This is a genomic window from Klebsiella sp. CN_Kp088 (assembly GCF_040064335.1).
GTDB classification, from domain to species: Bacteria; Pseudomonadota; Gammaproteobacteria; order Enterobacterales; family Enterobacteriaceae; genus Klebsiella; species Klebsiella aerogenes.
In genome coordinates, this window is the sequence record NZ_JBEAIQ010000001.1 from 398,668 (window position 1) to 629,353 (window position 230,686).

At 55.1% G+C, this 230,686-nt stretch carries 209 protein-coding genes and 7 pseudogenes (2 of these 216 running past the window's edge); 84 read left to right on the forward strand and 132 right to left on the reverse strand.

Features of this window, described 5'->3' with window-relative positions:
* The 3 genes from ABLV08_RS01945 to ABLV08_RS01955 all read right to left on the reverse strand — a co-directional run.
* Positions 1-302, reverse strand: partial view of an oxygenase MpaB family protein gene (locus ABLV08_RS01945; RefSeq protein ID WP_047041338.1) — the beginning only. The gene continues 568 nt to the left of window position 1, outside the view; the window shows 302 of its 870 coding nt (coding positions 1-302); it begins with the start codon at positions 300-302; the stop codon falls past the left edge of the window.
* 117 nt (positions 303-419) lie between these two features.
* Positions 420-851, reverse strand: a complete 432-nt coding sequence (locus ABLV08_RS01950) for an OsmC family protein (protein WP_015366497.1) — start codon at positions 849-851, stop codon at positions 420-422.
* Positions 852-895: 44 nt separating this feature from the next.
* A complete protein-coding gene (locus ABLV08_RS01955; protein WP_348855479.1) occupies positions 896-1,780 on the reverse strand; it encodes a LysR family transcriptional regulator in 885 nt (294 codons plus the stop codon).
* Between the two features lie 112 nt (positions 1,781-1,892).
* Here ABLV08_RS01955 and ABLV08_RS01960 point away from each other — a divergent pair, with 112 nt between their 5' ends.
* From ABLV08_RS01960 to ABLV08_RS01995, 8 genes are all read left to right on the forward strand, one after another.
* Complete coding sequence (locus tag ABLV08_RS01960; RefSeq protein WP_348855480.1) at positions 1,893-2,744, forward strand: Vmh family MBL fold metallo-hydrolase; 852 nt, start codon at positions 1,893-1,895, stop codon at positions 2,742-2,744.
* 174 nt (positions 2,745-2,918) lie between these two features.
* The gene (gene sra, locus ABLV08_RS01965; protein ID WP_015366494.1) at positions 2,919-3,059 is read left to right on the forward strand and encodes a stationary-phase-induced ribosome-associated protein; all 141 of its coding nucleotides are present in this window, start codon (positions 2,919-2,921) and stop codon (positions 3,057-3,059) included.
* Between the two features lie 185 nt (positions 3,060-3,244).
* Entirely contained in the window at positions 3,245-4,942 is a 1,698-nt protein-coding gene (locus ABLV08_RS01970) for an NAD-dependent malic enzyme (protein WP_015366493.1), read from the forward strand.
* Positions 4,943-5,181: 239 nt separating this feature from the next.
* Positions 5,182-6,228: a LacI family DNA-binding transcriptional regulator gene (locus ABLV08_RS01975; RefSeq protein ID WP_032709956.1), complete on the forward strand. Its 1,047-nt coding sequence runs from the start codon at positions 5,182-5,184 to the stop codon at positions 6,226-6,228.
* A gap of 144 nt (positions 6,229-6,372) precedes the next feature.
* The gene (locus tag ABLV08_RS01980; protein WP_348855482.1) at positions 6,373-7,680 is read left to right on the forward strand and encodes an MFS transporter; all 1,308 of its coding nucleotides are present in this window, start codon (positions 6,373-6,375) and stop codon (positions 7,678-7,680) included.
* Positions 7,681-7,697: 17 nt separating this feature from the next.
* Complete coding sequence (locus ABLV08_RS01985; RefSeq protein ID WP_015705502.1) at positions 7,698-8,462, forward strand: SDR family NAD(P)-dependent oxidoreductase; 765 nt, start codon at positions 7,698-7,700, stop codon at positions 8,460-8,462.
* Between the two features lie 45 nt (positions 8,463-8,507).
* The gene (locus tag ABLV08_RS01990; protein ID WP_045360957.1) at positions 8,508-8,921 is read left to right on the forward strand and encodes an RbsD/FucU domain-containing protein; all 414 of its coding nucleotides are present in this window, start codon (positions 8,508-8,510) and stop codon (positions 8,919-8,921) included.
* A gap of 323 nt (positions 8,922-9,244) precedes the next feature.
* Positions 9,245-10,960 carry an ATP-binding cassette domain-containing protein gene (locus ABLV08_RS01995; RefSeq protein WP_348855483.1) on the forward strand — a complete coding sequence of 572 codons (1,716 nt, stop codon included), beginning with the start codon at positions 9,245-9,247 and terminating at the stop codon, positions 10,958-10,960.
* Between the two features lie 45 nt (positions 10,961-11,005).
* Here the strand turns inward: ABLV08_RS01995 and ABLV08_RS02000 are convergent, their stop codons facing one another.
* Entirely contained in the window at positions 11,006-11,947 is a 942-nt protein-coding gene (locus ABLV08_RS02000; protein WP_059443947.1) for a bifunctional helix-turn-helix transcriptional regulator/GNAT family N-acetyltransferase, read from the reverse strand.
* 250 nt (positions 11,948-12,197) lie between these two features.
* Between ABLV08_RS02000 and adhP the strand changes: the two genes are divergently transcribed.
* The 7 genes from adhP (at position 12,198) to ABLV08_RS02035 (ending at position 20,476) form a co-directional block, all read left to right on the forward strand.
* Entirely contained in the window at positions 12,198-13,208 is a 1,011-nt protein-coding gene (gene adhP, locus ABLV08_RS02005; protein ID WP_015366486.1) for an alcohol dehydrogenase AdhP, read from the forward strand.
* 158 nt (positions 13,209-13,366) lie between these two features.
* Positions 13,367-14,989: a TIGR04028 family ABC transporter substrate-binding protein gene (locus ABLV08_RS02010; protein WP_047056886.1), complete on the forward strand. Its 1,623-nt coding sequence runs from the start codon at positions 13,367-13,369 to the stop codon at positions 14,987-14,989.
* 9 nt (positions 14,990-14,998) lie between these two features.
* Positions 14,999-15,943, forward strand: coding sequence for an ABC transporter permease (locus ABLV08_RS02015; protein ID WP_032711700.1), 945 nt, complete (start codon positions 14,999-15,001; stop codon positions 15,941-15,943).
* Positions 15,940-16,791, forward strand: a complete 852-nt coding sequence (locus ABLV08_RS02020) for an ABC transporter permease (protein WP_015366483.1) — start codon at positions 15,940-15,942, stop codon at positions 16,789-16,791. Before ABLV08_RS02015 ends, ABLV08_RS02020 begins: the two co-directional genes overlap by 4 nt.
* Positions 16,788-18,389 (forward strand): ABC transporter ATP-binding protein, encoded by a 1,602-nt coding sequence (locus tag ABLV08_RS02025; protein ID WP_047056887.1) that lies wholly within the window; start codon positions 16,788-16,790, stop codon positions 18,387-18,389. The genes ABLV08_RS02020 and ABLV08_RS02025 overlap by 4 nt, the downstream gene beginning before the upstream one ends.
* Positions 18,386-19,375 carry a putative FMN-dependent luciferase-like monooxygenase gene (locus tag ABLV08_RS02030; RefSeq protein WP_047056888.1) on the forward strand — a complete coding sequence of 330 codons (990 nt, stop codon included), beginning with the start codon at positions 18,386-18,388 and terminating at the stop codon, positions 19,373-19,375. Before ABLV08_RS02025 ends, ABLV08_RS02030 begins: the two co-directional genes overlap by 4 nt.
* A gap of 9 nt (positions 19,376-19,384) precedes the next feature.
* Positions 19,385-20,476, forward strand: a complete 1,092-nt coding sequence (locus tag ABLV08_RS02035) for an alkylhydroperoxidase domain protein (protein ID WP_032711703.1) — start codon at positions 19,385-19,387, stop codon at positions 20,474-20,476.
* Here the strand turns inward: ABLV08_RS02035 and araJ are convergent, their stop codons facing one another.
* The 7 genes from araJ to ABLV08_RS02070 all read right to left on the reverse strand — a co-directional run bounded on the left by araJ (position 20,477) and on the right by ABLV08_RS02070 (position 27,050).
* Entirely contained in the window at positions 20,477-21,658 is a 1,182-nt protein-coding gene (gene araJ / locus ABLV08_RS02040; protein ID WP_046883821.1) for an MFS transporter AraJ, read from the reverse strand.
* Between the two features lie 84 nt (positions 21,659-21,742).
* Complete coding sequence (locus tag ABLV08_RS02045; RefSeq protein ID WP_032714576.1) at positions 21,743-22,459, reverse strand: ABC transporter ATP-binding protein; 717 nt, start codon at positions 22,457-22,459, stop codon at positions 21,743-21,745.
* Positions 22,459-23,331: an ATP-binding cassette domain-containing protein gene (locus tag ABLV08_RS02050; protein ID WP_015366477.1), complete on the reverse strand. Its 873-nt coding sequence runs from the start codon at positions 23,329-23,331 to the stop codon at positions 22,459-22,461. Before ABLV08_RS02050 ends, ABLV08_RS02045 begins: the two co-directional genes overlap by 1 nt.
* Positions 23,328-24,614 carry a high-affinity branched-chain amino acid ABC transporter permease LivM gene (livM, locus tag ABLV08_RS02055; RefSeq protein ID WP_020078704.1) on the reverse strand — a complete coding sequence of 429 codons (1,287 nt, stop codon included), beginning with the start codon at positions 24,612-24,614 and terminating at the stop codon, positions 23,328-23,330. The genes ABLV08_RS02050 and livM overlap by 4 nt, the downstream gene beginning before the upstream one ends.
* 9 nt (positions 24,615-24,623) lie before the next feature.
* Positions 24,624-25,538: a branched-chain amino acid ABC transporter permease gene (locus ABLV08_RS02060; RefSeq protein WP_015705514.1), complete on the reverse strand. Its 915-nt coding sequence runs from the start codon at positions 25,536-25,538 to the stop codon at positions 24,624-24,626.
* A 111-nt stretch (positions 25,539-25,649) separates the two neighbouring features.
* Positions 25,650-26,765 (reverse strand): branched-chain amino acid ABC transporter substrate-binding protein, encoded by a 1,116-nt coding sequence (locus ABLV08_RS02065; RefSeq protein WP_015366474.1) that lies wholly within the window; start codon positions 26,763-26,765, stop codon positions 25,650-25,652.
* A 153-nt stretch (positions 26,766-26,918) separates the two neighbouring features.
* Positions 26,919-27,050, reverse strand: a complete 132-nt coding sequence (locus tag ABLV08_RS02070; protein ID WP_015366472.1) for a hypothetical protein — start codon at positions 27,048-27,050, stop codon at positions 26,919-26,921.
* Positions 27,051-27,326: 276 nt separating this feature from the next.
* Between ABLV08_RS02070 and ABLV08_RS02075 the strand changes: the two genes are divergently transcribed.
* On the forward strand, positions 27,327-27,605 hold the full coding sequence (locus tag ABLV08_RS02075) for a hypothetical protein (protein ID WP_015705515.1): 279 nt from the start codon (positions 27,327-27,329) through the stop codon (positions 27,603-27,605).
* A 53-nt stretch (positions 27,606-27,658) separates the two neighbouring features.
* Positions 27,659-27,844, forward strand: coding sequence for a hypothetical protein (locus ABLV08_RS02080; RefSeq protein WP_015366470.1), 186 nt, complete (start codon positions 27,659-27,661; stop codon positions 27,842-27,844).
* A 13-nt stretch (positions 27,845-27,857) separates the two neighbouring features.
* Here ABLV08_RS02080 and ABLV08_RS02085 read toward each other — a convergent pair whose 3' ends face one another.
* A complete protein-coding gene (locus tag ABLV08_RS02085) occupies positions 27,858-28,166 on the reverse strand; it encodes a monooxygenase (RefSeq protein WP_020078702.1) in 309 nt (102 codons plus the stop codon).
* Positions 28,167-28,360: 194 nt separating this feature from the next.
* On the opposite strand from ABLV08_RS02085, the gene ppk2 reads away from it, so the two are divergent.
* The 3 genes and pseudogenes from ppk2 (at position 28,361) to ABLV08_RS02100 (ending at position 29,875) form a co-directional block, all read left to right on the forward strand.
* Entirely contained in the window at positions 28,361-29,179 is an 819-nt protein-coding gene (ppk2, locus tag ABLV08_RS02090) for a polyphosphate kinase 2 (RefSeq protein WP_045366153.1), read from the forward strand.
* Positions 29,180-29,366: 187 nt separating this feature from the next.
* On the forward strand, positions 29,367-29,552 hold the full coding sequence (locus tag ABLV08_RS02095) for a hypothetical protein (RefSeq protein ID WP_015705518.1): 186 nt from the start codon (positions 29,367-29,369) through the stop codon (positions 29,550-29,552).
* Positions 29,549-29,875: pseudogene (locus ABLV08_RS02100) on the forward strand (CcdB family protein). The gene ABLV08_RS02095 and the pseudogene ABLV08_RS02100 overlap by 4 nt, the downstream one beginning before the upstream one ends.
* 51 nt (positions 29,876-29,926) lie before the next feature.
* Here the strand turns inward: ABLV08_RS02100 and fdnI are convergent.
* The 3 genes from fdnI to fdnG are packed head-to-tail and all read right to left on the reverse strand — an operon-like array spanning position 29,927 to position 34,519.
* Entirely contained in the window at positions 29,927-30,583 is a 657-nt protein-coding gene (fdnI, locus tag ABLV08_RS02105) for a formate dehydrogenase-N subunit gamma (RefSeq protein WP_032708142.1), read from the reverse strand.
* A complete protein-coding gene (gene fdxH, locus ABLV08_RS02110; RefSeq protein WP_015366463.1) occupies positions 30,576-31,460 on the reverse strand; it encodes a formate dehydrogenase subunit beta in 885 nt (294 codons plus the stop codon). Before fdxH ends, fdnI begins: the two co-directional genes overlap by 8 nt.
* An 11-nt stretch (positions 31,461-31,471) precedes the next feature.
* Positions 31,472-34,519: a formate dehydrogenase-N subunit alpha gene (fdnG, locus tag ABLV08_RS02115; RefSeq protein WP_348855486.1), complete on the reverse strand. Its 3,048-nt coding sequence runs from the start codon at positions 34,517-34,519 to the stop codon at positions 31,472-31,474.
* A gap of 224 nt (positions 34,520-34,743) precedes the next feature.
* Between fdnG and yddG the strand changes: the two genes are divergently transcribed.
* Complete coding sequence (gene yddG / locus ABLV08_RS02120; RefSeq protein ID WP_015705524.1) at positions 34,744-35,622, forward strand: aromatic amino acid DMT transporter YddG; 879 nt, start codon at positions 34,744-34,746, stop codon at positions 35,620-35,622.
* Here the strand turns inward: yddG and ABLV08_RS02125 are convergent.
* The 7 genes and pseudogenes from ABLV08_RS02125 to ABLV08_RS02155 form a co-directional block, all read right to left on the reverse strand.
* Positions 35,619-36,392: a 1,6-dihydroxycyclohexa-2,4-diene-1-carboxylate dehydrogenase gene (locus tag ABLV08_RS02125; RefSeq protein WP_032708144.1), complete on the reverse strand. Its 774-nt coding sequence runs from the start codon at positions 36,390-36,392 to the stop codon at positions 35,619-35,621. The genes yddG and ABLV08_RS02125 overlap by 4 nt on opposite strands.
* A 9-nt stretch (positions 36,393-36,401) precedes the next feature.
* Positions 36,402-37,418, reverse strand: a complete 1,017-nt coding sequence (gene benC, locus ABLV08_RS02130; protein WP_032711713.1) for a benzoate 1,2-dioxygenase electron transfer component BenC — start codon at positions 37,416-37,418, stop codon at positions 36,402-36,404.
* Between the two features lie 9 nt (positions 37,419-37,427).
* Positions 37,428-37,913 (reverse strand): benzoate 1,2-dioxygenase small subunit, encoded by a 486-nt coding sequence (benB, locus tag ABLV08_RS02135; protein WP_020078694.1) that lies wholly within the window; start codon positions 37,911-37,913, stop codon positions 37,428-37,430.
* On the reverse strand, positions 37,913-39,295 hold the full coding sequence (locus ABLV08_RS02140; protein WP_020078693.1) for a Rieske 2Fe-2S domain-containing protein: 1,383 nt from the start codon (positions 39,293-39,295) through the stop codon (positions 37,913-37,915). The genes benB and ABLV08_RS02140 overlap by 1 nt, the downstream gene beginning before the upstream one ends.
* Positions 39,296-39,406: 111 nt before the next feature.
* Complete coding sequence (gene catA / locus ABLV08_RS02145) at positions 39,407-40,333, reverse strand: catechol 1,2-dioxygenase (protein ID WP_015366455.1); 927 nt, start codon at positions 40,331-40,333, stop codon at positions 39,407-39,409.
* A gap of 67 nt (positions 40,334-40,400) precedes the next feature.
* Positions 40,401-40,691 carry a muconolactone Delta-isomerase gene (gene catC, locus ABLV08_RS02150; protein ID WP_015366454.1) on the reverse strand — a complete coding sequence of 97 codons (291 nt, stop codon included), beginning with the start codon at positions 40,689-40,691 and terminating at the stop codon, positions 40,401-40,403.
* Positions 40,692-40,703: 12 nt separating this feature from the next.
* Positions 40,704-41,866, reverse strand: a pseudogene (locus tag ABLV08_RS02155) (muconate cycloisomerase family protein).
* Positions 41,867-42,075: 209 nt separating this feature from the next.
* Here ABLV08_RS02155 and ABLV08_RS02160 point away from each other — a divergent pair.
* Positions 42,076-42,873 (forward strand): IclR family transcriptional regulator C-terminal domain-containing protein, encoded by a 798-nt coding sequence (locus ABLV08_RS02160; RefSeq protein WP_015705530.1) that lies wholly within the window; start codon positions 42,076-42,078, stop codon positions 42,871-42,873.
* Positions 42,874-42,875: 2 nt separating this feature from the next.
* On the opposite strand, the gene ABLV08_RS02165 is transcribed toward ABLV08_RS02160, so the two are convergent.
* The gene (locus ABLV08_RS02165; RefSeq protein ID WP_348855489.1) at positions 42,876-44,366 is read right to left on the reverse strand and encodes an MFS transporter; all 1,491 of its coding nucleotides are present in this window, start codon (positions 44,364-44,366) and stop codon (positions 42,876-42,878) included.
* 121 nt (positions 44,367-44,487) lie between these two features.
* On the opposite strand from ABLV08_RS02165, the gene ABLV08_RS02170 reads away from it, so the two are divergent.
* The 6 genes from ABLV08_RS02170 to narI all read left to right on the forward strand — a co-directional run bounded on the left by ABLV08_RS02170 (position 44,488) and on the right by narI (position 53,346).
* A complete protein-coding gene (locus ABLV08_RS02170) occupies positions 44,488-45,069 on the forward strand; it encodes a TetR family transcriptional regulator (RefSeq protein WP_015705532.1) in 582 nt (193 codons plus the stop codon).
* Positions 45,070-45,248: 179 nt separating this feature from the next.
* Positions 45,249-46,637: a NarK family nitrate/nitrite MFS transporter gene (locus ABLV08_RS02175; protein WP_015705533.1), complete on the forward strand. Its 1,389-nt coding sequence runs from the start codon at positions 45,249-45,251 to the stop codon at positions 46,635-46,637.
* A 55-nt stretch (positions 46,638-46,692) separates the two neighbouring features.
* Positions 46,693-50,433: a nitrate reductase subunit alpha gene (locus ABLV08_RS02180; RefSeq protein WP_063443163.1), complete on the forward strand. Its 3,741-nt coding sequence runs from the start codon at positions 46,693-46,695 to the stop codon at positions 50,431-50,433.
* The gene (gene narH, locus ABLV08_RS02185; RefSeq protein ID WP_348855491.1) at positions 50,430-51,974 is read left to right on the forward strand and encodes a nitrate reductase subunit beta; all 1,545 of its coding nucleotides are present in this window, start codon (positions 50,430-50,432) and stop codon (positions 51,972-51,974) included. Before ABLV08_RS02180 ends, narH begins: the two co-directional genes overlap by 4 nt.
* Positions 51,974-52,669 (forward strand): nitrate reductase molybdenum cofactor assembly chaperone, encoded by a 696-nt coding sequence (narW, locus tag ABLV08_RS02190; protein WP_015705535.1) that lies wholly within the window; start codon positions 51,974-51,976, stop codon positions 52,667-52,669. Before narH ends, narW begins: the two co-directional genes overlap by 1 nt.
* The gene (narI, locus tag ABLV08_RS02195; RefSeq protein ID WP_015366445.1) at positions 52,666-53,346 is read left to right on the forward strand and encodes a respiratory nitrate reductase subunit gamma; all 681 of its coding nucleotides are present in this window, start codon (positions 52,666-52,668) and stop codon (positions 53,344-53,346) included. The genes narW and narI overlap by 4 nt, the downstream gene beginning before the upstream one ends.
* Before the next feature lie 169 nt (positions 53,347-53,515).
* Here the strand turns inward: narI and nhoA are convergent, their stop codons facing one another.
* On the reverse strand, positions 53,516-54,361 hold the full coding sequence (gene nhoA / locus ABLV08_RS02200) for an N-hydroxyarylamine O-acetyltransferase (RefSeq protein ID WP_015366444.1): 846 nt from the start codon (positions 54,359-54,361) through the stop codon (positions 53,516-53,518).
* Between the two features lie 174 nt (positions 54,362-54,535).
* Here nhoA and ABLV08_RS02205 point away from each other — a divergent pair, with 174 nt between their 5' ends.
* Positions 54,536-55,117, forward strand: coding sequence for a flavin reductase family protein (locus tag ABLV08_RS02205; protein WP_042897282.1), 582 nt, complete (start codon positions 54,536-54,538; stop codon positions 55,115-55,117).
* Positions 55,118-55,159: 42 nt separating this feature from the next.
* Here ABLV08_RS02205 and ABLV08_RS02210 read toward each other — a convergent pair whose 3' ends face one another.
* From ABLV08_RS02210 to ABLV08_RS02270, 13 genes and pseudogenes are all read right to left on the reverse strand, one after another.
* Positions 55,160-55,753, reverse strand: coding sequence for a LuxR C-terminal-related transcriptional regulator (locus tag ABLV08_RS02210; protein ID WP_230981861.1), 594 nt, complete (start codon positions 55,751-55,753; stop codon positions 55,160-55,162).
* A gap of 66 nt (positions 55,754-55,819) precedes the next feature.
* Positions 55,820-56,254, reverse strand: a complete 435-nt coding sequence (locus ABLV08_RS02215; RefSeq protein WP_020078688.1) for a winged helix-turn-helix domain-containing protein — start codon at positions 56,252-56,254, stop codon at positions 55,820-55,822.
* Positions 56,255-56,609: 355 nt separating this feature from the next.
* Positions 56,610-56,837, reverse strand: a complete 228-nt coding sequence (gene pptA / locus ABLV08_RS02220) for a tautomerase PptA (RefSeq protein ID WP_015366439.1) — start codon at positions 56,835-56,837, stop codon at positions 56,610-56,612.
* A 68-nt stretch (positions 56,838-56,905) separates the two neighbouring features.
* The gene (locus ABLV08_RS02225; protein ID WP_348855494.1) at positions 56,906-57,523 is read right to left on the reverse strand and encodes a glutathione S-transferase family protein; all 618 of its coding nucleotides are present in this window, start codon (positions 57,521-57,523) and stop codon (positions 56,906-56,908) included.
* A 35-nt stretch (positions 57,524-57,558) separates the two neighbouring features.
* A complete protein-coding gene (locus ABLV08_RS02230; protein ID WP_047080862.1) occupies positions 57,559-58,257 on the reverse strand; it encodes a YoaK family protein in 699 nt (232 codons plus the stop codon).
* A gap of 73 nt (positions 58,258-58,330) precedes the next feature.
* Positions 58,331-59,200: a transporter substrate-binding domain-containing protein gene (locus ABLV08_RS02235; protein WP_348855555.1), complete on the reverse strand. Its 870-nt coding sequence runs from the start codon at positions 59,198-59,200 to the stop codon at positions 58,331-58,333.
* Between the two features lie 20 nt (positions 59,201-59,220).
* Entirely contained in the window at positions 59,221-59,997 is a 777-nt protein-coding gene (locus tag ABLV08_RS02240; protein ID WP_015366435.1) for an amino acid ABC transporter ATP-binding protein, read from the reverse strand.
* Entirely contained in the window at positions 59,981-60,901 is a 921-nt protein-coding gene (locus tag ABLV08_RS02245; protein ID WP_045414113.1) for an amino acid ABC transporter permease, read from the reverse strand. Before ABLV08_RS02245 ends, ABLV08_RS02240 begins: the two co-directional genes overlap by 17 nt.
* 9 nt (positions 60,902-60,910) lie before the next feature.
* Positions 60,911-61,420, reverse strand: coding sequence for a GNAT family N-acetyltransferase (locus ABLV08_RS02250; protein WP_020078687.1), 510 nt, complete (start codon positions 61,418-61,420; stop codon positions 60,911-60,913).
* A gap of 11 nt (positions 61,421-61,431) precedes the next feature.
* Positions 61,432-63,695: pseudogene (locus ABLV08_RS02255) on the reverse strand (NtaA/DmoA family FMN-dependent monooxygenase).
* Between the two features lie 24 nt (positions 63,696-63,719).
* Complete coding sequence (locus ABLV08_RS02260; protein ID WP_015366430.1) at positions 63,720-64,841, reverse strand: amidohydrolase; 1,122 nt, start codon at positions 64,839-64,841, stop codon at positions 63,720-63,722.
* On the reverse strand, positions 64,838-65,839 hold the full coding sequence (locus ABLV08_RS02265; protein ID WP_348855497.1) for an MsnO8 family LLM class oxidoreductase: 1,002 nt from the start codon (positions 65,837-65,839) through the stop codon (positions 64,838-64,840). Before ABLV08_RS02265 ends, ABLV08_RS02260 begins: the two co-directional genes overlap by 4 nt.
* 91 nt (positions 65,840-65,930) lie before the next feature.
* Positions 65,931-66,491 (reverse strand): adenylate kinase, encoded by a 561-nt coding sequence (locus ABLV08_RS02270; RefSeq protein WP_320896814.1) that lies wholly within the window; start codon positions 66,489-66,491, stop codon positions 65,931-65,933.
* 137 nt (positions 66,492-66,628) lie between these two features.
* Here ABLV08_RS02270 and ABLV08_RS02275 point away from each other — a divergent pair, with 137 nt between their 5' ends.
* Together ABLV08_RS02275 and ansP are read left to right on the forward strand one after the other, a co-directional pair.
* Entirely contained in the window at positions 66,629-67,516 is an 888-nt protein-coding gene (locus tag ABLV08_RS02275) for a LysR family transcriptional regulator (protein ID WP_015366427.1), read from the forward strand.
* Positions 67,517-67,703: 187 nt separating this feature from the next.
* Positions 67,704-69,161 carry an L-asparagine permease gene (ansP, locus tag ABLV08_RS02280; protein WP_149270913.1) on the forward strand — a complete coding sequence of 486 codons (1,458 nt, stop codon included), beginning with the start codon at positions 67,704-67,706 and terminating at the stop codon, positions 69,159-69,161.
* Between the two features lie 51 nt (positions 69,162-69,212).
* Here ansP and ABLV08_RS02285 read toward each other — a convergent pair whose 3' ends face one another.
* Together ABLV08_RS02285 and ABLV08_RS02290 are read right to left on the reverse strand one after the other, a co-directional pair.
* Positions 69,213-69,434 (reverse strand): YgdI/YgdR family lipoprotein, encoded by a 222-nt coding sequence (locus ABLV08_RS02285; protein ID WP_015366425.1) that lies wholly within the window; start codon positions 69,432-69,434, stop codon positions 69,213-69,215.
* Between the two features lie 139 nt (positions 69,435-69,573).
* The gene (locus ABLV08_RS02290) at positions 69,574-70,635 is read right to left on the reverse strand and encodes a YncE family protein (protein WP_348855499.1); all 1,062 of its coding nucleotides are present in this window, start codon (positions 70,633-70,635) and stop codon (positions 69,574-69,576) included.
* A gap of 264 nt (positions 70,636-70,899) precedes the next feature.
* Between ABLV08_RS02290 and pqqU the strand changes: the two genes are divergently transcribed.
* Positions 70,900-73,011: a TonB-dependent receptor PqqU gene (gene pqqU / locus ABLV08_RS02295; RefSeq protein WP_325923181.1), complete on the forward strand. Its 2,112-nt coding sequence runs from the start codon at positions 70,900-70,902 to the stop codon at positions 73,009-73,011.
* A 72-nt stretch (positions 73,012-73,083) separates the two neighbouring features.
* Here the strand turns inward: pqqU and ABLV08_RS02300 are convergent, their stop codons facing one another.
* The 3 genes from ABLV08_RS02300 to ABLV08_RS02310 all read right to left on the reverse strand — a co-directional run bounded on the left by ABLV08_RS02300 (position 73,084) and on the right by ABLV08_RS02310 (position 75,206).
* Positions 73,084-73,377, reverse strand: coding sequence for a DUF406 domain-containing protein (locus ABLV08_RS02300; protein ID WP_015705548.1), 294 nt, complete (start codon positions 73,375-73,377; stop codon positions 73,084-73,086).
* 150 nt (positions 73,378-73,527) lie between these two features.
* Positions 73,528-74,565 (reverse strand): NADP-dependent oxidoreductase, encoded by a 1,038-nt coding sequence (locus ABLV08_RS02305; protein ID WP_032711726.1) that lies wholly within the window; start codon positions 74,563-74,565, stop codon positions 73,528-73,530.
* Positions 74,566-74,630: 65 nt separating this feature from the next.
* The gene (locus tag ABLV08_RS02310; protein WP_015366420.1) at positions 74,631-75,206 is read right to left on the reverse strand and encodes an XRE family transcriptional regulator; all 576 of its coding nucleotides are present in this window, start codon (positions 75,204-75,206) and stop codon (positions 74,631-74,633) included.
* Between the two features lie 159 nt (positions 75,207-75,365).
* Here ABLV08_RS02310 and ABLV08_RS02315 point away from each other — a divergent pair, with 159 nt between their 5' ends.
* Positions 75,366-75,884 carry a GNAT family N-acetyltransferase gene (locus ABLV08_RS02315; RefSeq protein ID WP_126027357.1) on the forward strand — a complete coding sequence of 173 codons (519 nt, stop codon included), beginning with the start codon at positions 75,366-75,368 and terminating at the stop codon, positions 75,882-75,884.
* Positions 75,881-76,315: pseudogene (locus ABLV08_RS02320) on the forward strand (DMT family transporter); the annotation flags it as partial. The gene ABLV08_RS02315 and the pseudogene ABLV08_RS02320, both read left to right, overlap by 4 nt.
* Positions 76,316-76,337: 22 nt before the next feature.
* Here ABLV08_RS02320 and ABLV08_RS02325 read toward each other — a convergent pair.
* Positions 76,338-76,571 (reverse strand): YdcY family protein, encoded by a 234-nt coding sequence (locus tag ABLV08_RS02325; RefSeq protein WP_032714595.1) that lies wholly within the window; start codon positions 76,569-76,571, stop codon positions 76,338-76,340.
* A 17-nt stretch (positions 76,572-76,588) separates the two neighbouring features.
* Positions 76,589-78,187 (reverse strand): ABC transporter substrate-binding protein, encoded by a 1,599-nt coding sequence (locus tag ABLV08_RS02330; protein WP_032711727.1) that lies wholly within the window; start codon positions 78,185-78,187, stop codon positions 76,589-76,591.
* A 233-nt stretch (positions 78,188-78,420) separates the two neighbouring features.
* Here ABLV08_RS02330 and ABLV08_RS02335 point away from each other — a divergent pair, with 233 nt between their 5' ends.
* On the forward strand, positions 78,421-79,089 hold the full coding sequence (locus ABLV08_RS02335) for a hypothetical protein (protein WP_047056919.1): 669 nt from the start codon (positions 78,421-78,423) through the stop codon (positions 79,087-79,089).
* Between the two features lie 188 nt (positions 79,090-79,277).
* On the forward strand, positions 79,278-80,711 hold the full coding sequence (locus ABLV08_RS02340) for an aldehyde dehydrogenase (RefSeq protein ID WP_348855502.1): 1,434 nt from the start codon (positions 79,278-79,280) through the stop codon (positions 80,709-80,711).
* Between the two features lie 120 nt (positions 80,712-80,831).
* On the opposite strand, the gene ABLV08_RS02345 is transcribed toward ABLV08_RS02340, so the two are convergent.
* Positions 80,832-81,005: a GhoT/OrtT family toxin gene (locus ABLV08_RS02345; RefSeq protein WP_015366412.1), complete on the reverse strand. Its 174-nt coding sequence runs from the start codon at positions 81,003-81,005 to the stop codon at positions 80,832-80,834.
* A gap of 192 nt (positions 81,006-81,197) precedes the next feature.
* Between ABLV08_RS02345 and yncL the strand changes: the two genes are divergently transcribed.
* Positions 81,198-81,290: a stress response membrane protein YncL gene (yncL, locus tag ABLV08_RS02350; protein ID WP_064571558.1), complete on the forward strand. Its 93-nt coding sequence runs from the start codon at positions 81,198-81,200 to the stop codon at positions 81,288-81,290.
* A gap of 50 nt (positions 81,291-81,340) precedes the next feature.
* Here yncL and ABLV08_RS02355 read toward each other — a convergent pair whose 3' ends face one another.
* A complete protein-coding gene (locus ABLV08_RS02355; RefSeq protein WP_227505117.1) occupies positions 81,341-81,625 on the reverse strand; it encodes a hypothetical protein in 285 nt (94 codons plus the stop codon).
* 469 nt (positions 81,626-82,094) lie between these two features.
* Between ABLV08_RS02355 and ABLV08_RS02360 the strand changes: the two genes are divergently transcribed.
* The gene (locus ABLV08_RS02360; protein WP_015366410.1) at positions 82,095-82,217 is read left to right on the forward strand and encodes a small membrane protein; all 123 of its coding nucleotides are present in this window, start codon (positions 82,095-82,097) and stop codon (positions 82,215-82,217) included.
* Positions 82,218-82,457: 240 nt separating this feature from the next.
* Here ABLV08_RS02360 and patD read toward each other — a convergent pair whose 3' ends face one another.
* The 6 genes from patD to ABLV08_RS02390 form a co-directional block, all read right to left on the reverse strand.
* Positions 82,458-83,882 carry an aminobutyraldehyde dehydrogenase gene (patD, locus tag ABLV08_RS02365; protein WP_171824796.1) on the reverse strand — a complete coding sequence of 475 codons (1,425 nt, stop codon included), beginning with the start codon at positions 83,880-83,882 and terminating at the stop codon, positions 82,458-82,460.
* A gap of 21 nt (positions 83,883-83,903) precedes the next feature.
* Positions 83,904-84,710: an ABC transporter permease gene (locus tag ABLV08_RS02370; RefSeq protein WP_171824797.1), complete on the reverse strand. Its 807-nt coding sequence runs from the start codon at positions 84,708-84,710 to the stop codon at positions 83,904-83,906.
* Complete coding sequence (locus tag ABLV08_RS02375) at positions 84,700-85,629, reverse strand: ABC transporter permease (protein ID WP_015366407.1); 930 nt, start codon at positions 85,627-85,629, stop codon at positions 84,700-84,702. Before ABLV08_RS02375 ends, ABLV08_RS02370 begins: the two co-directional genes overlap by 11 nt.
* Position 85,630: 1 nt before the next feature.
* Positions 85,631-86,644, reverse strand: a complete 1,014-nt coding sequence (locus ABLV08_RS02380; RefSeq protein ID WP_020078674.1) for an ABC transporter ATP-binding protein — start codon at positions 86,642-86,644, stop codon at positions 85,631-85,633.
* Positions 86,645-86,661: 17 nt separating this feature from the next.
* The gene (gene ydcS / locus ABLV08_RS02385) at positions 86,662-87,807 is read right to left on the reverse strand and encodes a putative ABC transporter substrate-binding protein YdcS (RefSeq protein ID WP_171824798.1); all 1,146 of its coding nucleotides are present in this window, start codon (positions 87,805-87,807) and stop codon (positions 86,662-86,664) included.
* Positions 87,808-88,126: 319 nt separating this feature from the next.
* Positions 88,127-89,539, reverse strand: a complete 1,413-nt coding sequence (locus ABLV08_RS02390) for a PLP-dependent aminotransferase family protein (RefSeq protein ID WP_032708170.1) — start codon at positions 89,537-89,539, stop codon at positions 88,127-88,129.
* A 969-nt stretch (positions 89,540-90,508) separates the two neighbouring features.
* Between ABLV08_RS02390 and ABLV08_RS02395 the strand changes: the two genes are divergently transcribed.
* From ABLV08_RS02395 to ABLV08_RS02410, 4 genes are all read left to right on the forward strand, one after another.
* Positions 90,509-91,906, forward strand: coding sequence for a cytochrome ubiquinol oxidase subunit I (locus tag ABLV08_RS02395; RefSeq protein WP_058674225.1), 1,398 nt, complete (start codon positions 90,509-90,511; stop codon positions 91,904-91,906).
* Positions 91,906-92,916: a cytochrome d ubiquinol oxidase subunit II gene (gene cydB / locus ABLV08_RS02400; RefSeq protein ID WP_020078670.1), complete on the forward strand. Its 1,011-nt coding sequence runs from the start codon at positions 91,906-91,908 to the stop codon at positions 92,914-92,916. The genes ABLV08_RS02395 and cydB overlap by 1 nt, the downstream gene beginning before the upstream one ends.
* Complete coding sequence (locus ABLV08_RS02405; RefSeq protein WP_015705564.1) at positions 92,916-93,041, forward strand: DUF2474 domain-containing protein; 126 nt, start codon at positions 92,916-92,918, stop codon at positions 93,039-93,041. The genes cydB and ABLV08_RS02405 overlap by 1 nt, the downstream gene beginning before the upstream one ends.
* Before the next feature lie 159 nt (positions 93,042-93,200).
* The gene (locus ABLV08_RS02410) at positions 93,201-93,437 is read left to right on the forward strand and encodes a DUF2554 family protein (protein ID WP_047056927.1); all 237 of its coding nucleotides are present in this window, start codon (positions 93,201-93,203) and stop codon (positions 93,435-93,437) included.
* Positions 93,438-93,446: 9 nt separating this feature from the next.
* Here ABLV08_RS02410 and ABLV08_RS02415 read toward each other — a convergent pair whose 3' ends face one another.
* Both ABLV08_RS02415 and ABLV08_RS02420 read right to left on the reverse strand, forming a co-directional pair.
* Positions 93,447-95,408 (reverse strand): U32 family peptidase, encoded by a 1,962-nt coding sequence (locus tag ABLV08_RS02415; RefSeq protein WP_032708173.1) that lies wholly within the window; start codon positions 95,406-95,408, stop codon positions 93,447-93,449.
* Positions 95,409-95,641: 233 nt separating this feature from the next.
* Positions 95,642-96,187 carry an XRE family transcriptional regulator gene (locus ABLV08_RS02420; RefSeq protein ID WP_163365828.1) on the reverse strand — a complete coding sequence of 182 codons (546 nt, stop codon included), beginning with the start codon at positions 96,185-96,187 and terminating at the stop codon, positions 95,642-95,644.
* An 88-nt stretch (positions 96,188-96,275) separates the two neighbouring features.
* Here ABLV08_RS02420 and ABLV08_RS02425 point away from each other — a divergent pair, with 88 nt between their 5' ends.
* Positions 96,276-97,448 (forward strand): benzoate/H(+) symporter BenE family transporter, encoded by a 1,173-nt coding sequence (locus ABLV08_RS02425; protein WP_264673810.1) that lies wholly within the window; start codon positions 96,276-96,278, stop codon positions 97,446-97,448.
* On the opposite strand, the gene ABLV08_RS02430 is transcribed toward ABLV08_RS02425, so the two are convergent.
* The gene (locus ABLV08_RS02430; protein WP_032711739.1) at positions 97,425-98,294 is read right to left on the reverse strand and encodes an AraC family transcriptional regulator; all 870 of its coding nucleotides are present in this window, start codon (positions 98,292-98,294) and stop codon (positions 97,425-97,427) included. The genes ABLV08_RS02425 and ABLV08_RS02430 overlap by 24 nt on opposite strands.
* A 183-nt stretch (positions 98,295-98,477) precedes the next feature.
* Between ABLV08_RS02430 and ABLV08_RS02435 the strand changes: the two genes are divergently transcribed.
* Positions 98,478-99,374 (forward strand): EamA family transporter, encoded by an 897-nt coding sequence (locus ABLV08_RS02435; RefSeq protein WP_045382564.1) that lies wholly within the window; start codon positions 98,478-98,480, stop codon positions 99,372-99,374.
* A gap of 45 nt (positions 99,375-99,419) precedes the next feature.
* On the opposite strand, the gene ABLV08_RS02440 is transcribed toward ABLV08_RS02435, so the two are convergent.
* Entirely contained in the window at positions 99,420-100,088 is a 669-nt protein-coding gene (locus ABLV08_RS02440; RefSeq protein WP_032708181.1) for a DUF3313 domain-containing protein, read from the reverse strand.
* A 134-nt stretch (positions 100,089-100,222) separates the two neighbouring features.
* Positions 100,223-101,815: an ABC transporter substrate-binding protein gene (locus tag ABLV08_RS02445; protein ID WP_348855508.1), complete on the reverse strand. Its 1,593-nt coding sequence runs from the start codon at positions 101,813-101,815 to the stop codon at positions 100,223-100,225.
* 112 nt (positions 101,816-101,927) lie between these two features.
* Between ABLV08_RS02445 and pepT the strand changes: the two genes are divergently transcribed.
* Complete coding sequence (gene pepT / locus ABLV08_RS02450; RefSeq protein WP_032711741.1) at positions 101,928-103,157, forward strand: peptidase T; 1,230 nt, start codon at positions 101,928-101,930, stop codon at positions 103,155-103,157.
* Here the strand turns inward: pepT and tehB are convergent.
* Positions 103,154-103,750, reverse strand: coding sequence for a tellurite resistance methyltransferase TehB (tehB, locus tag ABLV08_RS02455; RefSeq protein ID WP_045388140.1), 597 nt, complete (start codon positions 103,748-103,750; stop codon positions 103,154-103,156). The genes pepT and tehB overlap by 4 nt on opposite strands.
* Positions 103,751-103,752: 2 nt before the next feature.
* Complete coding sequence (gene tehA / locus ABLV08_RS02460) at positions 103,753-104,751, reverse strand: dicarboxylate transporter/tellurite-resistance protein TehA (protein ID WP_059304993.1); 999 nt, start codon at positions 104,749-104,751, stop codon at positions 103,753-103,755.
* 111 nt (positions 104,752-104,862) lie between these two features.
* Between tehA and ydcK the strand changes: the two genes are divergently transcribed.
* Positions 104,863-105,843 (forward strand): YdcK family protein, encoded by a 981-nt coding sequence (gene ydcK, locus ABLV08_RS02465; protein WP_063443174.1) that lies wholly within the window; start codon positions 104,863-104,865, stop codon positions 105,841-105,843.
* A 4-nt stretch (positions 105,844-105,847) separates the two neighbouring features.
* Here ydcK and rimL read toward each other — a convergent pair whose 3' ends face one another.
* The 3 genes from rimL to ABLV08_RS02480 all read right to left on the reverse strand — a co-directional run bounded on the left by rimL (position 105,848) and on the right by ABLV08_RS02480 (position 108,403).
* Positions 105,848-106,408 carry a 50S ribosomal protein L7/L12-serine acetyltransferase gene (rimL, locus tag ABLV08_RS02470; RefSeq protein ID WP_063443153.1) on the reverse strand — a complete coding sequence of 187 codons (561 nt, stop codon included), beginning with the start codon at positions 106,406-106,408 and terminating at the stop codon, positions 105,848-105,850.
* A 68-nt stretch (positions 106,409-106,476) separates the two neighbouring features.
* Positions 106,477-108,132 carry a glucan biosynthesis protein gene (locus ABLV08_RS02475; protein ID WP_015705576.1) on the reverse strand — a complete coding sequence of 552 codons (1,656 nt, stop codon included), beginning with the start codon at positions 108,130-108,132 and terminating at the stop codon, positions 106,477-106,479.
* Entirely contained in the window at positions 108,110-108,403 is a 294-nt protein-coding gene (locus tag ABLV08_RS02480) for a hypothetical protein (RefSeq protein WP_123907193.1), read from the reverse strand. The genes ABLV08_RS02475 and ABLV08_RS02480 overlap by 23 nt, the downstream gene beginning before the upstream one ends.
* Before the next feature lie 50 nt (positions 108,404-108,453).
* Between ABLV08_RS02480 and ABLV08_RS02485 the strand changes: the two genes are divergently transcribed.
* The gene (locus ABLV08_RS02485; protein WP_348855510.1) at positions 108,454-109,542 is read left to right on the forward strand and encodes an NAD(P)-dependent alcohol dehydrogenase; all 1,089 of its coding nucleotides are present in this window, start codon (positions 108,454-108,456) and stop codon (positions 109,540-109,542) included.
* 41 nt (positions 109,543-109,583) lie between these two features.
* Here the strand turns inward: ABLV08_RS02485 and ABLV08_RS02490 are convergent, their stop codons facing one another.
* Together ABLV08_RS02490 and ABLV08_RS02495 are read right to left on the reverse strand one after the other, a co-directional pair.
* Positions 109,584-110,357 (reverse strand): ABC transporter substrate-binding protein, encoded by a 774-nt coding sequence (locus ABLV08_RS02490; protein WP_015705578.1) that lies wholly within the window; start codon positions 110,355-110,357, stop codon positions 109,584-109,586.
* A gap of 11 nt (positions 110,358-110,368) precedes the next feature.
* Positions 110,369-111,538, reverse strand: coding sequence for a pyridoxal phosphate-dependent aminotransferase (locus tag ABLV08_RS02495; RefSeq protein ID WP_015366383.1), 1,170 nt, complete (start codon positions 111,536-111,538; stop codon positions 110,369-110,371).
* A 288-nt stretch (positions 111,539-111,826) separates the two neighbouring features.
* On the opposite strand from ABLV08_RS02495, the gene ABLV08_RS02500 reads away from it, so the two are divergent.
* Positions 111,827-113,173, forward strand: a complete 1,347-nt coding sequence (locus ABLV08_RS02500) for an L-cystine transporter (protein ID WP_045388153.1) — start codon at positions 111,827-111,829, stop codon at positions 113,171-113,173.
* 50 nt (positions 113,174-113,223) lie between these two features.
* On the opposite strand, the gene ycaC is transcribed toward ABLV08_RS02500, so the two are convergent.
* Positions 113,224-113,847 carry an isochorismate family cysteine hydrolase YcaC gene (gene ycaC / locus ABLV08_RS02505; RefSeq protein WP_015366381.1) on the reverse strand — a complete coding sequence of 208 codons (624 nt, stop codon included), beginning with the start codon at positions 113,845-113,847 and terminating at the stop codon, positions 113,224-113,226.
* Between the two features lie 172 nt (positions 113,848-114,019).
* Between ycaC and ABLV08_RS02510 the strand changes: the two genes are divergently transcribed.
* The gene (locus ABLV08_RS02510; protein ID WP_348855512.1) at positions 114,020-114,916 is read left to right on the forward strand and encodes a LysR family transcriptional regulator; all 897 of its coding nucleotides are present in this window, start codon (positions 114,020-114,022) and stop codon (positions 114,914-114,916) included.
* On the opposite strand, the gene ABLV08_RS02515 is transcribed toward ABLV08_RS02510, so the two are convergent.
* Positions 114,855-116,363: a carboxylesterase/lipase family protein gene (locus ABLV08_RS02515; RefSeq protein ID WP_348855514.1), complete on the reverse strand. Its 1,509-nt coding sequence runs from the start codon at positions 116,361-116,363 to the stop codon at positions 114,855-114,857. The two genes, ABLV08_RS02510 and ABLV08_RS02515, sit on opposite strands and share 62 nt — an antisense overlap.
* Positions 116,364-116,405: 42 nt before the next feature.
* A complete protein-coding gene (locus tag ABLV08_RS02520) occupies positions 116,406-117,749 on the reverse strand; it encodes a VOC family protein (protein WP_015705582.1) in 1,344 nt (447 codons plus the stop codon).
* 236 nt (positions 117,750-117,985) lie between these two features.
* Here ABLV08_RS02520 and pcaH point away from each other — a divergent pair, with 236 nt between their 5' ends.
* From pcaH to ABLV08_RS02550, 6 genes are all read left to right on the forward strand, one after another.
* Positions 117,986-118,726 carry a protocatechuate 3,4-dioxygenase subunit beta gene (pcaH, locus tag ABLV08_RS02525; RefSeq protein ID WP_020078656.1) on the forward strand — a complete coding sequence of 247 codons (741 nt, stop codon included), beginning with the start codon at positions 117,986-117,988 and terminating at the stop codon, positions 118,724-118,726.
* A complete protein-coding gene (gene pcaG, locus ABLV08_RS02530) occupies positions 118,723-119,343 on the forward strand; it encodes a protocatechuate 3,4-dioxygenase subunit alpha (RefSeq protein ID WP_015366377.1) in 621 nt (206 codons plus the stop codon). The genes pcaH and pcaG overlap by 4 nt, the downstream gene beginning before the upstream one ends.
* Before the next feature lie 175 nt (positions 119,344-119,518).
* A complete protein-coding gene (locus ABLV08_RS02535; protein ID WP_015366376.1) occupies positions 119,519-120,442 on the forward strand; it encodes a LysR substrate-binding domain-containing protein in 924 nt (307 codons plus the stop codon).
* A gap of 300 nt (positions 120,443-120,742) precedes the next feature.
* Positions 120,743-123,115, forward strand: coding sequence for a glucose/quinate/shikimate family membrane-bound PQQ-dependent dehydrogenase (locus ABLV08_RS02540; RefSeq protein WP_348855515.1), 2,373 nt, complete (start codon positions 120,743-120,745; stop codon positions 123,113-123,115).
* 130 nt (positions 123,116-123,245) lie between these two features.
* Positions 123,246-123,515 carry a hypothetical protein gene (locus ABLV08_RS02545; RefSeq protein ID WP_032712631.1) on the forward strand — a complete coding sequence of 90 codons (270 nt, stop codon included), beginning with the start codon at positions 123,246-123,248 and terminating at the stop codon, positions 123,513-123,515.
* Positions 123,516-123,601: 86 nt separating this feature from the next.
* The gene (locus tag ABLV08_RS02550; protein WP_032711749.1) at positions 123,602-123,880 is read left to right on the forward strand and encodes a hypothetical protein; all 279 of its coding nucleotides are present in this window, start codon (positions 123,602-123,604) and stop codon (positions 123,878-123,880) included.
* Positions 123,881-123,936: 56 nt separating this feature from the next.
* Here ABLV08_RS02550 and ABLV08_RS02555 read toward each other — a convergent pair whose 3' ends face one another.
* The 6 genes from ABLV08_RS02555 to ABLV08_RS02580 all read right to left on the reverse strand — a co-directional run bounded on the left by ABLV08_RS02555 (position 123,937) and on the right by ABLV08_RS02580 (position 129,191).
* Positions 123,937-125,055 (reverse strand): S-(hydroxymethyl)glutathione dehydrogenase/class III alcohol dehydrogenase, encoded by a 1,119-nt coding sequence (locus ABLV08_RS02555; protein ID WP_015366371.1) that lies wholly within the window; start codon positions 125,053-125,055, stop codon positions 123,937-123,939.
* 23 nt (positions 125,056-125,078) lie between these two features.
* On the reverse strand, positions 125,079-125,354 hold the full coding sequence (locus ABLV08_RS02560; protein ID WP_015705585.1) for a metal/formaldehyde-sensitive transcriptional repressor: 276 nt from the start codon (positions 125,352-125,354) through the stop codon (positions 125,079-125,081).
* 104 nt (positions 125,355-125,458) lie between these two features.
* Positions 125,459-125,932, reverse strand: a complete 474-nt coding sequence (locus ABLV08_RS02565; protein WP_032711750.1) for a GNAT family N-acetyltransferase — start codon at positions 125,930-125,932, stop codon at positions 125,459-125,461.
* Between the two features lie 19 nt (positions 125,933-125,951).
* Positions 125,952-127,334, reverse strand: a complete 1,383-nt coding sequence (hpaX, locus tag ABLV08_RS02570) for a 4-hydroxyphenylacetate permease (RefSeq protein ID WP_149270939.1) — start codon at positions 127,332-127,334, stop codon at positions 125,952-125,954.
* Positions 127,335-127,618: 284 nt separating this feature from the next.
* The gene (cybB, locus tag ABLV08_RS02575; protein WP_049052749.1) at positions 127,619-128,146 is read right to left on the reverse strand and encodes a cytochrome b561; all 528 of its coding nucleotides are present in this window, start codon (positions 128,144-128,146) and stop codon (positions 127,619-127,621) included.
* A gap of 142 nt (positions 128,147-128,288) precedes the next feature.
* Entirely contained in the window at positions 128,289-129,191 is a 903-nt protein-coding gene (locus ABLV08_RS02580; protein ID WP_032711752.1) for an endonuclease/exonuclease/phosphatase family protein, read from the reverse strand.
* 501 nt (positions 129,192-129,692) lie between these two features.
* Between ABLV08_RS02580 and gap the strand changes: the two genes are divergently transcribed.
* A complete protein-coding gene (gap, locus tag ABLV08_RS02585; protein ID WP_015366361.1) occupies positions 129,693-130,691 on the forward strand; it encodes a type I glyceraldehyde-3-phosphate dehydrogenase in 999 nt (332 codons plus the stop codon).
* A 41-nt stretch (positions 130,692-130,732) separates the two neighbouring features.
* Here gap and ABLV08_RS02590 read toward each other — a convergent pair whose 3' ends face one another.
* The 7 genes from ABLV08_RS02590 to ABLV08_RS02620 form a co-directional block, all read right to left on the reverse strand.
* Complete coding sequence (locus ABLV08_RS02590; RefSeq protein ID WP_048228799.1) at positions 130,733-131,524, reverse strand: YdcF family protein; 792 nt, start codon at positions 131,522-131,524, stop codon at positions 130,733-130,735.
* A gap of 110 nt (positions 131,525-131,634) precedes the next feature.
* Positions 131,635-133,071, reverse strand: coding sequence for an amino acid permease (locus ABLV08_RS02595; RefSeq protein ID WP_348855517.1), 1,437 nt, complete (start codon positions 133,069-133,071; stop codon positions 131,635-131,637).
* A 10-nt stretch (positions 133,072-133,081) separates the two neighbouring features.
* On the reverse strand, positions 133,082-134,077 hold the full coding sequence (astE, locus tag ABLV08_RS02600) for a succinylglutamate desuccinylase (protein ID WP_032708205.1): 996 nt from the start codon (positions 134,075-134,077) through the stop codon (positions 133,082-133,084).
* 10 nt (positions 134,078-134,087) lie between these two features.
* Complete coding sequence (gene astB, locus ABLV08_RS02605; RefSeq protein WP_348855519.1) at positions 134,088-135,428, reverse strand: N-succinylarginine dihydrolase; 1,341 nt, start codon at positions 135,426-135,428, stop codon at positions 134,088-134,090.
* Between the two features lie 22 nt (positions 135,429-135,450).
* Complete coding sequence (gene astD, locus ABLV08_RS02610; protein WP_348855521.1) at positions 135,451-136,917, reverse strand: succinylglutamate-semialdehyde dehydrogenase; 1,467 nt, start codon at positions 136,915-136,917, stop codon at positions 135,451-135,453.
* The gene (astA, locus tag ABLV08_RS02615; RefSeq protein WP_348855557.1) at positions 136,908-137,930 is read right to left on the reverse strand and encodes an arginine N-succinyltransferase; all 1,023 of its coding nucleotides are present in this window, start codon (positions 137,928-137,930) and stop codon (positions 136,908-136,910) included. Before astA ends, astD begins: the two co-directional genes overlap by 10 nt.
* 18 nt (positions 137,931-137,948) lie before the next feature.
* Entirely contained in the window at positions 137,949-139,154 is a 1,206-nt protein-coding gene (locus ABLV08_RS02620) for a bifunctional succinylornithine transaminase/acetylornithine transaminase (protein ID WP_047056591.1), read from the reverse strand.
* A 531-nt stretch (positions 139,155-139,685) separates the two neighbouring features.
* Between ABLV08_RS02620 and ABLV08_RS02625 the strand changes: the two genes are divergently transcribed.
* From ABLV08_RS02625 to ABLV08_RS02650, 6 genes are all read left to right on the forward strand, one after another.
* The gene (locus ABLV08_RS02625) at positions 139,686-140,960 is read left to right on the forward strand and encodes a Glu/Leu/Phe/Val dehydrogenase (protein WP_015366353.1); all 1,275 of its coding nucleotides are present in this window, start codon (positions 139,686-139,688) and stop codon (positions 140,958-140,960) included.
* Between the two features lie 185 nt (positions 140,961-141,145).
* The gene (locus ABLV08_RS02630; protein ID WP_015366352.1) at positions 141,146-141,577 is read left to right on the forward strand and encodes a MarR family transcriptional regulator; all 432 of its coding nucleotides are present in this window, start codon (positions 141,146-141,148) and stop codon (positions 141,575-141,577) included.
* Positions 141,577-143,229, forward strand: a complete 1,653-nt coding sequence (locus ABLV08_RS02635) for an MFS transporter (protein WP_015366351.1) — start codon at positions 141,577-141,579, stop codon at positions 143,227-143,229. Before ABLV08_RS02630 ends, ABLV08_RS02635 begins: the two co-directional genes overlap by 1 nt.
* 27 nt (positions 143,230-143,256) lie before the next feature.
* A complete protein-coding gene (locus tag ABLV08_RS02640; RefSeq protein ID WP_032711761.1) occupies positions 143,257-144,342 on the forward strand; it encodes an HlyD family secretion protein in 1,086 nt (361 codons plus the stop codon).
* Positions 144,339-145,718, forward strand: a complete 1,380-nt coding sequence (locus tag ABLV08_RS02645; RefSeq protein WP_348855523.1) for an efflux transporter outer membrane subunit — start codon at positions 144,339-144,341, stop codon at positions 145,716-145,718. The genes ABLV08_RS02640 and ABLV08_RS02645 overlap by 4 nt, the downstream gene beginning before the upstream one ends.
* Positions 145,719-146,393, forward strand: a complete 675-nt coding sequence (locus ABLV08_RS02650) for an O-methyltransferase (RefSeq protein WP_072259345.1) — start codon at positions 145,719-145,721, stop codon at positions 146,391-146,393. It begins immediately after the preceding gene.
* A gap of 47 nt (positions 146,394-146,440) precedes the next feature.
* On the opposite strand, the gene hrpA is transcribed toward ABLV08_RS02650, so the two are convergent.
* Positions 146,441-150,343: an ATP-dependent RNA helicase HrpA gene (gene hrpA, locus ABLV08_RS02655; RefSeq protein WP_348855525.1), complete on the reverse strand. Its 3,903-nt coding sequence runs from the start codon at positions 150,341-150,343 to the stop codon at positions 146,441-146,443.
* A 201-nt stretch (positions 150,344-150,544) separates the two neighbouring features.
* On the opposite strand from hrpA, the gene azoR reads away from it, so the two are divergent.
* Positions 150,545-151,150 carry an FMN-dependent NADH-azoreductase gene (gene azoR, locus ABLV08_RS02660; RefSeq protein ID WP_015366346.1) on the forward strand — a complete coding sequence of 202 codons (606 nt, stop codon included), beginning with the start codon at positions 150,545-150,547 and terminating at the stop codon, positions 151,148-151,150.
* A gap of 36 nt (positions 151,151-151,186) precedes the next feature.
* Here azoR and ABLV08_RS02665 read toward each other — a convergent pair whose 3' ends face one another.
* The 14 genes from ABLV08_RS02665 to paaA form a co-directional block, all read right to left on the reverse strand.
* Complete coding sequence (locus ABLV08_RS02665; protein WP_026612288.1) at positions 151,187-151,597, reverse strand: GFA family protein; 411 nt, start codon at positions 151,595-151,597, stop codon at positions 151,187-151,189.
* 15 nt (positions 151,598-151,612) lie between these two features.
* Positions 151,613-152,203: a phenylacetic acid degradation protein PaaY gene (paaY, locus tag ABLV08_RS02670; protein ID WP_020078643.1), complete on the reverse strand. Its 591-nt coding sequence runs from the start codon at positions 152,201-152,203 to the stop codon at positions 151,613-151,615.
* Positions 152,204-152,212: 9 nt separating this feature from the next.
* Positions 152,213-153,139 (reverse strand): phenylacetic acid degradation operon negative regulatory protein PaaX, encoded by a 927-nt coding sequence (gene paaX / locus ABLV08_RS02675; protein WP_026612287.1) that lies wholly within the window; start codon positions 153,137-153,139, stop codon positions 152,213-152,215.
* Positions 153,140-153,238: 99 nt separating this feature from the next.
* Positions 153,239-154,555, reverse strand: coding sequence for a phenylacetate--CoA ligase PaaK (paaK, locus tag ABLV08_RS02680; RefSeq protein ID WP_004224503.1), 1,317 nt, complete (start codon positions 154,553-154,555; stop codon positions 153,239-153,241).
* A gap of 26 nt (positions 154,556-154,581) precedes the next feature.
* On the reverse strand, positions 154,582-155,787 hold the full coding sequence (pcaF, locus tag ABLV08_RS02685) for a 3-oxoadipyl-CoA thiolase (protein WP_015366342.1): 1,206 nt from the start codon (positions 155,785-155,787) through the stop codon (positions 154,582-154,584).
* Positions 155,787-156,209, reverse strand: coding sequence for a hydroxyphenylacetyl-CoA thioesterase PaaI (paaI, locus tag ABLV08_RS02690; RefSeq protein ID WP_015366341.1), 423 nt, complete (start codon positions 156,207-156,209; stop codon positions 155,787-155,789). The genes pcaF and paaI overlap by 1 nt, the downstream gene beginning before the upstream one ends.
* Positions 156,199-157,620: a 3-hydroxyacyl-CoA dehydrogenase PaaH gene (paaH, locus tag ABLV08_RS02695; RefSeq protein ID WP_047058670.1), complete on the reverse strand. Its 1,422-nt coding sequence runs from the start codon at positions 157,618-157,620 to the stop codon at positions 156,199-156,201. Before paaH ends, paaI begins: the two co-directional genes overlap by 11 nt.
* Positions 157,621-157,623: 3 nt before the next feature.
* Positions 157,624-158,412: a 2-(1,2-epoxy-1,2-dihydrophenyl)acetyl-CoA isomerase PaaG gene (paaG, locus tag ABLV08_RS02700; RefSeq protein ID WP_042894607.1), complete on the reverse strand. Its 789-nt coding sequence runs from the start codon at positions 158,410-158,412 to the stop codon at positions 157,624-157,626.
* Between the two features lie 2 nt (positions 158,413-158,414).
* Positions 158,415-159,182, reverse strand: coding sequence for a 2,3-dehydroadipyl-CoA hydratase PaaF (paaF, locus tag ABLV08_RS02705; RefSeq protein WP_213315668.1), 768 nt, complete (start codon positions 159,180-159,182; stop codon positions 158,415-158,417).
* On the reverse strand, positions 159,179-160,249 hold the full coding sequence (gene paaE / locus ABLV08_RS02710; RefSeq protein ID WP_348855527.1) for a 1,2-phenylacetyl-CoA epoxidase subunit PaaE: 1,071 nt from the start codon (positions 160,247-160,249) through the stop codon (positions 159,179-159,181). The genes paaF and paaE overlap by 4 nt, the downstream gene beginning before the upstream one ends.
* A gap of 7 nt (positions 160,250-160,256) precedes the next feature.
* A complete protein-coding gene (paaD, locus tag ABLV08_RS02715; RefSeq protein ID WP_064736495.1) occupies positions 160,257-160,754 on the reverse strand; it encodes a 1,2-phenylacetyl-CoA epoxidase subunit PaaD in 498 nt (165 codons plus the stop codon).
* 11 nt (positions 160,755-160,765) lie between these two features.
* Complete coding sequence (gene paaC, locus ABLV08_RS02720) at positions 160,766-161,521, reverse strand: 1,2-phenylacetyl-CoA epoxidase subunit PaaC (protein WP_064736494.1); 756 nt, start codon at positions 161,519-161,521, stop codon at positions 160,766-160,768.
* A 7-nt stretch (positions 161,522-161,528) separates the two neighbouring features.
* A complete protein-coding gene (gene paaB / locus ABLV08_RS02725; RefSeq protein WP_002902768.1) occupies positions 161,529-161,816 on the reverse strand; it encodes a 1,2-phenylacetyl-CoA epoxidase subunit PaaB in 288 nt (95 codons plus the stop codon).
* 11 nt (positions 161,817-161,827) lie between these two features.
* The gene (paaA, locus tag ABLV08_RS02730; RefSeq protein WP_213198365.1) at positions 161,828-162,757 is read right to left on the reverse strand and encodes a 1,2-phenylacetyl-CoA epoxidase subunit PaaA; all 930 of its coding nucleotides are present in this window, start codon (positions 162,755-162,757) and stop codon (positions 161,828-161,830) included.
* Between the two features lie 286 nt (positions 162,758-163,043).
* On the opposite strand from paaA, the gene paaZ reads away from it, so the two are divergent.
* Together paaZ and tynA are read left to right on the forward strand one after the other, a co-directional pair.
* Positions 163,044-165,089 carry a phenylacetic acid degradation bifunctional protein PaaZ gene (gene paaZ, locus ABLV08_RS02735; RefSeq protein WP_045388202.1) on the forward strand — a complete coding sequence of 682 codons (2,046 nt, stop codon included), beginning with the start codon at positions 163,044-163,046 and terminating at the stop codon, positions 165,087-165,089.
* Between the two features lie 183 nt (positions 165,090-165,272).
* Positions 165,273-167,540 (forward strand): primary-amine oxidase, encoded by a 2,268-nt coding sequence (tynA, locus tag ABLV08_RS02740; protein WP_348855529.1) that lies wholly within the window; start codon positions 165,273-165,275, stop codon positions 167,538-167,540.
* Positions 167,541-167,542: 2 nt separating this feature from the next.
* Here tynA and ABLV08_RS02745 read toward each other — a convergent pair whose 3' ends face one another.
* The gene (locus tag ABLV08_RS02745; protein ID WP_049052713.1) at positions 167,543-168,493 is read right to left on the reverse strand and encodes a zinc-dependent alcohol dehydrogenase family protein; all 951 of its coding nucleotides are present in this window, start codon (positions 168,491-168,493) and stop codon (positions 167,543-167,545) included.
* A gap of 172 nt (positions 168,494-168,665) precedes the next feature.
* Positions 168,666-170,165, reverse strand: coding sequence for an aldehyde dehydrogenase family protein (locus ABLV08_RS02750; protein ID WP_348855530.1), 1,500 nt, complete (start codon positions 170,163-170,165; stop codon positions 168,666-168,668).
* Between the two features lie 236 nt (positions 170,166-170,401).
* Between ABLV08_RS02750 and feaR the strand changes: the two genes are divergently transcribed.
* Entirely contained in the window at positions 170,402-171,310 is a 909-nt protein-coding gene (gene feaR / locus ABLV08_RS02755; protein ID WP_015366328.1) for a transcriptional regulator FeaR, read from the forward strand.
* On the opposite strand, the gene ABLV08_RS02760 is transcribed toward feaR, so the two are convergent.
* The 3 genes from ABLV08_RS02760 to ABLV08_RS02770 are packed head-to-tail and all read right to left on the reverse strand — an operon-like array spanning position 171,311 to position 174,457.
* Entirely contained in the window at positions 171,311-171,634 is a 324-nt protein-coding gene (locus ABLV08_RS02760) for a YdbL family protein (RefSeq protein WP_032711775.1), read from the reverse strand. It abuts the gene before it with no gap.
* A 7-nt stretch (positions 171,635-171,641) separates the two neighbouring features.
* A complete protein-coding gene (locus ABLV08_RS02765; protein ID WP_015366326.1) occupies positions 171,642-171,827 on the reverse strand; it encodes a YnbE family lipoprotein in 186 nt (61 codons plus the stop codon).
* Positions 171,824-174,457, reverse strand: coding sequence for a YdbH family protein (locus tag ABLV08_RS02770; RefSeq protein WP_032711776.1), 2,634 nt, complete (start codon positions 174,455-174,457; stop codon positions 171,824-171,826). The genes ABLV08_RS02765 and ABLV08_RS02770 overlap by 4 nt, the downstream gene beginning before the upstream one ends.
* A gap of 186 nt (positions 174,458-174,643) precedes the next feature.
* On the opposite strand from ABLV08_RS02770, the gene ABLV08_RS02775 reads away from it, so the two are divergent.
* The 3 genes from ABLV08_RS02775 (at position 174,644) to hslJ (ending at position 176,828) form a co-directional block, all read left to right on the forward strand.
* The gene (locus ABLV08_RS02775; RefSeq protein WP_348855532.1) at positions 174,644-175,144 is read left to right on the forward strand and encodes a DedA family protein; all 501 of its coding nucleotides are present in this window, start codon (positions 174,644-174,646) and stop codon (positions 175,142-175,144) included.
* Between the two features lie 146 nt (positions 175,145-175,290).
* Positions 175,291-176,280 carry a 2-hydroxyacid dehydrogenase gene (locus ABLV08_RS02780; RefSeq protein WP_141238672.1) on the forward strand — a complete coding sequence of 330 codons (990 nt, stop codon included), beginning with the start codon at positions 175,291-175,293 and terminating at the stop codon, positions 176,278-176,280.
* A gap of 125 nt (positions 176,281-176,405) precedes the next feature.
* On the forward strand, positions 176,406-176,828 hold the full coding sequence (gene hslJ / locus ABLV08_RS02785; RefSeq protein WP_348855533.1) for a heat shock protein HslJ: 423 nt from the start codon (positions 176,406-176,408) through the stop codon (positions 176,826-176,828).
* A gap of 16 nt (positions 176,829-176,844) precedes the next feature.
* Here hslJ and ABLV08_RS02790 read toward each other — a convergent pair whose 3' ends face one another.
* On the reverse strand, positions 176,845-177,111 hold the full coding sequence (locus ABLV08_RS02790; RefSeq protein WP_032711780.1) for a DUF333 domain-containing protein: 267 nt from the start codon (positions 177,109-177,111) through the stop codon (positions 176,845-176,847).
* A gap of 657 nt (positions 177,112-177,768) precedes the next feature.
* On the opposite strand from ABLV08_RS02790, the gene nifJ reads away from it, so the two are divergent.
* From nifJ to ttcA, 4 genes are all read left to right on the forward strand, one after another.
* Positions 177,769-181,296: a pyruvate:ferredoxin (flavodoxin) oxidoreductase gene (gene nifJ / locus ABLV08_RS02795; RefSeq protein WP_348855534.1), complete on the forward strand. Its 3,528-nt coding sequence runs from the start codon at positions 177,769-177,771 to the stop codon at positions 181,294-181,296.
* Between the two features lie 361 nt (positions 181,297-181,657).
* Positions 181,658-182,800, forward strand: a complete 1,143-nt coding sequence (gene ompC, locus ABLV08_RS02800; protein WP_045382750.1) for a porin OmpC — start codon at positions 181,658-181,660, stop codon at positions 182,798-182,800.
* Between the two features lie 144 nt (positions 182,801-182,944).
* Positions 182,945-183,379: a universal stress protein UspF gene (uspF, locus tag ABLV08_RS02805; protein WP_015366316.1), complete on the forward strand. Its 435-nt coding sequence runs from the start codon at positions 182,945-182,947 to the stop codon at positions 183,377-183,379.
* Between the two features lie 214 nt (positions 183,380-183,593).
* Positions 183,594-184,529 (forward strand): tRNA 2-thiocytidine(32) synthetase TtcA, encoded by a 936-nt coding sequence (gene ttcA / locus ABLV08_RS02810; protein WP_015366315.1) that lies wholly within the window; start codon positions 183,594-183,596, stop codon positions 184,527-184,529.
* 47 nt (positions 184,530-184,576) lie between these two features.
* On the opposite strand, the gene dbpA is transcribed toward ttcA, so the two are convergent.
* From dbpA to zntB, 3 genes are all read right to left on the reverse strand, one after another.
* Positions 184,577-185,950 (reverse strand): ATP-dependent RNA helicase DbpA, encoded by a 1,374-nt coding sequence (dbpA, locus tag ABLV08_RS02815; protein ID WP_032712634.1) that lies wholly within the window; start codon positions 185,948-185,950, stop codon positions 184,577-184,579.
* A gap of 14 nt (positions 185,951-185,964) precedes the next feature.
* Entirely contained in the window at positions 185,965-186,147 is a 183-nt protein-coding gene (locus tag ABLV08_RS02820; protein WP_071596126.1) for a hypothetical protein, read from the reverse strand.
* 287 nt (positions 186,148-186,434) lie between these two features.
* The gene (zntB, locus tag ABLV08_RS02825; protein ID WP_015366313.1) at positions 186,435-187,418 is read right to left on the reverse strand and encodes a zinc transporter ZntB; all 984 of its coding nucleotides are present in this window, start codon (positions 187,416-187,418) and stop codon (positions 186,435-186,437) included.
* 180 nt (positions 187,419-187,598) lie between these two features.
* Between zntB and ABLV08_RS02830 the strand changes: the two genes are divergently transcribed.
* Positions 187,599-188,042, forward strand: a complete 444-nt coding sequence (locus ABLV08_RS02830) for a GNAT family N-acetyltransferase (RefSeq protein WP_015705626.1) — start codon at positions 187,599-187,601, stop codon at positions 188,040-188,042.
* Between the two features lie 403 nt (positions 188,043-188,445).
* Here ABLV08_RS02830 and ABLV08_RS02835 read toward each other — a convergent pair whose 3' ends face one another.
* From ABLV08_RS02835 to ABLV08_RS02850, 4 genes are read right to left on the reverse strand one after another with little or no spacing between them, the layout of a single operon-like run.
* Positions 188,446-189,363: an ROK family protein gene (locus tag ABLV08_RS02835; protein ID WP_348855536.1), complete on the reverse strand. Its 918-nt coding sequence runs from the start codon at positions 189,361-189,363 to the stop codon at positions 188,446-188,448.
* Positions 189,360-190,220 (reverse strand): ABC transporter permease, encoded by an 861-nt coding sequence (locus tag ABLV08_RS02840; protein WP_015366311.1) that lies wholly within the window; start codon positions 190,218-190,220, stop codon positions 189,360-189,362. Before ABLV08_RS02840 ends, ABLV08_RS02835 begins: the two co-directional genes overlap by 4 nt.
* 1 nt (position 190,221) lies before the next feature.
* On the reverse strand, positions 190,222-191,142 hold the full coding sequence (locus ABLV08_RS02845; RefSeq protein ID WP_049053387.1) for an ABC transporter permease: 921 nt from the start codon (positions 191,140-191,142) through the stop codon (positions 190,222-190,224).
* 24 nt (positions 191,143-191,166) lie between these two features.
* A complete protein-coding gene (locus ABLV08_RS02850) occupies positions 191,167-192,699 on the reverse strand; it encodes an ABC transporter substrate-binding protein (RefSeq protein WP_348855537.1) in 1,533 nt (510 codons plus the stop codon).
* Between the two features lie 232 nt (positions 192,700-192,931).
* Between ABLV08_RS02850 and ABLV08_RS02855 the strand changes: the two genes are divergently transcribed.
* The 7 genes from ABLV08_RS02855 (at position 192,932) to ABLV08_RS02885 (ending at position 200,517) form a co-directional block, all read left to right on the forward strand.
* Entirely contained in the window at positions 192,932-194,065 is a 1,134-nt protein-coding gene (locus ABLV08_RS02855) for an ROK family transcriptional regulator (RefSeq protein WP_047054854.1), read from the forward strand.
* Between the two features lie 13 nt (positions 194,066-194,078).
* Positions 194,079-195,530 carry a M81 family metallopeptidase gene (locus ABLV08_RS02860; RefSeq protein WP_015705630.1) on the forward strand — a complete coding sequence of 484 codons (1,452 nt, stop codon included), beginning with the start codon at positions 194,079-194,081 and terminating at the stop codon, positions 195,528-195,530.
* Between the two features lie 3 nt (positions 195,531-195,533).
* Positions 195,534-197,351 (forward strand): ABC transporter ATP-binding protein, encoded by a 1,818-nt coding sequence (locus tag ABLV08_RS02865; RefSeq protein ID WP_348855538.1) that lies wholly within the window; start codon positions 195,534-195,536, stop codon positions 197,349-197,351.
* 187 nt (positions 197,352-197,538) lie between these two features.
* Complete coding sequence (locus tag ABLV08_RS02870) at positions 197,539-198,285, forward strand: DeoR/GlpR family DNA-binding transcription regulator (RefSeq protein WP_015366305.1); 747 nt, start codon at positions 197,539-197,541, stop codon at positions 198,283-198,285.
* Between the two features lie 13 nt (positions 198,286-198,298).
* Positions 198,299-199,381, forward strand: a complete 1,083-nt coding sequence (locus tag ABLV08_RS02875; RefSeq protein ID WP_015705632.1) for an oxidoreductase — start codon at positions 198,299-198,301, stop codon at positions 199,379-199,381.
* A gap of 203 nt (positions 199,382-199,584) precedes the next feature.
* Positions 199,585-199,779, forward strand: a complete 195-nt coding sequence (locus ABLV08_RS02880; RefSeq protein ID WP_015366303.1) for a hypothetical protein — start codon at positions 199,585-199,587, stop codon at positions 199,777-199,779.
* Positions 199,780-199,950: 171 nt separating this feature from the next.
* The gene (locus tag ABLV08_RS02885) at positions 199,951-200,517 is read left to right on the forward strand and encodes a DJ-1/PfpI family protein (protein ID WP_015366302.1); all 567 of its coding nucleotides are present in this window, start codon (positions 199,951-199,953) and stop codon (positions 200,515-200,517) included.
* Positions 200,518-200,582: 65 nt separating this feature from the next.
* Here ABLV08_RS02885 and ABLV08_RS02890 read toward each other — a convergent pair whose 3' ends face one another.
* The 16 genes and pseudogenes from ABLV08_RS02890 to ABLV08_RS02965 form a co-directional block, all read right to left on the reverse strand.
* On the reverse strand, positions 200,583-201,923 hold the full coding sequence (locus tag ABLV08_RS02890) for a VasL domain-containing protein (protein ID WP_348855540.1): 1,341 nt from the start codon (positions 201,921-201,923) through the stop codon (positions 200,583-200,585).
* A gap of 20 nt (positions 201,924-201,943) precedes the next feature.
* Positions 201,944-202,387, reverse strand: coding sequence for a type VI secretion system baseplate subunit TssE (gene tssE, locus ABLV08_RS02895; protein WP_015705635.1), 444 nt, complete (start codon positions 202,385-202,387; stop codon positions 201,944-201,946).
* A 1-nt stretch (position 202,388) separates the two neighbouring features.
* Positions 202,389-202,925: a type VI secretion system lipoprotein TssJ gene (gene tssJ / locus ABLV08_RS02900; RefSeq protein ID WP_175879567.1), complete on the reverse strand. Its 537-nt coding sequence runs from the start codon at positions 202,923-202,925 to the stop codon at positions 202,389-202,391.
* 228 nt (positions 202,926-203,153) lie between these two features.
* A pseudogene (locus tag ABLV08_RS02905) lies at positions 203,154-203,723 on the reverse strand (DUF3304 domain-containing protein).
* A gap of 108 nt (positions 203,724-203,831) precedes the next feature.
* The gene (locus ABLV08_RS02910) at positions 203,832-206,276 is read right to left on the reverse strand and encodes a DUF2235 domain-containing protein (protein ID WP_348855541.1); all 2,445 of its coding nucleotides are present in this window, start codon (positions 206,274-206,276) and stop codon (positions 203,832-203,834) included.
* On the reverse strand, positions 206,249-206,821 hold the full coding sequence (locus tag ABLV08_RS02915; protein ID WP_015705639.1) for a DUF3304 domain-containing protein: 573 nt from the start codon (positions 206,819-206,821) through the stop codon (positions 206,249-206,251). Before ABLV08_RS02915 ends, ABLV08_RS02910 begins: the two co-directional genes overlap by 28 nt.
* A gap of 119 nt (positions 206,822-206,940) precedes the next feature.
* The gene (locus tag ABLV08_RS02920) at positions 206,941-209,325 is read right to left on the reverse strand and encodes a DUF2235 domain-containing protein (RefSeq protein WP_348855542.1); all 2,385 of its coding nucleotides are present in this window, start codon (positions 209,323-209,325) and stop codon (positions 206,941-206,943) included.
* Positions 209,298-209,888 (reverse strand): DUF3304 domain-containing protein, encoded by a 591-nt coding sequence (locus ABLV08_RS02925; RefSeq protein WP_348855543.1) that lies wholly within the window; start codon positions 209,886-209,888, stop codon positions 209,298-209,300. The genes ABLV08_RS02920 and ABLV08_RS02925 overlap by 28 nt, the downstream gene beginning before the upstream one ends.
* Before the next feature lie 334 nt (positions 209,889-210,222).
* A pseudogene (locus tag ABLV08_RS02930) lies at positions 210,223-210,501 on the reverse strand (type VI secretion system baseplate subunit TssF); the annotation flags it as partial.
* A 72-nt stretch (positions 210,502-210,573) separates the two neighbouring features.
* Positions 210,574-212,148, reverse strand: coding sequence for a type VI secretion system protein TssA (tssA, locus tag ABLV08_RS02935; protein ID WP_015705644.1), 1,575 nt, complete (start codon positions 212,146-212,148; stop codon positions 210,574-210,576).
* A gap of 41 nt (positions 212,149-212,189) precedes the next feature.
* A pseudogene (locus ABLV08_RS02940) lies at positions 212,190-212,465 on the reverse strand (phage late control D family protein); the annotation flags it as partial.
* Between the two features lie 145 nt (positions 212,466-212,610).
* Positions 212,611-215,241: a type VI secretion system ATPase TssH gene (gene tssH, locus ABLV08_RS02945; protein WP_348855544.1), complete on the reverse strand. Its 2,631-nt coding sequence runs from the start codon at positions 215,239-215,241 to the stop codon at positions 212,611-212,613.
* 166 nt (positions 215,242-215,407) lie between these two features.
* Positions 215,408-215,899: a type VI secretion system effector Hcp gene (gene hcp / locus ABLV08_RS02950; RefSeq protein WP_015366299.1), complete on the reverse strand. Its 492-nt coding sequence runs from the start codon at positions 215,897-215,899 to the stop codon at positions 215,408-215,410.
* A 119-nt stretch (positions 215,900-216,018) separates the two neighbouring features.
* A complete protein-coding gene (gene tssC / locus ABLV08_RS02955; protein ID WP_348855545.1) occupies positions 216,019-217,554 on the reverse strand; it encodes a type VI secretion system contractile sheath large subunit in 1,536 nt (511 codons plus the stop codon).
* A gap of 42 nt (positions 217,555-217,596) precedes the next feature.
* On the reverse strand, positions 217,597-218,088 hold the full coding sequence (gene tssB / locus ABLV08_RS02960; RefSeq protein WP_045363134.1) for a type VI secretion system contractile sheath small subunit: 492 nt from the start codon (positions 218,086-218,088) through the stop codon (positions 217,597-217,599).
* Positions 218,089-218,488: 400 nt separating this feature from the next.
* The gene (locus tag ABLV08_RS02965; protein ID WP_142689125.1) at positions 218,489-219,871 is read right to left on the reverse strand and encodes a carbohydrate porin; all 1,383 of its coding nucleotides are present in this window, start codon (positions 219,869-219,871) and stop codon (positions 218,489-218,491) included.
* A 598-nt stretch (positions 219,872-220,469) separates the two neighbouring features.
* On the opposite strand from ABLV08_RS02965, the gene ABLV08_RS02970 reads away from it, so the two are divergent.
* Both ABLV08_RS02970 and ABLV08_RS02975 read left to right on the forward strand, forming a co-directional pair.
* Positions 220,470-221,909 carry an MFS transporter gene (locus tag ABLV08_RS02970; RefSeq protein WP_162184131.1) on the forward strand — a complete coding sequence of 480 codons (1,440 nt, stop codon included), beginning with the start codon at positions 220,470-220,472 and terminating at the stop codon, positions 221,907-221,909.
* Positions 221,910-221,952: 43 nt separating this feature from the next.
* A complete protein-coding gene (locus ABLV08_RS02975) occupies positions 221,953-223,632 on the forward strand; it encodes a glycoside hydrolase family 43 protein (protein ID WP_348855547.1) in 1,680 nt (559 codons plus the stop codon).
* A gap of 125 nt (positions 223,633-223,757) precedes the next feature.
* On the opposite strand, the gene ABLV08_RS02980 is transcribed toward ABLV08_RS02975, so the two are convergent.
* The 8 genes from ABLV08_RS02980 to ABLV08_RS03015 all read right to left on the reverse strand — a co-directional run bounded on the left by ABLV08_RS02980 (position 223,758) and on the right by ABLV08_RS03015 (position 230,003).
* Positions 223,758-224,624: an aldo/keto reductase gene (locus ABLV08_RS02980; protein ID WP_032711803.1), complete on the reverse strand. Its 867-nt coding sequence runs from the start codon at positions 224,622-224,624 to the stop codon at positions 223,758-223,760.
* 429 nt (positions 224,625-225,053) lie between these two features.
* Positions 225,054-226,160, reverse strand: a complete 1,107-nt coding sequence (locus ABLV08_RS02985; RefSeq protein ID WP_015366291.1) for a PTS fructose transporter subunit IIC — start codon at positions 226,158-226,160, stop codon at positions 225,054-225,056.
* Positions 226,161-226,203: 43 nt separating this feature from the next.
* On the reverse strand, positions 226,204-226,515 hold the full coding sequence (locus tag ABLV08_RS02990; protein WP_126034178.1) for a PTS fructose transporter subunit IIB: 312 nt from the start codon (positions 226,513-226,515) through the stop codon (positions 226,204-226,206).
* A 45-nt stretch (positions 226,516-226,560) separates the two neighbouring features.
* The gene (locus tag ABLV08_RS02995) at positions 226,561-227,025 is read right to left on the reverse strand and encodes a PTS sugar transporter subunit IIA (protein ID WP_126337813.1); all 465 of its coding nucleotides are present in this window, start codon (positions 227,023-227,025) and stop codon (positions 226,561-226,563) included.
* Between the two features lie 267 nt (positions 227,026-227,292).
* Positions 227,293-227,970: a D-allulose 6-phosphate 3-epimerase gene (gene alsE, locus ABLV08_RS03000; protein WP_015366289.1), complete on the reverse strand. Its 678-nt coding sequence runs from the start codon at positions 227,968-227,970 to the stop codon at positions 227,293-227,295.
* 21 nt (positions 227,971-227,991) lie between these two features.
* Positions 227,992-229,254: a PTS ascorbate transporter subunit IIC gene (locus tag ABLV08_RS03005; protein WP_015366288.1), complete on the reverse strand. Its 1,263-nt coding sequence runs from the start codon at positions 229,252-229,254 to the stop codon at positions 227,992-227,994.
* A gap of 31 nt (positions 229,255-229,285) precedes the next feature.
* The gene (locus ABLV08_RS03010; protein WP_015366287.1) at positions 229,286-229,552 is read right to left on the reverse strand and encodes a PTS sugar transporter subunit IIB; all 267 of its coding nucleotides are present in this window, start codon (positions 229,550-229,552) and stop codon (positions 229,286-229,288) included.
* Between the two features lie 10 nt (positions 229,553-229,562).
* Entirely contained in the window at positions 229,563-230,003 is a 441-nt protein-coding gene (locus ABLV08_RS03015) for a PTS sugar transporter subunit IIA (protein ID WP_063422116.1), read from the reverse strand.
* A gap of 222 nt (positions 230,004-230,225) precedes the next feature.
* Between ABLV08_RS03015 and ABLV08_RS03020 the strand changes: the two genes are divergently transcribed.
* On the forward strand, positions 230,226-230,686 hold the 5' end (the start) of the coding sequence (locus ABLV08_RS03020) for a LacI family DNA-binding transcriptional regulator (protein WP_075205559.1). It continues 592 nt past the right edge of the window; only the first 461 of its 1,053 coding nucleotides appear in the window; it begins with the start codon at positions 230,226-230,228; the stop codon falls past the right edge of the window.

The following is a 230,686-nucleotide window of genomic DNA, read 5'->3' on the forward strand; positions in this document are numbered from 1 at the left end:
GTAGCGCCAAACGTGGTAGCTGAAATAAATTGACTGGTGCGGCGCAGACGGCCAAAGATATCCTCGCGAAAACGCGAATGATCCCACACCCCGGCCAGCGCCAGCGGATGTAGCATCTGCAATAATAGCGCGCTAATGCCGCCGCAGAGCATTGAGGTAAAGTCGCCGTGTACCTGCCAGATAGCCGACTGCGGGCCAAATAAGCCCGGCTCGCCCTTCGGGTTTTCAAAATCAATCTCTTTTAACGCCATCCCGGTTAAACCCAGGACCTGTGATTCAATCATGCCGCGTATGCTGGTCATTGCGTTGCCCGTCGCTATCCGTAACGCCACCAACATAACACCATTCGCGGCGGCAGGCATTTGCCGACGGTGACTTTAAACGCCAACGCGCCCGCGTTCCCGCGGGCACGCCACGGGTCAAGCGTTGAGCTGATAATCGAGGGAGATGTCGGCTTTCAGGACCTGCGAAACCGGGCAGCCAGCTTTGGCTTTCTGGATAATCGGATCAAAGGCCGCTTTATCGATACCCGGCAGGACAATATTGCTCTGCAGCGCGATCTTGGTGATGGCGAAGCCGCCGCCGCTCTTATCCAGCGTGACCACCGCAACGGTATCGATAGAGGTCGCCGTATAGCCCTCTTCGCTTAGCATTAATGATAGCGCCATTGAGAAACAGGCGGCATGGGCCGCGCCGATAAGCTCTTCCGGGTTAGTCCCTTTAACGCCTTCAAAGCGGGTATTAAAACCATAAGGTTGTTGGTTAAGCGCGCCGCTTTCCGTCGAGACGGTGCCTTTACCGCTTTTCAGATCCCCTTCCCAATGCGCCTGACCTTTCTTATGAATTGCCATCGTTTCACTCCTTTTTGACGTTAAAGGAGTAAGTATAGACAGCTCTAGCTGACCTGGGACAACTGTTGCTGAATGGCCTCCAGAAACAGCGGCAGCGCGCTGGGCTGATAATCTCGTGACAGATAGATGCCATAGACGGCCAGGGATTTTGGCGTATAGCCAGGCAGCACCTGTTTTAGCGCGCCGCTGTTTAGCGCGCGCCGGGCTTCCAGTTCCGGCAGCATGGCGATGCCGCACCCCGCCACCGCCGCTTCCATCAGCAGAGAGGAGATCCCAGCGCTCAGGTTGCCGGAGACGGCCACCGACACGGGTTCGCCCTGCGGATCGGTAAACTGCCATGTTGGGGTGGCGAAATGGCTATAGTGGAGACAGTTATGTTGACTAAGCTCCTCCGGCGAATTTATCTGGCCATGCTGCTGTAGCCACCGCGGCGAGGCGCAGAGCACCGAGCGGCAAATGCCGAGCCGCCGCGCTATCGCCCCCGGCTCCGGATTATCGGTGATCCGGATGGCGACATCGATACGCTCGCCAATCAGGCTTACCGGATGGTTGTTGATATCCAGTTCGAGGCGCAGTTGGGGGTAACGGGCCAAAAACTCCGGTAGCAGCGGTGAGAGCAACTGCATGGCGGTAAAGTGCGCGCAGGCGACCCGCAACGTGCCGCTCGGCACCGCGCGTTCCGTCTGCCCCGCTATCTCATCCGCCAATTGCGTGAGGCTACGCGTTTTCTGAAATACCTTTTCGCCTGCGCTGGTTAAGGTCAGTTTGCGCGTCGAACGATGAATGAGCCGGGTACCGGCCCAGTGTTCCATCTGCTCCAGATAGCGACTCACCATCGGTCGCGACATACCAAGCGCCCTGGCCGCCGCGCTCAAACTGCCCAGCTCGCATATGCGCATATATACCTGGGCGGCGATAACTCGATCCATATCCGTATCCATCTGCACGTTTTATGAAACTCAGCATCTCTTTTTTCAGGAATTTTCGCAAATCAAGAATGACGTAAAATAAACCTATTCACCTGAAAGAGAGAAAACCAACATGAAAGTATCTGCCCTGGCTATCGCCACCGCCCTGTTCAGCACCACCGCTTTTGCCGCGCCGTTGACCCTGCAAACCTACAACCCGCAGGAGAACGCGATCTTCGCGGTGAACTCCACGCTGGCCTCCGGCCCGCACGAAGCGGTGCTGTTTGACGCCCAGTTCAGCGTTAAAGATGGCGAAAAGCTGGTTGAGATGATCAACAAAAGCGGTAAGAAGCTCACGCACATTGTGATCACCTCTGGCGATCCGGATTTCTATTTTGGCCTCGAGCCGCTGGTGAAAGCCTTCCCGCAGGCCAAAGTGGTGGCAACCGAGCAAGTGGTTAAGCATATTGAAGAGACCAAAGCGGCGAAGCTGGCATACTGGGGCCCACAGATGAAAGACGGCGCGCCGAAGCAGGTCTATGTTCCACAGGTATTAGCCGCAGATAGCTTCACCATTGACGGCGAGAAAGTGGAAATTCGTCAGCCGCAGAACTACGCCGCGTTCGTCTGGATCCCGGCGAATAAAGCGATTCTTGGCGGCACCGGCGTCGCCTGGGGCATGCACGTCTGGACCGCCGATACCCAAAGCGCGGCGAGCCGTCAGCAGTGGCGCCAGACCCTTAGCGATATGGCCGCGCTGCATCCGCAACAGGTGATCCCGGGCCACTATCTCGGCACGCCGCCGGTGGGCGACAAGGCTATCGTCTTTACCCGCGACTATCTGGAGAAATTCGAGCAGGCGCTGAAAGCGCATAAAGATTCCGCCAGCGTCATCAAAGCCATGAAGACGCAATATCCGGGTCTCGCTGAAGAAAGCTCGCTGGAGCTGAGCGCGAAAGTGAACACCGGCGAAATGAAGTGGTAATCGGCCACGCCTGAATCGAGAACGCTCTTAATCTGCCGACGCAAGGTTGCTATTCGCAAAAAAATGGACCACGATAATCCCGTCGCGTTAAAAAGCGCGGCGTACTTAGGGTTACGTTTCGTCCGGCTTGCGTCGGGCTTGTCCTTGAAACCAGAACAGGATTAAGGAGTAAGAATGAAATCGAACCATCAGGCACGTCATCTTCTCGGTCTGAACTACAAGCTTTCCCGCCAGAAAAAAGTGGTGCTCGAAGGCGACGAAGAAACTACCGTTAACCATATCCATGCTACGGGTCGCAAACGCCGCGGTGGTTAATTTTTCAGCCGAGTGATGATAAAAACACCATCCGCCAAACGGGATGGTGTTTTTTTAAGACAATCCCACGCTTCGCATCCTTCTTTTGTTACCATCTGCTTTATACTCTGCCCGCTGCATTTCCTGCCAGACCGATCGCTTATCGCCGCGCCCGGGTCTGAAGTGAACATCAAGGAGTTAGTGCGATGCAATTCATCTATAAAAAAAACCGCTCTCTTTATATCCCCTACGCTGGCCCGGTTCTGCTTGAGTTTCCGTTACTCAACAAAGGAAGCGCCTTCAGCATGGAAGAGCGTAGCAGCTTCAACCTGCTGGGCCTGCTGCCGGAAGTGGTCGAAACCATCGAAGAACAAGCTGAACGCGCGTGGATCCAGTATCAGGGATTTAAAACCGAGATCGATAAGCACATTTATCTGCGCAACATCCAGGACACCAACGAAACCCTGTTTTATCGCCTGATTGGCAATCATCTCGATGAGATGATGCCGGTTATCTATACCCCCACCGTCGGCGCCGCCTGTGAGCGTTTCTCGGAAATCTACCGTCGCGCGCGCGGCGTGTTCATCTCCTACCAGAATCGGCACAACCTCGACGATATCCTGCAAAACGTACCGAACCATAACGTCAAAGTGATCGTGGTGACCGACGGCGAGCGTATTCTCGGTCTCGGCGACCAGGGTATCGGCGGTATGGGCATCCCTATCGGTAAGCTGTCGCTCTATACTACCTGCGGCGGTATCAGCCCGGCCTACACCCTGCCTATCGTGCTGGATGTCGGCACCAACAACCAGCAACTGCTCGACGACCCGCTGTATATGGGCTGGCGTCATCCGCGCGTGACCGACGACGAGTATTATCAATTCGTTGATGACGTTATCCAGGCCATCAAAAACCGTTGGCCGGACGTGCTGCTGCAGTTTGAAGATTTCGCGCAGAAAAACGCCATGCCGCTGCTTAACCGCTATCGTAACGAGATTTGCTCGTTTAACGATGATATTCAGGGCACCGCAGCGGTCACCGTCGGTACATTAATCGCCGCCAGCCGTGGCGCGGGCAGCCAGCTCAGCGAGCAAAAAATTGTCTTCCTCGGCGCGGGTTCCGCCGGTTGCGGTATTGCTGAACAGATCATCGCGCAAATCATGCGCGAAGGGTTAAGCGAAGAAGAAGCCCGCCAGCGCGTATTTATGGTGGACCGCTTCGGCCTGTTGACCGACGGTATGCCGAATCTGCTGTCGTTCCAGAGCAAGCTGGTGCAGAAACGCGAAAACCTGCAAGGTTGGGATACGACCAACGAAGCGCTCTCGCTGCTCGACGTGGTGCGTAACGTGAAGCCGAATATCCTGATTGGCGTCTCCGGCCAGCCGGGGCTGTTCACGGAAGAAATTATTCGTGAAATGCACAAGCACTGCCCGCGGCCGATCGTCATGCCGCTGTCGAACCCGACCTCCCGCGTTGAAGCCACGCCGCAGAACATCCTGACCTGGACCGACGGCGAAGCGCTGGTGGCCACCGGCAGCCCGTTCACCCCGGTGACGGTTAAGGGCAAGCAGTACGCCATCGCGCAGTGTAACAACTCCTATATCTTCCCGGGCATCGGCCTTGGCGTGATCGCTGCGGGAGCATCACGCGTCACCGACGAAATGCTGATGGCGGCAAGCGAAACCTTAGCTAACCACTCGCCGCTGGTGAATAACGGCGAAGGCCCGGTACTGCCGGAACTGAAAGATATTCAGGCCGTATCGCGCGCTATCGCGTTTGCGGTCGGTAAAGTGGCTCAGGAACAGGGCGTGGCGGTGAAAACATCGGCCGAAGCGCTGCTGCAGGCCATTAGCGATAATTTCTGGCAGCCGGAATATCGCAACTATCGCCGAACCTCAATTTAACGCTTTATTTCAACGGGCCCGGAGATCGGGCCCGTTTTTTTATCCCCGCCCTTGGCCGTTATTCATTCCCCTTTGTTTACTAAACACCTGCCCATCCTTACGAGGCGCTTCACAGATGCTTTATTTCATTCGCTTGCCGGGAGGTAAATACCTTGCCCGCCTGTTCGCTCACCGATAAATTAGCAAACAGATACCGCGGCGCTGAAATAAGCGCGCAGCAGAAAACAGAAGGTTTAAGTATGGCGAATATTCGTGATGTCGCCCGGCGGGCTGGAGTTTCAATTAGTAGCGTGTCCAACGTACTTAATAATCGCACGCAACAGATGCGCGAAGAGACCCGACAGCGGATAGTCAAAACGATGGCTGAGCTAAATTACCGCCCTGCGCGTTGCGCTCCGCCGGTCGCCGATTCAGCAACCAAAATGCTCGGCCTGATGGTACCGTCTATCGTCAATCCCAGCTTTTCAGCGCTGGCGCATGAACTGGATACTGCGGCACGCGCGTTTCGCCACCGGCTGTTATTAGGCATTTGCTGCCGCGATGCCGACGAGGAGTCAGCCTTTATCGCGGATATGTTCTCCCACGGCGTGCGCGGGTTGATAGTTGCCGCCAGCGACGTACGCAAAACCCACTTTGTGCGCGCAGCGGAACAAGGCATGACCATTATTAGCTATGACAACCGGCTGGCCGAAAGCGTCCCGCCTCGGGCGCGCTACTTCGATAGTGTCTCAATGGACAACGTTGAAGCGGGACGTCTGGCGGCGCAACATCTGCTGGACAACGGTTGCCGTAATATCGTCTTTGCCACCGAAAGCGGGTTAACGCTGGGACGCAGCCATAAAATCCTCGGCTTTCAGTCGGCGCTTTCCCAAAGCGGTACAGCGGCCAGAGGCGTGGTGATAGAAGGCAAAGGCAATCGGGAATTCGGCGACGCCGAGATGTTCGAACTGGGCGTAAGCCTGGCGCAAAAAATTAGCGCCTTAACGCCGCGAGTGGATGGCGTGGTAGCGATTAACGATGCTTTAGCCATCGGCCTGATGGTTGGGCTACGCGCGCAGGGCCTGAAAATAGCGGAAGATATTTCGGTGATTGGCATCGATAACATCTCCCTGTCGGCGTTATCGTCACCGGGCCTCACCTCGGTAATGGCCCCGCTTTCGGCAATGGCGTCGATGATGGTTGAGCGGCTTGTCCAGAGAATTACTGAGCCGGGATTACAAACCGACGAATTTATCTTTGCACCGGAAGTGATACAGCGTCAGTCGGTAAAAATAAAGCAACCCTAGTTGTTTTTATAAATAAATAGCATGGTGCAGATAATAGTTATTATCTGCAGGGAGACCTATACCCTATTACATTCAAAACGCATATTAATGTCGGGATTTCCATCCCATTCTTTTGTACTTTAACGAGTATAACCGGAAATAATGATGAACCTACAATCTGCGCAAGATATAGAAAAGAGCGCCATTAAGAAATTGACATGGCATATTGTTCCATTAATGATATTGCTTTATTTTCTGGCTTTTCTTGACCGTAATAATATGGCCTACGCCGCAATGGCCTTAGAGGATAGTCTCGGCCTGACGGCCACCGCCTTTGGCTTTGCTTCGGGAATATTTTTCATCGGTTATTTTATGTTTGAAATTCCCAGCAACGCCGGCACGATTAAGTTCGGTCCGCGGCTGTGGTTCGCGCGTATTCTGATCACCTGGGGAGTATTTGCCACTTTGATGGGGTTCGTCAGAACGCCGACCGAACTCTATATCTGTCGTTTTATGCTTGGCGTGTGCGAAGCCGGTTTCTTCCCTTCAGTGGTGTACTACTTCACGATCTTTTTTCCGCCAGCCTGGCGGACCAAAATTCTCGGCATGTTCATTATTGTCCAGCCGCTATCCAACGCCGTGGGTTCACCGATTTCAGGCTTAATTCTGCATATCGATAACGGCTGGTTTGGCCTTGAATCCTGGCAGTGGTTATTTATCCTCGAAGGTATTCCGCCGATCGTTATCGGCCTGTTCATCCCTTTTATTATTAAGAATTCACCGCAAGAAGTCGGCTATCTCAACGCTGAAGAAAAGGCGTGGTTAATGAGTAGTACGAACCGTTCAAAATCAGGGAGTAAAGTCTCGCTGGCTGAGTTCGCCAGCGGTATTAAAAATCCCAAATACCTGCTTTATGCGCTGCTGAATTTCGGGATGGTTTGTGGGATTTACGGCTTCGGGATGTGGCTACCGTCGATTATTACCGCTATTTCCGGCGATGATATTCTTCGCGTAAGCCTGATTGCCCTTATCCCCTACGGCCTGGCGGCGCTACTGGTTTATCCATGGAGTATGCTGGCCAGTAAAACACGCAAAATCGCCGTTTTTGCCGGTATCAGTATGGTCGTCGCCGCATTAGGGCTCGCCGGCGCGGTGGTGTTCTTTAAGTTCAACGTCGCGATTTCACTCTCATTCCTGACCATTGCCGCCATTGGTATCTATACCGCGGTACCGTGTTTCTTATCGATGCCTGCCAACGTCTCGGCAGGCGCAGCGACGGCCGCGGGTCTCGCCGTGGTGAGCTGCATCGGCAATCTGGGCGGCTTCGTCGCCCCTTACGTGGTCGGCCTCCTTAACGACTTCAGCCAGAGCAGCACGCCGGGCCTGATATTCCTCGCCATGTGCCTGCTGATCACCGGCCTGATTTGCATTTTCTACTGCGCCAGACAGCGCGAAGGCGTCATTCAATCCTGAAAATTTAAGGAAACATCATGGGAACTCTTATTGGAAAAAAAGCATTTATCACCGGCTCTGAACAAGGTATCGGCTGGGCTACGGCGGAAAAACTGATTCTGGCGGGATGCGATGTCTTTTTGCACTACCACAGCGGTGAAGAAGGCCCGCAAAAGTTGGCGGCTATCGCCAGCGCGCGAGGGCAAAAAGCGGCCTGGCGCTATGCGGACTTAATTGACACTGAGGACGCGACCGCCTGCGTGCAGGCCGCCGCGGAATTCCTCGGCGGTATCGATATCCTGGTGAATAACGTCGGCGGTATCGTCGGGCGTAAGTGGCTTGGCGAAATTGACCGTCAGTTCTGGCAAACGGTGTTAGACGTCAATATGACCACCATGCTTAACGTCACCCAGGCGGCGCTTCCCTGGCTTAAATCGGCAACGGATGGCGCCAGCATCATTAACCTCGCCTCGCTGGCGGGGCGCTCCGGGGGGCATGCCGGTTCTCTCGCCTATTCAACCACAAAAGGGGCCATCCTGACCTGGACACGCTCGCTGGCGGCTGAACTGGGCGAGCACGGCGTGCGCGTCAATGCGGTTGCGCCGGGGCTTATTCTCGGCACCCGTTTTCATAACCGCCACACCACACAGGCTTCGGCTGACGAAACCATCCGGCAAATTCCGCTTCAGCGCGCGGGAACGCCCGATGACGTCGCCCGCGCCATCACTTTCCTTGCCGGCGAGTATGACGGATTTATCTCCGGCGCCACTATCGATATTAACGGCGGAATTTATCGCATGTAATGCAAACCGGGCGGCCAGAAATCGCCGCCCGCCAGGGAGTACCTGATGATCAAATTCGAAATTATCCATCCGCAACTGCTGGCTGCTCTGGCGTGCTGCGGCCATAAATCACAAATTCTCATCGCGGATAGCAATTTTGCCTGTCGCGTTAATGCCAATGCCGATGCCACGTTGATTCAGCTCAACCTCGCGCCAGGCATGGTACCGGCAACTTATATCGTCGAAAAACTGCTTACCTGCGTTAATGTCGAACACGCGACGCTGATGGCATCACCAGCGGAATTCACTAACACCATCGCCAGTGAATACCGGGAGCTTCTACCGACAAACTGCCCGCTTGAATATGTCGAACGCGAAGCTTTCTACGCAAAGTCCCGGCTGCCATTGACCCAACTGGTCATCGCTTCCGGCGAACAGCGTCGTTTTGCCAACCTACTACTCACCGTGGCCCCGGCCTAATCGTCATACCCGCCGCCGATAAGACCGGCGGCGCGATCCTCAATGCTGGTATCTGGTCAAAAGACAATTTAGCCACTACACTCCCTGCATCCATCAACCTACTGAAAAAATAAGGAGGATCCCCATGCTGTACTGTGAACTGTTTAATGTTTCACATACATTTGGCGATCGCACCAGCTCAAGCGTTATCGGTATCGTGCTGCGATAACTTTAGCTTGAGCGAAGAAGCCAACGACTAAATCCCCTTCCTCGGGCTTACCGGGTTATCGTCAGCGATGTTTGACGAGGCATTCTCATGCCTGTAACTCTTGAGTAAGTTCACAATGAGCACACTTTTAAGCGCACAATCTCTCCACGTTGATACGGCCTTTGGCCCACTTTTCAACGACCTCTCCTTTACCCTGAAAAAAGGCGATCGCATTGGCCTGATTGGCTATAACGGTTGCGGGAAAAGCACGTTATTGCAGGTGCTGGACGGCACTCTCACGCCGAATTCTGGCAGCGTATCGCGGGCTAATCACTGCCTGCTGGCGCGCGTAGAACAACATCTGCCTGACGCCCTACTCAGCCAACCGCTATTGCAGGTGGTACTGGAAAAACTGGCGCCTGGCGAACGGGATTCGCTGCGCTGGCAAGCGGAGCGACTGCTCGCTGAAATGGGTTTTACGGTTCAACAGACCCAACAGCAAGCCGCCACCCTGAGCGGCGGACAACATACTCGTCTGTTGCTCGCCCGCGCGTTGATCCAACAACCCGATTTGCTGTTGCTGGATGAGCCAGGCAACCATCTCGATCTGCCGACCCTGCTGTGGCTGGAAAGCTTCTTGCAAACCTGGCAGGGGAGCTTCGTGGTGGTGTCGCACGATAACCTCTTACTGGATGCTGTAACTAATACCAGTTGGATTTTACGTGATAACACGCTGCACGCTTTCTCACTACCCTGCAGCGCCGCCCGTCAGGCGCTGCAGGAGCAAGATGCAAGCGATGCTCTGCGCCACAAAGCGGAACAAAAGGAGATCGACCGCGTCGCTGCCAGCGCCAAACGGCTGGCCATCTGGGGTCGGGTTTACGATAACGAAGATCTGGCGCGTAAAGCCAAGCAGATGGAAAAGCAGGTTTCACGCCTGAAGGATAGCCAGACGGAACTCACCGCCGGCACGCCGTGGCGTCTTGAGGTGCATGGCGACGCCGTTCGCGCCGACCGTCTGCTGGAGATGGAAAATCTCCCCGTGCCGCCGGCGCCCGGTCTCCCCGCCCTGTTCACCACCGGTCTGGCGCGGCTGCAAAGCGGCGACCGGGTAGCGATAATGGGGCGCAACGGCGGTGGGAAATCGTCGCTGCTACACCTGTTATGGCGGCAAATGCAGCAACCGGCTAGCGAAGCCGGGCTGCGTTTACATCCTCGACTACATCCGGGTTATTACGATCAAACCCTGCATCAACTGGCGGATGAGGCCAGCCTGCTGGAGGCGCTGGAGCCCTTTGAGCCTTCGCCGGAAACGCGCAAGCGGGCGCTGATTTCCGCCGGCTTCGGCTGGGCGCGACACGGGCAGAAGGTCAGCACCCTCAGCGGCGGCGAACGTTCACGGCTGCTGTTTGTCGGCCTGTCGCTGGCGAGCTATAGCCTGCTGCTGCTCGATGAACCCACCAACCATCTGGATATGGAGGGAAAAGAGGCGCTGGCAGCGACGTTGCGGGAGTATCCCGGGGGCCTGCTGCTGGTTAGCCACGATCGACAGCTCATCAGCCAGAGCTGTAACCGCTTCTGGTTAATTGATGAAAACGGGTTAAGCGAGTGGCACGACGTCGACGAGGTGTACGCCCGTCTGCGCGGCAACGAGCGCCTTCAAAGCCCGGCGACGCAAACGCCGCCGCAGGCGCCGCCCGTCGACGACCTGCAAGAGGATTTGCTGGAACGTCTGGTGATGCTGGAACAGCTATTGGCGGACGATCTGCAGCGTAAGCCGAAGCATCAGAAGCCGCAGCTACAGGCGCTGTGGCGTCAGGAGATTGAGGAGATAAATACCCATCTGAGTTAAATGCCTATGCCACCGGAGCGTCAGCGCCCCGGTGGCTTAACAGCTTTAGCGGCGGGTAAACTGCTGCTCAAGCATGGTCTTCCCCCATTGATCGCCCTGCCACTCTTTACTCAGCGTAAACCCAAAGGATTCATATAATTTACGCGCCGCCTGCAAGCCGCTAAACGTCCATAGCTGAACCGCATCGAAGCGCTGATTATCACAAAAGTTGATAGCTTCAGTCAGCAAGCGGCGCCCCACGCCGCTGCCCCGACAGCCATCGCCGAGAATAAACCAACGTAGATGCGCTTCATTATTCCCGAGGTCTTCGCCATCAATGGCGACAGAGCCGACGATGACGCCATTTTTGACCGCCAGCCAAATCTGGTTACGTTGATTGTTCAGCCTGCCAGAAAATTCAGCCAGACCGCTGGCGACTTTACCTTCAAAAAAATGCCCGAAGCCGTAATGACGGGCGTAATACTCACCGTGCATTTGCGCAATGCGGCCAATCATTCCCGGCTGATAGCCGGTAACTATCGTGATGTCGTTTGGTCTGCTCGTGACCGGCTGCTGACGACAGCGCTCAAGCGCCCACGAATAGGCCGTCAACCCCTCGGCAACGATCTGCTGCTGTGCGCTATCCAAATGCGCCAGCGCCTCAATCACCCGCATGGCGCCGTACTCATGAATGCGGGCGACCGTCGCCTGCCCTTTGGTTGTCAATGAGAGTTGTTTAAAACGCCCGTCATCAACACAACCATTTTCCTCTATCTCGTTAGCGGTCTGCAGGCGCGATAACATTCGGCTGACGCTCGATTTGTCCAGCCCCAATACCTGCACCAGTTGCGCGGCGGTCAGCGCGCCATGAGTAGAAATCTCCAGCAGCGCATGCACCGCTGAAGGTGAATAGTCGGTCGCCGCCAGCGTGCTGTTCATAAAGCCGAGCTCGCGCACCATCAATCGTGATGCGGAACGAATTTGATTGATAAGTAAAGTGTCAGGCATGGTAATATCCGCGAAAGGTGGTTGCATCATACAACCATTATCAACGCGCCCTGTCAATGGCCCTGGCATACTCCGCTCCTTTCGGATGGCACCCCCTAAAATTGGTATAAACGGATGAATATTGTGCCATACATGCGGCAAATCACCCCATTCCCAACCATACCGCTTGTAATTAGCGACATAAGATCTAATCCTTAATGAGTATTATTTTCGCTGTTAACACCTTCGTATCATTAACAAGGAGAAACGCATGAAAGCTGCTGTAGTCACCCACGACCACCAGATTGATGTAACCGATAAAAAGTTACGCCCGCTGGAGCATGGCGAAGCGCTGCTGAAAATGGAATGCTGCGGGGTCTGCCACACTGACCTGCACGTGAAAAACGGCGATTTCGGCGATAAAACCGGCGTCATTCTCGGCCATGAGGGCATCGGCATCGTGGAAAAAGTCGGCCCTGGCGTGACGTCGCTGAAGCCGGGCGATCGCGCGAGCGTGGCGTGGTTCTTCGAAGGCTGCGGCCACTGCGAATACTGTAACAGCGGCAACGAAACCCTGTGCCGCTCGGTGAAAAATGCCGGTTATACCGTCGATGGCGGGATGGCCGAAGAGTGTATCGTCACCGCCGATTACGCGGTCAAAGTGCCGGATGGACTGGATTCCGCCGCCGCCAGCAGCATCACCTGCGCCGGCGTCACCACCTATAAAGCGGTGAAGGTCTCACACATCAAGCCCGGCCAGTGGATTGCCATTTATGGCCTCGGCGGCCTGGGTAACCTGGCGCTGCAATATGCCAAAAACGTCTTTAATGCCAAAGTGATCGCCGTTGACGTCAACGACGGGCAGCTGGAGCTTGCCGCCTCGATGGGCGCCGATCTGACGGTTAATTCCCGCAACGAAGACGCCGCCAAAATCATTCAGGAGAAAACCGGCGGCGCCCACGCGGCCGTGGTTACCGCCGTTGCTAAAGCGGCATTTAACTCCGCCGTGGATGCGGTTCGCGCCGGCGGCCGCGTCGTCGCCGTTGGCCTACCGCCGGAAGCGATGAGCCTCGATATTCCGCGTCTGGTGCTGGACGGGATTGAAGTAGTAGGTTCGCTGGTAGGTACCCGTCAGGATCTGATTGAAGCCTTCCAGTTTGCCGCCGAAGGCAAAGTGGTGCCGAAAGTCACTCTGCGCCCGCTCGGCGATATCAACGCCATCTTTAAGGAGATGGAACAGGGTCAAATCCGCGGCCGTATGGTTATCGATTTCCGCCGTTAATTCTGTCTGACTATGCCAGACGAAAGAGCCTAACCTGCTGACTATTCCCGCATGATGGGAATAGTCAGATTTCGCAAATGCTTAGCGCAAATCGTTGGTTCCTTTGTATTCCGTCGCGCCCGATGATGGCAAGACAATAGATAACAAAGGAATTCACCATGCAAAATCGCTTTCGCCTGCCTACGCTTGCCGCCCTTTTTATTGCAGGCGCGTTTTCGGTTTCGGCGGCGCAAACGCCGATCAAAGGCGGCACCTTAATTTATCTGGAACAACAGCCGCATACTAATCTCTATCCGCCGGCCGGCGGTTTTTACCCTAACGGCGGGATCCTCAATCAGATAACCGACAAGCTAACCTGGCAAAACCCGGAAACGCTAGCTATCGAGCCGTGGATCGCCGAAAGCTGGAGTAGCAACGATGAGAAGACCGAATATACCTTTAAGCTGCGGCCTGGCGTCACCTTCTCTGACGGTACCCCACTCGATGCCAATGCGGTCGCAAAGAACTTTGATACCTACGGTTTGGGCAATAAAGCCCTACGTCTGCCGGTTTCTGAAGTGATCAACAATTACGATCGTAGTGAAGTCATCGATCCGTTGACCGTCAAATTCTACTTCAAAAAGCCCTCCCCGGGATTCCTGCAAGGTACCGCAACGATTGGCTCCGGGCTGGTTTCCCTCAGCACTCTGGCGCGGAGCTTTGAGGCGCTGGGCGATGCCCGCCATATCATCGGTTCCGGCCCCTTTACGGTAAAAGATGAAAAACCCGGACGCGAATTAACGCTGGTGGCGCGGAAAGATTATCAATGGGGGCCGAAAAATCTTGCTCAGCAAGGCCCGGCGAACCTCGACGGCATTACCTATATCGTAACGCCGGAAGATAGCGTACGTATTGGCGCGCTACTGGCGGGACAGGCCGGGTTTATTCGCCAGGTGCAGGCCTATGATGAAAAACAGGCAACCGACCAGGGCTTTAATATTTACGCCGCGCCGACGCGTGGCGTTAACGATAGCCTGAGCTTCCGCCCTGATAACCCGCTGGTTGCCGACCTGCGGGTACGCCAGGCGCTACTGCATGCTACCAACGCCAAACAGGTTGTTGAGACCCTTTTCTCGCCAAACTATCCGCAGGCAAGTTCCGTTATCGCCCGCACCGCGGCGGGATACGTCGATTTAAGCGACAAACTGGCCTTCGATCAGCAGAAAGCCAAACAGCTGCTGGATGAGGCGGGCTGGACCCCAGGCGCGGATGGTATCCGGCAAAAAGCGGGACAACGGCTGGCGCTCACGGTCTATGAATCCCTGCCGCAGCCGCAGAACAAAGAGGTGCTACAGCTGGTTGCGCAGCAGTGGCGTCAGGTTGGCGTGGCCTTAAGCGTGAAAGCCGGCGACGCCGGCAGCCGGGTACTGGATAATCTCGACCCGCTGAAAACGCCATTAACCGTCTCTGAAGTCGGCCGCGCCGACCCGGATGTGGTGAAGAGTATGTTCTTCCCCGCCAACCGTGATGCCCTACTGCAACAGGGCGGTTCGAGCGACAAAGTTAAAACCTTCCGTGACGATAAGCTCAACGCCCTGCTAACCGCAATCTCTGCCGAAGTGGATGCGCAAAAGCGTCTGCAGTTAACTGGCGATGCGCAGCGTTATCTGCTGGACAACGCCTACGTCATTCCCATCTTTGAAGAACCGCAGGTCTTTGCCGGCGCGCCATGGGTAAAAGGCGTACGTTTTGAAGCCGTGGGACGTCCGTCGTTTTACGGCGCATGGCTGGATAAACAATAAGGGGGCGCCATGAGCCACTATCTTTGGCGACGGTTGGCACAAGGCGTGCTGGTACTGTGGGCGGCCTTCACCCTGACCTTTTTTCTGCTGCAGGTACTGCCCGGCGACGCGATTTTGATTAAGTTTCAGAACCCCGATCTGGGGCTGAGCCCGCAACAGATCGCCGAAATGCGTGTGGTCTACGGTGCTGACAGCCCGCTGTGGCAGCAATATTTCCACACCTTGTTAGCCATGCTGCAGGGGGATTTCGGCTATTCACTGCAGGCTGGACTGCCTGTTAGTTCCCTGATTGCCAGCAATTTACCCGACACGCTGGCGCTGGCGCTGCCGGCCTTCGCGCTGGCGCTTCTGCTGGCCTTTGCGATCGCTATCGCTTCGCGTTTGCCGGGGCTACGCGGTATCAGTAATCTGCTACAGTCGCTGCCGGTGCTGTTTATTTCACTGCCGACCTTTTGGCTCGGCATCGCCTTAATCCAGATCTTTTCATTCCAATTGCACTGGGTCCCGGTTATCAATCCCGGACCTCTGCAAGGCCTGGTGCTGCCGGTTATCGCGGTGGCGATACCGATTTCCGCGCCGCTGGCGCAAATTCTGTTACGCACCATGGATCACATCGCCGCACAACCCTTCGTCGCCGTTGCTCGCGCCAAGGGAATGAGCGAAACACGGGTGTTATGGCGGCATGTCACCGGCAATGCTCTGTTGCCGACATTAAACATTGCCGGCCTGCTGCTGGGAGAACTGATCGCCGGGGCCTTAATTACCGAAACCGTTTTTGGCCGCAGCGGGCTCGGTCAACTGACGCAGCAGGCGGTGAATAATCAGGATATTGCCATTCTTCAGGCCGTGGTGATGATTTCAGCGCTGGGCTTCGTCGTCATCAATCTGCTGGTCGATCTGCTGATGCCGATGCTCGACCCGCGCTTAAAACCCCTGCGCGGAGGTGCGCTATGAGTCTGGTCGATTACGCCTCGGCGGTGCGACGCCGTCCGGTCAACTGGCGCCGTTTTTCCTTGCAGCCGGGGCTGTGGCTGGCATGGTTGGTAATGACGGTTGCGGTGCTAATGGCTTTCGCGCCGCAATGGTTCACCGAGTTTAATCCACTCGACGGCATCGCTGGCGCCCAACGTCTGGCGCCGCAGGCGGGACACTGGTTAGGTACCGACCAACTCGGTCGCGATGTGTGGAGCCGCATCGTCTACGGCGCAGGACATTCGCTTTCCGCGGCCCTGGCCGCCGTCGCCATGGGCCTGGTTTTCGGCACGGCGTTGGGCACCGTTGCCGGCGCGCTGGGCGGGCGGGTCGAAGCGGTCGTCATGCGGATTGTCGATATTCTGCTGGCGATTCCTTCGCTCCTGCTTTCGCTAACGGTAATCATACTGCTTGGTTTTGGCACTCTGAACGCCGCCATGGCGGTCGGCGTTGCCGCGATCGCCAGTTTCGCCCGACTGTCGCGCGCCGAAGTCGTGCGCATTCGTCACAGCGACTATGTCGAAGCAGCCTATGGTAGCGGGGGAACCTTTTTGGCCGTGTTCTGGCGGCATATTCTGCCTAACGCGCTTTCGCCGGTGCTGGCTTTCGCCACCCTCCAATTTGGCCAGGCTATTCTCGCCCTCTCAACCCTGAGTTTTCTCGGCTACGGCACTCCGCCGCCGGTGCCGGAATGGGGATTACTTATCGCCGAGGGGCGCAACTATCTTTCCACCGCCTGGTGGCTCACCACTTTCCCCGGGATCGCGGTCATTGCCGTGGTACTGGCAGCCAATCGTATCAGCCAACAACTCAATAGGGAGCGCCGATGAACGTGCTTAGCGTAGAAAACCTCACCATCAGCTACCGCTCTGGCGGGTTGTGGCGCGAAGTGGTTCACCGGGTCAGTTTTACGATTAAACGCGGCGAGATGCTGGCGTTCGTCGGCGAATCCGGTTCGGGAAAAACCACCACCGCCCAGGCGATTATCGGTCTGCTGGCGGAAAACGCCCGCCTCGATGCCGGGACGGTTCGTCTCAACGGTGAAGAGATTAGCCGCTGGTCAGGCAAACGGCTGGATAACCTGCGCGGGGCCAGAATCAGCCTGGTGCCGCAGGATCCCGGTAACTCGCTGAACCCGGTGCAAACCATTGGCGCGCAGGTCGGCGAAATACTCCGCCTGCATCAAAAAAGCAGTAAAACCGAGCGTCGACAGCAGGTTATCGCCCTGCTGGAAAAAGTCGGCTTAAGCCATCCGGAGCAGCGTTTCGACCAGTATCCGCACCAGCTCTCTGGTGGTATGAAGCAGCGGGTGCTGATCGCCATTGCCATCGCCCTGAAGCCGGATTTGATTATTGCCGATGAGCCGACCAGCGCGCTCGACGTGACGGTCCAAAAAAGAATCCTCGATCTGCTCGATCATTTGCGCCGTGAATCCGGCACCGCGGTGCTATTTGTCACCCATGACCTCGCGCTGGCGGCGCAGCGTGCCGACCGGCTGGTGGTTTTTCGTCACGGTGAAATTCAGGAACAGGGCAATACGGGTGATGTTATTCGCACCCCGCAGCACGGCTATACCCGCCAGTTGCTGTGCGATCTGCAGGGACAGAACCTGCACTTAACCACCACGATTCGCCCGTTTGTTACGCCGGCAATTCGGGTTGAAGGCGTGAGCAAACGCTTTGCGTTAGGGGGCAGCTATCTCCAGGCGCTGGATAACGTAAGCTTTATTTTACCGCGTGGCAGTACCCATGCGCTGGTCGGCGAATCGGGTTCAGGAAAAACCACCCTCGCCCGTATCTTGCTGGGTTTTGAGCAGGCCGATAGCGGACAGGTGACCATCGACGGTATTGCCAGCCGACAATTGAGCCGCGAGGCCCAGCGGCAGCTGCGGCGCAAAATTCAGTTTGTTTATCAAAACCCTTTCGCCTCACTCGACCCTCGCCAAACCCTGTTCGACATTATCGAAGAGCCGCTGAAGAATTTTCAGCGCCTGTCCAAAGAAGCTCGGCGTCAACGGGTAGAGTCCGTCGCCGCCCGTGTCGCGCTGGCGCCGGAGCTACTCTACCGAACCGCTCGTGAGCTCTCCGGCGGCCAGCGACAGCGGATCGCTATCGCCAGGGCATTGATCCTCGACCCCACGATTCTGGTGCTCGATGAGGCCACCTCAGCGCTGGATGTCACGGTGCAGGCGCAAATTCTCGCCCTGTTGCTGCAATTACAGCAACAGCTCGGGTTGAGCTATCTGTTTATCACCCACGATCTGGCGACGGTACGCCGCATCGCCCATAGCGTGACGGTGCTACGCACCGGGCAAGTCATCGAACAGGGCGAGGTTAAACAGTTGTTCGCCGCGCCGCAGCACGACTATACCCGCGAGCTGCTCGCCGCCATTCCTCTTTATCACGCACCGAGCACGGAGGTTGCATGACGCCTAAACGCCTGGGGTTTTTTACCCGTTTACTCGACCACGCCACGCCGCAAGAGCGCTATCAACTGGCGACGGAGCAGATCCGCCACGCGGAACGGCTGGGCTTTGATAGCGCCTGGGTGGCGCAACACCATTTTCATGAAAATGAAGGCGGTTTACCGTCGCCGCTGGTGTTTCTTGCCTACGCGGCGGCCCATACGCAACGGATCCGACTCGGCACCGCCATCATTACGCTGCCGATGGAGAACCCGCTACGTGTCGCAGAAGATGCGGCAGTACTGGATTTACTCGCAGAGGGTCGCCTGGAAGTGGGTTTTGGTTCCGGCGGGACGCCAACCTCTTTTCTCCCCTTTGGCATGGCCTGCGAACAACGCGGCGCGGTCTTCGCCGATCATCTGCATTTGATTGAAAGCGCCTGGCGCGGCGATACGTTGGCTCATCCGGACAACCATCTTTATCCGCCCGCGCCGCAGCTGGCAAAACGGATTTGGATCGCCACCTTTTCGATTGAAGGCGCTATTCGGGCCGCGAAATCCGGCCACGGGTTGATGCTATCGCGCACACAGCCGCGTCCGCCAGGTCAAAGCGAACTGCCGCTGGATGCGATTCAGAACCCGATTATCGACGCCTACCTCGCCGCGCTGCCAGCCGGCGTGGCGCCGCGAATTCTGGCTTCCCGCACCGCGTTTATTGCCGACAGTCAGGGGTACGCGCTACAGGCCGCAGAGCCGGGATTAAGTAAACAGGCGGCAGCCCATCGCGCCGCCGGCCATGAGATTATTGGTGACACCGTCACGGATTACGCTCGCCAGTTGGATGCCCACATTGGCGATGCGCCACATGTGCTTGCATCGCTGGCTAAAGACAGTGTGCTAACCCGGGTGACTGATATTTCGTTTCAGGTCCATTCGGTGGAGCCATCGCATCAGGACACGCTGCGTTCTATCGAACTCATCGCTAAACACATTGCCCCGCAATTCAGATAAGGAGTCGCTATGAGCTTAAGTCAGGATATTTTGGCTGAACTGGCGGAGATCGCCGCCGATTCAGCGCTGGGCAAGGCCCGCGCTTTGCGCGAGGCTGCGACCCGCCACGCCCAGGGAAGTTACGAGGTGCTATTTAGCCAACAGGATGAGGATTTTCCGCTCGAAGAACGGTTCGCCGTCGCCGCAAAAGTGGCCAGACTTCATCAGGCAGACGCACTGGCAGCGCATTACGCCGGTTTCGGTATTGCCGACCCGACAACCCCACGGCTTGCCGCTGCGCTGGGGTTTGCCCGCCTGTTGACCTTCACCCCGGTGGAAGCGACGCCCGCGGCGCTGCAAACGCTGGGCGACGCGGGCTGGAGCCTGCGCGGTATTGTGACGCTGGCGCAGCTTGTTGCGTTTGTCAGTTTTCAAAGCCGATTGCTGAGCGGATTACGATTGTTAAATGGCAAACCAATTTCCGCAGCCGGGACCCCGGTGGTTGCCGGCTACTGGCACACTCATCCCCGGACGGCTAGCGGTAAACCTGCGCCGGTGGCGTTTACTCGTGATGAATTACACTGGGAACCGTGGATTGCCGATAAGCCTCTCGCTGAATTTAACGCCGCCGAGCAGGCGCTGCTGGCGCAGTTCGGCCACAGTGATTCCCCCTACTTTCGCTTACTGGCGCGCAATCAGCCGGTGCTTGAACAGCGCACGCTGACCGATAAAGGGATTTTCTATACGCCGGGCGGCCTGCCGCGCGCCGAGCGTGAACTGGCGGCCACGGTGGCGAGTAAAATCAACGGCTGCATCTACTGCGCGTCGGTACACGCACGCAAGGCGGCGCAGTTGTCCAAAGATGAGCGAGCGGTGGAGACCCTGCTGGCGGTAACGCCTGGGGAGAATCTCAGCGATGGTCAAGGGCCGCGCTGGCAGGCGGAGATTGACGCCGCCGCCGCGCTTTCCGTCACCCCGCCCGCGATAACCCCAGCGCATCTCAGCGCGCTGGAGCAGCAGGGTCTGGATATCGTCGAACAGCTGGACCTGCTGCAATCGACGGCATTCTTCGCCTGGGCTAACCGCCTGATGCTAACCCTTGGCGAACCGTGGCGGGATTAATCAGGCCTGCTCGGCCTGGGTAACGCGATGACGCGTTACCCGCCGCTGGTATCGCGCATACAGCAGCAACGAGCTCATCGCCAGGAACGACAGCGCTGCCGCCGGCAGCGCGACCGAACGCCAACCCGCGCCAAAGGTAATCATCATCCCGCCGCAGTAGGCGCCAATCGCGCTGCCGAGGTTAAACGCTATCTGACCGCCCGCCGCCCCGAGCATTTCGCCGCCTCTGGCATTTTGTAACAGTAATATTTGCAGCGGTGCGGCGAGCGCGAAAAGCCCGGCGCAGCAGATAAACGCCAGCGCCAGCGAAGCCTGCGGCTGCATGCCAAAGGCAAAGATGAGCAGTAACGCCGCAACAATGACGCCGTTGGTCATCGCCGCAATACGCAGCGGACTGTAACGCCCAGAGATCCTGCCGCTAAAGAGATTACCTAAAACCATCCCCAATCCCACCAGCATCATAATGAACATCATCGCCGACTCGCTAAAGCCGGAGACATTTATCATGAAGGGCTTGATATAGCTAAACCAGGCAAAAACGCCGGCATTGCCGAACATCGTGGCGGCGAAAATAAACCATGGCGCCGGGGATTTAAGGAAATGGAATTGTTCACTGAGCCGGGTGGTTGATTTGTCATACAGCGTTGGCACCCAGCGCAGTATCGCCAAAAGCACCAGCACATCAAATAGCGCGATGGCCGTGAAGGTATAACGCCAGTTGAACTGATGGCCAAGCCAGGTGCCCGCCGGTACGCCAAGCAGGTTTGCCACCGTCATACCCGCTATCATCCCGGCGACCGCCGCGGTAACCCTGCCCGGCGAGGCGATTTTCGACAAGATAATCGCTCCGACGCCAAAATAAGCGCCGTGAGGAAAACCGGAAATAAAGCGCCCGAGCGCCAGCATGGGATAACTTGAGGAGAAGGTAAACAACGCGTTGCCTGCCACACACAGCGCCACCAGAAACAGCATCACTGATTTCAGCGAAAAACGGCTGGAAAACAACGCCATGACAGGCGCGCCAAACACCACGCCAAAGGCGTACCACGAGATCATGTTGCCGGCCGCGGGGATGGTAATGCCAACATCATGGGCGATTTCCGGCAATACCCCCATGATGCCGAACTCCGCCATTCCGAGGCCAAAGGTCCCCAGCGCTAAGGAAAAAATCGTTTTCTTCATCTATTCGGTCACTTTAATGTGCGTTCACGACGCTAGTGTAACCGATTTCACACCCTGTTTTCTCCCCTTACGACCGACGACAACTTAACCCATCCCCAGATAAGCATTTCTCACCTCCGGGTTATCCAGCAACTCTGCGCCGCTACCGCTCAGACGTATTTCGCCGTTGACCAGCACATACGCGCGGTTAGCCAGTTTCAGCGCGTGGTGCGCATTTTGCTCCACCAGCAGCAGCGTCATGCCCTGGTCGGTCAACTCGCGCAAAACGCTGAAGATCTGCTTCACCACCAGCGGCGCCAGACCCAGGCTCGGTTCGTCTAATAGCAATAGCTTTGGCCGGCTCATCAGCGCGCGGGCGATTGCCAGCATTTGCTGCTCGCCGCCGGAGAGCGTCATCGCCCGCTGCGCGCGACGCTCTTCCAGCCGTGGAAACAGCTGATACATCCGCGCCTTATCTTCATTCTGATAACGATTACCTATGGGAATAGTGCCCATCAGCAGGTTTTCTTCCACCGTCATATCGGCAAAAATACGCCGTCCTTCCGGCGCCTGAGCAATACCGTTGGTGGCGATATAGTGCGTCGACTGGCGGCTGATATCATGTCCGCGATAGATAATACTGCCATCGGTAATCCGCGGCTGGCCGAAAATCGACATCAGCAGCGTGGATTTTCCGGCGCCGTTAGCGCCGATTAACGCCACCGTTTCGCCTTCATTAACCATTAGCGATACCGACTTCAGCGCCTGGATTTGCCCGTAATAGACGTTCACCTCGCGAAATTCCAGCAACGGTTGGCTCATCAGGCGATCTCCTGTTCATCGGTACCCAGGTATGCGGCGATCACGCTCAGGTTGGCCTGGATCTCGGCCGGTGTGCCATGAGCAATAACATCGCCGTGGTCGAGCACGATCACGCGATCGGAGATTTCCATCACCATGCTCATATCGTGTTCTATCAACAGTACGCTGACGCCATGATGTTCACGCAGAAAACGAATAATCCGGCTCAGGGCACGCGTTTCCGCCGGGTTGAGCCCGGCCGCGGGTTCGTCAAGACACAGTATTTCCGGCCCGGTACACATCGCGCGGGCGATCTCCAGCCGCCGCTGCTGGCCATAAGAGAGCGTTCCCGCCAGTCGATTGGCGCAGTCAACCATCTCCACCACTTCCAGCCAGTAAAAGGCCCGCTCTACTGCGCGGTTCTCCGCCTGGCGATAGCCGCGGGTATTCAGGATCCCGGCGATCAGATGGCGGTTAACCTGCATATGCTGGGCCACCATCAGATTTTCAATCACCGTCATTTCTCGAAACAGGCGGATATTCTGGAAGGTACGCGCCAGCCCGGCGCGGTTGACCAGATGCGCGCCGCCGAACATTTTGTAGTACATCCGCCGTCCCAGGCGCGCGGGATGGAAAAAATCATCGGCATGCAGTTTCTGCCCGAGAACCTGAATCACATCGGTCATTCGTTGCCGGGCATTAAGCCGAATGGCGCCGCCGCTGGCGCGGTAAAACCCGGTCAGGCAATTGAACACCGTGGTCTTCCCCGCGCCGTTCGGGCCAATCAGGGCGGTAATCGATCCGCGTTCAACCTCAAGGTTGACATCATTCAGCGCTTTAATCCCGCCAAAATGCATCATCAGATGCTCGACCTGCAATATTGCATCGCTCATGGCGCGACTCCTTTGCGGATTTCCACCCCGGTACGCCCGGTGCGCACCAGCCCGCGCGGGCGCCAGATCATCATCAGGACCATCAGCACGCCAAAGAGCAAAACCCGGTATTCGTCAAAGCCGCGCAGCAACTCCGGCGTGACCGTCAGCACGAAAGCCGCCAGCACCACACCTAATGTCGAGCCCATGCCGCCTAATACCACGATAGCGAGAATCAGCGCCGACTCGAAAAAGGTGAACGAGGTCGGGTTCACGAATCCCTGATAAGTGGCGAAAAAGACCCCAGCGATGCCGGCCGTCGAGGCGCCGAGCATAAACGCGGACAACTTAACCAGTACGTGATTCAGCCCCATCGCCCGGCAGGCGATTTCATCTTCCCGCAGCGCCTCCCAGGCACGGCCAATCGGCATTCGGGTCAGGCGGTGTTTTATCAGCAGCACCATCAGTACCACGATAAATAACACGGCATAGATAAAAATAAATTTAAGGTTGGGGTTGTAGGCGATATGCAGAAATTCATGAATCGGGGTGCCGCCCTCTTTGGCTCGCCGGGCAAACTCGAGGCCGAAGAGCGTTGGCGACGGCACCGAAACGCCGTTGGGGCCGCCGGTGAAACTTACCCAGTTGTTGAGCACCAGACGGATGATCTCGCCGAATCCGAGGGTAACAATAGCCAGGTAGTCGCCATGCATTCGTAATACAGGAAAACCCAATAATGCCCCCGCCAAAGCTGCCATCACCGCCCCCAGCGGCAGCATTGCCCAGAAACCTAAGCCAAGGTATTGATAGCCAAGCGCCAGGCCATAGGCGCCAATGGCGTAGAAGGCGACGTACCCCAAATCAAGTAACCCCGCGAGACCCACCACGATGTTTAATCCCAGCCCCAGCAGGACGTAGATAAGCCCGAGGATCGCCACGGTGAGCAGATACTTACTGGCCATTAACGGGAAAGCGATAGCCGCAATCACCAGCAGCGGCAGGACAAAACGCAGCCGACTACGATAGCCGGGGGGACGGACAAATACCCCCTGCTCATTGCCTTCAAAACGTCCGACAAACCGCTTCCCGCCGGGGGTTTGCAAAAGCAGGCTGAGCAACAGCCGCCCCGCCATCACCACCGCCACCAGCACGAAGACGCGCTGCGGGGAAAGCGTAAAACTGTACCCCTTCAGCACGATCCCCACGATCGGGCCAAAGACTATCAGCGCGCATAAACCGGCCAATACGCTATCGATAACGCTGCGCTTGACGTCGATGCCGTCTAAACGGGAAATATCGGTCATATATCCCCCTTAGACCTTAGCCACCACAGGACGGCCCAGAAGCCCCTGCGGACGAAAAATCAGAATCGCCACCAGCAATGCGAACGAGAAGACATCCTTATAATCCGAGTTCACTAACCCGGCGAACTGCGCCTCGGCGACGCCCAGCAGCAGGCCGCCAAGCATCGCCCCCGGTAGCGAACCGATCCCGCCCAGTACCGCTGCGGTGAAGGCCTTAATGCCGATAATAAAGCCGATATAAAAATCAAACGTGCCGTAATTCATGGTCACCAGCACCCCGGCGAGGCCCGCCATGGCGGCACCAATCATAAATACCAGCGAGATCACCCGATCGGTGTTAATGCCGAGAATGGCCGCCATCCGCCGATCCTGCTGGGTCGCGCGGCATACGCGCCCGAGCTGCGTGTGGTTGATTATCCAGCTCAGTACCACCATGCCGACGAAGGCGGCGAGCAGGATGAAGATTTTGGTCCAGGTGATTTGCACCACGCCATCTCCTACCGTAAGCCGCAGTACGCCGTGCATCAACGTCGGGATCCCCTGTTGATTTGGGCCCTGACTCAGTTGGACGTAGTTTTGTAAAATCAGCGACATGCCAATAGCCGAAATCAGCGGCGCCAGACGCGTTGAGTTACGTAGCGGCCGATAAGCAATGCGTTCGATGGCCCAGCCGTACACCCCGGTGACGATAATCGTAAACACCAGCGTGCCGAAAATAAGCAGCGGGAAAGAGTGAATACCGAAGTAGGCCAGCAGCGCCAGCCCGATAGCGCACAGGTAGGCTGAGACCATATATACCTCGCCGTGGGCGAAGTTAATCATACCAATGATGCCATAAACCATGGTGTAGCCAATGGCGATAAGCCCATATACCGCGCCAAGCGTTAAGCCATTGATCAGTTGTTGCAGAAAGAATGCCGCCATAGGAACCATCCTGCCAGTCAAGGTGCAGCAGACGCAGAGGCCTTAACGTCTGCTGCTTACGGTGGTACGACGCCCCTCTGATGAGGGCGTTATGCGCACTACAATCCCGGGTTACAGCTGATGATATTTGCCTTTATCATCCCATTGATAAACCACGTAATCCGATACTTTCAGGTCGCCTTTGCCATCCCAGGCCTTTTTCCCCATCACGGTATCGACGCTGTGGTTTTTCAGCCATTCGCTGGCTTTGGCATTATCGGTACCGGCGGCGTTATAGGCGGCGGCGATAGCCTGAATGGAAGCATAGGCGTAAAGGGTATAGCCCTCCGGTTCAAAACCGCTGGCGCGGAATTTGTCGATCACCGCTTTACCTTCTGGAATGGTGCGCGGATCCTTACCGAAGGTCATTAACACGCCATTGGTAAACTGCGGCCCGCCCGCGGCGGTAACCAACTCTTCGGTCACCACGCAGTCGCCGGAGAAGAACTTAGCCTGGACGCCCTGCTCGCGCATCTGGCGCACCAGCGGACCGGCTTCCGGATGGCAGCCGCCAAAATAAACCACATCCGGTTTCAGGGCGCCGATTTTGGTTACCAGGGCATTGAAATCTTTTTCCCCGCGGGATAAGCCTTCATACAACACCTCTTTCGTCCCGCGTTTCGCGAGCGCCGCGCGCGTCGCATCGGCTAAGCCCTGACCGTAGGTATCTTTATCGTGAATGACGGCGATCTTCTTCGCCTTCAGCACATCCAGCATGTAGTTGGCAGCAATCACCCCTTGCTGGTCATCGCGCCCGCACATGCGGAACATATCTTTCATTCCGCGTTCGGTGATCTGCGGATTGGTGGAGCCCGGCGTGATGGTCAGGATCCCGGCTTCGTCATAGACCTCGGAAGCGGGCATCGTCGAGGAAGAGCAGAAATGGCCCACCACCGCCGAGACGCCGGAATCATCAACCAGGCGGTTAGCCACCGCCACTGCCTGCTTGGGTTCACAGGCATCATCGCCCTGCACCAGCACAATTTTTTCGCCTTTAATTCCCCCGGCGGCATTAATATCCGCCGCCGCCTGCGATGCCCCTTTCCAGTATTGGGCGCCATAGGTCGCATTCGGCCCGGTAAATGGGCCGGCCACGCCAATCTTCACATCCGCCTGTGCATAAAATGCCGCGCTCAAACAACCTGCTATTGCAAAATGCAGAGTCAACTTTTTAAGTTTTAAAGACATTCGGATAGTCCTCAGCGATATCGAACAGACGCCATAAACTGGCGCAGTAAAAACCACTTACAGCGTAACGTGCCAATGCTGGAATAAGCCGTAGCGGCTTCGGTAGATAAAGCAAAAAACCCGCCAGGAAGAGAGGTATCGCCAGATCGATTACTAATAGTCGCGTAGCGTGACCGCAATCGGTACCACCCCGGCGATGCGCCAGTCTTTACAGGTCAGGAGGTCTGTTGCCGTCACGTGGCCTGCCGGGAACGCTGGTGTCCATACCGACAGTGAGCTAAACATAGAACGTCTTTAGCAACCTTGCGCACCGGGCTGGTGCAAAAGTGCGGAGATGATCAAAACTAGTGAAAATTTTGCTGCATTAATGTGAAATCAATGACAAGTGATGGGGAATGCTCGGTATTACAGGCAGCTACCATAAAGAATTATCGAGGAGTAGCAATTTTATGCGACCAGACGGCGTTTACGCTTTGAAACATTAACTTCTTTTACGTATTATCTTAAGCCTTGCTCTTTTTACCTGCCGCCGTGGCGGGTTTTGCCTCATGGATGAAAATCATGACTTTAAAAAAATTAATTATTATTGCCTTCAGCGCGCTTTCTATTAACGCCTGCGCCTTCGCGGCGGGGAGTCTCGCCGACCAGTTACACTATACGCCGCCGGAACCGGCAGACCTTGCCGCTAATCCACCTACGGAATCGCCTGAATCGAAAACGGAACAACCAAAATTAACGATGACCCCCGACGTTAACGCCTACACCTATTACAACGAAAAGGTGAACCCCGTTACCAATGATATTGACCGTATTGAACAAGGCGGCGTCGTCGAATTCTGATTTATACCGGCGCATTGTTCGCGCCGGTAAACGTTGACCATGGAGTATTCGCCATGATGAAGGATTATCTGATCATCGCCTGGATTACTATTGTCGCCTGCTGGCCCATTACGTTACCGGTGTTAGCCGTGGTCGCGGGAATACTTTTCTATTCCCGCCATCGCGTGGCGGGCGTTGTGGTATCCGGGCTGTTTATCCTCGAAGCCGTGGCGGCATGGCAGTTTGAGCGCTATATGTAACCACGGTCTCATATTAATTGAGCGGCCCGTGGTTAATCTGGCTGAGTGGTAAATTGACGTCGAAAATCTTGTAGAACATCTCCTGCACGCCAAATTGCCGCAGGCGTGCGGCGTGTTTTTTCGCATAAGCCTGCGCGCTCTGTTCATCTTCGAACAGATATATGCCGCCGGCTTCCTGCGTGGCGCGATTCTCCGTCCAGATCTTCCAGATAAAACCGGGCTCCTGGTTAATAGATTGCGCGAGTTCGGCTAATTGCGTCGACATTTCATCGCCAAACGGTCCGCTAAAAGCAAAGTGCACTTGCAGAAGTTTATTCGACATACTCTCTCCCTGAATGATTTTAGTAAATTGACGAGACTATCCTACCCGATTCCTCATTAATCAACAGTGAGTTGATGCGCTTAATGGCTATCTTGCGCCCTCCACTGGATGAGAAGTTTTCCGCCGCTTTGCCTGGCTCTGATTACACTTTAAACAGCGACCTGCCTTTCAGGCCACCACGCATGAGGACAGTCATGGGAAACAAGAAGAAAGCCGTTGCGCCCATCATACCCGCCAAAACGGAGCCGTTAAGCGAGAAAGAATATCAGCAGGCATTGCGTAAACTGCACGTCGAGTTGGTCAAGCTACAGCGGTGGGTCGTGCATAAAGGGCTTAAGATATGCATCGTCTTCGAGGGTCGCGATGGCGCCGGCAAAGGCGGCACCATCAAAGCGATAACCGAACGCGTCAGCCCGCGGGTTTTCCGCGTCGTCGCCCTGCCCGCGCCAACCGAGCGCGAACGCAGCCAGCTCTATTTTCAGCGCTATATCAAGCATCTTCCCGCCGCCGGCGAAATAGTGATTTTCGATCGCAGCTGGTACAACCGGGCCGGCGTTGAGCGGGTGATGGGATTTTGTACCGAGGAGGAGGTGCAAAAATTCCTCGACGGCGCGCCAATGGTGGAGAGAGGGATGGTTGATTCCGGCATTATTTTACTGAAATACTGGCTGGAGGTGACGCCGCAGGAGCAAGAACGGCGCCTGCGCGACCGTATCGATGATGGGCGCAAAATCTGGAAGCTATCGCCGATGGATATAAAATCCTTCAACCGCTGGGATGACTACACCACAGCGCGCGATGCGATGTTTGCCGCCACCGATACCGCCTGGGCACCGTGGTTTGTCGCCCGTTCGGAAGATAAAAAACGCGTACGTCTGAATATTATTACCCATTTGCTTTCGCAGATCCCCTACGAGTCTCTGCCAACGGAACACATTACCTTACCGAAACGCAAAATTGGCAAAGTGAAACCGACCCATTTTCCTTTCCGGTTTATTCCTGAGAAATTTTGAATGAATAGCTTTATCACCTTTGCGCAGTATTACCCCTGCGCAAAGGATTATTACAACTAACGTTAATATTTCATCTGTTGCGTTGCGCTGGAATCCGCCTCGCAAAATAAATATTAAAATTACTGCTGAGGTTTATTTTTAAGTGAGTAAAGAGAATAATCACTGAACCACCAGCAAGGAGCCTACGATGAAAAGTAATACGCTACGTAAAAGATGTACTGACGTGCCAACCCGGAAGGAGTCAGCGCAGGCAGGAAAGGATTTACGAGAAGCCGATAAGCAGCGACAGCATAAGGAATTCATTGCCGCAATGAATGAATTTATTGCAAAAAAAGGTACTCTCACAGATGATGAATTTTTCAGGGTACTATGATGCTTGAACAATTCAATGTCTATCGAAATTGTTCTGCGCAAACAAATAACACCCTGCCGTATTATATGATAGTGTAGAATGATTACTATGCTGACCTGGCCACTAGAGTCATTATTCCTTTAATGCGGGCGCGACAGTTACCTCGTTGGCATCAGCATGTCGCCCCAAGGATAAATATAGAGTTTGACAGCTTTTTACTTTGTACGCCGATGATCAGTAATTTAAATAATAAACGAATCCAGCCACAGGATTTCGTATGTAATCTGAGTTGTACGCGTCAGGGGGTCATTGATTCAATCGATACACTTATCACTAACTGCTGAATGCCGGGAGCCCGCCCCAATACCTTCGGAGCGGGTTTCCCCCGTAAAGGCTTACTTCATTCCCTCACGGCTCTCTTTTTGCGCTTCCAGGCGTTCGACATCGCGATACCAGCGCGGGTGATGTTTCTTCGCCCAACGGCGGCTCACCTTGCCTTCGATCATGCCTTTAATCGACCCTTTGACCCAGAATGCCATATACATATGGATGAGGATCGCGTGGATCAGGATAATCGCCGAAGTGGCGTGTATCAGCAGGCTGTAACGAATAACCGGTATCGGGAAATATTCCGCAAAATATGGGCGCCAGATAATCACCCCGGTCACCAGCAGCACAAAAATCATGCTCATAATGGTCCAGAACATCATCTTCTGCCCGGCGTTATATTTACCGACGCGCGCGACCTTATGTTCGTTGCCTTTCAGAACCTCCACGATGCCTTTCAGCCAGGGGATATCCTGTTTATCAGGGATATTGTGGTGGACAAAACGCACAAACATAAACATCAGCGCGACAAAAATCAGCACCCCGAAAAACGGGTGCAGGATACGCCCCATCTGCGGTGTGCCGAAGGTTTCCGTCAACCATTGTAGCGTCGGGAAGAAAAACGAAATCCCCGACAGCGCCACCAGGAAGAAACAGATAACCACCGTCCAGTGACAGGCGCGGTCGATAAATTTGGTGCGCACTATCATTTTCGATTTATTCATCATGTTCCTCCTCATCGTCATCAACTTCCTTGTTCGGCCCAATACCGATGTAGTGGTAAATCAGCCCGGCAAAGGTGGCAATAAAGCCCGCCGCCGACAGCGGTTTCAGCGCCCCCTTCCACAGATTGATACTGGTATCGATCTGCGGCGCTTTCGGCAGCTTGTGATACAGCTCCGGCTGGTCGGCATGATGCAGTACGTACATCACGTGGGTGCCGCCTACGCCCTGCGGGTTGTAGATCCCGGCGTTGGCATAACCGCGTTTTTTAAGCTTATCCACCCGCTCCTGCGCCACTTCCAGCATCTCTTTTTTCGTGCCGAAGTGGATTGCGCCGGTAGGACAGGTTTTCACGCAGGCAGGTTCCTGACCGACGCTGACCCTATCCACACACAGCGTGCATTTATAGACCCGGTTATCCTCTTTATTGAGGCGCGGAATATTAAACGGACACCCGGCAATGCAGTAGCCGCAACCAATGCAGTTTTCCTGCTGGAAATCGACGATGCCGTTGGCATACTGAATAATCGCCCCGGCGGACGGGCAGGCTTTCAGGCAGCCTGGCTCTTCGCAGTGCATACAGCCATCTTTGCGGATAAGCCATTCCAGCTTGCCGTTCTGTTCGGTCTCGCTAAAGCGCATTACCGTCCAGGATTTAGCGCTGAGATCCGCCGGGTTGTCGTACACGCCGACGCAGTGCCCCACTTCATCGCGAATGTCATTCCACTCGGAACAGGCCACCTGGCAGGCTTTACAACCCACGCAGGAGGAGACATCGATAAGCTTGGCGACTTCCGCCTTATAGTCCCGCGCGCGTGGCGCGGGAGTTATCGGGTTGGTCGCGGAGCGTTTAATAATGTCTTGTGTTTCCATCGCCATTTAATCGCTCCTTACGCTTTCTCAATGTTGACCAGAAACGCCTTATACTCCGGCGTTTGCGAGTTGGAATCGCCGACGTTAGGCGTCAGGGTGTTGGCGATGTAGCCTTTACGCGCCACACCTTCAAAGCCCCAGTGCAGCGGGATACCGACGGTTTCTACCTGCTGGCCGTTGACGTTCAGCGTGCGCAGTCGACGGGTCACTACGGCAACCGCGCGAATAAAGCCACGCTTGCTGCTGACTTTCACCCAGTCACCATTAGCGATACCTTTGCTTTTCGCCAGCCCTTCGCTGATTTCGACAAACTGTTCCGGCTGCGCAATCGCATTGAGCAGCGCGTGCTTGGTCCAGGTATGGAAGTGTTCGGTCAGACGATAGGTAGTACCGACATACGGGAACTTATCCTTCTTACCTAAGCGAATGGCGTCATCTTCGTATAAACGCACCACCGGGCTGGAGACCACATTGGGGTGCAGCGGGTTGGTGCCAAGCGGCGTTTCCATCGGCTCGTAGTGTTCCGGGAACGGCCCTTCCGCCAGTTTATCGAGCGCAAACAGGCGCCCAAGCCCCTCTTGCTGCATGATAAACGGCCCGGTGCTGCTCCCCGGCGGCGCGGTATTGAAGTCCGGAATATCATTACCGACCCACTTACTGCCGTTCCACTGGATCAGCATCCGCTTCGCATCCCACGGCTTGCCATTAATGTCGGCTGAAGCGCGGTTATACAGCACGCGGCGATTGAGCGGCCAGGCCCAGGCCCATCCCAGTGTATTACCAAGCCCCGAAGGATCGGCGTTATCGCGATTCGCCATCTGGTTACCCTGCTCGGTCCAGCAGCCGGTGTAGATCCAGCAGGACGACGCGGTGCTGCCGTCATCGCGCAGCAGCGCGAAGCTATTCAGCAACTCTCCTTTTTTCGCCAGCAGCACCCCATTACCATCGTAGAGATCCGCCAGCGCATAGCCGTTGTTCTCTTTTGCTACTTCTTCCGATTCCGGATGATCTGGCTGCTTATAGCTCCAGCTCATGTTCAGCAGCGGTTCCGCGCCCTTACCGCCTTCGCGACGGTACAGCTCACGTAGACGGTGATAGATCCCGGCAAGAATTTCGCCATCGTTGCGCGCTTCGCCCGGCGCGTCCTGGCCTTTCCAGTGCCACTGCAGCCAGCGCCCGGAGTTGGCGATCGAGCCATCCTCTTCGGCAAAGCAGGTCGACGGCAGACGGAAGACTTCGGTCTGAATAGCCGACGGGTCGACATCATTAGACTCGCCGTGGTTCTGCCAGAAGGTCGAGGTTTCGGTCACCAGAGGGTCGATAACCACCATATATTTCAGCTTACTGAGGCTACGCACCACTTTGTTTTTGTCCGGGAAGGACGCTACCGGATTGAAGCCCTGGCAGATATAGCCGGTAACTTTGCCGTTATCCATCATATTGAAGTACTTGATAACGTCGTAGGCCTGATCCCATTTCGGCAACCAGTTGAAGCCCCAGTCATTCTCTTTCTGCGCCGCATCGCCGTAGAACGATTTCATCAGGCTGACGAAGAATTTCGGGTAGTTGCTCCAGTAGTTCACCTGGTCGGCCAGCGTCGCTTTTGGCGTGTTGGCGCTAAGATAACTTTGCAGATCGCTCTGTTTATCTGACGGCAGCGTCAAATAACCCGGCAGGCTGGTCGACAACAGGCCCAAATCGGTCAGACCCTGAATATTGGAGTGTCCGCGCAGGGCGTTGACGCCGCCGCCTGCCATGCCCATGTTGCCGAGCAGCAGCTGGATCATCGCCATGGTGCGAATGTTCTGCGCGCCGACGGTGTGCTGCGTCCAGCCCAGCGCATACAGGAAGGTGGTGGTGCGATCCGCGACGCTGGTTGAAGCCAGTACCTCGCACACTTTGAGGAAGTCTTCTTTCGGCGTACCGCAGATGTTTTCAACCACTTCCGGCGTGTAGCGGGAAACGTGCTGCTTGAGCAGATTCCACACACAGCGCGGATGGCTGAGCGTTTCATCGCGTTTCGCGTAGCCATTTTCATCGAACTGGTAGTTCCAGGACGATTTATCATACTGGCGCTTTTCCGCATCGTAGCCGCTGAACAGGCCATCTTCGAAGGTAAAATCATCCCGCACCAGCAGGCTGGCGTTGGTGTAATGCTTAACGTACTCGGCATTGATCTTATTATTTTCGATCAGGTACAGCAGCACGCCCGACAGGAACGTAATGTCGGTACCGGAACGAATCGGCGCATAGATATCGGCCACCGACGCGGTACGCGTAAAGCGTGGGTCGACGACGATAAGCGTGGCATCGTTATTGTTTTTCGCTTCCATCGCCCAGCGGAATCCCACCGGATGCGCTTCCGCGGCGTTGCCGCCCATCACCATCACGACGTTAGCGTTTTTGATATCAACCCAGTGGTTGGTCATCGCACCGCGACCAAATGTTGGAGCAAGACTTGCTACCGTTGGTCCGTGTCAGACGCGCGCCTGGTTGTCTACCGCCAGCATGCCAAGTGAGCGCACAAATTTTTGCGTCAGCATGCCGGTCTCATTACTCGCCGCCGAGGCGCACAGCATCCCGGTGGAAAGCCAGCGGTTAACCGTCACGCCCTGCTCGTTCTTTTCAATAAAGTTGGCGTCGCGGTCGGCTTTCATCAATTTGGCGATGCGGTTAAAAGCTTCATCCCAGGAGATGCGCTGCCATTTATCCGAGCCCGGAGCGCGGTATTGCGGATACCGCAGGCGGTTTTCGCTGTGGACGTAGTCCAGCAGACCGGCGCCTTTCGGGCACAGGGCGCCGCGGCTTACCGGATGATCCGGATCCCCTTCGATATGATAAATCGCTTCTTTGGCGTTTTTCGCGCCGTCGCCCAGGCTATAAATTAATAGCCCGCAGCCCACGGAGCAGTAAGTGCAGGTGTTGCGGATCTCTTTTGCGCGCAGCAATTTGAAATTGCGTGCCTGAGCCAGCGCCATTTTAGGGGCAAAGCCCAGTGCAGCAGCTGTTGTTCCGGCCATACCGCCTGCGCAGATTTTAAAAAACTTTCTGCGGCTGACGTCCATTGATTCCTCCATGCAGGATGTTAGTTCATCGCGCGGAGGAAACTAACAGCAATATCCCTTTTTTTATTGCGTCAAATCAAGGTCGCCAACGCTCGCCCCCTTAAGAGTCAGCGGTGGCGAGTTTGACTAACCCCAAAGAGTTATGCGAAGCGGAAAAGATCGACCGCCGGGAGGCAAAAGATGTTATAAATTCCGGCTGCGTTTGAGTCATTATCGGGTTAAACATGGAAAAAAAGAGAGCGACGTCAATCGGCTTCGCCGCCATTATATTATGGAGCACAATGGTCGGTTTGATCCGCGGCGTCAGCGAAGGGCTTGGCCCTGTCGGCGGCGCGGCGATGATTTATAGCCTCAGCGGCCTGCTGCTCATTTTCACCGTCGGCTTTCCCAACCTGCGCCAAATCCCGCGTCGCTATCTGTTGGCCGGCAGCGTGCTGTTTGTCAGCTACGAGATCTGCCTCGCCCTGTCGCTGGGTTTCGCCGCCACCCGCCAGCAGGCTATCGAAGTGGGGATGGTCAACTACCTGTGGCCCAGCCTGACCATTTTGTTCGCCATTCTTTTTAACGGTCAGAAAAGTAGCTGGCTGGTGATCCCCGGCTTATTGCTGGCGCTGTTCGGCGTGAGCTGGGTGCTCGGCGGCGAACACGGGCTCAACCTCGATGAAATTATCAATAACGTCATCTCCAGTCCGCTGAGCTACTTTCTGGCATTTATCGGCGCGTTTATCTGGGCGGCCTACTGCACGGTGACCGCGAAATATGCCAAAGGCAAAAATGGGATTACGCTCTTCGTCTTATTAACGGCACTGACCCTGTGGCTGAAATTTTTCGCCAGCGCTCAGCCGCCGATGCTGTTCAGTTGGCCGGTGGTCATTAAGCTGATAACGGTCTCCGTGGCGCTGGGGCTGGCGTACGCGGCGTGGAACGTTGGCATCCTGCACGGCAACGTCAGCCTGCTGGCGGCGGCGTCGTACTTCACGCCGGTGCTCTCTTCCGCGCTGGCGGCGGTGCTGCTCAGCGCCGCCTTATCGTGGTCCTTCTGGCAGGGGGCCGGGATGGTGTGTCTCGGCTCCCTGCTCTGCTGGTATGCCACCCGCCGTTAGCCGAGATCGCCGCCCGCCACTGGTATCGTTACGCCGGTGATATAGCTGGCCTCATCGCTGGCGAGAAACAGGATCGCATTCGCCTGTTCCGCCAGCGTGCCGTAACGATGCATCAGGCTGCTCGCCACCGTCTGATCGACAACCTGCTGATACCACGCCTTTTCCTGCTCGCTCGGCAGCTCATCGTTGCGCGGCGTCAGACGCGGCGGCGCCTCCGTACCGCCCGGCGCGACGGCGTTAATCCGAATACCGCTGCCGCTGTACTCCATGGCAATCGAGCGAGTCAGCGCATTCACGCCTCCCTTCGCCGCCGAATAAGGCACCCGGTTCACCCCTGCCGTCGCCACCGACGAGATATTGACGATGCTGCCTTTCCCCTGTTTCAGCATCCAGGGGAGCGCCGCGCGGCAGCCCCACAAGGTAGGGAACAGCGAGCGGCGGATCTCTTTCTCAATTTGTTCTGGCTGATACTCGGCGAAAGGTCGCGCCCAGATGGTGCCGCCGACGTTGTTGATGAGCACGTCGAGGCGGCCGAAATGCGCGACCCCGGCGGCAAACGCCTGTTCAGTACTCTGCCACTGCTCAAGGTCAGCCTCCAGCGCCAGTACCTGACTTCCGGCCTGGGCTAAAACGGCAGCCAGTTCGTGTACGTAAGGCGAGCGGTCAATCAGCAACAGGGCGCCGCCTTCAGTTGCCGCCTGCTCCGCGGTCTGCCTGCCAATCCCCTGCGCCGCGCCGGTAATAGCGACGACTTTATCGGTAAAACGCATCATGCCTCCTTATGCCGCCGCGCTCTGGCTGGCGATAAATTTCTCATACCAGAACCCTGCCGGGGAAATTCCCCTTTCGCGCAGCGCCGTGGCGACCGCATTTACCATCGGCGGCGGTCCGCAAAGATAGATGTCAACGTCGCCGTTATTCAGCATCGCGTCATCCAGATGTTCGGTGACAAAGCCGCGCTGTGGGCAGGAACTGCTTTCATCCGCCACCACCGGCAGCCAGCGATACCCCGTAAGCTGTTGAGCAAAGGTGTCCAGCGCGTCGGTTTTCACCAGATCACCGTCACGGGTCACCCCGTACAGTAGCGTTACCGGACGCTGACTACCCTGTGTCTGCAGGGTGTGTAACATGGACAGCAGCGGCGCCAGCCCGGTACCGCCCGCCAGCATGAGCAGCGGGCGTTCGCCGCTGCGCAAATAGAAGCTGCCCATGGGGCCGCTGAGGGTCAGGCGGTCGCCGGGCCGCGCCTGCTGGGTTAACCACTGGCTCATCATGCCGCCAGGCACGTTACGAATCAGAAAACGCCCTTCGAGAGAACCCGGCAGCGAGCTGAATGAGTAGGCGCGCACATGAGTCGTGCCCGGCACCTGAATATTGATATATTGCCCCGGCAGAAAAGCCAGCGGCTCATCCAACGCGACCACCAGTTCGATGGCGGTATCGGACAGTAAATTCACCTGCCGCACCTGCGCCCCGGTGTCGGTCAGCGCGGTTTTACACTGCGCGGCGGCCACCGGCACATCGATCACACAATCGCTGGTCGGGACCATCTGGCAGGTCAGCACCTGGCGAGCCTGCGCCTCGTCGTCGCTTAACGCCTCGTCGAGATAATCTTCACCCAGATCGTATTCACCGCTGGCGCAATGGCATTTGCAGGTGCCGCAAACGCCGTCCGAACAGTCCATCGGCAGGTTAACCTTCTGACGATAGGCCGCATCCAGCACCTTCTCCCCGGCATGGCATTGAATAAAGCGGGTAATGCCGTCCTCAAAATTAAGAGCAATATTAAAAGTCATAAGCGCCTCTTAAATGTGGTAAACGTCGATAACCTGACGGATATAGTCGTTATTCAGGCGTACCGTTTTACGAACGATCTGCGGCCTGCCGTCCTGCTCAATTAGCGTGCAGCAGGTAGAGCCAAAATAGGCATCCGTGTGTTGATAGCGATGGCTCCACGTAACCCAGTTGTAGCGCACCGCAAGCCCCTCCTCGCTTTCGCCCATCAGCTCGACATTGCTGATAATGTGCGTGGTGCGCGGTTCCGGCGTGCTGGCGCCGGAACGCTCGGTTTTAATGCGATAGACGCGATCTTCCAGTCCTTCCCGGTTGGGATAGTAGATAAGGGAAATCTCTTTTTGCGGGTCGCGCGTCAGCTGATCATCGTCGCCCCATGCCGGCATCCAGTAGACCACCTGCGGGCTGTAACAGCTCAGCCACTCATCCCACTGACGGTCATCTAACAGACGGGCTTCGTAATAGAGAAACTGGCGAACTTGTTCGAGATTCAACATCAGGCCACCTCCACGCGCTGGGTAATGGACTGGTCGTAACGCTGTTGTTCCTGTTCCAGCGCCGCCAGCATGACCGTTTGCCAATGGTGATGATGGGCGATATACAGCGCTTCATCTTCCGATTTCACCCCGCTTAGCCGCGGCGTAAAGCCCGCATGCCTGGCGTGTTCATCCGGGCCGTCGACCCAACGTAGCGCGCCGCGGCTGAGGTCGCTCCATGCCAGATTTTCGCCAAGATAGCCGCGCTGACAGGCGCTGAACTCTTCCAGATCGTCCGGCGTCCCCATCCCGCTGACGTTAAAGAAATCTTCGTACTGGCGGATCCGTAGCGCCCGCGCCTGGTCGGCTTCGCCTTTAGGCGCAAAGCACCAAATGGTGACTTCGGTTTTATCGACCGCAATCGGGCGGATCACGCGGATCTGGGTAGAAAACTGATCCATCAGATAGACGTTGGGGTACAGGCACAGGTTGCGGGTTTCATTGACCATCTGGTCGGCGCGTAGTTCGCCGAATTCCGCCTGCAGACGCTCGCGGTGGGCATAGACCGGGCGCACTTCCGGGTTCAGCGCCCGGGTCCACAGCAACATGTGGCCATTGTCAAAACCGTAGCCGCCGCCGACGCTCTTTGACCAACCGTTGGCGTCAACCGCATGCGTCCCTTCCGCTTCATAGTTGCGGCGTGACATGGTTGAGGCATAGTTCCAGTGCACCACGCTGACGTGATAACCATCGGCGCCGTTCTCTGCGCCCAGCTTCCAGTTGCCTTCGTAAACGTAGCTCGACGAACCCTTTAGCACTTCCAGCCCTTCCGGCGCCTGATCGACGATCAGATCGATGATTTTGCTGGTTTCGCCGAGATACGCCTCCAGCGGCTGCACGTCGGCATTGAGGCTACCGAATAAGAAACCGCGGTAAGACTGAAAACGCGGCAGTTTTTGCAGATCGTGAGACCCTTCATGTTTGAAGGTGTCAGGATAGGCGCCGGTGCTCTCATCTTTGGCTTTTAATAATTTGCCGTTATTGCTGAAGGTCCAGCCGTGGAACGGACAGGTAAACGAATTTTTATTCCCGGTTTTGCGTCGGCATAACATGGCGCCGCGGTGGGCGCAGCTATTAATTAATGCATGCAATTCATTCTTTTTATCACGGGTAATAATAACCGGCTGCCGTCCCAGCGTCAGGGTATAATAATCTCCCGGCTCGGCAATCTGGCTTTCATGGGCAAGAAAAACCCAATTTCCTTCGAAGATATGTTTCATTTCAAAATCAAACAACTGCTGGTCGGTAAATATAGAGCGGTGGCAACGGTAAATATGATTTTCACGGTCGACAATTAACGCGTTGTTAATTTTGTCTTTAAGCGCTGATAGCGTTTTTTGCATGAGTTAACTCCTCCTGCAGGATTCAGGATTAAAGATATTTGGCGAATGTGGTGACTATCGGGTGTAGAGCGCGGCCCGGGCCAGCAGCGTGACCGGGGCCGCTAAAGCAGATTACTCTTTGGCGCGCAGACGGGCGCCTCGATGCTCTTCGTCGGGGCTCAGCGCTTTACAGAGGGTGAAATCAAAGCGCACTTCGGTATGCTCGCCGTCCAGTTCACGCTGTGCAATCGTCTCGCGGTCGCTCACTTTCACCGGGTCGGCAATCAGACCATCGCGGGTGGCAAAGGCAAAATCATCCCACAGGTATTTGTCGCCGCTGAGGTTGATCTGGCTGGTCAGATGTTTATGGCCCGGCGCGGAGACGAAGAAGTGAATGTGCGCCGGACGGTTACCGTGGCGGCCTAACTGGTCCAGCAACTTCTGAGTTGGACCATCCGGCGGGCAGCCGTAGCCGGATGGCATGATACTGCGCACGCTATAGCGGCCATCGGCGCCGGTGCGAATACGACGACGCAGGTTGTAGTCGCTCTGGCTTTGATCGAAGAACGAGTAATTACCCAGGGTATTGGCGTGCCAGATATCAACGATGGCATTAGCAATCGGCTGGCCCTGATTATCTTTAACCTGGCCGTGCAGCCACATCACTTCGCCGGCATCGGTGCCATCATCCATGCGGGCATGGCTGTCGGCCAGCGGGGCATTGGCTACATACAGCGGCCCTTCGATGGTGCGCGGGGTACCGGTTTCACGATGCGCCGCCGCGTCGATAGCGTCCTGACGCAGGTCGAGGAAGTGCTCAAGACCAAGACCCGCCGCCAGCAGCGCCGCCTCCTGGCGCCCACCCAGCTCGTGCAAATAGTTCACCGCATGCCAGAACTCTTCTTCGGTGACGTTATAGTCATCGATCAGCGTGCAGATATTTTCCAGTAAACGGTGGACAATGGCTTTAAAGCGTTCATTACCGCCAGGGACATTTAAACCCGCGCCTTCACGTAATAATTTCTGCACGGCTTCTTGTTGTACGAAAGCATTACTCATAATTATTCTCTCTTATCATTGTAGGATATTTGCCGGGGCCCCCGGCATGAGGTCGACGTTATTATTATTAGCTATCGTCTTCACGAATCGACGAGGGATGACGGCACAGCGCCTCTACGCGAATATCCATAAATGGATACAGCGGCAATCCCATTAAAATTTGATGCAGCTCTTCGGCATCTTTTACATCGAAAATGCTGACATTGGCGTAAAGACCGGCGACACGCCAGATATGTCGCCACTTGCCTTCACGTTGTAATTGTTGCGAATAGGCTTTTTCGCGTTGTTTAATTTCATCCGCTTCGGCGGCAGGAAAACCGATCGGAATATTAACGGTCATATCAACTTTAAATAGCATTATTTTCTCCTGTTATGCTTTACGGGAATAGAAGCGCAGCTTGTCTTCATCCAGCTCCACCCCGAGCCCTGGCGTTTGCGGCAACACCACCTGACCGTCGGCAAAGGTCAGCGGAACGCTGACAATATCGTCTTTGAGTAGCAGCGGGCCGAACATCTCGGTTCCCCACTGCATTGGCAATGTCGACCAGGCATGCAGAGAAGCAACGGTACCCACGGTTCCTTCCAGCATCGTGCCGCCATACAGGCCAACCCCCGCCGCCTGCGCGACGCGGGCCAGCGCCAGCACGCTATTCGGCCCGCCCGCTTTGGCGATCTTCAGCGCGTAAGCGCCGGTAAAGCCCTGCTGCGCCAGTTGATAGCCATCGTATGCGGTCGCGACCGCTTCATCCGCCAGAATCGCTGTCTCGATTTGCTGGCTCAGGCGCACCAGCGCTGCATTGTCCTGCGCGCTCACCGGCTGTTCGATGAGATCGACCCCCATCGCCGCCAGCTCTCGGCACCCTTTCGCGCCGGTGGCGGCATCCCAGGCCTGGTTAACGTCAACGCGAATGCTGGCGCGATCGCCTAAAGCTTCGACAATGGCGCGGGTATGGCGGAGATCGGTGGCTAATTCCCGCGCGCCAATTTTCAACTTGAATGCCTGATGGCGGCGCTCGGCTAACAGCTTTTCCCCTTCGGCAATATCTTTTGCGGTGTCGCCGCTGGCTAACGTCCACAGCACCGGCAACGACGTTTGCAGCGCGCCGCCGAGTAGCGCCGATACCGGTAAGCCTAAGGCTTTCCCCTGGGCGTCCAGCAGCGCGGTTTCAATGGCAGACTTTGCGAAAGTATTGCCTTTAATGGCGCTGTTCATACGCGCCGTCAGCGCATTCAGATTATCGGCCGGCTGCCCTTTCAGCAGCGGCGTCAAATAGTGGGTCAAGGCCGATGCGATAGCCTCCGGGCTCTCGACGCCGTAGCTCAGCCCGCCGATGGTCGTCGCTTCACCGATACCGCATACGCCATCGGAACGGGTAATGCGCACGATGACCAGCGTCTGGCAGCCCATGGTGGTCATCGATAATTTATGTGGCCGGATAGTCGGTACATCCACTAACCAGCTCTCAATGCGTTCTACGGTCGCAGTCATTTTTTGTTCCTGAAAGATGCATAACTTTTTGTACCCACATCCATAACGGGGATGTCTGTGCTTTGACAATAGGGTCCAGCCTGGCGGATGGTCAACGGCGATAATCGAAATGTTGTGCGATTATCGGCACGCTTGTTAAATTGCGGTTAATAATGTGATCGAGGTGGTAAAACAGGCACAATTCGCCGCGCCCTGGTTTGCGCGCGGTATAGTGATTCCCCGTGAGCTTTACGTTGCAACGGAGAAAGATGCAATGAGCGACAATACCCACACTACGCTGAGCGCCAGGCAGGCCGAGCACGACCCCAATTTTATGCTGTCTCTCGCCCGCGGGCTGGAAGTGCTCAATGCTTTTACTCCGCAGCGCCAGCGGCTGACCATTTCGCAGTTAAGTCAAAAAACGCAAATTTCCCGCGCGGCGGTGCGCCGCTGCCTGTATACCCTGGCGGCGCTGGGGATGGTGCACAGCCCGGACGGCCGCAGCTATGAACTACTACCGCGCGTACTGGCCGTGGGCCACGCCTATCTGGCGGGAACCCCGCTGGCGAAAGTGGCGCAAACGGCGCTGGATAATCTTGGTAAGACGTTAGGAGAAAGCTGCTCCGCCGCCACGCTTGATGGCGACAACGTACTGTATATCGCCCGCGCGGCGGTCAATAACTTACTGAGCGTCGATCTGGGACGCGGCAGTCGCCTCCCGGCATGGACGACTTCAATGGGACGGGTATTGCTGAGCGCGCTGCCAGAAGAACAACTTGAAGTGACACTGTCACGCGCACATCTTATGCGCTACACCCCGCATACCCTGTGCGACCCCACGGCATTACGCGCGGAAATAGCTAAAGTTCGCATGCAGGGCTATGCGCTGGCGGACAGGCAAATTGAAGTTGGATTATGCTCGCTTGCGGTACCGCTGCTGTCGCGCAGCGGCCAGGTGGTGGCGGCCCTCAACGTTGGCGTCCCCGCCTCTTCGATGAGCGCCGCGGCGCTGAAGGAGAAAGCCCTCGCGCCGCTGCGTCGCGCGGCGATGGAGCTTTCTCTTCAGCTATGACATTACCGTGGCTCCGGCGTATTGGCCAGCCCGCGCCAGATCCCCAGCGCCAGCAACAACAGCAGAACGCCAGCCGTCGCCAGCGAAATGCTATGGGCGCTAATGAACGCGGTTTTCGCCGCCGCAATCAGTGAATCTGCCGGTATCGCGGGGAGCGATTGCGCCACCTTCATCGCCTCGCCGATGGACGATGAGGCCTGTACCGCTGCCTCACCGCCAATCCCGGCAGGCAGTTCAATCGCCGAACTGTAGCTACGGGTCAGGATCAGGCCGAACAGCGCAATACCAAGCCCCGCGCCCAATTCATAGGCCATGGTTTCAATGGCGCCTGCCGCCGACGCCTTCTCTTTCGGTGCCGCCGCCATGATCGCCGACGTTGACGCCAGCAGCGCGCTGGCGGCGCTAAAGCCCAGCAGCGTCATTAACCCCCACGCCTGCCACTGTTGGGTGCTGAAGTCGGTCATCGACAGCCCCAGGAAACTCAACGCGCTCAGCAACATACCGCCGGTCGCCACCTGCCGCAGCCCCAGTTTAGATACCAGCATTCCGGCAATCGGCCCGCTAAAGCCGCTGGCTACCATCACCGGTAGCATAAACAGCCCGGCCTCGAACGGTGTTTTCTGATGCACAAACTGCAGCTCCTGCGCCATCAGCAATTCAAAACCGACCAGCGTAATGAGCGCGGTCATCGCCATCATCACCCCGCTCAAAATAATGCGGTGGGTGAAGAGACGCATATCCACCATCGGCGTCGGCATCGACAGCTGCTTGCGGACAAACCAGGTCAACATGGCCGCGCCGCCGATAGCCACCAACACAATCAGCCACAGCGCCAACTGCCCCTTTAACGCTGACTTAGCGCTAAATACCAGCATCAGAATGGCCGCAATCAGGATCAGCGCCTGCGGCAGATTCAGCGGCTGCTCGCGGCGTGCGGGCTGACGGGGCACGACCTTAGCGTTGATGGCGATGACCAGCAGCACGATTGGCACGTTGATCAGGAACACCGATCCCCAGTAGAAATGTTCCAGCAGCATGCCGCCCACCAGCGGGCCAAATGCCGCGCCGCCGGAGCCCACCGCGGCCCATAATCCCAGCGCCATGTTACGCTGGCTGGCTTCGGCGAAAGTGCCGCGGATCCCGGCAAGCGTCGCCGGCACAATCATCGCCGCACCAACCGCCAGCAGCGCGCGGGAAATAATCAGCGTTATCGCCGACGGCGACAGCGCGGCGCACAGCGAAGCGATGCCAAAAATAGCGCTACCGAGCAGCAACAGGCGCTTAAAGCCGATTTTATCGCCTAATGCGCCCATCGGCAGCACCATACCGGCCATCACCAACGAATAGATATCAATGATCCACAGTAGCTCATTGCCGCTGGTGCCAAGCGCGACGCTGAGCGTCGGGGCGGCTACATGCAGCACCGTTGCGTCAATCGCCACCGGGATATAAACCAGCAAAATCGCCATCAGCGTTAACCATTGCCGAAACATACTTCTTTTCCTCAATTTATCAAATTGGACACGCGTCCAGGATTGCGATCCTGCCGGATTGTTGAACGCCTGTCCAACTTTTTGTTACCATCATCCCATCACCTCTTGGTTACAGGTCGCTATGCACTATTTAAATCGGGAAGCGCGTCGGGAAGTTATCATGCAGGCCGCCATGCGAGTGGCGCTAAATGGCGGCTTCAGCGCCATGACCGTGCGCCAGATAGCCAGCGACGCCGGCGTCGCAGCAGGTCAGTTACATCATCATTTTGCCTCGACCGGCGAGCTAAAAGCGCAGGCCTTTATCCGCTTGATCCGCGAAATGCTCGATATTCAGCTGCTGACCGATGACGCCTCCTGGAGCGAACGCCTGTTTTCATTACTTGGCAGCGAAGATGGCCGTCTCGAACCCTATATCCGCCTGTGGCGGGAAGCGCAGATTTTGTCCGGTAGCGATGAGGAAATTAAGGCCGCATATCTGCTTACCATGAGCATGTGGCATGATGAAACGGTCACGGCGATTAATCGCGGCGCCGAAGCCGGTGAATTTCAGCCGCAGGATACGGCTGATAATATTGCCTGGCGTCTGATTGCTCTGGTTTGCGGGCTGGATGGCATTTACGCGCTGGGGATGCAAGCGATTGACGACGCGGCATTTATCCGTTACTTAAAACATTATATCGCGCTGGAACTCCCTCAGGTTTAGGTTACATTTAGTAACAATTGACCGCCCTTCATTGTCGGCGTGAATTCTTTCACGCCTCGATTCTTATCTATCCTCAAACAATACAATTATTAAAAACAGCTGAAGCTTAATTCCAGCCTGCATAGTTTCAGCTGTTTTTTATTTATCCTTTTGATCTCGTACGCTTTAGTGAGGATGTTATGTCGATAGAAGGTGATAAAAAGAATCATTATCTTTTAAAAGATTGGCGACCAGAAAATGAAGCCTTCTGGGAAAATAAAGGAAAAGCGATTGCGCGCAGGAACTTATGGATTTCCGTATTTTGTCTGTTACTCGCCTTCTGCGTCTGGATGTTATTTAGCGCAGTTGCGGTCAATCTCAATAAAGTGGGTTTTAATTTCACTACTGACCAGCTCTTTTTATTAACGGCGCTACCTTCGCTTTCCGGCGCAATATTACGCGTACCCTACTCCTTTATGGTACCTATTATGGGTGGGCGCTACTGGACGGTTATTAGCACGATTATTCTGGTGATTCCCTGTTTATGGCTGGGTTTGGCAGTACAAAATACAACTACCCCGTACTGGGTATTTATCGCAATTTCGTTACTCTGCGGTTTTGCCGGCGCCAACTTCGCCTCCAGTATGGGCAACATCAGCTTCTTCTTCCCCAAGGCCAAACAAGGCAGCGCATTAGGGATTAACGGCGGACTCGGCAATCTCGGGGTCAGCGTGATGCAACTGGTCTCTCCTATTTTTGTCTTCCTGCCGATTTTTACCTTTCTGGGCGTTCGCGGCGTAGAGCAACCGGGCGGCGCCATGCTGTGGCTCGGCAACTCACCGCTGCTGTGGGTGCCGTTACTGGTTATCGCCACCGTTTTCGCGTGGTTTGGCATGAACGATATTGCCAGTTCCAAAGCTTCAATTCGCGATCAGCTACCGGTGTTGAAACGCCCGCATATGTGGCTGCTAAGTCTGTTGTATCTGGCCACCTTCGGCTCGTTTATTGGCTTCTCCGCCGGCTTCGCGATGCTGGCGAAAACCCAGTTTCCGGATGTCGATATCCTGAAACTGGCCTTCTTCGGCCCGTTTATCGGCGCGCTGGCGCGCTCCTTCGGCGGTATCATTTCCGACCGCCTGGGCGGCGTACGGGTGACGCTGGTCAACTTCATTCTGATGGCGGTCTTTACCGGGCTGCTTTTCCTCACCCTGCCGGGCTCCGGTTCCGGCAGCTTCTTCGCCTTCTACGTGGTGTTTATGGGCCTGTTCTTAACCGCCGGGCTTGGCAGCGGTTCCACCTTCCAGATGATCGCCGTGATCTTCCGTCAGCTCACCATTGATAGCGTGAAAAAGCGCGGCGGCAGCGACGAACAGGCCCAGCATGAAGCGGTGACCGATACCGCTGCCGCGCTCGGTTTCATCGCCGCAATTGGCGCCATCGGCGGCTTCTTTATTCCAAAAGCCTTCGGTACCTCTCTGGCCATGACCGGCTCGCCGGTGGGTGCGATGAAAGTCTTTTTTGTCTTCTATGTGGTTTGCGTGCTGGTGACCTGGCTGGTCTACGGGCGCCGTAAACCAGCACAACCATAACGACCTATTTACCGGATGGCACGATGCCGGACATTAGCGGAGCAGGAGAAATGTCATGAGTAAATTACTGGATCGCTTTCGCTACTTTAAGCAGAAACGCGAGACCTTTGCCAACGGCCACGGTCAGGTCTACGACAATAACCGTGACTGGGAAGATAGCTACCGGCAACGCTGGCAATTCGACAAAATTGTCCGCTCCACGCACGGTGTGAACTGTACCGGCTCCTGTAGCTGGAAAATTTATGTCAAAAACGGTCTGGTCACCTGGGAAACCCAGCAGACCGATTATCCGCGCACCCGACCGGACCTGCCAAATCACGAACCGCGCGGCTGTCCGCGCGGCGCCAGCTACTCCTGGTATCTCTACAGCGCCAACCGCCTGAAGTACCCGCTGGCGCGCAAACGGCTGATTGAGCTGTGGCGCGAAGCACTTACACAGCATCCCGACCCGGTACAGGCCTGGGATAGCATCATGCAGGACCCCCTGAAAACCCGCAGCTACAAACAAATCCGCGGTAAAGGCGGTTTTGTTCGCTCCAGTTGGAAAGAGTTAAATCAACTGATCGCCGCAGCCAACGTCTGGACCATAAAAAACTACGGTCCGGACCGCGTCGCGGGCTTTTCGCCGATCCCGGCGATGTCGATGGTTTCCTACGCCGCGGGTACCCGCTATTTATCGTTGATCGGCGGCACCTGCCTGAGCTTTTATGACTGGTACTGCGATTTACCCCCCGCCTCGCCGATGACCTGGGGCGAACAGACCGACGTGCCGGAATCCGCCGACTGGTATAACTCCAGCTACATTATTGCCTGGGGTTCAAACGTCCCGCAGACCCGAACCCCGGACGCCCACTTCTTCACCGAAGTGCGCTACAAGGGCACCAAAACCATCGCCATTACTCCGGATTATTCGGAAGTCGCCAAGCTCTGCGACCAGTGGCTGGCGCCGAAGCAAGGTACCGACAGCGCGCTGGCGATGGCGATGGGCCACGTGATCCTCAAAACCTTCCACCTCGATAACCCAAGCGATTACTTTCTCAACTACTGCCGTACCTATACCGATATGCCGATGCTGGTAATGCTCGACCGTCGTGACGACGGCAGCTATGCGCCTGGCCGTATGCTGCGCGCCGCCGACCTGCTTGACGGGCTGGGAGAAAGTAATAACCCGGAATGGAAAACCGTCGCCTATAACGCCGATGGCGAACTGGTCGCGCCGAACGGCTCCATCGGCTTTCGTTGGGGCGAAAAAGGCAAATGGAATCTCGAACAACAGGCTAACGGCCGGGACGTCGAATTAAAATTGTCGCTGCTGGATATGCACGATAGCGTGGTGTCGGTCGGTTTCCCCTACTTCGGCGGCAACGAAAACCCGCATTTCCGCAGCGTGAAGCAGGAGCCGGTAACGCTTCATCAGCTGCCAGCTAAACAGCTACCGTTGGCCAATGGTGAGAGCGCTTTGGTGGTGAGCGTGTATGACCTGGTGCTGGCTAACTACGGTCTGGATCGCGGTCTTGACGATGCCAATGCCGCGCGCGACTTCGCGGATGTCAAAGCCTATACCCCGGCATGGGCCGAGCAGATCACCGGCGTGCCGCGTCAACATATCGAACAAATCGCCCGCGAGTTCGCCGATACGGCGCATAAAACCCATGGCCGTTCGATGATTATCCTCGGCGCCGGTGTGAACCACTGGTACCACATGGATATGAACTACCGCGGGATGATCAACATGCTGGTGTTCTGCGGCTGCGTCGGCCAGAGCGGCGGTGGCTGGTCGCACTATGTCGGCCAGGAGAAACTGCGCCCGCAGACCGGCTGGCTGCCGCTGGCGTTCGCGCTGGACTGGACTCGTCCGCCGCGGCAGATGAACAGTACCTCTTATTTCTACAACCACGCCAGCCAATGGCGCTACGAAAAACTGACCGCTCAGGAGTTGCTATCGCCGCTGGCCGACGCCAGCAAATTCAGCGGCCATATGATCGACTTCAACGTTCGCGCCGAACGCATGGGATGGCTGCCCTCCGCGCCGCAGCTTAATGTTAACCCGCTGAGCATCAGGCAGCTGGCCGACACCGCCGGGCTGTCCCCGGCCGATTTCACCGTCCAGTCGTTAAAAGCAGGCGATATTCGCTTTGCCGCCGAGCAGCCGGATAGCGGCAACAACCACCCGCGCAACCTGTTTATCTGGCGTTCGAACCTGCTGGGTTCGTCCGGTAAGGGCCATGAGTACATGCTCAAGTACCTGCTCGGTACCGATAACGGTATTCAGGGCGAGGAGTTTGGCTCCACTGCTGACGTGAAGCCAGAGGAAGTCGAGTGGCAGACCGCGGCGATTGAGGGCAAACTTGATCTACTGGTGACCCTCGATTTCCGCATGTCCAGTACCTGCCTGTTCTCCGATATCGTCCTGCCGACCGCCACCTGGTATGAAAAAGACGATATGAACACCTCCGACATGCACCCGTTTATCCACCCCCTTTCCGCCGCCGTCGACCCGGCCTGGGAGGCGAAAAGCGACTGGGAAATCTACAAGGACATCGCCAAAAGTTTCTCTGAAGTGTGCGTCGGCCACCTTGATAAAGAGACCGATGTGGTACTGGTACCGCTGCAGCATGACTCTCCGGCGGAGCTGTCACAGCCGTTCGATGTCCTCGACTGGCGCAAGGGCGAATGCGATCTCATTCCAGGCAAAACCGCGCCGTCAATTGCGCTGGTTGAACGTGACTACCCGGCCACCTGGGAACGCTTCACCTCGCTGGGGCCATTACTCGATAAGCTCGGCAACGGCGGTAAAGGCATTTCGTGGAATACGCAAAGCGAGGTCGACTTCCTCGGCAAACTTAACTACGTCAAGCCAAACGGTCCGGCCAAAGGCCGTCCGCGTATCGACAGCGCTATCGACGCCAGTGAAGTCATCTTAAGCCTGGCGCCGGAAACCAACGGCCAGGTGGCGGTGAAAGCCTGGCAAGCGCTGGGAGAATTTACCGGCCGCGACCACACTCATCTGGCGCTGAATAAAGAGGATGAGAAAATCCGCTTCCGCGATATTCAGGCGCAGCCGCGCAAGATCATCTCCAGCCCAACGTGGTCTGGTCTGGAAAGCGAACATGTCTCCTATAATGCCGGTTATACCAACGTTCACGAACTGATCCCGTGGCGTACCCTCTCCGGGCGGCAACAGCTGTATCAGGATCATCCCTGGATGCGCGCCTTCGGCGAGAGTCTGGTGGCCTATCGCCCACCGATCGATACGCGCAGCGTCAGCCAGATGAAGGAAGTGCCGCCAAACGGCTTCCCGGAAAAAGCGCTGAACTTCCTGACCCCGCATCAGAAATGGGGTATCCACTCGACCTATAGCGAAAACCTGCTGATGCTGACGTTGTCGCGCGGCGGGCCCATCGTCTGGCTAAGCGAAACCGACGCAAAAGAACTGGGGATTGAAGATAACGACTGGATCGAAGCCTTCAACGCCAACGGCGCCCTCACCGCGCGTGCGGTGGTGAGCCAGCGCGTGCCGCCGGGCATGACCATGATGTATCACGCTCAGGAACGCATTATGAACATTCCAGGTTCGGAGGTGACCGGTCGCCGGGGCGGCATCCACAACTCCGTGACCCGCGTCTGTCCTAAACCCACGCATATGATTGGTGGCTATGCCCAACTGGCTTACGGCTTTAACTACTACGGCACCGTCGGCTCCAACCGCGACGAGTTCATTATGATCCGCAAAATGAAAAATATTGACTGGCTGGATGGCGAAGGTCGTGACCAGGTACAGGAGGCGAAGAAATGAAAATACGTTCACAAGTCGGAATGGTGCTGAATCTGGATAAATGCATCGGATGCCATACCTGCTCCGTCACCTGTAAAAACGTCTGGAGCAGCCGCGAAGGGATGGAATATGCATGGTTCAACAACGTGGAAACCAAGCCAGGTATTGGTTACCCCAAAAACTGGGAAGATCAGGACGAGTGGCAAGGCGGCTGGATCCGCGGTATCAGCGGCAAGCTTACTCCGCGTCTGGGCAACCGCGTCAGCGTGTTGTCGAAGATTTTCGCCAACCCGGTGCTGCCGCAGATTGACGATTATTACGAACCCTTTACCTACGATTATCAGCACCTGCACAACGCGCCGGAGGGCAAATACTTGCCTACCGCCCGCCCGCGTTCGCTGATTAGCGGTGAACGGATGGATAAGATCACCTGGGGGCCAAACTGGGAGGAGTTACTCGGCGGCGAGTTTGAAAAACGCGCCAAAGACCGCAACTTCGAAGCGATGCAAAAAGAGATGTACGGCCAGTTTGAAAACACCTTCATGATGTATCTGCCGCGTCTTTGCGAACATTGCCTCAATCCGAGCTGCGTGGCGACCTGCCCAAGCGGCGCCATCTATAAGCGTGAAGAAGACGGCATCGTGCTGATCGACCAGGATAAATGCCGCGGCTGGCGGATGTGCATCAGCGGTTGTCCGTACAAAAAAATCTACTTTAACTGGAAGAGCGGCAAATCGGAAAAATGCATCTTCTGCTATCCGCGTATTGAGTCCGGGCAACCGACAGTCTGTTCAGAAACCTGCGTTGGCCGCATCCGCTACCTTGGCGTGCTGCTGTACGACGCGGACCGTATCGAAGAAGCGGCCAGCACTGAACATGAAACCGACCTCTACGAGCGCCAGTGTGATGTGTTCCTCAACCCCAACGATCCGGCGGTCATCGAAGAGGCGTTGAAACAGGGTATTCCACATAACGTGATCGACGCCGCGCAGAAATCACCGGTGTATAAACTGGCGATGGACTGGAAGCTGGCGCTGCCGCTGCACCCGGAATACCGCACCTTACCGATGGTCTGGTACGTGCCGCCGCTGTCGCCGATTCAGTCGGTCGCCGACGCTGGCGGCCTGCCGAGTAACGGTAACATCCTGCCGGCGGTAGAAAGCCTGCGTATACCGTTACAGTATCTGGCGAACCTGCTGAGCGCCGGTGATACCGGCCCGGTCTTGCGCGCGTTAAAACGCATGATGGCGATGCGCCATTACAAACGTTCGCAAACCGTCGAAGGCGTGACCGATACCCGTGCGATTGAAGAAGTGGGCCTCAGCGTCGAACAGGTGGAAGAGATGTATCGCTACCTGGCGATCGCCAATTATGAAGACCGCTTCGTGATCCCCACCAGCCACCGCGAACTGGCGGAGGACGCCTTCCCTGAACGCAACGGCTGCGGTTTTACCTTCGGCGATGGTTGCCACGGTTCTGATACTAAATTCAACCTGTTCAACAGTCGTCGCATAGACGCTATTGACGTCGGGGACGTTCGTCGACATGGGGAGGGAGAGTAATGCGGATCCTCAAAGTCATTGCTCTGTTGCTGGAGTATCCCGACGACGCGCTGTGGGATAACCGCGAGGAGGCGCTGGCGCTGGTCAGCGCCGATGCGCCTGCCCTGACGCCGTTTGTTAGGCGATTACTGGCGGCGCCGCTGCTCGACCGCCAGGCCGAATGGTGTGAGGTGTTTGAACGCGGTCGCGCCACCTCGCTGCTGCTGTTTGAACACGTTCACGCCGAATCACGCGATCGCGGCCAGGCGATGGTCGATCTGATGAACCAGTATGAACAGGCGGGCCTGCAGATCGATTGTCGCGAACTGCCGGACCACCTGCCTTTATATCTTGAATACCTCAGCATTCTCCCATTAGCCGATGCCCGTGAAGGACTGCAGAACGTCGCGCCTATTCTGGCGTTGCTCGGTGGACGCTTAAAGCAGCGCGAATGCGATTACTATCAACTCTTTGACACCCTTCTTGCGCTGGCGGATAGCCCACTCAATAGTGACAGTGTCACCAGGCAGGTAGCGAGTGAGAAGCGTGACGACACCCGCCAGGCGCTGGATGCGGTGTGGGAAGAGGAACAGGTGAAGTTTATTGAAGATAATGCAACCGCTTGCGATAGCTCGCCGATGCAAGCTTATCAACGACGCTTTAGCCAGGATGTGGCGCCGCAGTACGTCGACATCCGCGCCGGAGGCCCGAAATGATACAGTACTTAAACGTCTTCTTTTACGATATCTACCCTTATCTCTGCGGCACCGTGTTCCTGGTGGGCAGTTGGCTGCGCTATGACTACGGGCAGTATACCTGGCGCGCGTCATCCAGCCAGATGCTCGATAAACGGGGCATGGTGCTGTGGTCGAACTTATTCCATATCGGCATCCTCGGCATTTTCTTCGGCCACTTCTTCGGGATGCTGACGCCGCACTGGGTCTATTCATGGTTTCTGCCGATGTCGCAGAAACAGGTGATGGCGATGGTGCTGGGCGGTGTCTGCGGCGTACTGACCCTGGTCGGCGGTATTGGCCTGCTGGCGCGCCGCCTGACCAACCCGCGCATTCGCGCCACCTCCACCACTGCGGATATTCTGATCCTGTGCATTCTGCTGATTCAGTGCGCGCTGGGGCTGACGACCATCCCGTTCTCCGCCCAGCATCCGGACGGCAGCGAAATGCTGAAACTGGTGGATTGGGCGCAGGCGGTAGTCACCTTCCACGGCGGCGCATCGGCGCATCTGGACGGCGTCGCGTGGGTGTATCGCGTCCATCTGGTGCTGGGAATGACTATCTTCCTTATCTTCCCGTTCACCCGGCTGGTTCACGTCTGGAGCGCGCCGATAGAGTATTTCACCCGCCGCTACCAGGTGGTGCGCTCCCGGCGCTGAGCGCTGGCGGCCCCAGCCATGCCCGTTTACCGGTAGCCCGGACGAGGCGCCTGTGCCGACTCCGGGTCATATTCATCAGCCCCGGCTCCAGCCTTTATGCCGGATGGCGGCTACGCCTTATCCGGCCTACAACGGCGAAACTGCGCTTTCTTCGCCGTCGTCATCAGCGTTACTTCCCGGCTTCCGGATGGGTATCGAACGCCGCCATCACTGCTGCCAGCGCGGCTTCGCTGAAGCCGTGCTTCGGGTCATCTACACCAAGTCCGAAGCGGGTTTGCAGCGTTTCATAAAGCGCCGACACGTCCGCAAGATCCACCTTCTCCACTACATGGTTATTTTCCCAGTGGGTAAAATGGAAATTGGTGAGCGTCATTTTTCCGCCGTCCGGCAGATGACGACACATCAGCAGATGATGGCGGAAATGGGACTGCGGCCAATGCGCCGACCAGAAGTTACCCATCACATAATCAGAGGCATATTGTCGCCCCAGATCGAAATGGTACATCGACTGCCAGTGTTCATGATGATTAAACTGCAGCGTCCACTCATCGCCTTCATGAACCAGGCGGTAAACACCATGCGGCGTATGCTGCGGAATATCGGCCAGCAGCTTAATCGGCGCGGTCAGGGTTTGCCCCCCAAAGCCGACATCAGCAATCCAGCGTTCGCCTTCGACCTCCACCAGCAGCAAGCGATGGGTACGCGGCGGCATCTGCGGCGGATTCGCCAGCACCACGCGGCCCAACAGGCTGCGAACCGAGAAACCGATCTCGCTTAGCGCCCGCTGCAACAGCCCGTTCTGTTCAAAGCAGTAGCCGCCGCGGCGGGCGGTGATTAACTTTTCTTCCAGCGCCCGATCGTCAAGGTGGATTTCACGCGGTAGCAGAACGTCCAGGTTTTCAAACGGGATCGCGCTATTATGATGGCTATGCAACTCCCGCAGGGTGTCAATGGAAACATCGGGGGTTCCCGTCCAGGCCAGACGAGTAAAATACGCGCTTAAAAATGGGGTCATCAACGCCTCCAGCTTTTGGTGTCCGACATTTATAGCCTATTTTTTCCCCGCGACGGTGTATTTTGTGCGATCGCGCCAGCTGATATCTGATTTACATAGCCGTTGATGTATTGATTACCTTTGTATTGTGAATAAACTACTTACAGGCATTCGCCCACTCACCAAGGAACGCTTATGAGCCGTTTTCGCCACGTGGAACTTCAGTACGCCAGCCGCCTGCTCAACCACGGCCCGACCATTATGATCACCAGTTATGATGCGCAGTCAGGACGGCGTAACGTGATGTCCGCCGCCTGGTCGATGCCGGTTGAGTTTGCCCCGCCGCGAGTGGCTATTGTGGTGGATAAAAGCACCTGGACGCGGGAGATCATTGAGCGTAACGGCGCCTTTGGCATTGTGGTGCCGGGCGTGGCCGCCGCCAGTTGGGTCTATGCAGTCGGCAGCGTGAGCGGGCGTGATGAAGATAAGTTCAATGCTTACGGTATCCCGGTGGTGAATGGGTCCGAACTGGGGCTACCGTTAATTGAAGAGAAATGCCTGGCGTGGATGGAATGCCGTCTGCTACCCGCCACCGCGGCACAAGAGCAATACGATACGCTGTTTGGCGAAGTGGTTGCCGCCGCGGCCGATGAACGAGCCTTCGTCAGCGGGCGCTGGCAGTTTGATGATGACAAACTCAACACTATTCACCACCTCGGTACCGGCAATTTTGTCGCCAGCGGCCGTCACGTGCAGGCGAATACGCCACATAATTAACAGAACGACGGCAACTCTGCCGTCATTCCCTTTCACCATCTTTTAGAGTAAGTGATAAGACGGCGAGCTTATCATGAAGCGATGAAAGTGACTTCCACCTTTAAGGTTGAAGTTAGCTTTAATTTTATCTAAATGCGCATAAATGGTTTTTACCCGCAGTCCCAACGCTCTGGCAATGGCGTTCACCGGAGTGCCTTTGGCGACATGATCAATAATCATCATTTCTCTTTCGCTGAGCGGAGCCCCATCTTTTGCCTTCATTACACTAAAATCCGGTTGACCATCATGATGATATAATTGCCGATGCTTGATCGTTAACAATAATTTTTGAACATTGTCTATGGTTTCACGACTGCTTATCCATAATATATTTTGGCGAAATAAAAGCCGCCGTGAGTGAACGTTTCTGGAGGTGCTCACACCCATAATCATGCCCTGATAAAATTGAGATAGCGCATAAATATGCTTGTAATCTTGATAGCCATGTAACGGCAATATAATGAGATCCGCTTGCTGTATAGAATGATTACAAAAATCCAAATCAGCGTAATCGATCTCATTATCGTCAGAAGCTATCTGTTGCAGACAGTGTTCCACGCCCAGTCGGAACCAAATATCCTTACTATTAATTATCACCTTCAATTTTATAACCTTAGCATGAAAACGACAGGCATACCTTGAATACGGCAGACCCTATGGCTATTAATTTAGCTCGGACAGCTCACAAAGCTGAACGGTCGCATCATTATTCTGGCAGAATGGTTTATGAGTTCTTACCGAATAAACACTCGTAACGTAATGACTATTGATATAATAACCCTGAGTCTTAACGCGTAATATAATCTCTTGTTCGATGCCGATATCCTTCAGGATCCGACGTAAATTTTGCATCACTTGCCATAAACGTTGTGATGAGGGCCTTAAATCATTTTTCTCCCAGACATGTACCATCAACTCTTCATCACTAACCATTCTTTCAAGACCATGTTCAAATAAATACTCAATTAAACAGGCCATCGTTTTTCGTAGACGGATGTTTTTTCTATTACCACTTACAGTAGCTATTTCCCGGTACTTCAAGAAGTAAAAAAAATCATCCTCTAATTGGTAACCAAGTAACGCACTACCTATTATCATTCATCTCTCCATGATAAAAATCATCATTTCAAAGGCAGGTTACATGGCAAATCAGCAATCGCCTAAACAATTTTGATATGCATAATAATCAAAACATAAAACTACATTTAAATACATATAAAGCGCAATGCACTATATAGTGCAGTATTATCAGTTATTTATGTTGATTAGGATTATTCTTAAATGGCCAATTACTTTACAAAAGGTAAATTAATGAAAGGTATGGAAATCAAAAAAAAGCCACTTTTATTGATCTGGATCAATAAAGTGGCATATCTTTCGCTCAAGTAAAATTGACCTCGGCCGATGGTAGTCTATTTAGCGTGACGAAAATGCGCTAACGGCGGCCGGTCTTTTACATTCGGTATCCCGGTTTCTTAATCAAAGAATCCATCTGCGGCGCGATTTCATTATCCCATACCTGCTGCCAGTCGCTCTGCTGCACCTGATTGAGCGCAACGCTAACTGAACTGTCTTTTGTACTAAGATGGCGGATCAGAACTTCAGTGATTTCCGCAGCCAGCGCATTTTTTTGCTCTTCGCTCAGTTCACGGGGAAAACATTTAATATCGACATGTGGCATAGCAGGCTCCTTATTCTTGGGAATTTAAAACTATCACAGGTTTCCTGATGCAAGTCACAATTAGTGCTTTAAAGAAGATTGTTGTCATGCAGTACCTGCTGCAGCTCCGTACGGCGATAAACCGCCTGCGCCACGGCGGCAAACTTTGGCGTATGCGCCGCGAACCACTCTCGGCGCGGCCCCCAACTGTACATCGCGGCAATATAGCAATCCAACAGCGTGATATCCCCGCCCAAGGCGTAAGGCGCGGCAGCCAGCTGTTGTTCCAGCCATAGATACAGTGATTTGCGGTATTGCTGACAGCTCTCACGCAGTTCGTCAGGCGCTGAGGCTGTCCAACGTTCGGGATAGTCGGCATAGGTGAAGGTAGGATAAACGTTAGCCACCAGCCAGATCAGCAAACGTTGAAACTGCCGGCGCTGTGGCGTACCGGCTGGCGGCGCCAAATCCGGGCGCTCGTCGAGGATCATCAGCGCTATCGCCGCCGACTCCGTCATTACGCTGCCATCAGCCAGCAGCAAAGTGGGCACCTGACACAGCGGGTTGATCGCCAGCAGTTTCTCTCGCTGCGCGCCTGGCTGGTCAAAACCATCGACATTGATAAATTGATAAGGGATATTGGCCAACGTTAGCATCATCTCGCTTATCGCCGAGCCCCACCCCAGCACGCCATACAATTTCATCATCGTCAGCTCCCGCGTAGAAAACTTTTAGCGTAGCACTAATTCCGCGCGGCGCTGAATTCGCGCCAGGCGACGATGGCCACCAGTACCACCGGAATCAGTACCGAGTAAAAGCCCGCCAGGATGTAGCCCAGCGCTCCGAGGCCTGCTCCCAGCAGAAAACCGAGCACCGAAGCCCCCGATTTTTTGATTTTCTCTCTATTCTCGCGGTTAGGCGCCTGGCACCAGTTCACCACATCGATGGTTAACTGCGTGACGTTGCCGGTCATCATCGTACTCGGGCTGGTGGTGGGTAATAATAAACGGGTGGTTGCATTCCTCACCCCCATCGCCATTACGCCTGCCATGCCGGTGATTAACGCGGTCGCGCTATCCGCGCCGACAAAGGGCTGCCACAGCAGCCCCAACAGGCCGAAAAGCAGTAACAGCAGGATCTCGACGACGAACAAGCCGCCAAGGAAGCGTGGCGTGATAATTTTTCGACGTTTGATAACCAGCGTAACGATCGCCACCGCCAGCATAAAAACAGGAATGGCGAGCAGTTTGGATAAAATACCTTCGCTGTTAGTGGCCAGGGCTGCGCCGGCCACCACCAGGTTTCCCGTGACATGGGCGGTAAACAGGCCAAACAAGGTGATGAAGCTGATGGTGTCGATAGCGCCGCCGGAAGCGGCGAGCAACGCGGGTTCACGATGGTGCTGCCAGCGTTGCTCCAGTAAGAGTTGGTTTTCAGCCACAGTGATTAATCCATTAAAAAGACACACGATGTAGCCATGAGTATAGCAATCCCTGCTATGAATAATCATTGCATCAATAGGTTATCCCCGGCGGATTGACCTCCGATTGCCTGACTTCCTCCCCCTGTTCCCCCCAGCGCGCGAGCACCTGCTGATACTCGCCGCGAGCGATCGCGCCGTTTAGCGCCGCCTGCAGCGCGTATACCAGCCCATTGCCTTTTTTAGTAGTCGTCGCCACCCAGGCTTTTTTGGGTCCCAGCCCGACGACTTTAGTTTTCCCGTTTAATGCAGCCTTATAAGAGGCCACCGACTGCGGGCCAAAAAAGATATCCGCCCTTCCCGACTGAATATACAAATTGCCGGAGGCATCGTCAGTAAGATAAACCGGTAACGCCGGCTGACGGCCGGCGGCTTCGTTTTCCGCATTCCACCCCAGCAGGATCCGCTCCTGGTTGGTGCCAGAACCGACAATGACTTTACGCCCCGAGAGATCCTGCGCATTTGAAATCCGCGTGATCTCACTGGTTGATTTGACCGAAAAGGCCAGCGAGTCAACGCGGTAGGTGGCGAAATCGAACTTCTCTTTGCGCTTCTCGGTCACCGCAATGTTAATCAACGCCACATCGTAACGCCCTGCCGCGATCCCCAAAGGCCAGTCCTCCCAGGCCGTAGGCACCAGCTTCAGTTTCAGTCCAAGGCTACCCGCCAGTAAACGGGCAATGTCCGGGTCGCTGCCGATGCGCGTACGGTTGTCGCTGGCCAGCAGCGCCAGCGGCGGCGAATTTAACGCCGAAATCGCCACCGTCAGCACGCCGGGCTCCACAAAACGATAGTTCGGAGGAATTTTGCTAATCGCGTTATCATCTCGCGTCACCGGCAATGGCCGTTCATTGGCGCGCAAATCAAGTTCGGCGCGCGCCTCGCCGATGCTCAGGAGCAGCATGAGAGCGGCAGCTAATTTCCTCATGCCAGCACCCGTGATAAAAATTGCCGGGTGCGCTGGTGTTGCGGATTATTTAACACTTCATCGCTGCTGCCCTGTTCAACGATTTTGCCATCGACCATAAACACCACCTGGTCGGCTACCTCGCGGGCAAAGCCGATTTCATGCGTTACCACCACAAGCGTCGTCCCGGAGCGGGCAAGTTTTTTGATCACATCAAGCACTTCGCCAACCAGTTCCGGATCGAGCGCCGAGGTAGGTTCATCAAACAAGATCACGCGCGGATTGAGCGCCAGCGCGCGGGCGATGGCGATGCGCTGCTGCTGGCCGCCGGAAAGATGCCGTGACCAGGCATCGGCTTTGTTGCGCAAACCGACAATGTCCAACAGTTCATACGCACGAGCAATCGCCTCTTTGCGACTGGCCTGTTTATGGGCAATCGGCGCTTCAATCAGATTCTCCAGCACCGTCAGATGCGGGAACAAATTGAAGTTCTGAAATACATAGCCCACGTTAACCCGCTGGCGGAGGATCTCTTTTTCTTTCAGCTCATACAGCTTGTCGCCTTGACGGCGATAGCCGATATAGTCGCCATCAATCTGGATAAACCCTTCATCGACCCGTTCAAGATGGTTAATGGTGCGCAGCAGCGTCGATTTTCCCGAACCGGACGGCCCCAGGATCACCGTCACCGTTCCCGGCGCAATCTCCAGGGAGACATCATCCAGCGCTTTATGACGACCAAAGTATTTACTGACCCCGGTTATCGAAATATGACCATTACGAGAGTTGAGCATGGACGGCCTCCTGCGGCTGACGAGCCGGTTGGTTAACGCGATTACTACGCACGCTGTTCACCGCCGAGCGCCGTTCGCTGCGCGCCAGCGCGCGTTCAACCAGGTACTGAATTGCAGAAAGCACGCTGGTAATCACCAGGTACCACGCGGCGCCCACCATCAGTAACGGGATCACTTCCTGGGTGCGGTTATAGATCATCTGAATGGTGTAGAACAATTCCGGCATCGCCAGCACGTAAACCATCGCCGTCCCTTTTGCCAGGCTAATGATTTCATTGAACCCCGCAGGCAGAATGGTGCGCAGCGCTTGCGGCAAAATGATCCGCAGCGTACGTCGCCAGGCGGGGAGTCCCAGCGCGGCGGCGGCCTCATATTGCCCGTGATCCACGCCCAAAAAGCCTCCGCGGATAATTTCGGCAGTATAGGCGCTCTGCACCAGCGTCAGGCCAACTACTGCCGTGGAGAACTGCCCCAGTACATTGATAGTCTGGTAGCTCGCCCAGGTTATGCCGGTGAAGGGGATCCCCAACGATAAGCTGTCGTAGAGATATGAAAAGTTGTACAGAATGATCAACACCACGATTAGCGGCAGCGAACGAAACAGCCAGATATACCCCCATGCCAGGCTGCTGAGCAGCCACGACGACGACAAGCGGGCCAGCGCCAACAGGCCGCCGAAGATGACACTTAAAAAGGTACCAAGTAGCGTGAGCAGCAGCGTTTGCCCCAACCCCTCAAGGATCACCGGGTCGAAGAACCAGTGTGCGAACACCCCCCACTCCCAGCGCGGATTGAACGCGACCGACTGCACGACGACCGCCAGCACCAGTAGGGCCAATACCGCCCCGGCGACACGCAGCGGATAGCGAGCCGGAACCACTTTAATCGTTTCAGATGATTGCATGACGCCTCCTTAAGCGCTGTGGCTGAGGGCGCTAACCGCCAGCGCTTTAGTGAACCGCAACCGCCCATCATAGGGCGGGCGGCTGTACTCTTCCGGGTCGCGAGTGAGATCAAACTGTGCTTCGTACCCCTGGCTTAAATAGAGCTTTACCGCTTCCGGCTGGCGAAAACCGGTGGTGAGATAAATATGGCTATAACCTGCCAGCACCGCCCGGCGCTCGAGTTCCTGTACAACCCTGGCTGCCAGCCCCTGTTGACGCAGCCGACGATGCGTCCAGATCCGCTTAATTTCCGCGGTGTGCGGATCTTTCGGCTTGTAAGCGCCGGTGGCGATGATTTCGCCGTCACGCTCCAGCACAATAAACAGCCCCTGCGGCGGCAGATACCATTCGGTTAACTCCACTTCCGCATCACGAGAAAAATAGTCGCCGTAACGGGCGGCGTACTCGGCAAACAGGCCGCTAATAATCGGCTGTAGCTCCGGCGCGTCCGGAGAGATATCACGGAATGCTTCGCTCATAGCGCCTCCTGTTAATCGCCCAGCCCGGCGGGGTTAATTTCCGATTGTGGAATGCTCTCCACGCCTTCGCCCCAACGATTGAGCACTTTGGCATAATCGCCGCTGGCGATAGCGCCATTCAGCGCCGCCTGGACGGCATTGACCAGCCCGCTGCCTTTCTTCAGCGTCACCGCGATATGCGCCGCCTTCGGCCAGCCGCCGTCCACGCTCCCCACCAGCTTAGTTTTGCCGGTTAGCGCCGCTTTCCAGGCGCCAATGACGTTAGGGCCAAAGTAAGCATCGGCGCGGCCAGTTTGCAGAGCCAGCGTCTGCGCGGCGTCATCCTTGGTGTAGACCGGTATAAACGCTTTAAGCCCGCGCTTAACGTTTTCCGCATTCCATGCGAGTAAGATTGCCTCCTGATTGGTGCCGGAGCCGACGATAATCTTCAGCCCGGCAATATCTTCCGCTTTGTCGATCTTGTTCAGTGGGCTGGTGCTTTTAACGTAAAAACCCAGCGAATCTTTACGATAAGTGGCGAAATCGAACTTCTCTTTGCGCTCTTTGGTGACGGTAATATTGCTGATCGCGGCATCATATTTGCCGGAGGCGACGCCAAGCGGCCAGTCTTCCCACGAGGTCGGAACAACGTTGACTTCGAGGCCGAGGCTGTCAGCCACCAGACGCGCAATATCCGCCTCGCTACCGAGCAACGTTTTGTTATCATCAGAAAACACCGTCAGCGGCGGCGAGTTTAGCGCCGCAACCGCGACGGTAAATTTCCCCGGCACCGCCAGGTGCAGATCTTTCGGCAACAGCGCAATTGCCTGCGGATTTTTTGCCTTATGAATCGGGGTTTTATTGGCTTCCAGGCTAACTCCGGTGCCATTGATATTGACGTCCTGCGCCCACGACGGGGCGCTAATTGCCAACGCGAAGGCCAGCAATAGCGTTGATTTCTGCATAGCGCGGTTCTCTTTTATTATTTTTCGAATTGGTTAATGGGCAGATCCAGCCCCAGGCTTTCCCGCAGCGTGGTGCCTGGATAGTCGCGGCGGAACAATCCGCGCGCCTGCAGCAATGGCACCACTTCATCAACGAAACGCGGGAAGGTTTCCGGCGTGCCGCCCTGAATAATGAAGCCATCGGCGGCGCGTTGTTCGAACCACAGCTGTAAGCCGTCGGCGACGTCGCTGGCCGTGCCGGAGAAGCGCGGGCGCGGGCTGGCGGCCTCCAGCGCCACCTGGCGCAGGGTTAATCCCCGTTCACGGGCATTGCGTTTAATCTCATCGGTGGTGCTGCGGAAGCTGTTTTGCCCAAGGTCGCCAATATCCGGGAAGGGTTCATCCAGCGGATATTGCGCAAAATCATGATGCTCGAAGTAACGACCCAGGTAATTCAACGCGTCGTCGATCGAGACCAGCGCCGCCGTGGTCTGGTATTGACGCTCCGCATCCTCCGCGTCGTCACCGACGATTACGCTGACGCCCTGGAAAATATGCAGTTGATCCGCACTGCGCTGATAGGCAGCCAGTTGGCTTTTGACATCCTGATAAAACACCTGCGCCTCGGCTAACGATTCCTGGTGGGTAAAAATGGCATCGGCGTGGCGAGCGGCTAATTTTTTGCCGTCATCGGAGGCGCCGGCCTGGAAAATAATGGGCCGTCCCTGCGGCGTGCGGGCAATATTCAAAGGACCAGCGACTTTAAAGAAATCGCCATGATGATTAAGCGTATGCAGTTTATTTTTATCAAAAAACTGACCGCTCTCTTTATTACGCACAAAAGCGCCGTCTTCCCAGGAATCCCATAATCCTTTAACCACATGAAGATATTCGTCGGCGATGCGATAGCGCAGCGCATGATCGGGATGCTGGGCGCGGGAGAAGTTTTTCGCCGAGCCTTCCAGCGGCGACGTCACCACGTTCCAGCCAGCGCGCCCGTGGCTTAAATGGTCAAGGCTGGCGAACTGTCGCGCGGTCGTGAACGGTTCGCTATAGGAGGTGGAGAGCGTGCCGACCAGCCCCAGACGATCGGTCACCGCCGCCAGCGTTGATAATACCGTTAACGGCTCAAAACGATTTAAAAAGTGCGGGATGGATTTTTCGTTAATATATAACCCGTCGGCGACAAAAATAAAATCGAGTTTCCCCTGCTCGGCTTTTTGCGCCGTTTCTTTCACAAATTCAAAATTAATACTGGCATCCGCCAGCGCCGCCGGATGACGCCAGGCGGACATATTTCCAGAGGCGCCATGTAAAATCGTCCCCAGACGTAATTGCCGTTTTTCAGACATAGTGACCCCTTACCCTGTCAAAAATTAAATATGGTGTAATGCCTGTTCCGCCAGATCCGCGAAATAGCGCGCGGCTGGGGCAATGACGTTTTCATCCGGATTAAAGGCCGGATGATGCAGGCCGAATTCACTGGCGCTCCCTATGCTGACGAAAGCACCCGGAATATGCTGCAGATAGACGGCAAAGTCTTCGCCGCCCAGATGCAAATCGGCGTGATGCGTGCGGTAGCCGAAGCGGTCGGCCGCCGCGCTGGCGAACGCCGCCCATTGTTCATCGTTGACCAGCGCCGTTGGCCCGGCGTACCAGAAGACATCGATTTGCGCGCCGAAGGCGCTGGCGAAGCCGGCGGCGATTTCGCTGACTCTCGCCTTAACCCGCTGCTGCACCTCGCTACTGTGGGTGCGCAGCGTTCCCTCGAGCTCTACGCTTTCCGGCAAGACGTTCCAGGTATTTCCCCCCTGGATCCGCGTCACGCTGAGCACCACCGAATCCAGGGTATTCACTTCGCGGCTGGCGACGCTCTGTAGCAGCGTCACCAGTTGGCTCGCTAGCAGGATGGCATCTTTGCCTTCATGCGGCCGGGCGGCATGCGCCCCCTTGCCGGTCACTTTGAATACGAAGCGATCGACGTTGGCATAAAACGGGCCGCCGCGGGTGGCAAACTCGCCAACGGGTAAATTGGGCTCATTGTGCATGCCGAAGATTGCCGATACGCCGTCAAGCGCCCCGGCGCGGATCAACGTTTTTGCGCCGCCGAAACTCTCTTCCGCTGGCTGGAACAGGATCCGCACCCGCCCCGGCAGTTGCGCTTCTCGTTCCTTTAACAGCAACGCCGCGCCAAGCATCACGCTGGTATGTATATCGTGACCGCAGGCATGCATGACGCCGGGATTTTGCGAGCGGTACGGCAGTCCGGTGGCCTCTTCTATCGGTAGCGCGTCAATATCGGCGCGCAGGGCGATGATTTTATCGCCGCTGCCCACTTCCGTCACTGCGCCGGTGGTTAACTCGTAAGGCAGTAACGGCAGGCCGCCGCTTTGCAACCAGTCGCGGATACGCGCGGTGGTTGCCACTTCCTGTAATGAGAGTTCCGGGTTCTGATGCAGTTCGCGCCGCCAGCTAATCAACTGTTGTTCGAAATTCATGGCGTTACCTCCGCGCCAAGATGCGCCTGCGCCAGCAATCCCAACGACGCCAGCCGCGCACGCCCTTCGGCAATAGGGGTATCAATAATAAACTCATCAATGCCCCACTGCGCCTGAAGGGCATCGAGTTGTGCTTTAACCTCTTCTGCGGTACCGAACAACAGCGAGGACTCGCGGCGCTCGATGCGCGTCGGCGGGCTACCGGCCTGACGGGCAAAAGCCGCCGCTTGAGATTCACTGCCTACCGTCACCCGCTGACCGTTTGCCAGCTCGACGCCCCAGACCTCTACCTGCTTCGCCAGATCGGCCGCGCTGGCGGCGTCTTGCGCAACGATAACCTGTACGGCCACGATCACCTCGCGGCGGCTCAATTCGCGCCAGTTCGTCAGCACCTCCTGCAACAAGTTTTTATCGCCATTGAGATGCGCGGCAAAAACAAAGTTCCAGTCCAGACTGGCCGCCAGACGGGCGCTGTCGACGCTGGCGCCGAGCAGGAAACCGTCCGCACGGCGCGGTGGAATGGGGGTCGCGCGCAGGCTCTCCTCGCCCTGGCTTTCGGTCAACGTTAGCCAGTTATCAAGCTGGGTAAGCTGCTCGGCAAAACTGCCCTTTTCGTGCTGATGAATGCCCTGCTGTAATGCGCGAGTGGCAAGCGGCAAACCGCCTGGCGCTTTGCCAACGCCGAGATCGACACGCCCTGGGGCAAGGCTTGCCAGCAGATTAAAATTCTCGGCGACTTTGTAGGGGCTATAGTGCTGCAGCATCACGCCGCCGGAGCCGACGCGGATCTGCCGGGTTTGCCCGAGGATCCAGGCAATCAATAGCTCCGGCGACGGGCTCGCCAGCTGTTCCGCGTTGTGATGCTCGGCAATCCAGAAACGATGATATCCCCAGCGTTCTGCCTGTTGCGCAAGCGTTAACGTACGCGCCAGCGCCTGAGCGGCCGTTTCATCGGGAGCAAGGGGGCTTTTATCCAGGATACTGATTCGATAAGACATTTCGCAGGCTCGTTTTAATTAACATGCCTGCATTATTAGAATCTGCAGCGCGTACTGAGAAACAATTTATTCACATGTACTCTGCCGGAAATTAGATATGCACCCTGCCAGCCATTGCCTGCTGATGGACAATTTCAGCAATAAAGCGCTCTGTTTGTCGCTGATTACGTAAACGGACGAAACGGATATGACCATACTGCGCAGAATGCATATCCGCTAAATAGCGCTGACGATTAGAGCGCCACGTTTTCATGGTCCACAAAATTATCGAATCACGATTGCAGAAGGTGCGACGAAAGGTTTCGCGATTACCGGTACCCGGCCATAGCTCCTGCTGGTGCCAGGCGCGACTCAGCGCACGGTGAATGGCCTGATATAGTGTGCGAACAAAGCTATAATCTACCCATACCACCAGATCAATATCACGCCATTTGACTGCGCGACTGCGATTATAGTTGCCATCAAGAACCCAGCCAGCAGAGGCCGTTGCCTGCGCGATGCTGGCGAAAAACTCTTCATCCGGCGCCCCCTCCCACTCTGGCCGCCAGTAGAGCCTATCCAGTTCGATGTAGGGCAAAGAAAGCGCTGCCGCCAGGCGTTGCGCAAGTGTCGACTTCCCTACGCCGCTAGTGCCTACCACATTGATTTTCATGATGATTTCAAGCCCCTTTTTCTCCCGATAGTCAGCATATACTCTCTTCAGCTGCGTAGATCCTTGTGGCGAAAGCCGTCTACCGCGTTTAGACTCAATTTCCTGCCTGAATTCGCTAAATTAAATACGGTAACAGCATGTTAAAGGATAACTTCAACGATCTCCTGTCGTTTATGGTAGTCGCCCGCGAACGCAGTTTCACCCGCGCTGCTGCCCAACTTGGGGTATCGCAATCTGCGCTGAGCCATGCGATGCGCAACCTCGAAGCCCGGCTTGATGTTCGTCTGCTGACCCGTACCACCCGCAGCGTCGCCCCCACCGAAGCGGGTGAAAAATTGTTCCAGAATTTACGTCCGCATCTCACGGAAATTGAACGCGAGCTCGGCGCCTTGAGGGATAGCCGCGCCCTTCCGGCGGGTAATATTCGCCTTAATGCCGGTGAACACGCCGTCAGCGCGGTGTTGTGGCCGGCATTAAAGCCATTTATGTTGCGTTATCCGGATATCAATATCGAAATTACCGTCGATAACGGCCTGGCCGATATCGTCGATGGCCGTTTTGACGCCGGCGTTCGTCTCGGCGATCAGGTGGCAAAGGATATGATTGCGGTACGCATCGCCCCAGACATGCGCATGGTCGTCGTGGGCTCGCCCGACTATCTACAACGCTACGGCACCCCGCAGACGCCTTATCAACTGGATCAGCACCGCTGTATTAATATGCGGCTACCAACCCGCGGCGGGATTTACGCCTGGGAATTCACCGATGACGGTAAAGGCTTTCAGGTTTATGTAGAGGGTCAACTGACGCTGAATAGCTTACCGCAACGCATTGATGCCGCTGAATCTGGTCTCGGCCTGGCCTATGTGCCGGATGATTGCGTCGAGGAGGCGCTGGTTGCCGGTCGTTTAGTACGGGTACTCGATGCCTGGACACCCACCTTCCCTGGTTATCATCTGTATTATCCCAGCCGTCGTCAGCATACCGCTGCGTTTGCGCTACTCGTCGACGCGTTGCGTCATTGAACTCATTGATATTTAAGTAAGTGCTGTTGTGAAATGTTTTACGTGCGTCACTATCACGTTACGTGTAGGATGCAGCGCCGTGCATGATTTATCTCTACGACAGAATAGTGAGAAAGCCAGCACGATGTATCGCCGCTGCGCGATACGACAACCACTCATGGACATTGACAGGAAAATGGGTACATCAATGAATAACAAACACACTGACGCGGCGGAACATCATGCCGCGAAACGCCACTGGCTCAACTCGCACGAATCGGGTTACCACAAAGCAATGGGCAACCGTCAGGTACAGATGATCGCCATTGGCGGCGCCATCGGGACCGGTCTGTTTCTCGGCGCCGGGGCGCGTTTACAAATGGCAGGCCCGGCGCTGGCGCTGGTTTATCTGGTTTGCGGTATCTTCTCCTTCTTCATCCTTCGCGCCCTCGGCGAACTGGTTCTCCATCGCCCCTCCAGCGGTAGTTTCGTCTCTTACGCTCGCGAATTTCTCGGTGAAAAAGCCGCCTACGTCGCCGGCTGGATGTATTTCGTCAACTGGGCAATGACCGGTATCGTCGATATCACCGCTGTCGCCTTGTATATGCACTATTGGGGCGCTTTCGGCGATGTTCCGCAGTGGGTCTTCGCCCTTGGCGCGCTGGCGATCGTCGGCACCATGAATATGATCGGCGTGAAATGGTTCGCTGAGATGGAGTTCTGGTTCGCGTTGGTGAAAGTACTGGCTATCGTCGCGTTCCTGGTTGTCGGCACGATTTTCCTCGGTACCGGCAAACCGCTGGATGGCAATGCCACCGGCTTCCATCTGATTACCGACAACGGCGGTTTCTTCCCGCACGGTTTGTTGCCGGCTCTGGTACTGATTCAGGGCGTCGTCTTCGCCTTCGCTTCCATCGAGTTGGTGGGTACCGCGGCAGGCGAATGTAAAGACCCGGAAACCATGGTACCGAAAGCGATTAACAGCGTGATCTGGCGTATCGGCTTGTTCTACGTCGGTTCCGTGGTGCTGTTGGTGCTGCTGCTGCCGTGGAACGCCTATCAGGCAGGGCAAAGCCCGTTTGTCACCTTCTTCTCGAAGCTCGGCGTACCGTACATCGGCAGCGTGATGAACATCGTCGTGTTAACTGCCGCCCTCTCCAGCCTGAACTCAGGCCTGTACTGCACCGGGCGAATTCTGCGTTCGATGTCGATGGGTGGCTCAGCGCCGAAGTTTATGTCAAAGATGAGCCGTCATCACGTCCCTTACGCCGGGATCCTCGCGACGCTGGCGGTCTACGTGGTGGGGGTCTTCCTCAACTATCTGGTACCGTCGCAGGTATTTGAGATCGTACTTAACGTCGCATCATTGGGGATTATCGCCTCATGGGGCTTTATCGTGATCTGCCAGATGCGTCTGCGTAAGGCTATCAAGGAAGGAAAAGCGGCGGATGTAAGCTTTAAAATGCCGGGCGCGCCATTTACTTCATGGCTAACGCTGTTGTTCTTGCTGAGCGTTCTGGTGTTGATGGCTTTTGACTACCCGAACGGCACCTATACCATCGGTTCCATTCCGCTGCTGGCGGTGCTGCTGATCGCTGGCTGGTTCGGCGTACGTAAACGCGTGGCTGATGTTCACAGCACGGCGCCGGGCGTTGAAAAACGCTAAGCGCCTCTCCATAACGGTTTGCCCCTCAGCGGGCAAACCGTCACCGCAAAATTAATTATCTTCCACCAGTTGAGCAACGTCGCTGCTGTTGATTTCGCGTTTGTTGCCAGACTCATCGATATAGCTGGTCATGCCGGTTTCTTTATCCAACTGCGGTTTACCGTGGGTCACGATAGTTTGCCCGCTTTTTGTCGTCATGACGTAATTAGAGCTGCAGCCAGCCAGAAGCGCCAGCATTGCCGCCGCACAGATCACCATATATGGCTTTTTCATAATTTCTCCAGAATGATTACCACTCTCCCGCCGCGCGCGGGAAAAAGTAAGTGTATAACCTTTATAGTAATCAGGCTAATAGCGGTTTGTAACAGAGGATGAGACCCGGAGTAAGGAGGGGCTCCCCCTCCTTGAAAGATTACAGGGCAATGCGGATAACGTCGTCCGGCGCGGTGGCCTCTTTCTGACGAGTTGACTCCTGCTTCACGCTAACAAACAGCGTTTTTCCATCGGCGGACAGCGCCAGGCTATTCGGGAAAGTCGGCGTTTTAAAGGTTTTAACGACCTTATAGGTCTTAGCATCAATCACGCTGACTTCACCCGCTTTGCGATGGGTGACGTAGACTTCGTTGCGGGCTGGGTTAAACAGTACCGCCAGGGATTCCGGCGCGGCGATTTTTTGCAGCACTTTGCCGTCACGAATATCCACCACCAGCACTTCCGGCTGCTTGCTGTCGGTAATGAAAGCACGGTGACCGGCTGTATCCAGGCTCAGGTTCAGGTAGAAATGCTCCTTACCATCGTCCTGCAGCTTCTTGCGCGAGAGGATCTTATTGCTATCGGTATCGATAGTCAGTAGTTCGCCATCGGCATTGGTGGTGTAAAGACGTTTAGCGTCAGCATCGATTGCCAGTCCGGTGGCCATCGCGCCGGTATTGGCAATGGTATCTTTCAGCGTCAGCTTGTCGCCATCCACCACCCAAATGACGCTCTCTTTACCCAGACCGGAGATATATACGGTATTGGTTTTCTCATTCACCACCAGCTCACGCGGCTGCAGCGGGCGCACGGTATCACTACGTTTACGGTCATCGAGCACCAGTCGCCCTTTCACCGCGCTGGTTTTGGCATCTATTGCGGTCACGCTGCTATCAACGGTGTTGCCAAACCACAACGTCTGGGTGGTGTTATTGATGGTGGCGCCGAACGGTTTAAGGTCGTTATGAATAACCTGGGTGATGTCGAGCGTAGTCGGATCCAGACGATAGACGATACCGCCTTTATCCAGCGAGCGGCTTTGCGAGGTGGCAACCCACAGCGCATTTTCCTGCTGGCTATACGCCATTTCGTACGCGCCTTTACCGACCGCTTTACGCAAGAGCTCCTCGGCGGCGTGGGCGCTGAAGCTGCCTGCCAACAGTAACGACGTTACTAACAGAGAACGACGCAGACGCGGCGCGGATAACTGACGTAATGACATAACGATTCCCTTTATAGAACAATTAATTACTGGTTAGAGATGGCTTCCACAGCGTGAAGTTTACCTTCACTCGTTTTGTAAATGAGAATAGTAATCATTATTTATCGTAATGTGGAGCGTTAATTGGCTTTTTTGATGAAAAGAATCACCTTTACTTGCTATTAGTTAACGACCGGTTAGTTAATTCTTTTCAAAGAATTTACAAACGGTGTAACATATATACATATGTTCCATTTGGTACGTTTCTCTTTGCGAGTCGCTTTGATGAAGATTATTGCCATGCGCACGGTCGCGCTCCCCGCTTTATTACTCCCTCTCGTCGCCAACGTGCACGCCAGCACGAACGACGAACAAACCATGGTCGTTACGGCGACGCCTACCGCGATTTCCGAACTGGATACCCCTGCCGCCGTCAGCGTAGTGAACGGCGATGATATGCGTCAGGCCGCCCCGCGAATTAACCTCTCGGAATCGCTCGGCGCGGTACCCGGTTTGCAGGTACAAAACCGGCAAAACTATGCTCAGGATTTGCAGCTGTCGATTCGTGGTTTTGGTTCCCGCTCCACCTACGGCGTCCGCGGCCTGCGGCTATACGTTGACGGTATCCCGGCCACCATGCCCGATGGCCAGGGCCAGACGTCGAATATCGATATCGGCAGTATCGATAGCCTCGAGGTGTTACGCGGACCTTTTTCCGCGCTCTATGGCAACTCTTCCGGCGGCGTCATTAACGTCAATACCCAAACTGGCAGCCAGCCGCCGACCATCGAGGCCAGCAGCTACTACGGCAGCTTCGGCACCTGGCATTACGGACTGAAGGCCACCGGCGCCGTCGGCGACGGCACCCAGGCAGGTGATGTCGACTACACGGTGTCGACCAACCGTTTTACTACCCACGGTTCACGCGACCATAGCGGGGCGCGTAAAAATCTCGCCAACGCCAAATTAGGCGTGCGTATAAACGACGTCAGTAAATTAACGCTGCTGTTCAATAGCGTAGATATCAAAGCAAACGATCCGGGCGGATTGACATATGATGAATGGCGTAATAATCCTCAGCAGTCGCCGCGCGGCGATCAATACAACACGCGAAAAACGGTGAAACAAACCCAGGCCGGTTTACGCTATGAGCGCCAGCTTAGCCAGCAGGACGATCTCAGCGTGATGATGTATGCCGGCGAGCGCGAAACTACCCAGTATCAGTCAATCCGTGTCGAAGCTCAGGACAACCCCTCAAATTCCGGCGGAGTCATCGATCTCACCCGTCATTACCAGGGTATCGATACCCGCTGGACCCACCGCGGCGAATTGCTGGTTCCCGTCACCTTTACGACCGGTCTTAATTACGAAAATATGAGCGAGCAACGTAAAGGATACGAGAATTTTGTCGTGACAAACGACGGTGTGCAGTTAGGAGAAAAAGGCAATTTACGTCGTAATGAACGAAATTTGATGTGGAATGTGGATCCTTATCTGCAAACCCAGTGGCAATTAACTGACAAGCTCACATTCGATGCTGGCGTCCGCTACAGCTCCGTATGGTTTGACTCCAACGATCATTACGTTACCGAAGATAATCCCGACAGTAGTGACAGTACCAGTTACCATAAATGGTTACCGGCGGGTTCTTTGAAATATGCCGTCACTGAAGCGTGGAACGTTTATCTTTCTGCTGGCCGCGGTTTTGAGACTCCAACGATTACTGAACTTTCCTATCGCTCAAAGAATATTGCCGGGCTGAATCTCGGGTTGAAACCAGCGACCAACGACACCGTTGAGATCGGTAGTAAATTGCGTGTTGCAAATGGCCTGCTTACCGCAGCTTTATTCCAGACCGATACCGATAATGAGATTGTTGCTGATGATAGCGCAGGCGGCCGCACTAGCTATAAAAACGCCGGTAAAACCCGTCGTCAGGGAATGGAACTTGGCCTCGACCAGCAGTTTGGCGACAGCTGGAAATTAAAAGCAGCATGGACCTGGCTCGACGCCACCTATCGCACGAACGTTTGCGGCTCCTCAGACTGCAACGGCAATCGTATTCCGGGTATTGCCCGCAATATGGGCTATGCCTCTTTCGGCTACCAACCGGAACAGGGCTGGTACGCGGGTAGCGATATCCGTTATATGGGCGACATTATGGCCAACGACGCCAACACCGCCAAAGCGCCATCGTGGACCGTGGTAGGCCTGACCACCGGCTATAAGTGGAGCTACGGGAAAATGGATATGGATCTATTCGGCCGCGTCGATAACCTGTTCGATCGCACCTACGTTGGCTCGGTGATTGTTAATGAATCCAATGGTCGTTATTACGAACCGGCGCCGGGCCGTAACTTCGGCATCGGTATGAATCTCGCCTGGCGTTTCGAATGATGACGCCACCCAATGAGTAATGATAAAAAAAGGGATCCCAATTGGGATCCCTTTTTATTGCGCCACATTCTGTTAGAACGCGCTTCTTAAGGACAATTCGAAAATAATTTTTTCCGCCTGGCAGGAGAAATTCACCGCCGCGTCCAGTTTCGCCTCATTACCCACCGGCTCAATCGTGTAATCCACGCTCGGCGTTTCGCTGGCGGCGGCAACGGCGCGTTCGCGAATGGCCGCTACCGCAGACTCCGCTTCTTCACGAGTAGGGAAAAGTTTCTCGACCCGGTAAACGCAGTCTTCGTTATCAATAATGGTGCCAACATCAATGGCGCAGCCTTTGGTACTGCATTTATCAACTACATCTTTCATCGCATTAACCTCTTAAGTTTCCTTAAGGATAAAAAGCCGCTCACGGAAAAGCAAACCATTAATAAAAGTATGGATTAGTCATTTTTTTGCTTAGAGGCGACGAAACTGCCCCCGCACGCGTCTTCGGGGGCGTTAGATAAGGCGGTAACGTTACTCCTCCGCTGCGACGTTAATCACCACTTTGCCGAAGTTTTCTCCCTTCAGCAGGCCAATCAGCGCCTGCGGCGCCTGCGCCAGGCCATCAATCTGCTGCTCGCGGTATTTGATTTTACCTTCTTGCACCCAGCGCCCCATTTGCTGCTGGAACTCCGCGATGCGATGCCCGTAATCCTGGCCGATGATAAAACCCTGCATACGAATACGTTTTTTAAGGATCGTCGCCATCAGCAGCGGCAGCCGATCCGGGCCATCCGGCAGCGCGGTGGCGTTATAGCCGCTAACCAGTCCGCACACGGGAACCCGCGCAGCGGTATTCAACAACGGCAGGACCGCATCAAAGACTTTACCGCCGACGTTTTCATAGTAGACATCGATGCCCTGTGGGCAGGCCTGCGCCAGCTGTTGGCTGAAATCCGCAGCGCGGTGATCAAGACAGGCATCGAAACCTAAAACCTCAACGGCGTATCGACACTTCTCGACGCCGCCGGCAATGCCGACGGTACGGCAACCCTTAAGTTTGCCGATCTGCCCGACGGTTGCCCCCACCGGGCCGGTTGCCGCCGCCACCACCAGCGTTTCCCCCGCTTTCGGCTGGCCGATATCCAGCAGCCCCATATAAGCGGTAAATCCCGGCATACCTAGCACCCCAAGCGCCCAGGAGGGGTGCTCAGGATTGTCGCCGAGCTTAACCAGATCGCTACCATCGGAAAGCGCATAATCCTGCCAGCCGCTATAGCCAAGCACCCACTCACCGGGTTTAAAATCAGGGTGATTAGTGCTCACCACGCGGCTTACCGTCCCCCCGACCATCACCGCGCCAATGTCCACCGGCGGCGAATAAGAAGGCGCATCGCTCATCCGTCCGCGCATATAAGGGTCGAGCGACAAATAAATAGTCCGCAGCAGGATCTGATTCGCCCCCGGCGTCGGGAGGTCACCCTCTTCCAGTCTGAAATTTTCGGCGGTAGGTTCACCGTGCGGGCGTGAAGCCAATACCCAGCGGTGATGGCGTTGTGGAATAGCGGTCATAGCAAACTCCTCTTGTTAACGGCCTGTACTGAGGCTAGCCGTTTTATGCTTAACGCGCTTTAACATTATGAGCCGGATTGGTTCAGGCGCACCACCAGATAGACGCAAGTCTCGCTGGACTCATTGATAAACCGGCAATCGTTGGGCGGCCCCAGTTCCAGACAATCACCCGCCTGCATCTGATGGCGAGTGTTCCCTTCAACAAAAACTAACTCACCTTGCTGAAGCCAGATGAGCTGTCGCGCCAGCGCATACGAAGAAGCAGGCATCGGTACATCGCTGCCGGCCGGCAGCTCTATTTGCACCAGATCGATCGGCAGATCGCTACGCGGCGAGACGTGACGGCGCAAATAGTGGCTTTGTGGATCTCGCCACACCGGCTGGTTGGCAAAGCGCAAAAGCTTGCCCTCCTGCATCTCTGCACGCGCAATTAACGTCGACATACTGATGCCAAACGCGCCGGAGAGTCGGCCCAGCATCGCCGCGGTGGGGCTACTTTCGCCACGTTCAATTTTATGCACCATTGCCCGCGAGGCCCCTGCGCGTTCAGCCAGATCGCTCAGCGACCAGCCGCGGGACTCGCGTTCGATACGAATGCGTGCGCTAATGCGCTGGTTGAGATTGTCTTCTATAGTATTCATCATGTAACAATATAGTGCGCACTACCGTATTACACAACTGTCCGCTATCCCCGATACTGCGCCGTTCCACGTAAAATTTATCGTAAAACTGATGACAGCCTGCCGTTCATTATTGTAATAATACCGTACCACTATAGTGTACAGACTTTGAGGCTTGCTATGTCCATCCGCCATGCCAGTAAAGACGATTGCGCGGCGATCGCCGAAATCTATAATCACGCCGTACTGCATACCGCTGCCATCTGGAATGACAAAACCGTCGATATCGATAACCGTATTGCCTGGTTTGAGGCCCGGCAGATTGCCGGTTATCCGGTGCTGGTGAGTGAAGAAAACGGCGCCATCACCGGGTACTCCTCGTTCGGCGACTGGCGCGCTTTTGACGGTTTCCGCCATACCGTTGAACATTCGGTATATGTCCATCCCGACCATCAGGGCAAGGGGATTGGCCGTAAGCTGTTAGTCGCGCTCATTGCTGAAGCACGGCGCCTGCGTAAACATGTGATGGTGGCCGGAATTGAATCCCGCAACCATGCTTCGTTACATCTGCATGAATCACTTGGTTTTATCACCAGCGGACAGATGCCGCAGGTGGGAACCAAATTCGGCCGCTGGCTGGATCTGACCTTTATGCAGCTACAGCTCGACGATCGCCAGGATCCGGACGGCGAGGCATGAATCAGTCGCTCACCCTTGCCTGCCTGATAGCGGCGGGCGTCGGTCTGGTATTGCAAAACACCCTGATGGTCCGCATTACCCAATCCGCCTCGACGATTCTTATCGCCATGCTGCTCAATTCGCTGGTGGGGATCGTGCTTTTTGTCACTATCTTACTCCTGCGCCACGGCGCGGCAGGCTTTCAGGAACTGGCGCTCAACGTCAAATGGTGGACCCTGATTCCCGGCCTGCTGGGTTCGTTTTTCGTCTTCGCCAGCATCAGCGGCTATCAAAACGTGGGCGCGGCGACAACCATTGCGGTATTGGTGGCCAGCCAACTGGTTGGCGGATTGGTTATTGATTTGATTCGCGCCCAGGGCGTGCCGATTCGGGCGTTAATCGGGCCAGTATGCGGGGCGGTGATGTTGGTGGTGGGCGCCTGGCTGGTGGCAGGCGCCAGTTCTGACGTCGTCCTTAAAGGATCTCGCCGCCTTTGGTTAACTGCTCGCGGCGTGCTTCCTGATCTTCATGATGTTGCCGCCCGTGATGGGCTATCGCTGTCCGCAGGCGCTGCTGCTGGGTATAACGCTCTTCACGGCCCAGCTCAGCATCATCGCTTAACGCGATCAGTAGCTCGTTCATAGGGGCAATCACGCCCCCGGCAATGGTGTCATCGACCCTGGCAATGACATCGTCCAGATGTGCCATCCTGTTCTCCTTTTCGATCAATTCAGCTTAGCTTTGGAAAAATCGCTTCCCATCAGACTCACGCTATAGCCGCTGACGTTACTGCGGGTGGCGTAGAAAGTTTTACCCGTCGCCAGCGTGATCCACGGCGCCTGCTGATAGAAAATTTCCTGAGCCTGTTGGTAGAGTTTGTCGCGGGCCTGCGGATCGCTCACCAGAAGCGCTTTTTTCACCAGCGCGTCATAGGACTTATCGCACCAGCGCGCTACGTTGGAGCCGGTTTTGATATTATCACAGCTGAGCAGCGTACCAGCGAAGTTGTCCGGATCGCCGTTATCGGACATCCAGCCAAACAGCGCGCTATCATGTTCGCCCTTGCGCATACCGGAAAGGTATTCGCCCCACTCATAGCTGACGATTTTCGCTTTAATGCCGACTTTGCTCCAGTCGTTCTGAATCATTTCAGCGACACGCTTCGAGTTCGGGTTATACGGGCGCTGTACCGGCATCGACCACAGGGTCACTTCTGCGCCCTGCTCCAACCCGGCCTGCTTAAGTAACGCTTTCGCTTTCTGCGGATTGTAGTCGTAATCCGGCAAATCCTTTTTGTAACCGAGCATATTGGCCGGGATCGGCGATTTCGCCACGTTGCCGGAATCCAGGAAGACCGCTTTCACAATCGCCTGCTTGTCGGTGGCGTAGTTCAGCGCCTGACGTACCAGCACGTTATCAAACGGTTTCTTTTGCGTATTAAACGCCAGATACCCCACGTTCAACGCCTCCACCGCGTGTAACGCCAGATCTTTATTCCCTTTAATCACCGGGAACTGTACCGGCGATGGCGCGGGAATGATCTGGCATTCGTTGGTCTGCAGCTTAGCCAGACGAGTCTCAACGTTCGGCGTGATGGAGAAGATCAGATGTTTAGTCGGCACCTCACCTTCCCAATAATGCGGATTGGCGATATAGCGGATTTGTGAATCCACTTTGTACTGCTGCAGCGCATAGGGGCCGGTACCAATAGGCCAGCTGTCAACGTATTCCGGCGTCCCTTTTTTCAACATTGCATCGGCATATTCAGCAGAAAGAATCGAAGCGAAGTCCATCCCCCAATCGGCGAGAAACGCCGCATTGGGCTCGCTCAGCACAAACTGAACGTGGTAATCATCGATCTTCTTCACTTCTTTAATCAGCTTATCAAGACCAACGTCGTGGAAATATTCATAATTGCCCTGCGACACGTTGTGATAAGGATGCTGCGGATCCTGCTGGCGCAGCACCGAGAACAGCACATCATCCGCATTGAAATCGCGGGTTGGCTTAAAGTATTTATTGCTGTTGAACTGCACGCCCTTACGCAGCGTAAAGGTCCAGGTTTTACCATCCGGGGACACTTTCCATTCGGTCGCCAGCGACGGAATCGGTGTGTTTTTAAGCGGGTCAAATGTTATCAGGCGATTATAAAGTACCTGTGAGCTGGCAACGAATGAAGGACCAGAGCTGGCGATTTGCGGGTTAAAGGATTCCGGCGAGGCTTCCGAACAGTAGACCAGCGTGTCGTTGGCCGCAGCCAACGCGGCGCCGGCTGGCAGCAGTGCGCTTAGTGCCAGTGCAAGTAGTGATTTCCCTGTAGACATGGTTATAAACCTTATAAATTTGTTATATGCCCACTAATAACAGCACAGCGGAATACAACCAGCAAATAATGAATCGCTATTAGATTCACACTTTAACTCATAAGGTTAGCGCTATTTGCGGCACTTCTCATAACGAAAGCCAGTGACTCGCGCACCGGTACGACAAAATGCCTTTTTCCGACTAAAATCCATTCGCGTGCCGCATTGTCCCTTTTCAGTCAAAGGAGCGTTACATGACGAATTCGATTTATCAGCCTATCACCCTCAACGATCCGCGGTTGTTGCAATTTGCCGAACAGTTGAATCCTGGCGCCAGTCCGATCTATCTCCCGGTCATTGATAAACCGGGGCCCGAGGGAAACGCCTATTGGAACGTCAGCGCGGCGATCGAACAGGTCGGTGGAAAAATGCTGCTGGGCTGGGAAATAAACTACTGGCCTGGCTGTTTTCTGGTCGCAACACATCATGCCGCCTTACAGGCCGACGATGGTGGTGTCTATGATGTGACTCAACGTTCGCAAGCCGCGGCGGTGCCTACCGTTAATCTGTTTATTCCCGACGACTCAATTGCTATTGATCTTGATAAAACGCCGGCCGTGAAATCACGATTTTATATATTACATTCCGCCGCCCAAATTACGGACTATCTCAGGGCCTATGACAATCTCAACGCTTTCGAGAAAAAGCTAAGCGATAAGCTTTATGATATCGGCTATCGTTGTGAAACTAATAAAGCCTTGGCAAGCGGCGTAGTTGGGGCTACGCCTGCCTTCACCGAAGGCAGTTCAGTCGATATTGACGAAATAAAAATGAATATTTCTGAGTTAAGCTGGATATTAAAAGATAAAATTAAAAAGCTAAAACAATATTCTGACGCACTACAGGTACAGCCATTACATTAACTTTCCTCTTTGGGCCGTGGCGAATGGATTGTGTCTGCTGCGGCCCATGTTCGCCGTTCTCATTATTGTACTAAGTTGTGACCCGCTGAGAAATCTGCAAAAAAGTTGTGCGATAACCGCCCTTTCGCCGCTGCGCAATGAGGTATGGCGGTAGACTCGACACTCCGCAGACCAATGAGGTTACGCTAATGACTATAACCTGCAGCTTATATAGCGGCGGCCGCTGGCACGATGCCGAAGGCCGCGCCACTTTTATCCGTCGCCATCCGCAAAATAACGAGACAGCCTCTACCGCCGCAGCGGCCAGCCTCAATGACGCCCGTCGCTGTGCAGATAGGGCAGCCGCCGCATTCCCTTCATGGCGGGACAGCACCCCATCCGAGCGTCGCCGGCTGTTGCTGGAAGCCGCCGCGCAAATGCAGCTTAGAGAGGCGAAATTTATTGCTACCATGGCGGCGGAGACCGGCGCGACGGCGCACTGGGCCGGATTTAACGTGCATCTGGCGGCAGATATCTTACGCGAAGCTGCAGCGCTAACCACCCAAATAGAAGGACAAGTGATTCCCTCTGATGTGCCGGGTAATCTGGCGATGGGCTTGCGTCAGGGCGCAGGCATCGTATTGGCTATGGCGCCGTGGAACGCACCGCTGATTCTGGCCACCAGAGCCATCGCCACGCCGCTGGCGTGCGGCAATACGGTGATTCTCAAGGGCTCGGAACTCTCGCCCGCGACGCATAGCTTAATCATCGATGCCCTCGCCGCGGCGGGCTTTCCCGACGGCGTGGTGAATTATCTCACCTGCTCGCCAGCCGACGCGCCTGCGCTGGTGGAAACACTGATCGCTCACCCCGCCGTACGACGCGTGAATTTTACCGGGTCGACCCCCGTTGGGCGCATTATTGCCCTCACCTGTGGAGAATACCTTAAACCGGCAATACTTGAGCTGGGTGGCAAAGCGCCTCTACTGGTACTGGATGATGCCGATCTTCAGCAGGCGGCGGCGGGCGCGATTTTTGGCGCTTTCGCTAACGCCGGACAGATTTGTATGTCCACCGAACGCATAATTGTCGATGAGAGCATCGCGGATGAGTTCGTCGCATTAATCAGCCAACGCGCCGCCGCGCTGCCTTCTACGCTTCTCGGCCCGGTGGTCGATATGAAAACGGTACAACGCTGCAACGCGTTGATTGATGATGCTCTGAACAAGGGAGCTCGTTTGCTCTGCGGTGGAAAGGCGGAATCAACGCAAATGCGTGCCACCCTGCTGGATGGCGTGACGCGTGAGATGCGAATATGGCATGAAGAATCTTTTGGCCCGGTCAAATCGGTGATTCGAGTCAACGGCGAGGAACAGGCTCTGGCCGTCGCTAACGAGAGCGAATACGGCCTGGCGGCAGCGGTTTATAGCCGCGATACCGCTCGCGCCTGGAATGTGGCGCAGAACCTGCAAACCGGTATTTGCCATATTAACGGCCCTACCGTACATGATGAAGCACAGATGCCTTTCGGCGGCTGTAAATCGTCCGGCTATGGCCGCTTCGGCGGACGCGCCGGGATCGCCGAATTCACCGAACTTCGCTGGATAACCATGCAAACTCGCCCGCGCGAATTACCGTTCTGATTTCCCGCAATGGTTTCAGAGCAACCCGGCAATCACGCGCGCCAGCGCGGCCGGGTTTTCCCACGCCATCGAATGCCCCATCTGTGGTACGACAGCCAGTGCAGAGTCAAAAATCACCGTTCAGAATAGAGAAACCAGCAGCGCCATAGGGAAGCTGAATGGCCAGGTGGCACCAATTAACAACGCAGCCAGCAGGCGAATACAACGGCTTTCCTTGGTTAAAAACCAGCTTATCAACGCGCAAATACAGCCCATCACTGCATAAAAAACCAGCATCTTCTGGTATAAAGTCATTTTTTCCTTCCCTGCCAGATATCGCGTCACCCGCGCCATCCTGTCCCGCATTACTCAATTCGTCAGAGATCAACACCTCACAAAACAAGCCGCTGTCAGGACAGTGTAAAAACGGTCGATTCAGCGTTGTCCGATAGCACAACACTGCGCTACCGACTATAACTGTAGGGGCTTACTCATAAAGGTGGCGTTATGGATGTTTCCAGCAAAACCGTAATTCTGATTAATGTCGGCGCAGCGCTTGCGCTTATTAGCCTGTTATCCGTTCGTTTCGGTTGGTTTTAGTAATTTTTTCAGCAACTAAACCTAAAAAAGCAGCCTCAAGGGCTGCTTTTTTATGATTTAACTGTCGCGCGCGCCCCGGAAAGTTGTCGCTGAAGCACAGCAATAGTCTTAGCATTTTCCGGGTTATATTGCGGCAAGAAATTTAGCTGTTCATTATCCCACTCTACCGCGGTGCAAACGCCCGCCGTTGCCCCCTGTCTTTCACAACTACTAATACGCTGGGCAGGGAGATTACCGTAAAGCATCACGCTTACGCCGGTGAGTAACAAGAGAAAAGCTAGCTTTTTCAAAACCAATTCAACTTCAGAATAACAAATTATGTAAAATTTTCTCATGAGCGCCCCAACAAAGTCAAATCACATACACACCTGTCACTGCTACTGCTACTGCTACTGCTACTGCTACGATCCATGCCGTGAATTTAACATTATCGCTACAATTATTGTCTTCCGGTATAGAAAGTATCGAGTGCTATCCGCCCTATGACCTCTTGCCAGCGGAAGGATATTTATATTATTGGCAATAACAAAATGATCTGACACACCTCGTACGGTGTTATAGATATTTGGCTACACTGGACTTAAGGGGTGAGAATTTTCTTAAATTGGCTTGTGCAGATAATCAACAAACAACTTCCTCAACCATATAGGTAATGCGGATTCGACATTTTCATTTGTTAATTTGTGCTATTTATTCGATTAAGTGAAAGAAATTATTATTTGCAAATTCACGGTTTTCCGCATAGGTTCATGACTATTCGTTATAACGTATTTGCTTTTTCTCTTACTTATTTTGAGGTTGCTTATGTCAGGAATAGCAGCGCTATTAATAGCATTAGTTTTATTGGTGGTAGCTATCTACAGCCTTCTCTCTTATATTCGTGAGCGCCGCCATTCGGGTTTGCCTTCTAAAAAAGACAAACGCTAATTGTGGCATCGATATAAAAGGCGATTCGCAAAAAAAATCCCCGCATTAATCTGCAGGGATCTCATAATGATTAAGAACAGACTCTTAATGGTTTACACCCCATCCGGCGCTTATCTCCGGCACTCACAATGGCTTAGCTCTTGAAGGGGTATAAGAATACTCTCATATTACCCCTAATCTTTTTTAACATTTATTGCCATTGCAACTATTAGCCTGATAATGCTGCCGGTACGTTAATGTTTAATGTTTCACCATCACATGCCGTACCACCGTGTAATCCTCCAGGCCATACATTGACATATCCTTGCCGTATCCAGACAACTTCTGCCCGCCGTGCGGCATTTCGCTAACCAGCATGAAATGGGTGTTTACCCAGGTACAACCGTACTGTAAGCGCGCGCTCAGACGATGGGCGCGTCCGACATCCTGCGTCCATACCGAGGAGGCCAGACCATACTGCGAATCATTAGCCCAGGTTAACACTTGTTCCTCGTCGCTAAACGACGTCACGCTGACTACCGGGCCAAAAACTTCACGTTGTACGATAGCATCTTGCTGCCGGGCGCCAGCCAACAGCGTGGGCTGGAAATAGTAACCATTACCCGCAGCGCGACTGCCGCCGGTGACCACTTTAATATGCGGTAAAGCGCGTGCGGCGTTGACCGCTGCTGTCACCCGCTCCAGATGCGCAAGAGAACTCACCGGCCCCAGCTCCGTAGACGGATCGTCCGGTTGCCCCATTTTCAGGCTAGCCACGGCAGCGCCTAGTTTTTCAACCAGCCGATCGTAGACGCCTTGCTGCGCATAGATACGACAGGCGGCAGTACAGTCCTGGCCGGCGTTATAAAAACCGAAGGTGCGAATGCCTTCAACGACGGCATCAATATCGGCATCATCAAAAACGATAACCGGCGCTTTACCACCCAGCTCCATATGGGTACGTTTAATCGAAGAAGCCGTATGACCAATGATATGGGCGCCGGTGGCGATCGAGCCGGTCAGGGAAACCATGCGTACTTTACTGTGGCCGGTGAGCGGATCGCCAACGGTTGGACCACGGCCAAAAAGCACGTTAATGACCCCGGCCGGGAAAATATCTTTTGCGAGCTCCGCCAGCTTCAATGCCGTAAGCGGAGTGATTTCCGAAGGTTTAATAACCACGCAGTTACCAGCCGCCAGCGCGGGCGCCAGCTTCCAGGCCGCCATCATCAACGGATAGTTCCACGGTGCAATCGAGGCCACTACGCCGACAGGATCGCGGCGGATCATCGAAGTATGCCCCTCCAGATACTCTCCTGCCGCCATTCCCGGCAGACAACGCGCGGCGCCGGCGAAGAAGCGAAACACATCGGCAATCGCCGGCATTTCGTCATTGATAACACAATGCAGTGGTTTACCGCAGTTTAAAGACTCCAGTTTCGCCAGCGTTTCTGCATGTTCGGTAATAACGTCAGCCATTTTCAGTAAACATTCGGCGCGAGTTTTCGGCGTTGTCTGACTCCAGCTGACAAACGCACGATCTGCAGCATTGACGGCGGCATCAACCTGCGCCTCGGTCGCCTCCGCAATCTCAATAATCGTTTCGCCATTGGCAGGATTGAATACCGGCAGCACCTCGCCTTCCCCCGCCACTAATTGACCGTTTATCAAAAGGTTATGTTGCATAGCATGATCCTGTAAAGTGTATTATTTTCCGCTTTCGGCGTTATGCTCGCCGTCACGGGTTAGCCACCAGGCCCCCAGGATGGGTACAGTCGTCACTAACATCACCAACAGTGCGACAACGTTGGTGACCGGCACATCGCGCGGGCGCCCCAGCTGATTTAACAACCACAGCGGTAGCGTCCGTTCGTGTCCGGCAGTAAAAGTAGTGACGATAATTTCATCAAAGGAAAGAGCGAAGGCCAGCATGCCGCCCGCCAGCAGCGCCGAACCCAGATTGGGCAGCACCACGTAACGGAAGGTTTGCCAGCCTGTTGCGCCAAGATCCATTGATGCTTCCACCAGACTCCATGATGTCCGGCGAAATCGGGCAATGACGTTGTTAAACACCACCACCACGCAGAAGGTCGCATGACCCACTACGATAGTTAGCAAGCCAGGCTCAAGATTAACGGCTTTAAATGCCGTCAATAGCGCCAGACCGGTAATAATGCCGGGAAGCGCAATCGGCAACAGCAACAGCAGCGACACGGCATTCTTACCAAAAAACCTGCTCCGCCACAGCGCCCCGGCGGCAAGCGTACCTAGCACCAGCGCAATCCCCGTGGACAAGGCGGCGATTTTAAGTGACAACGTCACCGACTCAATAATATCGGCACGAGCTGCCGCCTCGCTGAACCAGCGTAAAGTCAGCCCCTTCGGCGGGAAGCTAAAAGCGGCATCCTCTGTGTTAAAGGCATACAGGGCGATAATCAGCAGTGGAAAATGGAGAAATATCACTCCCCCCCAGGTGGCGATTTTGAGAAACAACGGTGCGCGTTCAGAGTGCATCAAACGCTCCCAGGCGCTTAACAAACGCCAGATAGAGTGCAATAAGAACAATCGGCACTAACGTGAACGCCGCCGCCATCGGCATATTGCCAATCGCGCCCTGCTGCGAATAGACCATGTTGCCGATAAAGAAACCGGGCGGCCCCACCAGTTGTGGGACAATAAAATCGCCAAGCGTGAGGGAAAAGGTAAAGATAGAACCTGCCGCGATACCCGGTATGGCTAAAGGCAGTACCACGTAGCGGAAGGTTTGTTGCGGTCGGGCGCCTAAATCGGCTGAGGCCTGCAACAGCGATGGCGGCAGACGTTCCAGCGCCGCCTGCACCGGCAGGATCATGAACGGCAGCCAGATATAGACAAATACCATGAATCGCCCAAGCCCGGAGGTCGACAAGGTATTGCCGCCGACCGCCGGGATGGTCAATACCATATTTAACACGCTCTCCAGACCAAGGTGGCCGAGGAACCATTGCGCCACGCCATCTTTCGCCAGCAATAGCGTCCAGGCGTAGGCCTTGACGATATAACTTGCCCACATCGGCAACATTACCGCGATATAAAAGAAAGCTTTCATCTTGCCGCGGGTATAACGCGCCATATACCAGGCCATCGGCAATGCCAGGATTGCGCTGGCCATAGTCACGCAGATGGCCATCACCAGGGTACGGATAATGATGTCGTAGTTGGCGGGATTGAACAGCGCCTTCAGGTTAGCGAGCGTCAAATCCGTGGTGACCGACATCGTAAAGTCATCAAAGGTATAGAAGCTTTGCCATAACAGCGTCAGGAGCGATCCCAGATAGACGATGCCAAACCACATCAACGGCCCCAGCAGCAGTAAAAACAGGCCCAATGAGGGTTTTCGCCAGAACAGTCCTGACACTCGCCCGGTCGTCGGTTGCACAAGCGCCATCGTCATCTCAGCCTCCGTTTTCCAGGGAAACCATCGCCGAACGCGACCAGCCGGCTGATACCTGCTGCCCCAACTGCGGTGTGCCAACCGCCGCCCCGCCATCGACGTTGGTCTGGCTGACTAACAGCTTATCGCCCGCAGCGAGTTTCAGTTCAATACGCGTGGACGCGCCCTGAAACTGTACCGCCTGGACGGTCCCCTGTACCTGGATATCACCGCCGCTATTCAGGCGGATATGTTCCGGGCGCAACGACCAGGCGCCGGACAAGCCACATAGCCTCTGAGAAATTTCAGAGGTAAAAACGTTCGCGGTGCCGACGAATCCGGCGACAAAGGCGGTTTTAGGACGTAAATAGAGATCGTGCGGCGAGTCGACCTGTTCAATGCGACCATTATTAAACACCGCCACGCGATCGGACATCGATAGCGCTTCACCCTGATCGTGGGTAACAAAAATGAAAGTGATACCCAGCGATTGCTGAAGTTTTTTTAACTCCACCTGCATCTGTTCACGTAGTTTTAAATCCAACGCTCCCAACGGTTCATCTAAGAGCAGCACCCGCGGTTGATTAACCAATGCGCGGGCAATGGCGACCCGCTGCCGCTGGCCGCCGGAAAGCTGTGAAGGTTTACGCGCGTGAACAAATCCAAGCGCCACTTTTTCTAATGCTTGCTGGGCGCGAAGATGGCGTTCTTTTTTGCCCATGCCTTTCACCATCAGCCCGTAGGCGACGTTGTCGATAATCGACATATGAGGGAATAACGCGTAATCCTGAAAAACCGTGTTCACGTCGCGCTGCCATGGCGGTAATTCGCTGGCAGGCTGGCCAAAAATACGAATCGAACCGCCGGATAGCTGTTCGAAGCCTGCGATTAAGCGCAGGCAGGTAGTTTTGCCGGAGCCGGACGGCCCCAGCATAGAGAAAAATTCACCATCGCGAATGGCGATGCTCACGCCATCCACCGCGCGCACGTCACCGTACAGACGCGAAACGTCATTAAACTCTACCGCGTACGTCATGTTCAATCTCCAGGCGCTTAGCGGCCACCCATAATCGCGATATAGTCCTGAGTCCAACGGCTATAAGGAACATATTTGCCGCCTTGGGCAATTGGCGTTTTCCAGAACGCAATCTTGTCGAATTGGTTGTAGCCGTTAGTTTCGCAGCCTTTGTCTCCCAGTAGCGTGCTCGCCTTACAGCCCTGCGGCACGACTGGCAGCGATCCAAACCAGGCGGCGACATCGCCCTGTACTTTCGGCGTCAGAGACCAGTTCATCCACTTATAAGCGCATACCGGATGCTTCGCCTCACTATGTAACATCGTAGTATCAGACCAGCCGGTCACGCCTTCTTTCGGGAAGACGGTAGCAACGGGCTGCCCTTCGCCTTTAAGGCCATTGGCCTGATATGGCCAGGAGCCGGAAGCAACCACCCCTTCGTTTTTGAAGTCGCTCATCTGAACGGTCGCATCGTGCCAGTAGCGGTGAACCAGCGGATGCTGATCCTGCAGAACCTTTAACACCGCCTGATATTGCGTTTCAGTGAGTTCATAGGGATCGTTAATTTCTAACTGCGGCTGCGTTGCTTTGACAAAGAGCGCCGCGTCGGCGATATAAATCGGTCCATCATAGGCCTGAACCCGTCCCTGGTTACTTTTTCCGTCCGGTAAATCCTGTTTGACGAAAACCACTTTCCAGCTATCCGGCGGCGTCGGGAAGGTTTTGGTGTTGTACATCAGCAGGTTCGGCCCCCACTGATAGGGCGTGCCGTACACTTTATCGCCGACGTTAAACCACGCGCCTTTAGCAACTCGCGGGTCAAGCGTTTTCCAGTTGGGGATCAGCGCGGTATTTATCGCCTGTACACGCTTGCCCATAATCAGGCGCAACGAGGCGTCGCCGGATGCGGTGACCAGATCGTAGCCGCCCTTCGCCATCAAACTGACCATTTCATCGGAGGTGGCGGCAGTTTTCACATTAACCTGGCAGCCGCTCTCTTTTTCGAATTGACTTACCCAGTCATAATTCTTATCCGTCTGGCCGCGTTCGATATAACCCGGCCAGGCAATAATATCGAGCCGACCTTCACCTTTATCCAGCGATGTCGGCGGTTCTGCGGCTTGCGCAGTAACAAAAACCATACTCAGCACGCACAGGCTGCCACGGGCAAATTTTTTGCTCATTTGAACTTACTCCTGTCAGAATAAAAGTAGCGGCAGCCGTGCCGTAAAAATATCTCCCTTAATAAGGGTAGACGGCGGCCTGCGGGGCTCTGGGGAAATTTACTCAGGTTGTGACCCGGGGCGCATTCCGCAAAAATCGCCGCCACGATTCGATAATATGGATTATAGACAAGGAGTTATGGCAAAGGGTTGAGTATGCATATTCCCTATGACAGCCCGGCACTAACGGGTATTTAACCCTGATTAATGTATACGAGAATGCCGGAAATTAATTGCCGGGAAAAATAAACCGGCAATTAAAAAAACAGCGATGAATAAACTAAGGCAAAAGTTGACGTATAAGTTCGCCGAGCCGTTTGACTCCCTGCTCCTCTTTTTCTCCCCAGCCCCATGCGGTATTAAAACGGAAGAATGAGGTCCAGTTAGCGGTGGTAGAAAACATCTTACCCGGCGCAATACTGATGTTATCCCGTAACGCCAGAGCGCTGAGTTCGCCAGCATCGACACCGGCGGGCAACTCAAGCCACAGGAAATAACCGCTGTCGCTATGGTGAATTTTGACCTCGGCGGGTAAAAAACGCAGTAGCGCTTGCCAGGCCAGCTGTTTTCGCTCGGCAAGCTGACGCCGCAACCGGCGTAAATGCGCGTCGTAGCGTTTGGTAGACAGATAATCCACCAGCGCCAGTTGCATCGGCGAACTGGTCGATAGCGTACTCATCAGCTGCAGTTGCTGAATACGGCGGGCATGTCGGCCAGCGGCGACCCAGCCGATACGAAAACCTGGAACCAGGCATTTGGAAAATGAGCTGCAGTGCAGCGTCATCTCATCACGATCCCAGTACTTTGCGGGTAGCGGTTTTTCCCGTCCAAAGTACAACTCACTGTAAACGTCATCTTCAATTAACATGACGTTGTAGCGCGTCAATAGCGCTACCAGCCGCGCTTTTTTGTCCGCCGACAGCGTAAATCCGAGCGGGTTCTGGCTATTGGTCATCAGCCAGCAGGCTTTTACCGGGTAACTTTGCAATGCCTGTTCGAGCGCGGCCAGATCGATCCCCTCTTTCACATCGCTGGCCACCGATAGCGCCTTAAGTCGTAACCGTTCGAGCGCCTGCAGCGCACCGTAAAAGCACGGATTTTCTACGACGACCCAGTCGCCGGGCTCAGTCACCGCCTGCAGGCTGAGGTTTAGCGCTTCCAACGCACCGGCGGTAATGACGATCTCATCCGGCGATACGTTCATTCCCTGCAACGCATAACGCCGGGCAATAGCATGACGAAGCTCATCGTTACCCGGCGGCAGGTTCTCAATCACACTCATGGCGGTGGCGGTCTTACTCACCTGTGCCAGAGAACGATTTAGCTGCTGCAAGGGGAACAGACGAGGGTCGGGAAAGGCGGAGGCAAAAGGCAGCATCGACGCCTGACGGCTGGCCTGCAGGACGTCGAAAATATAGGTGTTGATATCAACGGATTCATTGCGCGTCACCTGCGCCGGGGGATCAGGTTGACGCTGCTTCACCGGCTGCGGCGCAACGTAATAACCCGATTGCGGACGAGCGATAATACGTCCCTGGCTTTCCAGTAACTGGTAGGCATGGCTGACGGTCATAAAGCTCATTCCGCTGCTGACAACCTGTTCGCGTAAGGAGGGCAGCCGATCGCCGGGTTGCCAAACGCCGAGGGCGATCTGGTCGGTTAATTGTTGCGCAAGCTGCTGATACTTTTTCATTACCGCATCCATTTAACAATCGAGACTCATATCTTATAACAGTTGACTAAAAATGGCAGGTTCTAATAACTGATATACAACAATGTGCTTCTTGAACCAGTGCAGGAATAATATTCGCGCGTTAACTTTACTACTGAAATACCATCAAACCCTACTAGTGTTAATATAATGTTCGCATTTAGGTTACATTGATAAACGCTTCATAATCACCAATATTCATTTGATTTATGAACCATACGTCATGGTCTATCGTTGAGATCCCAACTGGCGCCAACGTAAACACGCCTTGATATTTAATTATGAATCAACAACTCCTCCACTAAGGAAAATTCACAATAAGATAAATTCATTCCTCGCCAGTCTTTTTGACATAATTTAACGCACCTAAACCATTATCCATTGAACAATGCACCTGGCATAAAAAACGACAAATCACTGATATAAAACAAATTAATTACACAACATGGGATTCAATCTCTTCTGGATGTAACCGTTGAATTCAAAAAATAAGATAGAGTCCGCCAAACACAACCAGCCAAAAGATACTCATTATCGCCAATGTGATACACAAACTTCGCAGTCCGTTCTGTGACAAGTCGCCTCCCTTATCTCCACTCACTAAATATATCAAAAAACAATAAATAAAGAATTCACATATAAAATGTAAATACTTGAACCTCGCGTTTGCATTAAACACCAAACATTTCCAATCTACCAGAGTAATTAATAGAAAGCAGGAGAAGCACTAAGGAAAATCGTAAAAAAACATGTGAAGTAGCATTAAAAAAAGATCACAACCAGCAATTCATTATTCATGATGACATAAATACTAATTTCATAAATATGAAATATGTATAAAAAGGATAACAGTCTATAACTGTTATCATAAAAAACCCCATTTCTGCCTCTGCTATCACTCCCCGCCACCCCTTAAAATTGCGTTGAATCAATTTTGTTGTGGAGTCCAGCATGTTCGGTCTTGATGCATTTCATCTGGCGCGGATCCAATTCGCCTTTACTGTCTCATTTCATATTATCTTCCCCGCGATAACCATCGGTCTTGCCAGCTACCTGGCGGTGCTTGAGGGATTATGGTTAAAAACAAAAAATCCTGTCTGGCGCTCGCTGTATCATTTCTGGTCGAAAATCTTTGCCGTCAACTTTGGTATGGGGGTGGTCTCGGGGCTGGTTATGGCCTACCAGTTCGGCACCAACTGGAGTGGTTTCTCTCAGTTCGCAGGCAGCATTACTGGCCCGCTCCTAACTTATGAAGTTCTTACCGCTTTCTTCCTTGAGGCCGGTTTCCTTGGCGTGATGTTATTTGGCTGGAACCGCGTCGGCCCCGGCCTGCATTTTTTCGCCACCTGCATGGTGGCGCTGGGCACTATCATTTCCACATTCTGGATCCTTGCCTCAAACAGCTGGATGCAAACGCCACAAGGCTTCGAAATCGTTAACGGTCAGGTCGTACCCGTTGATTGGTTCGCCGTTATCTTTAACCCCTCTTTCCCTTATCGCTTATTCCATATGTCCGTCGCGGCGTTTCTTAGCAGCGCATTGTTCGTAGGCGCATCAGCCGCATGGCATTTGCTTCGTGGCAATCAAACCCCCGCCATCCGCGCCATGTTCTCTATGGCGCTATGGATGACGCTGCTTGTCGCCCCCATTCAGGCAATGATCGGCGATATGCATGGGCTAAACACCCTGAAACATCAACCGGCGAAAATTGCCGCCATCGAAGGCCACTGGGAAAATCCGCCGGGCGAACCGACGCCGCTGCTGCTCTTTGGCTGGCCGGATATGCAACAAGAACGTACCCGCTATGGGCTGGAGATCCCTGCCCTCGGCAGCCTAATCCTGACTCACAGCCTCGATAAACAGGTACCGGCGCTGAAGGAGTTCGCTCCGGAAGATCGCCCCAACTCAACCGTTGTGTTCTGGTCATTTCGTCTGATGGCCGGACTGGGAATGTTAATGATTCTGCTCGGCGTCATTGCCCTATGGCTGCGCTATCGGCAGCGTCTGTATACCTCAAAACCTTTCCTGCGCTTCGCGTTATGGATGGGACCTTCAGGCCTGATTGCGATTCTTGCTGGATGGGTGACCACCGAAGTCGGGCGCCAGCCATGGGTCGTTTACGGTATACAGCGCACCTCCGAGGCCGTATCAGCTCACGGTGATCTGCATATGACCATTAGCCTGCTGGCATTTATTGCCGTCTACAGCTCGGTATTCGGCGTTGGCTATAGCTATATGCTGCGCCTGATCCGCAAAGGTCCGCAAGAGCAGACGCCTGTGCCATCAGGTACGCCGGCGCGTCCGCTTTCTGCCGTGACGGATGGTTTTCAGCACAAGGAGTCCCGCTAATGGGTATTGATTTATCGGTTATTTGGTTTGTTATCATCGTGTTTGCCACCCTGATGTATATCGTCATGGACGGTTTCGACTTAGGGATCGGCATTCTGTTTGCCGCCGTACGCGGCGGCGATGAGCGCGACGTGATGGTTAACAGCGTCGCACCGGTATGGGATGGCAATGAAACCTGGCTGGTGCTCGGCGGCGCAGGCCTCTTCGGCGCTTTTCCGCTGGCCTATGCGGTGATTATCGACGCGCTGTCGGTACCCTTAACCCTGATGCTGATTGGCCTTATTTTTCGCGGTGTGGCCTTCGAGTTTCGCTTCAAAGCGACCCCTTCGCACCGTCCTTTCTGGGATAAAGCTTTTCTGGGCGGATCGCTACTGGCGACATTCACCCAGGGCATGGTCGTCGGCGCGGTCATTCATGGTTTTCCGGTCAGCGGTCGCAGCTTTAGCGGTGGAATGTGGGATTGGCTGACGCCATTTACCCTATTCTGCGGTTTCGGCCTCACCGTTGCCTACGCGTTACTGGGCGCCAGTTGGCTGGTAATGAAGAGCGAGAATCCGCTACAGAATATCATGCGCAGAACTTCACGCCTTCTGCTGCTGGCCTTACTGGTGATAATAGCCGTGATTAGCCTGTGGACGCCGCTCTCCCAGCCGGCGATCGCCGAGCGCTGGTTTAGTCTGCCGAATCTGTTTTACCTGCTGCCGGTGCCGCTATTGGTTATCGCCATCAGCGCCTGGTTATGGCGCACCCTTGGGCAACGAGATGCTCACGCCCTGCCATTCGTGTTGACGCTGGGGCTCGTCTTCCTTGGGTTTAGCGGACTTGGGATCAGCATTTGGCCGAATATTATTCCGCCAGGGATTTCGTTATGGCAGGCCGCGGCGCCGCCGCAAAGTCAGGGCTTTATGCTGGTTGGCGCGTTACTAATTATTCCCGTCATTCTTGGGTATACCTTCTGGAGCTACTACGTTTTCCGCGGCAAAGTTCAAACTGGCGAGGGATATCACTGATGGAGCATTCATGGATAAAACGTCTGCTATGGCTGGCAGCCATATGGGGCGCTAGCGTGCTGGCGCTGGGCGCCGTCAGTATGATTTTCCGCCTGCTGATGAACGCTGCCGGGCTTCGTGCCTGATATAACACATCTCCAGCCTGGCGCTCATCGCGCCAGGCTTTTTTCATCCTTCTTCAGCCACGCCTGACAAAGCCTTGCGCTTCTTTGATAACGCCATAAAAAAACCAATATTAAATCAATCATATTAATCCCGCGTTATCTATTGATATGGAAAATGATATGTGGCGGAGAGGAATAGCGGCAGTGGTATTGATGTGTGGGTTATTTTCCGGGCATCTGCTCGCCCAGCGTCAGGGGCATGATTATTTCCCGATGCAAAGCCTCGAACAGCGATTACTGCACGAGGCTGATTGCGATGAACTACGCAGCCGGGCTGAGGACACCGCCAGCTCGCTGCGCGAACATTATCACCGGCAGTACGCGCGCAAAGCAAAGGCGCATAACTGCCCGCCGTGAGAATGGTTCTTACGCGCCCTTACGCTTGGGCAGCGTTTTCATCAGCTCGTCAGGACTGACGGAGGCGACGATGCTGCCCGGATGGGGCATTTTGAGAATATGATTTTTGATTTTACCCACCACGTGCATTTCGCACGGACGGCAATCAAATTTCAGGGTTAACACTTCGTCACCGTGAATCAGCTGCATCGGCGTCGCCTTCCAGCTCTTTATCGAACCTTTGGCCTGCTTCGGACACAGGTTGAAGGCGAATCGCAGGCAATGCTTGGTGATCATCACCGGCACGTCGCCTTTCTCTTCATGAGCTTCATACGCCGCATCGATCAGCTGAACGCCATAGCGCTGGTAGAAAGCGCGCGCTTTGTGGTTATAAACGTTCGCCAGGAACGACAGATGCGTTTCCGGATACACCGGCGGTGGTACGGAGACCGGTTTACGCGTTCCGCGCTGCCAGGCATCGAGGCGCGCCTGATCGAGCATCTCTGCGGTTTCACGGCGCAGTTGGTTAAGCATACTGTTCGGCACAAACAGCGCCGGCAGATTAATCTGCACATCACGCGGGTAATAAATGGTCTGGCCGAGCTTCGCCACGCCATCACGTAAATTGGCCAGCGCTTTTTCCGCCTGGGTCGCTTCGGCGAATTCGCCATCCAGTGTATGCGTGACGCTGACGCCGTCTTCGCAGGTCATGGTCAGCACCAGCTGTTCCTGCCAGCCGCTCAGCGCGATATCAACCGCAATGCGGCGCTCGCTGGAAGTTTTCAGAAGCGCCTGCTGCCAGTTATGGTCGAGGTTACGATTAAGCGCCTCGTGCGGACGCACTTTATGCAGATCTGCCGGCATTTCGTTTGGCCAGACGCGATAACGATTTTCCCCCGTTTTCTGCACCGTATTGGCGCGGAAGCCGACAACTTCACGTTTGATCATCACATTGAGGCCGTCACCATTCGTCAATGCGTCAGTCACTTCAACATCGAGATAATCTTTTCCGACTTTTAATACTTCGCCTACCGGCAGGCCGATAAATTTCGGCGAATCAAACGCGCCGATATCGCCCTTACGCGCGTTAACAAAATAGTCGGTGCTGCCGCGATGGAACGTTTTATCGGTCGACGGCACGAAGAAGTGTTCTGTGCGCCCGGCGGAAGAACGCGCGAGATCGCCGCGGTCTTCAATAATACGATCCAGCATCTGACGATAGTGAGCGGTGATATTTTTCACATAACTCATATCTTTATAGCGCCCTTCAATTTTAAAGGAGCGCACGCCGGCGTCGATCAATGCCGCCAGGTTGGCGGTCTGATCGTTATCTTTCATCGACAACAGATGTTTTTCATAGGCCACAACGCGCCCCTGATCGTCTTTCAGGGTGTAAGGCAGGCGGCAAGCCTGAGAGCAGTCGCCGCGGTTGGCGCTACGTCCGGTTTGCGCGTGAGAAATATAGCACTGACCGGAATAGGCTACGCATAAGGCGCCGTGAATAAAGAACTCGATAGTCGCGTCGGTATTATCGTAGATCGCTTTAATTTGATCGAGGTTGAGTTCGCGGGCCAGAACAATCTGGCTGAAGCCCGCATCAGAGAGAAACTTCGCTTTCTCAACGCTGCGGATATCGCACTGGGTGCTCGCATGCAGCTCAATCGGCGGCAGATCCAGCTCCATTATCCCCATATCCTGCACGATCAATGCATCAACGCCGGTCTCGTACAGATCGGTAATCAGACGTTGCGCCGGTTCCAGTTCATCATCATGAAGAATGGTATTCAGCGTCACAAACACCTTAGCGCCAAAGCGATGCGCAAACGGCACCAGGTTGGCGATATCGCTCAGGCTATTGCTGGCATTATGGCGCGCGCCGAAGCCCGGCCCGCCGATATAGACCGCGTCGGCGCCGTGTAAAATCGCTTCACGGGCGATCCCGGCATCGCGGGCAGGACTAAGAAGTTCAAGATGATGGTTTTGCAGGCGCATACGCTCGTCGTTATCCGTTATAGGGGGTCGAAATGGCGGCTATTGTAGTCAGAACTGGGCGTAGACGAAAACATTTTCCGCCGCGCCCGCACAGCGAATTTGCAGAAATCGGCAAAGCATTGAAGAAAAAGCTATTTCTCATGAAAACCCGGCAAGGTTACAGTGGCTGCGTATTCCGGATTTTCCTCGTCACGTTGTGAATTTTAGTCTCAGTCATCTTGATTGGCCGCGGATTAGTCCGCGGCTTTTTCTTTTGGATAATGAATCAGTGAATGAAAGTGCGCCGTCTGCGCGCTGCTATTGCGGTAAGCGTGCGTCAGGTCGCCGGCAAAGCGCCGCCCTTCTCCCGCCTGCAACGTCTGCCATTGCCCCTGCAGACATAAATCCAGCGAACCGCTAATGACCACGACATGTTCAATGACGCCGGTCTCGTGCGGCGTCGATTCGCTTAACGCCCCCGGGGCAAGGGTAATTGAAAAATGGTCAAAACGTAGCTCAGGATCCCAGGGAAAAATCGGCGTCACTACCATCGCCTGCTGCTGCGGGTCGAAGACGGCGGGCGCAGCCGTCTCATCGGCAACGATGAACGTCGAAAACGCCACATTAAGGCCGGTGGCTATCTTCCACAACGTCGCGACCGTTGGACTGGATTCATTACGTTCAATTTGCCCGAGCATCGCTTTCGATACCCCGGTTTCTTCCGCCAGCCGCGACAAACTCCAGCCGCGCTGCTGACGCAGGCTTTTCAGCGTCGTTGCCAGATGTTGCGCAATATTCATGGATGGCTCCTCATCATTTTCTTGATATTACCAGTTGTACGCTATAACGCACAATGCTACCTTCGTCGTATGTTATAACGCACAAGAGGTGTTCATGCGCTCCTTTACCCTTCCCATCCCCACGCTGCTCGCGGGATTTGTCGCCGTGCTGGTAGGCTATGCCAGTTCTGCCGCCATTATCTGGCAAGCGGCCGCCGCCGCTGGCGCCGATGCCGGGCAAATAGCCGGTTGGATGACCGCCCTTGGCCTGGCGATGGGCGTCAGCACGCTGGTATTAACGCTATGGCGTAAAGTCCCCATCCTCACCGCATGGTCAACTCCAGGCGCGGCTTTACTGGTCAGTGGATTACAGGGAGCGACGCTAGCGCAGGCGGTGGGAATATTTGTTTTCGCCAACGCGCTGATCCTGCTATGCGGCGTGACGGGACTGTTTGCCCGCCTCATGAAGATCATTCCGCATTCGCTGGCGGCGGCAATGCTGGCGGGGATCCTGTTGCGTTTTGGTCTGCAGGCATTTGGCAGTTTGCAGGATAATCTCCCGCTATGCGGCGGGATGTTCGCCGCCTGGCTGTTATGCAAAGCGCTCTACCCACGTTTTGCGGTCGTTGCGGCGTTAGCGGCAGGCGGGATCATCGCCCTGCTAACCGGCGCGCTGTCGCCAGTGGCAAACGATATGGTTTTTGTTGCTCCGCAGTGGATTACGCCGCAGTTCACCCCTTCGCTACTGCTCAGCGTCGGTGTACCGTTTTTCCTTGTCACCATGGCGTCACAGAATGCGCCGGGGCTGGCGACCATTCAGGCATCAGGCTATCGGGTTCCGGTCTCGCCGCTAATCGTATTTACCGGCGCGCTGGCGTTGTTCTTCTCACCATTTGGCGTTTATTCCGTGTGCATCGCCGCCATTACCGCCGCCATCTGCCAAAGTCCGGATGCGCATCCGGATGCGGATAAGCGCTGGCTCGCCACAGCGGCGGCCGGTGTGTTTTATCTGTTGGCGGGGCTATTTGGCGGTTCGATAACCGCGCTTATGGCGGCGCTACCGCCGGTGTGGATCCAGATGCTGGCGGGGCTGGCATTGTTAGGAACCATTAGCGGCAGCCTCTATCAAGCGCTGGGGCAAGAAAACGAGCGCGATGCCGCAGTGGTAACCTTTTTAGTCACCGCCAGCGGCGTCTCTCTGGCAGGAGTCGGCTCGGCCTTTTGGGGGCTGGTCCTCGGCGGTATCAGCTATATGCTGTTAACCACGCTGCGCCGCACGTAGCTGGCTTGGCGTAAGACCCGTGGCGCTCTTAACCCGGTGACTAAAGTGGCTGGCGGAGCTAAATCCGCAGGCCAGCGCTATCTCGGTCAACGGCTGTTGAGTATGGCAAATCAGATTTTGCGCCTTGATCATCCGCCGCTGCATCACATACTGGTGCGGCGCCATATTCATTGACTGGCGGAACATCCGCGCAAAATGGTACTCGCTAAGTGACGCCTGGGCGGCAAGATCGGCAAGCGTAAGCGGCTGCTCGAGATGCTCCTCAATCCACGCCAACAGATTACGCAAAAGATGCGGTGCCAGGCCGCCGGTAACCGTCGGCAGGCGCCACTGCACGTTCGAATAGTTTTGAATAAGATGTGTTAACAGCAATGTACTGGCGGAGCTTAATAGCAGTTGATTAGCCTGCTGGCGCCAGTCGTTATCAAGCAGAAACTGGCGATACACCGCGGTAATTTTGTCATCGCTGGCAAAGGTTTTTTCCTGCAAGGTGAAAGACGCCGGGCTGCGATCCCAAATTTGCTCGCCGACGCGACGCAGGTGCTCATCGGTGCAATAGAGATGAACGAAAGAGAGATCGCCGCGAATATCCCAGGTGCTTTCATCGCCCTTTGGCATCAGACAAAAACGGTCCGGCCCGCCGCCATTCTTCCAGCCGTACGGTGTTTTTTGGTAGCTTTCGTAACCATCGGCGACATACAGGCTCAACGTGTGGTGGTCGCTGCGCACCGTGATCCGGTCAAGGTCGTTGTACCACGCGGCAAGCTGGATCCCGGAATTGAGTTCCACGGTCCCCCGCAGCACCGCATTTTGTTGTTGTAATGTTTCGAACGTCCCGTATGCCATAGCCTTCACATCGTTTTTAATCCGCAGACCTCTAGTCTATGAATTGTCATCACCGCTTACCAGCATTGACCATGAGCTTGTGAAAAATAAGCGCAAGATTTTGCAAGTCAGCAACAAAACGGTGACAGCGCTTTGCCTGGAAAAATCGCACATTTACGCCAGGCATTTTAAAGGAGAGACATTTTGAACGCATTACTCTACGGGCTGGTGGTGGTTATCTGGGGTACCACATGGATTGCAATCTTTTTACAACAGGGCCCCGTCGCCGCGCCGGTATCGATTTTCTGGCGTTTTGCCGTCGCCAGCGTCACCATGCTGACAATTTTGCTGATTACCCGCCGCCTGCGCCCGCTGGCGATGCGCGATCATCTCTTTTGCATGCTGCAAGGCTGCTGCGTCTTTTGCTTTAACTTCTGGTGTTTTTATACCGCCGCAGCGCATATCAATACCGGCCTTGAGTCGGTGATCTTTTCGATGGCGGTCTTATTTAACGCGATCAACAGTTTTATTTTCTTCCGCCAGCAGCCGCCGGGGCGCTTTTGGCTGGCAGCGGCGCTGGGGCTCGCAGGAATTGTCACCCTCTTCTGGGACGATCTCCTCGCCAATGGTCTGAACGCGTCGCTGCTGTGGGGAATCGGCCTGAGTGCCCTGGGAACGTACGGTTTTTCATTGGGCAACATGCTGAGTATTCGCCACCAACGCCGCGGGCTTGAGACGTTGACCACCAATAGCTGGGCCATGTTTTACGGCACCCTGGTGATGGGCGCGATCGCGCTGCTACGCGGCGATAACTTTATGCCGCAGTGGACCTGGAGTTATATGGGCGCCCTGCTGTATCTGGCGTTGTTCGGTTCGGTGATCGCGTTCGGCGCTTATTTCACCCTGGTAGGCCGTATCGGGGCCAGCAAAGCGGCATATAGCACGCTGCTTTTCCCGCTGGTGGCATTAACTATCTCCACCTTCTACGAAGGTTACGTCTGGCATAGCAACGCGGTGATAGGTCTGGCGTTAATACTGGTAGGAAATCTGGTGATGTTCGCCCGCCCCGAGCAGCTGTTTATGCGCCGCCGGCTGGCCTAATAATAAGCCCGTCAGGCAACACGCCAGACGGGCTTAACGCATCAATTACTTCTGCGACGGATCGAATTTCACCGCATCGATCGCCATATCATCAATCACTTGTTTCAATGTATCAGCGGTCAGCGGCGTGCTTTCGTTAGACAGCGTTTTGCCTTCGCCCTTACGCACAACCTTAATAACCGGCTTATTGGTCTTCGCGTCGATCAGTTCGCCTTCGAAGTAGAGATTCGTGTCCATCGTGCGATGGCCGGTTGCCGCCTGGGTACCCGCGACAATCATCGCTACCGGGATCACTTCATAGAACTGCAGCCCTTCTTTGCTGGTATCAACACCGGTGATTGCGCCGCGGAAAATCAGGCTGCGCGGGCCGGCCGTGGTCGCCAACGGCTTACGTTCGCTGATGGCCTGTTTCATCTGTTTGTTGGTGTAATTAAGGATGTCCTGCAGCGCTTTCTCCCCTACCTGGGTCGTTGGTTTCGGCACCGGATAGTAGGTGATTGGACGGTAGACGACGTTGTCATAGTTGCTCGGATTGTAGTCCGGGGAGATCCAGCGCAGTTCTGGTTTGCCGGAAGCCGAAGTGGTCTCTTTTAACTTAGAATAATCTTTTAAAAACCCGGAATACTGCTCCGGTTGCGCCAGTTTGGATGCACAACCAGTTAATGCCAGTAGCCCGGCCAGAGCGGCTACTTTAAATAACATTTTTGTACGCATGGATAATCCCTGTAAATGCAGTTTGTCGGCAAGGTTTATAACAAAATTTCACGCTTAGTTTTGTGACAAAAATGGTGGTCCGTCAACTCCTTGCAAAAATAAATCCGCCAACGCGGCGGATTTATTTACGATGCTTATTTTACGTCCACCTGATAAAAAATATGCTTCCCAAACGGGTCGATTTCATACCCGGTCACCGATTTACTCACCGGTTCAAAAATAGTTGAATGCGCAATCATCACGGCCGGCATTTGATCGTGCATCATCTGCTGCGCCTGTTTATACAAAGCTTCTCGTTGCGGCCGGTCGGTGATGGTTTTAGCTTCGGCGATAATTTTATCAAACGGCGCATAGCACCATTTGGCCGAATTAGAACCGCCGTTGGCCGACTGGCAGGTAAATAATGGGCCAAAGAAGTTATCCGGGTCGCCGGTCGCGGTAGTCCAGCCCATCAACGCCGCCTGATGCTCGCCGTCTTTCACCCGCTTAAGGTATTCGCCCCATTCATAGGTGGTGATTTTGGTCTGCACGCCGATTTTAGCCCAATCAGCCTGGATCATTTCCGCCATCCGTTTCGCATTCGGGTTATAGGGGCGTTGAACCGGCATCGCCCACAGGTCGATGGTGATGGGACTCTTCACACCGGATTCGCGCAGCAGCGCTTTGGCTTTTTCCAGGTCCCAGCTGTAGTCCTGCAGATCGGCATCAGCACTCCAGACCCCGGGCGGCAGCAGGTTTTTCGCTACTGTCCCGGTACCGTGGAACACCGCATCGATAATTGCCGGTTTGTTGATCGCCATCGCCAACGCCTGGCGCACCTTCACATTATCCAGCGGCGCTTTCTGCGTGTTGAAGGCGAGGAAACCGGTATTAAGCCCGGCTTTGCTCATCAGATTGATCTGCGGGTTCTTTTTCATCCGCGGTAAATCGGCGGGATTGGGGAATGGCATGACCTGACACTCATTTTTCTCGAGCTTAGCGTAACGCACCGAGGCATCAGGCGTAATACTAAATACTAAACGATCGATTTTCGCTTTTCCCTGCCAGTAATCAGGAAATGCGGTAAACAAGATCCGCGAATCTTTTTGGTATTGCGCCAGCTTGAAAGGCCCGGTGCCGATGGGATCCATATCAACACGCTGCGGGGTACCGGCTTTCAGCATTGCATCGGCATATTCCGCAGAGAGGATTGAAGCAAAATACCAGCCGAGGTCAGCGACAAAAGGCGCCTCGGGGTGCGCGAGGGTAAAACGCACCGTATATTCATCCGGTTTATCAATTGCGGTAATTAACGAACCAAACTCCAGGCTTTCAAAATTGGAGTAGTTGCCATTAGAGACATTATGATAGGGGTTATTCTGATCTTTTTGCCGCATAAACGAAAAAATAACGTCATCAGCATTAAAATCACGGGTCGGTTTAAAATATTTATTACTTTGGAATTTAACGCCTTTGCGTAAGTGAAAAGTATAAACTTTACCGTCTTCGCTCACCTCCCAGCTTTCCGCCAGGCTGGGCTGCAATTCCGTGGTGCCAACTTTAAAGTCCACCAGCCGGTTATATATCGGTACCGCGCTGGCATCGACGCTGGTCCCGGAAGTATAAAGCTGCGGATTAAAGTTTTCCGGCGAGCCTTCAGAGCAATAAACCAGTGTTTTCGCATTCACGGCGGAACTCACCGCTAATGCCGCTATCGTCAGAGCTATTGAAGTAGATGTGCGTTGCATGCGTTTCCCTTTTCATTTTTTGACTAATGAATAGCTTTTTGTTTTATTGCCCATAGATATCACTAAAGCCAGATTGCAAACACCCGAAATAATAAATTAAGAAGGAATCACTATGGCCTCGCCCTTAACCAGACAATTAACCCAGCGCTTCTTTCGCTATCTGGCTATCACCAGCCAAAGCGATCCACGAGCAACCACGTTACCCACAACGCCCGGACAACATCAGATGGCGCAGGCGTTAGCCGACGAGCTACGTCAGTTTGGCCTTGACGATATCGTGATCGACGAGCATGCGACCGTGACGGCGGTTAAAAAAGGCACCGTCCCCGGTGCGCCGCGGATCGGCTTTATCACGCATATTGATACCGTTGATGTCGGACTGTCGCCGGATATTCATCCACAAATCCTGCGATTTACTGGCGAAGATCTCTGCCTTAACCCGGAACAGCAAATCTGGCTACGGGTTGACGAGCATCCGGAAATCCTGGCCTATCGTGATGAAGAGATTATTTTCAGCGACGGCACCAGCGTACTGGGCGCCGATAACAAAGCAGCGGTGACCGTTGTTATGACGCTGCTGGAAAACCTGACCGCCGAACATAAGCATGGTGATATCGTCGTGGCGTTCGTCCCGGACGAAGAAGTTGGCCTTCGCGGGGCAAAAGCGCTGGATTTATCGCGTTTTGCCGTCGATTTTGCCTGGACCATCGACTGCTGCGAACTCGGCGAGATCGTTTATGAAAACTTTAACGCCGCCTCTGCGGAGATACGGTTTACCGGCGTAACCGCACACCCGATGTCCGCCAAAGGCGTATTGGTCAATCCGCTGTTAATGGCTACCGACTTCATGAGCTATTTCGACCGCCAGCAGACGCCGGAGCACACCGCCGGGCGCGAAGGCTACGTATGGTTTAACGGTATTCATGGCGATCAGAACAGCACAAGGTTGCAGGCCAACATTCGCGATTTCGATCTGGACAGCTTTAACCGCCGTAAACAACAGATTGGCGAAGCGGCAGAGAAAATCGCCGCCCAGTACCCTACTGCCAGGGTTGAATTCACTATCAGCGATACTTACAGCAATATCAGTAACGCCATTGGCGAAGACCGCCGGGCTATTGACCTGATGTTCACCGCGATGGAAAGCCTCGGTATAACGCCAAAACCCACGCCAATGCGCGGTGGTACCGACGGCGCAGCGCTCTCGGCAAAGGGTCTGCTGACGCCGAACTTCTTCACCGGCGCGCATAATTTCCATTCGAAATTCGAATTTTTGCCGCTGCGCGCCTTTGAGGCCTCCTATCTAACCGCCCTGCAGCTGTGCCTGCTGGCGGCTGATTAAGCCGGTTTACGCGCCAGCATCGTGGCGAAGCGTAGCTTGATGCGGTTTCCGCTGGCGTCGGTGCGGTGCAGTTCGCCGACGTCTTCGTTGTACTTGAGGAACTGCCAGCCAGCATAATAGTCACGCAGTTCTTCAGGTTTGAAGGCGAACGGGAAGCCCACGGTACAAGGGTAATCTTCGGTATCCATTGCGGCAACAATCAGGTTATAGCCGCCAGGCTTAGTGCAGCGCTGCATGTTGGCGATAAGACCAGGGATGGTTTTGGCTTCCAGGAACATCATCACCACGGTAGAAAGAATAAAATCATACTCGCCATCAAAGCTCAGCGTATTCAGATCTTTTATCGCAGTCTGCAGGTTCTCCAGCCCTTCGGCCTGACGAATGTTCTCCAGATTATCGATACTCATGGGATTTTTATCCCACGCGGTGACGTTGTAACCTTTTGCCGCCAGATACAGACTGTTTCGTCCATTGCCGCAACCAAGGTCAAGCGTCCGACCAGGCAGCATCAGCGAGGCGGCATACACCACTTCTGAGTGGGTGCGCGTCAGGCCATATTTTTCAGTAAAGTAGTTTTCGTCACGAGTCGTCATGATTAATCCTTGTTTGGCAATAAAGTGGCACGGTCTACGCGAATTAACAGTTTACCCCGCACCAGCAGAAGAAGGGTACGCAGCAGTAGCAGGCCGATAAGCAGGTTACTAAAAATAAATAAGGGGATCGCCAGAGTATGGAAAAATCCGTGCGGCTGGCCGTGACCCAGATGCAGGCCGGTGGTCGCCAGTGCGGAAATCCCGAACGAGAAGCTCCAAAATGACGCATTAAACGGCTGCTGCAGATACCACGGCATCAGGCGCAGCATAAATAGCAACTGCAACAGCCCATAACCAAATAGCATTTTGGCAAACGTATCACCGTCGCCGCCATTGACGCTGAGCCACGCGCTACAGGCCACCAGCGCCGGCGCCAGCTGGATGCCCAGCGACGTCCGCAACGCCGCCGGTAGCTCGCCGTTGCTGCGCAGCCGCTGCAGGATAACCGGCTCCAGGCTGAGCCAGGAAAAGACGCCAGCGCCGAGAAACGCCAGTCCGGCATCATTAAATCCCAGCGCGCCGCAGGCCATGGCGCTGATAAAATTGTTGGCGACGGTCGGCAGATATAAACCGGGCGTCGTGGCCTCTCCCGGATGTTTACCCCGCCACAACCCGGCGCTCTGCCAGGCCGCATAGCAAAGCTGCAGCGTAACCCCCGCAGCAAATAACGCCAGCGACAACGGGCGATACCAGCCAGCAAAAGCGATCGACACCAATAGCGTTGTCGCCGGGATCAGGCTGACAAAACTGCTGGCCACCGGATGACGCATCTCCTGCCGAACGCTCCACGGGAAACGAATAGCCCGCGCAATAAACACTATCATTAATAGCGCCCAGATAGTTGTCGCCAGCACCACCAGCGCATCGCCAATAATACTGCTCACCGGCCAGATGGTACTGGCATAACGCCAGGCGAAGCCCATGCCGATTATCCCCAGCACCATACCAAAATAGCCAGCCGGTAGATTCAGCACCTGGCCGCCCGTTACGTGTTTATTCATTTTATTTAAAGTTTCAATTTAATTTTAAGTTGCATTTTAAAGGAACCTTATAAAACGCGCTACGGAGATTTTTGCTATGTTTATGTTAACCAACGGTAAAGAGAAATGCTGATGAAGAAATATCGTCTGAGCGACCACGTCCGCCTGTATCACTTTGAAGAAGACGGAGTTAAACATAGCGTAACTCTGCGGCAAATCGTGGCGCTGATTGATTTCTCGGACGTTAAGGCCGGTAGCGAAGGCGGCTGGCTTGATGATGAAGCCGCGTTAAGCCAGGGCGGCGACTGCTGGATATATGATGCCAATAGCGTCGTCTTCGCTGGCGCGCGCGTTGATGACAACGCCCGTCTGACCGGCACCTGCGTGATAAGCCACGGGGCGACAATTAACGACAACGCCTGGCTTGATAATGTTGAGGTAAGTCACGGCGCCAGGATAAGTGACAACGTCACTATAAAACAATCGCAAATCCGTGGCGTCTGCCGAATCGCCGACCAGGCGCGTATTCTCCCCCACTGTCTGGTGATTGCCGCTCAGGGACTCACTTCTGATACCGACAAAGTGCTGCAAATATATCAGCGCGCCACGGTCAGCGCCTCTCGGATTGTTCACCAGGCGCAAATCTACGGCGATGCCGTGGTTGAGCATGCTTTTGTTGAACACCGTGCCGAAGTGTTCGATCACGCACGTATCGAAGGTAATGAAAATAACGATGTATGGATCTGTGACAACGCCCGGGTCTACGATCGCGCGCGGCTGGTCGCCGGGCGCGGCGAGGATCAGATCCCGACCCTGCGCTACAGTTCACAAGTGGGCGAAAACGCCGTGGTCGAGGGCAACTGCCTGTTAAAACATCGTGTCATGGTCGGCGGGCACGCCCATCTTATCGGCGGGCCCATTCTGCTGGATGACGAGATACTTATCGAAGGACATGCGACGATTCGAGGCGATGTGATTATCGAACAACAGGTAGAAATCTGCGGTAACGCCTGTATCGAAGCGCTGGAGGGTGACAGAATTCATCTTCGCGGGCGCAAAATCGTGAGCGGCGACGAGCATATCACCCGTACGCCGCTGCTGGGTTCGCTATAGCAGCTTATTGCGGGTCAATAATCCGCGCGTAGATATTCTGATCGTCATATGCGCCATTTAAAAACTCGGCCTGCTTCAGACAACCTTCCAGTTGGAAACCATTACGCAGCGCCACCTGATTACTGCGCTGGTTGGCGACCCGGCATTTAATAACGAAACGGCGAACGGCGCCCGTTTGCGCATAATGATGGATAAACGCCTGTAACGCCTGCGACAACAGTCCCTGCCCCTGATGGCTTTGATCGATCCAGTAACCGATATAGGCCGTCTTGTTCAACGGTTCAATCTGGTTAAATGACAGGACGCCGATCATCTGCCCCTGTAAAAACAGCAGGAATATTTTTGCATAACCGCGCTGGTGCAGCATCACGTTTCCCTGCACGTGGCGCCGGGTTTCATCTTCACTCAACACCTCCGCAGGCCAGCTTAAAGCATGCTGCAGCCAGTCACGGTTTTTGAGCACCAATTGATGGAGTTCGCTGACGTAACGTTCGTCAACCGCACGCAGCTCCAGCTGTTCGTTGACCGGGATAGTTTCGATGATGGGGCTGTTTTCGGCAGTCATGACGATATCTCACTGATAAACAACAACGCCCGCAGAAGCGCGCCGCGGGCGGATTTCAACGACCTGGGTTATTTCATAATCCGGTCATCAACGTAGTTACGCCGATCCGCCGCAGGCGGGAAGTACTGATATAGCCAGGTTTCGCTGATAGCGTCGCCACGGCAGCGCAGGAACATACGCATCTCCACCGGATCGGTGGAATCTGAAGTCGGATACCAGTCAAAAAGAATACGATAGCCGTCAAAAGGCTCGACGTAGAGGATCTCTACCTGCTTAGCCTCGCCGCTGGAGAGTGTAATCACCGGCTCAATGCCTTTCGGCGCCGCGGCTTTCAGGTCGCCGCCAACAAAATCGATAGCAAAGCGGCGCGCCCATTTGTCCGGGTAGTGTTCACCCGGCGCCCATCCTTCCGGGAAGCCGCCCATTCCGGTGCGTGTCGCCAGCACTCGCGCCAGCGGAGAGCGTACCGGCGGCTGCGCGCTCCAGTACAAGCGGTAGCTAAAGTCCAGTTGATCACCCGCTTTTACCGGTTTTTCCGGCTGCCAGAAGCAGACGATATTGTCCAACGTTTCGCCGGTAGTCGGGATTTCCATCAGGCTAACGGCCCCTTTTCCCCACTGATTACGTGGCTCCACCCACAGGCTCGGGCGCTTGTTATACCAGCCCATCACATCCTGATAATGACTGAAATCGCGATCCAGCTGCAGCAGGCCAAACCCCTTCGGGTTTTTATCCTGGAACGCGTTGAACTGCAGCTTTTGCGGATTATTCAGCGGACGGCAAATCCACTCGCCGTTGCCGCGCCACATCGACAGGCGGTCAGAATCGTGGATTTGCGGATGGATGGTATCGCACATCCGGCGTTCGTTGTTACCGCAGCTGAACATGCTGGTCATTGGCGCAATGCCCAACTGCTTAATGTCCTTGCGCGCATAGAGATGATTTTCGACATCCATGATCACCTGCGTTTGCTGGCAATTCACGGTGAACTTATAGGCGCCGGTGACGCTCGGGCTATCGAGCAGCGCGTAGACGGTGAACACCGTCGCGCCAGGTTTGACGGTTTCAAACCAGAATGACGTGAAATCCGGGAACTCTTCCGGGGTATCGGTAAAGGTGTCAACGGCCAGACCGCGCGCCGACAGGCCGTACTGGTAAGTGCTGTCGACCGCGCGGAAGTAGCTGGCGCCCAGAAAGGCGACGATATCGCGGCGCGCCAGTTCCGGCGCCTTAAACACACGGAAACCGGCGAAACCGAGATCGGTCTGCCCTTCCAGCTGTTTGGTATCAACGCCGGCGTCGTTGTACTGGAACAGCTCCGGACGGAAGTGTATCTCCCGCGCCTGCTGAGACTGCGCGTCCAGCGAGAACATGCGCACCCGGCGGCGGAAGCCCATACCAACATGGAAAAACTGGATATCCAGCTTGCGCTCTTCAACGTTATTCCACAGCGAATGCGCCGCATCATACTGGATGCTGTTATAGGCCTGAGGGGTCAGATTCGCCAGCGTCGGCGGCAGGTCACGCGGCGCGCCGCCCCACGGCTGGCGGGCTAAGTCATGAGCCATCGCCTGCAGGACGGAAAAGTCAAAGCGGCGCGTCTGGCCATCGGCGATAGCAGAATCCGCGGCGAAAGCCGCTTTAGTGAATAACGAGGCGACTCCTGACGTTCCGCATACGGCGGCAACAGCCATGGATGATTTAAGAAAACGTCTGCGGTTCATGCCTGGAAAAGCGTCCTTTTTGAGAGTTCGACGGATACGCAACGTTGCAAACATCTGCGTCGTGAATTCCGCTCACTCTAGACAAAAATGATTGATAATCCAATTGTTGGCAGGCGAAAAGCATGAAAAAAAAGATGTCCACCGGAACAGACTGAATAACCACCCAGCGATCGCTATCGCTGAGCTGTTTTGGCGAACAGGCGCGACCCGAGACCTCAGCGTTTTTACCCCCGCTTTGTTTATTTTCAGCACGAACAGGATAAATTTTCATCACGCCAGGTGTAATCTCTACTCTCCAGGGAAAAATGTCAGGAGTATCTAATGAAAGTAAAAGCCGCCGTGACGTTGGGTTATCAACAACCATTTAGCATTAAAGATATTCAGGTTAGCGCACCTAAAAAAGACGAAGTGATGGTAAAAATTGTCGCTACAGGCGTTTGTCATACCGACGCGGTAATCCGCGATAACGCCGGGATCCTGCCGATGCCCGCCATCCTGGGCCACGAAGGCGCAGGTATCGTGGTTAACGTCGGTGATGCCGTTCGTGGGGTCGAAATTGGCGATCATGTGGTACTGAGCTACGCCGCCTGCCATCACTGTGAAAACTGCCTCACCAACCATACTTCCGCGTGCGAAAGTTTCAATGACTTAAACTTTGGTGGACGCTTAGACGATGGCACCACCCCTTATCGTCTGGATGATCAAGAATTATCCGTCTTCTTCGGCCAATCTTCGTTTAGTCAGTATGTGGTCACCAAAGCGACGAATGCTATTGTTGTCGACCGTGATGTCGAACTTTCGCTTCTTGGTCCGCTGGGTTGCGGAATTCAAACCGGGAGCGGCACGGTGTTAAATCGACTAAAACCGGTGGCCGGGGAATCGTTAGTGGTATTCGGCTGCGGCGCGGTTGGTTTAAGCGCCATTATGGCTGCAAAGCTCACCGGCTGTAGCCAAATCATCGCCGTCGATATTCATGCGAACCGCCTTGAGCTGGCACGTGAACTCGGCGCAACCCACGTGATCAATGGCAAACAGGAAGATAGCGTTGCGGTTATTCGCCAACTGACCGGTAAAGGGGCGCACTACGCCATCGAAACGACCGGCGTCGCCGCCATCGTTCTGCAGGCGATCCACGCGATTAAGCCGTTAGGCACGGTGGCGGTCGTCGGCTTTACCGGCGATATCACCTTTAATGTGCAAAACGATCTGATGGCGGAAGGTAAATCATTGATAGGGGTAATTGAAGGCGACGCCGTACCGCAGCTGTTTATCCCACAGCTGGTACAGTTTTATAAACAAGGGAAATTCCCCATTGATAAGCTTATCGAGTTCTATCCGCTCGAAGAGATTAATCAGGCTTTCGCAGATTCAGCTTCCGGTAAAGTCATCAAACCGGTGGTGCTGATGTAATGCGGGCGGCTCTTTGCGCAGCAAAGAGCCGCAAATAAAGATTATTTCACACTGACATCGATACCGGGGAAGTACTTCGCCGCCAGACGGGTGATAGTGCCGTCAGCGCGCACTTTATCAATTGCCGCGTCGAGCTGTTTTTTGGTCGCCTCATCACCCTTTCGCAAGCCGTAGCCAATACCGCTGCCCAGAATCGTATCATCAGCCACCGGCTTACCGATAAAACCGAATCCTTTACCCTGCGGCTTACTGAGGAACCCGGCCTGCCCGGCGGCAGACATCACCAGCGAGGCGTCGATACGGCCGTTAAGCAGATCGGCCCACGCCATGTTCTGGTCTTTGTAGGAAACTACCGTGACGCCGTGTTTTTCCCAGTGTTCTTTGGCAAAGGTCTCCTGAATCGAGCCCTGTAGCACGCCGATGGTTTTGCCCTTCAGCCCTTCCGGCGTCGCCTGCATACCGCTGTCGGACTTGCCCACCAGCTGTGAAGGAATACGGTAGATCGGCTGGGTGAAATCAATACTCTTGCGACGTTGCTCGGTAATGTTCATCGCCGAGTTAATCGCATCAAATTTCTTCGCCACCAGTCCCGGAATGAGCGCATCAAAGGAGGTTTCGACCCAGCTGCATTTCAACTGCGCGGCCTGACAAATCGCGTTGCCGAGATCAATATCAAAACCCTGCAGCTCTCCTGCCGGGTTGCGGCTTTCGAACGGCGGATATTCCGCTTCCACGCCGTAGCGCAACTCGCTGGCGGCAAAGCTTGATACGGTACACAGCATTCCCAAAGCTAGAGTTAGGGCTTTTATTTTCATCGTCTGGCTCCTTAACGCGGCTTAACGCGGCACAGCGCCTGCGCGCCAGCCCGCAATGTGGCTTCATCTTTGGCAAAAGAGAGCCGAATCAGTTTGTTATCAGTACCATCGGTATAAAATGCCGATAGCGGAATCGTGGCGACGCCGTATTCGGTAATCAGCCGCTTAACCATCTCGCTGTCATGCTCATCGCTGAAATGGCGATAATCCGCCAGCATGAAGAAAGAGCCGGCGCTCGGCAATAAGCGGAACGGTGAGTCTTGCAGCAGTTGCTGGAGCAAATCACGCTTTTGCTGATAAAAAGCGGCCAGCGACAGCCATGAAGCCGGGTTCTGCATATGCTCTGCAAAAGCGTACTGCATCGGCGTATCGGCAGAAAACATGAGGAACTGATGTACCTTGCAGATCTCATCCATTAGCGCTGCTGGCGCCACGCAGTAGCCAACGCGCCAGCCGGTCACATGGTAGGTCTTGCCGAAGGAAGAGATAATCACGCTGCGTTCCGCCAACTGCGGATGGGTCGCCATGCCGTGATGCTTTTCGCCGTCGAAGACTACGTGCTCGTAGACTTCGTCGGACAAAACCACAATATCGGTATTGCGGATCAGCATCGCCAGTTGATTAAGGTCATCGGCGGATAATACCTGGCCGCTTGGGTTATGTGGCGTATTAATGATGATCATCCGCGTCCGCGGGGTAATCGCGGCGCGTACCTCGTCCCAGTTAATAGCGAAATCCGGCACGGTGAGCTTAATCGCCACCGGGGTCGCGCCTTGCAGACGCACGATCGGCGCATAGCTATCAAACGATGGCTCAAAGTAAATCACCTCGTCGCCAGCATGTACCAGCCCGCCAATGGCGGAATAGATCCCCTGGCTGGCGCTGGCGGTAACCAACACTTCACTATCGACATCATATTGCGTGCCGTACAACGTGGCGATTTTATCAGCAATACGCTCCTTTAAGGCCCGCAGGCCGGTCATCGGCGCGTATTGGTTATGTCCGGCGGTCATCGCCTGCGTCACGCCGGCCACCAGCTGTGGGTCGCAGGCAAAGTTAGGCGCGCCCTGAGAAAGATTAATCGCGTTATGCTGCGCGGAGAGCTGACCGATAACGGTAAAAATAGTGGTGCCGACATCCGGCAATTTCGAGCGGGTGGTGACCGAAGCACTAAGAGCCATGATTAATCCTTTCTCGTTTTATTTGCATATCCATTCAAACTAAAGCGCCTTCAAGCGACAAGCGAATTGTTATCATAAGAGCTATGCATTTCGATCATGGCTCCCAGGGCTCCTGCTGAAATATGACAGGACTAACACTCAGGACATAAACCACAATTTTTATATGCCTTATGCTATTCAATTCTTTATAATCCCCAGCGGTTCTAAGGTTTTTCACAGCCTTAGAGAAATTTGGAATAAATCTCTTTCCGGCATTTCAGGTGCTGAATGGGGCAAGAGGCACATCTTATGTTTATTACGCCAGCGTATATCGCGTTATTTTTAATCGCATCATGGGGACTTTTTAAACTCGAACAAAAAAGCCACTCGTTATCAAAAAGCGTTTTTATCGCCATCTTTCTCGGCGCCCTTCTCGGATTATCACTCCATTTCATTGCCAACGAACCGCGAAAAACGGTCATTGATTGGTACAGTATCGTCGGCAACGGCTATGTTAATTTGCTGAAACTTGTCGCGGTTCCGCTGATTTTCATTTCAATTCTGTCAGCGATTAATAAACTCGAAAATAGCGCCGGTATTGGCCGAATGTCCTTAACCATTGTTGCCTGCATGCTATGCCTGGTGATGGTGGCAGGCTGGGTCGGACTGTTTACCGCTGATTTACTCGGTCTTGACGCCAGCGCTTTTAGCCATATGCAATCGACGCTGACCGCCGAAGACGTCAGCAAAACCGCAGCCGTTTCGTTACCCCAACTGGTCACTTCGCTGATCCCGACAAATATTTTTCTCGACCTGACCGGCGCGCGCAGCGTATCGGTTATCGGCATCGTTATATTTACCCTGCTGGCCGGAGTCGCGTTATTGAAGGTGAAAAAAGAGGCGCCGGAGGAAGGTCAAAAACTAAGTAGCGGGATTAACGCGATTCAAATTTGGGTGATGAAGATGGTGCGTATCGTGATAGCGCTGACGCCATATGGCGTCCTCGCATTGATGGCAAAAGTCTTTTCGACCTATCAGCTAGCGCAATTCACCAGCCTGCTTGGCTTTATTGCCGCCTGTTATCTGGCGGTCGCTATCATGTTTATCGTGCATGCGATTCTACTGATCGTTAGCGGTCATCATCCTCTGCGCTACTTTAAAACGGTGTGGCCGGTGCTCACCTTCGCTTTTGTTTCCCGCAGCAGCGCGGCTTCGATTCCATTAGCCATTACCGCACAGGAAAAATTCGGCGTGCCGAATACCATCGCCAATATTGCCGCCTCTTTTGGTTCCAGTATGGGGCAAAACGGCTGCGCCGGGATCTATCCGGCTATCATGGTGGCCATGATTGCGCCAACGCTGGGTATCGACCCACTGTCCTTCTCGTTTTTAGCCAGCTTACTTCCGGCTATCGCGCTGGGCTCAATTGGCGTCGCAGGCGTCGGCGGCGGTGGGACATTTGCGGCGTTGATTGTCCTGTCTACGCTCAACTTCCCGGTGGCGCTGGTCGGCATTTTTATCGCCATCGAGCCAATTGTCGATATGGCGCGTACCGCGCTGAATGTGAATGGGTCGATGATGTCGGGCGTACTGGCGTCGCGGCTATTGAAACATCAAAGTGCAAAGTCGCACCATGTCGCCTCGATAAGTGAATAATCCCGTCTGATTGAAACGGCGGCCAGGCCTGAAAACTGGCCGCCAGCTGTTTATTTCTTGCTCAGCAGGTTAAAGCTGGTCATCAGGTTACGGTAATCCGGAATGTGGTTAGAGAACAGGGTGCCCAATCCTTCAATATCATTGCGCCAGTCGCGGTGCAGCTCACAGGCCACGCCAAACCACGACATTAACTGCACGCCCGCTTGCGACATACGATCCCACGCCGCATCACGGGTGATCGGGTTAAAGGTACCGGACGCATCGGTCACTACAAAGACGTCGAATCCCTCTTCAATCGCCGACAGCGCCGGGAAGGCCACGCACACTTCAGTGACGACACCGGCAATAATCAGCTGTTTCTTACCGGTGGCTTTTACCGCGTTAACGAAATCTTCGTTATCCCAGGCATTAATATTGCCGGGACGAGCGATATAAGGGGCGTCGGGGAACTGTTCTTTTAGTTCCGGCACCAGCGGGCCGTTAGGGCCATTCTCAAAACTGGTGGTCAGAATAGTCGGTAGTTTAAAGTATTTAGCCAGATCGCTGAGGGCAAGGACGTTGTTCTTGAATTTATCCGGCTCGATATCACGAACCAGTGAGAGCAGGCCGGTCTGATGGTCAACCAGTAATACTGCCGCATCATTTTTATCCAGACGAACGTAAGGTTTAGACATGGTGGCTCCTTTTATACACATCAACTAATCGGTGAGAGACGTTGTATCAACGAGATTAATAATAGTGTAAGCAGCGGATGACGATTAGATGGCAAAAACGGAACGCATCGTCCCAATTTCGCAACGAGGCGTGGCATACTGCCCATGATCAAAATGCATAGCTGGAGCCAACATGTCGCGTAGCGCCCTGCCTTTTCATACCGTAGAAACGTTTCTGATAACCGCGAGGCATCTCAACCTAACCCATGCCGCACAGGAGCTATGCCTGACGCAGGGGGCAGTCAGCCGACAGATCGCCGCGCTGGAAAACTGGTTCGGCTTCCCGCTATTTGAACGCCACGCCCGGGGCCTGCGACTGTCGCCGCAGGGCAGCGCGCTTTATCCTGAGCTACAGTCGGCATTTGGCCGCCTGTTAACGGTAGCCGAGCAGGCGCGCCAGCAGCAAACTGTCGTGCGCCTGAAAGCGCCTACCTGTGCGATCCGCTGGCTGGTGCCGAAACTACTGGAGATAGAACGACGTTATCCGGAATTGCAGGTGGCGTTGACCACCACCACCGAGCATAGCGTCAACTTTAAGACTGAGCCCTACGACGCGGCGATTATCTTCGGCACCCATCAAAGCGCCGGCGACTTGCTGTTTGAAGAGGCCCTCACGCCGGTGGTCAGTCCCGATACGCCGTGCGATCCCCAGCTATCAGGCATCACATTTCTCCATCCGACGCGCGATAAAACCGACTGGCTGCTGTGGCTTGCGCACTTCCCGCATGAAACTGCGCTAAAAATGCATAAAAACCAATATTTCGACACCATGGATCTCGCGATTACCGCCGCGATGCAGGGGCTCGGCGTCGCCATGGCGGACGAAACGGTGGTTGCCGGGGATCTGCGCACCGGGCGACTATGTCGCCCCTTCTCGCTTAGCGTCAAAACCGGCGCCAGCTACCGGCTGGTTGTTCGCCGCTCGCAAAGCAAGGCCGACGGGCTGGCGCGCTTTCGCGCCGCGCTGGTTAATCCAGCGTCACATGATGCTTCATCACCCGGCGGAATAGCGCCAGCCGCGCGCGCATAAAGCGGTTCTCAACTTTAAAGCCCGCGCGCTTGTTGAGGCCGATACGCAATAAACGGTCCCGTCCGCGCTGGCAGGCTGGCCAGCGCACCGGGCCGGTTAACTCACTGCACTGATTGCCCGCCTGACGGGCAAAATTAACCCAGTAGTCGGCGACCTGCGCGGCGAAGGCTTGATCCGCCTCACTGGCGTACTGACATACCGGCTCGGCGCGGGTCAGGTTGTCAAAAACGTAAACCACTTCGTTGCCATGCCAGGCGCCATGGAGATAAGTTTCATGTTCCGCTTCGGCCACATAGTCAAACCAGTAGCGCCAGCACGGTTGCCCGAGACGCTGCTGCGCCTGCATGACAACATACCCCAAAGTCGTGAACGCCATATCGCGACACACTTCCCGCCCTAACGCCTCATCGCCTTTAACGCCGGGATACAGTAGTTTAATCAGCCCAAGGCCAAAACGGCGTTCGCGACGCAGTTTTTGAATCTGACCGGCAATATCGACGCCAAATACCGCCATCACGCTGGCCTCATCGCTATTGGAGCCAATCATCACCGGCATCGCATGCTGACGTCCCTTAAAGAACGTGTCGAGCATGGGCTCCGGCAGCACCGCATCGCCGACAATCGGCGCCGGGCCGATATTCAGCGGCGCAGTCAGCGCCCAAAAGGCATCAGCGGGGATTGCCCGCAGCTGTTCCGCACTGGCATCGGCAAGAGAAAAATGTTCCGCCAGCAGCTTTCCCTTGGCCAGCGCCTTTTCCCGCGGTAAATCCGGTAAGGTATAACCGCTTTGCACGATCGCTTTATGGAACAATCCCTTCGCTTTCGGCGACGCCATTAACGACAGGACGCTGCGCGCCCCCGCGGATTCGCCGAACAAGGTGACATTGGCGGCATCGCCGCCGAAGACGTGGATATTATCCTGCACCCAGCGCAGCGCGGCTATCTGATCGAGCAGTGCAAAATTATACAACCGCTCGCCCTCTTCGCCTTCCAACGCTGGATGGGCGAAAAAGCCGAGGTGTCCAAGACGATAGTTCACGGTGACCACCACCACCTCGCGGCTGGCCAACGCGCTACCGTCGTAGGGCGGCAGACTGCCGGCGCCGATGGTGTAGCCGCCGCCGTGCAGCCAGACCATCACCGGGAGCGGCTGCGAACGGGCGGCGGGCGCCCACACGTTGAGATAGAGACAGTCTTCGGAAAAACGGCCAGGATCGCCGCCGCCCAGTTCACGACAATATTCGATATCCTGCCAGCTGGCGGCGGAAAAGGTATCGGCCTGACGCACGCCCTGCCAGCGCTCTGGAGGCTGCGGCGAACGCCAACGCAGCTCGCCTACCGGCGGCTGCGCGTAAGGAATACCACGCCAGATATGGATCCCCTGTTCACGGGTGCCGGATAACGTGCCCTGCCGCGTTTTCACCAGCGGCGTAGATGAATTCTGCATAACAACGTCCTTTTGCAAGTTATGCCATGCAGAGTACCGATTTTAGAGCAGACCGCAACGGCGTTTACTCCGCTCCTCCGCCTGTTGGTATAACTCGAACTCATCGAGGACCTCGCAGCCTAACGCCGCTTCAAAAGCTTCACGGCTGGCGTTACCGTGACTGCGGGCCTGCGTTTCGTTGCCCAGATTCGATTGGAAGATCCCCGCCGCGCTCACCGGTAAAAAATCTTCATAAACAATCGGCTGCGCGACTACCCAACCACGTTCGATCAGCGGTTGCGGATCGTCGCCGGGGCCAAAAGCATGGCGATGCGCTTCCCCCGCAGGCGTCAGGCGATAGCGAAACCACGCCAGCCCCTGCTGACGCAGCAGAAATTCGCTGTCAGGAAATTCGCTAAAGACCTCCTGCAAATGGCGCTGATGATTAAGGTTGTCTTTACCGACCCCGGCCTCATTCAGTAAGCGGTCATACAGCGCTCGTCCTTTCGGCGTCAACGCGACGCCGCGTTGCTCAATTTCGCCAAAGCGCGCGCTGTGTGTGCCTTTATGTTCACCAGCAAACATCACCGGTTCTTCCAGCGCTTTAAAACTGGTTTGCCGCAGTAAAATCGGCACCTCGCGGCGCGGCGGCCCCTCAATGAGCGCTTTCGGTTCGATACCACATTGCGGCATCAGCGCCTGAACCCGATCGATATCAAGAGTGCGCGGCGTCAGATGGTTAATGTGGCAACCGGGGAAACAGACCACATCGGCAATCAACCGGTGCTCATTATGCAGCGCGTGATAGGTTTGCTCGTCAACGGTGGCATGACGGTGCCAACGGAAAGTTTCCAACGCTTCGGTGACGAATTCACGCGCTTCTGCAGCCGTGAATTCTCCTCGATCTTCGTGTAACGCAATGAGTTCACGGCAGCGAGGCGTAAAGATATCGCGACGGGCGAGAATATCCGCCGCTCGCTGGCGCAGCGCCTCGTTGCCGATCAGTTCAAGGCGCAGCAATGAGGTGAAAACGCGAAACGGGTTACGCGCCAGCGCCGCGTCATCGACCGGGCGAAATGCGGTGGAGTGAACCGGTACCCCAGCCTGCGACAGATCGTAATAGCTAACGGGATACATCCCCATAATGGCAAACATGCGACGCAGGGTCGCCAGTTCTTCCGCCGTTCCCACGCGGATCGCGCCGTGGCGCTCAACGTTCAGCCGTGCCAGCTCGTCGGCATTAGCCAATTGTTCATGTAATTTCGGGTTATGTTCCAGGACCGCCAGATTCACATCCGCCACCAACTCCAGGAGGGTTCCATATTGCGGAACTTCCTGCTGGTACATTGCCGACATAGCCTGTGAAAAGTTCTCCCGAATCTCATCAGCCGTGATGGTGTTCGCCATGATGTCTTACCTCCAGTGAATACTTCCTGGAGTGTAGGAAAGCGCGTTAAGAGTGGCGGGAAGAATTTACAAACTGTGATGCGGATAACCTGCTACCGCGTTTCGCCTGCACAAATCATAACCAATGGTTATGAAAGATTAGATTTAATTTCACTTTAAATTAACAAAACATTTACAGAGACTGTTTCTGGCGACATTACAACAACATGCCTCTCTTCCGATTGATGGAGTACCCTATGAATAATAAATGGTCACCGCGCGAGGTTGTACATCGCGATTACAATAGCCATCCGCCGGCGCTGGCGCCGGGATATAAAACTAGTGTGCTGCGCTCGCCGCGTAATGCCCTCATCTCCCTGCAAAATTCACTTTCTGAAATTACCGGTCCGGTGTTCAGCAGCGACGACCTTGGCCCGCTGGATAACGATCTCATCCTCAACTACGCCAAAGACGGCCTGCCGATTGGCGAGCGAATTATTGTTCACGGTTACGTGCGCGACGGCTTTGGCCGACCAATGAAAAATACGCTGGTGGAAGTGTGGCAGGCCAATGCCGGCGGCCGCTACCGTCATAAGAAAGACCAGTATCTGGCGCCGATTGACCCCAACTTCGGCGGCTGTGGACGGGTGCTGACCGATGAAAACGGTTATTACTGTTTTCGCACAATCAAACCCGGCCCCTATCCGTGGCGTAATCAGGTTAGCGACTGGCGCCCGGCGCATATTCACTTTTCGCTCTCCGGCGATGCCTGGGCGCAGCGGCTGATTACCCAAATGTACTTTGAAGGCGATCCGCTTATTAAACAGTGTCCGATTGTCAGAACCATCAATAACGATGATGCCGTGCGTACCCTGATTGCCGAGCTGGATACCCACGCCGCCGTGCCGCTCGACAGCCTGGCCTATCGTTTTGACCTTGTGCTGCGCGGGCATCGCGCCACGCTGTTCGAAAATCGTACTCAGGGGGCCGCCCAATGAAAGACTATTTAGCTGAAACCGCCTCGCAGACTGCCGGGCCTTATGTGCATATTGGTCTGGCGCCGGACGCTGCAGGGTTTCATATTTTCGAAAAAAACTTCGGCCCCAACTTAGTGAGCGCGGAAACCAAAGGCCAACGTATTACGATTGAAGGCCGGGTTTTCGATGGTTCCGGAACGCCGGTACGCGACGTGCTGCTGGAACTCTGGCAGGCTAACGCCGACGGGCGTTATAACCATCCCGACGACCGTCAGCAGAGTAAGACTCTGGACCCAAACTTCCGCGGCTGGGGGCGCACGTGTTCAGACTTTGCATCCGGCGTCTGGCGCTTTCAAACCATCAAACCCGGCGCGGTCGTCGGCCGTGACGGACGCATGATGGCGCCGCACCTCAATCTGTGGGTGGTGGCGCGGGGTATCAACATCGGCCTGAATACGCGGATGTACTTTGCTGATGAGCAGGCGGCAAATGAACAGGATCCGGTACTGAATCTGATTGAATGGGAAGTTCGCCGCCAGACGCTTATCGCGCAACGTGAAGTGCGTGGAGATGAAGTCGTCTACCGCTTTGATATTTATTTACAGGGCGATAAAGAAACCGTGTTCTTCGATATTTAATTTCCCACCAAAACATCCTTTTTTCCAGCCCCGCCGAGTGCGGGGCTTTTTATCGCGCCTGACAGAAATGACTTGTAAGACAATAAGATCAAATGTTAATAATATTTTGCTAACTAGTTATCAAAATTAAACAACTTCGCTTGCTACCGAGACAGCTCTGTTTTTAACATCGATTATGGAAAAAAATGGTCTCTTCAGTCAGCGCATTCGCTTGCGCCATTTACATACTTTCGTCGCCGTCGCACAACAGGGAACCCTGGGGCGGGCGGCAGAAACCCTGAATCTTAGCCAACCTGCGCTATCAAAAACGCTCAACGAGCTGGAGCAGTTGACCGGTACCCGTCTCTTTGAGCGCGGGCGGCTTGGCGCGCAGTTGACGCTGGTTGGCGAACAGTTTCTTACCCACGCGGTTAAGGTGCTGGATGCCCTCAATACCGCAGGCCAGGCTCTCAATCGTAAAGAAGGCATGAATAGCGATGTGGTGCGGATTGGCGCCCTGCCAACCGCGGCGCTCGGTATTTTACCTACGGTGATTGGTCAATTTCATAAACAGCAAAAAGACATCACCTTACAGGTCGCCACCATGAATAACACCATGCTGCTGGCGGGGCTAAAATCCGGCGATGTCGATATTGGTATTGGGCGCATGTCTGATCCGGAACTGATGAGCGGCCTCAACTATGAACTGCTGTTTCTTGAATCGCTAAAGCTGGTCGTCCGCCCCGGCCACCCGCTGCTGCAGGAGACGGTAACGCTCAGCCGGGTGATGGAATGGCCGGTGGTGGTCTCACCGAAAGGGACAATTCCGCGGCAGAACGCGGAAACGCTACTGCAAAGCCAGGGTTGTAAAATTCCCCCCGGCTGTATTGAAACGCTGTCGGCCTCGCTTTCACGCCAGCTCACGGTCGATTACGACTATGTCTGGTTCGTCCCTTCCGGCGCGGTGAAAGACGACCTGCGTCGCGGTTTGTTAACCTCATTACCTATCGCCACCGAAGGCGCCGGCGAGCCGATCGGTATTCTTACCCGGGTGGACGCCAGCCTGTCGCAGGGGGCGCAAACTCTACTGAGCGCGATACGCAAATCCATGCCTGGCTGACTCTCAGTGGCCGTTACCCCGAATCAGCACATTGAGGTAACGGCACCGCTACGTTCATTCTTCTGCCACTTAATATATACATCGCGCTAATCAATTAGTGCGAAATCATTCATTAACATTTGCGCTCATTTCATTAACAGATTTATCATAGCCATGATTTCACCATTTGGTTCATGTGAAATGAATTCATCTTTTGAAATCACATTTATGAAGCTTTGAACAGCTTCACTCAAAAGCAATTTCAATTTGCACTTGATTCATTTGGTACACGCCTGGCAAGGGGTGGTATAAGGAGACAACATGGCTACGGGCAACGTGCCGCGCGGATTCCCCCGGATCCTGCAGTGGCTACTCGCCGGACTGATGTTAATCATCGGTCTGGCAATCGGCATTTTAGGCGCCAAACTGGCAAGCGTCGGCGGCACCTGGTATTTCGCCATTATGGGACTGGTGATGGTTATCGCCTCCCTGCTTATTTTCCGCAATCGGCGCGGCGGCATCGTTCTTTATGCCGTCGCCTTCGCGGCTTCCATTGTTTGGGCTATCAGCGACGCCGGCTGGACCTACTGGCCGCTGTTCTCACGCCTGTTTGCGCTTGGCGTTCTGGCTTTTCTGTGCGCCATTGTTTGGCCTTTTCTTTCCAGCGCACCGGCAAAAAAAGGCGCGGCCTTCACCCTCGCGGGCGTGCTGGCCGTGGTACTGCTGGTCAGTTTTGGTTGGATGTTTAAATCCCAGCCGCTGGTCAGCGCCAGCGAACCCGTGCCGGTAAAACCGGTACAGCCAGGTGAAGAACAAAAGAACTGGCAGCACTGGGGTAATACCACTCACGGCGACCGTTTCGCCGCGTTGGATCAGATCAATAAAAACAATATCAACCAGCTACAGGTTGCCTGGATTGCCCATACCGGCGATATTCCGCAGAGTAACGGTTCCGGTGCGGAAGACCAGAATACGCCGCTGCAGATTGGCGATACGCTTTATGTTTGTACGCCATATAGCAAAGTCCTGGCGCTGGACGTCGATAGCGGCAAAGAAAAATGGCGCTACGACTCGAAAGCGACGGCGCCTAACTGGCAACGTTGCCGCGGTTTAGGCTACTACGAAGATAGCCAGGCGCAGGCTAATGCCGTGGCCGGGACTCAGCCTGCCGCCTGTGCCCGCCGCCTGTTCCTGCCGACTACCGATGCGCGCCTGATCGCAATCGATGCCGATACCGGTAAAGCCTGTGAAGCATTTGGTGAACACGGTACCGTCGATCTCAGCGTCGGAATGGGGGAAATCAAACCTGGTTATTATCAGCAGACCTCTACCCCGCTGGTGGCCGGTAACCTTGTTGTCGTTGGTGGTCGCATCGCGGATAACTACTCCACCGGTGAACCGCCGGGTGTAGTTCGCGCTTTTGACGTGCATACCGGTAAACTGGCCTGGGCCTGGGATCCGGGTAACCCGCAGCTGACCGGCGTACCGCCGGAAGGACAAACCTACACGCGCGGGACGCCGAACGTCTGGTCCGCGATGTCTTACGATGCCAAACTGAATCTCATTTATCTGCCAACCGGTAACGCCACGCCAGATTTCTTCGGCGGCGAACGTACGGCGCTGGATGATAAATACAGCTCATCAATCGTTGCGGTCGATGCCGCCACCGGTAAAGTGCGCTGGCATTTCCAGACCACCCATCACGATCTGTGGGATTTCGACCTGCCTTCGCAACCACTGCTGTACGATCTGCCGGACGGTAAAGGCGGTACGACGCCGGTACTGGTGCAAACCAGCAAGCAGGGCATGATCTTCATGCTTAACCGCGCGACGGGTGAACCGGTGGCGAAAGTGGAAGAACGCCCTGTCCCGGCCGGCAACGTCAAAGGTGAACGCTACTCGCCGACGCAGCCCTACTCCGTCGGCATGCCGATGATCGGCAACGAAACGTTGAAAGAATCGGATATGTGGGGCGCCACCCCGGTTGACCTGCTGCTGTGCCGTATTCAGTTCAAAGAGATGCGCCATCAGGGTGTCTTTACACCGCCGGGTGAAGACCGCTCCTTGCAGTATCCGGGCTCGCTTGGCGGAATGAACTGGGGCAGCGTGTCGGTCGATCCGAATAACGGCCTGATGTTCGTCAATGACATGCGCCTTGGACTGGCTAACTACATGGCACCGCGAGCGAAAGTGGCTAAAGATGCCAGCGGTATCGAAATGGGTATCGTACCGATGGAAGGTACGCCGTATGGCGCAATGCGCGAGCGTTTCCTGTCGCCGCTGGGCATCCCCTGCCAGAAGCCGCCGTTCGGTACCATGTCGGCGGTTGATCTGAAAAGCGGTAAGCTGGTCTGGCAGGTTCCGGTAGGTACGGTAGAAGATACCGGTCCGCTGGGTATCCGCATGCATATGCCGATCCCTATCGGCATGCCAACGCTGGGAGCTTCGCTGTCTACCCAGTCTGGCCTGCTGTTCTTCGCCGGCACCCAGGATTTCTATCTGCGCGCCTTTGATACCGCCAACGGCAAAGAGATTTGGAAATCTCGCCTGCCGGTGGGCAGCCAATCCGGCCCGATGACCTACGTTTCACCGAAAACCGGTAAGCAGTACATCGTTATCAACGCCGGCGGCGCGCGCCAGTCTCCGGATCGCGGCGATTACATCATCGCTTACGCTTTAGCGGATAAGCAGTAAAACACAGGCCCCGTTCACCACGGGGCCTTTTACTTTTCCTGTTTCAGATTTCATTTAGATGTCAGATCACCTGCATTTGTTACTATGGATGGCAGATTTTATCCCGAGGACAATCAAGGAGAAGGAACTCATGTCTATAATGAAGGGCGCAAGTGCGATGATTTTTGCCTTACTACTACAGGGCTGTATCCACGACGAACCTAAGCAACTTTATCGCCATGACTATGTGCTGAAGGATCCTGACACCGGCAAGCCTATGCCCTATTTCCCTTATCAAATCACGACGCCAGACGGCAAAGTGTTTAAGGGTATAACTGATAAAGACGGCGTAACCGTCGAAGCATTTTCCACCGAGCCAGGGGAATTCATGCTGAGCATGATCCCGCCATTTGAACTGTAAAATTCGCCCTGAATCCTGCTGTTAATGTTTTATTACGCTATGTTATTATTGCGAATGGTTATCAATAAAACATCATAAGGATAAAGATGAAAGGAGCCTCCCGCCGCCTGATGTTTGGCGCTTTTTTACTGATAGCGACAGCCTCGGCCCAGGCGCTGAAAGCGCCAGAAGTGGATTTACGCGACCCAACGTTGTGGGAAGAGAAAAAGGTCAATCCGTTAAACGATATCTCGGTACCCTGCGAAGTGGCAAACGGCCCGGATTGTCCAATCTGGGAAGATCAAAAGTCCGATATTCAGCGTGAGAGAGAACGGCGGGAGCAGAAACGATGGCAATCCGGCTATGAACACTGGCGCAAGTATTAACATAACCTGAAGTCAACCCGGGCGATAAATAGCCCGGGTTTCGCTATCAGCAATACTTAGTTATCACCGAAGTGAATAACCGTACGAATCGATTTACCTTCATGCATCAGATCGAAGGCTTCGTTGATCTGGTCGAGCGGTAACCGGTGGGTGATAAACGGATCGAGGCGAATCTTACCCGCCATCGCGTCTTCAACCATCCCCGGCAGCTGGCTACGCCCTTTGACGCCGCCGAAGGCGGAACCACGCCATACCCGGCCGGTGACCAACTGGAACGGACGGGTTTTAATTTCCTGGCCGGCGCCCGCCACACCGATGATGACGCTCTCACCCCAACCTTTGTGGCAGCACTCCAGCGCCGCGCGCATGACGTTGACGTTGCCAATACATTCGAAACTGAAATCAACGCCGCCGTCGGTTAGCTCAACAATCACGTCCTGAATCGGTTTGTCGTAGTCATTCGGATTGATGAAGTCGGTAGCGCCCATCTCCCTGGCGAGGGTGAATTTATCCGGATTAGTGTCGACCGCCAGAATGCGTCCGGCCTTCGCCTGTACCGCCCCCTGAATCACCGCCAGGCCAATACCGCCCAGCCCGAAGACAGCGACGCTGTCGCCCTCTTTTACCTTCGCCGTGTTATGTACCGCGCCGATACCGGTGGTCACGCCACAGCCCAACAGACATACTTTTTCCAGCGGCGCCTGCGGGTTAACTTTTGCCAGCGAAATCTCAGCACAGACGGTGTATTCGCTGAAGGTGCTGGTGCCCATATAGTGATAAATCGGCTCGCCGTTATAGGAAAATCGCGTGGTGCCATCCGGCATCAAACCTTTCCCCTGGGTGGCGCGAACCGCCTGGCAGAGGTTAGTTTTGCCAGACTTGCAGAATTTGCATTCGCCGCACTCGGCGGTATACAGCGGAATAACGTGATCGCCAGGTTTCAGGCTGGTCACGCCCTCTCCGACTTCAACGACGATACCGCCGCCTTCATGGCCCAAAACCGCCGGGAACACGCCTTCCGGGTCGTCGCCAGAGAGAGTAAAAGCATCGGTGTGGCAAACACCGGTGTGGGTGATTTTGACCAGGACTTCGCCTTTCTTTGGCGGCGCGACGTCAATCTCCACGATTTTTAACGGCTGGCCGGGGCCAAAGGCAACTGCTGCACGTGATTTCATACTGTCCATTCCTCGTCGTGATTTTACTTTAAATAGGATCGTAGCAGGTGACCGACTTCCGCCATGCGGGCGGCGCGTTGGTCCGGGGTGGTATCGCCGCTAACCAGTTCATCCTGCAGATGCATCTCCACCAGCTCGCCCATCAAACCGTTGGCGGCGCCGCGAATGGAGGCAATCTGTTGCAGGATAGTCATGCAGGGTTCGCCGGACTCCAGCGCACGTTCCAGCGCTTCAACCTGCCCGCGAATACGGCGTACGCGGCTAAGCGCACGCTTCTTGTCTTCTGGTGAATGTGGCACGAGAGGCCCTCCATATCATATAGGGGGGTATACTATATTTATTTAACTAAAGTGGCAAATTGAAACGCCGCTAACAACCATAGCATAGCGGCGCAAGTTTACCGTTAATCGAGAGTGAGGCTCATGGCTATACAGCGTAGCTCGGCGTTGGCCATTTTCGAATAATGACTCTTTTCACCATGTGAAACAAAGCCATGGCGTAGATAAAAGCCCGCCGCATTGGGGGTCGCCTCAAGCGTAATGGTTTCGAGCCCCCGTCGGCGAGCTTCGGCAATAACCGCCCTCATGATCAAATCCGCGCATCCCTGCCCGCCCCACTCCGGCAGCGTAAAGATCGCTTCCACGCTTAAGGACTCAATATCGAGATAGCCGGTTGCGACGGGTTGGCCCAGCCTATTTTCCACGATATAAAACGGATTATCGGCAACGGCGTGACGATACCCTTCGGGCATCAGTTCCGGCGTCCAGGCGTGAATCACTTCAGCGCCATAGCTTTGACGACAGCCATGGCGAATCGCCTGATTACGGATATTCCACAACGCAGGGGCTTCATCGGGTACCGCGCGTCTCACTCTCATCACTACTCCTTTATCTTTTTTATGGCGTCGCTCGTGGACGGCTGGCCTTCATCGGGATGCGCGATACCACCAGCGCCCCCAATACCAGGAACCCGGCCACGAGGTAAAAGCCGGCGTTAAAGCTGCCGGTTAAATCCTTCAGCCAGCCGAATAACAGCGGACTCATGGCCGATCCCATATTACCCGTCGCGTTAATCACCGCAATGCCGATCGCTCGTGAGCGCAGGCTGATGGACTGATCTGGCGTGGTCCAGAAAATCACCATCGCCGCATAGGCCCCTGCCGAGGCCATAATTACCCCCAACAGTTGCATCACGCTATTTGCCCCGTGCGCCGCCAGCATCCAGCCCGCGGCGGCAAACAGATAGGGCAATAACGTGTGCAGCTTACGTTCCTGTAAGCGATCAGAACGTTTACTCCACCAAATCATCGCCACAATGGTACAGATATGTGGTACGGCGCTAAGCAAGCCGATGGCGATATTGCTGCTGCCCTGGTTAAAGCTTTTGAGGATCAGCGGCGTCCAGACGCTGAGCGCGCTTAAGGTATTACAGAGAAAGAAATAGGCCAGCGTATACATCAACACCACCGGGGTGAAGACGTCGCGCCAGAGGCTGCCTTTCCCCTGCTGCAGGGCGCTCAGGCTGGCGCTACCGTTCGGTTGCACCAGTCTTAGTTTGTCCCTCTCCATCATCTCGCTAAGGCAACGTTTGTCCTCATCGGTGAGCCATTTGGCCTTTTGCGGACTGTCGTCAAGATAGAACCAGACTACCGCCCCCAACAACACCGATGGGAATCCTTCCAGCAGGAATAACCACTGCCAGCCTTTAAGCGTCAGCATGCCATCCATACTGAGAATATAGCCGGAGACCAGCGAGCCCAACGCCATCGTCACCGGCATGGCAATCATAAACAACGCATTGGCGCGCGCCCGGTAGTACGCCGGAAACCAGTAGGTTAAGTAGAGTAGAAGCCCTGGAAGAAAGCCGGCTTCGGCAATCCCCACCAGCATGCGCAGCAGATACAGGCTGTTTGGCCCGGTCGCAAACATGGTCGCTGTCGATGCGATTCCCCACACCACCATAATGCTCGCAATCCAGCGGCGCGCGCCAACGATCCCCAGCATGATGTTACTGGGAATACCAAAGATGACGTACATCGCATAGAACAACGTCGTCGCGAGGCCGAACATGGTGCTACTCAGCCCCAAATCCTGGCTCATGGTGAGCCCGGCAAAGCCGATATTGATACGATCAAGAAATGAAAAGATAAAAAGCAGAAACAGAAAAGGAATTAAGCGACGGAACAATTTATTGATCACCACCTGTTCGCGCGGGCTCAAGCGTTCAGCGCCCCCCGCATCGGCGACAGGAGGGGAAGTGGCCGGTATATTATCGGTCATGTCAGGTTTTCCTTTTGCTCATCGGTATTGAAAATGCAGGCGTTTTAGCCAATGACGCTGCGGATACCGCTGAACGTGGCTGGGTGTCGTTTCGACGACCTCCCGGCTGGATTCAATCCACCGCACTCAGATTCTTATAGAACCTTTCATTTCAATTAGACATTTTTATTTACAATATTGATACAAATTTGCAGCATAAGTAACATTTCATGAATCATTTATTGGCGAGTTACGGAAACAAAAAACCCGCCGGTGGGCGGGTTCAGGAGTGCCGGGCGTGATACTCAGCGCTTGCGCGGCATCATGCGCAGCAGCGTATTATCTTTCCATAAATAGTGATGCAGCAGAGCCGCCAGCGCGTGCAGGCCAATCACGAAATAGCCGATATTGGCAATTAAGCCGTGCAGCCCCTTAAGGCTGTCGACCAAAGCGAAGTTGCTTTGCGCCGCAAAGGGCATCGTCAGGCCGAAAGCAAACCACGGGTTACCGCGGTAATACATCATTACCATGCCAATCGCCGGTAGCGCGATAAACAGCAGATATATCACCAGATGGCCAAGATGGGCGAAACCGGTCATCATCGGCGAGGGTTTAGGAACAATCGGCGGCGCCGGAGACTTCAGGCGCACCAGCAGTCGTGCAATCATCAAGACAAAAATGGAAATGCCGCAGGAGACATGGATCATGTTTATCACCGGACGGTCGCTGCGCGGGAAGAAACCGCGCAGTTCCATCGCCGCGTAGGCGACGACAACCAGTAAAAAAACCAGCCAGTGAATTCCTATCTGCAGGCCAGAATATTTATCGCGCATGAATAAACCTTAATGGAAGTGTGATGTTGTTAACATAACCGCCTTCCCTTAAATTTTCATTAACCTTTACCGAGGCTTAAAAAACTGCGTTAGCGCGAATTGAATAGCATCAGGGCTCTTTTGCAAAGAGCCCTGGGCAATGTTACTGCTCGGTGAGTTGCAGTTCAGCAATGACCGGCAGATGGTCACTGGCCGCTGACCAGTTAAATTCCGGCGAGTTATGCGGAATCTCCAGCTTCTTCACATCCCACTTTTGTCCTTTGAAGGTGAAAATGTGGTCGATATCAATAGCCGGGTTAACGGCAGGCCAGCTACGCGTATCCGTCCCCTGCTTCGACACTTCGTTAAAGAAATAACCGATCTCTTTCACCGGCTGTTCTTCACGGGTTGAATTGAAATCGCCAGCCAGGATCTTAATTGAAGAGGCGATATCTTTAAAATCAGACGCCGCATCGCCAATACTCAAATCGAGAAGATAGCGAGCCTGCTCGGTACGCATGGTGGGATCTTTTTGCCAGTCGAGATGGGTCACCATAATAATCGGCGCGGAATCAAAACCCGGTACATCAACCTGCGCCAGTAGCGCCACGCGCTGTTCCGCATTGCCTGACGGCAGCTTCACCACCTGAGAATGCAGGATTTTATATTTTGACAGCAGCCCCAGTCCGTATTCGCCACCGTCGAAATCCAACGCTTTACCAAAGGCATAATGCATATTGTTAGCATCGGCAATCGTCTTAAGCTGATCGATTTTCTGGCTGCGCTGAGTTTTGTTATCGACTTCCGGGACGGCAATAATATCGGCGTTAATTTTTTTAATCGCTGAATTAAGTGCCGTAAAATCGGCCACATTATCAGACGCTTCATTCTTGCCGATATTATAGGTTGCTATACGTAATTTCGGCTGATGCTGGGTATAGACTTTATCCGGCACCCCGCCTTTCTGTACGGCAAGTATTTCATTACCAGCAAGTTTCTCTGCTGCCTGGACGTTAGCCGCCAGGCAGGCCAGCGTCACCATCGTCAGTGCAATGCTCTTTTTCATTGGTATGCTATTCCCCTTGTTTAAGTATTCTTATATTAAGGGTACCGAGTGAAGACATTGATTATCGTGATGTATAGCGCAAACTTATAACGCAGAGTGAATTAAGTATCCCGAAAGATTTGAGGTTATCCACAAAACGAGTCGGTATCAGATCGCATAGATTGTGGATAACTCACTGCAGGCCCCGCCACTCCTGCCATTCTGCTTTGTGTTCATTATTCAACCGCATACGCGCCCATACAGGGATAGCCGCCTGTCCAGGCTCCGCCAGAATATGTAGATAATGTTTACCATTTAAAGCCGCATAATGAAGCCGTCAGCGTTATACTTCCTTCGCACCATCTGGCTCCACGTGACAGTTACTGAAGACGCTTCAGGCAGGTAACTTAGCAATAGAAACACCGCAGGTGAACTGCTAAGCCGCTGAAAGTAAATAGTTTACTCTCCCCGCTCTGCCTGAAGAAGTTTTAACGTATCAACTTCACCACCAGGAGAATATCCATGAGCAAACTTGGGATTAATGGATTTGGTCGTATAGGACGTTTAGTACTTCGCCGCCTGTTAGAAGTAAATAGCCCGCTGGAGGTCGTGGCCATCAACGATCTCACCTCACCGAAAGTCTTAGCCTACCTGCTTAAACATGACTCTAACTACGGTCCTTTCCCATGGAGCGTTGATTTTACAGAAGATGCGCTGATCGTTAATGGTAAAAAAATCACCGTTTATGCGGAAAAAGAGGCTCAGCATATTCCGTGGAAAGCCGCAGGCGCTGAGGTGATTGTTGAATGTACCGGTTTCTATACGTCGGCGGAAAAATCGCAGGCACACCTGACCGCCGGCGCGAAGAAAGTGCTGATTTCCGCCCCTGCCGGCGAGATGAAAACCATCGTTTATCACGTCAACGACGACACCATGAGCCCGGATGATACCATCATTTCGGTTGCATCCTGCACCACCAACTGTCTGGCGCCAATGGCTAAAGTGCTCAACGATGCTTTCGGCATTACCGTGGGCACCATGACCACTATTCACGCTTATACCGGTACGCAATCCCTGGTGGACGGGCCGCGTGGCAAAGACCTGCGCGCCTCGCGAGCGGCAGCGGAAAACATTATTCCGCACACCACCGGCGCGGCAAAAGCCATTGGTCTGGTGATTCCGGAGCTTAGCGGGAAACTGAAAGGTCACGCCCAGCGCGTGCCGACTAAAACCGGCTCAGTGACGGAACTGGTTTCCGTATTGGCGAAGAAAGTCACCGCTGAAGAGGTTAATCAGGCCATGAAAAATGCGGCGGCGAACAATGAATCTTTTGGCTACACCGAAGAGGAAATTGTCTCCTCCGACATTATTGGCAGCCATTTCGGCTCAATCTATGATGCGACTCAACTGGAGATCATGGAAGCCGGCGGCGTACAGCTCGTGAAAACCGTGGCCTGGTACGATAACGAGTACGGCTTTGTTACCCAGCTTGTCCGCGTACTGGATAAATTCGCGAAGTAAACTCAGAACCAGCGGATAGCTGCGGCTATCCGCCTTTCTCCCTACCCCAGCGTTCTGGCGTTCAGCGCCTCGCTCAAAAGCTTATCTTCACGCAAGCATTGCCACGCCGCGCTAACATCACGTGGGAAATCGACGTGGGTAATAAACCCTTTACCGTTGGGGCCATAACCCTGCGCGTTGTCCAGCAGACGCGGCAGCTCGCCAAGCAGCAGCGCCAGATAACGCCCCACCGGCCACAATCCACTATCGTCTCCGCTGAATCTCAGGCCAGCAGCGCTGTTTTCAAGCCGCGGCGAACAACCAGGATAGCTCCACCACTGCGGCTTCACCGGTGCCTCCAGCCAGACGCGGGCAAACGTCGCCATCGTCCGACGCTGCATGGTCGGATCCTGAATCACCACGCCAGAGGAATATTCCAGCCCACGCTCTTCCAGTAACCGGCGGGTAAACCACGCATTTTCGCCGCAGTTGGTTGAACGGTCCTCCACCACGATGCGATCGCGCGGAATTTGCCAGAATTGTTCGGCGATGTCCGCCAGGATATGCGATTCCGGACGCCCCTCTACCTGCAGCGCCTGATAGTGCGGATGCTTTTGTACGGCGTCGTAAAGAAAGGTCGTCGAATGACCAATACCGCCGCTTATCAATAGTGGAATCTGCCTCTGAGCCGCGAGCCGACAGGCGGCGTCAATGGTCGGGATCACCGCGTTACCGGCCAACACCGCAATCTGCGGCTGCGCATTCTGCGGCAAATCATCCTGCGCCAACCAGTCTCCGATGAGATTGGCCGCCGCTAACGTGTCGTGTGAAAGCGCCGGGAAATGCTCTGTCATACCCTTTCCTTCTTCTGTCCTGATCCAACAATGAAGTGTCGGGCGACATCATAAACCGCGCTACGGCGAAAAGGAAAATCCGGCAGCCACGCTTCAGCTGCCGGGTATCATCAGGCGCTGGCGTTATCCAATGCCAGTTGCCCTTCGCGCTTCTGTTTCACTTTCCAGAAGCACCATAGCGCGATAAACCACAGCGGCGAGGCCATCAGCGCCAGCAGCGTATCCGGGTCGAAAATCATAATGAAGATTGAGAAGGCGAAAAACAACAGGCTTAGCCAGCACATCACCACTCCCGCCGGCATTTTGAATTTCGACCGCGCGTGCAGGTCCGGGCGTTTATGGCGATACACCAGGTACGCCACGAGGATCATACCCCAGCTGAAAACCACCATGATCGCCGCCAGCGTTGAAACGATGGTGAACAACGTCATCACATTTGGCACCAGGAACAGCAGTAACGTACCGCTTAGCATGCAGAAGCAGGAGAACAGCAGGCTACGTACCGGAATGCGGGTATTACGCGATAGTATACGGAACTGCCAGTGCGCATGTTTTTCCACCGACAGGCCGTACAGCATGCGGGTACTGGAATAAACGCCGCTGTTCGCCGACGACATGGCCGACGTCAAGGCGACAAAGTTAATCACCGCGGCGGCGGCAGGTAGCCCGGCCTTGGCGAACAAGGTCACGAACGGACTGGCATCCGGCGAGACGCCCGGCCACGAGGCCACGGCAATAATCACCACCATCGACAGCAGATAGAAAATAATGATGCGCAGCGGCAGCGCGTTGATCGCCTTCGGCAGGATGCGCTCAGGATCGCGTGTTTCCGCCGTCATGGTGCCAAGCAGCTCAATACCGGTGAAGGAGAAGATCGCTATCTGGAAACCGGCGAAGAAACCGGTCACCCCGTGCGGCATAAAGGCCGTCGGATCGGTGAGATGGCCTAACGAAGCCTTCACGCCGTCCGGCGAAGTCCAGCCGATAGCAATCATCCACGCGCCGGTTAAAATCAGCGCAATAATGGTGATGACCTTAATCAGCGCAAACCAGAATTCGGCCTCGCCGAACATTTTTACCGACAACAAATTAAACAAGAACAGGATCCCAAGCGTACTCAACGCGGGCATCCACGCCGACATCTCCGGAAACCAGTACTGCATATAGCTGCCGCATACCACCACGTCGGCGATACAGGTCACCACCCAGCTAAGCCAGTAGGTCCAGCCCAGATAGAAACTGGCCTGCGGGCCAAGATAGTCGCCGACGAAATCCGCAAACGAACGGTAATCCAGGCGGGTCAGCAACAGCTCCCCCATCGCCCGCATCACCATATAGGTAAAGAAACCTACCAGTAGATAGATAAGCAGAATGGATGTTCCGGCGACGGCGATGTTTCTGCCCGCCCCCATAAACAGTCCGGTGCCGATAGCGCCGCCCAGCGCAATCATCTGAATGTGCCGGGCGCCAAGGCCGCGTTTGAGCTGCGACGGGCACTCCCCGCCGGCGGCAGGATGAACCTGCCCCTCACGTTGATGTTCAGTCATGTTGATTCCTTCAAGCAGGCATAGAAAGGCTTGGCGCGGTAGCGGTCAGCAACAGCCCGGCGCGTTGACCGGCGGCGACGCCCGCATTCGGAAACAGGATGTAGGGGGCGTCGGCATTGACCACCCAGGTTTTCTGTGCCTGACGGGCGATTTCATAGCCTGCCGGCAGCGCGGTAAAGTTTTCAATTTTCGGGTCGAGATTAAGGGTAAAACCGTTCTCGCTCTTGATGATGCTCTGCTGCACCACAAAGTATTCGACCGGCGCTTTGCTCCGCGGCGGCATGATGCCGTCGGCGATCAGCGCGCCGATCGCCAGTTCGGTGGCGGCAAACAAGCGCAAATCATTTTCACCGAATGGCATCACTTTCCCCAGTTCCAGCGTGGCGCTTTGCGCGCCGAACTTCTCGCTGGTGAAGTGGGTAAAGGTGCCGCCCGGTTCGGTATGGCGCACGATGGCGTCCATACCGCTGGCCTGCAACAGCTGATAAAAATCCGCGCTGTAGTCGCCATCATGAGCGGGGAGCAGCGCGAACTGCCGATATTTTGACCCGCGAATGGCGGTATGCAGATCGAGATGCGTGCGCGGCACCTTGCCGTGGGCATCGGCGCTACGGAAGAAGGCCTGTACGGCCATCTCCAGTTCAAAAGCGCGACGCGACTCGTTACCCGGCATCGCCGCCAGATGGCGGCCGCCAAACAGCCGGTTGAGATCGTTATGCAGATAGCGACGGCCGGCGCGAATGGCGGGCAGATTGCCGAACACCACCAGCAGCGCGTGGGTCAGCGGCTGTTCGCCCAGGCTTAATCCCTGCAGGATCTGCAGCAACATTTCAATCGGCGCGGTTTCGTTACCGTGCACCCCGGCGGAAAGCACCGTCGCCTGTCGCCAGGGCGTTTTTGGCAGCAGTTGCAGAATGCCATCGCCTAACCAACTGGCTTCGATAGTCGGCGGAAAGGTCCATGTCTGCAGTTTACAATGCAGTAAATCGTTGACGTTTTGTTCCATTCCCGGCCCCTTATCGCTGGAAGTCATAAATCGCGCCCAGATGTAAAATCTGCGTCAGCTCATCCAGCGCCTGATAAACCTCGCGCAGCAGCTGCGGGTCGGCGAGATCGCTGGCATGCAGGCGATCGCGATAATGCTTTTCAACCCACGCCGTCAGTTGCTGGTAGCGTTCGTCATTCATCAGGCTGTGAGTGTTGACCGCCGCACGCTCGGCATCGTTAAGCACCACCCGCAGACGTAAACAGGCCGGGCCGCCGCCGTTGCGCATGCTTTCACGTAGATCGAATGCCGCCACTTCATCGATAGGCGATGCGCTATCGGCGGCAAGAGCGGAGAGATAGCGCCAGACGTTTTCACGCTGACGGCACTCTTCCGGCACCACGATCAGCATTTTGCCATCGGCTTTGCTCAGTAACTGGCTGTTGAACAGATAAGAGTCCACCGCGTCATCGAGGCTAACCTGCTCGTCCGGCACTTCAACGCTGGTGAATGGAATATTCAGCCTGGCGTTGCTCTCCTTCAGCGTTGCCAGCACCTCCCGCTGCTGCAGGAAGGCGTGCTGATGATGGAACAGCACGTGGCGGTTGCTGACGGCGATAACATCATTGTGGAATACGCCATGGTCGATAGCCTGCGGATTTTGCTGAGCGAATACGGTGTACTGCGGGTCGAGCTGATGCAGACGCGCCACCGCTTCGCTGGCCTCCAGCGTCTGGCGTGCGGGGTATTTTGCTGGCGTAACACCGCCGCTGGCGCGCTTACCGTAGACAAAAAACTGCACGCCCTGGCGGTCATAATCCCCGCAGAAACGGTTATGGTTAGCGGCCCCTTCATCACCTAAATCGCCATGCTGCGGTAGCGCCGCGTGATGCGCAAAGTAGCGCTCATCGGCGAAGGTGGCCCTGAGGATGGCCGAGGTGATCGGCGCTTCCTGCATGCGGTGCAGCTTATTGTTGAGGTTGGCGACCGTAAAATGCACTTTTCCATCAGCGCTATCGGCCGACGGCGACACGGTGGCGGCGTTGGCGGTCCACATCGAGGAAGCGGAGCTAAAGGCCGACAATAGCTGCGGGGCCTCTTTAGCCGCTCGCTGGATAACCTGCTCGTCGCTACCCTGAAAACCAATACTGCGCAGCATCGTCATATTTGGCCGCGGCTGCGGCGGCAGAATGCCCTGAACAAAGCCACGATCGGCCAGGGTCTTCATCTTATAAAGCCCCTGCAGCGCCGCCTTCTTCGGGTTAGATAAACCGTCGCGGTTGTTTTGTGACGCTTCGTTGCCTACCGACAACCCGGCGTAGTGGTGCGTTGGCCCCACCAGGCCGTCAAAATTCGCTTCAAATCCAGACATAGTGTCCTCACAAAAACGGTTATCAGAATGGCAGACCTGGCGACGTCGTCGCCGGCAGCGTCAGCGTTTCGCTGACCAGAGAAGCCATCGGCCAGGCGCAATAATCGGCGGCATACCACGCCGAAGCGCGATGGTTGCCGGAGGCGCCGACACCGCCGAATGGCGCTTTGCTGGAGGCTCCGGTGAGCGGTTTGTTCCAGTTAACAATCCCGGCGCGCGCTTCGTCGGCCAGCTTGTCGAACAGCGCCGGGTCGGCGGAAATCAGCCCCACCGCCAGGCCGTAGCGGGTGTTATTGGCGATCGCGATCGCCTCATCGAACTGGTCATAACGAATCACGGTCAGCAGCGGGCCGAAGTACTCTTCATCCGGTACCGCGATCCCGGTAACATCGATAATTCCCGGCGTCAGCACGGTTGAGCGCGGATCAGGCTGGCTCATGCGCAGCAGCACATTGCCGCCCAGCGCTTCCAGCTTCGCCTGCGCCGCCAGCATGCCCTGCGCGGCGGTTTGCGAAATCACCCCGCCCATAAACGGCTGCGGATCGGCGTCCCATTTACCGGCGCGGATCTGCCGGCTGGCAGCAATCAGTTGTTCAAGTAGCGCATCGCCCTGTTCGCCGCGCGGTACCAGTAAACGACGCGCGCAGGTGCAGCGCTGCCCGGCGGAGATAAAGGCCGATTGAATAATCACGTGCAGCGCCGCAACGCTATCGACAACGTCGGCCACGATCAGCGAGTTGTTGCCGCCCATCTCCAGCGCCAACATTTTCTCCGGCTGGCCGCCGAGGTAGCGGTGGAAATGGAAGCCAGCGGCGGCACTCCCGGTAAACAGCACCCCGTCGATATCGCGGTTTTCCAGCAGCGCCTGGCCGGTATCTTTCGCCCCCTGCACCAGGTTCAGCACCCCGTCCGGGATCCCGGCCTGCTGCCATAGCTGAACGGTGAGTTCCGCGGTCGCCGGCGTCAATTCGCTCGGTTTAAATACCACGGTGTTACCGGCGATCAGCGCCGGGATAATATGGCCATTCGGCAGATGCCCCGGGAAGTTGTAAGGGCCAAACACCGCCATCACGCCGTGCGGCTTATGGCGCAGCAGCGCTTTGCCGTCCGGCATAGCGGACTCGCGATAACCGGTACGTTCGGCGTAGGCATCAATGGAAATCCCGGCCTTGCCGATCATCGCCTGTACTTCAGTACGGGTTTCCCACAGCGGCTTGCTGGTTTCACGGGAAATTAACGTCGCCAGCGCCTCTTTATTCTCTTCCAGCAGTGCAGCGAAACGCTGAACCACGGCAATGCGTTCGCTTAATGGGCGATGCGACCAGCCATAAAACGCCTCGCGCGCGGCAGTACAGGCGGCCTGCACATCGGCCGCGCCGGCGCTGCTCGCCTGCCATAAAATAGACTGGTCTTCCGGCGCCAGTTTGGTTAACGGCGCGCCTGCGCCCTGCTGCCACTTACCTGCTATAAACTGTGCGTTTACCGCCATGATCTGTTTTCCTCTGGATTGAGTGTCACCGCGTGAACCCGGTCGGTGGCATTGACCTGCAGGGCGTCCAGCGCCTGCTGTTCGAGCGCTCCCGGCGTCTCTTGCGCGATGAGCACCGCGCGGAAATTATCAAACTGTCCGTTGGCGACGATGGTTGGCGTCGCCTGCGGCGTCATGAGTTGCAGCGCCGGCAGCGAGTAGCTCTCTCTGATGGCGCGAATATTATCGGTTTCTGCTTCCAGTACCGGGCCGGCATCGAAGATGTCGACGGACCCGCGCCAGCTAAACCCCTCTTTTTCGAGAATAGCCCGCGCCGGCGCGGTATTAGCATGAACCTGGCCTATCACCTCGCGGGCATCATCCGGCAGCAGCGAGATGTAAATCGGGTAAGCCGGCATCAATTCGGCGATAAAGGTTTTCATCCCTGTACCGGTGAGGCGGTCGGCATCGGCGAAAGGAATATCGAAAAAGTGGTGCCCCAACGCATCCCAGAACGGCGAATTACCCTGCTCGTCGCTGCGCCCGCGCAGCTCGGCGAACAGATGCGGTGAAAACCACTCGCGGAACGCGGCAATAAAGACAAACCGCGCTTTGGAAAGCAGCAGGCCATTGCGGTTCTTCTGGTACTCAGGGTCCAGAAACAGGGTACAGAGTTCGCTGTGGCCGGTATGGTCGTAGCTTAAATTGAGCAAATCCTGATGCTTGTAAACCCCAAGCTCTTTCGATGCCCGTACCGTTTTCTGAATACGAAAATTGTAGAACGGTTCGTCGAGCCCCACCGCGACCTCAATGGCGCTGACGCCGACAACCCGGCTCAGTTCGGTATCTTCCAGAACAAACAGAAACCCCTGTTCGCCGCGCGTCAGCTTGCCGGCAAAGGTCTCCACGCTGCGTTTGATCCGTGCGGCGAGGCGCACGGCATCATTGGGCAGCGAGGTCATTCCCACGCCCGCCCGGGAGGCCAGGCGGACAATATCATCGAGGTCGTTTTCCCGTACGGGACGAAATAACATCATAGGCCGTCTCCCGGATTAGCTGGTTAAGCGGGCGACGGCGCGCTCAAGGCGCACGAAGGCTTCATCAATATCCGCCAGGGGAATATTGAGCGCCGGGGCGAAACGCAGTACGTCCGGCCCGGCTATCAGCGCGATCAGTCCCTCTTCCGCCGCCAGATTGGTCAGCGTTTTGGCTTTGCCGCGCAGATGGCTTGCCAGTTCGGCGCCAATCAGCAGCCCCATCCCACGCACGGCGCTAAAGAGATCATATTTGGCGTTCAGCGCATTGAGTTTATCGACGATAAGGGTATGGCGTTCGCCCACGCCCGCCAGCAGCGCGCTATCCATTTGCGCCAGCACGCTATTAGCGACGGTCGCCGCCAGCGGGTTGCCGCCGAAAGTCGTGCCGTGAGTACCCGGCTGGAACACCTGCGCCCAGGCCTCTTTCGCCAGCATCGCGCCAATTGGGAAGCCGCCGCCCAGCCCTTTCGCGCTGGTGAGAATATCCGGAACCACGTTGTAATGCTGGTAAGCATACAGTTGGCCGGTACGCCCGGCGCCGGTCTGCACTTCATCAAAAATCAGCGTCGCTTCATGCTCATCACACAGCTCGCGCAGTGCCTGCAGGAATTGCGGATCCGCTGGCATGACGCCGCCTTCGCCGATAATCGGCTCGACGATGACCGCGCAGGTGCGGGAAGAGAACGCCGCTTTCACCGCGTCGATATCGTTATACGGCAGATGGGTGATGTCCTGCGGTAATGGCGCATAGTCGCTGGAGTATTTCGGCTGCCCCCCTACGGTTACGGTAAACAGGGTGCGGCCATGGAAAGAGTTTTTGAAGGCGATAATTTCGCTCTTGTCAGCGCCGAATTTGTCGTGCGCATACTTGCGCGCCAGCTTCAGCGCGGCTTCGTTGGCTTCAGCACCGGAGTTACAGAAGAAAATTTTATCGGCGAAGGTCGACTCCACCAGGGTTTTCGCCAGCTGCAGCACCGGTTCGTTGGTATAGCCGTTGCCGATGTGCCACAGCTTATCCAGCTGCGCTTTCAGCGCCGCGGCCAGGGCCGGGTTAGCGTGACCCAGCGCGTTAACCGCAATGCCGCCAGCCACGTCAATGTACTCTTTACCCTGCTGGTCCCAGACGCGGGAGCCCGCCGCTTTCACCGGGATAAACGGCGCGGGAGCGAAACACGGAACCATATAAGCATCAAAATCTTCGCGAGTGATACTGCCTGACATAACAATTCTCCGGAACGAGGATCGGCGGCATAAATTGGCCAATCGTGAATAGTCGAATTTAACAATTTCCCTTTAGCCGTTTTCAGGGCGCACACGTCCCGCTGCGATGACAAATATTTTCACCACAACTGAAATAAGCCATTTTATTTGTATGGATATATGTTAATTCACGGTTAATACCTTGTGTATTGCGTGAGCTAATGCTGGGCCCTGACGAGCAACAAAGTCAATACAACCATGAATCATTTTATTCACTTTTAGAGGATCATCAAGATAATGAAAAATATGAAAAAATTATTTCTATATTCACTTATCTGCATAAAATATGCATATCCATGCATGACATACAGGCACCTGGTCGTGCTTATTTATTCAAATGCAACCCCAAAAAACTAACAAAAATGTAAAATTCGGAATAGCCGTCAAATACTGGTTTATAAAATTGGTGATAACATTCATCACACAGATTTTACTGCTGTACCTATTCCACGGTTTTACACGACACAAATAACATTGAGATACAGGACTCTTATGGAAAAGTTATCTTACGCATCTGAAAGTAGTACATCTCCATGGACCACTTACCTGCGCCAGATCGACCGCGTCGCGCCGTATCTGGGCGACCTCGCCTACTGGGTGGAAACTCTGCGTCACCCGAAACGCGCGCTGATCGTTGATATTCCAGTGCAGATGGATGATGGCACCATCCGCCATTTCGAAGGCTATCGCGTACAGCACAATCTATCGCGTGGACCGGGTAAAGGTGGTGTTCGCTACCATCCGGATGTCGATCTTAACGAGGTAATGGCGCTTTCTGCCTGGATGACCATTAAGTGCGCCGCGGTCAATATTCCTTACGGCGGAGCCAAAGGCGGCATCCGCGTCGACCCGTTCTCACTGTCTGAAGGCGAGCTGGAACGTCTGACTCGTCGCTATACCAGCGAAATCGGCATTATCATTGGGCCACAGAAAGATATCCCGGCGCCGGACGTTGGCACCAACGGTAAAGTGATGGCGTGGATGATGGACACCTACTCCATGAATCACGGCACCACTATCACCGGCGTGGTTACCGGTAAGCCGATTCATCTCGGCGGTTCGCTGGGCCGTGAAAAAGCCACCGGCCGCGGCGTCTTCGTCACCGGTCGTGAAGTGGCTCGTCGCAACGGGATCGAAATCGAAGGCGCGAAAGTGGCGCTGCAAGGTTTTGGTAACGTCGGCAGCGAAGCCGCTCGTCTGTTTGCAGACGTTGGCGCGCGCATTGTCGTGATCCAGGACCATACCGCGACCCTGTTCAACGAAGGCGGCATCGACATGCAGGCGCTGACCGCATGGCAGGCCGAGAACAAGAAGATTGCTGGTTTCCCGGGCGCGCGTGAAATCGCCAAAGAAGATTTCTGGACCACCGAGATGGATATCCTGATCCCGGCGGCGCTGGAAGGCCAAATCACCCGTGAACGCGCGGAAAAAATCAGCTGTAAGCTGATCCTCGAAGGCGCCAACGGCCCGACCTATCCGGACGCCGACGACGTGCTGGCCGACCGCGGGGTGATCGTGGTTCCGGACGTTATCTGTAACGCCGGCGGCGTGACCGTCAGCTACTTCGAATGGGTGCAGGACATGGCAAGCTTCTTCTGGAGCGAAGAAGAGATCAACGCCAAGATGGACCGCATCATGACCGATGCTATTGTTCACGTCTGCGATAAAGCCGCCGAGAAAGCGTGTTCTCTGCGTACCGCGGCCTACATCGTCGCCTGCGAGCGCATTCTGCTGGCGCGTAAAGATCGCGGCATCTATCCGGGCTAATGTCCAGGTAATCCAGATACGAAACCCGGGCTCGCCCGGGTTTTTTTATTTTTTTCTCCACGTGCCAGCCTGCCTTTCCCACAAAAAACGCACATTGCGTTAACCTATTTTTATCTTCGTGACTTGAAATCAGTAAATCGCCGCGCCTAAAATCATTAGAGCTCTAATGATTTTGCAGGCGGAACATGGATAACCGACAGCTTAACTTTTCCCATCTCTTATACTTAACCGCGCATCACTGGCGGCTGGCGGTTAACCGGCGGTTAAAAAATCTAGGCATGAGCCAGGCGTCATGGGTGGCGGTGTCAGCCATTGCCCGCAACGAGCAGCCCCTCTCGCAAAGCGAACTGGCGCAGGAACTGGGTGTCGAAAGCGCCACCATCGTCCCGCTCATTAACCGCCTGGTCGAACTTGAACTGGTGGAGCGCGTTAAGCCTGACAGCGATAAACGTAAGCGTCTGTTGGTTGCCACCGCCAAAGGGATGGCGCTTTTCCATCAGGTGAAAGCGGTCGCCGACGACCTGCGCGAGGAGATCCTCACCGCCATTACTCCGGAAGAGCGTGAGCAAACCCACCGGGTACTGGAAAAGCTGCTACACGAGGTGGAAAAGAAATAATGCCTCGTCGCGAAGCTAATCCTTATGTGCCCCACGACTGGGCGCCGCATGAAAAACCGGCGATGCTCGGTTCGCCGTCGACGCCGATCCACAGTACGCCGAAACGCGTCGCTTATGGCATCGTCGGGCTGCTGGTGTGCCTGACCGGCGCGCTGGGTAACGCCGTCGTTACCGCCAACCTGCAGCTGCTGCAGGGCACTTTTGCCGCCTGGTCGACGGAAATCGCATGGCTGCCGGCGGTCTACGTTATGACTAACGTTTCCATCAACCTGCTGCTGGTGAAATTTCGCCAACAGTTTGGCCTGCGCGCCTTTACCGAAGGCTTCCTGGTACTGTATGTACTGGTCACATTCTTCCACCTGTTCGTCAACGACCTCAGCTCGGCAATGATGGTGCGCGCGGCGCACGGCATGGTGGCAGCGGCGTTGAGTTCACTGGGAATTTACTATCAGGTGCAGGCCTGGCCGGCGCGCCACCGCCTGAAGGCGTTGACCATCGGTATCACCGGATCGTCGCTGGCGATCCCGCTGGCGCGTCTGTTCTCGACCGAACTGCTGCAGATTGACGAATGGCGCGGGCTCTACTTCTTTGAGCTCGGCCTGGCGCTGGTGTCGCTGGCCTGCGTCATCGCGCTGAAACTGCCGCCAAGCGACCGCAAAAAGGTGTTTGAGAAGAAGGACTTTATTACCTTCTTCCTGCTGGCGCCCGGTATGGCTTTAGTCTGCGCGGTCCTGTCGCTGGGCCGTCTGGACTGGTGGTTTGAGGCGCCGTGGCTTGGCTGGTCGCTGGCGGGAGCGGTGGTGCTGATCGTTTCGGCTATCGCCTTCGAGCATAATCGCACTAACCCGCTGCTTAACACCAAATGGCTTTCCAGCGGCAGTATCCTTCGTCTGGGACTGATTATGTTGCTGATTCGCATCGTGCTGGCGGAACAGAATACCGGGGTCATCGGTTGGCTGCAGTACGTCGGCTTGCAAAACGAGCAGATGACCAACCTGGCATGGTCGATTTTCGCCGGTATCGTCTGCGGTATCGTCGCCAGTTGCCTGACGCTTAACCCGCAGCGCCTCTACTGGCCCACCGCGACCGCGCTGGCGTTGATTATGATTGCGTCATTGCTTGATAGCCAGTCCACTGCCCTGACCCGTCCGGAACAGTTGATGTTCAGCCAGTTTTTACTTGGCTTCGGCAGTGCCTTCTTCCTCGCGCCGGCCATGCTGGCGGGAATTGGCGGGGTGATTGCCGACCAGCGGAATCTGGTCAGCTTCTCGGTTCTGTTTGGCATGAGCCAAAATATCGGCGGCCTGCTCGGCTCAGCTATCCTCGGTACTTTTCAGACCTGGCGCGAAAAATTTCATTCCAGCCAGTTGGCCGATCAGATAACCACGCTGAACCCGCTGATCGCCGAGCGACTGCAGCAGTATAGCCAGATGTATCAAAGCCAAATTGGCGACAGCACGCTATTGAACGTGCAGGCTACCACGTTGCTGCAAAACGCCTCGACGCTACAGGCCAATATTCTCGCCTACAATGACACTTATCTCCTGACGGCGGCGATCTCTGCCGCAACGCTGGTGTGGATTTTCTGGCGCTTAATCAGATTGCGAATCACCGCCCGTATCGCGTTAAAACGCGCAACCGGCAACAAATAATAAGATAATTTTTACTCTGGAGTGGTTATGAGTCAGCAGGACGCGGCCAGGCAACAGGCCAATACCCGAAACAACATCCGCGTGGTGTCTATTTTTACCGCCGCGGCGATCGGCATCGTCGGCGTATTGGTTATTCTTTACGCCTGGCAGTTGCCCCCTTTCACCCGGCATAGTCAGTTTACCGATAACGCTTATGTGCGCGGTCAGACGACATTTATCAGCCCACAGGTTAACGGGTATATCACCGCGGTGAACGTCAAAGATTTCGATACCGTTCAGCCGGGACAGGTACTGTTCCAGATTGACGATCGTATCTATAAGCAGCGGGTACACCAGGCGCAGGCGACGTTGGCGATGAAACAGGCGGCGCTGAAAAACAACCAGCAGCAGCGGAAAAGCGCCGAAGCGACGATCGCCAAAAACGAGGCCGCCTTGCAAAACGCCCGCGCGCAGAATCAGAAAACCCAGGCCGATTTAAAACGCGTCCAGGAGCTTACCGCGGACGGGTCGTTATCCATTCGCGAACGCGACTCTGCGCGGGCCAGCGCGGCTCAAGGCGCAGCCGATATCGAACAGGCGAAAGCCACACTGGAGATGTCGCGCCAGGATCTGCAGTCCACTATCGTCAATCGCGATTCGCTGGAGGCCGATGTGGCCAGCGCCAAAGCGGCACTGGAGCTTGCCGAAATCGACCTGCAAAATACGCGGATTATCGCCCCGACGGCCGGGCAACTGGGGCAGATCTCCGTACGCCTCGGCGCCTATGTCAGCGCCGGTACGCATTTGACCTCGCTGGTACCGCCTCAGCACTGGGTTATCGCCAACCTGAAAGAGACACAGCTCGCCGAGGTGCGCGTCGGCCAGCCGGTCACCTTCTCGGTCGATGCGTTGAACAGCGAAACCTTCCACGGCAAAGTACAAAGTATTTCGCCAGCGACCGGCGTCGAATTCAGCGCGATCTCTCCGGATAACGCGACCGGCAACTTTGTCAAAATCGCCCAGCGGATCCCTGTCCGTATCGCGGTCGATGAGGGACAGAAAAACAGCTATCGTCTGCGTCCGGGGATGTCGGTGCAGGTGACGATTGATACCCGCGCGGAGAATAAACAATGATCCGCCCGTTAACCCTTGCCGTGGCGCTGGCGCTGGTCGGTTGTCAGTCTGCCGATGTCCCACGTGCGGAGCCTACGCTGGCGATCCCGGCCGCCTGGCGTGCCGATGTGGGTCCTTCCAGCCCGGTGGAAGGCGTGTGGTGGCGCAATTTTCACGATAGCGCGCTTAATCAGTATGTCGATCGGGCGTTGCGCTACAACAGCGACGTCCTGATCGCCCGCGAGCGGGTTAACGAGTATCAGGCGCGTGCCTACGCCGCTGATAGCAGCTTATTCCCCTCGCTTGATGCCAGCCTGACCGGTACCCGCGCTCGCGCACAGTCCGCCGCGACCGGTCTGCCCATCCACAGCACGCTGTACAAAGGGGGTCTGACCGCCAGCTATGACGTCGATATTTGGGGGGCCAACCGCAGCGCCGCCAGCGCAGCCGAAGCCAGCCTTGAAGCGCAGAAAGCCGCTGCCGCCGCCGCTAATCTGACCGTGGCGACATCGGTCGCCGTCGGCTACGTCACCTTGTTGTCATTAGACGAGCAGTTGCGAGTCACCCGCCAAACGCTGAAATCGCGAGAAGATGCGTGGAATCTGGCTAAACGGCAGTATGAAACCGGCTATACCTCGCGCCTGGAGCTCATGCAGGCGGATTCCGAACTGCGCTCGACGCGGGCGCAGATCCCGCCATTGCAGCATCAAATCGCGCAACAAGAGAACGCCCTGAGCGTTCTATTGGGCGACAATCCCGGTGCGGTAAAACGTAACGAGTTCGCACAACTTAGCCCGCTACGCCTACCCTCACAGTTACCCTCGACGCTAATGAGCCGCCGTCCGGACATTGTGCAGGCTCAACGCCAACTGGTGGCCGCTGATGCCACCCTCGCGTCGTCGCAGGCGCAGTTGCTGCCTTCCATCAACCTTACCGCCACCGGCAGCCTGCAGGACAGAACGCTGCCGGATCTGCTCGACAACCCGCTGCGATTATGGAGCCTTGGCGGCAGTATTCTGGCGCCGTTACTCAACCGCCAGGCGCTAAATGCACAGGTTGATGTCTCGATGGCCCAGCGCAATCAGGCGCTGTACGGGTATGAGAAAACGGTACGCGGCGCGTTCAAAGAGGTGAACGATAGCCTGGATGCCATCAGCCGCTACGGGGAACAGTTAAGCGAGCTCAAGGAGCAGGAATCGGTCGCCGCAGAGACGTTGCGTATCGCGCAGAACCGCTATCGTAACGGCTACTCTTCCTATCTGGACGTGCTGGATGCGCAACGTACGTTATTCTCCACTCAGTTGAGCGTGGTGCAGGTGAAAAATAACCTGCTGCTGGCGCAGATTGATTTGTACCGGGCGCTGGGAGGCGGCTGGTCTGACTCATCAGGGAGCTAAATGGGGAAGCGTCATATGCAACAACAGTGGTCGGCAGTAGACAATTATTTGATTGAGGCCTTAATCCCCGGCGATCCTGTGCTCGATCGGGTACTGGAAAACAACCATCGAGCCGGGCTGCCGGCACACGATGTCGCCGCCAATCAAGGGCAGTTTCTCGCCCTGCTGGTACGGCTTACCCAGGCTAAGCGGATACTGGAGATCGGTACTCTCGGCGGCTATAGCACCATCTGGATGGCGCGCGAGCTTCCTGCCGACGGCCAACTACTCACGCTGGAGGCCGACGCGCATCATGCCCAGGTGGCGCGGGAGAATCTGCAGCTGGCGGGCGTTGACCAGCGGGTCACGCTGCGAGAGGGGCCAGCGCTACAGTCTCTGGAGGCGCTTGGCGAATGTCCCGCTTTCGACCTGATCTTCATCGATGCCGATAAGCCGAATAATCCCCATTATCTGCGCTGGGCGCTACGTTATTCCCGCCCAGGAACCTTAATTATTGGCGATAACGTGGTACGCGACGGTGAAGTGGTCAACCCACAGAGCGCAGACGAGCGCGTTCAGGGCGTGCGTCAATTCATTGAGATGATGGGCGCCGAGCCACGGTTGACGGCAACGGCGCTGCAGACCGTGGGCACTAAAGGCTGGGACGGCTTTACTCTGGCGTGGGTAAACGCTTAAGCGAGTAGCCCCGGTAAGCGCAGCGCCACCGGGGACAACCAGCCAGGCTACGGCGTAATTTGCTCCATCGCCTGCAACACGCGTTTGTCCGAGATCGGATACGGGGTACCCAACTGCTGAGCAAAGAAGCTGACGCGCAGCTCTTCGATCATCCAGCGGATCTCCTGTACGTCGTCATCATCGCGGCGATTCGGCGGCAGCTTATTCAACCACTGCTGCCACGCCTGTTGCACGCTCTCGACTTTTAGCATCTGCGCGCGGTCACGATGCGGGTCGATTGCCAGCTTCTCAAGACGCTTTTCAATTGCCTGCAGATAACGCAGCGTATCGCCGAGGCGGCGGAAACCGTTGCCGGTAACAAAGCCGCGATAAACCAGACCCGCCATCTGCGCTTTAATATCCGACAGCCCCAGGGTCATCGTCATATCTACCCGCCCTTTCAGACGCTTATTGATGTTAAATACCGCCGTCAGGATCTGCTCGACCTGCTTCGCGATATCGACCACCGTGTCGTTCAGTTCGGCGCGCACTTTATCGTGCAGATTACTAAAGCCCTCTTCGGTCCACACCGGGCCGCCGGCTTCATCGATAAGCTTGTCAACACCACAGGAGATGCAATCGTCAATCAAATCCAGCACCTTGCCATAAGGGTTGAAATAGAGTCCCAGTTTGGCTTTGTTGGGCAGTTTCTCGTGCAGATACTTAATCGGCGACGGAATATTGAGCAACAGTAAACGGCGCAGACCACGCCACATCGCCTGCTGCTGTTCCTGTGGATTATCAAACAGTTTGATGGCGACGCTGTCACGCTCGTCCACCAGCGCCGGCCAGGCTTTCACCTTATAATTACCGCGCTTCTGTTCGTAACTCTCCGCCAGGGTGCCGAAACTCCAGATATGCAGCCCGCTCTGTTCAATACCATCGTCGGCCACCGCCGATAACGTCTCCTGAACTTTACCTTTAAGCGCGTCTTTTAAGACCTGCAGAGAGCGTCCTTCCAGCAGTTTCTTATTTTTGTCATCCACCACCCGGAAAGTGATTTTCAGGTGATCGGGCACCTGATCCCACTGCCAGGATTCGCGGTCGATGGTCACGCCGGTCATTTTACGCAGCTCACGCTCCAGCGAATCCAGTAGCGGCAACGCCAGCGGCGTCGCGCGGCCTAAAAACGCCTCGGCGTAATTAGGCGCCGGGACGAAATTACGCCGAACGGGTTTCGGCAACGATTTGATTAATGCGATGACCAGCTCGCGACGCAGGCCAGGGATCTGCCATTCAAACCCGGCTTCCTCTACCTGGTTGAGCAGCGGCAGCGGAATATGAACCGTTACGCCATCGGCATCCGCGCCTGGTTCAAACTGATAGCTAAGACGCAGTTTAAGATTGCCCTGATGCCAGAAATTCGGATAGTCCAGTTTACTGACCTGCTCCGCCCCCTCTTTAATCAGCATGCTCTTTTCAAAATTGAGCAAGTCTGGCGTTTCGCGGCTGGCCTGCTTCCACCACTTATCAAAGTGGCGAGCGGAGATGACATCGTGGCTAATGCGCTGGTCGTAAAACTCGAACATCGTCTCGTCATCCACCAGGATGTCGCGACGGCGCGACTTATGCTCCAGCTCTTCGATTTCAGCGCGCAGCTTCAGGTTATCGCGGAAGAAGGCATGCCGCGTCTGCCAGTCGCCCTCTACCAGCGCGTGGCGGATGAACAGCTCACGACACAGCGCCGGGTCAATCTGGCTATAGTTCACTTTACGCGCGGCGACGATCGGCAGACCGTAGACGGTGACCTTTTCTGTCGCCATTACCGCGCCCTGCGACCGCTCCCAGTGCGGTTCGCTATATGAACGTTTAATCAGATGCTGGGCCACCGGCTCGACCCACTCCGGCTCAATGCGGGCGGCAATGCGCCCCCACAGGCGGCTGGTCTCCACCAGTTCCGCAACCATCGTCCACTTCGGCGGCTTCTTGAATAGACCGGAGCCGGGGAAGATAGAGAACCGCGCATTACGGGCGCCGGTATACTCCTGTTTATCGGAGTCCTTCATCCCGATATGCGACAATAAACCGGTCAGCAGCGCAGTATGAATTTCACGGTACTCCGCTGGCTCGCTGTTGATCGGCAGGCCGAGTTCTTTCACGACCTGGCGCAGTTGGGTGTAAATATCCTGCCATTCACGCACGCGTAAATAGTTGAGGAAATCCACCCGGCACTGGCGGCGGAACTGATTCGAGGAGAGCGCCTTTTGTTGTTCGCCGAGATAGTTCCACAAATTGACAAACGCAAGGAAATCAGACTCTTTATCGTGGAAGCGACGATGCTTTTCATCGGATGCCTGCTGCTTGTCCATGGGGCGCTCGCGCGGATCCTGAATCGACAGCGCGGAAGTGATGATCATCGCTTCACGCACGCAGCCATGTTTCTGCGCTTCCAGCACCATCCGCGCCAGACGCGGATCCACCGGTAGCTGGCTGAGCTGGCGGCCCAGCGGGGTCAGCTTATAGGCCGTTGCCTGCTCATCGGTGGTGATGGCGCCGAGCTCTTCCAGCAGACGAACGCCATCCTGGATGTTGCGCTTATCCGGCGCTTCGACAAACGGAAACGCGGCGATATCGCCCAACCCCAGAGCGGTCATTTGCAGAATGACCGAGGCCAGGTTGGTACGCAGAATTTCCGGGTCGGTAAATTCCGGCCGCGACAGGAAATCGTCTTCCGAGTAAAGACGAATACAGATGCCTTCCGACACACGTCCGCAACGGCCTTTACGCTGATTAGCGGAGGCCTGTGATACTGGCTCGATAGGCAGGCGCTGCACTTTTGTACGGTAGCTGTAGCGACTGATGCGAGCGGTACCCGGATCGATAACGTATTTGATGCCCGGAACCGTCAACGAGGTTTCGGCAACGTTGGTTGCCAGGACAATACGCCGCCCGCTATGGGACTGGAAGACCCGGTTTTGCTCACTATTGGATAAACGAGCATACAGCGGCAGCACTTCGGTGTGACGCAGATTGAGCTTATTCAACGCCTCGGCGGTATCGCGGATTTCCCGCTCGCCGCTCATAAAGATCAGGATATCGCCGGGGCTTTCACGCCCCAGTTCATCGACGGCATCAAAAATCGCCTGTAGCTGATCGCGTTCGCTATCGTCCGCCTCTTCAACAATGGGACGATAACGTACTTCCACCGGGTAAGTCCGCCCGGAAACTTCGATAATCGGCGCATGATTAAAGTGGCGCGAGAAACGTTCCGGGTCGATGGTTGCCGAGGTAATGATGATTTTCAGGTCCGGGCGGCGCGGCAGGAGCTCTTTCAGATAGCCCAGCAGAAAATCAATGTTCAGACTGCGCTCGTGCGCCTCATCAATAATGATGGTGTCATACTGCATCAGCAGGCGATCCTGCTGGATTTCCGCCAGCAGGATACCGTCGGTCATCAGCTTAACCATGGTGTTTTCGCTGACGTGGTCACTGAAGCGCACTTTATAACCAATACAGCCGCCCGGCTCGCTCTGCAGCTCTTCAGCAATACGGTTAGCGACGGTGCGCGCCGCCAGTCGACGCGGCTGGGTGTGGCCAATCAGGCCTTTCAGGCCGCGCCCCAGCTCCATGCAGATTTTGGGTAGCTGAGTGGTTTTACCAGAACCGGTCTCACCGGCGACGATCACCACCTGGTGATCGCGCACCGCTTCGAGAATCTCTTGTTTTTTCTGGCTAACCGGCAGGTTTTCCGGATAGGTGATTGCCGGACGCGCGGCTTCGCGTAGCAGGACTTTCCCTGCTGCCTGCTCTATCTCCCGCGCCATCTCGTGCAGAATGGCCTGCTGGGCATCAGGATTTTTAACCTTCTTTGCGCCATGCAGGCGGCGGCTATAGCGCGATTTATCGCGCAGCATCAGACCATCGAGCCGTTCATAGAGCTGCGAGAAAGTGATTTTTTGTTGTTCTGTCATAACGTTATCGGGCAGCGCTCTGCCGGAAAAATCTCTCATGAAATATTGCTGTAGATTACCACATCTGTAGAACTCATGCCTTGTTCAAAAAAATTGAACATAGGATTCGATATATTGCGCTATCTCTGCGGCATGATTGTGAATACAGTGTCAACAAGCACCAGGGCATTGACCCGTCAATCACATTAAAAGGAAACACCCATGAGCAAAGTATTAGTTCTGAAGTCCAGTATTCTTGCAGGGTACTCGCAATCCGGCCAACTGTCCGACTATTTTGTTGAACAATGGCGTGAAAAACACGCAGGCGACGTTATCACCGTGCGCGATCTGGCGGCAAACCCGATTCCGGTTCTGGATGGTGAACTGGTTGGCGCGCTGCGTCCGAGTGATGCACAGTTGACCGCACGTCAACAGGAAGCGCTGGCGCTGTCCGATGAACTGATCGCTGAACTGAAAGCTAACGATGTGATTGTTATCGCCGCGCCGATGTATAACTTCAACATCCCGACTCAGCTGAAAAACTATTTCGACCTGGTTGCCCGCGCAGGCGTCACCTTCCGTTACACCGAGAAAGGTCCGGAAGGCCTGGTCACCGGTAAACGTGCGGTAGTACTGACCAGCCGCGGTGGTATTCATAAAGATACGCCGACCGATCTGGTTACGCCGTATCTGACCACCTTCCTTGGCTTTATCGGCATCACCGACGTGAACTTCGTGTTTGCAGAGGGTATTGCTTATGGTCCAGAAGTTGCGGCCAAAGCGCAGTCCGATGCCAAAGCGGCTATCGACAGCGTAGTTGCAGCCTAATATTTGACTCCTCTCGCTGCCTGCGGGAGGAGAGTTTTACTTTTTCTCGTAGCGCAAATACCCCACCACGCCTCCGCCGCCATCTTTTGGATGATTCACGCCGTCGTTGACCTCCACGCAAGCAAAATCGAAAGGCGAAACGCCATCAATGCAGGCCACATTTACCCCATACTGCTGCGGGTTTGATCGCCGTTGATGAAAGGTGTAGATCCCGCATACCGAGCAGAAAAAGTGCACGGCTTCCCCCGTATTAAAGCGATACTCTGTGAGCTTATCCCTTCCGCGTACCACCTCTATTCCTGAACGCGGCGAAGAGACCGCGACTGCTCCACGCATTCGACAATATGAACAGTTACAGCGACGAACGGTGTTGAAGCCATCGCTGAGCTCAACGGTAAATGCCACCGCACCGCAGTGACAGTGAGCGGATAATTTCTCTGCCATTATAGTTACCCCTCAGGTTTAGGATTTTGGCCGCAGGTTTTCGTCAAATTCCAGACGCTTGCGCCCGGCCTCCATCTCTTTTAATGGCTCCACCTGATGCAGCGTCTGCTTACAACGTTCGACCAGCACCTGGTATTCACGGGTACCGTGTTTTTTCCACTCCAGCTCCTGTTCGCTCAGCGTACGAATCGCTTTTGCCGGGCTGCCGATGATCAAATGGTTAGCAGGCATTTCCGCTTTCGCTTTTACGAAGGCGGAAGCGCCGACAATACTATTTTCGCCAATTACCGCCCCGTCGATAATCACCGCGCTCATTCCCACCAGCGCGTTGCGGCCAATCACACAGCCGTGCAGAATTGCGCCGTGGCCGATGTGGCCGTCCTCTTCCACCACGGTATCCTGGCCGGGGAAGCCGTGCATGACGCAGTTATCCTGAATATTGGCTCCGTCTTTTACTACAATACGGCCGAAGTCGCCGCGCAGGCTGGCATTAGGCCCAACATAGACCCCTTTTCCCAGGATCACGTCGCCAATGAGTACCGCCGTCGGATGAACATAGCTCTCATCCGGCACCACTGGCGTCAGCCCATCAATCTGATAAATCGGCATGCAACCTCCTTAGACGCCCGGCAAACCGCCAAAGCGTTGAAAATAAAGCGGACCCGGGGCGGGAAGCTCGCCAACTGAGCTTTCGCCTTTTTCGCCGACGAAGGCCAGCGCGCCTGGCGTCACGCGTTGATAAATATTGATGCACAGCTGCCGCGCGGTTTGCCCGGCCCAATGCGCCGGCAGGAGTTCTTCCGGCAGCAGCGGGTCTTTAAGCACCACACGGCGATAGAAATGGATAAGGAGCAGTTGGATCTGGAAACAGCGCTCCGGCGTCAACTCTGACGGCTCGCTGTCGCGCAGCAGCGGCAGTAATGGTCGGAACAATGCGATAAACGCCTCGTACATCTCATTTTGTTCGGTGAGATGCCAGCACTCCTCTACGCGGTCGCGTAGCGCCGCCCTTGAGAGCGCCAGCGGCGAATGGGCTTCAAAACAGATGACGTTTTCGGCAACGCCCGCTTCATGTAGCAGCGATTGGACATCGGCCAGTTTTTGCGACGGCGAGGCCAGCAGGCTCGGCGCCAGCGCGCCAAATCCCTGCCATAACAGTTGCTTTTTGACTTCCGCCAGAACCGTTTTTTCTAACCCTTCCGACAATAGCAGCAGCCAGGTTCCGTCCCATTCCGGGGCATTCGCCCGATAAATTTTATGTTCCGCGCGCCGGGTCAGACGTAGCCCTTTATCGCTCAGGCGATAGAAGCTGCGCCGGCCGATACGCACGACATCGAGCCACTCTTCTTTATTGAGACGGAATAGCGCAGTGCGGACAAAGCGCTCGCCAAATCCTAATCCTTCCAGCAGCGCCGCGACGCTACCCAGCCACACTTCCCCACCGCGTTGTAATAAAGCGTCGCCATACAGCGAGGCAATCAATGACGTACCGCTGATCGGCATCGCCGTCACCGCTTGTTGAATAAAGGCGTCGAGTTTACTCATCTGATTCATTCTGTTGTTATATTTTTCCTTTATGAATCATAGCACAGGAAATTCCCGGCTTACGGCGTAAAGGCCTCAGCCGGGTTATCGGGGAGAGAATTAACCGCTGACCACCGCTTTACGCAGGTCGAATACCCGACAGGCTTTCCCTTCAGAGCGAGGAATGCTGCCGCAGTTGACGATAGTAATATCGGTGGAGATCCCGACCATCGACTTAATGCGGTGACGCAACTGATGGCAAATCTGGCAGCGTTGTTCATGACTTAACGCCAGCCCGCTCTCTTTCAGCTCAACGCGTACCGCCAGCGAATCAAGATGACCGCGGCGATTGACCTCTAACTGATAGTGCGGCGCCAGGTGTTCAAACTTGAGGATCTCCTCTTCCAACTGCGATGGGAAGACGTTAACCCCGCGGATAATCAGCATATCGTCGCTGCGTCCACTGATGCGATCCATGCGGCGCATGGTCCGCGCGGTTCCCGGCAGCAAGCGAGTCAGATCGCGGGTACGATAGCGGATCACCGGCAGCGCCTCTTTGGTCAACGTGGTAAACAGCAGTTCGCCATGCTCGCCATCTTCCAGCGGCGTACCGTCGTCCGGGTTGACGATTTCCGGGAAGAAGTGGTCTTCCCAGATGGTCGGGCCGTCAACGGTTTCCAGGCACTCCATTGCCACCCCAGGCCCCATCACCTCTGACAGACCGTAAATATCCAGTGCGGTGATACCCAGGCGGCGCTCGATTTCCGCGCGCATCGCCAGCGTCCACGGCTCGGCGCCAAAGACGCCGACCCGCAATGAACAGCCGCGGGCATCGCCGCCCATCTGGCGCTCCAGCTCTTCAATCAGATTCAGACAATAAGACGGCGTCACCATGATCATATCCGGCTGGAAGTCGCGGATCAGTTGCGCCTGTTTTTCGGTCTGTCCGCCGGACATCGGGATCACCGTCGCGCCTAAACGCTCCGCGCCGTAGTGCGCGCCAAGGCCGCCGGTAAACAGGCCGTAGCCGTAGGCGACGTGAATTTTATCTTTTGCTGAACCACCGGCCGCGCGCAGCGAACGGGCGACAATATTGGCCCAGTTATCAATATCGTTTTGCGTATATCCCACCACCGTCGGTTTGCCGGTGGTGCCGGAAGAGGCGTGAATGCGCACCACCTGCTCCATCGGCACCGCAAAGGTATCGAAGGGATAGTTGTCGCGCAGATCTTGTTTAGTGGTACAGGGGAATTTTTTCAGATCGTTTAATTCCCGAAAGTCGTCAGGGTGTACGCCGGCGGCGTCGAATTTGCGGCGATACATCGGCACATTTTCATACGCATGCTTCAGCGTCCATTTCAGGCGCTGGGTTTGCAGAGCCTGCAGTTCATCACGCGATGCGGTTTCAATCGGATCTAATTTTGTAGTAGTTATCATTGTAGGGTACTCGCAGGTAAATTAGCTCACACTCGCTCGAGGATCATGGCAATGCCCTGACCCACGCCAATACACATCGTACACAGCGCATAACGCCCGCCCCGGCGTTGCAGCTCAAGGCTGGCGCTCAGCGCCAGTCGCGCGCCGCTCATGCCCAGCGGATGACCTAACGCGATGGCGCCGCCGTTGGGATTCACGTGCGCCGCATCATCCGGCACGCCGAGTTGTCTGAGCACCCCCAGCGCCTGCGCGGCGAAGGCCTCATTCAGCTCTATCAGATCCATATCGTTAATATTGAGTCCGGCTCGCTCCAGCACTTTACGCACTGCCGGTACCGGCCCCAGCCCCATCAGGCGCGGTTCAACACCCGCCGTCGCCATCGCCACGATACGCGCGCGCGGCGTGAGCCCCTGTACGCTGGCCTGCTGTTCACTGGCGATAATCAGCGCCGCTGCGCCATCGTTAACGCCGGATGCATTCCCGGCCGTAATGACTCCACCTTTACGGAACGGCGCTTTTAATAGCGCGAGTTGCTCAAGCGTGGTTTCCGGGCGGGGATGCTCATCATCGCGTACCGCGCTGACCGCCCCTTTCTTGCCGATGATCTGCACCGGCACGATTTCCTGCGCCAGAATGCCGTCGCGCTGGGCCTGCGCCGTGCGCTGCTGGCTGCGCCAGGCGAAAGCGTCCTGATCGGCCCGACTGATATTTAACAATTCAGCTACATTCTCTGCCGTTTCCGGCATGCTGTCAGTTCCGAATTGTTGCGCCATGAGCGGGTTCACAAAACGCCAGCCAATCGTGGTATCAAAGAGTTCCGCCTGACGCTGATACGGCGTGCTGGCTTTTCCCATCACGAACGGCGCGCGCGACATCGATTCCACGCCGCCAGCAATCAGCAGATCGGCATCGCCGGCTTTGATCGCCCTGGCGGCAAAACCGATCGCATCCAGACCCGATCCGCACAAGCGGTTAATCGTGGTGCCCGGCACCGTATGCGGGTAACCTGCCAACAGCGTCGCCATGTGCGCCACGTTGCGGTTATCCTCACCGGCCTGGTTCGCACAGCCGAAAATCACATCATCAATCGCTGCCGGGTCGAGCCCGGGGTTACGGCTCAGCAACTCACGTAGCGGGATCGCCGCCAGATCGTCGGCGCGGACGCCGGCCAGCGCTCCGCCGTAGCGGCCAATCGGCGTGCGGATCCCGTCACAAATAAAGGCGTCGCGCATTACACTTCTCCCGTGATTGTGCCGCCGATACGGTGCGATTTGCCGCGAAACAGGGCCACAATCTTTTGCTGTTGATTAACAATTTCGATGTCGTAGACGCCGGTCAGCTTGCCCTGCTGTTTGACTCTTGCGGTGGCGACCAGCCTGTCGCCGGCAAACGCCGGACGAAGAAAATCAATATTTGCCGCCGAAGCCACCGCCGCCAGCCCCTGGCTGTTACAGGCGTAAGCGAAAGCGGTATCGGCGAGCGTAAATAGCTGACCGCCGTGACAGGTTTGATGGCCGTTAAGCATGTCCGCCGAGACGGTCATGCTCATCTGCGCAAAACCGTCGTCCATTTCGATAAGTTCAATCCCCATCTTTCTGGCGCAAGTATCTTTTTCGTACATCACGCGCGCGTTGCGCCACGGATCATTGCTCATGGTGCTTCTCCATCAGCGCCTTCTGGCGCAACAGGGAACTGGGGCGATAGCGCTCCTCGCCATAATGGTGTTGCAGGTTCTCCAGCAGTTGCAGCACCCGCCGCCAGCCAAGGCGTTCTCCCCACGCCAGCGGGCCGTGCGGATAATTGACGCCAAGGCGCATCGCGGTATCAATATCATGCGGGCTGGCGATCCCTTTTTGCACCGCATCCAGCGCTTCGTTAATCAGCATCGCCACCGTGCGCCACACCAGCAGGCCGGGATAATCGGCAATACGCAGAACTTTCTTGCCCTGCTGTTGGAAGTAATGCACGGCCTTTTCAGTGGCCGCAGGCGCGTTGGTGGCCGCTGCGGCCAGCACCACCGTATCGCTGGCGCAGAGGTCATACACCACCACCGGGCGGTGATGCTTAACGCTTAACGCTAGCGCGGTCTCGCCTTCGGTCTCCAGCAACAAGAGCTCATCGAGTTCTGTGACACTGTCACTTATAGCTGTAATGGATTGAGCGCCAATAGATACCGGCGGCAGCGCCGCGTCCGGCTGCGTCTCCGCGGGCCAGCGATAGACGCCGTGGCCGCTCTTTTTACCCAGCCGCCCGGCCAGCGCCAGCTCTTGCTGGAGTAGCGATGGTAGGTAGCGGCGGTCCTGCCAGAAGGCGTTAAACACCGAACAGGTCACAGCGAAGTTGACGTCCTGGCCAATCAGGTCAGTCAACGCCAACGGTCCCATCGGAAAACCGCCGCCGTCACGCAAAGCGGCATCGATAACCTCAGGAGCAGCAACCTGTTCTTCCAGCGCGCGCCAGGCCTCAGCGTAGAACGGACGCGCTACGCGGTTAACGATAAATCCCGGCGTTGAGCGGCAGCGTACCGGCTGTTTCCCCCAGCCGCTTACGCACTGGCACAGCTGCTCTACCACCTCAGCAGACGTCTCCAGGCCACTCACCACCTCGACCAGCTTCATCACCGGCGCCGGATTAAAAAAGTGCAGCCCGGCCACCCGCTCCGGGTTTTTGACCCCGGCGGCGATGGCGGTAATCGAAATAGACGAAGTGTTACTGGTCAACAACGTTGACGGCGCGCAGATCTCCGCCAGCTGTGCGAACAGCGCCGTTTTGACCTCCAACCGTTCAGAGGCCGCTTCAATTACTAAATCCGCGTCGGCAAGCGCGGCTAAATCGTGGGCCGGATGCAGGCGCGCCAGCAGCGCGTCGGCCTGCTCTGACGCCAGTTTGCCGCGCTCGACCCGCGATGCCAGACGCATAGCAATGCCGTCGATCGCCTGGGCAATCGCGGTTTGATTAATATCGAAAATACGCACCGGATGTCCGGCGGCAGCGGCTACTTCAGCAATACCGGCTCCCATGGTGCCGCTGCCAATCACCGCCACGGTGGCTAAGGATGTTGTCATGGCCTATTTCCCGCTGAACTGTGGTGGCCGCTTGGCCAGAAACGCGCTGACCCCTTCGCGGTAATCATCGCTGCGCCCGGCCAGGCGCTGATAATCGCGCTCAAGATCCAACTGCGCATCGAGACTGTTGGTTTCAGAAGCCAGCAGCGCCTTTTTAATCAGCCCAAGACCAAACGTCGGTTGCGCCGCCAGATGGCGCGCCAGTTGCAGACTGGTATCCGCCAGTTCTGAATCGTCCACCAGTTGCCAGATAATCCCCCACTGCGCGGCCTGTTCCGCGCTGAGGCTATCGCCCAGCAGTGCCAGCCCCATCGCGCGAGCGCGGCCGGCTACCCGCGGCAGGAACCAGCTACCGCCGCAGTCCGGCACCAGGCCGAGCTTGCTGAACGCCATCACAAATTTCGCCGAACGCGCGGCCAGCACGATATCGCAGCCCAGCGCCAGGGTGGCGCCAGCGCCGGCGGCCACGCCGTTGACCGCGCAGATAACCGGCTTCGGCAGCGCCGCCAGACGGCGCACTAACGGGTTGTAAAAGCGTTCTACCGACATGCCGAGATCCGGCGGCGGGCCGCTGGGGTCGACATTGCGATCGTTCAAATCCTGGCCGGCGCAAAAGCCGCGACCGGCGCCGGTGATCAGCAAGCAACGTACGCCGTCATCACGCTCGGCCTGATTCAGACATTCCGCCAGCTGTTGATGCATCAGATCGTTAAAACTGTTGAGGCGGTCCGGGCGATTGAGGGTAATGGTCATGACGCCCTGTTCCACTGCGCTGAGAATGAAAGCTTCCACGATTAGCGTCCTTTAAATTCCGGTGTACGTTTTTGTAAGAAGGCGTCGATGCCTTCGCGGCGGTCCTCGGTGGCGCTCAGCAGGCTAAACAGCTGGCGCTCCTGTTGCAGACCAGCCTGCAGGCTGACTTCCTGCGACAGGCGCAGCGACTGTTTTGCCGCCCGTAGCGCCAGCGGCGAATGGCGGGCGATGGTGGCAGCCAGTTTCAGGGCGTACTCATCGGTTAACGCCGCCGGATGGATATCGCTGACCAGCCCGGCCTGTTGCGCCTGGCGGGCGTCAATACTCTCGCCGCTCAGCACCATCCGGCTGGCCAGCGCCTTGCCAACGCTGCGGATCAGCCGCTGGGTGCCGCCAGCGCCCGGCATAATGCCGAGGGTAATTTCCGGCAGGCCAAAGCGGGCGTTGTCGCCGGCGACAATCAGGTCGCACAGCAGGGCCAGCTCGCAGCCGGCACCAAGCACGTAGCCGTTGACCGAAGCGATGAGCGGTTTAGTAAAGGCATCAATTCGCGCCCATAACCGTGGGCGAATATCATCAAGGGTGGCAGGCAGATCTTTTTCCGCCATTTCATTGAGGTCAGCCCCGGCGGCGAAAAAACGCGCGTTACCGCGAATAACGCAGACGCTGACGCTGTCATCAATTGACGCGGCCTCCAGCACCTCGGCAATCTGGGTTAAGAGGGCATTATTTAGCGCGTTGCGGGCTTGCGGGCGGTTCAGCGTCAACTGAAGCACCCGGCCATGACGGTGGATCAGCAGTTCGCTCATGCCATCCCCCGCGCATCAAAGTCGACCACCACATCGCCGCTGGTCGGCAACGACTGGCAGCTCAGCACGTAGCCCGCCGCCAGCTCATCCGCTTCCAGGCTGTAATTAGCGGCCATCGCCACTTCACCGCGTAGCACTTTGCATTTACAGGTGGCGCATACCCCGCCCTTACAGGCGAACGGCAGATCGGCGCCCTGACGCAATGCAGCATCCAGGATGCTGTCGTCTTCAGCGCTGAGGGCGATAAGCCGATCGCGCCCGTCCTGGCGGATGGTCACCGTGCGCCCTTCCGCCTGCACTCCAGCGGCGCGCTTCACATTGCCGCCTGGGGTATTAAAGCGTTCGAGATGAATCGATTTCTCCGCTACGCCAAGTTCACATAACGTCGCTTCCGCCTCGTCCATCATCACCGCCGGCCCGCAGATAAAGGCCTCGTCGAAACGGCTGAAATCCAGCAGATGGTCAGCGAGCTGGCGCAGTTTGTCGCCGTCAATGCGCCCCTGTAGCAGATCGCTGTCCATCGACTCCTGGCTAAACAGGTGTATCACCTGCAGGCGCTGCGGATAGCGGTCTTTTAAATCGGCCAGCGCCTGGCGGAACATCATGCTATGGCTGCTGCGGTTGCCGTAGATCAGCGTAAAGCGGCTTTGCGGCTCGGTCGCCAGCGTCGCGCTAATGATCGCCATCATCGGCGTGATCCCGGAACCGGCGGCAATCGCCAGATACTCACCCTGCCGTTCGGCCTGCGGTTGATAACCGAAATGCCCCTGCGGCACCATCACCTCCAGCTCCATACCCTGCTGGATATCGTGCTGGGCGTAGCGCGAGAAGCGCCCGCCGTCGATAGCTTTGACCGCGACGCTAATTTCGCCTGGCGTGCGACTGCGACAAATAGAGTAACAGCGGCGTAGTTCTTCGCCGCCCAGACGGGCTTTTAGCGTCAGATGCTGGCCGGGGCGAAAGCAGTACTCCGCCTGCAGGGCTTGCGGAATCGCAAAAGTGATGGTCACCGCATCGCGGGTTTCCGGCTCGACTCTCGCCACCTTAAGCGAATGGAACGTCGTCATGGCAACCTCAAATACATTTAAAATAATCAAAAGGTTCCCGGCAGCTGTCGCAGCGATAGAGCGCTTTGCAGGCCGTGGAACCGAATTCACTAATCAGCGAGGTATGGGTGCTGCCGCAGCGCGGACAGCTCACCTCAACGGGCATGTCTGCATGGCAGGCATGCCCCTGGGGCGGGCTGATGCCGTACTGACGCAGGCGCTCGCGGGCATCCTGACTCATCCAGTCGGTGGTCCACGGCGGATCTAACTGCAGGACGATATGCACCGGCAGAAAGCCATGCTCGCTCATGACCGTACGGATCTCGCCCAGCAGATGCTCCGTCGCCGGGCAGCCCGAATAGGTCGGGGTAAAGCCAATCACCCAGCCGTCTCCGTGGCGCGCGACGCTGCGAACCATACCGAGGTCGGTGATGGTGAGTACCGGCACTTCCGGATCCGGGATCGCGCTTAATAATCCCCAGATGGTGCGAACCTCTGCAGGAGCGACATCGGCAAGACGTTGCATAGTCACCTCACTTACCACTGCAGTCCGGGATGCGAACGCTGTAGATATTGCATCTCCGCCAGCAGTGGGCCGAGATGTTCACTGTGCAGCCCCTGTTTGCCGCCGCTGCGGAAGGCCGCTTCTTGCGGGATCTGTAAGCCGGAGTCGAGCAGCGCCGTGTGTACCGCGCTTTGCCATTCGGCCTGAAGCGCACGCGGATCAACCGCAATGCCCTGCTCAACCAGGTTGAGCTCCACTTCATCGGCAAGGAATAATTCGCCGGTGAAGCGCCACAGATTGTCGACCGCCTGCTGCATTTTGCGATTTGATAACTCGGTGCCGTTACCCAGACGCTCCAGCCAGCCACGGCTAAAGCGCTGGTGGTAACGCACCTCTTTCAGCCCTTTGGCGGCAATGGCCGACAGCTGCGTGTCGCGGCTGTTCACCAGCCGGCTGAACAGGGCGACATGCCAGACGTCAATAAAGAACTGGCGGGCGATAGTGTCGGCAAAATTGCCGTTTGGCTGCTCCACCAGCAGCAGGTTGCTGAACTGGCGCTCATCGCGGCCAAAGGCCAGCGTATCTTCGTCGCCGCAGCCGTTAAGCTCGGCGGCATAGCTTAAAAAATTGCGCGCCTGGCCGAGCAGGTCGAGGCCGATGTTGGCCAGCGCAAGATCGATCTCGAGCTCGGGAGCATGGCCGCACCAGGCGCCTAAACGCTGGGCCAGAACCAGACCATTGTCGCCAAGACGCAGGGCGTAGGTGGCTACGGGGTTAGGGTTATTCATCGCCGCCTCACATATGTTCCATGCCGTCTGGCACGGTATAGAAAGTCGGATGACGGTAGACTTTGCTTTCCGCCGGGTCGAAGAATTCGCCGCGATCTTCCGGCTGCGAAGCAACGATTTCGCTGGCCTTCACCACCCAAATTGAGCAGCCTTCGCTGCGGCGGGTGTAGGCATCGCGGGCATTCTCCAACGCCATTTGATCATCGGCAGCGTGCAGACTGCCGACGTGACGATGGGATAACCCCTGTTTGCTGCGAACGAACACTTCATATAACGGCCAGTAAACTTTGCTCATGTTGTCTCTCCTCATGCCGCGCTGCGGGCCTGCAGTTTTTGCGCATGGGCCAGCGCGGCTTCGCGCACCCATTCGCCCTCTTCCCAAGCCTTACGCTTGGCGGCCAGCCGCTCGTGATTGCAAATGCCACGGCCGCTAATCACCTCGTTAAATTCCTGCCAGTCGATTTCGCCGAAGCGGTAGTGGCCGCTGGCTTCATCAAACTGCAAATCCGGGTCCGGTACGGTCATACCGAGGATCTCTACCTGCGGCACGGTGTTATCGACGAAGCGCTGACGCAGCTCGTCGTTGGAGTGCAGTTTGATTTTCCACGCCATGCTGCGGGCGCTGTTCGGCGAGTTGTCATCGTTAGGGCCAAACATCATCAGCGCCGGCCACCAGAAGCGGTTAATAGCGTCCTGCAGCATCTGCCGCTGCACGTCATTGCCCTGCGCCAGCGCCATGCAGGCTTCAAATCCCTGGCGCTGGTGAAAACTCTCTTCTTTGCAGATTTTGACCATCGCCCGGGCATAGGGGCCGTAAGAGGTCCGGCACAGCGCCACCTGGTTGACGATGGCCGCGCCATCGACCAGCCAGCCGATCACGCCTATATCGGCCCAGCTCAGGGTCGGGTAGTTAAAAATGGAGGAGTACTTCATCTGCCCGTCGAGCATTTTCTGATACAGGTCTTCCCGGGCGCAGCCCAGCGTTTCCGCGGCGCTATAGAGATACAGCCCGTGTCCGGCCTCATCCTGTACCTTAGCCAACAGAATCGCTTTACGGCGCAGCGTCGGCGCACGGGTGATCCAGTTGCCTTCCGGCAGCATGCCGACAATTTCCGAGTGCGCGTGCTGACCTATCTGACGAATCAAGGTCTTACGGTAGGCATCCGGCATCCAGTCCCGCGGTTCGATGGCCGTTTCCTGCGCGATGCGCTGGTCAAAGCGTTGTTCTTCTGTCACGTCATCACCTTTATGATTCCGATATTCACAACAAAAACATTTATGTGAATCACTTTGTTTGTTTAAGGTTACATATTAGTTAAATAAAACCACAAATTTTGTTTGTTCTTTTTGTGATGATAACCGCAAAACCTTTTGTAAATAGCATTTATAACAGTCACATAAGTAAAAACCCCAATTAACCACCGATCACAATGTTAATAAAATATTAAATATAGACTTGCATTTTATGATTCATAAAAGAACTATTTATAGTAATCATGCGTAACACATATGGAGATTTGCGATGCAGCAGTTAGCCAGTTACTTATCCGGCGCCTGGCAGACCGGCCGGGGCCGCGCCCGTACTATCCATCACGCCATCACCGGCGCGGCGCTTTGGGAGGTGACCAGTGAAGGCCTGGATATGGCGCAGGCGCGTCGTTTCGCGATTGAACGCGGTGGCAAAGCCCTGCAGGCGATGACCTTTATTGAACGCAGCGCGATGCTGAAAGCGGTAGCAAAACGGTTGCTGGAGCAGAAAGACGAGTTCTACGCCATCTCCGCGCAAACCGGCGCCACTCGCGCCGACAGTTGGGTGGATATTGAAGGCGGTATCGGTACTTTGTTCACTTATGCCGGGCTCGGTAGCCGCGAACTGCCGGACGATATTCTGTGGCCGGAAGACGAGCTGATCCCGCTCTCCAAACAGGGCGGTTTTGCCGCGCGTCATGTGCTGACATCAAAATCAGGCGTCGCCATCCATATCAACGCCTTCAACTTCCCCTGCTGGGGAATGCTGGAAAAACTGGCGCCGACCTGGCTTGCCGGCATGCCGGCGATCATTAAACCGGCAACCGCTACCGCCCAGCTCACCCAGGCAATGGTGAAAGCGATTGTCGACAGCGGCCTGGTGCCGGAAGGCGCCATCAGCCTGATTTGCGGCGGCGCGAGCGATCTTCTCGACCATCTCGATAGCCAGGATGTGGTGACCTTTACCGGCTCAGCCGCCACCGGCCAACAGCTACGGACGCACCCTAACCTGGTGGCCAAATCTATTCCCTTTACCATGGAAGCAGATTCGCTCAACTGCTGCGTATTAGGTGAAGACGTCACGCCGGAGCAACCGGAATTCGCGCTGTTTATTCGGGAAGTGGTCCGCGAGATGACGGCGAAAGCCGGGCAAAAATGTACCGCTATCCGCAGAATCATCGTGCCACTGGCTCAGATTAATGCGGTTAGCGATGCACTGATCTCCCGCCTGCATAAAGTAACCGTCGGTGACCCTGCGCAGGAGGGCATTAAGATGGGGGCCCTGGTTAATCGCGAACAGCGTCAGGATGTGCAGGATAACGTCAATAAACTGATTGCCGCCGGCTGTAAAGCGCTGCTCGGCGGACAGGCAGATCTTAATGCTGATGGCGCGTTCTTCCCGCCGACCCTGCTGTACTGCCCGCAGCCGGATGAAACGCCAGAGGTTCACGCCATTGAAGCCTTTGGCCCGGTAGCGACGCTGATGCCGTATCGCGACCGCCAGCATGCGCTCACGCTGGCACGCGCCGGCGGCGGTAGCCTGGCTGGTACGCTGGTCACCGCCAGCGGCGAGCTGGCGCGCGAGTTTATCCTTGGCGCCGCGCGCGCGCATGGCCGTATTCAGATACTGAATGAAGCATCCTCCGTAGAATCAACCGGCCACGGTTCGCCGCTGCCCCAGCTGGTACACGGCGGCCCCGGCCGTGCTGGCGGCGGAGAAGAGCTCGGCGGACTGCGTTCGGTGAAACACTATATGCAGCGTACCGCGATTCAGGGCAGCCCAACGATGCTGGCAACCATAAGCCAGCAGTGGGTGCGCGGCGCTCAGGTGAATGAAGACCGCATTCACCCGTTCCGTAAATACTTCGAAGAGATCCAGCCTGGCGATAGCTTATTAACCCCGCGCCGAACGCTGACCGAAGCGGATATCGTTAATTTCGCCTGCCTGAGCGGCGATCATTTCTACGCGCACATGGACAAAATCGCCGCCGCTGAGTCGATTTTCGGCGAGCGGGTGGTCCACGGTTATTTCCTGATCTCCGCTGCGGCCGGGCTGTTCGTCGATGCCGGCGTCGGGCCGGTTATCGCCAACTACGGCATGGAAAACCTGCGCTTTATTGAGCCGGTCAAACCGGGAGACACCATTCAGGTTCGCCTGACCTGTAAGCGGAAAACGGTCAAACGTCAGCGCAGCGCCGATGAGAAAGCCACCGGCGTGGTGGAATGGGCTGTCGAGATTTTCAACCAGCACCAGCAGGCGGTGGCGCTGTATTCCATTCTAACCCTGGTGGCGCGCCAGCAGGGAGACTTCCCGGCGTAGTCAACACGCACCACCCACGCGCTTAATGCCTCTACGGAGGCATTTTTTACGTCCGTCTGGCAAAACTGACAAACAAGCTGGCAAAAGCAAACAAACGTTCCCGGGCGGCAGACTGCTAGGGTAAGCGTAACAAAGCCGACATTCGCAGCGGCAACAACAACACAACAATAAGATGAGGTCACAATGGCAAACGGCTTGATGTTTTCCCCTCGTAAAACCGCGCTGGCGCTGGCTGTCGCGGTGGTTTGCGCCTGGCAATCACCGGTCTTCGCTCACGGTAGCGAAGCGCACATGGTGCCGTTGGTTAAAACGCTGCAGGCGTTCGGCGCCGATGTGCAGTGGGATGACTACGCGCAAATGTTCACCCTGATAAAAGACGGCGCTTACGTCAAAGTAAAACCCGGCGCCAAAACGGCGATCGTCAACGGTAAACCCCTTGATCTACAGGTGCCGGTAGTAATGAAGGAAGGTAAAGCCTGGGTCTCCGATACCTTTATCAACGATGTATTCCAGTCCGGTCTCGATCAGACCTTCCAGGTAGAAAAACGCCCTCACCCGTTAAATTCGCTCTCGGCGGCGGAAATCGGTGAAGCAGTGACCATTGTTAAAGCCGCTCCGGAGTTCCAGCCGAATACCCGCTTCACTGAGATTTCGCTGCACGAGCCGGATAAAGCGGCGGTATGGGCCTTTGCCCTGCAGGGAACGCCCGTTGATGCACCCCGCACCGCCGATGTGGTGATGCTCGATGGCAAACACGTCATTGAAGCCGTCGTCGATCTGCAAAACAAAAAAATCCTCTCCTGGACGCCGATTAAAGGCGCCCACGGTATGGTACTGCTCGATGACTTCGTCAGCGTGCAGAACATTATCAATGCCAGCAGCGAGTTCGCTGAGGTGCTGAAAAAGCACGGTATTACCGATCCCAGTAAGGTGGTCACCACCCCGCTCACCGTCGGCTACTTTGATGGCAAAGATGGCCTGCAGCAGGATGCGCGTCTGCTGAAAGTCGTCAGTTATCTGGATACCGGCGACGGCAACTACTGGGCGCACCCGATTGAAAACCTGGTGGCGGTGGTCGACCTTGAAGCGAAGAAAATCATCAAAATCGAAGAAGGCCCGGTGATCCCGGTACCGATGGAGCCCCGTTCTTACGATGGTCGCGACCGCAACGCCCCGGCGGTGAAACCGCTGGAGATAACCGAACCGGAAGGCAAAAACTACACGATCACCGGCGATACCATTCACTGGCGGAACTGGGATTTTCATCTGCGCCTGAACTCGCGCGTCGGGCCCATTCTCTCGACGGTGACTTACAACGATAACGGCACAAAACGCCAGGTAATGTATGAAGGTTCCCTCGGCGGGATGATCGTCCCCTACGGCGACCCTGACGTCGGCTGGTATTTCAAAGCCTATCTGGACTCCGGCGATTACGGCATGGGCACCCTAACATCGCCTATTGTTCGCGGTAAAGATGCGCCGTCAAATGCAGTACTGCTGGACGAAACTATCGCCGATTACACCGGCAAACCCACCACTATTCCAGGGGCGGTGGCCATATTCGAACGCTATGCCGGGCCTGAGTATAAGCACCTGGAAATGGGCAAACCCAACGTCAGCACCGAACGCCGGGAACTGGTGGTACGCTGGATCAGTACCGTTGGGAACTATGATTATATCTTTGACTGGGTGTTCCACGACAATGGCACCATCGGTATCGATGCCGGCGCCACCGGCATTGAAGCGGTGAAAGGCGTGAAGGCGAAGACCATGCACGACCCCAGCGCTAAAGAGGATACCCGCTACGGGACGCTGATCGACCATAATATTGTCGGCACCACCCACCAGCATATTTATAATTTCCGCCTCGATCTCGACGTGGACGGCGAAAACAACACCCTGGTGGCGATGGATCCTGAAGTGAAGCCAAACACCGCCGGCGGCCCGCGCACCAGCACCATGCAGGTGAATCAGTACACAATCGATAGCGAGCAGAAAGCGGCGCAGAAATTCGACCCTGGCACTATCCGCCTGCTGAGCAACTCCAGCAAAGAGAACCGCATGGGTAACCCGGTCTCTTACCAGATTATCCCTTATGCCGGCGGCACGCATCCGGCGGCGACCGGCGCGAAGTTCGCCCCGGACGAGTGGATATATCATCGTCTGAGCTTTATGGATAAACAGCTGTGGGTGACGCGTTACCACCCGACAGAGCGTTATCCGGAAGGGAAATACCCTAACCGTTCCGCCCAGGATACCGGCTTAGGCCAGTACGCGAAGGATGATGAGTCGCTGACTAACCACGACGACGTCGTGTGGATTACCACCGGCACCACTCACGTCGCTCGCGCCGAAGAGTGGCCGATCATGCCGACCGAATGGGCGCATGCGCTACTCAAGCCGTGGAACTTCTTTGACGAAACCCCAACGCTTGGCGAGAAGAAAAAGTAATCTTAGCCCGCGGTGAAATCGAGCAGGATTTTACCACCTCTTCCTGGCTGGCCTGCGGCGACAATCGCCTCACGCCAGTCGCACAGCTTTATCACCTGCGCGGCGGGCTGCGCCGTGGTCGGCAGTTGTCGCCAGATCCCGGCAAACGCCGCCTGCCACGCATCAACGCTGAGTGTCGGTAAGGCCTCCCGCAGATGAAATTTGCGTACCGCTGCGCAGCCTCGCGTCTGGGTGAGCGGTTTACCGGATAATAACCCGTAAGTGACCAGCGTTGACGTCTGCGGCAGTACCGCCAGCAGAAAATTCGCCAGCTCACCGCCCACCGCATCAAACACCAGATCGCTGTACTGGCTTACTTGTTCAATCAGCGCGCTATCGCCTTCAAGTAGCGGGTAGACGCCATATTGCTGTAAGCGCGCGATGTGCTGTGGCGAACGAATAATACCGCTGACCGAACGCGCGCCCATGGCGAGCGCCCACTGTCCCAGCAGGCTGGCGCAGGACGATGAAGCGGCGGTCAAAAGTACCTGTTTCCCCGCTACCGGCCAGCGCGTGAGCATCAGCATCGCGGTCAGCGGATTGATATAGCCGCGCGCGGCCAGGATGTCATCGATATCTTCAGCGACCGGCACCAGCCAGCGCGGGTCAATATCGAGATAACGCTGCCAGGTTCCGGCGCCGCGTAGCGGCAGAACCCGTTGTCCCAGAAGTGGGCGACCGTTTGTCGAGTCTTCAACTACCACCCCAACACCTTCATAGCCCGCCACCGATGGCAGCGTCGTACGATGGCGGTAAGCGCCGGTAATGGGAATCAGATCGGAGGGGTTGACCGGCGCATAGCGCATTTGTACCCGAACAAGTCCGGGCGCCAGCGGCGGCAACGACAGGTGATGCAGCGCGAGCACCGTTTCCGGCGCGCCGTACTGCTGATAGCAAAGCGCATCATTCCACATAGTGGGGCAACATCAGAAAAAAAGAGCGCCGATCATAGCAAATCAGCGCTCAGGGGGAAGAGGTATGTCGAACCACCGCGAGTTTCCCGGAGGCGGCGCGTTGCGCCTTCTCCGGGCTACCAAAGCGCACCACGCTGTAGGTCGGATAAGCGTAGCGCCATCCGACAAAAAATCAGTAGCGCACGCACACCGATTTGGTTTCGCACCAGTCGTCCAGCCAGTCCGGACCAAAATCGCGCCCGGTACCGGACTGCTTCATTCCGCCGAACGGCAGGTTGGCATCGATAAGCGTATGGCTGTTAACCCATACCGTACCGGCCTGCAGGCGATCGGTATAGTTCAGCGCCTGGGTCAGGTCGCGGGTCCAGACGCTGGCGGTGAGGCCAAAATCACTGTCGTTGGCTAAACGTAGCGCCTCTTCGCCATCGGCGACGCGCACCAGGTTTACCACCGGGCCGAACACCTCTTCGCGATTCAGGCGCAGCCCGGCATCCGGATTAATCACCAGCGTCGGCGCAATATAAAAACCGTTGCCATTTGGCCCAACGTTACCGCTAATCAGCTCGGCGTTTTGTTGACGCGCTTCATCCAGATAAGCGGCCACTTTGGCGCAGTGCGCCTGCGACACCACCGGGTTAATCTGCGTCGTTTCAACCATTCCCGGCCCCACCTGCAGCGACTTAACCGCCTGCTCAAAGCCAGCGACCAGGTTATCAAACAGCGGCGCTTCGATATATATCCGCGAACTGGCGGCGCATACCTGCCCCTGATTGAGGAAACTTCCGGTCATCAGCCCTTCAATCACCCACTGCGGATCGGCATCTTTCAGCACGATGGCCGGGTTTTTGCCGCCGAGTTCAAGGGTTACGCGGGTCAGACGGTCAGCTGCCGCACGGGCAATATGCTTGCCGGTGGCGGTCGAACCGGTGAAGCTCACTTTCGCCACCTGCGGATGGGTCGTTAAGGCCGCGCCGCACTCGGCGCCGCTACCGGTGACGACATTAAAGACGCCATCCGGGATCCCGGCTTCCGTTGCCAGCTCTGCTACCCGTAGCAACGTTAACGGCGTCGTCTCGGAGGGTTTAATCACAATTGAACAGCCGGAAGCCAGCGCCGGCATCACCTTCCACATGCCGATCATCAGCGGGAAGTTCCACGGAACAATCCCCGCCACCACCCCAACCGGCTCTTTACGGGTCCACGCCTGATAGCGCGCGCCTTCCGGGAATGGAATGGAAACGTCCAGCGTACGGCCGCTGATTTTGGTGGTCAGCCCGGCGGTGTAGCGCATCCAGTTGAGGGTGCAACCGACTTCAAACGCGCGCGAAATATTGATCGACTTCCCCTGTTCAAGGGTTTCGAGCTGCGCCAGCTCTTCACCATGCTGTTCCACCAGATCGGCGAAACGCAGCAGAATCCGCTCGCGGTCGGCCGGCGTGCGCCCGGCCCAGCTCCGGGCAACAAAACCGCGCCAGGCGGACATCACCGCGCGGTCAACGTCGGCGGCATTAGCATCTGCCGTAGTGGCAATCGCCTGGCCGGTGGCCGGGTCCCAGACGGTTAAGCGTTTTTCACTCTGCGCCGCCTGCTGGTTGCCATCAATATATAAGCCATGCTGTCTGTCGAGAAACTGCTGTACGCTGGCGAGCAGCGCGACCTGTGATGTGGACATGCGACTTCCTTATTGTTCGCGGATAAGTGAACACAGTCTAGGACGGGTCAGCCATTTGCGCTTTTTTCTCTGTGACAATCGTTGTTGCCGCTGTGACAGGTCCCGCAATTAAGCACCCAGAAAGGCGGTGAAATGTGCCGCAGGTAATAGTTCTTTCATATACTCCACGCTGCGCTCTTGCCACTCACGGCATAAATGCAACAATGCAGAAACATCATTATTACAAGGTGCAGACAATGGCGACGGTAGAAAGCGGGCAGGACTATCAGCGTTGGTTAGCGAAGATTAATCAGGTATGCGGCCATTTTGCCGCCCGTCCGCTGGGCGACGAATTCCATGGCGAGATTGATGCAAGCTATACCGGTAGTCTCAAAGTCAGTACCGTCACCGCCCGCGGCGTCAATCTTTACCGCACCCGTAACGAAATCAAACGCGACAACGACGCCTGGTTCTATACCGTTTTTCAGCTCGAAGGCCAGGCGGCTATCGAGCAGGACGAGCGCCAGGTGGCGCTCGAAGCCGGCGATATCACGCTCATTGATGCCTCGCGTCCCTGTTCTATCTTCTGGCAACACACGTCAAAACAGGCTTCGCTGCTGCTGCCCCGCCAGCTCGTGGAAAGCCAGCTGCACGGCGGCGACATCAGCATCGCCACCCGGCTGAATAAAACGCTGCCGATGGTCCAGCTCAGCCAGCGGTTGCTGCAAGAAAGTTTACGCAGCCCGGCGCTCTCAGAAAGCGAAGGCGAAGCGGCGCTGGAGGCTATCATCTGCCTGTTACGCCCAATGCTGCTGCAACAGGACGCGCCGCCGACGCGCCGCGACAAGCAATTTCAAAAGATCATGGCGTTGATAGATGAGTCGATACAGTCGGAACAGCTGCGTCCGGAGTGGCTGGCCGGGGAAACCGGCATGTCGGTACGCAGCTTGTACCGCCTGTTTGCCGATAAGGGTCTGGTGGTCGCGCAGTATATTAAAAACCGGCGTCTTGACCTGTGCGCCCGGGCGTTACAAAACGCGCACGACGAAGAGAAACTGGCGGGAATTGGCTACAGTTGGGGCTTTAGCGACCATAGCCATTTTTCAACGGCGTTTAAGCAGCGCTTCGGCGTGTCGCCTGGCGAATACCGCAAGCGCTATCGTTAACTATTTGCGCAACCATTTACCGTTAATCCCCTGCACATATTCTCCCGGCTGTGCGCGGGCGACCAGTTTCTGTCCGGCCATTTTCGCCACCTCATCCACCGGCAGATTATTGTCGTCCGCCAGTTGCTGGTAGCTTTCGCTGCGCGCGGCATTAATCTGTTTAACTAACGCCAACGTCTGCGCATCCTGTTTCAGCGGCGCCAGATAGCCGTTCAGCGTCTCCCCCACTCGACCCTGCGCCCGCGCCTCATTCAAGGTCAGCGCCAGCACCGGGCTACTCAATAGCATTAACGCCAGGGTTGCAGTCAGCAGTCGTTTTCTCATTATCGCCTCAGAACAGATCGCTACGTGACTTCAGCAAATTTTCGACATCCTTATCCACCTTAATATGAATCTCATGCTCAATTTTGACATTCATATTGATGGTGATCGGCTCCTTGGACGCGGCGATTTCAATACGCGGCGTACAGCCTGCCAGCAGCAGGGTCGCCAGCGCCGCGGCGAACAGTTTTATCATTTTGGTTCCTTACATGTATCCGTACAGCGCGGGGCGGGCAGTTTTGCATTCTGCTCAAGCCATGCCTGCAAATTATCGCCGAAGCGCAAACTGCGCCACAGATCGAAAATATTCTCTTCATGGGTATAGTTTAAATGCACGGTGCTGCTTTTTCCGTCCACCCGGCTGGTGCCGCTAATCGCCGCGCTCATCGTCAGCTTGCCGAGATTATCAAGGTTGATGCGCGTCCATGATTTCGAGACTTCCATGTAGCGTAGCCAGTTAATTGCCGCGCCGGCGGAGACGTTATCGGCCACCAACGCATCGGCGGTGTCTTTATCCAGCCGCAGGGTCATCGGGCCGGGGTTGCTAAACCAGCCGTCTTTAATGATCCATTTATCGTTGTTCAGCCATAACGGTAACGCGCCGTTAAACGCGCCAGAGACCGCAAATTGTTTTACTTTGATGGCGCTTATCAACTCACTGCTGGAGATATTCTGCAGACGCAGCAGCGCCGGTTGATGCTGCGGCATCCTTAGCTGCTGCATGGACAGCTTGCCGCCAAGGATATCAACATTAACGTTGCTCAATTCCAGCGGATCCTGCTCGCTCCAGGGCCATGTTCCCTGGAGATCGGCACTCAGATTTTTGGCGGTGAACTGGTTGACGATTTCGCCAATACGCAGTGAAACCGGACGGCGGGTACCGAGCTGCCAGCTCCCGCCGCTGAAGCGGAATGGCAGAACAAAGTCGACGCCGTTGATCTGGTTGTCCGGCATCCAGGCGCTACCGCCTTTTAAGACGCCATGGCCCCCGGCCTCAAAGCCCTGCCCGGAGGCTGCGGAAAAGGCTACCTGCGCATACATATCACCTTCTCTTAGGGTCATTTTCCAGTCCGGCGGGATCAGCGGCTGGAATACGCTTAGCGCCTGTTTCGGCCACCATGCCTGGCCACGCAAGCGTTCGCCGTCCCAACGGCCGGTCAGACGAATCGGGCCGATTTTCTCCGCGTGCAATGAGCCGTTAAACAGGAACCAGGTCGGATCGCGGCCATCAATATTGAATTTGAGCGTTGACGGCGGCAGAACGCTGCCGCCGCTGAAGGTGGTTTTACCGGCATCCAGCGACAACGTACCGCTGAATTTTGGATGCTGTTCATTGCGCAGCCAGTGAATGGGTTTATCGAGGGTCAGGCGCGGCGTGCTGACCAGCATGGTGCCGTACTGTAGCTTATCGAACCCGGTCGACAGGCTGTTAAGAATAATGGCGCTATCCCGCCACTCACCGGCGCCTTTCACATCCCAGCGCGCCTGCATCGGCGAAAAGTGACCATCGCCCCAATAACGCCACGACCAGCGACCGCGGTCGGGCATAAAATTGTCGGCCTGCCCATCCAGATGCAGGGTAAAATCGCCCATTTCCTGTTCATGGGCGCGCAGTATCGCCTGCAGGCGGCCATCCACCCCCTGCTGCGTCACTTTCACCCCCGCCAACGGCAGACGGATCTCATCGATGTTCAGCGAGTCAATCACCCGCCCGCGTGAACGCAGCAGCGCGCCGGGATGGAAAGCCAGCTCTGGCGTCATCAGCGGGCCGCTGAGTTTTGCGGGCAGCACGGCATAAAAAATCATATCGTCGAGCTTGGCTTCGCCGGTCAGGCTGAGCGGCATGTCGCTGTGGTCCATGCTTAGCTTACCTGGGCCAATATTCAGCACGGCGTTGCCTTTACCCGCTTCGCCGTGCGTTAACACGTTGAGCCGGCCGCTGATTTCCATCTCCTCGGTGCCTTTCTGCCAGTCGCCAAACGATAGCGCAACCCGCCCGCTAAGCGGATAGCCGGCATACACCGTGTTCCAGCGCCCATCGCTGATGGTGATACGTTCAGGGGTGATCTCCCACGGCAGGTCGAGCATCGGCTCGACCTCACCGCGCGGCGTGACCAGCAGCTGGCCGCGGTTTTTCTGCCATTCCAGTTCCGCATCCACCAGACCCGGCGTTTGTGGGAACTCGAAGGTGCTGACCAGATGGCCATCGACCGGTAGACCATCCGGCACCAGCGGCATTTCGAATTCACCGACCAGCTTAACCGGCGCCTGATCTTCCACCAGCCGCGCGCTGAAATTGCTGACCGTTAAGGTCTGGCCGCGCAGTTTCGCCTGTAATGTGACCTCTTTGCCTGAATAACCGATATCCTGCTGCCCAGGCGTCAACGACATCACCAGTTTCCCCTGCCATTTTTCCCACGGCGACAGGCGCAGATTGTCGATAGTTAACCAACTATAAGGCAGCATCGATTGCCACTCGGCGAGGGTTCGCGGCGCGCCGGAGAGCGGCTCGCTGGCGGGGAGCTTAGCCAGGCAGGCGCTATTGATATCCAGTTCACTCAGGTGTAGCCGCCAGCGGCTGGGACGGGTAAGGCGCGCGTTGCTGACACGAGCAATTTCACAATCGCCCACCAGGTAGCGTAAATCGGGGATAATCAACGAGGAGCGCGTCAGGCGCGGACTTTCGCCAAGCGAGATACGCGTGCCGACCGGCAGCCAGATGCCCGCCAGCGTCGGAACCCAATGCGTTAATGTGGCCAGCAGGGCCAACGGCAGCAAAATTAGAGCTAATAACAGCGCAAGAGCGGCTTTATATTTACCCTTCATGGGCAGTCAAATCCTGATTCTAAGTAAAAGCCGATAGGCGCCTATTGTGGCACGTTCGACCCGCGAGTGAAAGTTAACGTCCTGATTAAGGATAGTCGCACTCATTTCTGCTGAATAACTATTTAGTCTTCGTTTAAATTGTGCCTGCGACACTTGGAAAAACAGGTAATAAGGAGCCGTTATTCCGTGGAGCTCATTATCTCGCTGATCGAACGCGCCCAGAGCCATTATTCATTGGTATTACTGATTGTTTTTCTGCTGACCTTCAGTAAATCCTGCGCCCTAATCTCTTTTGTGATCCCCGGTACCTCCGGGTTGCTGGTTCTCGGAGCCCTTGCCTCAACCAGCATCGGTCATTTCCTGTTAATGTGGCTAAGCGCCAGCCTGGGCGCAATCGGCGGATTCTGGCTCTCATGGCAAATTGGCCGTCGCTATCAGCATCATCTGCAGCGTCTGCGCTGGCTCAGCGCCGAACGCGTGCTGCGTTGCCAGCTATTCCTGCACCGTCACGGCGGTTGGGCGGTGTTCTTTAGCCGTTTTCTGTCGCCGCTGCGAGCAACGTTACCGCTAGTCACCGGCGCCAGCGGTACACCGCTATGGTGTTTCCAGGTTGCCAATGTGGCATCGGGTTTGCTCTGGCCATTTATCCTGCTGGCGCCGGGGGCATTCAGCCTCAGTTTTTGGTGAAACGTATTGTCTTTTAAAGAGATTTCTTAAGACTGAGATATGCTCTAGAATTAATATCATAACCTGATGATTAAACTAATTTTTAATATTTGTAAGATTATTTTAATTATGCTACCGTGACGGTATTATCACTAGAGGAAAGCCTTATGAAAATCGCTGTTTATAGTACCAAGCAGTACGATAAAAAGTATCTGCAGCATGTTAACGACGCATACGGCTTTGAACTGGAATTTTTTGACTTCATGCTGACCGAAAAGACCGCGAAAACGGCCAACGGTTGTGAAGCGGTATGTATCTTCGTTAACGACGACGGTAGCCGCCCGGTGCTGGAAGAGCTAAAAGCCCACGGCGTGAAATACATCGCGCTGCGCTGCGCCGGGTTTAACAACGTCGATCTTGACGCGGCTAAAGAGCTGGGCCTGCGCGTCGTGCGCGTTCCGGCCTACTCGCCGGAAGCCGTTGCTGAACACGCCATCGGTATGATGATGTCGTTGAACCGTCGCATTCACCGCGCCTATCAACGTACCCGCGATGCCAACTTCTCGCTGGAAGGGCTGACCGGCTTCACCATGTACGGTAAAACCGCAGGAGTGATCGGCACCGGTAAAATCGGCGTTGCGACGCTGCGGATCCTCAAAGGTTTCGGTATGCGTCTGCTGGCGTTTGATCCCTATCCGAGCGCGGCGGCGCTGGATCTCGGCGTTGAATATGTCGACCTGCCGACGCTGTACGCGCAGTCCGACGTCATATCCCTGCACTGCCCGCTTACCAACGATAACTATCACCTGCTCAACCAGGCGGCATTCGATCAGATGAAAGACGGCGTGATGGTCATTAATACCAGCCGCGGCGCGCTAATAGATTCACAAGCGGCTATCGACGCGCTGAAGCACCAGAAAATCGGCGCGCTGGGAATGGACGTGTATGAAAATGAACGCGATCTGTTCTTTGAAGATAAATCGAATGATGTCATCCAGGATGACGTGTTCCGCCGGCTCTCCGCCTGCCACAACGTCCTGTTTACCGGACACCAGGCATTCCTGACAGCAGAAGCGCTGATCGGTATTTCCGAGACAACGCTTGGCAATCTGCAGCAGGTAGCTAAGGGCGAAACCTGCCCGAACGCGCTGGTCTAAACTTCTTTCCCCTTTTGTGCTCCCCGCTAACGGGGGGCACATTCAGATAATCCCCACAGATCCTGCCTGCATTACAGTTAAACTGTTTTCGCTTTTATTGATATGACAAATGTTTTGGAGTACGAATGAATAAGTTTGCTGCACTGCTGGCGGCGGGCATGCTGCTCTCGGGCTGCGTATACAACAACAAAGTTTCTACCAACGCCGAACAACTACAACATCATCGTTTTGTGCTGACCAGCGTTAACGGCCAGGCGCTACCGGCAAGCCAGACGCCGCCGCCGGAAATTAGCTTCGGTGAAAAAATGTATGTATCAGGCACGATGTGCAATGGCTTCAGCGGCGAGGGCAAGCTGTCGGACGGCGAGCTAAAAGTTGAACAGCTGGCGATGACGCGTAAGCTGTGCGCGGATCCACAACGGAACGCGCTGGATAATACCCTCAGCAAAATGCTGCGCGATGGCGCGCAGGTCGATCTGACGGAGAATCAGCTCACGCTGGCGACCGCCGACCACTCGCTGGTGTATAAACTCGCCGATTTAATGTAGCGAGGCGCGTTGCGTATTAGTAGTTTCCGCAGCTTCCGCCCGCTAACGCCTGCTCGCTGCAGCGTTTACCGTTCGGTAGCGCGCACATACCAATAGCGGAGCCATCAAGCTGGCGGGCAACGGATAATGAACCGCCAACCATCGCGCAATTCGCCTGGCCGCTGTCGCTCATCGCGGCGCGCATGCCGGGCGGTACGTGTGCCGCAGTCGCTTGTTGCACCGGCTCGTTGCTACAAGCCGACAGTAATAACGCAGCACACCCCACTAAAAACGCAGCTCGCATCCTCTCCCCCTTTCAGAAACATCTTAGAATGAACAAACTCAAGAATAATAGGCAGCGCAGCGCCTGCCGTCGAGAGGCGAAATACGTATTTATGCGCCTCATTAACATTTTCTAGCAAATTTTCCGCTTAAAGCTTGATCTCGTCAGGCAAAGCGCCGCGCCAGCGCGACTTTCATCCCAGAGCGAAATATTTTCCCGACGAAAAAATCACGCTTGCAGCGACCTGGCGGCATAAGTTGAGAACGAATGATTGCGGTGCCGGGTGCCTCCCGGTGAATTAGCCAGTTCGAGCTAATTCGCGTGCTAATTTTCGCCAACAGGAGACTGAACTGAACGCTCCGCTGCAGAGGGGAATTCACCGCAGCAAATAAATAGCACGCGATTGCCGGTTGGCTAAAAGCTATTAAATTTAAAAATATATTTTGCTTTATTTAAGTGGTGCATCGCAGGTATCCAACGCCACCCACTTCGGCCCCTTTATCAGCCACATTTTTGTTTTTCCGCCAAAAAGTTGATCCAAACATAGATAAGGACATTCCCAAGGACACAAATGCGAAAATGGTCGCGGCGGGCGTTTGCTAAAATATGGAGATAACAACAGGACTCGTCGCCGTTTCACGAGTCCCTTCTTTTTGCGCAATGTAAGGGTGTCTTCTTATGATTACGATTGACGGTAATGGCGCGGTCGCTTCAGTCGCGTTTCGCACGAGTGAAGTTATCGCCATCTACCCGATTACGCCCAGTTCAACGATGGCGGAGCAGGCTGACGCCTGGTCTGGCGATGGGCTGAAAAACGTCTGGGGCGATGTCCCCCGCGTGGTCGAAATGCAGTCGGAAGCCGGGGCTATCGGCGCCGTGCACGGCGCGCTGCAGACCGGCGCCCTCTCCACTTCCTTTACGTCATCGCAGGGCCTGCTGCTGATGATCCCAACGCTGTATAAATTGGCCGGCCAGTTGATGCCATTTGTCCTGCACGTCGCCGCCCGCACCGTGGCTACCCACGCCCTGTCAATTTTCGGCGATCATTCCGACGTGATGGCCGTGCGCCAGACCGGCTGCGCGATGCTGTGCGCCAGCAGCGTCCAGGAAGCGCAAGACTTCGCGCTGATTTCCCATATCGCCACGCTGCAAAGCCGGGTGCCGTTTATCCATTTCTTTGATGGTTTCCGCACCTCGCACGAAATCAACAAAATCGCGCCGCTGGCGGATGACACCATTCGTTCCCTGCTGCCGCAGGATAAAATCGCCGAGCATCGCCAACGCGCCCTTAACCCGGAGCATCCGGTAATCCGCGGCACCTCCGCCAACCCGGACACTTATTTCCAGTCCCGTGAAGCGACCAACCCGTGGTACGACGCGGTATATGAACACGTTGAAACGGCGATGAATGATTTCGCCGCCGCCACCGGTCGCCAGTACAAACCGTTCGAATTTTACGGTCACCCGCAGGCGGAACGGGTTATTGTCATCATGGGGTCCGCTATCGGCACCTGTGAAGAGGTCGTTGATGAACTGCTGAGCCGTGGGGAAAAAGTCGGCGTGCTGAAAGTTCGCCTCTATCGCCCGTTCTCCGCCACGCATCTGCTGCAGGCATTACCGGAGAGCGCCCGCGCGGTTGCCGTACTGGATCGCACCAAAGAACCCGGCGCGCTTGCCGAACCGTTGTATCTCGACGTGATGACCGCGCTGGCGGAAGCCTTCAACCGCGGCGAGCGCGAAACGCTACCGCGTACTATCGGCGGCCGTTATGGTCTCTCGTCCAAAGAGTTTGGCCCGGAATGCGTGCTGGCTATCTTTAATGAGTTACAGGCCGCACAGCCAAAACCCCGCTTTACCGTTGGCATTTACGATGATGTGACGAACCTTTCGCTGCCGCTGGCGGAAAATACGCTACCGGCGGAAGCGAAGCTGGAAGCGCTGTTTTACGGCCTCGGTAGCGACGGTAGCGTCTCGGCGACCAAAAACAATATCAAGATTATTGGCAACTCCACGCCGTGGTTCTCACAGGGCTATTTTGTCTATGATTCGAAGAAGGCCGGCGGCCTGACCGTCTCGCACCTGCGCGTCAGCGAAAAACCCATCCGCTCGTCGTATCTGATCTCGCAGGCCGATTTCGTCGGCTGCCACCAACTGCAGTTTATCGATAAATATCAGATGGTAGAGCGGTTGAAGCCTGGCGGCATTTTCCTGCTCAATACTCCCTATAGCGCTGATGAGGTATGGTCCCGTCTGCCGCAGGAAGTACAGGCCGCGCTGAATCAAAAGCAGGCGCGCTTTTATGTCGTCAACGCGGCGAAAATCGCCCGTGAGTGCAGCCTTGGCGCGCGCATCAACACCGTTATGCAGATGGCCTTTTTCCATTTAACCCAAATCCTGCCGGGCGACAGCGCGCTGGCCGAACTACAGGGTGCGATTGCCAAAAGCTACAGCAGTAAAGGCCAGGAGCTGGTGGAACGCAACTGGCAGGCGCTGGCGCTGGCCCGCGAATCGCTGGCGGAAGTGCCGCTGCAGCCGGTTAACGCCAGCAGTCCCAACCGTCCGCCAGTGGTCTCCGATGCCGCGCCGGACTTTGTCAAAACCGTCACCGCAGCGATGCTTGCCGGTCTTGGCGATGCGCTGCCGGTCTCCGCGCTGCCGCCAGATGGTACCTGGCCCATGGGCACGACCCGTTGGGAAAAACGCAACATTGCCGAAGAGATCCCGATCTGGAAGGAAGAGCTGTGTACCCAGTGCAACCACTGCGTCGCAGCCTGTCCGCATTCGGCGATCCGCGCCAAAGTGGTCGCTCCAGAAGAGATGGAAAACGCGCCAGCCAGCCTGCACTCGCTGGATGTGAAATCCCGCGATATGCGCGGGCAGAAATACGTTCTGCAGGTCGCGCCGGAAGATTGCACCGGCTGCAACCTTTGCGTCGAAGTGTGCCCGGCGAAAGATCGCCAGAATCCGGACATCAAGGCCATCAATATGATGTCGCGCCTTGAGCATGTTGAAGAAGAGAAAGTCAATTACGACTACTTCCTCAACCTGCCGGAAATCGATCGCACCAAACTTGAGCGCATTGATATTCGCACCTCGCAGCTAATTAGCCCGCTGTTTGAATACTCTGGCGCCTGCTCGGGCTGCGGCGAAACGCCGTATATCAAACTGTTGACCCAGCTGTATGGCGATCGGATGTTGATTGCCAACGCCACCGGCTGTTCGTCCATTTACGGCGGCAACCTCCCCTCAACGCCTTATACCACTGACGCTAACGGACGTGGTCCGGCGTGGGCCAACTCGTTGTTTGAAGATAACGCCGAATTCGGCCTGGGCTTCCGCTTAACCGTCGACCAACACCGCCAGCGCGTGATGCGGTTGTTGAGCGAATTTGCCGATAAACTTCCAGCCGAATTGAACGCCGCGCTGCATACGGAAGCGTCGCCGGAAGCGCGCCGCGAACAGGTCGCCGAGCTGCGTCAGGCGCTGACGGGGGTCGAAGGGGCCGAAGAGCTGCTCACCGATGCGGATGCGTTAGTCGAGAAATCAGTCTGGCTTATCGGCGGTGATGGCTGGGCCTATGATATTGGCTTTGGCGGTCTTGACCATGTGCTGAGCCTGACCGAAAACGTCAATATCCTGGTGCTCGATACGCAATGTTACTCCAATACCGGTGGTCAGGCATCAAAGGCGACGCCACTCGGCGCAGTCACCAAGTTTGGCGAACATGGCAAACGTAAGGCGCGCAAAGATCTCGGTGTGAGCATGATGATGTACGGTCATGTCTATGTGGCGCAGATTTCGCTCGGCGCACAGCTTAACCAGACGGTGAAGGCGATTCAGGAGGCAGAAGCCTATCCGGGCCCATCGTTGATTATTGCCTATAGCCCGTGCGAGGAGCACGGCTATGACCTGGCGTTGAGCCACGACCAGATGCGCCAGCTGACGGCAACCGGCTTCTGGCCTCTGTACCGCTTCGACCCGCGTCGCGCCGATGAAGGCAAGCTGCCGCTGGCGTTGGACTCGCGCCCGCCATCAGACGCGCTGGCTGAAACGCTGCTCAACGAGCAACGCTTCCGCCGCCTGAACGCCCAGCAGCCGGAAGTCGCCGAGCAGTTGTGGAAGGACGCGGCCGCCGACCTGCAAAAACGCTATGATTTCCTGGCCCAGCTGGCAGGTAAAACGGAGAAACCGGCAACCGAAAGTTAACCCGGCGGACGAAAATCTGGCGCGATAAAAAAAGCCCGAATAGTAAAACTATTCGGGCTTGTCATTTTCCGACGAATTAATCATTCGATATGAATGAGACGGCAACAATATAAATTTTAAATGACAATAAAGGCATATAACCCAGGCAGAATACGATATTCAAACGATGATGTATAATTTTTATTTTATATGCATCCTCACAATATATTCATGCGGAAAATTATCATTACTGTATATTTATTTGCTTTAGAATTTACTTATATTGTAACAATTGATACTTATCATATCAGAATGCGCTCCTTTAGCATGGCCGTACTTCCACCCAGGAAGTTAAAACAAAAATAGTTAAAGGAATATCCAAATGAAAAGAAAAGCACTGGCATTGGTTATCCCGGCATTATTGGCTGCCGGCGCTGCTCACGCGGCAGAAATTTATAATAAAGATGGCAACAAATTAGATCTCTACGGCAAGGTAGACGGCTTACACTATTTCTCCAGCGACTCCAGCAAAGACGGCGACCAGACCTACCTGCGCTTCGGCTTTAAAGGTGAAACGCAAATTAACGATATGCTCACCGGCTACGGTCAGTGGGAATACAACGTTCAGGCTAACAATACTGAAAGCTCTGGCGATCAGGCATGGACTCGTCTGGCTTTCGCCGGGATCAAAGCGGGCGACTACGGTTCATTCGACTATGGCCGTAACTACGGCGTCCTGTACGACGTAGAAGCCTGGACCGATATGCTGCCGGAGTTCGGCGGCGACTCTTACACCTACGCTGACAACTTTATGACCGGCCGCGCCAACGGTGTCGCAACCTATCGTAACAGCGATTTCTTCGGCCTGGTTAACGGCCTGAACTTCGCCTTGCAGTATCAGGGTAAAAATGAAGATCAGTCCAGCCACGAATATAACCCTTCCGCCAGCCAGGAAGGTACCGCCAATGGCGACGGCCGCGATGTTAAAAACTCTAACGGCGATGGCTTCGGTATCTCCTCTACCTATGATTTAGGTATGGGCGTCAGCGTAGGCGCGGCCTACAGCTCTTCTGACCGTACCAACGAGCAGACCCATCAGTCTACCGCGGGCGGTGATAAAGCCGATGCCTGGACCGCAGGCGTTAAATACGATGCGAACAACATCTATCTGGCGACCATGTATTCTGAAACTCGTAACATGACGCCGTACGGCAATCAGAATGGCACCATCGCCAACAAAACCCAGAACTTTGAAGTTACTGCACAGTATCAGTTCGATTTCGGTCTGCGTCCGGCAATTTCCTACCTGCAGTCCAAAGGTAAAGATCTGGTTTACGGCGGTCAGTACTCCGATAAAGATCTGGTTAAATATATGGATGTCGGCGCGACCTATTACTTCAACCGTAATATGTCCACCTACGTTGATTACAAAATCAACCTGCTCGACGGCAATGACGACTTCTATAAAGACAACGGTATTTCTACCGACAATATCGTAGCACTGGGTCTGGTATATCAGTTCTAATGCTTGCGCCCGCCGTTTGCGGCGGGCATTTCACTTCAACCGCCAATAAAATGCCGGTTCCCGTACCAATTTGTGATTCACGCTGTAGTAGAACCTCAATCCTGATGGCATACTGTTTTGGTGGTTATTAAAACAGGAGGTTTTATGAGTAGAATGATTCTGGTACCCATCGATATTTCTGATAAAGAATTTACTCAACGTGTGATCCGCCACGTTGAATCCGAAGCACGCGTCGATGACGCGCAGGTGCATTTCCTCACCGTTATCCCTTCGCTACCCTACTACGCCTCTCTGGGTATGGCCTATACCGCTGAACTGCCGGCAATGGATGAACTGCGCGCCGAATCGGAAGCACAGTTGCGTGAACTGGCCAAAGGCTTCGCCATTCCGGAAGACAGAATGCATTTCCACGTTGCCGAAGGCTCGCCAAAAGATAAGATCCTGGCGCTGGCTAAATCGCTGCCTGCCGACCTGGTCATTATCGCCTCGCATCGCCCGGACATCACCACTTATCTGCTCGGCTCTAACGCCGCGGCGGTAGTGCGCCATGCCGAGTGCTCGGTACTGGTCGTCAGATAATCGCAAAGCCCGCCGCCCGGCGGGCTTTATTATCTTTACTCCTCGCGGATTAAAGTGCCGGAAAGATGCTGACATTGCCCCCCCGAATCCGTACCATACACGCCACGGTTTTCTATCAGACCTCACTCATTGCTACGCGCCAGCGGGAATTGCTCCAGCGACTGGCACAACGCGTGCTCTTCTGATGCCACACTATGAATTGAGCCACTATTAAATGCTGCAAAATCAAGAAATTAGTAAAAAAGAAAAATACAACATCGACAAGCTGCAGAAACGACTGCGTCGCAATGTCGGTGAGGCGATCGCCGACTTCAACATGATTGAAGATGGCGACCGTATTATGGTCTGTCTTTCCGGCGGTAAAGACAGCTATACCATGCTGGAAATTCTGCGCAGCCTGCAAAAAAGCGCGCCTATTTCTTTCTCGCTGGTGGCCGTTAACCTCGATCAGAAACAGCCGGGCTTCCCGGAACACATTCTGCCGGCGTATCTGGAACAGTTGGGCGTTGAGTATAAGATTGTCGAAGAGAACACTTACGGCATCGTTAAAGAGAAAATCCCGGAAGGCAAAACCACTTGCTCACTGTGTTCTCGTCTGCGTCGCGGCATTCTCTACCGTACGGCGACCGAACTGGGCGCGACCAAAATCGCGCTCGGCCATCACCGCGACGATATCCTGCAGACGCTGTTCCTCAACATGTTCTACGGCGGCAAAATGAAAGGTATGCCGCCGAAGCTGATGAGCGATGACGGCAAACATATCGTTATCCGCCCGCTCGCCTACTGCCGCGAAAAAGATATCGAACGCTTCTCGCAGGCCAAAGGCTTCCCGATCATTCCTTGTAACCTGTGCGGCTCCCAGCCTAACCTGCAGCGTCAGGTGATCGCCGATATGCTGCGCGATTGGGATAAACGCTATCCTGGCCGTATCGAAACCATGTTTAGCGCAATGCAGAACGTGGTGCCGTCGCACCTGAGCGACGTCAATCTGTTTGATTTTAAATCCATCACACACGGTTCTGCGGTGGTTGACGGCGGCGATCTGGCCTTTGACCGCGAAGAAATCCCGCTGCAGCCTGCGGGCTGGCAGCCGGAAGAAGAAGACGCTCAGTTAGATGAACTGCGTCTGAATGTGGTTGAAGTAAAATAACAAGCAACACGTCTCCGGCAAGCGCCGGAGACCGTCACTTGCCGCCCTTACTTCAGCAAACGTACGCGGCAGGACTTGCCTTTGATCTTGCCGTTTTGCAGCTGCTTATACGCCTTCTGCGCCACGCCCTGACGGATAGCGACATAAACATGCGCGGGATGAACATTGATCTTACCGATATCCGCGCCATCAAACCCCATATCGCCAGTTAACGCCCCCAGCACATCGCCCGGACGCATCTTCGCCTTTTTGCCGCCATCAATACACAGGGTCGCCATTTCCGCCTGCAGCGGCGCAATATGATTACCCGCCGGCGCGTTAACCCAGTTGAGTTTGATCTGCAACATTTCGGCAAGAATGTTAGCGCGCTGCGCCTCTTCCGGCGCGCAGAAACTAATCGCCAGGCCGCTTTCGCCTGCGCGCGCGGTACGCCCGATACGGTGAACGTGAACTTCAGGATCCCACGCCAGTTCAAAGTTAACCACCAGCTCCAGCGATTTGATATCCAGGCCGCGCGCCGCCACGTCAGTCGCCACCAGTACGCGCGCGCTACCGTTGGCAAAACGCACCAGCGTCTGATCGCGGTCACGCTGCTCCAGGTCGCCATGCAGCGATAGCGCGCTCTGGCCGGCAGCGTTTAATGCATCGCACACCGCCTGACAATCACGCTTAGTATTACAAAATACCACGCAGGAAGCCGGCTGATGCTGGCTGAGCAATTTTTGCAGCAGCTTGATTTTACCGCTTTGCGAAACGTCGAAGAACTGCTGTTCAATAGACGGCAGCGCATCAACGCTATCGATTTCAATCGTCTGCGGATCCCGCTGCACCCGGCCGCTGATTGCGGCAATAGCTTCCGGCCAGGTCGCGGAGAACAGTAAGGTCTGGCGCGAAGCTGGCGCATAACGAATCACTTCATCGATGGCGTCGCTAAAGCCCATATCGAGCATGCGATCGGCTTCATCCATAACCAGCGTCTGCAACGCGTCCAGCGATACGGTCCCCTTCTGCAGGTGGTCAAGCAGGCGGCCAGGCGTGGCGACAATAATATGCGGCGCATGCTGTAAGGAATCGCGCTGGGCGCCGAAAGGCTGGCCGCCGCAGAGGGTTAATACTTTAATATTTGGCAAAAAACGCGCCAGGCGACGCAGTTCGCCAGCAACCTGATCCGCCAGTTCGCGGGTCGGGCACAGCACCAGTGATTGGGTCTGGAACAGACCGGCATCAACGTGCTGTAGCAATCCCAGACCAAAGGCCGCCGTTTTACCGCTGCCGGTTTTCGCCTGTACTCGCACATCCTTTCCGCCCAGGATCGCAGGCAATGCGGCAGCCTGCACTGGCGTCATTGCGTGATATCCCAGTTCGTTAAGGTTGTTCAGTTGAGCTTCGGGCAAAAGGTTCAGTGTTGAAAAAGCGGTCACAATGTTTTCTCGCATTAAAGGGCGGACAATCTGCAGGCGCGTATCCTCGCAGATCTCCGCTCTTGATGCGACAATTTAATCGGGTCATCGTCCGGCGGCGGGTCGGGAAGCGGGTGCGGGCGAGGCCGCGGATCGGGCACCGGCACCGGGTCATTGGGCTCAGGGCCGATGGGTATCGACTGCAAGGACAGCGCCATGTTACGCATATTTTATCCCCTCTCTTTACAGGACTATTCTTTAAGCGTAGAAGTTAGCTGGCAGAGGGCAAAAAAAAAGCCGACTCAATGAAGTCGGCGTCGTACGAATCAATTGTGCTATGCAGTAATTCAAAAAAGGAAGTAAGACAATATGGAGCGCAACGCCCATCGCTTGACGTTGCATTCACCTGCGAGAGAGATATTGCCCTGAATGGGTAGATGGTTTATTGATTTCGCTCAAATATTGCCGGAGTTTCAGCGGCAAAATCGCCTGAAAAGACAATTTCTTACAACCATTTACTACGATGTAACCACCAGGTAACACCACCGATTAGAACAACTAACATTACGCAAAATATCGAAAAGCCAAGATGCCAGCTGTTGCCAGGAATACCGCCAAGGTTGACGCCAAACAGACCGGTCAGGAAGGTGCTGGGCAAAAAAACCATCGCCATCAATGACATCGTGTAAGTCCGCCGCGACAGCGACTCCTGCATGATCTGCGCGATTTCATCGCTCATGATTGCCGTGCGGGCAATGCAGCTGTCAATCTCGTCAAGACCGCGGCCAAGACGGTCGGCAATATCCTGCATCCGCCGACGGTGATCGTCACTCATCCACGGCAGACGCTCACTGGCAAGACGGGCGTAGACATCGCGCTGCGGAGCCATATAGCGGCGCATGACGATAAGCTGCTTTCGCAGTAGCGCCAGAAAACCGCGCGGCGGCACCTGTTGATCAAGCAGGTCATCTTCAAGGTCGATAATCCGGTCGTGCAGCTGTTCAATAAACTCGCTGGCGTGATCGGTCAACGCATCGCAAATTTCCACCAGCCAGCTGCCGCAATCCGTCGGCCCATTGCCTTCCTGCAGATCCCCCAGCACATCATCCAACGCCAGCACCTTACGCTGACGAGTGGAAACGATTAGCCGCTCGTCCATATACAGTCGCATCGCCACCAGTTGATCGGGGCGTTCATCGGTGCTGCCGTTGATACAACGCAAGGTAATCAGCGCGCCATCGCCGATGCGCGTCACGCGCGGGCGCGTGCTTTCACCGGCCAGCGCGTCGCGAACATTATTCGGTAACAACGGCGTAGCGGCTAACCAGTCGGCGCTATCGGTATGGGTATAATTAAGATGTAGCCAGCAGGGACTGCTCTTATCGATAATATCGTCATCAGCCAGCGGCTTTACGCCGCCCTGCCCGTCGAGCACCCATGCAAAGATGGCGTCCGGCACTTTCAGCTCCGAGCCCTTAATCGCGTCCACTGAACCTCCATTAATGCATGCCTGTAAAAAGCGTGAATAATCCATAAGGTACGCTATTCGGCTGAATTTCGCCTCCCGCAATCGTCGCAATCGCCTAACAAATACGCAGCATAGTGCGTTTGGCGACAGTTGATCATATTTGTATTACAATTACATCCGTAATTTTAATGAGGTTTTAGTATGAATATTTATCAAGCCCAGCCCCAGGATGTCGATACCATCCTGCCGCTGTATCTCGCCTATCGACGTTTCTATCAGGTCGAAGAAAATCTCGGCCAGGCGCGGGAGTTCATCCTTAAGCGCCTGCAACTGAATGAGTCGGTCATTTTCTTCGCAGAAGTGGACGGCAAAGCGGTGGGCTTTACCCAGCTCTATCCCCTGTTCTGCTCGCTGGAAATGAAGCGCATCTGGTTGCTTTACGATCTGTACGTTGATGAGTCTGCCCGCCAGCACGGCGTGGCGCAGCAGTTGATTGCCCGTGCCGAACAGCTGGCAAAAGAGAGTGATTCCGCATTTATTATGCTCAGCACGGCAACCGATAATACTAAAGCGCAGGCGTTATACGAGCGTAGCGGCTTCGTACGCGATACGGATTTTTACGTCTATAACAAAATGCTCAAGTAAGTTGTTCAGGCCGCCAGAAAGGGAGAACCCGCCATTGGCGGGTTCGTATTCGTTCGTATCAGTCGTCGGCTAATCCACTGTATTAACCTTTGCCGTCGTCTGGGCGGGCACAGGACAGGATTAGTAGCAAGAGTTCATTTTTTCTCTTCCGCATAGCGGCGGGCGTTATCGTGTAAATTAGTGCACATGGTTATTACTCCATTTTTATAAGCAGACTAAGAGCCTATCCCATTAGGGCTATTTTACTTGCCATTTTGAACCAGGGCAGCGCTCGAAATCCTCACGTACTACGTGTACGCTCCGGTTTCTGCGCGCTGTCCGTGTTCAAACTGGCTGCGCCAATTACGCTTACTGGGATAGGCTCTAATCCTAGAAGCTTCCGTCAAATTCGCCACATTTCTGGCTAAAATTTTTCCCAGCCCAGCACCGATGCCCCCAGTAATCCCCCTTCGCGACTAAATTGCCCGGCGACCAGTAGTGGCTCAGCGCTCTTCAGCAGAATCTTTGCCCGCAATGCTGTATCAAGGCGCTCCAGCAGCGTCGTTTCACCCGCCAGCCCGCCGCCTGCGACGATTTTATGCGGCCCGAGGATATTAACCGTATGAGCCAACGGTTCGCTCACCAGATCAAGCCATATTTCAAGGGTGAACGCCGCTGTCTCTTCTCCGGCCATACCCTGCTTCACGATCACGACACTGCTTAACGCCTGACCGCTGAGCAGTTGATGCAGCCGCTGCATCCCTTTTGCACCGCCGAGCGTATCGAGGCAGCCCTGCTGTCCGCAGCCGCAGGCCAGCCGCGGCAACTCAATTCCCCGCAGCTGAGTGCGCGTAATGGGTCCGTGCCCCCACTCGGCGCCGATCCCCTGATTGCCGTAGAGAATGTTGCCGTTGATGGCAATCCCCCCGCCGATCCCGCTGCCGAGTATCACCCCCAACACCACCGGCAGATCTTTTGCCGCGCCGAAACGCGCCTCGGCTAAGGTAAAACAGTCAGCATCGTTAGCCATCGCCACCGGGCGCCCGAGCTCAACCTGCAGCGAACGGGTTATATCGATACCGGCGAACGGCGGAATGTTGCTCGACAGAATACGATCGTTGGCAACATCTACCACGCCGGCGCAGGAGAGCGCCAGTGGACTCTGTTCGCTAATCGCATCGCCATATTGCGCGATAATCTCCTGCACAGCGTAGACGAAGGCGGGCCAGGAGCTTAGCGGCATCGCCCGCTGGCGCGGCATAACAAGTTGCCCCGGCGCTGGAGAAACCGCGCTTTTAATAAAGGAGCCGCCAATATCCAGACACAGCACGCTGTTACTCATAGGCGCGAATCCATTAAATCACGCAGGCCATCGCCCAGCAGGTTGAAGCCTAATACCGAAAAGACAATAGCCAGCCCCGGCCATAGCGAAATCCCCAGGCTGATACCCAGGAAGTTACGCCCATCGCTCATCATTGTCCCCCACTCCGGCATCGGCGGTTGCACGCCCATGCCGAGGAAGGAGAGCGAAGCGGCGGCAAGGATCACCGAGCCGCCGGTCAATGTCGCCTGCACGGTAATCGGCCCCAGGGTATTTCGCAGGATGTAGTGGATTATCTGTCGGCGATAGCCAATTCCCAGCGCCCGTGCCGCTTCCATGTACTCCATATTCTTGATGCCCAACGTCAAGTTACGGCTGAGGCGCGCGTAAACCGGCACCGAGAAGATGGCGATCGCCAACAGCATATTCATCAACCCTGCGCCGAGGACGCTGACCAGCAGGATCGCCAGCACGATGCCGGGAAAAGCGAAAATGACATCCATCACCCACATAATCAGGTGGTCGACACTTTTACCACACAGGGCGGCGATAATACCCAGAGGTAGCCCCATCAGTAGCGACAGCGCCACGCTGACCACCACTTCAATCAGCGAGATCCTGGCGCCGTAAATGGTGCGGGAAAAGATATCGCGGCCATAGTCATCGGTGCCCAGCCAGTGGTCGGCCGACGGTGCGGAGAGAATATTCAGTAGGTCCTGCGCATAGGGATCGTAGTGGCTTAACCACGGCGCGAAGAGAGCACATACCACGATTAAGGCGACGATGATGCCGCCGAGGGTCAGAGAGGGATGCTCCATCCCCCAGCGCAGGCCGCTGAGCACACCGCTGCGCGATTTGGCGAGTGAAATTTCCGACATATCAGTCAAACCTTATTTTCGGGTTGATTCTGGCGATAATCATCTCGCCAACCAGGTTCATCACCACCACGCTTGCCACCGTAATCATCGTCACTCCCTGAATAACGGGATAATCGCGATAGCGTACCGAATCCACCAGATAGCGGCCTATCCCAGGCCAGTTAAACACCGACTCGGTCACCACCGCGCCGCCGATCAGGCTGCCGAAGTTCAGTGCGATAATCGTCACGATGGGGATCAGCGCATTGCGCAGCGCATGCTTGAAATAGACCTGAAACGGCGCCAGCCCTTTGGCCCGCGCGGTGCGGATGTAATCCTCGCCTAACACATCAACCATACTGGAGCGGGTCATCCGCGACATCACCGCCATCGGGAAAATCCCCAGACAGACCGACGGCAGGATATAGCTTTTCCAGCCTTCGGCGCCCAGTAGCGGCAGCCAGCCCAGCTTCACCGAAAAGGTATCCATGGCGATCAGCGCCAGCCAGAAATTGGCTATCGACGCGCCGGCAATCGCTACCAGCATCAGCACATGGTCGGCTACATGGTTGCGGTAAATCGCCGCGCACATCCCCATGGGAATACCGAGGATCACCGCCATCATCCACGCCAGCAGCGCCAGGCCTAAAGTATAAGGAACCCGTTCGCTCATTTCGGCGGAGACCGGCTGACCGGACTTCAGCGAAGTGCCAAAATCCCCCTTCAGCATTCCGCTAACGAAATGGCCATACTGCACCGCCAGCGGATCGTCCAGACCGAGGCGCGCATGCATACGGCTGACATCATCCTGGGTGGCCTGCGGCCCGGCCATCAGGCGGGCCGGGTCACCGGGGAGCATTCTGATCGCCATAAAGACAATCAGCGATGCCCCCAGCAGGATCAGCGGCAAAGAAAGCAGTTTTTTAATCACATAAGCTTTCATAACAACTCCACCCTGACCTCGACGTTATGGCTTTTGCGCTTCGGTAACGATAATTTCGCCGCCCGGCTCCATCCGCACGCCTTTAATGGTGGCGCGGGTGGCGTACAGATCGTCCTGGAAGTAGAGCATCACATGCGGTGCGTCGTGCATAATGGCCTTTTGCGCCGCCACATATTCGGCAATACGCGCGTTGTCATCCATGGTGGTCGCCGCTTTGTCTAACAGCTCATCCACCTGCGGGTTGCGGTAGAAGCCAAGGTTAGCCCCGGCCGGCGCGGCGCTCTGTGAGTAGTACAGCGGGCGCAGCTGCAAATCAGCCCCATTAAGGCCGGAGGACCAGGAGGCCAGCACCGCATCGGTACGGTTGGCCAACTTTTCCGCCGCCGGCGCAAACGCCGCTTTGCTCCAGACGCCGCTCTCCATCTGCTGGATATTGAGCTTCACGCCAACTTTGCCCCACATCGCCTGCAGGATTTGCGCGGTACGCGCATCCGGTCCCTGTACGGCGATGTTCATCTCAAAGCCCTGCGGGTAACCGGCCTCTTTTAATAGCGCTTTCGCTTTATCGAGATCCCACGGATAGTCGTTGAGGGTTTTATCATATCCTTCGTTCACCGGCGCCAGCGGCGAGTTGGCGGCAGAAGCAAAGCCAAACATCACCGCCTTCAGCAGCGCTTCTTTGTCGGTCGCCAGGTTCAGGGCCTGACGCACGCGGACATCGTTCAGCGGTTTTTGCTCAACGTTGAGCGCCACCCAGAATACCGACGCCCCCTGCCCCTGCTCCAGTTTCACCTGCGGGTTGCTTTTCAACTGCCGACCAAACTGCGGCGGTACCGGGTTAATCACATCGACCTGGCCGGAAAGCAGCGCCATGTTCATTACCGACGGCTCCGAGCTCCAGGTCCACTTAATCTCATCCGGGCCGTGATTCTCGCCCCAGTATTTCGGGTTTTTCTTCTCCAGCACATATTCACCGGTTTTATACTCCTGCAGCATGTACGGGCCGGTACCGTCCGCTTTACGGCCAATGGTGCCGGCTTTCGCTGCCGCCGGGCTCACCATCTTCGCCGAGCCGCCGGTCAACAGATTGAGGAAAGAGGGATAGACCTTTTTCAGCGTAATCTCGACGTTGTTATCATCGAGCTTCTTCACGGAAGCGATAACGTTGCGCATCCGCGAACTCGCGGCCAGACCGCCTTTCGGGTCGATATGTCGTTCGATATTGGCCACCACCGCATCGGCATTGAACGGCGAGCCGTCATGGAAAGTCACGTTTTTACGCAGGGTAAACGTCCAGACTTTACCGTCATCGCTAACCTTCCAGGCAGTGGCCAGCGCGGGCGCTATCTTGAAATCCGGCGATAAATCTACCAGTCCTTCGTACATTGGTTTTAATACAGTATCGGTAAAGGTCGCGGTTTGATCGCCCGGGTCCATGCTGCGCGGAGGTTCGTTTTGCATCACGTTCAGCGTCGCCGCCTGCAGCGCCGTCGCCCCGCCAGTCGCCAGTAAGCCTGCCAGAATGGCAAGTCGATATTTATTCATAATTGCCTTCATCCGTTAACCCCTACCTGTCTGTTATGTCGCCAGTTGTGGCTTTTATGTTGCGATTAGGTTTTCTTTTTACCTAAAACAGAGTCCCATAAATGTGATATTAGCCATGAATAACGCTTAATTAGGTAATAAATTTAACTTATATGTGATTGTTTAGTTATTTTTGAAAATAAACTGGTTGCTAAAGCGCCAGCCCGCGATTATGTTCAGAAAAAAGCGTTATGGCTGAGTAACTATGCTGAACAAACTCCACCAACAATTGATTCATTTGGTCAGTAGCGAGGAAGGCGCCAGCCGCGCTGACCTCGCCCGCCTGACGGGTATGAGTAAAGCGGCCATTGGTGCGCTGGTAAAAGAGATGCTGGCTGATGGTCTGCTACAGGAGAGCGATATGGCCGCTTCCGGCGGTCAGGGACGCCCCTCCGTCACCCTGTCCCTGGCGCCGGACGCTGCTTACGCCATCGGCATCTCACTGATTGATAATCAGCTTGTGTTGGTGCTGATGAATGCCAGCGGCGAGAAAATCGCCGAGCGCCTGCTCACGCCACAGCTTGAAATCCCCGACGTAATCCAGCAACTGGCGGGTGAAATCCGCAGTTTATTAAAGGATACGCTCATCGAGCGCCAACGGCTGGTCGGCATCGGTTTTGCCCTGTCTGCCTTTGTGGACGCCGCGCAAGCGGTCTGCGTACAGTCGGCGCTGCTGGGCTGGCATCAGGTGCCGCTAGCTGAATTGTTAAGCCACGCGACCGGCGGGATCCCGGTATTTATTGAAAACGACACCCGGGCACTGGCGAACTGGGAGAAAACGTTTGGTCATCTGCGCAAGCTGGAGAGCGCAGTGGTGATTTCCCACGGCAGCGGCATCGGCAGCGCGGCGGTCATCTATGACCGAATCTGGCGCGGCGCCCACGGCGGCGCAGGCGAAATAGCCCATTGCACCATTGTGCCTGCAGGCACGCCTTGTCGCTGCGGGAAGCGCGGCTGTCTCGACACCATTGCGTCTCTCACCGCTATCTTTGAACAGGCGCGCATGGCCGGTATCAACACCGACCAACTGGATGAACTGGAGGCCATGGCGCGCAAGGGCCACACTGCCGCCATCCAGATCTTGCATCGGGCCGGTGACGCCTTAGGGTTGGCTATTTCACATCAGATCCAGACCCACGATCCGGCGGCGATCATGCTTGCCCATCAGCCGGAAAGCTTTAACGGTTTACTGAATACCGTGATGCAACAAGCTATAGAAACCAACCTGCTGCCGGGGATGGCGGGAAACACACCGCTTATCTATCGCCCGCTGACGCAGGACAGTTGGGCGCTCGCCGCGGCGAGCGTCGCGCTGACTCACGTTCTCTTCCCAGCCTAATTTCGAGGTCCCTATGCGCATTGCCGTTGGCGGAATACATATTGAATGCAGCACGTTTAACCCGGTACTGACTCATGAAGCAGAGTTTCGCACCGTCAAGGGCGATGCCCTACTGGAGGCGCCCCACTTTCAGTTTTTACGTGATTATCCGGCGACGTTTCTGCCGACGCTGCACACCAGGGCGATTCCCGGCGGCCCGGTGGCGCGAGAGACCTATGAACAGTTCAAAGCCGAATTCTTAAGCCGTCTACAGGCGCAACTGCCGATCGACGGCCTGTACCTGGCGATGCACGGCGCAATGTTCGTTGAAGGTATGGAAGATGCCGAAGGAGACTGGATCGCCGCCGCCCGCGCCTGCGTTGGCGATGACTGCCCGATTGCCGTCAGCTACGATCTACACGGTAACGTGACCCAGCGCATTATCGACGCCATCGACATGTTCTCAACCTATCGCACCGCGCCGCATATCGATATAGAAGAGACCATGCGCCGTTCGGTCAGTATGCTGGTGAATAGTCTGCAAAGCGGCGTGCGCCCGGGCGTCGTGTGGGCGCCCATCCCGGTATTACTGCCTGGCGAACGAACCAGTACGGATGATGAACCGGCAAAAAGCCTGTACGCCATGCTGCCGCACAGCGACCAGATAGACGGCGTACTCGATAGCTCATTAATGGTCGGCTACGTATGGGCCGATGAACCGCGCGCCACCGCCGCGGCCATTTTTACCGGCACCGATCGCGCGGTACTGGAGCAACAGGCCGCAAAACTGGCGCAGGCCTATTGGGACGCGCGGGAAGATTTTGTTTTCGGCTGCCGGACGGGCGGCGTCGCCGAATGCGTCGCTCAGGCTATCGCCAGCGCCACGGGCCCGGTGATCCTGGCGGATTCTGGCGATAATCCAACCGGCGGCGGCGTCGGCGATCGCGGCGATGTGCTCGCCGAACTGCTACGCCAGCAGGCGCAAAATACCCTGGTTGCCGGCATTACCGACGCGCCGGCGACGCGTGCGGCCTTTGAAGCCGGCATTGGCGCGGAACTACAGCTAACACTCGGCGCTAACCTCGATCCGGCGGGCGTCAGCGCAAGCGCGCGTTTTACCGTGACAGGCCTACTGGCGGCAAGCCCGCAGCGCCCGGCCAATCAGGCGATTTTGCAGACCGGCGGTATTACCGTGGTGGTGGCCGACCGTCGTCGTCCGTATCACGACATTGCCGACTTTAGCGCGCTAGGACTCGACCCGCGGCAGGTGAAAATTCTGGTGGTCAAATCCGGCTATTTATCGCCGGAACTGGCGCCGCTGGCCAATCCGAACCTGATGGCGCTCTCGGAAGGGGTCGTCGATCAGGATATTGAACGGGTGGCCCGCCGGCGAATGCTGACCCCGACCTGGCCGTTTACGCGTGACATCGAATTCACTCCACAGGTGCGGGTTTCCGCCCGCGCGCCCTTTGCCAGGGAGTCCTGAGTCATGAACCGGGAAACGCCTGCGCCAGTACTGGCCGTCAACAATCTGAGCATCTCATTCCGCCACGGCGATAGCTGGCAGAAAGTGGTGCGTAATATCAGTTTTAGCCTTTATCCAGGTAAGACGCTGGCGATTGTCGGCGAATCGGGCTCAGGCAAAAGCGTGACGGCGATGGCCATCATGCGCCTGCTTTCTGCCCGCCATAGCCGTACCGAGGGACAGGTGTTGCTCGGCGGCAAATCCCTGCTCGAGCTTCCTGAAGAGGAGATGCGTCGTGTACGCGGCGCCGAGGTAGCGATGATTTTTCAGGAGCCGATGACCAGTCTTAATCCGGCCTTTACCATCGGCAATCAGATAGCGGAAGTTTTTATCCGCCATCAGAGTTTATCGGCGCGCCAGGCGAAGCAGGAGGCCATCGCCCTGCTGGAAAAAGTCCGCATTCCGCATCCTGCACAGCGTTTCGATGAATATCCGCATCAGTTTTCCGGCGGTATGCGCCAGCGCGCGATGATCGCGATGGCGCTGGCCCTGAAGCCAAAACTGCTGATCGCCGATGAACCTACTACCGCGCTGGACGTCACTATCCAGGGGCAAATCCTCGATCTGATTAAAACTCTGCAGGCAGAAAACAATACCGCGGTGCTGTTTATTACTCATGATATGGGCGTGGTCGCGGAAACCGCCGACGATACGCTGGTGATGTTCCACGGCGACGCCATCGAATGCGAGCGCACAACGACGCTATTCGCCGCACCTCAACAGCCCTATACCCGCGCGCTGCTGGCCTCGGTACCTGCGGCAGGTGAAATGGATGTAAGCTCGACCCCTTGTAAATTTCCATCGGTGAACCTGCAAACCGGAGAAATTCATCGTTATCCGCCAGAAGCGGATCTCAGTCTGACCAGCAACGAACCTGTGCTGTCGGTCAAAAACCTGGTCACCCGTTTTCCCGTCAAAAAAGGCTTTTTCAATCAGTTAGCCGGGCATATCCACGCCGTAGAAAACGTCAGCTTTGATTTATGGCCCGGCGAAACGCTATCGCTGGTGGGCGAATCAGGCTGCGGTAAATCGACCACCGGTCGCAGTCTTATCCGCCTGGTCCAGGCACAATCCGGTCATGTTCGTCTCCATGGTTATGACGTCCTGCAAGCCGGGCGCCAGCAGCAAAAGCGGATGCGTCAGGATATCCAGATGATATTTCAGGATCCGTTCGCCAGTCTGAATCCGCGGCTGAAAATCCAGGAAACGCTGATTGAACCGCTGCTGGAAAATGGCCTTGCCACCCGCCAGCAGGCGCTGGCGCGCGCCCATGAATTAATTGAAAAAGTGGGGCTCAACGTCGCGGTACTTAACCGCTATCCGCATGAATTTTCCGGTGGTCAGCGCCAGCGCATCTGCATTGCCCGCGCGCTGGCGATGAACCCCAAGGTGATTATCGCCGACGAGTCGGTGTCGGCGCTGGATGTGTCGGTCAAGGCGCAGGTGGTCAACCTGATTATCGAACTGCAACGAACGATGAAAATCGCCTTTCTGTTCATCTCGCATGATATGGCGGTGATTGAACGCATCAGCCACCGGGTGGCGGTGATGTATCTCGGTGAAATCGTCGAAATTGGCCCGCGGCAGGCCATTTTCGCCAATCCGCAGCACCCGTATACGCAAAAGCTGATTGCGGCGATCCCAAAGACCGATCCGTCTCGTCGCCATCTGTTGCGTGAAGCCAATAACGATGAACTGCCGTCGCCGTTTCGCGATAAAGACTGGCAGCCGCCGACCCGTCGCTACGAACAAGTCGGTAATCAGCACTGGGTAATGCGCTGAGCGGATTACCTTGAATAGACCGGTTTAACGCTCTACAGGCTGCGCTGAGCCGGTCCCCCTTCCCAAAAAGCGATGCTCCATCTCCCCTTTTAACTGGCAACGCATTTTTTGCTGTTTTTTGCGATTCACATTCTCACATCATGCTGTATTATGCAGGTTGTTGCAGTATTTTGCAGGAACAGCAATTATGCATAAAACCGCCCGACAACAGTTTTTGCTCGAACTACTGAGCGAAAACGGTCAAATTAGCATCAGCGAACTGGTTGAACGATTGCAGGTCTCACCCGATACCGTTCGCCGCGATCTAAGTGACCTGGAAAAACGCGGACTGGTGCAGAAAAACCATGGCGGCGCTATCGCCCTCGATCTTCCGGCCATGAATCGCCAGGGGCGCAACGCGCTGCTGCCGGAGACTAAACAACGCCTTGGCGCGCTGGTCGCCCGTGAGGTCCCACCGGGAGCAACGCTATTTTTAGACGCCGGCAGCACGGTACTGGCCGTCGCCGCTCATCTAAAAGGACCGCTGACGGTCATCACCCCTTCGCTGGATATTGCCCAACTATTTAGCGAACGGCCCGATATCGAGTTGGTTTTACTTGGCGGGAAATGGGATATGCGGCAGCGGCTGTTTGCCGGTAGCGCCACGCTGGCGCTGCTTTCTCGTTACCGCGCGGATATCGCCATTCTCGGCGCCTGCGCGATCCATGCGCGGCAAGGGCTTAGCGCCAGCCAGGAAGCGGATGCTGAAGTAAAACGCGCCATGCTGGCTGCCAGCGTCGAGCACTGGCTGGTGGCTGATCATCTGAAACTTAATCGCTGCGAGCCTTACCTGGTCGCCGAACTGAAACACATCGATCGTCTATTCCTCGACAAGCCGTGGCACGCGCTTGGCGAAGACAATTCAATGCAGGTCAGCATTGCTGACGCTGAATAACGTGGAGAAAGTCATGCATAAAGTTATCAACGGCGCAGGTAAGCACATTAATATTGCGCTGATCGGCTACGGATTTGTCGGCAAAACGTTTCACGCGCCGCTCATTAATTCGGTCGAAGGGTTAAAGCTTGCCGTCGTCGCCTCCCGCGACGAAGCTAAAGTGAAGCAGGATCTGCCGGATGTCGCGGTCATCGCTTCGCCGGAAGAGGCCATTCAGCATCCGGACGTCGATCTGGTGGTACTCGCTTCGCCAAACGCCACCCACGCCCCGCTGGCTCGCCTGGCGCTCAATGCCGGTAAGCACGTAGTGGTAGATAAACCTTTTACTCTCGATATGCAGGAAGCGCGCGAGCTGATCGCGCTGGCGGAAGAAAAGCAACGGTTGCTTTCTGTCTTCCATAACCGCCGTTGGGATAGCGATTATCTCGGCATTAAGCAGGCCATCGAGCAGGGGCTGATCGGCAAGGTTAAGCATTTCGAGTCGCATATCGACCGCTTCCGCCCGCAGGTTCGCGTCCGCTGGCGCGAGCAGAATGTACCAGGTAGTGGCCTGTGGTTTGATATTGGCCCGCACCTGATCGACCAGACGCTGCAACTTTTCGGCCTGCCGCAAACTGTACAGGGCAATATTGCCACCCTGCGCCAGGGCGCGGAGATTAACGACTGGGCACATGTGGTACTGAACTATCCACAGCACAAAGTGATTTTGCACTGTAGCATGCTGGTGGCCGGCGGCGTCTCGCGTTTCACGGTCCACGGAGATAGCGGCAGCGTCGTGAAACTGAAAGCAGACCAGCAGGAGAGCCAGCTGCTGGCAGGCGTCATCCCAGGGAGTGAAAGCTGGGGCCAGGATGACGACAGCATGACGTTGTTCGACGCCAGCCTGCAGGCGCACACGCTCGCCACGCCGAAAGGCGATCAGCGCCAGTACTATATTCAGGTTCGCGATGCCCTGCTGGGCAAAATTGCCAACCCGGTGCCTCCGCTACAGGCGCTGGCAGTGATGGCGGTGCTGGAAGCTGCCGTTGCCTCGTCAGAAAGCGGCAGCGTGCAGAAGCTGGCGTTAACCGCCAACGAACTGGCCGGGCTTCAGTAAGCTCTCCCTGGCGGCTGTCGTACTCTTCAGCCGCTACATATTCTCTTCTGCTGAAAACTCTCCCCAGGAAAATCTCTCTCGATCGCCAATTGGCTGCTGGAAATTTCCCACATTTGGGAGCAGGATATAATCAAATACCTGATTATTGTGGTACGCCCTTAGCTTCTGCGGACGCAGCCCGACACACTGGACAGGAGAATGTCATGTATTACACGTTAGGAGAAAAGACCCTCCACTTTTATCGCTATCAGTGCCGTTACTACGTCGCCCACTGGGACGGCGGCCATGTGATGACCGAGCAGTTCAAGCCGTTTATCGCCGGGATCAGCGAAAAGACCGGCCTGGAAGCAAAGCGTGTGGAAGCGGTCGCTCGCGACTACTTCACTAACGTGGATTAACTCTGACCGCTTCTTGTTGCCGTGGCCGTTGGCTGCGGCAACGCATTCCCCTCGGGTTAAATCCCGGCAGCCAAATGTCATCAATAACCATTTTTGAGCGCCCTCACGGTTCGCTTTCTCTCTTGTGGCAGTCTATATCTTATTCATCTTTATCGTGGGAGGAACAAGAATATGGGCAAGAAAATTTTAATGCTGGTGGGTGATTACGCTGAAGATTACGAGACCATGGTACCGTTTCAGGCATTACAGATGATCGGCCATCAGGTTGATGCCGTCTGTCCGGATAAGAGCAAAGGCGATTATATTATGACGGCGATTCATGATTTTGACGGCGCTCAGACCTACAGCGAAAAACCCGGTCACCGCTTCGTGCTGAACGCCGATTTTGCCAGCGCCAGAGAACAGGACTACGACGCCCTGTTGATCCCCGGCGGCCGCGCCCCCGAATATCTGCGCCTGAATGAGCAGGTAATTAAGCTGGTACAGGCTTTCGACGCCGCGCATAAACCGATTGCTGCCGTTTGCCATGGCCCGCAGCTTCTGGCCGCCGCGGGTATTCTTAAAGGCCGTACCTGTAGCGCTTACCCGGCTTGCGCTCCCGAAGTGCGACTCAGCGGCGGGCATTATGCGGATATTGGCATCGACCAGGCGCACGTTGACGGCAATCTGGTCACCGCCCCCGCCTGGCCCGCCCATCCGCAGTGGCTTGCTAAATTTGCCGAGGTGCTGCAGCGGTAAGCACCTTTGCCAGGGCTGGCGTCGCTACGCTACGAGATGCCTCAGCCCTTACGCCTTGCGCGAAGCTATTCCGGCGTTTTACTTTTCAGTAGCGCATAAGAGACTATCAGCTGTTGCAGGTGCTGTTCCGTCTGTTTTTGCTGCGCGGCACGCCTGATTTGTCCTTCTGTCATCGCTGACAGTTGGCGTAACTGTTCTTCAGCCGGGACGGTTCGATTAAAAGACTGAGTAATGGCGAACACCGCGGATTTCAGTTCACTAACCGTCATGTATTTGCCCTTCTGTTCATCAAGGGCATCCAGACGCTGAGTTAATTGCTGCAGTTGCTGCATTCCCTGATACCACCCGGTGAGATTTTCCGCCGGCAGCGCGGCGGCTATGATCTGCTGCTGCCACTGCGAGGACAATGTTTTCGCCTGCTCCGGCCATAGCACTTGTGCCTGTTGTACCAGTTGCTCGCTATAGTCGATGGCCCAATTCGGCTTGAGTTGGGCCAGATCTGACAGCTGCTGCCGGGTCTGCTTTATCCCACCGTCTGCCGGCGGTGCGTGCTGAGAAAAGGAGCGTAACTGATCTGGCGAAAGTACCGTCGGCAATGGCGCCAGACTGAGAGCGAATTGCCGCTGTTCCGGCTCTGGTTTAGCCATCGCCTGCCACCCCCATCCCGCCGCAGCGCCCAGCGCCAGCATCGTCAGCATACCGGCCACAAAAGGTCGCCATCGTTTTTCAGAGATCTGATGCTCATTGCCGGCTTGCTCGTGTGGTAGCGTTTCCGGCGGCGCAATATAAATCCACTTCGTTCGCTCAACCGGCTCATCCAAATGGGTGGAAGCATTCTCCATCGCGACTACGCGCGGTAGGGTATCAACGCTAGTTACACCATCGCTATTCTCCAGCCGTACCGCCGCGTTATGCATCAAATTGAGCAACGCATCAAACTGACTGGCATGCTTTAATTCCAGACGCTGTAGCGCAACATCCAGCGCTTTCAGATGCGCTTCCGCCTCATAAATCAAACTAAGATCGGCATAGGTCAGCGTCAGCGTACGCAGCGCTTGCTGTAGCCGTTTACCCAAACCGCTAAGGATTTCCATCCGCGCGTGTACCGGCTGTGGCCAAAGGCTCCCCCACTGACGGGTAATCAGCGTTTCCAGGATAGCAAGGCCTTCATTCAGGCCGGATAAACCGGTTAACTGCGTACGGGCAAGCGTATACCAGGCCGCAGTCTGCAGCTCTACGCCGTTACGGTCAAACAGCGATAGACAAAGCCGTTCTGCGTATAGCCAGTCAACGTCGGGGCGCGCCGGGTGGCTGAGTTTATGCATTTCTTCACGCAGCTTTGCGTAGTCTGCCAGCGTGCGCGGGTCGCCGCCGGTAGTCAGGTGACGCTTAGGATAAGTTGTCATAGAGGTAACCAGAGTGAGGGCTAAATAGCGGTGCGGGCATTCAGATACTGTTGCTGTTTCAGATGGCGAAGGAGAACCCTGCCTTCAGGCATAAATTCCGTGCCATAGCGTACCAGACCAATTTCTTTCAGTTCCGCGTCGATGGCATAACGCAGTTCGCCCGGCTGTGTCTGTTCGAGCATCTCCACACGGAGGCTATTCAGCCGCGGTTCGTATTTGAGCAGTACCGCGGACAGCGTGGTCATTAACTGGTGCGCGCTACCCGGCATCCCCTGGAGAATTTTTGTCATATCCGGCAGACCGTAATCCGGAAGATGCGCCAGCGTACCCGCCCGGCAGTTGAGGATACGCTGCATATTATCAAGCACCGATAAAATGACCTGATTTTCTTCACCGATCTGATGCAGATCGAGACCGCCGGAGAAATTACCAAACAGGGTGTCGTAAAGTGAGGGGCGTGGCATTTTAGTTACCTTTTAACGGTTGCAGCGTCAGCCGGTTGTGACCGGCTTCGATAATATGCGGCTTGTCGGGGTCGAGGTCGTCGCGGGTCAACACTAACCGCCAGCTGTCCTTGACCCGATCCGGCGCGATAAACATCCCCGCCACCGCGACGTATTGCGCCGCCGTCTCCAGCGGCATATCCAGCGCCACGGATTCCCCCGGGCGTAGACGGATATCTTTTTGGGCCAGCCAATCGCTTGGTATTGCCCGGCTATCGTCAGCAAATAGCGAGGGATAATCGCTGGCGTCAAACGCTTTGCGCTCTTTGAGTTGGTAAATTCGCACTACGGTTGCCAATGACGCCCCTTGCGCATTGTGGTTCACCCCTTCCCGGGCCCGAATATCCAAATGCAGCGTTTTGATCTGTTTATAAAAAATAGCGTAGGTCACTGAGACGGCTCCATCTTTTACGCTCTGCGTCAGGCCGCAGCCGGTTAAGGCTGCAGTGAGAGTGATGGGCAGCAATGTGGCGCAATTTTTACCAGCGATAGTTGCCATCTTCATCGTTCTCCCTTCGGTGAATATTTTTCGGACGCGCTGATAACGCCCCAGATGAATGGTGATAATGTCAGTAGCAGGGTATTGCGCGTTAAGCGGACGCAGTACCGCGGTCCGCCCTAACCGCGCCGCGTTTTTGGGTTGGCAAGAGCGTTGCGCAGCCGGTAATAAATGGCGGGCCACATACAGCTGTAGCCGTACATCCAAATGGGCGCCCAGCCAGGGCATTCAGCGTGGAGTCTGCGGTGTCGGACATACGATCTCCTCCTTGATATGTTTGAAAATAACGTTATCTGCTTTTTTATCCTCATCAGGATGAGGAAGTATCGGGTATTTCGGATCTGCGCGACCGTAGCAGGAACGGACTATCCGCACCTTATCGCAGGGGAAAATATGCACATCAAAACCGCACGCCTGCCCCTTCTCCCAGCGTTCAATGGGGACAGTAATCGGCCCATGTTTCTGATAGTGAGTCTCATAATCATCGGGCATCTCACTCGATTTCATCCAGGCATTAGGATCGGAGGTCCAGGTGATTTTTGCCGTCAGTCCCGGGCGCCAGACATCAGGCACCATCACGCAGCAGAATCCGCCACCGCCACCGTAGGGATTCGCCCTGGGCCCTCCGTAGCCATCAACCTGCACCGAAACGATGGCATCAGGTCCGTGGTTTAATACGGCTATATCAGCGCCGCTCATGCCGTCATGACTGTGATCGCGGCAGGCCGTCAATAGTCAGAGAAAAACGGCGACCAGTACCGCCAGCCCTGTGGGCAAAATACGGGTATGCTTTATCATTGATGTATCCTTACAAAAATAAAATAAAGTAATGAATTATTAAGAGATGACGTAATTACAGATTTTTATTTTTACGACGCCGTCCATAGTAATATGGTAATTAAAGTGTCAGGGAAGCAGTATTTTAAAAGCCTCGCTTTTTATATCGCGATATATTTTACCCAGCACGCCCGATACCGTATTCAGATCTTTCATATCCGTTCGCGCCTGCACTAATATATCGCCAACATTAATATCTATAATCGCTTTTACCCGCTGGCCAAATTGTTTCACCGAATCCCACGTATCGTCATCGTTATCGTAAATAGTCCGCGACGCAAAATAACCGTGCGAAAACGAGGAGTGCAGCGGGTCGTGATTATATTTGGCCAGCGTGTCATGCACGTAGTTATCGTAAAAATCCAGCATCGTCGGCGAGCCCATCAGCGCCGCCCGCCGGGCATCGCCGCTTTTCTTGATCTGGATATATTCCGACTCCTGCGCCGCCACCAGCGGACCGCCAAGCTGGTTGGTCTGCGTGGTGGGGATCACATCCAGCAGTACCTGAGCCAGCAGCGCCACGATACCGGTATGGGCAAAGTCATAGCCCCACGCCGCGCGGTCCAGCCGATCCTTATCGATAAACGGCACTTCACGCGGCCCTTCGCTTTCCGCGGGCGCCGCCGCCGACGGCAGCGCGCCGGACGATTCATTCAGCGCCTGCTGATAAAAAGGCTTACGCTGATAATACTTATCGGCGTATTGCGGGCTGGCAAAGCGCTCGGTGCGCCACGCGGTGATCCAGCTCAGCTGGTCCGCCAGCATCACCTCCAGCGCTTTGGCCTTCAGCGGCACATACACCGGATCCGGCAGCTTGCCCAGCGGGCCGTTCTCCGGCGGCTTCGCGGCGGTGGCCGCGGCTTTCGCCTTATCGCCATCCGCCTTGTCGTGAGCCGCCTTCAGCGCGGCGACCGGATCCCGGCCCTGGGCCACGGCGATGGCCACCACCTCCGCCTCGTTGACGGCCGGCGTTTCGGTCTTCGCCCCCGCCTGCTGCGCCCCGGCCTGCTGCCAGGCGTTAAACAGGGCGATCGCCTGGGCGGAGATTTTGAATTGTTTTAATACATCATTGGTCATTACCCGATACTTTTTGCCTTTGGCGCCGCCGGGCAATACTTCCTCAGGTACGCTCAGCGGCGCCCCGGCATCGAAGGCGGCGGCATACATATCGTGCAGCACAATCTTTGACAGCAGGCTGGCGGCATCGGTCTGCACTTTGCCGAGTTCCGTGGGTTTACAGTCGCCGCCAACATCGGCATGCATCCCGGGATAGACCACCTCCACCGCTCCCGCCGGGTATTTACCGTCCGGACCGCGAATGGAGTCCAGCGGCAGGTCGCCGTGCTGCTCGTGGCCGGCGACAAAGTGGTAGCAGCTTTTTAAGAAGCCTTTGGTGGTCGGCAGCCGCAGTCTGTTGGCCGCCCAGCCCAGATGCCCGGTGGCCGACGGCAGGATATGCGGCACGCCAACCGCGGAGACCGTATCCAGCAGCCCCATAAACTCGATACTGATGGGGATGCCCAGCAGGGTCGGGCCGCCTGGCACCCCGGTCCCCGCCGGCAGCATATTTGTCGCATCGAGCGGCATTTTAGCGTCATCAAGCAGCGACTCCAGCCCGCGGGCGAAGGCGCGAGCGGTGGCGGCCCCCCGGCAGTAGCCGTAGACGAACAGCTTGATTTTGGCGATGCGCCGCTGCGAGCGCTGGATATGCAGCCGCGTCGGCTGCCGTGGCCACTGGTTGACCACGCACCCCAGATGGTCGTCGCAGAATTTGTCAAGCGCGCTTTTACGGTTGAACTTCTGGGTCAGCCGCGAGAAGGGCCAGACGGTGGCCATCTGAGGCCGAAAGATATCCAGTTCGCTGTCTTCGATCCTTTCCTTTCTCACCGCATAGCAAATGCTGCTGTAGGTTTTAAGCAGCGCCTGGTTGATACGGTCCTCACCGCCGTTGGCAAACAGCTCGCCGTCCAGCGAGTAGTGCTCTTCGCCAATCTCCGGAAAGCGCGCCCCGCAGCCGGGAAAGTAGTAACTGAAGTAGCCGTCACTCTCAGCTGTTTCCTTCTGATCTTTCCAGTTGGCTGCATGATAGAGGCGGCCGATATTAGTCAGCGGCGGGTTACGCGAGCCATACACCTCATCGGCCCCCTTTTCATTACAGCAGGTACCGTCAAAGAACAGGCTGATATGCAGGCTGGCGGGACAGCCCGGCTCCGTTTTTTTGTCCGATTGATGTTCAGACTCCCCGACATATCCTTCCAGATACTGCCTGGCGAAGTTGCCTTCGGCCTGCGTTCTGCTCGCCGGCAGGCGGCCGCGCTCGTTGTATTCGGCTTTCTGCTGCACAGAGTTATCGGCAGACTTTTCTCCGTTTTTATCATCCGGCCCGGGAAACTTCGGCGGTAAGCTGGCCGCTTCCGCGGTGGAGGTTTTAACCGTGACCGGGGTGGCGCCGGTCTGAAAGGCGGCAATAAGCGCCTTCAGGGCATTCAGCGTGGACTCTGCGGTGTCGGACATACGATCTCCTCCTTAATATGTTTGAAAATGATCTTATCCGCTCGTTGCTCCCAGTCAGGAGGAGACTGGGGTACCGGGTAGCCCGGCTGTCCCGGTGGAATGCAGGAACGGACTATCCGCACCTTATCGCAGGGGAAAATATGCACATGAAAGCCGCAAGCCTGATCCTCTTCCCAGCGTTCAATGGGCACGGTGATCGGGCCATGGCGCTGATAGTATTGCGAATAGTTGTCAGGCATATCGCTTATTTTCATCCAGGAGTTAGGGTCGGAAGTCCAGGTAATTTTTGCCGTCAGCCCCGGGCGCCAGACATCTGGCACCATCACACAGCAGAAGCCGCCGCCGCCGCCGTAGGAATTGGCCCTTGGTCCCCCGTAGCCGTTCACCTGCACCGAAACGATGGCGTCCGGACCATGGTTTAAAAGGGTGATGTCAGCGCCGCTCATGCCGTCGCGACTGTGGTCACGACAGGCCGTCAGCAGGCAGAGAAAAACGGCGGCCAGCACCGCCAGCCCGCCGGGCAAAATACGGATATGCTTTATCATTGATGTGTCCTTACAAAAGAAATTAAATGCGTCGTTATTAAGAGATGACGTGATGACAGAATTATATTTTGCTGATATATATACCTCCCGAAAATTTGTGATAATGATATTTGTAGCGGTCAAATAGAATTGGCCGCTATAAATATCTTCAGCTGTATTTTCATATCCGTTCGCGCCTGCACTAATATATCGCCGACATTAATATCTATAATCGCTTTTACCCGCTGGCCAAATTGTTTCACCGAATCCCACGTATCGTCATCGTTATCGTAAATCGTCCGCGACGCAAAATAACCGTGGGAAAACGAGGAGTGCAGCGGGTCATGATTATATTTGGCCAGCGTGTCATGCACGTAGTTATCGTAAAAATCCAGCATCGTCGGCGAGCCCATCAGCGCCGCCCGCCGGGCATCGCCGCTTTTCTTGATCTGGATATATTCCGACTCCTGCGCCGCCACCAGCGGACCGCCAAGCTGGTCGGTTTGCGTGGTGGGGATCACATCCAGCAGCACCTGGCCCAGCAGCGCCACGATACCGGTATGGGCAAAGTCATAACCCCATGCCGCGCGATCCAGACGATCCTTATCGATAAACGGCACTTCACGCGGCACTTCACTTTCCACGGGCGCCGTCGCCGACGGCAGCGCGCCGGACGATTCATTCAGCGCCTGCTGATAAAAAGGCTTACGCTGATAATACTTATCGACATATTGCGGGCTGGCAAAGCGCTCGGTGCGCCAGGCGGTGATCCAGCTCAGCTGGTCCGCCAGCATCACCTCCAGCGCTTTGGCCTTCAGCGGCACATACACCGGATCCGGCAGCTTGCCCAGCGGGCCGTTCTCCGGCGACTTCGCGGCGGTGGCCGCGGCTTTCGCCTTATCGCCATCCGCCTTCTTGCGAGCCGCCTCCAGCGCGGCGACCGGATCCCGGCCCTGAGCCACGGCGATGGCCACCACCTCCGCCTCGTTAACGGCCGGCGTTTCGGTCTTCGCCCCGGCCTGCTGCCAGGCGTTAAACAGGGCGATGGCCTGGGCGGAGATTTTGAATTGGTCAGCGACATCCCCTTGCATTACCCGGTAGGTTTTGTTCTTAGCACCTCCGGGTAGAACATCACGCGGAACACTTAACGGCGCCCCGGCATCAAAGGCGGCGGCATACATATCATGCAGCACAATCTTTGACAGCAGGCTGCGGGCGTCGGTCTGCACTTTGCCGAGTTCTGACGGTTTACAGTCGCCGACATCGGCATGCACCCCGGGGTAGACCACCTCCACCACCCCCGCCGGATACTTACCGTCCGGACCGCGAATGGAGTCCAGCGGCAGGTCGCCGTGCTGCTCGTGGCCGGCGACAAAGTGGTAGCAGCTTTTTAAAAAACCTTTGGTGGTCGGCAGCCGCAGGCTGTTGGCCGCCCAGCCCAGATGCCCGGTGGCCGACGGCAGGATATGCGGCACGCCAACCGCGGAGACCGTATCCAGCAGCCCCATAAACTCGATACTGATGGGGATGCCCTGCAGGGTCGGACCGCCGGGCACCACCGTCCCCGCCGGCAGCATATTTGTCGCATCGAGCGGCATTTTAGCGTCATCGAGCAGTGACTCCAGCCCGCGGGCGAAGGCGCGGGCTGTGGCGGCCCCCCGGCAGTAGCCGTAGACAAAGAGCTTGATTTTGGCGATGCGCCGCTGCGAACGCTGGATATGCAGCCGAGTTGGCTGCCGCGGCCACTGATTGACCACGCACCCCAGATAGTCGTCGCAGAATTTGTCAAGCGCGCTTTTACGGTTAAACTTCTGGGTCAGCCGCGAGAAGGGCCAGACGGTGGCCATACTGTTCCGGTATCTGGTCAGTTCGCTGTCTTTGATCGCGGTTTTGTTCACCGCATAGCTGATGCTGCTGTAGGTTTTAAGCAGCGCCTGATTGATACGGTCCTCACCGCCGTTGGCAAACAGCTCGCCGTCCAGCGAGTAGTGCTCTTCGCCAATCTCCGGAAATCGCGCTCCGCAGCCGGGAAAATAGTAACTAAAATAGCCATCGTTTTCTGCAGTATTCTTTTGATCTACCCAACTGGCCGCATGATAAAGCCGGCCGATATTGGTCAACGGCGGGTTTCGCGAGCCATACACTTCATCACCATCTTCTTCATTACAGCAGGTACCGTCGAAGAACAGGCTGATATGCAGGCTGGCCGGGCAGCCCGGTTCGGTTTTTTTGTCCGATTGATGATCGGACTCCCCGACATAACCCTCCAGATACTGCCTGGCATAGTTGCCTTCGGTCTGCGTTCTGCTCGCCGGCAGGCGGCCGCGCTCGTTGTATTCGGCTTTCTGCTGCGTGGAGTTATCCGCCGGCGTTTTCTCCTTTTCATCATCCGGCCCGGGAAACTTCGGCGGTAAGCTGGCCGCTTCCGCGGTGGAGGTTTTGACCGCGACCGGGGTGGCGCCGGTCTGAAAGGCGGCAATAAGCGCCTTCAGGGCATTCAGCGTGGACTCTGCGGTGTCGGACATACGATCTCCTCCTTGATATGTTTGAAAATGATCTTATCCGCTCGTTGCTCCCAGTCAGGAGGAGACTGGGGTACCGGGTAGCCCGGCTGCCCAGGCGGGATGCAGGAACGCACTATCCGCACTTTATCGCAGGGGAAAATATGCACATCAAAGCCACAGGCCTGCCCCTTCTCCCAATGTTCGATAGGGACAGTAATCGGCCCATGTTTCTGATAGTGAGTTTCATAATCGTCCGGCATCTCACTCGATTTCATCCAGGAGTTAGGGTCGGAAGTCCAGGTGATTTTTGCCGTCAGGCCCGGTCGCCAGTCGTTGGGCACCATCACGCAGCAGAAGCCGCCGCCGCCGCCGCCGCCGCCGCCGCCGCCGTAGGGATTCGCCCTTGGCCCGCCGTAGCCGTCAACCTGCATAGAAACAATGGCGTCTGGACCGTGGTTATAGACATTTATATCAGCGCCGCTCATCCCGTCGCGACTGTGATCGCGACAGGCCGTCAGCAGGCAGAGAAAAACGGCGGCCAGCACCGCCAGCCCGCCGGGCAAAATACGGATATGCTTTATCATTGATGTGTCCTTACAAATACAAAGTGATGACTTATTAATAAATGGCGTAATTAAATGCTTGTATTTATGCTAATAGATGAACCTCTATATATAACTGATGATGATATTTGTAGCGGTCAATGAATATTGGCCACGATAAATATTCTCAGCAGTTATTTCATATCCGTTCGTGCGTGTATTAATTATTTCGCCGATATTAAGTTCAATAATTGTTTTACTCGCAGGCCCGGCAGGACGCTATTATCGTAAAAATCCAGCATCTGCGGCGAACCCAGCTGCGCCACGATGCCGGTGTGGGCAAAGTCATAGCCCCACGCTCTGCGCAGGCGGCGCAGCAGACGGTATTTTTCGGCCCCAGCGGGCGGGAATATATCTCCAGCCCGGCAGGCACCGTTTCCGCCATCTTCATCGTCGGTAGTTCCGGCGTCAGCGCCACCACCGATAGCCACGGAATGGTGCGCAGATAGTGCGGCCACAGCATGCTAACCAGCCCTTCGGTAAGCTCAGGCAGGTCGTCATCAATCTTTTCCCGCAAGCGCTCCATGGAAAAAGCAACCCCTTCAAACAGACGCTCTACGTAGGGATCCGGCGTACCGGCTTTGTCGAGATCCAGCATCGAAATAGCGCAAGGTTAAATCATCGATCGTATGCTATCCGTTACTCGTCCATGACGATCATCAGGCGTTTAAACGCACAGCACCGCCGCGCGGGCGGGGTCAATAGCAATCAGGTCCGCCAGCAAACGGTCCATCTGCGACTGCAGACGAGCTCTTTCCGTTTCGCTGCGTCCGGCCTTACCGCGCAACAGCCGCAGATGACGCGCTCGGACTTCAAACAGTAGTTCCGGTTCCCATTGCGCCAGTGACAGCGTGGCTGCCAGCACGTCCAGTTCCGCCAGCAGATGTTGCGCCAGTTCGTTTTTCCCGCTCTGCTCGGCAATCCGCGCCATCAATAATCGCAGTAACCAGCGGCTTCTGGGGGTGGTGATACCCGGACGATGTTGCAGCCAGGTCAGCGCCGCCTCAGCGCCATCGCTGTCGACCAGAGCCAGCGCCTCCGGCTCTAACTGAAGGATGTTGTCGTCGCCGGAAGCGGTGACGGCGCGGGAAGCGGTGTCGTCCAGCCAGATGGTTGCATTATCCAGCACCTGTTGCTGTATCCAGTTCAGCGTCACCTCATCGGCAAACGGCGTACCATCGTTAAACGCCAACCCTTCCAGGCCGATCAAACGTGCCAGCAGTCCTTGCAGATCATGCTGAATAATAGCGGCCTGCGCGTCGCGCCCGGATTTCAACAGCGCCTGGTGAACATACCACTGCAGATCCAGCCACAGATGGTTTGCGCCGCGGGAAAACATCTCGCTGGCCTGCTCGAGTAATTCCATCCAGCTCTGTTGGAGATACAGCCTTTTCAGCAGCGCCCGCTGGTCCGGTTTTGGCGGATCAATACGAGTTCTGCCGCCCGCCAGTAACGGCGGCAACTGATGCAGCGTATCATGGCGAATGCTCTTTATCAGGTGATGGGCAGAGAGCCAGCCATCCGGCTGGTCGCTGAGATACTTTGCCAGCACCCGCGCCTGCGTCAGCAGCTCCTGACCAGAGGTGATACCGCTGAGCACTGGCGCGCTGCCCCCCACCGCCGCTAGCGGCGCATCGCTGATATTCTGCGGGACCACAGCTTCTGGCCCGCCGGATTTCATTAACCGGGTTTCGAGGGCGGCGCACAACGCGCCGGGGACCGCCCCTTCTTGCGTCTGCTCCATGATCAGCAACGCGCCGGTGATACGTAGCGCATCGCTGTTGCATACCTCCGGGTATAACGACAGGCTGTCGAGCATGCGCTGGCTCGCCAGCCAGTCAAGGGCAGCTCTCCTGCTGCGATCCCGCTGCGGGTGTAGACTCACGCCAAAACGCTGCATTAATCCAGCCAGTAATTCCAGCCCATCAGCCAGACCCGCTTCGCCATCGCGGTGCAGGCGGGCCCAGGCGTAGTATGAGGCGACGCGGATATCCTGAGTGACGGTGGTCAGCAGCTTTTCCGCAAGCTGACAAATCAGATCGGTATTGGCGCCGGATAGCTTATTCACTTCTTCGCGCATCAACTGGAAATCATCGTCATAGCCGGGATCATCGCCCGTTGGTTGCTCGGCCGTGACCGGCTGCAGCCAGTTTTCCCACAGCAGCAAACGCTGCTGGGTCTGTGCGGCCAGCGCTTCCGGCGCTACCTGGCTCGCACTAATCAATGTATGAACTGATGCCATTAATAAAGATCCTCCCTGCGCTGTTCACTCTCCGCCTCGCAGCCCCATACGGACTCCGCCCCGCTGTCGCTCATTCCCGACGGGCTGTTGACGGGGAGTGTCTTACCAAATATCAACGCGCGCTGCGCATCGGCGAAATTCACCACTTCGCTCTGCGCCTCTTCCTGCAGGGTGAAATAATAGAATATGCCGACTTCAGCCAGCAGGCGCTGAATAAACGCCAGGTCGCTCTCGCGATACTGGTTTATCTGTTCGCGTTTTGGGTAGCTTTGCTTGAGATTAAATTCATATTCCCAACCATGCAGGTTATGCTCCTGCGGTTGTGTTGCGCTCACGGCCCAACGAACTCATCCAGGTCATATTTTTTCTCCATAAGACCGCAATGCCCTGCTGATAGTGTTCTGCTTGCCCATCGCCCGCGCCATCCTGTACCGGGATGGCGTTGACGCTAAGATATCCTCATCAGGAGTGGCTAAATTCCATGACCACGCCGCCTTCTTCATCGACATCCAGAGAAAGGCTCTGCGGCTTCAGCCCTGCCGCCAGATGGCTCAACAGTTGCTGACTCAGCACTGGTAGAATTTGTTGATTAAGCAGGCTGTCAATGTTACGCGCGCCGGTATCCGGCAGCAGGCAGGCGTCCGTCAACGCATCGTACAGGCCTTCGGCAATATCGGTTGTCATACCGTAATGACGATACAAACGCTGGCTGACCTGGTTGAGTTTCATGTTGACAATTTTGCGCATCGCCGGCTGGCTGAGCGGCCGGTAAATAATGGTCTGGAAACGCGCGAGCAGCGCTGGTTGAAAATGTTCTCGCAGCACCGGCCGCAACAGGTCATGTAAATCGGATTCTGTCGCTTCCGGATGTTCCTTCAGCATCTGCATCAGCCGATCGCTGCCGAGGTTTGAGGTCATCAGGATCACCGTATTACGGAAGTCGATTTCGCGTCCTTCGCCATCGCGCATAAAGCCACGGTCGAACACCTGGTAGAATAAATTCATCACATCGCGATGCGCTTTTTCCACTTCATCAAGCAGGACCACGCTGTACGGACGTTTGCGTACCGCTTCGGTGAGAATCCCCCCCTGACCGTAGCCGACATAACCGGGAGGCGATCCTTTCAGTTGGGACACCGTATGCGGCTCCTGATATTCGGAAAGATTGATGGTAATCAGCGATCTTTCACCACCGAACAGTTCATCAGCCAGCGCCAGCGCGGTTTCCGTTTTTCCAGTACCGCTCGGACCGACAAGCAGAAATACGCCCTGCGGGCCGTTATCCGGTGCAAGCCCGGTTTTGGTCGCCCGCAGTCTCTGGGCAATGGCGTTTAGCGCCATATCCTGCCCCACCACTCGTTTATCCAGATTAGATTCGAGACTCAGCAGTTCCGTCTGCTCGTCCTTCAGCAATGAAGAGAGCGGTGCCCCGGTCCAGTCGGCAATCACCGTTGCTACGGTACGTAAATCGACATCCAGCCCCAGCAGCGGGTGGTTATTCTGGACGCTGGCAAGTTGGCTCTGTAATTCACCGATCTCCTTGCGGCGGGAAGGATCGGCTCGGCAGCTCAGCAGTTGCTCGGTCAGCTTAAGTTCCAGGCCGTACTGCGTTTCCAGGTCATCAAGCTGTAAAATAATACGCGATTCTTCCAGCTCAATTGCCGCCAGCCGCGCTTCGTCGCTACCGCTACCGACCATGGCATCTTCCAGTAGCGCCTGTTTTTCCATTTCCAGCGCCGTGATTTGCGCTTTCATACGCGTCAACAATTCCGGCACCGTATCGATTCCCATGCGAATGCGGGCCGATGCGGTATCCAGTAGGTCCACCGCTTTATCTGGCAACTGGCGACCGGTGAGATAGCGTCGGGAAAGTGTCACGGCGGCGCGAATGGCTTCATCGGTGATATGTACCCCGTGATGATGAGCATAGCGAGATTTCAGCCCGCGCAGCATCAGACAGGCGGTGTCATCGTCCGGTTCGTCGACTTTGACCATCTGGAAGCGGCGCTCCAGCGCGGCATCACGCTCGAAGTACTGCTTATACTCACTCCAGGTCGTGGCGGCGATAGTTCGCAGTTCGCCGCGCGCCAGGGCCGGTTTGAGCAAATTAGCGGCATCCGCGCCACCGGCCTGGTTGCCTGCGCCGATGATAGTATGAGCTTCATCGATAAACAGCAGCACCGGGACAGGCGACTGCTGTACCGCTTCGATAATGTTCTTAAGCCGCTGTTCGAATTCCCCTTTGACGCCTGCGCCGGCCTGCAGTAAGCCGAGATCCAACGTACGCAATGAAACCGGCTTCAGACTGTCCGGCACATTGCCCTCCACGATACGCAACGCCAGCCCTTCGACCAGCGCGGTTTTGCCGACACCGGGTTCGCCAACCAGGATTGGGTTGTTTTTTCTCCTGCGCGACAGGATATCCACCATTTGACGGATTTCGTTATCGCGACCATAGACCGGGTCGATTTTGCCTTCACGGGCACGCGCAGTGATATCAAGAGTAAATTTATCCAGCGCGTTCTGTAACGCAGGGGTCATCTCAGCGGACTTCACAGCCGATTCCACGGGGCGGCCGACAAACTCCACATCGCCAGCGTGGCCAGGCTCATCTGGCTGTAATTCCGGGCGCTCATCAGACTGCATATCTAATAATGGTCGCAGGTGTTCAAGCTGCGCTTGTCCCAACGTTAACAGCGGCCACAGACTGTCACAGCGCACCCGCGTTGGGTTGCTGACTAACGCCATCAGTAGATGAACACTGCGTAGAGAGGTCTCCTCCGCCAGTGAAGCCCGCAGCCACGCCTCCTGCATCAGGCTCTGGATGCTGCCGGACAGCTGCGGCCGGCTGTGTACCGAACGCGGAAGCGTTTCCAGAAAAGAGAGCAGATCCTGCCAGATAGCGTCCATATCCCACTCATAACGCCGCGCTAAAACGGTCAGGTCTCCCTCGCCCTGCTCCAGTAGTTTTAGCAGCCAGTGTTCTGGAAGGATTTGCGCATGCGCGCGGGCCTGACACAGCGAAGCGGCGCCTTCCAGGGCGCGGGCGCAGTAAGGGTTTAAACGGCGTAACAGGATGGCTGGGTTTTCCATGAGGCTCTCTCTTTGTCGATTCCGGACACGCTACCGCCCATCGCCGTTTCCCGTGATGCAGGAGACCAAAGCGCGCAAGGTCGGGCAGGCTGATTGTTTTTTGCTAAAAGCCAGCGGTCACAGGCGCTTAGCAAAAAAGCAGACGGCGAACCGCCTGCTTCGGGCGTCAGGCTGTCGTTCGTTCATTCCATGAATCGGAATGAATGATGTTGCCGTCTTTATAGGTCCAGGTGATTTTTTCGTAGCGCAGTTCAATCTGCTCAAGATGGCTGTGCTTCTCGTAGGCTGGGTTCTTGATGTCGTGCATCAGCGGATTGACCTTCACCACTTTCACGTTTTCCAGTTTGGTGTTGAAGTATTCCACTTCCTGACCAGCATCATTAATTTTGTACCACTTGAATTCGGCAGACTTCAGCGTCTGGCCGGTAGTCACCGCCTTGTAGAGATAGGGGCTTGAGGAGTCGATTTCCTTGGTAAACAGAAACGGCGTGTGGATACGCGTGCCGGTTAGCTTTCCGGTGTTGTTGTCGGTCGGGATGTACAGGTTATGCTCCTGCGCCACCACTTCGATGCTGCCTTCACGATCCTTCACATCCACGGAACCTTTAATGTCCGCCCCGCCGTCGTCTTTCAACCACAAATAGACTGGTATTGCCATGTTAATTACTCCATTTCATTTTTTGACACGCCATCATCCTGAGATGGCGCGGGTGTGTTGTCTGTCGCCAGACAGGCTGTAGCCTGTCGAGCCAGACGACCTGGATAGTGACAGGCGTGTTACCCTTTCGCCTTCGGCATCTGGCTAACCAGAGACAAATTGACGTCCATGCCTTCCACCTGGAAGTGCGGCACCGCGTACAGCTTGACGCGGAAGAAGCCGGGATTATCCTCGATATCTTCCACTACCACTTTCGCATCACGCAACGGATGTGAGGCCTGCAGTTCGTCACCCGGATCGGTCATTTCCGTAACCAGGCCACGAACCCAGGTATTGAGCTCCAGCTCAAGCAGGCGACGATCTTTGGTGGTGCCGATGTTCTCGCGTTGGATCAGTTTCAGGTAGTGGGCGATGCGCGACAGCAGGAAGATGTACGGCAGGCGGGCGTTGATACGGCTATTGGCTGTCGCATCCGCGGTGTCGTACAGCGCGGGTTTCTGAGTTGAGTTAGCCGAGAAGAAGCAGGCGTAGTCACGGTTCTTATAATAAGACAGCGGAATGAAGCCCAGATTGGCGAATTCGAACTCACGGGTTTCCGGGATCATCACCTCGGAAGGGATTTTCACCTGATTTCCGGTGCCGAGATCATAGAGGTGAATGGGAAGATCTTTCACCGCGCCGCCCGCCTGCGGGCCGCGGATTTGCACGCACCAGCCATTTTGAATAAAGCTGCGTACCATGTTCGAGGCGAAGGCGAATGACGCGCTGGTCCACAGATACTTTTCGTGATCCGGCCCCTTTACCTGCTCAATGTAGTTAAAGCTGCGCACCGGAACCGTGTCCGGCCCATACGGCAGACGGCCCAATACCCGCGGCATGACCAGGCCGATATAGCGCGAGTCATCGGTATCGCGGAACGATTTCCATTTAATGTACTCAGCGCGATCGAAATAGATGCCGATATCTTTAATCGCCGCGACTTCCTCCATTGAATCCTTGAGGAAAAATTTCGGCCCTACGGCGCCGATAAATGGCATATGCGCCGCAGCGGAGACTTTCGAAATATTACGCAACAGCGCCATGTCCAGCGGGCTGGCGTCAAACTCGTACGCTGAAATTACCGAGCCTATCGGCTCGCCGCCGGGGGTGTCGTATTCGGCGGTGTAAGTATGCCAGTACAGACCGCTCTGTATCAGCTCTGGCGCATCTTCAAAATCCTGACGTAAATCGTCTTTGGACACATCGAGGATTTCGGTTTTCACGTTCTGGCGATAGTCGGTGTTATCTACCAGTTGCTTCAGGCCGCGCCACAGAGATTCCACCTTCTGGAACTCCGGGTGATGCATAACAGCATCGAGTTGACGGCTTATACGGAAATCCAGCTCCGCGATGTGGTGGTCAATAAGCGTTTTATCGAGTTTCTCCACCTGCTGACCGGATTGACGAATGCAGTCCATAAAAACCTGCATCGCCGCGGTCAGGCGTTCCCCCGCCGTGGCCTCTGATAGCGCCGCATCGTCCAGAAAGACATTAATATCGCCAAGGCTTGATGCCGGGCTCAGATTGATTTTTTCAAACAGAGAAGCGTAAACGCTTTCTTTGTTCATTACGGCGGTTTGCCCCTGCGCGGGGTTCGTTTCAGTATTTACAGACATCAGCATATTCCCGGTTAATCCATTAAAAGAGATGACCGCCGTTTACTTCCCGGCAAGGGCACTCATTTCGGCGCGTAATTCGCTGGACAGAGCTGGATCTTTAAGGATTCTCTCAAGCTCTTTTCTGAAAGTAGCGTTATCTAGCAGGTTCGATTTGAGATCGCGTAATAAATTACGCATCGCCAGCATGGCGCGGAGTTGAGGGATTTGCCGGGCAACCTGTTCGGGCTCAAAGTCTTTTATATCGGAAAAACGCAGTTTAACATTGTCTTCTGAGTTATCACTGGCCAGAGTATTCTCAACGGTGAGATTGATCTCTGGGTTAAATTCAGAAAGTACGCTATTAAAATTATTCTTATTGATATCTATTTTCTGGCGCTCGGCCAATGGTCGATGCTCTTTTCCATTACTGAAATCACCAACGGTGAGCAATTTAAGCGGTAGTTCAACCTTCTTCTGCGCCCCCCCGGTATGTAAGGATAATTTTAAATTAATACGTGCCTTCGGCACCTCATTCTGGAATGAATCAGCCATAGCGGTCCCTTTTCCTTAAGGAATGATTGTGGAGTAAATTTCGTTTTATTCACAACGTTATGTTTAAAGAAACCAGGGCAATATATCAACCAGCAGATACGAAGATCCAGAGATAACGAGTCATTTAATTGGCATAGATCAATATCGCTGGTAAGCAATAATTTCAACCAATAACTCATGCAATCTCAACACGACAACCAATATGTAATTTACTCAATCACAGATGGAAACTATTTAAATATTATAAATTCAACTTTCAGCGTCGAAATAAACTCATTCCTTTTAATAAATGAATTATTAAAAGGAAGTATTAATAGAGACGTTAATAAAATAGCGTTCTGGGCGCCAAAAACTACCAGACTGGCATAGGCCAGTCTGGTATTCCCGTAAACGCATTCTCTCAGAACCACGCCTCAAACATACCGCCGATGTTCAGCGAATCCAACCGCTCGTCGCTGGTGCCGTCTACTTTCGCGGTGTGCTCGTTATTCACCTGGCCGCCGGTAACATAGAAGCGCAGCATCGGGCGGAACTCCGGACCCATGCCGATGGCGATGTTCTGCGACAACGTCAGCTTCCAGCCGTGGTTATCCCCGCCCTGGTCGTAGTCAACGCGCTGGTAGCCCGCTTCCAGCCAGGTCGAGTGCACATCGTTCCAGAAGTACATTGGCCGGACGATCGCGCCGTAGTTTTTACGGTTGTCGGTATTATCCTTGCCGTTGTCGTAGTCGTGGAAGGCCAGCAGATACTCGATCTGCGCCTGCTGGGTGAATTTATGGCTGCCCTCGAAGCTGGCGTAGACCGTGGTCAGGTCGTCGGTTTTGTTGTAGACGCTGTTATCCGAGTTGTCGGAGTAGCGCAGGATCACTTTGTTCACCCCGCTGTCGTTGGTGTGGCTCAGCACCAGCCCGCCCTGCCAGGCATCGAGGCGCGCGTCGCTGTCCACCGCTTTTGAGTCGAAGCCGTAGTTGGCGTACACCTCGACGTCGATCGGTCCGGCCTTGATGTTGTGGGTTTTGGTGGTCAGCGCGTAGTGGCCGTTGTCGCCGGTATCGGAGCTGCCGGTACAGGTGATGCGCGACGGGTTGGTCTCATCGGCCATCACTTCCGGGCTACAGGATTTCACCTGCGACACCGTCGCCACGTCGAACTGCACGCCGCCGATATCGAAGTTCTTCACCCCCGCGCCCTGGCCGTCGTGGTTCATCCAGAAGTAGTCGTTGATCCCCTGTTGCGGGCGCTGGTGGAAATCGCGGCCGGCCCAGATATAGGCGTTGGGGTTGGATTCGAGGACGTTGGTGACGCCGACGTAGGCTTTTTTCAGGTTAACCTCGTCGCTCCAGTGGTCAAACATGACGTTGAGATCCCAGATGGCCCCCTGCGCGCTTTTGAACGCTTTGCTGATCTGGAATTCGCCGCCGTTGCTTTCGTTACCGAGACGGCCAATCGCCGAGGCACCGTTATAGGAGCCGTCGACGCCGACATATTTCTGGTCGCCGGTCTGGAAATGGGCGCCATAGCGGGCGTAGCCGCTAAATTTCAGGCCGAAAGGGATCGCCAGATCCGGCGAAGCGGCGGTGGTTTGCGGGTTGGTCATCACGTCGACCTTTTTATCGGCCGCAGCGTCGATTTTAGCCTGGCGGTCGGCCAGCGCTTTATCGACGGCTTTCGCGACGATGGCGTCGATCTGTTCCTGGGTAAATTCTTGGGCTATTACAGAGGTAAACGGAGAAAACGCGGCGATAACCGCCATAGTTAATGGAAGCTTTCTAATCATTGTCATCATTATCTCAATAGAGGTTAATTTTATTCAGACAATAACAACCTTACTCTGGCTACGCAGAATATGTCGCTACTGTGAGAACAATTTATTTTTATTTTGTACCGTTACAGAGGTTTTAAATTAGTATCGTAATTCTTTCTCCACAATCGAAATTAATGATTAGCGCTGATAGAAAATCATCGCCACAGTGATTCTGCCGCGTGGGCATCATTATATGGTGAGTAAAACCCTTGATAGTTATCCGCCTAAACTAAGATGGCATAATACCTCCGACATTGGTGAATGTAAGAAATGTAACAACTATGACACATCCTGTATTCTATAAACCGGTTGCTCAATTACGATATTTCACTCAGCGATTGAGAAAACACTCAAATGTGAGCCACCTCGCAAATATTACTTTCAAATATTTAATGCGAGAAAATCCATATAGAGTACATAGATTGTGTCAAGTGGCTGTTGCTCTGAGGATCACAGAAGTAAAAAAACATAATTAATTAATTTAAAAACGTAATAGATTCTTCGAGATCATTTGTGTCAGAAAGTGTTTCACACTCACACAACAAACCGGAGTCTACTCAGAATGGGTAAAAAAATAATGCAAAGTCGCAATGATGAATATCATAAGTTAACTCGTGGGGAACGTATTGGCTACGGGATGGGCGATTTTGCGCAAAACCTGGTTTTCGGCACAATAGGCGGCTTTCTTGCTCTACATATGTTGACGGTGAATACGATCAGTACGGCCACTGCGGGGTTCATTTTTCTTTTCGTACGAATAATCAATGTGTTTTGGGATCCGATGGTTGGAACCTATGTAGACAAAAGGACGTCAGTCGCGGGTAAATACCGTCCCTGGCTGTTAAGAGCCGGCGTGCCGCTGGTGATCCTTTCCGCTTTGCTTTTTGCTCCCATTCCTGGCGTGAGAGGTTCCGTACCGTTCGCCTTTATCATTTATTTAGCGCTGGATTTAGTCTACTCCCTGGTGAATATCCCTTATGGTTCTCTTAATGCCTCACTGACAAGAGATCCGGAATCTATTGATAAATTAACCAGTACGCGAATGATGCTGGCTAATAGCGCCAATCTTCTGGTGTATACCCTTTTTCCGATGTTCGTGCAAATGGCCTCACCAAAAGACCGTAGCCTGAAGGATACCGGTTTTTTTGGCATAGAACTCAATCTGGGAAACTATACCGATCCATCAGCAAATTACGCCTGGTTCGGCGTCTACTCCGTGTATATGTTATTAGGTGCGGTGGCACTTTTCATTTGCTATAAATTCACTAAAGAACGCGTTGTTGCGACCGCGGAACAGACCGCCAACGTTAAAACAACCGATCTGTTCCTTGAACTTAAAAATAATCGTCCACTCGTCATTCTTGGATTGTTTTTCATGCTGGCCTTTACCTTCATGTTCTTTATGAACACGGTTAACGGCTTTTTCAATCAGTATGTTGTTGGTCACTCCGAATGGATGGGCGCCGTTGGGCTGGTCGCCTCTATACCCGGCATTGCGTTCCCCATATTTTGGCCAAAACTAAAAAAGATTTTTGGTAAAAAAGGCTTCTTCCACATTTTCCTGGGAATGTTTATTGCCGGTGAATTATTAACTTACGTCTGGTCGCGTGAAGGCATGCACGATGCGCTGTGGCTTGCTTACATCGCCACATTCATTAAACAGTGGGGCTTAACCTCAGCCACCGGATTTATGTGGGCGCTGGTTCCTGAAGTTATTGCTTATGGTGAATTAAAGTCTGGTAAGCGAAATGCAGCAATTATTAATGCCATTATGGGCCTGTTTTTCAAGATTGGCTTTACCATTGGCGGCGCCATTCCTCTGTGGCTGCTGGCCGTCTATGGATTTAATGAAACCGGCGCGCAGCAAAGCGCGAGCGCTATCGATGGGATTATGATGACAGCGGTCTGGATCCCCATCGCCTTAGCGATTGTATCAATGATTGTCATGCAAATTTATCCCATCTCAGACAAACACGTCAGCGACATTAACCGCCAGCTTGATGAGATTCGGGTGTAAATCCAATACAGAGTAAACTTTAAATTTATAAAGGTGTAATAATATGTCCCTTATCCAAAACCCTATATTACGTGGTTTTAATGCCGACCCTAGTATTATCCGTGTTGAGGACACCTACTATATCGCCAACTCGACATTTGAGTGGTTTCCTGGCGTTCGTTTACATGAATCAAAAGATCTGAAGCACTGGAATCTTCTGCCGTCGCCATTGTCAACCACTACCCTCTTAGATATGAAGGGGAATCCGTCTTCAGGCGGCATTTGGGCTCCGGCGCTCTCTTATGCGGATGGTAAATTCTGGTTAGTGTATACCGATGTGAAAGTCACCGAAGGTGCCTTTAAAGACATGACAAACTACCTGACCACCGCAACAGATATTCGCGGCCCGTGGAGTGCGCCGATAAAACTGAATGGCGTGGGTTTCGATGCTTCACTTTTCCATGACGATGATGGCCGTAAATATATTGTGCAACAGACGTGGGATCATCGGGAGTATCACCATCCTTTTGATGGGATTACCTTAACAGAGCTTGATACAACAACTTTAAAATTAATGCCGGAAACCGCGCGTACCATCTATCGCGGTACCGCAGTGGCGCTCGTCGAGGGACCTCATCTCTATAAACTGAACGGTTATTACTATCTCTTTGCCGCTCAGGGGGGGACAGTTTTTACTCATCAGGAGGTGGTAGCCCGTTCCAAGACATTAAACGCCGACAGCTTCGAAACAGAGCCTGGCGAGGTATTTTTAACTAACGTTGATACCCCTGACAGCTATATCCAGAAACAAGGACACGGCGCTTTGGTTTCGACGCCCGAAGGCGAATGGTATTATGCTTCGCTCTGCGCTCGTCCGTGGAATCGCCCAGGCGAGTCTATTTATGATCCTCGCGGCTGGTCTACCCTTGGCCGGGAAACGGCCATCCAAAAAGTATATTGGGATGAAGATGGCTGGCCGCGTATTGAAGGCGGTCACGGCGGTAAAACGTTTGTCGAGGGCCCGAAAGACGCCATTTATACCGAAAGCGCGAAAGATAATAGCCAGCACGATGAATTTACTACGCCAGCGCTTAATCTCAACTGGAATACCCTGCGGGTACCGTTTACCGAAAAGATGGGTACCACAGGCGACGGAAAGCTTACCTTAATCGGCCAGGGATCATTAGCGAATACGCATGATTTGTCGTTGATTGCCCGCCGCTGGCAAGCCTTTTACTTTAATGCTGAAGTTAAAGTCGCTTTTAATCCTTTCAGCTACCAACAAATGGCCGGATTAACCAATTACTACAACGACCGTCACTGGAGTTTTGCTTTTGTAACCTGGAATGAAATTAACGGCAGAGTCATCGAGGTTGCCGAGAACAATCGTGGAAAATATACTTCGTACCTGAAAGATAACGCAATTAAGATTCCTGACGACGTCGAATACGTGTGGTTACGGACGAAAGTCAGGAAGCAGACCTATAGCTATGAGTATAGTTTTGACGGCGCCGAGTTTATTGAAATTCCGGTAGTTTTCGATGCCGCAGTCCTTTCCGATGACTATGTTCTGCAAAGCTATGGCGGGTTCTTTACCGGTGCATTTGTAGGTCTTGCGGCAGTAGACTACTCAGGCTACGGCGCCAGCGCTGAATTTTATCATTTCGATTATCAAGAGTTTGGCGACTCGTTAATTGGCACGGATGTTTATAGTTGGGAGGCTGGCGAGCTACGTGCTGATTAGTTTGATGAACGTCTTTTATAGTCAACCTGGCGCAGATTAACCCGGTAAGAAGAAAGCGAAGATCTGTGGATTGGCAATGTTTATATCAGGACGGTGGGTTCCCCCACCGTCTCGTTATGACTTTTTTACTGCTTTTTAACGCCCAGACAACCACGTACAAATTCCGGATTAAAATGTTTCACCGCTTCACCCACATAGCCTAAATCCAGTGCACTAATTAGCGCCATTTCGCTATCGGTTAGGGAGAAATCCCAGAGATCAAAGTTTTCTGCAATACGTTCCTGCCGGGTGGATTTAGGAATTACCGTGACGCCGCGCTGCACGTTCCAGCGCAGAATAACCTGGGCGATGGTTTTTTGATGGGCAGCGGCAATCCCCTGCAGCATTTCATTTTCATACGGTTTATGTCTCCCGCCGCCTAACGGCGCCCAGGCTTCGGGCTGAACGTTATAGCGCTTCATGGTTTCCAGCGCGGCGGGTTGCGCAAAATAAGGATGTAATTCGACCTGGTTCACCATGGGCTTAATTCTGACGGTTTCACAGAAATTAACTAACACGTGAGCGTAGAAGTTGGACACGCCGATGGCTTTCAGTTTACCGGCTTCATAAGCCTCTTCCAGCGCGCGCCAGGCGCTGAAATAATCGCCCATGGCCTGATGCAATAAATAGAGATCAAAATACTCCAGGCCCGATTTTTTCAGCGACGCCTCAATACCGGCTTTAGCCACATCACCGTTGGCCATGTCCTGAACCCACAGTTTCGACGTGATAAATAACTCCTCACGGGTACACAACCCTTCAGCGATGGCCTCGCGAACCGCGTCACCCACGGCATCTTCATTGGCGTAGATGGCAGCGGTATCAATCAGGCGATAACCGGTACGAATAGCGCATAATACCGACTGCTTACACTCTTCTTTATCGGTAACCTTAAACACGCCAAAGCCGACCATCGGCATTCTGAGGTTGTTACTTAATACTGAATATTTCACGGCAAGGCCCCTGTCATGTTAAAACACCATTTTAGGCCGGAAACACCACCATGATTAGTCTGTCATTTCTGATTTGACCTATGCAGCGAATTCATAAATACAGGCAGGTTGATTGGCGCAACGCTACAGAGCGGCGAACGTATTGAATTAATGCCGGATATGGAAACGACGAGTAAGAGTGAACCACAAAATATTGCTGCTTTTTACACTCATGCTCTTCACCCAAGGTTAATCGTCAGGGCCGTAATTGATTATTAGATAGTCTTTTTAAGTAATTCTGATAACATGCCTGTAACAAATAGGCCACCATGGCGACCCATTTGTTACTCGTGGCGATAAGAACAGAATGCAGAAATAATATATGTCGCGATAATAATAACATTCATTGTGAACGCGACATCATGTTACGGCATGCCATTATGCATATATCTAACTAATCTTAATATCATCGAAGTTGATATCTTCCTCTTCTTGATCGTTATTGATAACAACATCGCGAGGAACATCTTTTTTGATGACAGCATAAATGGTTGCTGTTACTAATATATTAACTATCAATGCCATAATACCTGCCATGGGATTTGACATTGTTGGGAGCATCAATACCCCGCCAAAAGGTACAGTTGCATCCGCACCATACACCATGGTGATTGCACCACCACAAGCACCGCCGATGGCCGCTGCTGCAATACCGCGAACGATATCATTCATCACTATAGGGATAGACCCTTCAACAATATTCACTACCCCCATAGGAACCGCCGACTTTAACATTTCGATTTCTTCGTTATTATAGATATTTTTGCGAAGCAGTTTGGCGATAAAAAATGCAAGCCCAAAACCGATAGGTGTTGCCGTGTTGACTAACTGAAGGGCCGTAACTGGCTCATTTATACCCTGTGCCTGGAGAGTTAAGACGAATGCAAAGCACGTTTTATTGATCGGCCCACCAAAGTCAACGATACACAACGCCCCAATAACAGCACCTAATACTAAATTAGATGAAGTTCCCATACTTCTCAGGAACGATGTGAGTGCATCGGTAAAAATACCAATAGGCGTGCCGATGATATAGACCATGAGCAGAGCACTGAAAATGGATGCAAAAAATGGCACAATCAATGTCGGCATTAAACCCCGGGCCCAGCCAGGAACCTTCACATTTTTAATGATAGCAAGAGCAATATACCCGGAAATGTAGCCACCGATCATGCCCCCGATAAAACCCGCACCAATAGCATTAGCTGCCAGACCGACAACAAAACCAGGGGCAATACCGGGCTTACCTGCGATCGAACCGGAAATTCCGATAGCAATAACGACGGGCAATAGTCCGAGCGCCTTAGCTCCCATGGTAGCGAAAGCCTGCCACAGATCAAATTGACCCGATACTAAAGTGTCCTGAACCGTCCCGCCAAAACCCATACCGATGGCAATAATAAACCCAGCACCACAGACAATCGGAATCAAGAATGAGATGGCAGTCAGCAGATGACCTTTAGGGTTTGCTGCTTTCCATATTTCTTTTATATTCATAAATTACGCCCTTTATTTTATATAGGATACGCATAGGTAGGTGTTATGAATTGACTAATTCACCAAGCTTTTCAATAAGCTTATTTGGTGATTTAACTGCCATTTCCGTTGGTACTTTGACGACTTTCTTCCCGGCAAATCTTTCTTCACCTGAAACTTTAACATCGGCGGCTAACAGAACAATGTCGGCTTGTGCAATTTCTTCAGCGGTCAAGACATTCTCGATACCTATAGTGCCTTGCGTTTCGATTTTGACATTGTGACCGGCCTTTTTTGCTGCTATTTCAATTTTCTTTTGCGCAATATAAGTGTGTGCAATACCTACAGTGCAGGCTGTAATTCCAACAATATTCATAACTATTCTCCAGGGTTAATTGTTTTCGATGCTATGATAATTAAATTAAGCGCTGGCACCTTCAGCATTTAAAAGATCAATGATTTTCTGCGGGGAATCTTCCATCAGTAATTTTCCTACTATCTCTTCATCGGCAAGTGAACCTGAAACCTGGGATAATAATCGGATGTGGGTGGTATTTTGATCCTCCAGGCATACAGCAAATAAAATAATACAACGAACGTCACTACCATCCATAGTTTCCCAGGGGATATGATGTTGGGTTCGTCCAATGGCCAATGCTGTACGGGCTACGCCTGAGGATTTACCATGAGGGATCGCTATATGATTTTCGAATCCAGTGGAGCCCTGTTCTTCGCGTAACCAAACATCTTGCAGAAAAATATCTTTATTAATAACAACTCCATCACGTACTAATAAGTCGGCTAATTCTTCAATTGCTTCTTCCTTACTCTTAGCCATCATGTTTAATTTAATATTTTTTACGTTCAGTACACTCGAAATGTCCATAAGTTACCTTCGTTAACATAAATAATCATCTGTAATCAGCGATACCAGCTTCTGCCACCACGTAGTCTGCCAAACCCGTCGGGGCCGGACAGCATAATAGATAGCATCCGCAAGCGTACGACGAGGCGTCGCAAGCGAACTCCAGATATAAAAAGGGTTACAGCGCTCTCAACCATATAAATCTAACGCGAAGGCAAAGAGACAGACCGGTTAAATAGACACTTTGCACTGCGCAATGGCTCAATACGGCTGAGCGCGCTGCAATTTTCAGGCAGCGATTTCGCGTTGATAGATATCGACCATTTTATCCCATGCATCGCTGACATTATCCGCCAGGGAGAACAGGCCCGAGGTTCCCACAATAAAGACGTCAACGCCCGATTGGGAGATAACATTAAAAGTTTTCTCGTTACAGGAGCCATCAATTTCGGTCAGATAGTGGTAACCATGCACTTCGCGCATCGCGATCAGCTGTTTAATTTTATTGAGCGATTCTGGGATAAATTTCTGACCTGCGTAGCCCGGGTCAACCGACATGACGGTCACTTTATCCAGCAGGTGCGCGTACTCTTTAATAGCATCCGCCGGAGTAGCTGGGTTCAACACTACGCCGCAGCGACGACCCGCGTCTTTAATCTGGTTCAACAGCCGGAATATTTTGTTATTCGCCGTCTCAGGGTGGAAGCTGATAATATCGGCCCCGGCATCAATACACATTGGAATTATATCTTCCGGGTGATTCACCATCAGATGTACGTCGATCGGCACATCGGTAATTTTTTTCAGGTTTTCGATAAAAAACGGTGATAGCGTAATATTCTTCACATAGTTACCGTCCATAATATCGACGTGATAAAAATCAGCCCGACCGTTCATTGCCGTAATTTGCTCTCTGAATTGCGTTAAATCCATACACATTAACGAGGGCGAAAATTTAGCTGCCATACCTCACCTCTATAAAATTAGTTAGTTAAACAGTGACACGACATGCCCAAGAATGATGCCAACAACGCCAAAGTCCGCATCGCCAAAAGTGGTGGATGCAAAGCCAAGGTCGCCCATCAGGGGCAGCAAAATCGCGGGCAAAAAAGAAATCAACAGACCGTGAGCGAATGCCCCCACCACCGCGCCGCGACGACCGCCGCAGATGTTGCCGTAAACGCCCGCCGTCGCGCCGCAGAAGAAGTGCGGCACCAGGCCGGGAACAATGACGCTCAGGCCAAGCAGCGGACACAGGAACATACTCACCAGACCAGCGGCAAAACTTGACAGGAAGCCGACGATCACCGCGTTCGGGGCGAACGGAAAGACGGTTGGACAGTCGAGCGCCGGTTTCGCGTCTTTCACCAGCTTGTCGGCGATGCCTTTAAAGGCCGGAACAATTTCGGCAATAATCATGCGAACACCCGCAAGGATGATCCACACGCCTGCCGCGAAGGTCAGCGACTGGATAATGGCGAAGATGATAAAGTTCTGACCACCACTGATGCTGGTCTCAACAAACTCTTTACCTGCGACCAGTACCAGAATCAGGAACAGAATCATCATCGTCAGCGAGATAGCTACCGAGGAGTCACGCAGGAAGTTCAGCGTTTTCGGCACCTTCAGCTCTTCAATCGACGGGCTGCCTTTACCGATCGCTTTTCCCACCAGCGCCGACAGCAGATACCCGGTTGAACCAAAGTGGCCCAGCGCCAGGTCATCAGTGCCGGTAATTTTGCGGGTAAATGGCTGCAGAATAGCCGGAGAGACCACCATCATGATGCCGAGGATTACCGCCCCCACCAGTACCACCCAGAACGGCGACAGACCGCCGACAGAGAGAATGACAGCCAGCATCGCCGACATATACAGCGTGTGGTGGCCTGTCAGGAAGATGTATTTCAGCGGCGTAATGCGGGCAAGAACAATGTTAAACAACATCCCCAGCACCATGATCATGGCTGTCGCAGTACCGTAGTTTTTCTGCGCCAGCGCCGCCATGGCGTCAGTATTGGGGACAACACCCTGAATATGGAAGGAGTGCTCAAACAGCTGGCTAAACGTCGTTAACGTCGTGGCGACAATCGCCGCCCCGGATGTTAATATCACAAACCCCATAATGGTTTTGAGGGTTCCGGAAATAACGTCGGAAACTGCTTTTTTCTGCAATAATAAGCCGATCAGGGAAAACAAACCGACCAGTATTGCTGGTGTGCCCAACACATCATGAATAATAAACTGCAGCATAGAATGACTCCGTAAGGCCGCAAATAATTAATCAGAGATTCTCGGAAAGAATTTCTTTGATTTTATTGTTATCCAGCAGGTTAGATAAACCAAAAACCTGGGCAGAATGGCTGGACAGATGTTCAGCTATATCCCTGGCGCTAAGAATAATATCGGCAGTTTCGCTTTTTGCTGAAGTCAGATCGGTATGGGAAACCTCTGCTTCTTTATTTAACTCTGTAATGATTTTTTTCACGTTCATTTCAACGATAAAGCTACTACCTAAACCGTTACCGCAAACAATCAGAACCTTTTTCATCTCTACCTCACTATCCATTGATAACGGCTTGAATTTTCGTCATTGATGAGGCTTTCAGCAGTGCTGAGAGTCGTTCATCATCGCTAAAAATGTCCGCCAGGGCTGTAATCATGTTGATGTGTTCATCTCCCGAAAGCGCACACAGCATAATCACGACGTAAATAGGGTCATTCTCTTCCGAGCCAAAAGAAACGCCTTTTTTAATATGCAAAAGCGATAAACCATTTTTAATTGCACCTTGCTCCGGGCGAGCATGAGGCATCGCCAGACCAGGCGCTAAAACATAATAGGGACCAAGTTTTTCATGGCTGTTAAAAATGGCCTGAATATAATTTTCAGTAATCGCCTCTTTCACCAATAAGGGTTGAGCCGATAACGTAATTGCCTGTTTCCAGTCACTGACTGAATCCACAATCTGGATATTTTCCGTTGGTAACCAGGTCGTGATCATAAATTCCCCGATAGCATTGAAAGTGAGCCTACTATAGTGGAATCTCTTCGCGGCTTACCGTGATCTTCATCTCAAAGTTAGCGCTAACATGGCAACAATGTTAAAATTCTTGTTACCGCTAACTTTGTTATCCATACTTATCATTACTTTGCAGTTGGGCAATGCGTAAAATGCCAAACATCATTTACAATGGCTGCCCAGTCAGGCGAAAGGAGGACACCAGTGCAGACGTTAGAAGCGGACGATAGCGCGAGAGAAAAACGCAGGAAAAACACCGGTAAAATTACGCTTGCTGAAGTGGCAAAACTGGTCGGCGTGAGCACGATGACCGTGTCACGCGCGTTACGCATGCCTGAAAAAGTGAATCCTGAACTGCGTACACGCATTGAAGCCGCAGTAAGCGAGCTGGGCTATGTGCCAAATCTGCAGGCCCGCAACCTTGCCTCTGCTGACTCCAGTCTGGTGATGGGCGTGGTTCCCTCTTTTTCCTCCCCGGGCTTTCTTGCCGTCTCCGAAACACTACAGACCGTGCTCACGACCCAGGGCTATAGCATGATGTTTATCGAGTCCGGTCAGGGTGGACAGAGTGAAGAAAAAGCTTTTGCGCAAATGCTCGCTTACAACCCGGCTGCGATTGTTCAATTCAATATTGATAACATCAGCAGTTGTTCGCAAATGATAAG

Bases quoted from the DNA above. Each gene is read 5' to 3' on its own strand.
- ABLV08_RS02770 (WP_032711776.1), bottom strand. From the start codon at position 174,457: ATGAAGGGTAAATATAAAGCCGCTCTTGCGCTGTTATTAGCTCTAATT.
- ABLV08_RS01955 (WP_348855479.1), bottom strand. From the start codon at position 1,780: ATGGATCGAGTTATCGCCGCCCAGGTATATATGCGCATATGCGAGCTG.
- ABLV08_RS02380 (WP_020078674.1), bottom strand. From the start codon at position 86,644: ATGACGTACGCGGTAGAGTTTAATGACGTTTCGCGTCTGTACGGTGAC.
- ydcS (WP_171824798.1), bottom strand. From the start codon at position 87,807: ATGAGCAAAAAATTTGCCCGTGGCAGCCTGTGCGTGCTGAGTATGGTT.
- tehB (WP_045388140.1), bottom strand. From the start codon at position 103,750: ATGACGACTCGTGACGAAAACTACTTTACTGAAAAATATGGCCTGACG.
- ABLV08_RS02165 (WP_348855489.1), bottom strand. From the start codon at position 44,366: ATGTTTCGGCAATGGTTAACGCTGATGGCGATTTTGCTGGTTTATATC.
- ABLV08_RS02335 (WP_047056919.1), top strand. From the start codon at position 78,421: ATGACGAATTCGATTTATCAGCCTATCACCCTCAACGATCCGCGGTTG.
- ABLV08_RS02345 (WP_015366412.1), bottom strand. From the start codon at position 81,005: ATGACTTTATACCAGAAGATGCTGGTTTTTTATGCAGTGATGGGCTGT.
- ABLV08_RS02160 (WP_015705530.1), top strand. From the start codon at position 42,076: ATGAGCGACAATACCCACACTACGCTGAGCGCCAGGCAGGCCGAGCAC.
- ABLV08_RS02240 (WP_015366435.1), bottom strand. From the start codon at position 59,997: ATGCTCAACTCTCGTAATGGTCATATTTCGATAACCGGGGTCAGTAAA.
- paaX (WP_026612287.1), bottom strand. From the start codon at position 153,139: ATGAGTAAACTCGACGCCTTTATTCAACAAGCGGTGACGGCGATGCCG.
- ABLV08_RS02065 (WP_015366474.1), bottom strand. From the start codon at position 26,765: ATGTCTTTAAAACTTAAAAAGTTGACTCTGCATTTTGCAATAGCAGGT.
- livM (WP_020078704.1), bottom strand. From the start codon at position 24,614: ATGACCGATATTTCCCGTTTAGACGGCATCGACGTCAAGCGCAGCGTT.
- cybB (WP_049052749.1), bottom strand. From the start codon at position 128,146: ATGCGCGATAAATATTCTGGCCTGCAGATAGGAATTCACTGGCTGGTT.
- ABLV08_RS02630 (WP_015366352.1), top strand. From the start codon at position 141,146: ATGGATAACCGACAGCTTAACTTTTCCCATCTCTTATACTTAACCGCG.
- ABLV08_RS02245 (WP_045414113.1), bottom strand. From the start codon at position 60,901: ATGCAATCATCTGAAACGATTAAAGTGGTTCCGGCTCGCTATCCGCTG.
- paaF (WP_213315668.1), bottom strand. From the start codon at position 159,182: ATGAGCGAACTGCTGATCCACCGTCATGGCCGGGTGCTTCAGTTGACG.
- ABLV08_RS02285 (WP_015366425.1), bottom strand. From the start codon at position 69,434: ATGAAAAAGCCATATATGGTGATCTGTGCGGCGGCAATGCTGGCGCTT.
- ABLV08_RS02995 (WP_126337813.1), bottom strand. From the start codon at position 227,025: ATGGACATTTCGAGTGTACTGAACGTAAAAAATATTAAATTAAACATG.
- ABLV08_RS02975 (WP_348855547.1), top strand. From the start codon at position 221,953: ATGTCCCTTATCCAAAACCCTATATTACGTGGTTTTAATGCCGACCCT.
- ABLV08_RS02030 (WP_047056888.1), top strand. From the start codon at position 18,386: ATGACGCCTAAACGCCTGGGGTTTTTTACCCGTTTACTCGACCACGCC.
- paaZ (WP_045388202.1), top strand. From the start codon at position 163,044: ATGCAGCAGTTAGCCAGTTACTTATCCGGCGCCTGGCAGACCGGCCGG.
- ABLV08_RS02860 (WP_015705630.1), top strand. From the start codon at position 194,079: ATGCGCATTGCCGTTGGCGGAATACATATTGAATGCAGCACGTTTAAC.
- hrpA (WP_348855525.1), bottom strand. From the start codon at position 150,343: ATGACAGAACAACAAAAAATCACTTTCTCGCAGCTCTATGAACGGCTC.
- pcaF (WP_015366342.1), bottom strand. From the start codon at position 155,787: ATGCGCGACGCCTTTATTTGTGACGGGATCCGCACGCCGATTGGCCGC.
- ABLV08_RS02360 (WP_015366410.1), top strand. From the start codon at position 82,095: ATGTCAGGAATAGCAGCGCTATTAATAGCATTAGTTTTATTGGTGGTA.
- ABLV08_RS02325 (WP_032714595.1), bottom strand. From the start codon at position 76,571: ATGGCACATCTGGACGATGTCATTGCCAGGGTCGATGACACCATTGCC.
- sra (WP_015366494.1), top strand. From the start codon at position 2,919: ATGAAATCGAACCATCAGGCACGTCATCTTCTCGGTCTGAACTACAAG.
- ABLV08_RS02225 (WP_348855494.1), bottom strand. From the start codon at position 57,523: ATGATGAAATTGTATGGCGTGCTGGGGTGGGGCTCGGCGATAAGCGAG.
- ABLV08_RS02410 (WP_047056927.1), top strand. From the start codon at position 93,201: ATGTGGCGGAGAGGAATAGCGGCAGTGGTATTGATGTGTGGGTTATTT.
- hpaX (WP_149270939.1), bottom strand. From the start codon at position 127,334: ATGACCGATAATATACCGGCCACTTCCCCTCCTGTCGCCGATGCGGGG.
- ABLV08_RS01980 (WP_348855482.1), top strand. From the start codon at position 6,373: ATGAACCTACAATCTGCGCAAGATATAGAAAAGAGCGCCATTAAGAAA.
- feaR (WP_015366328.1), top strand. From the start codon at position 170,402: ATGGCGACGGTAGAAAGCGGGCAGGACTATCAGCGTTGGTTAGCGAAG.
- ABLV08_RS03015 (WP_063422116.1), bottom strand. From the start codon at position 230,003: ATGATCACGACCTGGTTACCAACGGAAAATATCCAGATTGTGGATTCA.
- benB (WP_020078694.1), bottom strand. From the start codon at position 37,913: ATGTTGAATCTCGAACAAGTTCGCCAGTTTCTCTATTACGAAGCCCGT.
- ABLV08_RS02875 (WP_015705632.1), top strand. From the start codon at position 198,299: ATGCATAAAGTTATCAACGGCGCAGGTAAGCACATTAATATTGCGCTG.
- ABLV08_RS02020 (WP_015366483.1), top strand. From the start codon at position 15,940: ATGAGTCTGGTCGATTACGCCTCGGCGGTGCGACGCCGTCCGGTCAAC.
- adhP (WP_015366486.1), top strand. From the start codon at position 12,198: ATGAAAGCTGCTGTAGTCACCCACGACCACCAGATTGATGTAACCGAT.
- hslJ (WP_348855533.1), top strand. From the start codon at position 176,406: ATGAATAAGTTTGCTGCACTGCTGGCGGCGGGCATGCTGCTCTCGGGC.
- cydB (WP_020078670.1), top strand. From the start codon at position 91,906: ATGGGTATTGATTTATCGGTTATTTGGTTTGTTATCATCGTGTTTGCC.
- ABLV08_RS02520 (WP_015705582.1), bottom strand. From the start codon at position 117,749: ATGGCGAACACCATCACGGCTGATGAGATTCGGGAGAACTTTTCACAG.
- ABLV08_RS02990 (WP_126034178.1), bottom strand. From the start codon at position 226,515: ATGAATATTGTTGGAATTACAGCCTGCACTGTAGGTATTGCACACACT.
- ABLV08_RS02015 (WP_032711700.1), top strand. From the start codon at position 14,999: ATGAGCCACTATCTTTGGCGACGGTTGGCACAAGGCGTGCTGGTACTG.
- ABLV08_RS02010 (WP_047056886.1), top strand. From the start codon at position 13,367: ATGCAAAATCGCTTTCGCCTGCCTACGCTTGCCGCCCTTTTTATTGCA.
- ABLV08_RS02355 (WP_227505117.1), bottom strand. From the start codon at position 81,625: ATGAGAAAATTTTACATAATTTGTTATTCTGAAGTTGAATTGGTTTTG.
- ABLV08_RS02565 (WP_032711750.1), bottom strand. From the start codon at position 125,932: ATGAGAGTGAGACGCGCGGTACCCGATGAAGCCCCTGCGTTGTGGAAT.
- ABLV08_RS02915 (WP_015705639.1), bottom strand. From the start codon at position 206,821: ATGATAAAGCATATCCGTATTTTGCCCGGCGGGCTGGCGGTGCTGGCC.
- ABLV08_RS02205 (WP_042897282.1), top strand. From the start codon at position 54,536: ATGAGCCGTTTTCGCCACGTGGAACTTCAGTACGCCAGCCGCCTGCTC.
- ABLV08_RS02260 (WP_015366430.1), bottom strand. From the start codon at position 64,841: ATGAATTTCGAACAACAGTTGATTAGCTGGCGGCGCGAACTGCATCAG.
- ABLV08_RS02590 (WP_048228799.1), bottom strand. From the start codon at position 131,524: ATGACAGAGCATTTCCCGGCGCTTTCACACGACACGTTAGCGGCGGCC.
- ABLV08_RS02745 (WP_049052713.1), bottom strand. From the start codon at position 168,493: ATGTGGAATGATGCGCTTTGCTATCAGCAGTACGGCGCGCCGGAAACG.
- gap (WP_015366361.1), top strand. From the start codon at position 129,693: ATGAGCAAACTTGGGATTAATGGATTTGGTCGTATAGGACGTTTAGTA.
- ABLV08_RS02070 (WP_015366472.1), bottom strand. From the start codon at position 27,050: ATGTTTAGCTCACTGTCGGTATGGACACCAGCGTTCCCGGCAGGCCAC.
- astA (WP_348855557.1), bottom strand. From the start codon at position 137,930: ATGTTATTTCGTCCCGTACGGGAAAACGACCTCGATGATATTGTCCGC.
- ABLV08_RS02075 (WP_015705515.1), top strand. From the start codon at position 27,327: ATGACTTTAAAAAAATTAATTATTATTGCCTTCAGCGCGCTTTCTATT.
- ABLV08_RS02850 (WP_348855537.1), bottom strand. From the start codon at position 192,699: ATGAAGGCAATTATGAATAAATATCGACTTGCCATTCTGGCAGGCTTA.
- ABLV08_RS01960 (WP_348855480.1), top strand. From the start codon at position 1,893: ATGAAAGTATCTGCCCTGGCTATCGCCACCGCCCTGTTCAGCACCACC.
- ABLV08_RS02060 (WP_015705514.1), bottom strand. From the start codon at position 25,538: ATGGCGGCATTCTTTCTGCAACAACTGATCAATGGCTTAACGCTTGGC.
- ABLV08_RS02880 (WP_015366303.1), top strand. From the start codon at position 199,585: ATGTATTACACGTTAGGAGAAAAGACCCTCCACTTTTATCGCTATCAG.
- uspF (WP_015366316.1), top strand. From the start codon at position 182,945: ATGAGTAGAATGATTCTGGTACCCATCGATATTTCTGATAAAGAATTT.
- ABLV08_RS02175 (WP_015705533.1), top strand. From the start codon at position 45,249: ATGTCGATAGAAGGTGATAAAAAGAATCATTATCTTTTAAAAGATTGG.
- pcaG (WP_015366377.1), top strand. From the start codon at position 118,723: ATGAAAGACTATTTAGCTGAAACCGCCTCGCAGACTGCCGGGCCTTAT.
- ABLV08_RS02045 (WP_032714576.1), bottom strand. From the start codon at position 22,459: ATGAGCCAACCGTTGCTGGAATTTCGCGAGGTGAACGTCTATTACGGG.
- benC (WP_032711713.1), bottom strand. From the start codon at position 37,418: ATGACTTTTAATATTGCTCTTAATTTTGAGGACGGCATTACCCGCTTT.
- ABLV08_RS02965 (WP_142689125.1), bottom strand. From the start codon at position 219,871: ATGACAATGATTAGAAAGCTTCCATTAACTATGGCGGTTATCGCCGCG.
- narW (WP_015705535.1), top strand. From the start codon at position 51,974: ATGCGGATCCTCAAAGTCATTGCTCTGTTGCTGGAGTATCCCGACGAC.
- ABLV08_RS02985 (WP_015366291.1), bottom strand. From the start codon at position 226,160: ATGAATATAAAAGAAATATGGAAAGCAGCAAACCCTAAAGGTCATCTG.
- ABLV08_RS02970 (WP_162184131.1), top strand. From the start codon at position 220,470: ATGCAAAGTCGCAATGATGAATATCATAAGTTAACTCGTGGGGAACGT.
- ABLV08_RS02125 (WP_032708144.1), bottom strand. From the start codon at position 36,392: ATGCGTTTTACCGATAAAGTCGTCGCTATTACCGGCGCGGCGCAGGGG.
- tssB (WP_045363134.1), bottom strand. From the start codon at position 218,088: ATGGCTGATTCATTCCAGAATGAGGTGCCGAAGGCACGTATTAATTTA.
- ABLV08_RS02540 (WP_348855515.1), top strand. From the start codon at position 120,743: ATGGCTACGGGCAACGTGCCGCGCGGATTCCCCCGGATCCTGCAGTGG.
- ABLV08_RS02885 (WP_015366302.1), top strand. From the start codon at position 199,951: ATGGGCAAGAAAATTTTAATGCTGGTGGGTGATTACGCTGAAGATTAC.
- ABLV08_RS02920 (WP_348855542.1), bottom strand. From the start codon at position 209,325: ATGTCCGACACCGCAGAGTCCACGCTGAATGCCCTGAAGGCGCTTATT.
- ABLV08_RS02270 (WP_320896814.1), bottom strand. From the start codon at position 66,491: ATGAAAATCAATGTGGTAGGCACTAGCGGCGTAGGGAAGTCGACACTT.
- ABLV08_RS02445 (WP_348855508.1), bottom strand. From the start codon at position 101,815: ATGCAACGCACATCTACTTCAATAGCTCTGACGATAGCGGCATTAGCG.
- astB (WP_348855519.1), bottom strand. From the start codon at position 135,428: ATGTCTGGATTTGAAGCGAATTTTGACGGCCTGGTGGGGCCAACGCAC.
- ABLV08_RS02440 (WP_032708181.1), bottom strand. From the start codon at position 100,088: ATGCGTACAAAAATGTTATTTAAAGTAGCCGCTCTGGCCGGGCTACTG.
- ansP (WP_149270913.1), top strand. From the start codon at position 67,704: ATGAATAACAAACACACTGACGCGGCGGAACATCATGCCGCGAAACGC.
- ABLV08_RS02870 (WP_015366305.1), top strand. From the start codon at position 197,539: ATGCATAAAACCGCCCGACAACAGTTTTTGCTCGAACTACTGAGCGAA.
- ABLV08_RS02640 (WP_032711761.1), top strand. From the start codon at position 143,257: ATGAGTCAGCAGGACGCGGCCAGGCAACAGGCCAATACCCGAAACAAC.
- paaH (WP_047058670.1), bottom strand. From the start codon at position 157,620: ATGACAACATCCTTAGCCACCGTGGCGGTGATTGGCAGCGGCACCATG.
- ABLV08_RS01970 (WP_015366493.1), top strand. From the start codon at position 3,245: ATGCAATTCATCTATAAAAAAAACCGCTCTCTTTATATCCCCTACGCT.
- ABLV08_RS02830 (WP_015705626.1), top strand. From the start codon at position 187,599: ATGAATATTTATCAAGCCCAGCCCCAGGATGTCGATACCATCCTGCCG.
- ydcK (WP_063443174.1), top strand. From the start codon at position 104,863: ATGAAGAAATATCGTCTGAGCGACCACGTCCGCCTGTATCACTTTGAA.
- ABLV08_RS02315 (WP_126027357.1), top strand. From the start codon at position 75,366: ATGTCCATCCGCCATGCCAGTAAAGACGATTGCGCGGCGATCGCCGAA.
- ABLV08_RS02845 (WP_049053387.1), bottom strand. From the start codon at position 191,142: ATGAAAGCTTATGTGATTAAAAAACTGCTTTCTTTGCCGCTGATCCTG.
- ABLV08_RS02215 (WP_020078688.1), bottom strand. From the start codon at position 56,254: ATGATAATAGGTAGTGCGTTACTTGGTTACCAATTAGAGGATGATTTT.
- ABLV08_RS02475 (WP_015705576.1), bottom strand. From the start codon at position 108,132: ATGAACCGCAGACGTTTTCTTAAATCATCCATGGCTGTTGCCGCCGTA.
- ABLV08_RS02625 (WP_015366353.1), top strand. From the start codon at position 139,686: ATGGAAAAGTTATCTTACGCATCTGAAAGTAGTACATCTCCATGGACC.
- paaD (WP_064736495.1), bottom strand. From the start codon at position 160,754: ATGCAACGTCTTGCCGATGTCGCTCCTGCAGAGGTTCGCACCATCTGG.
- ompC (WP_045382750.1), top strand. From the start codon at position 181,658: ATGAAAAGAAAAGCACTGGCATTGGTTATCCCGGCATTATTGGCTGCC.
- ABLV08_RS02820 (WP_071596126.1), bottom strand. From the start codon at position 186,147: ATGGCGCTGTCCTTGCAGTCGATACCCATCGGCCCTGAGCCCAATGAC.
- ABLV08_RS02580 (WP_032711752.1), bottom strand. From the start codon at position 129,191: ATGAAAAAGAGCATTGCACTGACGATGGTGACGCTGGCCTGCCTGGCG.
- tssA (WP_015705644.1), bottom strand. From the start codon at position 212,148: ATGGCATCAGTTCATACATTGATTAGTGCGAGCCAGGTAGCGCCGGAA.
- ABLV08_RS02095 (WP_015705518.1), top strand. From the start codon at position 29,367: ATGAAAAGTAATACGCTACGTAAAAGATGTACTGACGTGCCAACCCGG.
- ABLV08_RS02750 (WP_348855530.1), bottom strand. From the start codon at position 170,165: ATGTCCACATCACAGGTCGCGCTGCTCGCCAGCGTACAGCAGTTTCTC.
- ABLV08_RS01985 (WP_015705502.1), top strand. From the start codon at position 7,698: ATGGGAACTCTTATTGGAAAAAAAGCATTTATCACCGGCTCTGAACAA.
- ABLV08_RS02765 (WP_015366326.1), bottom strand. From the start codon at position 171,827: ATGATAAAACTGTTCGCCGCGGCGCTGGCGACCCTGCTGCTGGCAGGC.
- ABLV08_RS02790 (WP_032711780.1), bottom strand. From the start codon at position 177,111: ATGCGAGCTGCGTTTTTAGTGGGGTGTGCTGCGTTATTACTGTCGGCT.
- ABLV08_RS02890 (WP_348855540.1), bottom strand. From the start codon at position 201,923: ATGACAACTTATCCTAAGCGTCACCTGACTACCGGCGGCGACCCGCGC.
- ABLV08_RS02300 (WP_015705548.1), bottom strand. From the start codon at position 73,377: ATGAAAGATGTAGTTGATAAATGCAGTACCAAAGGCTGCGCCATTGAT.
- ABLV08_RS02510 (WP_348855512.1), top strand. From the start codon at position 114,020: ATGTCGCGTAGCGCCCTGCCTTTTCATACCGTAGAAACGTTTCTGATA.
- ABLV08_RS02370 (WP_171824797.1), bottom strand. From the start codon at position 84,710: ATGCACTCTGAACGCGCACCGTTGTTTCTCAAAATCGCCACCTGGGGG.
- pcaH (WP_020078656.1), top strand. From the start codon at position 117,986: ATGAATAATAAATGGTCACCGCGCGAGGTTGTACATCGCGATTACAAT.
- ABLV08_RS02485 (WP_348855510.1), top strand. From the start codon at position 108,454: ATGAAAGTAAAAGCCGCCGTGACGTTGGGTTATCAACAACCATTTAGC.
- tssE (WP_015705635.1), bottom strand. From the start codon at position 202,387: ATGCCACGCCCCTCACTTTACGACACCCTGTTTGGTAATTTCTCCGGC.
- ABLV08_RS02620 (WP_047056591.1), bottom strand. From the start codon at position 139,154: ATGTCAGGCAGTATCACTCGCGAAGATTTTGATGCTTATATGGTTCCG.
- ABLV08_RS02180 (WP_063443163.1), top strand. From the start codon at position 46,693: ATGAGTAAATTACTGGATCGCTTTCGCTACTTTAAGCAGAAACGCGAG.
- narH (WP_348855491.1), top strand. From the start codon at position 50,430: ATGAAAATACGTTCACAAGTCGGAATGGTGCTGAATCTGGATAAATGC.
- ABLV08_RS02535 (WP_015366376.1), top strand. From the start codon at position 119,519: ATGGAAAAAAATGGTCTCTTCAGTCAGCGCATTCGCTTGCGCCATTTA.
- tssC (WP_348855545.1), bottom strand. From the start codon at position 217,554: ATGTCTGTAAATACTGAAACGAACCCCGCGCAGGGGCAAACCGCCGTA.
- azoR (WP_015366346.1), top strand. From the start codon at position 150,545: ATGAGCAAAGTATTAGTTCTGAAGTCCAGTATTCTTGCAGGGTACTCG.
- ABLV08_RS02430 (WP_032711739.1), bottom strand. From the start codon at position 98,294: ATGGCATACGGGACGTTCGAAACATTACAACAACAAAATGCGGTGCTG.
- ABLV08_RS02515 (WP_348855514.1), bottom strand. From the start codon at position 116,363: ATGCAGAATTCATCTACGCCGCTGGTGAAAACGCGGCAGGGCACGTTA.
- ppk2 (WP_045366153.1), top strand. From the start codon at position 28,361: ATGGGAAACAAGAAGAAAGCCGTTGCGCCCATCATACCCGCCAAAACG.
- ABLV08_RS02305 (WP_032711726.1), bottom strand. From the start codon at position 74,565: ATGACCGCTATTCCACAACGCCATCACCGCTGGGTATTGGCTTCACGC.
- ABLV08_RS02635 (WP_015366351.1), top strand. From the start codon at position 141,577: ATGCCTCGTCGCGAAGCTAATCCTTATGTGCCCCACGACTGGGCGCCG.
- tehA (WP_059304993.1), bottom strand. From the start codon at position 104,751: ATGAATAAACACGTAACGGGCGGCCAGGTGCTGAATCTACCGGCTGGC.
- tssH (WP_348855544.1), bottom strand. From the start codon at position 215,241: ATGGAAAACCCAGCCATCCTGTTACGCCGTTTAAACCCTTACTGCGCC.
- paaB (WP_002902768.1), bottom strand. From the start codon at position 161,816: ATGAGCAAAGTTTACTGGCCGTTATATGAAGTGTTCGTTCGCAGCAAA.
- ABLV08_RS02650 (WP_072259345.1), top strand. From the start codon at position 145,719: ATGGGGAAGCGTCATATGCAACAACAGTGGTCGGCAGTAGACAATTAT.
- ABLV08_RS02645 (WP_348855523.1), top strand. From the start codon at position 144,339: ATGATCCGCCCGTTAACCCTTGCCGTGGCGCTGGCGCTGGTCGGTTGT.
- ABLV08_RS01990 (WP_045360957.1), top strand. From the start codon at position 8,508: ATGATCAAATTCGAAATTATCCATCCGCAACTGCTGGCTGCTCTGGCG.
- ABLV08_RS02395 (WP_058674225.1), top strand. From the start codon at position 90,509: ATGTTCGGTCTTGATGCATTTCATCTGGCGCGGATCCAATTCGCCTTT.
- ABLV08_RS02390 (WP_032708170.1), bottom strand. From the start codon at position 89,539: ATGAAAAAGTATCAGCAGCTTGCGCAACAATTAACCGACCAGATCGCC.
- ABLV08_RS02330 (WP_032711727.1), bottom strand. From the start codon at position 78,187: ATGTCTACAGGGAAATCACTACTTGCACTGGCACTAAGCGCACTGCTG.
- ABLV08_RS01975 (WP_032709956.1), top strand. From the start codon at position 5,182: ATGGCGAATATTCGTGATGTCGCCCGGCGGGCTGGAGTTTCAATTAGT.
- fdnI (WP_032708142.1), bottom strand. From the start codon at position 30,583: ATGAATAAATCGAAAATGATAGTGCGCACCAAATTTATCGACCGCGCC.
- fdxH (WP_015366463.1), bottom strand. From the start codon at position 31,460: ATGGCGATGGAAACACAAGACATTATTAAACGCTCCGCGACCAACCCG.
- ABLV08_RS02265 (WP_348855497.1), bottom strand. From the start codon at position 65,839: ATGTCTTATCGAATCAGTATCCTGGATAAAAGCCCCCTTGCTCCCGAT.
- ABLV08_RS02545 (WP_032712631.1), top strand. From the start codon at position 123,246: ATGTCTATAATGAAGGGCGCAAGTGCGATGATTTTTGCCTTACTACTA.
- ABLV08_RS02595 (WP_348855517.1), bottom strand. From the start codon at position 133,071: ATGACTGAACATCAACGTGAGGGGCAGGTTCATCCTGCCGCCGGCGGG.
- pptA (WP_015366439.1), bottom strand. From the start codon at position 56,837: ATGCCACATGTCGATATTAAATGTTTTCCCCGTGAACTGAGCGAAGAG.
- ABLV08_RS02910 (WP_348855541.1), bottom strand. From the start codon at position 206,276: ATGTCCGACACCGCAGAGTCCACGCTGAATGCCCTGAAGGCGCTTATT.
- ycaC (WP_015366381.1), bottom strand. From the start codon at position 113,847: ATGTCTAAACCTTACGTTCGTCTGGATAAAAATGATGCGGCAGTATTA.
- ttcA (WP_015366315.1), top strand. From the start codon at position 183,594: ATGCTGCAAAATCAAGAAATTAGTAAAAAAGAAAAATACAACATCGAC.
- ABLV08_RS02025 (WP_047056887.1), top strand. From the start codon at position 16,788: ATGAACGTGCTTAGCGTAGAAAACCTCACCATCAGCTACCGCTCTGGC.
- ABLV08_RS02375 (WP_015366407.1), bottom strand. From the start codon at position 85,629: ATGACGATGGCGCTTGTGCAACCGACGACCGGGCGAGTGTCAGGACTG.
- ABLV08_RS02865 (WP_348855538.1), top strand. From the start codon at position 195,534: ATGAACCGGGAAACGCCTGCGCCAGTACTGGCCGTCAACAATCTGAGC.
- rimL (WP_063443153.1), bottom strand. From the start codon at position 106,408: ATGACTGCCGAAAACAGCCCCATCATCGAAACTATCCCGGTCAACGAA.
- nifJ (WP_348855534.1), top strand. From the start codon at position 177,769: ATGATTACGATTGACGGTAATGGCGCGGTCGCTTCAGTCGCGTTTCGC.
- pqqU (WP_325923181.1), top strand. From the start codon at position 70,900: ATGAAGATTATTGCCATGCGCACGGTCGCGCTCCCCGCTTTATTACTC.
- ABLV08_RS02840 (WP_015366311.1), bottom strand. From the start codon at position 190,220: ATGTCGGAAATTTCACTCGCCAAATCGCGCAGCGGTGTGCTCAGCGGC.
- ABLV08_RS02760 (WP_032711775.1), bottom strand. From the start codon at position 171,634: ATGAGAAAACGACTGCTGACTGCAACCCTGGCGTTAATGCTATTGAGT.
- paaY (WP_020078643.1), bottom strand. From the start codon at position 152,203: ATGCCGATTTATCAGATTGATGGGCTGACGCCAGTGGTGCCGGATGAG.
- ABLV08_RS02035 (WP_032711703.1), top strand. From the start codon at position 19,385: ATGAGCTTAAGTCAGGATATTTTGGCTGAACTGGCGGAGATCGCCGCC.
- tssJ (WP_175879567.1), bottom strand. From the start codon at position 202,925: ATGGCAACTATCGCTGGTAAAAATTGCGCCACATTGCTGCCCATCACT.
- paaK (WP_004224503.1), bottom strand. From the start codon at position 154,555: ATGATAACTACTACAAAATTAGATCCGATTGAAACCGCATCGCGTGAT.
- ABLV08_RS02780 (WP_141238672.1), top strand. From the start codon at position 175,291: ATGAAAATCGCTGTTTATAGTACCAAGCAGTACGATAAAAAGTATCTG.
- ABLV08_RS02490 (WP_015705578.1), bottom strand. From the start codon at position 110,357: ATGAAAATAAAAGCCCTAACTCTAGCTTTGGGAATGCTGTGTACCGTA.
- astE (WP_032708205.1), bottom strand. From the start codon at position 134,077: ATGGAACAAAACGTCAACGATTTACTGCATTGTAAACTGCAGACATGG.
- paaC (WP_064736494.1), bottom strand. From the start codon at position 161,521: ATGAATAACCCTAACCCCGTAGCCACCTACGCCCTGCGTCTTGGCGAC.
- ABLV08_RS02925 (WP_348855543.1), bottom strand. From the start codon at position 209,888: ATGATAAAGCATATCCGTATTTTGCCCGGCGGGCTGGCGGTGCTGGCC.
- hcp (WP_015366299.1), bottom strand. From the start codon at position 215,899: ATGGCAATACCAGTCTATTTGTGGTTGAAAGACGACGGCGGGGCGGAC.
- yddG (WP_015705524.1), top strand. From the start codon at position 34,744: ATGGAAAAAAAGAGAGCGACGTCAATCGGCTTCGCCGCCATTATATTA.
- ABLV08_RS02415 (WP_032708173.1), bottom strand. From the start codon at position 95,408: ATGCGCCTGCAAAACCATCATCTTGAACTTCTTAGTCCTGCCCGCGAT.
- ABLV08_RS02500 (WP_045388153.1), top strand. From the start codon at position 111,827: ATGTTTATTACGCCAGCGTATATCGCGTTATTTTTAATCGCATCATGG.
- araJ (WP_046883821.1), bottom strand. From the start codon at position 21,658: ATGAAGAAAACGATTTTTTCCTTAGCGCTGGGGACCTTTGGCCTCGGA.
- ABLV08_RS02250 (WP_020078687.1), bottom strand. From the start codon at position 61,420: ATGAGCGAAGCATTCCGTGATATCTCTCCGGACGCGCCGGAGCTACAG.
- astD (WP_348855521.1), bottom strand. From the start codon at position 136,917: ATGGCGGTAAACGCACAGTTTATAGCAGGTAAGTGGCAGCAGGGCGCA.
- ABLV08_RS02835 (WP_348855536.1), bottom strand. From the start codon at position 189,363: ATGAGTAACAGCGTGCTGTGTCTGGATATTGGCGGCTCCTTTATTAAA.
- ABLV08_RS03005 (WP_015366288.1), bottom strand. From the start codon at position 229,254: ATGCTGCAGTTTATTATTCATGATGTGTTGGGCACACCAGCAATACTG.
- catA (WP_015366455.1), bottom strand. From the start codon at position 40,333: ATGAGTAATGCTTTCGTACAACAAGAAGCCGTGCAGAAATTATTACGT.
- tynA (WP_348855529.1), top strand. From the start codon at position 165,273: ATGGCAAACGGCTTGATGTTTTCCCCTCGTAAAACCGCGCTGGCGCTG.
- ABLV08_RS02140 (WP_020078693.1), bottom strand. From the start codon at position 39,295: ATGCAAAAAACGCTATCAGCGCTTAAAGACAAAATTAACAACGCGTTA.
- ABLV08_RS02235 (WP_348855555.1), bottom strand. From the start codon at position 59,200: ATGCTGCTCCTGAGCATCGGCGAGGCGCGCGCCGAACTTGATTTGCGC.
- ABLV08_RS02405 (WP_015705564.1), top strand. From the start codon at position 92,916: ATGGAGCATTCATGGATAAAACGTCTGCTATGGCTGGCAGCCATATGG.
- alsE (WP_015366289.1), bottom strand. From the start codon at position 227,970: ATGGCAGCTAAATTTTCGCCCTCGTTAATGTGTATGGATTTAACGCAA.
- ABLV08_RS03010 (WP_015366287.1), bottom strand. From the start codon at position 229,552: ATGAAAAAGGTTCTGATTGTTTGCGGTAACGGTTTAGGTAGTAGCTTT.
- ABLV08_RS02855 (WP_047054854.1), top strand. From the start codon at position 192,932: ATGCTGAACAAACTCCACCAACAATTGATTCATTTGGTCAGTAGCGAG.
- paaI (WP_015366341.1), bottom strand. From the start codon at position 156,209: ATGAGCAATGATCCGTGGCGCAACGCGCGCGTGATGTACGAAAAAGAT.
- patD (WP_171824796.1), bottom strand. From the start codon at position 83,882: ATGCAACATAACCTTTTGATAAACGGTCAATTAGTGGCGGGGGAAGGC.
- ABLV08_RS02170 (WP_015705532.1), top strand. From the start codon at position 44,488: ATGCACTATTTAAATCGGGAAGCGCGTCGGGAAGTTATCATGCAGGCC.
- ABLV08_RS02000 (WP_059443947.1), bottom strand. From the start codon at position 11,947: ATGCCTGACACTTTACTTATCAATCAAATTCGTTCCGCATCACGATTG.
- ABLV08_RS02420 (WP_163365828.1), bottom strand. From the start codon at position 96,187: ATGAATATTGCGCAACATCTGGCAACGACGCTGAAAAGCCTGCGTCAG.
- ABLV08_RS02310 (WP_015366420.1), bottom strand. From the start codon at position 75,206: ATGAATACTATAGAAGACAATCTCAACCAGCGCATTAGCGCACGCATT.
- ABLV08_RS02080 (WP_015366470.1), top strand. From the start codon at position 27,659: ATGATGAAGGATTATCTGATCATCGCCTGGATTACTATTGTCGCCTGC.
- ABLV08_RS02085 (WP_020078702.1), bottom strand. From the start codon at position 28,166: ATGTCGAATAAACTTCTGCAAGTGCACTTTGCTTTTAGCGGACCGTTT.
- ABLV08_RS01950 (WP_015366497.1), bottom strand. From the start codon at position 851: ATGGCAATTCATAAGAAAGGTCAGGCGCATTGGGAAGGGGATCTGAAA.
- paaE (WP_348855527.1), bottom strand. From the start codon at position 160,249: ATGACGACGTTCCATTCGCTTAAGGTGGCGAGAGTCGAGCCGGAAACC.
- ABLV08_RS02050 (WP_015366477.1), bottom strand. From the start codon at position 23,331: ATGAGCGATGCAATATTGCAGGTCGAGCATCTGATGATGCATTTTGGC.
- narI (WP_015366445.1), top strand. From the start codon at position 52,666: ATGATACAGTACTTAAACGTCTTCTTTTACGATATCTACCCTTATCTC.
- ABLV08_RS02275 (WP_015366427.1), top strand. From the start codon at position 66,629: ATGTTAAAGGATAACTTCAACGATCTCCTGTCGTTTATGGTAGTCGCC.
- ABLV08_RS02555 (WP_015366371.1), bottom strand. From the start codon at position 125,055: ATGAAATCACGTGCAGCAGTTGCCTTTGGCCCCGGCCAGCCGTTAAAA.
- ABLV08_RS01995 (WP_348855483.1), top strand. From the start codon at position 9,245: ATGAGCACACTTTTAAGCGCACAATCTCTCCACGTTGATACGGCCTTT.
- ABLV08_RS02480 (WP_123907193.1), bottom strand. From the start codon at position 108,403: ATGAAAATTTATCCTGTTCGTGCTGAAAATAAACAAAGCGGGGGTAAA.
- yncL (WP_064571558.1), top strand. From the start codon at position 81,198: ATGGATGTTTCCAGCAAAACCGTAATTCTGATTAATGTCGGCGCAGCG.
- ABLV08_RS02495 (WP_015366383.1), bottom strand. From the start codon at position 111,538: ATGGCTCTTAGTGCTTCGGTCACCACCCGCTCGAAATTGCCGGATGTC.
- nhoA (WP_015366444.1), bottom strand. From the start codon at position 54,361: ATGACCCCATTTTTAAGCGCGTATTTTACTCGTCTGGCCTGGACGGGA.
- pepT (WP_032711741.1), top strand. From the start codon at position 101,928: ATGGCCTCGCCCTTAACCAGACAATTAACCCAGCGCTTCTTTCGCTAT.
- ABLV08_RS02340 (WP_348855502.1), top strand. From the start codon at position 79,278: ATGACTATAACCTGCAGCTTATATAGCGGCGGCCGCTGGCACGATGCC.
- catC (WP_015366454.1), bottom strand. From the start codon at position 40,691: ATGCTATTTAAAGTTGATATGACCGTTAATATTCCGATCGGTTTTCCT.
- ABLV08_RS02290 (WP_348855499.1), bottom strand. From the start codon at position 70,635: ATGTCATTACGTCAGTTATCCGCGCCGCGTCTGCGTCGTTCTCTGTTA.
- ABLV08_RS02550 (WP_032711749.1), top strand. From the start codon at position 123,602: ATGAAAGGAGCCTCCCGCCGCCTGATGTTTGGCGCTTTTTTACTGATA.